Here is a 228,260-nt window from a genome sequence, read left to right on the forward strand (position 1 = left end):
CCGCCGCGACGGCTTCCCGGTCACGATCGTCCACCCCGGTCACATCTGCGGCCCCGGCTGGACGCCGGTCAACCCGGCCGGCAACTTCGACCTCGCCGTCTACGAGAAGCTCGCCCAGGGGCACGACGTCCTGCTGCCGAACCTCGGCCTGGAGACGCTCAACCCGGTCCACGCCGACGATGTCGCGGGCGTGTTCCTGGCCGCGATCGCGAGTCGCTCGACCGCGATCGGCGAGAGCTTCCACGCGGTGGCGAGTGACGCGATCACCCTGCGCGGCTACGCCCACGCGGTCGCCGACTGGTTCGGCCGGCCGGCCCAGCTCGGCTTCCTGCCGATCGGCCAACTGCAGCAACGGATGTCCAAGCAGGACGCGGCCGCTACCTGGGACCACGTCGAGCACAGCCCCCACTGCTCGATGGACAAGGCCGCCAGACTGCTCGACTTCCGTCCGCGCTACTCCGCGTTCGAGGCAGCCCTTTCCGGCATCAGCTGGCTCGTCGACAACGGCAAGATCGCTACTTAGAGGCGGGATGCGGCAGCAGCGGCCGCGCGGCCTCCAGGCGCTGACGGCACAGATCGGCGAGTACGTCGTACGCCTTGGGACCCATCAGTGTCTGCAGTTCGACCTTGCTGGACTCGAACACCGGCTCGACCGCGATGTGCGCCTCGGTGTTGCCCGTGCAGTACCAGTCGAGGTCGTGCCCGCCCGGTCCCCAGCCGCGCCGGTCGTACTCCCCGATGCCGACCTCGGTGTACGTCGTCCCGTCCGGTCGCTCCACCTCGCGGAAGGTCCGCCGGATCGGCAGCTGCCAGCACACGTCCGGCTTGGTCTCGACGAAATGTACGCCGCGCTTCAGTGCCAGCCCGTGCAGCGCGCAGCCGGCGCCGCCCTCGAAGCCCGGCCGGTTCAGGAAGATGCAGGCACCTTCCCAGACCCGGGTCTTGCGCTCGCCCTCGTCGTCGGTCTCGACCCAGCCGTTGCTCCGGCCTTCCTTGCGGAACTGCCAGTCGTCCTTGCCGAGCTCCTTGACGTACTTCTTGACCCGCTTCTCGTCGTCGGCGTCGGAGAAGTGCGCACCGAGGGTGCAGCAGCCGTCGTTCGGACGGCCCTTGTAGATCCCCTGGCAGCCACCGCCGAAGATGCAGGACCAGTTGGAGGTCAGCCAGGTCAGGTCGCAGCGGAAGACCTGGTCGGGGTCGGCGGGGTCCGTGAACTCGACCCAGGCACGGGGGAAATCGAGAGAAACCTCAGGCACCTGGAAAGCCTACGCTCCCTGGTCGCACATCCGTGAACTCCATTGCTGTCTGGGACTCCGGAACCTGAATACTCCGGTTGTCCAGTAGCGTGAGGGTATGCGGCTCGGCGTACTCGACGTGGGATCCAACACCGTCCATCTGCTCGTGGTGGACGCGCATCGCGGTGCCGCGCCGCTGCCGGCGTACTCGCACAAGATCGAGCTCCGGCTGGCCGAGCACCTGGACAAGGACGGCAAGATCGACCAGTCCGGTGCCGACGGGCTGGTCTCGTTCACCAAGCAGGCGGTCGAGCTGGCCGAGGACAAGGGCTGCGAGTCGGTGCTCGCGTTCGCCACCTCGGCGCTCCGCGAGGCCCCGAACGGCGAGAAGGTGCTGGCCCGGGTCCGCAACGAGACCGGCGTGGACCTCGAGGTGCTGAGCGGCGACGACGAGGCCCGGCTGACCTTCCTGGCGGTACGGCGGTGGTTCGGCTGGTCCTCCGGGCGCCTGGCGGTGTTCGACATCGGCGGCGGCTCGCTGGAGATCGCGGCCGGGTCGGACGAGCAGCCGACCGTGGCGGAGTCGGTCCAGCTCGGCGCCGGGCGGCTGACCCGCGAGGGGCTGACCACGGACCCGCCGGCCAAGGACGAGGTCCGGGCGCTGCGTCGCCGGATCCGGATGGAGCTGGCCGCGGTCGCCGGTCCGGTACTGCGGGCCGGTAAGCCGCAGCGTTCGGTTGCCACCAGCAAGACTTTCCGTTCGCTGGCCCGGATCACCGGCGCGGCCCCGTCCGCCGACGGACCGTACGTGCCGCGCACGCTGAACCGGGACGACCTGAACGAGTGGATCCCGAAGCTGACCAAGATGTCGGCCGCCGAGCGGGCCGCCCTGCCCGGGGTGTCGGCCGGCCGCGCGTCCCAGCTGACCGCCGGCGCGCTGGTCGCCGACGCCGTGATGGACCTCTTCGACCTGCCCGCGCTCGAGGTCTGCCCGTGGGCCCTGCGTGAAGGCGTCATCCTGTCCCGGCTCGACCAGCTGCAACCTCGGTGAACGAATGAACCCCCGTACGACCGCCAAGATCGGCCTGTCCACCGCCTCGGTGTATCCGGAGTCCACCGCGAGCGGCTTCGAGCTGGCCGCCCGGCTCGGGTACGACGGTGTCGAGGTGATGATCGGGATCGATCCGCTGAGCACCCAGATCGACGCGATCCAGCGGCTGATCGACTACCACCAGCTGCCGGTGCTCGCGATCCACGCCCCGACCCTGCTGATCATGCAGCGCGTCTGGGGGACCGATCCGTGGAGCAAGCTCGAGCGCAGCGCCGAGGCCGCGAAGGAGCTCGGTGCCGACGTGGTCGTCGTACACCCGCCGTTCCGCTGGCAGCGGGACTACGCGCGCGGGTTCGTCGAGGGGATCGCCCGGCTGGAGGCCGCGACGGGCGTGACGCTCGCGGTGGAGAACATGTACCCGTGGCGCGCGCCCGGCCGCGACCTGCAGGCGTACGCGCCGAGCTGGGACCCGACCGAGCAGGAGTACGCGCACACCACCCTCGACCTGTCGCACGCGTCCACCGCCGAGCAGGACTGCGTCGAACTGGCGGCGACGATGGGCAAGAGCCTGACCCACGTGCATCTGACCGACGGCACCGGCTCCGCCAAGGACGAGCACCTGGTCCCGGGTCGCGGCACGCAACGTGCCGCGGACCTGCTGGGCGTCCTCGCGCAGCAGGACTTCCGCGGCCACATCATCATCGAGATCAACACCCGCCGCGCGACCAGCCGCTCCGAGCGCGAGGTCGACCTGGTCGAGTCGCTGGAGTTCACTCGCAAGCACTTCGTCCGGCCTGGAGCCTCCCGGTCCCGGCGTACGTCGTTCGCGGTCACCCCGGAAGGTGAGATCTCGGAGCTGACTCCGTGACAGCTACCGGTCGTACGCCGGGACGCCGCCCAGGGGGACCGGATACCCGGGGAGAGATCGTCAAGGCCGCCCGGGAATCCTTTGCGGACAAGGGATTCGCGGCCACCTCGATCCGCGCCGTCGCACGCCGGGCCGGTGTCGACGCGGCCCTCGTGCACCACTACTTCGACAGCAAGGACGAGCTGTTCATCGAGGCGATGGCGATCCCGGTCGACCCGCGCCGGATCGCCGCGCAGATCATCGACGGACCGCTGGACGAGATCGGGCGCCGGATCGCGACCGAGTTCCTCGGTGTCTGGGAGTCGCCGGACGGGCAGCAGCGGATGAAGGCCCTGTTCCGCAGCGTGGTCACCAGCGACGAGGTGGCGCGGATGATGCGCGAAGGCATCACCCAGATGATCATCCAGCCCGTCTCCCAGGTGCTCGACGTACCGGATGCGCAACTGCGGGTCGGCCTGGTCGCCACCCAACTGGTCGGCACCGCGATCGTCCGGTACCTGGTCGGGCTCGAGCCGATCGCGTCCATCGACGTCGAGACATTGATCGACCGATTGGCGCCGGTCCTCCAACTGCACCTGACCGGTTGATGGACATCCCGACCGACGACGAGATCCGCGCGCTCCACCGTGAGTACGCGCCGAGTCGCGAAGCGTTCGAGCTCGTCCATGAGCACTGTCGTCTGGTGTGCTCGATTGCCGAACAGTTCTTCGCCGGCGTCGACATCGACACCGACCTGGTACGTGCGGGCGCGCTCCTGCACGACATCGGGGTTTATCGCCTGGAGTCGACGGCGTACGTGCGGCACGGCGTACTGGGGCACGAACTGCTCGCGTCTCTCGGCCTCCCGGTCGAGCTCTGCCGGTTCGCGTCGTGTCACACCGGCGTCGGGATCACGCGCGACGACGTGGTGCGTCAGGCGTTGCCGATCCCGGTCGACGACTACCTCCCGCGGACGCCGGAGGAGGAACTGGTCCTGTACGCCGACAAGTTCCACAGCAAGCGGCGCCCGCCGGTGTTCCTCACCGGCGCCACATTCGCCGCCGAGATCAGCCGGTTCGGCACGGACAAGGTGGAGCGCTTCGCCGCCCTGCGCGAAAGGTACGGCGACCCGTCGCTGACCGCGCTGAGTGAGGCCACGGGCTACGCCGTCGTCTAACGACCTGTTGCCAGGGAACGACGTACGCGCTAAATTCATCATATGATGAAAAACGCGGTGAGCTGCCGTGACCTCGTCGTGGTCCGGGGTGACCGGGAGGTCCTGCGCGGGGTCGGGTTCGACCTGCGGGGCGGATCGGTGACCGGGCTGCTCGGACCGTCCGGCTGCGGCAAGACGACGCTGATCCGCGCGATCGTCGGCCTGCAGGCGCGGGTGACCGGCGACATCTCGGTCCTCGGGCTGCCGGCCGGTGCGCCGAAGCTGCGTGGACGGATCGGCTACGTGACGCAGGAGCCCAGTGTGTACGGCGATCTGACCGTCACCGAGAACCTGCGCTTCTTCGCGGCGGTCCTCGGGGTCCCGTCGTCCGATGTGGAACGGGTCGTCGAGGCGGTCGATCTCACGTCGCACGCGGACGCCCGGGTCGACCAGCTGTCGGGCGGCCAGCGATCACGTGCTTCCCTGGCGGCCGCACTGCTCGGCAGTCCGGAGCTCCTGGTGTTGGACGAGCCAACGGTCGGGCTGGATCCCGTTCTGCGCCGCGATCTCTGGAACCTCTTCCACGAACTCGCCGACGCCGGCTCGACGCTGCTCGTGTCGAGTCACGTCATGGACGAGGCCTCGCGCTGCGATCGTCTTCTGCTGATGCGCGACGGTGAACTGCTGGCCGACGACACGCCTCAGGACCTGCTCCTGTCGGCGGGGACCAACGACATCGAGCAGGCGTTCCTCACCCTGATCGAGCGAAAGGCTGGTGCGCGATGACACCGCGTGTGACGTTTGCCGTAGCCGCTCGAGTCCTGGCCCAGCTGCGGCGGGACCACCGGACGGTGGCGATGCTGATCGTGCTGCCGGCGTTGCTGGTCAGCCTGATGTGGTGGATGTTCACCGATTCCCCGATGGTCTTCGACCGGGTCGGCGGCCCGCTGCTCGCGGTGTTCCCGTCGATCATCATGTTCGTCGTCACGTCGGTCGCGACGCTGCGCGAGCGGTCGAGCGGAACGTTGTCGCGGCTGTTCACGATGCCGATGGGCAAGCTGGACTTCCTGCTCGGGTACGCGCTCGCGTTCGCACTGATCGCCGTCGTCCAGGCGCTCGCGGTGGTCTCGATCGCCTTGTACCTCTTGGATCTGGACATCCAGGGCGCCGCCTGGCAACTCGGCGTGGTCGCCGTCCTCGACGGGGTTCTCGGTACGGCGCTGGGACTGTTCGCGAGCGCGTTCGCGGCGACCGAGTTCCAGGCCGTACAGATGATGCCGGCCGTGATGATCCCGCAGATCCTGCTGTGCGGGCTCCTGGTCCCACGCGATCAACTACCCACGGTCCTGCACGCGGTGAGCGACGTACTGCCCTTGTCCTACGCGGTGGACGCCGTACTAGGAGTTGCCAAGGGCAACGGCTTCACCACCGGCACAGGCGGCGACACCCTGGTTGTCCTAGGCTTCATCCTCGCCGCCCTCGGCCTGGGCGCAGCCACCCTCAGACGCCGTACCGCCTGAGCAATCCGGCGCGCGCCACGACGGGCGCGCGCCGGGTCTTTCTACTCGCCGAAGAGCCAGTCGGACTTCACCGGTGGGGCCCAGCGGAAGTAGCTGGGATCGGCGAAGGTTCCGGGCACCTTGCCGTGACCGGTGATCGACGTCTTCGTGCCGTCCGCGTGCCCGAAGGTGTACAGGTACGCCGACTTGGTGTCCTTGTCGATGCCGACGACAACGGTTCCGTAGTTGCCGCACTGGCCGGCGACCAGCAACTCGAACCCCTGCCAGGTCGCGGACCGCACCTTGGTGACGATCGGCCGCATCTGGCTGTTGACCGGGATCCGGATCGTGTAGAGCGCGCCGCCTCGGGTGTTCGCGAGGAACGTGTCGTACGCCGCGGTCTTGCTGATCAGCGTCATCGACTTGACCGACGCGAACCCGGGCACCGAGCCGTACGCCTTCCAGCGGCCGTCACCGCCGACGACCCACCGGAACAGCACGCCGTCCGACCGCAGCCCGTACTCGTAGGTCCGCGGGTTTGTCGGGTCGTCGTTGAACGTCGACGTCTCGTGGTCGACGAACTTGCTCCATCCGCCGCCGATCCGGGCCAGCTCCGACGACGTCACCTTTCCGGCCTTGTCGAGCTCGAGCCAGTGCTGGTACATCGTGTCCCCGAGCACGACCCGCCCGTGCCGGGAACTGCCGGTCGGTGTCGCCTCGTTGACGAGCGACCCGATCATCCGGACGGCGCCGTCGGAGTACACGTTCGGTACGACGCTCCGCGCGCCGGCGGCCGGCGGAGTCGATGCTGTCAGTCGTTGCAGTGTCTGGTCACCGCCGGCCGTCACCGAGCCGAGGCTCAGCCCGCAGGAAGCGGTGGAACCCGCGGGCGCGGCGCCCGCGGTGGTCGCGCCCGCGGCGGCCAGTCCGGCCGCCGCGAGCAAGGTCAAGGTCGTACGCAGTTTCCCCATGTCTCCCCCTTCTCGGTTCTTCGGGGGTGAGACCAACGACGTCGCCCTTTGGTTGATAACGATTCGTGCCTACTCGAAGACTTTGACGACCTTCCCGGCCTTGGTGTACGCCGCAACCTTCGGGAACGTGCCCTGCTTGTACTTGGCCGCGGTCTTCCAGGTGAACGCGAACCAGCCGCCTTCGCCGACCGGGACCTGGTAGATCGGACCGTTCCCGATCCGCAGGCGGACCGCGGCGGCGTCCTTCGAGGCGACCCGGCCCCAGCCGGTCATCCCCCAGCCGCTGCAGGCCCCGGCCTTGCAGGGGCCGCCGCCACCCCCGGCGGCGTACATGTCGGTGCGAGCGGACTTGTCGGCCGGGTTCAGCACCGGGTCGCTACTGGTGAGGTTGGTCAGCGTCGCGAACGTCGTATTGCCCTCGAGGCCGGTCCTGAACGGGACGTCCGTGCGCAACGCGCACTCCATGACCTTGTGCCCGGTGGGGGAGATCGCGACCACCTCGGCCTGACCGAGCGTCTTCGACTCGTCGGACGCCACGACCTGCCAGCCGGTCACGTCCACCCACGCAAGTACGGAACAGTTGCGGAGCTTGCCGGCGGTGCTCTTCGGCATCGGATCCTTGTCCGCCGCCGCGATCAGGTCGGCCGACGGCCTGTCCCCGCCGGGAACGATGCACAGGTTGCGCTTCTCGCCGATCTTGATGTCGTACATCGCCACGTGGCCGGACCGGGCGCCCTTGGTGCCCCGGAGCTTCCGTTTCTCGGTCGGGTTCCGCAGATCGCAGCGGCGCTGTGCCTCGTCCATGGTGATCCGCTGGTCCGCGCCGGCCTCGCCGCGCGGCACACCTGGTACCGAACTGAACTGCTCAGGTGGGTTCTTCGCGACCCCCGGCTGGTTGTCGGCCGAGCTCAGGCTGGGCAGCAGGCTCGCGCCGACCGCGATCACCGCGACACCGGCGACCGCCCCGCCCGCGCCGATCAGTTTGCGACGCCGCCTTCCGCGGCGGCCGCGCTCCAGCACCCGGGTCGTGTCCAGCGGGTCCATCGCCTCCGACTCGGCGAGCCGGTGGAGTTCGGCGCTGACCTCTTGTACGTCTTCCATCTCGTTCTCCTTCACAGCGCCCGGCTCATCCGCCGCTGGTCAATGGCTCGTCGGAGAGTGTCGAGACCACGTGCCGCCTGGCTCTTCACGGTGCCCGTGGAACAGCCGAGGATCTCCGCGGTCTGCTCGACCGACAGGTCCTCGTAGTAGCGCAGTACGACGCACGCCCGCTGCCGCGGCCCGAGCGACCGAAGTGCCGCCAGCACCTCGTCCCGCTCGGCATGCCCCGCCGCGAAGTCGTCGTACCCGACCTGGTCCGGTACGTCGGCGATCGTCACCTCCCGCCGCCACGGCCGGCGTTTCCCGTCGTACGCCGCGTTCACCACCATCCGGCGCGCGTAGGCGAACGGGTTGCTCACCCGCCGTACTTTCGGCCAGGCCAGGTACAGCTTGTACAGCGCGTCCTGGACGACGTCGTCCGCCCGGTGTCGATCCCCCGACACCAGGAACGCCGTCCGCCGCAGGGCCGCCCCCGCCCCTTCGACGAACTCGACGAACTCCCGGTCCCGCTCCACCATCCGAGCCTCCACTCTCCATCTCCCCCTCAAGACGAAAAGCCCGCCACCTCAGGTTGCACCCGTCAGCCGGAGAGATGGGCGACGTTTTGCCACGCGGGGTCGGGGGTGGTGGTGAGGGTTACCTTGCCGTGGGGCCAGCCGGTGGTGGCGGCTTGTAGTTGGGCGTCGGCGGGGGTGGTGCCGTCGACGTAGTAGTGCAGGATGCGGGTGCCGGCGGAGGTCTCGTGGGCCAGCAGGTTGCCGGAGCCGCCCAGGCGGTCGGTGAGGTGGTCCTCGAACGCCCGGAGCTCGTCGAGCATCTCGGACTCGGGAAGCCCGTCCTCACGCACCACGGGATAGTGGATCGCGACAGCGACGTGCGTATCGAGATGCGGCCGCCGGATCGACCGCAACGGGTACTCAGCCGTCGCGATCACCCGCTGACCGTCGCGCGTACCCTCCAGCATCTTCCACGCCGGACTGCCGTCCTCGAGCGTGTGCTCGGCAGCAAACCCGGCCACCGCAGGCAGCAGCTCCATCACCGGTACGGCGTCGGCAGGCGCGGCGGGCAGCGTGTCGATCGCACCGACCCACGTCTCCACCATCTCCTCGCCGAGCACCAGATCGAGGATCAGGAACGTCACCCGTCGCTGCACGTCCACCGACAACGACGAGAAGACAGGATGGTGTACGCCGACATGCACCGAAGCCGAATCCGGCTCGATCGACACCACCGACTCGTCGACCGCGACCGGCGGGAGCCCCTCGAACTGGATCGTCACCGCGGGCCCGGGGCGGCGCAGGTCGGCGTACTCCCAGACGTGATCCGACGGCGGCGCGGCCCGCAGCCAGCGGCGAGCGACCGCGCGCTGCGCCGGGTTGCCGGCGGCGGTGACGATGAGCGCGTGCTGGGCGTGCAGGCCGGGGCCGAGCTCCCACTCCAGGTCCGGGTGGATGCGGGCGACCCGCTCGTTCAGTTCCGCGTTCGCGTCGGTCGGCTCCCGGCGGGCGATCGCGTCCGCGACGCTCGTCGCGCCGGCGCTCGACCACCAGGACCAGAACGCGCCGATCGGATCGGCCTCCACGGCGTTCCGGCGGCGACGCTTGAAGATGGGCATGGCCGCATCCTCTCCCAACCAGGGGTGCGACGATGGACACCGTCGGCAATGGGTGGCTTGAGGAGGAACACGGAGTGCTTCGGCGAATCCTGCTGGGCGTGTCCCGCAGCTCCCAGATCAAGAAGGCTGTGTCGTCACTGCCGGTGTCCAGCGGCATCGTCGCGCGGTTCGTCGCCGGTGAGACCGCTCCGGAGGCGGTCCTGGCCACCGAGAAGCTGGTCAGCAACGGGCTGAACGTCACCCTCGACCACCTCGGTGAGAACGTCACCGACCGGGCCGCGGCGTCCGCGACCGCCAACGCGTACCTCGACCTGCTGCGGAAGCTCTCCGCCGCCGGCCTGACGAAGCACGCCGAGGTCTCGGTGAAGCTGTCCGCCGTCGGCCAGGCGCTCTCGGGCGACGGCGAGAAGATCGCACTGGAGAACGCGCGGACCATCTGCCTCGCCGCCCGCAACGCCGGTACGACGGTGACACTCGACATGGAGGACCACACCACGACCGACTCCACCCTGGGGATCCTGCGCGAGCTGCGCCAGGACTTCCCTGAGACGGGTGCGGTCCTGCAGGCCTACCTCCGTCGTACCGAGTCCGACTGCCGCGACCTCGCGTACGCGGGCTCCCGCGTCCGCCTGTGCAAGGGCGCCTACAAGGAGCCCGAGTCGGTCGCGTTCCAGGAGAAGCGCCAGGTCGACAAGGGCTACGTCCGCGCCATGAAGGTCCTGATGAACGGCGACGGCTACCCGATGATCGCGTCGCACGACCCGCGGCTGATCTCGATCGCGGGTGCGCTGGCCGACCGCGCGAACCGCAAACCGGGCAGCTACGAGTACCAGATGCTGTTCGGCATCCGCCCCGAGGAGCAGCTCCGCCTGGCCGGCCTGGGCCACACGGTCCGCATCTACATCCCGTACGGCGAGGACTGGTACGGCTACCTGGTACGACGCCTCGCCGAGCGCCCCGCCAACCTGCAGTTCTTCGCCCGCTCCTTGATCAGCAAGAAGTAGAAAGAGCCGACCCGGCTAACCTTGGGTCATGAGTAACAAGGTGGCCGTTCTCGGGGCCGGAGTGATGGGGGAGACGTTGCTGTCCGGGCTGATCAGGGCCGGACGGCGACCGGAGGACCTCCTGATCACCGAGCGCCGGGAGGAACGTGCCGCCGAGCTGCGTGAGCGGTACGGCGTCGACGTCGTGTCCAATGTGGAGGCGGCGAAGCAGGCGGACACGCTCGTCCTGGTCGTGAAGCCGCAGGACATGGGCGATCTGCTCGCCGAGATCGCCCCGGCGGTGCAGCCGTCGCAGACCGTTGTCTCGCTCGCGGCCGGTATCACCACGAGCTTCGTCGAGTCGCGGCTGCCTGAAGGGGTTGCCGTCGTACGCGTCATGCCGAACACGCCCGCCCTGGTCGACGAGGGCATGGCGGCGATCTCTCGCGGTGCGCACTGCGACGAGAGCCACCTCGAGCTGGCCGAGAGCCTCCTCGCCGCGACCGGTCGCGTGATCCGGGTCCCGGAGAAGCAGCAGGACGCGGTGACCGCGATCTCCGGCTCCGGTCCGGCGTACCTGTTCTTCGTCGTCGAGGCGATGATCGAGGCCGGCGTCCACATGGGCCTGCCGCGCGGTACGGCGACCGAACTCGTCGTACAGACCGTGGTCGGATCCGCGAAGCTGCTGCGCGAGACCGGCGAGCACCCGACGGTACTGCGGGAGCGCGTGACGTCCCCGGGCGGTACGACGGCTGCCGCGGTCCGCGAACTCGAGGACCACAAGGTCCGCGCCGCGTTCCTGTCCGCGATCGAGGCCGCCCGCAACCGCTCGCGCGACCTGGCTGCCGAATAACACTCGCCGCAACCGATCGCGGCGACCTGGCGGCCGAATAACACCTGTCGCGTGGGTGGCGTTATGGTTGGGCGCCGAGGTTTCCTGCCATGTTCGAGGGATATGAGTCCGCCCATGGGTAATGGTTCGGTCGAGCCGGCGACGACGCCTGCGCAGCATGAGGATCGGCCTGCGCAGCTTCAGGAACGCGCGGTGCCGCCGCTGCCGTGGCGCGTGCCGCTGGACCCGGCGCCGTGGTGGGCCTGGGCCTTGTTCGTGCTGCCGTTCGTCGTCGTACCGGCGCTGAACTCGTGGCTGTGGATGGGTGCCCGCGACATGCTCGCGGTCGGTCTGCTGACGATCATCGGAGCGTCGGTCGTCCGCGTCGCCGGCGGCGTCGTGCTGTACCGCGTCGAGCTGTTCCCCAGCGGCCTGAAGGCCCGCACCAGCATGCTGATCCGCAGCCTCGCCTGGCAGGACGTCGGCAAGATCGAGGTCGGCGACGACAACGTCGTACTCACCCGCGGCCCGGACGAGCACGAGATCAACGGCATCCCCACGGACCGCACCGCCGAGGTCGCCGCCGTGATGGAGGTGCTGCGCGAGCAGTCGTTCGAGGTCAAGGTCCAGCGCCACCGCCCACGCCCCGGCATCGGCACCCTCCTCGTCCTGCTCTACGTCGTCCTGTCCATCGGCGCTTTCCTGCTCCGCTGGCACATAGTCATCTGAGTCATCTGACCCACGGCCCTTCGCCCGCGATCCGGTCGACGGTTACCCTGGCGATCACGCCGGTGTCCCAGATCCCTTCGCCGAAGGGGAATTCCGACAGCCCGAGGTAACGCTGCGTCTCGCGGTCCATCAACGCCTTGTACTCGCGCGGAATCCCCGGCCCTTCGAGTTTCGCCGTACCGCGGATCGTCAGGTACTGCGTGACGCCGCGCGAGCTCACCTGGTCGTCCTGGACCAGCAGCGTCACTCGCGGATCACGGAACAGGTTGCGGGTCTTGCGGTGCGGCGCCTGGAGGCCGATCAGGAGGTCGTCGCCGTCGCGCTCGGCCCACACGAGCGATGCCTGCGGCGACCCGTCCGGGTCGATCGTGATGATCGTGACGTCCTTGGGCTCGTCGAAGAGCCGATGAGTGCTCTCGGGAAGGTTCATGGAGCAGACGCTAGACAGCGCCGTGGGAACCTCTGAGTACCCTGAGCGCTGTGCATGGTGTTGAACCTGGCGACGTCTTTCTGGCCGACTGCCCGGCCCGTCTCGCGGTCGAGGTGATCGCGGACAAGTGGGCCGTCGTCGTCCTGTGGGGTCTCAACGACCACGCCCGCCGGCACTCGGAGCTGATCGAGCTGATCGGCGGGATCTCGAAGAAGGTCCTCACCCAGACACTCCGCCGGCTGCAGGCGAACGGCCTGGTCACACGGACCGACCACGGCGGCGTCCCACCCCGCGTCGAATACGCCCTGACCGACCTCGGCCGCACCCTGATGGGCCCCATCCGCATGCTCACAGAGTGGGCAGAGCAGAACGGCGAGGCAGTCCTCGCCGCCCAAGAATCCCCGTAACCCCCACCTCGTCCTCCGGACGACGAACGTAGGGTCGGGTCATGGACTTTTCTTTGTGGCCGGCGGCGTCACGGACCTGGCAGGGTGTGCTCGAAGGTGCTGAGTACGCCGAGCGGACCGGATGGCACGGCGTGTGGATCGCTGACCATTTCATGCAGAACGGGGACGATCTGAGCGTCCCGGTCAACGAGGTACTGGCGCTGATCGCGGGAGTCGTCGCGCGCACCCAGCGGGTTCGGGTCGGCTCGATGGTGCTCGGGAACACGTACCGGCATCCTGCCGTGGTCGCGAACGCTGCCGCGACGATCGACCAGATGGCGAACGGCCGGTTCGTGCTGGGAATCGGCGCCGGCTGGCAGGTCAACGAGCACGAGGCGTACGGCATCGAACTGCCGCCGATCGGCCCGCGCCTGAAGCGTTTCGAGGAGGCCTGCCAGGTGATCAAGGGCCTGCTCACCCAGGAGCGGACGACGTTCGACGGCAAGTACTACCAGCTCACCGACGCGCCCTGTGAACCGAAGCCGGCCAGTCTGCCGATCCTGATCGGCGCCGCGGGCGAAAAGGTTGCCCTCGGCATCGTCGCGAAGTACGCCGACGAGTGGAACCACTGGGGACGTCCGGAGCTGGCCGTGCAGAAGGGCGAGGTCTTCGCGAGGCACTGCGAGCGCGTGGGGCGCGATCCGTTGACGGTACGGCGTTCCGCGCAGACGTTCCTGGAGGTCGTCGTACCGGGCGACACCGAGGCGATCGAACGCAAGGAGCGCCTGGAGAGCCGGGGTGCGCACGTGATCATGGGGTCGGCGCAGGAGGTGCTCGACGTGGTCGCGCAGTACCCGGCAGCCGGGATCGACGAGCTGCTGGTGCCGGATGCGTTCCTCGGCGACGGCAACCGGCGCTTCGAGGCCTTGGAACGGTTGCGCGAAGAGGTTCTAGCCAAGATCTAGGGTCGCGACCACCGGCCAGTGGTCGCTGGGCAGCCGCCCGTCCGGGCGGTAGTGCGAGACGGCCGCGTCGGTCACGGTCCACGTCGAGGTGACGAGGATGTGGTCGATGCGGTCGTCGTCGACGGCGCCGGTGAAGTCGTGCCAACTGCCGCCGGCCTCGATCGGTACGGCGATCCGCAGACCGGAATCCATCAGCGTCTTCACCGGGGGAGAGTCCGGGGTCGAGTTCAGGTCGCCCATCACGATCCACGGGATCGATCCGCTGATCCAGCGCGCGATCAGCCGCGACGACTGCAGTTGCGCGACCTCGCCCGCGTGGTCGTAGTGCGCGTTGACGACGCCGACCGTCGTACCGTTGCGATGCCGCAGCCAGACCAGGGTCGCGACCCGGGTCAGGTCGGCGTCCCACCCGATCGATCCCGGCGTCCCCGGGTCGTCGGACAGCCAGCGCGTCTCCTGCCGCTCGACCCGCCAGTCGCCGGGCCGGACCAGGACGGTCGCGTGCTCACCCGCGTTCATGCCGTCGTCCCGGCCGGCGCCGACGATCTCGTACTTCGGGAACCGCCAGCGCAGGTACTCGAGCTGGTCGGGCAGCACTTCCTGCAGCCCGACCACGTCCGCGTTCAGCTGTTCGATCGCCGCCACCGCCGCCTTCCGCCGTACCGGCCAGGCGTTGTCGCCGTCGGGTGCGGAGGAGTTGCGGATGTTGAACGTGGCGGCGCGGATCTTCATGGAGTAGATCCTGCCAAACCCATGGCACGGGTCGCCGCCTGGAGCCGGGGAGTGCTCGCCTCGAGCGCCCGGTCGCGCCCTTGGGCGAGCAGGTTCTCGATCGCTCCCGGGTCGGTCGTGAGTCGCGCGTACTCCTTCTGCAGCGGCTCGATGACGGCCAGGACCGCGTCCGCGACGTCCTGCTTCAGCGCGCCGTACGACGCATAGGCCTTCGCGAGCTCGACCGGGTCGCCCTCGGTGCACGCTGCGAGGATCTCCAGCAGGTTGGTGATGCCCGGCTTGTTCGCCTCGTCGTGCCGGACCTCGTTGTCCGAATCCGTCACGGCGCGCATGATCTGGCGGCGGATCACGTCCGGCGGGTCGAGCAGCCGGATCGTCCCGATCGCGTCGTCGGCGTCTGACTTGCTCATCTTCGCGGTCGGGTTCTGCAGGTCTTTCACCCGCGTCGCCAGCGCCGCCTTGTTGAGCTGCGGTACGACGAACGTGTCGCCGTACTCGCGGTTGAACCGGATCGCGATGTCCCGGGCCAGCTCGACGTGCTGGTCCTGGTCGCCGCCGACCGGGACCCGTTCCGCGCCGTACAGCAGGATGTCCGCGGCCATCAGGCACGGGTACGTGAACAGCGAGGCCCGCGTCATCGGGCGCCCGTTGCCCTTCTCCTTGTACTGGATCATCCGTGACAGCTCACCGACGTACGACGTGCACTCCAGCAGGTACGCGAGCTGGGCGTGCGTGGGTACGTCGGACTGGATGAAGACCGTGCCCTCGGGGACACCTGCCGCGAGCATCAGCGTCGCGAACTCGCGGGTCAGCGTGGCGAGTCTTCGGGGATCGTGCCGGGTCGTCATCGCGTGCAGGTTCGCGACGAAGTAGAACCCGTCCGGGTCGGTGAACCGGCGCAGCGCGCCGAGGTGGTTTCCCAGCGTCAGACGGCCGGACGGGGTGATGCCGGAAAGCGAGGTCATGATCGTGCCCTTTCGGTGTGTGGAGCCCCACCGAGGACATAAAAAAGGCCGCCTCGGCGAGACGGCCTCGTGGATGCGTGCGAACACGCCGGGTGGACCGCCCTAGGCGGCCCACCACAGCTGCAAGTTCGTGTTCACGCTCCGAGGATAGCTCATCGCTGCGTCAGCGACTGGACGATCAGCTCGTTGCGGGCGTCCTGGCCCAGCGGCACCGTCGGGTGTACGCCGTCGCGCAGGTAGTTGAGCAGCCGGTACGGCTTGACCCAGAGCCATTCGGCCCAGCGGATGATCCGCAGGTTCGGGTACTTCTCCTGCTGGTCGTACAGCTGCATGTTGAGCCACGAGCTGTTGCGCTGGTCGGCGAGCTGCACGGTCGAGGTCACGCTCTTGCGGACGACCTGGATGTTGACCCAGTACAGCGTCCGGTTCGGGCCGACGATGCTGATCGCCCGTGCGACCTGGGCCGCGAATTTCGGCGGGTCGAAGATGTCGTTGGACCCGCTCGCCATCAGGATCCGCCGCGGCAGGCCGTACGTCGACGCCCACTGCTGCAGCGCGTCGACCGCGCCGGACGTGGGCCGGCTGGACCAGTTGTGCACGGCCAGCGGACTGCCGTCCCGGCCCTGGAGCCTGATTGCCAGCGCTTTGCCGTCCTGCACGGAGATGCTGTCGCCGAACATGAAGACGCCGTTGACGTCCTTGGTGTGCTGGATCTGCGCCGGCGTGGAGATCGCGCGTTGGGCGCCGGCCCAGGAGCCGAGCACGCCGGAGCCGTACGGTCCGGTGGACGACGACGTCGTCACCGCGAACTCCGTGGAATCGGCCGAGGCGGTGGCGGATGCGGTTTCAGTTGAGGCGGCGACCGTGGCGGCAGCCGCAGCGGCGGCTCCTGCCGTGAAGATCTGCCGCCGGTTGGGTTTCATTTGCCTCACCGGAGAACTGTGGCCGCCGGCGCCCGTACTCGCAAGTCCGAATCTCACTGTCCGCAGTCGGCCGGCGGCACAATCGGGCCAGAAATTGCGGATTTTCCGTCAGTCGCTGCAAATTCTGTAACGCTTTGCAGTCCGCCGCCGATGAATCGACTGTTGGTCCACTGACGGGCCGGCGCGACCGGGGAGGGGTGTCGCGCCGCCCGTTTAGTTGTGCCCAGGTTCCGTCGAGCCGGTCGTCAGCTCCTCGATCAGCGGCCCGGCGACTGCCATCAGCTCCGCCGGCGACGCGTCCAGGCCGTCCAGCCGCACCAGGTGCCGCGAGATCACCAGCCCGAGCGTCAACGCGCCGATCACGCCGGATCGCACCAACGCGTCGTCCCCGGACAACTGCGCCGCAACCTGCCGCTGCTGCGCCGCCATCGCGGCCCGAACCTCTTCAGCCGCTTCCGGATGGGTGAACATCGCGCGCAGTGCGGCGAGTGCCGCCGTCGGCTCGTCGGCGAGTTTCTCGGTCAGAGCGGCGATGAGTTGTTCCGCGATCTGCTCCGGTGAGCCGTCGATCGGACCGTCCGCGGGGATCGCGGCCGCCTGCGCGAACAGCTTCTCCTTCGAGCCGAAGTACCGCATCACCAGCCCGGGATCGCTGCCGGCGCGGGTCGCGATCGCGCGGATCGTGGTCCGGTCGAAGCCCTGCTCACCGAACAGTTGCCGGGCCGCGGTCAGGATCCGGGTCTCCGTCCGCCGCCGCTGTTCCACCCTGGTCGCCACGGCCCTCAGTCTACGCATGTTGACCCAACGCCGGATGCCGGTCTACCTTTCAGTCAACACATGTAGACCGAATGAGGAGTATCGATGATCCGGACGATCGTGCTGGCCTTCCTGGCCGGCCTGATGGGCACCAACGGCATCCCGCACTTCGTCAGCGGCATCACCGCCCGCGAGTACCCGAACCTGACCGGCAACTCGGCCATCAACAACGCGGTCGGCGGCCTGGCGGCGTTCGCGATCGCCGGTGCCCTCCTCGCCCTGGCGCAGGTCGGCGATCACCCCCGCGCGGCCCTGATCGCGGGCTCCCTGGGAGTCGTCGGGATGACCGTCTTCCATGCCCGGCGAGGCGCTTACCGGATGAGCACCCGCTTCGGGAAACCCCTACCGGAGTCCTGAAGGTTAAGGTCAAGGGCATGAGTGGTGAGGCGTTGCTGGTCTTCGACGACGGGTTGACGGCGTACGACTTCGGCCGTGGGCACCCGATGAGTCCGATTCGGGTGGAGCTGACCATCAAGCTCGCCCGGGAGTTCGGCGTCCTCGACCAGCTCAAGGTCGTGCCTGCCCCGACCGCCGACGATGCGCTGCTCGAGACCGTGCACACCGCGGAGTACGTCGCAGCGGTCAAGCACGCGGGCGAGAACCCCGACGACGCCGATCCCGCGCACGGACTCGGTACGTCGGACACGTACTGCTTCCCGAACATGCACGGGGTCTCCGCGCGGATCGCCGGCGCCTCGGTCGAGGCGGCCCGATCGGTCTGGGAGGGCGACGTACTGCACGCCGCGAACGTCGCCGGTGGCCTGCACCACGCAATGCCCAACCAAGCGAGTGGCTTCTGTGTCTACAACGATCCGGCGATCGCGATCCAGTGGCTTCTCGACCACGGCGCCGAGCGGGTCGCGTACGTCGACGTGGACGTTCACCACGGGGACGGCGTACAGACCGTCTTCTACAACGACCCGCGCGTCCTCACCGTCAGCCTCCACGAGTCGCCGACCACGCTGTTCCCGGGCACCGGGAGCGCCGGCGAGACGGGCGGACCGGGCGCCGAGGGGACGTCGGTCAACGTCGCTCTCCCGCCCGGGACCGGGGATGCGGGCTGGCTGCGGGCGTTCCACGCGGTCGTCCCCGATGTCGTGAAGGCGTTCCGTCCGAGCGTCCTGGTCACGCAGCACGGGTGCGACTCGCACGTCGAGGATCCGCTGGCGCACTTGACGAAGACGATCGACGGGCAGCGAGCGGCGTACCTGGCCTTGCATCAACTCGCGCACGAGGTGGCCGACGGGAAATGGGTCGCCACCGGCGGCGGCGGGTACGCGATCATCGACGTCGTACCGCGGGCCTGGACGCATCTACTGGCGATCGTGGCCGGCCACCCGATCGACCCCGCCACGCTGGTGCCGGAGGCCTGGCGTGAGGAGGTCCAGCTGCGGTTCGGCCGGGTCGCGCCGGTGCGCATGACGGACGGCCGCGACGCGTCGTACGTCGACTGGTCGAGCGGCTACAACCCCGACACCTGGCTCGACCGCGCCATCAAGGCCACCCGCGACGCCAGCTTTCCTTTGTTAGGCCTTGACCCGACCTACTGAGTCCCACGAGTCCCCCTCTTTCCCATTCGTACCAACAGCCACTACGCTCGTGCCATGCACGGACGGAGGTGCCGGAGGGGAAGCCGGCGCACGATCCGTGCTGGAAGTGCGGTGCGCAATGGCATCAAAGAAGTCCGGTGGTGAGCAGCCGCTCGCCGAGGTGAAGTTCCTGACCGTGGCGGAAGTCGCCACGGCCATGCGCGTGTCCAAGATGACGGTGTACCGCTTGGTGCATTCCGGTGAGCTGCCCGCGGTGCGGGTGGGTCGTTCGTTCCGGGTGTCGGAGGACGCCGTGCACGACTACCTCAAGGGCGCCTTCTTCCAGGCCGGATAACCACGAGAAGCCGGAGGGGCCGGATCCGATCAGGACCGGCCCCTTCGTCATGTCCCAGGCCTGTTCAGCGCCCTGAGCGCCTTCGCTGCTTGTGCGACGGTCTCGTCCGGCACGCCGGCCCACAGCTCGTGGTGCGCGGCCGAGCTCGCCTTCACGGCCTGCTCCGCCAGGCTGATGCCCTCCGGAGTCAGGCGGATCTGCGTCCCGCGCCCGTCGTCCGGATCCGATTCGCGGACGGCCAGGCCGCGGCGGACCAGCTGATTCGTCACGTTGCTGGTCCCGCCCGACGACAGCAGCAGGCTCCGGACCAGGTCCGACGGCTTCTGGCGGTACGGCGCACCGGACCGGCGCAGCGAGACGAGTACGTCGAACTCGGCCATGGTCAGCTCCAGGTCGCGCAGCACCCGCCGCGTCGCAGCGTTCAGCTCGCCGGCCAGCAGCATGATCCGCTTCGTCAGCTCGCTGGTCGGATACAGCACCTCGGGCAGCTCCTGCTCCCAGGACGAGATCAGCCGGTCCACAGGGTCGTCGGTCACGGTTGACAGCCTATCTGCCTTTGATGATAGCTTTCTTCAAAGCTTTCTACTGAGGGAGATCGACGTGAGGCTGTTGCTCAAGGGCGGGACGGTGATCGACACCTTCCCGGAGGTCGTCGTACGGCGCGACACCGACGTACTGATCGAGGACGGGCGGATCGCGGCCGTCGGGGCCGGGCTGACCGCGGACGCCGAGGTGATCGACGCGGGGGAGCGGATCGTGCTGCCCGGGTTCGTCGACACGCATCGGCACCTGTGGCAGACCGCGTTACGCGGGATCACCCTCGACGCGGGTCTCGGGGTGTACTTCGAGCGGGTGCTGGGCGGCTACGGGTCGAGGTTTCGCGCGGCAGATGTCGCGGCCGGCAACCTTGTCGGCGCGCTGGAGTGCTTGGACGCGGGCATCACCACGGTCCAGGACTACTCCCACGTCCAACGTTCCCCGGAGCAGGCCGACGCGGCGCTGGACGCGTTGGAACACAGCGGGATCCGGGCCGTCTTCGGGTACGGTCCCTCACCGCTCGGTGGTGGCGCGGTCGATGCCGGGGAGATGCGCCGGATCATGGCGCGCCGGTCCGAGCGGCTCGAGATGGCGGTCGCGGCGATCGGGCAGGCGTACGCGCCGTTCGAGACGGTCCGCGAGGACTGGGAGCTGGCCGACTCGCTCGGGGTGCCGGTGGTCGTCCACGTCAGCAGCACGGCGCAGGCCCCCGACCCGATCACGCGGTTGCGGGATGCCGGGCTCGCGCGGCCGAACACGTTGTACGTGCACGGCAACAACCTGCCCGACTCCGAGCTGAAGGTGATCGCCGAAACCGGCGCGGCCGTTTCGGTCACGCCGACGGTCGAGTCACGGATGGAGATGGGCTCTCCGTTGTCCGGTCGGCTCCGCGAGGCCGGGATTCCCTTCAGCCTCGGGATCGATGTCGTGACCACGGCCGGCGGCGACATGTTCCGGGCGATGCACGAGGTGCTTTCCCTTGGCTACCAGGCATTCACGGCCGCGGAGGTGCTGCAGCTGGCGACGTACGGCGGAGCTCGAGCGCTCGGGTTGCCCGACGTGGGATCGCTCGCCGTCGGCAGCAAGGCCGACGTCGTGCTGCTCCGCAGTACGGACGTCAACCTGGTCGGCGGTCTGCACGACCCCGTCGCGACCGTGGTGACCGCCGCACATCCGGGGAACGTGGACACGGTCCTGGTCGGAGGCGCGGTGGTCAAACGCGACGGTCGACTCGTGAGCCCGTTGCTCCCGGCGGCCCTCGCCGACCTCGCCGAGTCGACCGCCTACCTCACCGGAGCCGCCTAGCGGCCGAAGAGTTGCCGGCATCTTTCTAGCGGCTGAGAGCTGACCGCCTGCCCGCAGCTGTCTAACGGCTGAGGAGCTTGCGGATGGCTGTGGTGATTTCGGCTGGCTTCTGCTCTGCCATGAAGTGTCCGGAGGTGGTGGTTTGATGATGTAGATCGGGGGCCCAGGTCTTCCAGCGCGCCGCGGCGTCGAAGCCGAGCGCGGCGCCCCAGTCCTGCTGGATCACCGTCACCGGCATCCGCAGCTTGTTGCCCTGGGCAAGATCCTCCTCGTCGTGGGTGACGTCGACGGTCGCCGAGGCGCGATAGTCCGCGACGATCGACGGCACCGCGTGCCGGCAGGCCTCCAGGTACGCCGCGCGGACGTCGGAGGGGATCGCCGCGGGATCGTTCGTCCACAGGTCGAGGAAGTACCCGAAGAACTCGTCCGAGCTGGCGGCGATCATCCGCTCAGGTAGGCCGGCGGGCTGCGCCATCAGATACAAGTGGAATCCGACGGCTGCGGTGGTCCCGTGCATCACGTCCCACATGTCAAGCGTCGGCAAGACGTCCAGGCACATCAGGTGCGTGACCACGTCCGGGTGATCGAGCCCAGCACGGAACGCGACCAACGCACCCCGATCGTGCCCGACCAACGTGAACTGCGAATGCCCCACCGCAGCCGCCACCGCGACAACGTCCGCAGCCATGCTCCGTTTCGAATACCCCTCGGCCGGCTTGTCGCTCGCGCCGTAGCCCCGGAGATCCGGACAGATCACGGTGTGATCCACGGCCAACTCAGCCGCAACCCGCCGCCACATCAGATGCGTCTGCGGAAACCCGTGCAACAACACCACCGGAGTGCCCGAGCCGCCGACAGCAACATTCAGCACCACACCATCCGTACCCGGCACCCGCCGGTAGTCAAAGCCTTCAATCTCCATGTCGCCCAGCCTGACCGATCCGGATGAGCATCGGATGAGCGCTACCGTGACCGAGTGGAGTTCGGCGTACTGGGACCGGTGGTCGCCTGGGAGAGCGAGCCAGCCGACCTGAGGTCGGCGCGGCATCGAGAAGGCGAGCCAGCCGACCTGAAGCGGGCGCAGCATCAGGTCGGGGAGCCGATCGACCTGAAGGGGGCGCCGGTTGATTTGCGAGGGCCGCGGCATCGGGCCGTGCTGGCGCGGCTGATCGTGGCGAGGGGGCGGGTCGTGCCTGCGCAGGTGCTGGTCGACGATTTGTGGGTCGATCCGCCGGCGGGCGCGTTGAGTGCGGTGCGGACGTTCGTGGCCGCGCTGCGTCGAGCGATCGAGCCGGAGCGCGCCCCGCGCGAACCACCCCGGCTCCTGGTCACCTCAGGCCCTGGCTACGCCCTGAAAACAACAAACGTCGACGCCTGGCACTTCGAGAACGCCCTACGCCCCTCCACCCCGAGCGACGGGCCAGCCGTACGAGCGGCGGGTTCGAGCGGCGAGTCAGGCGTGCGAGCGTCCGCCCCGCGTGGCGGGTCGGCCGTTGGAGCGGCGGGTGCGAGCGGCGGGTTCGTGTCGCCGGAGGAGCGGTTGCACGAGCTTCTGGCCGGGTTGGGGTTGTGGCGCGGGCCGGCGTACGCCGAGTTCGTGGACGAACCGTGGGCGCTGGCCGAGCGGGCGCGACTGACCGAGTTGCGGCTGCACGCGGTGGAGCAGATCGCGGAAGCGCGCCTGGAGTTGGGCCTCGCAGCGGAGGCCGTGCCGGACCTCGACGCACACGTCATCGAGCACCCGTGGCGCGAGGACGCCTGGCGCTTGCTGGCCCTCGCCTTGTACCGGAGCGAACGGCAAGGCGACGCCCTCGCCGTACTGCGTCGCGCCCGGGAAACCCTGGTCGGCCAACTCGGCATCGACCCCGGCCCCACGCTCACCCGCCTAGAGACCGACATCCTCAACCACGCCGCACACCTAACTCCGCCAGCCCAGCGCACTCCGCCAGCCCATCTCACCCAGGCCGCCCATCTCACCGAGGCCGCCGAGCACACCGAGGCCGCCCATCTCACCCAGCCTGGGCGGGGCAACCAGGCTGGGCGGGTCAGGCTGTCCGGGGAGGGCAGCTCGGGCGTGCACCTGACGCAGGTCGGGAGTGTGTGGGCCGAGGCGGCCGCTGCGTATGACCGCGCCGTCGGCGGGACGCGTGCTCGGATCGAATCGACCGTCGGGCTGCTCCGCAACCTCGCGGTCACCGGTGGCGGCGGACTGGAGGCAGCCCGTCGACACCGGCTCGCAGCGATCGCCGCGGCCGAGGAGCTCGGCGACCCCGACCTCACCGCCCGCGTGATCGGTGCATACGACGTACCAGCGATCTGGACCCGCTCCGACGACGAAGCGCAGGCAGCGGCCATCGTGGCCGCCGCCGAACGCGCACTGCCGACCCAGGATCACGCCAGCATCCGCGCACGACTGCTGGCCACGATCGCGCTCGAGTCCCGAGGCTCCCGTTCGCCGCGAGCACGGGAGGCGGCGCTCGAGGCCGAGCAACTCGCCCGTGGCCTCGACGACCCCGCGCTGCTGGCGTTCACGTTGAACGGCGTCTTCATGCAGACCTGCCACCGCGCCGGCCTCGCCCCACAACGAGACGCGATCGGCGCCGAACTCATCACCCTCTCACAGCGCCACAACCTCTTTACGTACGAGGTTCTCGGCCACCTGATCAGGCTGCAATCCGCCTGCGCAAGAGCCGACCACACCACTGCCGACGACCACGCCGGGGCCGCCGACGCGTTGGCCGCCCGGCACGAACTCCCGCTCGTCGCCGTCTTCACCCGCTGGTACGCCGCCCTCCGCGACGACACCCCCGAGTCGTACCGCGCCGCGGCCGCCCTGCTCGACGACGCGGGCATGCCCGGCCTGAGCGCCGGTCTCCTCCCGCTGGCGTTGGCCGCACACGCCGTACGCCATGGCGAACCGATCCCGACTGCCGACTACGGCCCGCACGCTCCGTGGGTGTACGGAGCGCCGGATCCGCCGCCCGGCTTGCTGTTGGAGGTGTACTGGGCCCTGACCGCCCACAGCACCCAAGACCCCGAGCTGTTGGCGAAGGCACAAGCCGCGCTGGCACCGGCGGCCGACGAACACGCAGCCGGAAGCGGCTTGCTCACCCTCGGCCCGATTGCCGACTACCTGGCTTAAAGGTCGTCGGGAGAACCGCTCTCGGACTTCCGCTCGGCCTGCAGCCGCAGCTCGTGGTGCGACTGGTGTGCCGTGGTCCGGTACGCCTCGTCGTGCGCCGCGAGCGCGCCCGCCACCCCGGACCCGCGCCCGTGGCGCTTCGCCCACGAGGCGAACCAGGTCAGCCCCGCGAGCACCACGGCGAGGCCAGCGAGAAACACCACGTACTCCATCCGGCCAAGGTACCCGGCGTTTGGTCACCGGTCGGTCGGGAACAAGACGCAAGACTCTGCGGGAGCGGCCGAATGAAACTCAGTATCACGGTGACGGACCACGCTTGGAGCGACGGCGTGGACGGGCTGCGACGGGTCGTGGAGCTCGCCGACCAGGGTGGGATCGACACGATCTGGGTGCCGGACCATCTGTTCCAGGCTGATCCGACCAGTCATCCGCAGGCCGAGCTGTTCGAGGGGTTCAGCCTGCTGGGGTACCTGGCTGCGATCACCAGTCGCGTGCGGCTCGGGATGCTCGTTTCCCCGGTACCGTTCCGGCCGCCCGCGGTCCAGGTGAAGGCGATCGCGACGCTGGACGCGTTCACGCGTGGGCGGGCGTGGTTCGGTGTCGGGATCGGCTGGGAGGGGGACGAAGCGCGGGCGATGGGGATTCCGCTCGGGCCGGCCAAGGAGCGGTTCGAGCAGTTGGAGGAGCTGCTGGACATCGCGGATCGCATGTTCGCCGGCGACAGTTGGCCATACGCCGGGAAACACTTCCAGCTGGACGGCCCGATCTGCAGCCCGCGGCCGGCCGGGCACGTACCGGTGCTGATCGGCGGCACGGGCGAGCAGAAGACACTGCGGATCGTCGCGCGGCGGGCGGACGCGTGCAATCTGTTCGACCTGCCGGACGGCGGTACGACGGTCCGCCACAAGCTCGACGTACTGCGCAAGCACTGTGACGACGCAGGCCGCCCGTACGACGACACCACAAAGACGTTGTCGACCCGGCTGAATCCCGGCGACACCGTCAGCGCTCTGATCGACCGTTGCCGAGAGCAAGCAGCTTGGGGGATCGACCACGCGATCGTGATCCGCTCCGGGCCGTGGACACCGGAAACCGTCGGGATCATTGCCGATGCGGCGCCTGAGGTCGCGTCGCTCTGACTTACAGCCTCCTCCCAGGAATCTTCCAGGGCCGTCGCAGACCGGGCGATCAGGATGGAATCACCAACCTGAAGGAGGCTTCCGATGCCGATCCGAATCGTCAAGACCGTTGCCGTAGGCACCATCGCGACCCTGGGGCTGGCCGCCGTCGCCTTCACCCCCGCCGCCTACGCGAGCACCACCACGAAGACCGCCACTCCCCACCTCGCCGTCCTCCCTAAGCCGGTCGTGCCGGTCGCGGTCCGCAAAGCTGCCTGAGATGCTGACTGCATGACAGCACGAGTGGTCGCCGACGGACTGGTGCTCCGCGCCTGGGAGCCGGCGGACGCGCCGGCGATGGTCGAGCTGTTCGACGACCCAGAGGTGGCGTACTGGACACCGCTGAAGTCCCCCTTCGACCTCGCCGTCGCGACGGAGTACGTCGAGAACGCGCGCAGGGCGACGGACAAGCTCCAGTTGGCGATCACTACGGACGGTGTGCAGCCACTCGGCGAGGTCATGCTCAACCTCGCCACGGGTTCGCTCGGGTACGCGATCGGACCGGCGCATCGCGGGCAGCGTCTCGGGGTGCGGGCGCTGAAGGTGCTGACCGCCTACGCACACGAAACGGCCGGCCTGCCGCGGGTGATTCTCGAGATCGAGCCGGACAATGCAGCAAGCGCCGCGGTGGCGCGGGCAGCCGGCTACCGGCAGACCGATCTACCGCCAGAACAGGTCGTGGACAAAGGTCGCGAGCTGACCCTGTTCACCTGGGAACATCTCGCGCGGTAGTGCCGATCAGGTCGAGAGACCAGTCGTTGCAGCGCATCCAGTGCCCTTTCGGGTATTCGAAGTCGCGTTCACCGAGAAGCGTGAAACCTTCGCCACCTCACGCACGGCGGCCGTGGCCAGTCCACGCCCCTGGAACTCCGGCAGAATCGCCCACCCCGTCTCCCAGACAGTCTCGTCGCTCTCGCTGTGCTCCCAGTAGCCGATCAACCCGGCGCGCTCGCCGTCCTCGGTGACGATCACGAACATCTGCCCGGTGAAGCGTTCTCGACGTACTTCCGATGCCGGTCCCGCAGCTTCCCGGGCGTCTCCGGACCACCGAGGTACGCCGTCATCTCCGGCGTATTGCACCGCTCGAGCAGCCGGAAGTCCTGCTCAGTCCAAGAAACCAGCGTCACCATGCCGGCAGTACATCAGCCGCCGGCGACAATCTCAGGCCGGGCGGTGGGCCCGGAAGGCGAACGCGTGCGGGACGTCGTAGCCGCCGGGTTCCTCGAAGCGGTCCACGACCAAGCCGCTGCTGATCACGGCGTTCAGGTAGTCCGCCAGCGGGACATGGTTCATGCCGATGCGGCGGCGGATACCGTCCTCGCTCCACCAGGGCGACTCGGTGTGCCAGCCGGATTGCCGGTACGTCGGGTGGACGATCCGGCGACCGTCCTCGGCGTACACGACGTGCGGACCGTTGAAGCACGGGTGCACGCCGTACACGACCAGCACCCCGCCCGGTCGCAGTACTCGCGCCGCCTCCAGGAGGACCGCACCGAAGTCGTCCACATCGGTGGAGGTCCACAGCGTGATCGCGGTGTCGAACGACTCGTCCGCGAAGGGCAGGGCCGCAGCGTCGCCGTGCATCAGCGGGCCGTCGGTACGCATCCTGGCGCGGCGGAGCTGGTCGATGGAGTAGTCCAGCCCCACGACAGTGCGCCCGCTGGCGCGGATGCTCTCGAAGTTCCGCCCGGTGCCGCAGCCGATGTCCAGGCACGGCCCGGATCCAGGCCCGAGGAGGTCCAGCAGACCAGGCTGATGAGGCTCGGCGTCCTTCCCGAAGCGTTCGTCGTACCACTCCGCAAGACCGTCGTACCGAGCCCGCATCCAGCCTCCCCAGGTAAGGTCCCAGTCTACTGGTGCAGCCTGCTTTAGGTCGGGACAGTGACCTACGGGTAAGCTTTGCCGACGTTCTCTTTGAGTTTGGATGGTCAGACGTGGGTTCCGTAATCAAGAAGCGCCGCAAGCGTATGGCGAAGAAGAAGCACCGCAAGCTGCTGAAGAAGACGCGGGTGCAGCGCCGCAAGCTCGGCAAGTAGCCGGGGCAAGTACTGGTCTGCCGCGCCCGGTCCGGCTGGGGGTTGCTCGTGGCACAGGTAGTGATGGTGACCGGCGTCTCGAGGGACGCCGGTGCTCGCTGTGCCCGCAGACTGGCTGACGACCCATCGATCGGCACCGTTCTCGGTGTCGACGTGGTTCCGCCGCGCGCGGAGCTGGGGCGGGTCCGGTTCGTCCGGGCGGATATTCGTAATCCGGTGATCGCCAAGGTGATCGCCGCCGAGGACGTGGACACGGTCGTCCACACCGGCGTTGTGGCCACGCCCGGCAGCGCCGGTGGCCGGTCGTCGATGAAGGAGATCAACGTCATCGGCACCATGCAGCTGCTCGCTGCCTGCCAGAAGGCGCCCGGTGTGGCCAAGCTGGTGGTGAAGTCGTCGACCACGGTGTACGGCGCGGGTCCGCGGGATCCGGCGATGTTCACCGAGGAGATGGCGCCGCGGGCGATCCATCACCACGGATTGAGCAAGGACGCCGTCGAGGTCGAGGGCTACGTGCGGGGCTTCGCCCGGCGCCGCCCCGACGTCTGCGTCAGCACGCTCCGGATGGCGAACTGGATCGGCCCGAAGACCGATTCCCCGATCACGCGCTACTTCGCGATGCCCGTCGTACCGACCGTGTTCGGGTACGACGCCCGCCTGCAGTTCCTGCACGAGGACGACGGTGTCGAGGCGATCCACCACGCGACCGTCAACGATCTCCCGGGGACGTTCAATCTGGCCGGTGACGGCGTGCTCTCGCTGTCCCAGGCGATCCGCCGCCTCGGCCGGCCGACGCTGCGGCTCCCTTCGTTCACCGCGTCCAGCACTGCGGCCGCCGTACGGCGAGCCCGGCTGGCGGACTTCTCGCCGGACCAGATCACCTTCCTGACCTACGGGCGGGGAGTGGACACGACGCGGATGCGGACCGAGTTCGGGTTCGAGCCGAAGTACTCGACCGCGGAGGCGTTCGACGACTTCCGCCGATCGCTCGGGACCGGCGCGATGACCCGGGTGGCCGGTTTGCTCACCGCAGGTTTAAGGGGTGTCTGATGGTGCCACGCCTACTGCGGGGCACTCGGCACGGCACCTCGCCGCACGGGTGCAAAGGCCACGATGCTCCGCATCGAGACCTTCGCCCCCGCACGCCGATGCACCGCACCGAGCACCTCCTCGCTACGGCGTGGAACCATCAGACACCCCTTGGGGCGCTGCGTGGCTGATGCGGACGTGATCCCGATCGGTTCCGGCGGCCGACCGGGCCGGGGGAGTGGACGTCGTACGACGCCCTCGGCCGCGGCTCGTGCGCTCGCGGGGCAGGGCGGTCGCGGGAAGAAGAACAGCCGCGCCGGAGCGCAACGCGACGAGCGAGCCGACGCCGATGTCACGGCGAGCCGTGCCTCGAAGAGCGGCCCCGCGACGGACCGGCCGTCCGGCGAGACGCCGGTCGAGCCGGTTGGCGCCGTACCGGATGTCGATGGGCCCGAGGCGCCTGCTGGTTCTGACTTCGCCGGGCTCGAGCAGGCGGTGCGGGGACTGTTCGGGGAGGACGGGGAGCGGCGGGTCGCCGAGTGGCTGGCGTTCCTGCGTCGGCGGTTGACCGGGGAGTACGAGCTCGACGAGTTCGGGTACGACTCCGACCTGACCGACCAGGTGCTGCTGCCGATGCTGCGCCCGATGGTGGAGAAGTGGTTCCGCGTCGAGGTCCGCGGGATCGAGAACATCCCGTCCGACGGCAGCGCTTTGATCGTCGCGAACCACTCCGGCACGATGCCGCTCGACGGGCTCGTCACGCAGGTGGTCGTGGCGGATCACACCGGCCGACCGCTGCGCACGCTGGCCGCGGACCTGGTCTTCCAGACGCCGTTCGTGGGTGAGCTGTCCCGCAAGGGCGGTGCGACGCTGGCGAACAACGACGACGCCGAGCGGCTGCTCCGGCAGGGGAACCTGGTCGGTGTCTGGCCGGAGGGTTTCAAGGGGCTCGGGAAGCCGTTCGCCGAGCGGTACAAGCTGCAGCGCTTCGGGCGCGGCGGGTTCGTCAGCGCGGCGATGCGGACCGGCGTACCGATTGTTCCTTGCTCGATCGTGGGCGCCGAGGAGATCTATCCGCTGGTCGGCAACATCGCCTCGTTGGCGCGGCTGCTGGGCGTCCCGTACATCCCGGTCACGCCGTTCTTCCCGCTGCTCGGGCCGCTCGGCCTGATCCCGCTGCCGTCCAAGTGGCTGATCGAGTTCGGCGAACCGATCCGCACCGACGACTTCCCCGACGGCGCCGCCGACGACCCGATGCTGGTCTTCAACGTCACCGACCAGGTCCGCGAAACCATCCAGCAAACCCTCTACACCCTCCTCATGCAACGCCGCAGCGTCTTCTTCTGACCCCACCCGCTGCCCCGCCCAGAGCACGGCTGATCGCCCAGCCACCGCCTCTCCCGCGCGCACCATCTCTCGCTTCGCGCGCCGCCCCCGCTCCGCGCGCCTCCCTCCTGTTCCACCGGGTGGGTGCGGGAGGACCCGCCCCGTCGAGGCCGCCGCCGGCAGAAGAGCCAGGGTTACCCCCCTCGCATGCAGGGTTCTCCCCTCGCGTATCAGCAGAGAACCCACAACGCGAGGGGATAACCGCCCCGATGCCGTTCAGCTCAAAGGAGTGCGCCGGCCGGCAATCCCGTCGGTGGTCACACCGGCCAGCCCCGGCCACGCCTCAAACCGGAGGTTGCCTCCTCAACTGCAGGGTTGCCCACCGAAAATCCGAGGGAGCATCCCACCACAACAGGGTGCAACCCGGCCAACGCAGGAATCAGATGCCCGCTGTCGACGAAGCCCATCACAGCCTGAGCTCCGGGACCGGGGAGGATTACCCGCCGGATCCGGTACACGAGCCTCCCCGCTTCGGGCCGATTCGGCAACTCCGACGACCGTCAACTCCTGAGGCGGAGTGCATGACGGCCTCCTGTTGGGAAACAAATGTGCAAATGCCGACGATTTCTTCCCATCACCGGGATTGACGGCCGGACCACGTCCTTCACTGAACGGCACTGGGATAACCCGTCGTCTGCTCGATGCAGGGGCGGATGACTGGGCGGTCTTGCGGGGCGGGAAGGGCGGCGGGGAGTGGAGGCAGGCGCTGGTCACTGGGGACAGGCAATACCGGGAGCCGTCCCACCACCGGCTGTCGCAGGACCCCGGATCGGGCTGATCACCACCCACACATCGGACAGGACAGCCGGATGTCTCCTCGAATGTCATCCGTCGGCGCGGTTGGCGACGGGAGCAACCGGGTGCGGGGCGGGAAACGGAGTACGCCCGGGGGGTACGCGCAGGCGGGGAAATGGTGCGCGCGGAGCGGGAGATGGTGTGTGCGCAGGGTGGGGAGGTGGTGGGGCGCCGGGGAAGAGGGCCGTGGAGGGGGACGGCGCAGCCCCCGGCACGTGGTGCTTGTGCCGGGGGCTGGCGTGCTCGGGTTCGGTGACTACTTCCAGGGTGGGAAGAGGGTTTGGATGATTCCGGGCAGGTTGATCAGTGGTGTTGTCGGGAACGGCCATGGCCAGGACGGTGTGGCCGGGGGCAGCGTTGAAGGCAGCACGGTGGGCGTCGCAATCGGCGAGTTTGACGACGACGGCCGGGGTGGTGTCTTCAGGCTGGTCGGAGGCGGAGCGGTGGACTGCTGCACGATGGTCGTGTTCGGCAGCTTGGTCGGCACGGTGGTCGGCTGCTGAGAGATCGAGTTGACCGGTGTCGGGATCGTCGACGACGCCTTGGGGCTCGACGACGCCTTGGCCGGGTTGCTCGACTCGGAGCCGGTGCCGGGGCTGGTGCGGTTCGGCTGGTTGTTCGTGCCGGTGCTCGGCGCGCCCGACGGCTTCGGTGCCGCACACTTCGGGCATGCCGCCGAGGTGTGCTGCGCCAGCTGCTCGATCGTGGCCAGTGCCTCGACTCCGGACTTCAGCGACTCCGGCGGGAGTTTCGGCGCGAGCTCGACCAAAGCCTGGCGGGCGCTGGTGATGAACGCCGTGATCGCGGTGATCGAACTCTCGTCGTTGTCCTGCTGGTACGACGCGACCAGTCGGGACACGCCCTTGCGGGCCTGCGCCGAGAAGTCGTCCAGTGTCGCGTTGATCGTGCCCACCGAGCCGCCGTTGCTCGCCAGCTCCCGGACTTCGGACAATCGGGTCATCGCGTGCTCGAGATCGCGCCGGCCGCGGGAGTCGTCGCCGACTCCGACATTGGTCGCCACGTTCTCGATGCTGCGCTTCATTCCGTACAAGGTGTCGCCGGGCATGGCCTGCTGAGCGGCGGCGGCGGAACCGATGCCACCTCCGAGCAGCACCAGCGCGGCGGTGCTGGCCACGAGCCGGATCCTCCGGCCCTGGCGACGACGGATATCTGTCACGGACGCGCCAACGTCCTCGCTACCCGGCGGGTCGTCCGAGTCGTCTGGTGCGGTGTGCACCGTCAACGGAGTCGCAGTGGTCGCCGCGCGCGCCGCCGCCTGCTCCAACAGGCGGTGCCGCAGCTCGGCACTGAACTCCGGTCGCGGGGCAACTGCGCCGGCGGTCCTCAGCCGTCCGACGAGCTCCACAGCTTCCAGTAACTCGGGGTCATCGCCCAGTCGCGTGGAGTGACGGGGCCCGTGATCGACCGCATGCGCGAATGCCTCCGCGCGCGCTCGAGCCCTGTGTAGGTCACTCATGAGTTCTCGTTCTCCTCAATGGCCAGTCGGGGTCACCGACAGGTCCTCACCAGGCAAACGAGGTAACTCCCTGACGGGTTACGAAAGACGTTCGTTGTCATCCGCCTCATCTCAAGTCCTTGGGGATAACCTTCGCCAAGTGCCGTACGGCCCTCAGCTGGAGTTGCTTCACGGCGCCTTCGGATTTCTCCAGCGCCTTGGCCGTTTCGGCGATCGACAGACCGGCGAAGAACCGCATCGTCAAGCAGTCGCGCTGCTCGTCGGGCAGGCCGGCGACCGCGTCCCGGAGGACCTCGGCGGTGGCCGCGGCCAGCACGTCGATCTCCGGGCCTTCGGTCTGCCGGTCGTGGGTCTCGATCTCGTCGGTGACCACCTCGAGCCGGACCCGGCCCGACTTGTAGTGATCGGTGATCAGGTTCCGGGCGATCGTCACCAGCCAGGCTCCGAAGTCCCGGCCCTGCCAACGGAACGAGTCCAGCGCGCGGAGCGCCCGAACGAAGGTCTCGCTGGTCAGGTCCTCGGCGAGTGCCGAGGACGACACCCGTGCGTAGATGTAGCGATAGACGGTGAGCGAGTACTCGTCGTACAGCTCACCGAAGGCACCGACGTCCCCGGCCTGGGCGCGATCGACGAGCTCCGCACGTCTCATCCCGTCCGGGCTTGGCTCCGGCGTGGTCAAGTGTTCTCCCCGTTCAACTGACACGTCGTTCGACACATCCGCGAATGGCCACAGCGACTGGGACAGCACTGAACGTTACTGCTCAGATACGTGCTGTCAACAGGCTGGGGCGTGCCGCCTTCCGTCCGGTCCGATGGGTCACGAATGCGCCAGCGGACTGCGTCCGCGGGACGGAGCAGCCTGCTGTCGGGGGTAGTGCATTGCGCATGAAGGTCCCCGCTCGCGGGCGGGTTTCTGCAGTGTGAGGTTCAGCAGAAGCGCGCTCGCGAAGTCACCTGTATATCGGTGGTTACGCTCCGCTGCAACCGTTCTGTGAAAGACGGTTGCTCCCGCAGCGGATCCCGGCCGTGACAGACTCGCCTGGTGAACGTGAATTTCGCGGACATTCTTCGTGACACAGCGCAACGGCACGGCGAGCGTCCCGCGCTGGTCGACGGGGATCGGCGGCTGACCTGGAGCGAGCTCGACCAGGCCGTCGACCGGACCGCGCAGGGGCTCGCCGCGGCCGGCCTGGTGCCGGGGTACCGGGTGCTGCTCCTGGTTGCCAACAGCATCGAGTTTGTCACGTCCTACCTGGGCATTCTCCGGGCCGGGCTGGTCGCCGTACCGCTGAACACCGGGCTCACCAAACCCGAGTTGGCGGCCGTCACGGCGCACTCCGGAGCCCGGCTGGCGATCGCCGGACCGGGGCTCGCGGACCGGTTCGAGGGTGTCCGCACGGTGGCACCCGACGAGCTCCAGGGTGACGCTCCGTTACTGCCGTCGAAAGATCCCGAGACGCTCGCGGTCCTGCTCTACACGTCCGGAACCAGTGGAGATCCGCGCGCCGCGATGCTCACCCATCGCGCCCTGGCGGCGAATGTGCGGAACCTCAGCGAGCTCGGCGAGGACCGGATGGGGCCCGAGGACGTGGTGCTCGGGGTGCTGCCGATGTTCCACGCGTTCGGCCTGAACGCGGTCCTCGGCTGGGCGGTCGCCACCGGCGCCGCGCTCGTCGTCGAGCAGCGCTTCGATCCCGACGAAACGCTCGACCTGGTCGGCCGGTACGGCGTGACACGGCTGCCGCTCGCTCCGCCCGCACTGAATGCGCTGCTGACCCGCTCCGATCTGCGAGAGGCGCTCGAGACCGTCAAGGTCGTGCTGACCGGCGCGTCCACGCTGGATCGCGCGCTCGCGGACCGCTTCGAGCGGGCCACCGGGCTGCATGTCCACCAGGGGTACGGCCTGACCGAGGCGTCCCCGGGCGTCACCACGACCCTGGGCGAGGCCGAGCCGAAGCCCGGCTCGGTCGGCCGCCCGCTGCCGAACGTCGAGGTCCGGATCGCCGACGAGCAGGGCGAGGACGTCGAGGGCGACGACCCCGGCGAGATCCTGATCCGCGGCGGCAACCTGTTCTCCGGCTACTGGCCGGACGGCGTCGACGGCCCCGACGCGGAGGGCTGGTACCGGACCGGCGACGTCGGGTTCCTGGACGCGGACGGCGACCTGTTCCTGGTCGACCGGCTGCGGGAGCTGATCATCGTGTCCGGGTTCAACGTCTTCCCGAGCGAGGTGGAGGACGTGCTGGTCGCCGCTCCCGGCGTACGGGAGGCCGCGGTCATCGGCGTACCGTCCGAGGAGACCGGCGAGGCGGTCAAGGCCTTCGTCGTGCCGTCGCCGGACGCATCGGTCGACATCGCCGCGGTCCGCGAGTACGCCGAGGGCCGGCTGGCGAGGTTCAAGAGCCCGGTCGAGATCGAGGTGGTGGACAACCTGCCGCACTCGGTCACCGGCAAGGTCGCGAAGGGCCGGCTCCGGGAGGCGGACCGGTGACCGAGCGAAGCGAGGGCACCAAGACAACACAGCGTCCCTCAAGTCGTGTGGTGATGTACGGGAAGCCCGGCTGTCATCTGTGCGACGACGCGCGGGAGGTCATCCGTGCGGTCTGCGCCGAGGTGGGCGCGGACTGGTCCGAGGTGGACATCACGCAGGACGACCGGTTGTTCACGCAGTACGGCGAACAGATCCCGGTCACGTTCGTGGACGGGAAGCAACACGACTTCTGGCGCGTGGACCCCGCCAGACTGCGAAAGGCCCTGATGAGGTAGGGGTCACTTCCGCCGATTTTGTTCTCACGTTCACAAGCTCCTAGAGTAAGAGAGCCGCCGGCCGTCAGACCGCGGTGAACCAACCGCTCCCAGGAGAATTGTGACGCGTGCCAGCAGCCGTCGCCCCGGCCCGCCGACGAGAACCGAACGCGGCATCCCCGAGGCGACTGTCGCGCGCTTGCCGGTCTACCTGCGGGCCCTGACCGCGCTCTCGGACAGTGGCATCGCGACCGCGTCGAGCGAGGACCTGGCGACCGCGGCCGGCGTCAACTCGGCCAAGCTCCGCAAGGACCTGTCCTACCTGGGCTCCTACGGCACCCGCGGCGTCGGGTACGACGTGGAGTACCTGAGGTACCAGATCGCCCGCGAGATCGGCGTCACCCAGGACTGGGCCGTGGTCATCGTCGGGATCGGAAACCTGGGCCACGCGCTGGCGAACTACTCCGGCTTCGGCACCCGCGGCTTCCGGATCGTCGCCCTGCTGGACGCCGATCCGACCCTGGTCGGCGAGCGGATCGGCGAGATGGAGGTCCGCGACTTCGCCGAACTCGAGGACATCGTCAAGGCCGACCGGGTCTCGATCGGGGTCATCACCACGCCCGCCGGTCCCGCGCAGGACGTCTGCGACCGGCTGGTCGCCGCCGGCGTGACCAGCATCCTGAACTTCGCGCCCGTGGTGCTGTCCGTGCCCGACGGCGTCGACATCCGCAAGGTGGACCTCTCGATCGAGCTGCAGATCCTGGCGTACCACGAACAACGAAAGTCCGGAGAGGCGGCGCTCCCCCAGGTGCCCGAACTACCAGCGCTGAACGGTATGCCGGATCTCCCGAGTGTCGGGGGAGGTGTCGGCGCATGAGTTACCTGGTTGTCGGCATCAGTCACCGTTCTGCTGCCATCGACGTACTGGAGCGGGTCGCGCTCGACGCGGACGCGGCCACCAAGGTGGCCCTGGCGGTGCGGGACTCCGCGGCCGTCGCGGAGTCCGCTGTCCTTGCCACCTGCAACCGCACCGAGGTCTACGCGACCGTCGACCGGTTCCACGCAGGGATGGACGAGGTCACCGGGATCCTGTCCGACGTCACCGGCGTACCGCTGCTGGATCTGGCCGAGCACCTCTACGTGCACTTCGAGGAAGGCGCGGTCGCGCACCTGTTCCAGGTCGCGGTCGGGCTGGACTCGATGGTCGTCGGCGAGAGCCAGATCCTCGGCCAGGTGAAGGAGACGCTGCGCGTCGGCCAGGACCTGGAGACTGTCGGCACCGACCTGAACGCCCTGTTCCAGCACGCGTTGCGGGTCGGCAAGCGGGCCCGCACCGAAACCGGGATCGACTCGGCCGGCCGCTCGGTCGTCTCGGCCGGGCTGGACGCGGTCGGCGGCTTCGCGGGCCGGCGTGCACTGGTCGTCGGCGCCGGCTCGATGGCCTCGCTGGCCGCCCAGACGCTGCTCAACGGCGGCGCGAAGACCGTGACGGTTGCCAACCGCAACTACGACCGGGCGGTCGCGCTGACCGACCGGATCGGCGGTACGGCGATCCGCCTGGCAGACGTGCCCGAAGCCTTGCGCGACGCCGACCTGGTCGTGTCGTGCACCGGCGCGCGCGGCGTCGTACTGACCGCCGAGACGATCCGCGACGCGACCGACGGCCGGCCGCTCGGCGTACTGGACATCGCGCTGCCGCGGGACGTCGCTCCCGAAGCGGCCCGGATCCCCGGCGTCACCCTGATCACGCTGGCCGACCTGATCGGTACGGCGGGCGGCAGCCAGGACGACATCGACGAGGTACGCCGGATCGTCGGCGAGGAGACCGGTTCGTTCGAGGCGACCCGCCGGGCTGCTTCGGTGGCGCCGACCGTGGTCGCGCTGCGGGCGATGGCGAGCTCGCTGGTCGACGCCGAGCTGGCCCGCCTCGAGCGCCGGCTGCCCGAGCTCGACGAGCACGAACGGCACGAGGTCGAGCGGACCATCCGCCGCGTCGTCGACAAGGTGCTGCACAACCCGACGGTCCGGGTGAAGGAGCTCGGCGGCGATCCGGGCGGACCGACGTACGCCGACGCGCTGCGGCAACTGTTCGCGCTCGACCAGGCGACCGTGGACGCGGTCACGGCCGCGAAGACGCCGGCCGAGACGAGCAACACCCGCGCCGACTCGAAGGCGACCGGAGGTGAGCAGGCATGATCAGGCTCGGCACCCGCCGCTCCAAGCTGGCGACCGCGCAGTCGACGATCGTGGCCGACCAGCTGCGCGCGCTCGGTCACGAGGTCGAGCTGGTCCTGATCACGACCACCGGCGACGTGAACCGCGCACCGGTCGAGCAGATCGGCGGCACCGGCATCTTCGTCAGCGCCCTGCGCGACGCGCTGCTGGCCCACGAGATCGACATCGCCGTGCACTCGTTGAAGGACCTGCCGACCACGCCGCTCGACGGCCTGACGCTCGGTGCCATCCCGGTCCGCGAGGACCCGCGCGACGTGCTCGTCGCCCGCGACGGCCTGACGCTCGGCGAACTGCCGCGCGGTGCCCTGGTCGGCACCGGCGCCGCACGGCGCGCCGCGCAGCTCGACGCGCTCGGCCTCGGCATCGAGTGCACCGGCATCCGCGGCAACGTGGACACCCGGATCAGCTTGGTCACCGACGGCAAGTTGGACGCCGTGGTGCTCGCGAGGGCAGGCTTGTCCCGGTTGGGCCGGCTCGCCGAGGTGACCGAGACCCTGGACCCGATCCAGATGCTGCCCGCGCCGGGACAGGGTGCCCTGGGCATCGAGTGCCGCGCGGACGACACCGGCGTACTGGCCGCGCTGGCCCCGCTGGAGGACCCGGCGACCCGCGTGGCGGTGACGGCGGAACGCCAACTGATGGCCACGCTGGAGGCAGGGTGCACGGCTCCGGTCGGTGCTCTCGCCGAGGTGGTCGAGGGTGAGGACGGCCCCGAGCTCTGGCTGCGGGGCGCGCTCGGCCAGGACGACGGCGTACGGCGGCTCTCCGCGAACGGGCCGGTGGACGACCCGGTGTCTCTCGGCAAGGCGCTGGCGAACGAGTTGCTGGAGCGAACATGACACCGGCACAGGGCACGAGCACTGCGGCCCATCAGCAGGGCAAGAAGACGGCCCACAGGACGAGCAGGAAAACGACGAGGGCGAAGGCAGACGTGAGCGCGAAGACAGCCGCAACCGCGGCACCTCAGAAGGCCGCGACCAGTACCGCCAAGCAGACCAGACCGCTCGGCCATGTCACATTCGTCGGCGTCGGCCCTGGTGACCCGGCGCTGCTGACACTGGCGGGCCGGGACGTGCTCGCGAACGCCGACGCGGTCGTTGTCGAGGGCCCCGAACACGACGCGTTCCTGACCTACTGCAGGCCGGGCGTCGAGGTCGTGGACGGGTCCGGCGCCGAGGGCAGCCGGGCGCTGCGGGTCGCCGCCCGGGCCCGCCTGGTGGTGAAGACGGCCAAGTCCGCGGCGAACGTGGTCCGGCTGCTGACCGGCGACCCGTTCACCTTCTCCAGCGGCGCCGAGGAGGCGGCCGCGTGCAAGAAGGCGGGCATCGGGTTCAACGTGGTGCCGGGGGTGAGCGAGGTGAGCGCGGTTCCGACGTACGCCGGGATCCCGCTGACCATGAAGGGCGACCGCGAGGTCACCGTCGTCGACCTCGCCGAGAACAAGCTCGACCTGAGCCGCCTGCAGCCGAAGCAGACACTCGTCCTGCTGAACGCCTCCGAGGTGCTGAAGGAGACCGTCGCGGCGCTGGTGGAGGCCGGCTTCGACGCGTCCACCCCGGTCGCGGCGACGGTCTGCGGTACGACGACCTCGCAGACCAGCGTGGTGGGGACGCTCGAGACGATCGTCACCGACCTGCGGGCCGCGAAGGTGACCGGCGAGGCCGTGATCGTGGTCGGTTCGGTCGTCGAGCAGCGCGAGACGCTGTCCTGGTTCGAGACCAAGCCGCTGTTCGGCTGGCGGATCCTGGTCCCGCGGACCAAGGACCAGGCCGGCCCGCTGATGGACCGGCTCCGTCGGTACGGCGCGATGCCCGAAGAGGTCCCGACGATCTCGGTCGAGCCGCCGCGCAACCCGCAGCAGATGGACAAGGCGATCCGCGGTCTGGTCGAGGGCCGCTACGAGTGGGTTGCGTTCACCTCGGTCAACGCGGTGAAGGCGGTCCGGGAGAAGTTCGACGAGTACGGGCTGGACGCGCGGGCGTTCTCCGGGCTGAAGATCGCGGCGGTCGGCGACAAGACCGCCGAGGCGATCGGGGCCTGGGGCATCCGTCCGGACCTGGTCCCGTCCGGTGAGCAGTCCGCCGCCGGGCTGGTCGAGGACTGGCCGCCGTTCGACGAGGTGCTGGACCCGATCAACCGGGTGTTCCTGCCGCGCGCGGACATCGCCACCGAGACGCTGGTCGCGGGCCTGACCGATCTCGGCTGGGAGGTCGACGACGTCACGGCGTACCGGACCGTCCGGGCCGCTCCGCCGCCCGCGCCGACCCGCGAGGCGATCAAGTCCGGCAAGTTCGACGCGGTCGTGTTCACCTCGTCCTCGACCGTGCGGAACCTGGTGGGCATCGCCGGCAAGCCGCACGCGTCGACGGTGATCGGCGTGATCGGCCCGGCGACGCTGAAGACCGCCGAGGAGCACGGCCTGCGGGTCGACGCGATGGCCGAGACGCCGTCCGTCGAGGAGCTGGCCGACGCCCTCGCCCGGTTCGGTGCGGATCGGCGTGACACCATGGTGGAGGCCGGCGAGCCGGTCACCCGCCCGTCCGAACGTCGGTCTGGTTCTCGTCGAAAGAGCTGAATGTGCCTGGATTCCCGGAAGTGAGGCCCCGGCGGCTGAGGTCGTCGGAGGCGGTGCGCAGGCTGGTCGCGGAGACCTCGCTGGAGCCGCGGCAGCTGATCCTGCCGATGTTCATCCGGGAAGGCGCCCGCGAGCCGATCGCGATCAAGTCGATGCCGGGCGTCGTACAGCACACCCGGGACACGGCGCGGAAGGCGGTCGCCGAGGCGGCTTCGTTGGGCCTCGGCGGCGTGATGCTGTTCGGCGTACCCGCTGAGAAGGACGAGGTCGGGTCGGGTGCGCTGGACCCGGACGGGATTCTGAACGTCGCGATCCGGGACGCGGTGTCCGAGGCCGGTGACTCCTTGCTGGTGATGTCGGACCTGTGCCTGGACGAGTTCACGTCCCACGGGCACTGCGGCGTACTGGACTCCTCCGGGCGCGTGGACAACGACGCGACGCTGAAGATCTACGCGGAGATGGGTGTCGCGCAGGCCACTGCCGGCGCGCATGTCGTCGGCCCGTCCGGGATGATGGACGGTCAGGTCGGCGTCATTCGTACGGCGCTGGACGCGGCCGGATTCATCGACACGGTGATCCTGGCGTACGCCGTCAAGTACGCGTCGGCGTTCTTCGGGCCGTTCCGGGAGGCCGTCGACTCGTCGCTGACCGGTGACCGCAAGACCTACCAGCAGGACAACGCGAACGCCCGCGACGCGATCCGCGAGGTCGACCTCGACATCGCCGAGGGTGCCGACATCGTCATGGTCAAGCCCGCGCTGCCGTACCTGGACATCGTCCGCCAGATCCGCGACCACGTGAACGTCCCGGTCGCGGCGTACAACATCTCCGGCGAGTACGCGATGGTCGAGGCCGCCGCCGCCAACGGCTGGATCGACCGCGACAAGGCCATCCTCGAAACCCTCACCTCGATCCGCCGAGCCGGCGCCGACACCATCCTCACCTACTGGGCCACCGAAGTAGCCCAGCACCTGACCTACCGCTGATCAGCGCGCCACCGAGTAGTCGGATTGGGTGAAGCCGGCCTTTAAGGTGCGGGTGGCGTTGTGGGTCAGGGGGATGTCGGTGGGGACTGGGCCGAAGAGGGGGATGCCGGCGCCTAGGAGGACGGGGGCGGTGGTGATGGTTAGTTCGTTGAGGAGGCCTGCCGTGAGGAAGGTCTGGATGGTGGCGGCTCCGTCGGTGTAGATGCGCTGTGCGCCACGGTCGTTGAGCGTCTCGACGAGGGCGTCCAGGGTGCGGTGGACGAGGATGCGGTCGTCGATGTCGGGGTCGAGCGTGGTGCTCAGGACCTCGACCTCCTTGCCTTCGTACGGCCAGGTGTCGAACTTGCAGGCCAGCTGGTACGTCTTGCGCCCGAGTACGACGGTGTCCACCGACGCCAGGAACTCGTCGTACCCGGTCTCCCCGGCATGCTCCGCACGACTGGTCAACCAGTCGATGGACCCGTCGACCCGCGCGATGTAACCGTCGAGGCTGGTGGCGATGAACGCAGCGGCATGAAAACTCACAACCACCATTTTCCACGACCGCTCAACGCGGCGAAGGCCCGACCGTCCCTTCCAGGGTGTGCTCGCACGGAAGCAGGATCTGGCGCTCGTAGTCGCCGTTCGGCTCGGTCAGGAGACTGGTGAGCAGCCGGACCGCGCGGCGCCCCATCGCGTTCCGCGGTACCCGCAACGTTGCCCACGGCAAGGAGCCGACCTCGGTCTCGTCATCGACCAGCAGTACGACGGACAGGTCGCCGGGCACCGACAGCCCGCGGAGGTTCAGCATCGCCGCGAGGACCCGCAGCAGATTGACGGACTCGACCAGGATCGCGGTCGTCCCGGCCGCCAGTGCCTGGTCCAGCCAGCCGGTCGTCAGCCCGGACGGAGCCGAGAACACCGGCTCCGGCACCGGCAGCGCAAACCGCTCCAGCGCCCCGGCGAATCCGGTCCACCGATCCTCCTGCGGCTCGTCGCGCGACTGCTCGCCGAGATACGCGAACGTCCGGTGGCCGAGTGCGACCAGATCGTCGACGATCTCGCCGGTCGCGGTCCGGTAGTCGCCGCCGACGTAGCTGATCGACGCTCCGGGCACCTCCCGATGACCGACGTACACGAACGGATAACCCTCGTAGGCCAGCCGGGCCAGGTCCTCGCGGTCCGCGTGGTGACCGAGCAGCAGGCTGCCGGCCGCCTGCCGGAGCCCGTTCGTGTCGTCGGCGAAGATCCGCCGTACGCCGGACTCGTCGGGAGCGGCCGTGAACAGCACCAGGTTGCACCCCTCGGCCGCGGCCTGCTCCTCGATCCCGCGCAGGAACTCGAAGTAGTAGTCCCGGGAACTCGTCGGGAAGATCGGCTCGAACGTGTGGACGCCGAGCAGGTGCGGCGTGGCTCGGGCGACCGCTCGCCGTTGCCCGGCCGGCGCGTACTGGAGCCGCCGGGCCGCGTCCATGACGCGGCGCTGCGTACCGGCCGAGATCCGCCCGAGGTCCGCCGTACCGTTCATCACCATCGAGACGGTCGATTGCGAAACCCCGGCCGCTTTGGCCACGTCCGCCTGCCGCGATGCGGTCTTCTTCATGCCGCCTCCCCTCTGGGCCACCCCACGATGCCACCCGACCCGGTCAGGTCCCGGCGCAGTACGTCGTAGTCCACATCCTGTACGGCGATCCGCGCGGACACCGCGAGCGACGCAGCACAACCGGCGGCTTCGCCGACCGTCATGAACACAGGCTCCATCCGCACCGACGCGAACGCCACGTGCGACGCCGACACCGCCGCCGCGACCAGCAGGTTCGCGCACTCGGAAATCCGCGGAACGATCGACCGGTACGAGATGCCGAACGGGCGGACCAGCGGAACCTGCACATTTCCCTCGTTCCGCGGATTTCCGTCGACCAGCACGCGCCGGGCGTTGTGCGAGTCCATCACGTACGACGCCACCGCGATCGGGTCCGGCACCACGGTCCGTCCGGTCGCCTCGTGCTGCGTGACAACGTGTTCCGCGACCATCCGCCGACCTTCCCGCACATACAGCTGGTGCGGCCAGTACGACGTTTTCCTGAACTCGCCCGGCGCGAGTCCGAAGGCCTGTGTCGCCGCACGTACGTCGGCAGGCAGGTCCGCCGAGGTCGACAGGTAGTGGAGCATCCCGGCCTGGTAGCGAACGTGGTCCTGGAAGATCTCCTCCCGGCGGGCGTAGCCGGCCTCCGGCCACTCGTCGCTCGCCCCGATGTGGTCGGAGGAGAACGCGCCGTGGTTGTTCATGTCGAACACCCTGCCATGCACCCGCGTGGTCCGCCCGTACAGCTCGTAGATCCCGGCCTCGAGGTACCGGCGCAGCAGCTCGTACCGCGAGGCGTCGTACCCCGCCGGCCGTGGGAACGGGATCCGGTGCGGTCCGTCGGTCACGTGCAGCCGGAAGTTGTACGCCTGCACGTGCCGGTCTCCGGATCCGATCGCGCCGTACGGCTCCGCGGAGATGCCGGGGAGCAGGCCGCTGGACGGCTGGCCTGGTACGACGTACGGATCGACGGGCCGCTCGAACTGGTGGTTGATGCTGTGCTGCACACCGGCGATCGATTCACCGTACACCGCCGACGACTCGCGCCCGACCGTGTACGAGACGCCGGCCGCGGCCAGGAGATCGCCTTCGTACGACGCGTCGACGTACACCTGCGCGCGGTAGCTGGAGCCGTCGTCGGTGCCTAGCTCGGTGATCCGGTTGCCGGTCTTCGTCACGTCGAGCAGGTGCCGGCGTCGATGGAGTACGACGCCTGTGTCGGCCAGCCAGCGCAGGAAGATCTCCTCGGCGACGTGCGCCTCGACCTTCCAGTGCGGATCCGGCGCGTGGTACGCCGCCGCGACCTCGGCGTAGAAGGCCAGCGCCAGCCCGCCGATCGTCCGCGCGTCGCCGACGTCGGTCTCGCCCAGACCGGACGCGGTCATGCCGCCGACCTGGTCGTCGAACGCGAGCAGGACGACGCGGAGCCCGGAACGTGCCGCCCGGACGGCGGCGGTGACCCCTCCGGACGTCGCGCCGTACACCACGACGTCGGCGTCGGTGGGTCCCGCGGGCTCAGCCGCCAGCGGTGGGCGGTGGTACTGGAGACCTTCGAGTGCGAGCGTCATGTGGACCGTTGTATCAGCTCCGGTGCTGATAATCAGCTAATACTTCATGGCTCACAAATCGGGCTGTAGCAAGCTATTGACAGCGAACGAGAGGTCGAGCGTACGGTGATCCGCAACCCGGGAGAATAGATTTTGCTGAACTATTAGCAGATATGAGGATGGTCGTGACCGATCGAGAACTGAGCGCCGGACTGCTGGTGGTGGGCGGTGGCCTGGGTGGTGTGGCCGCGGCCCTGACCGCCGCCAAGCTCGGGTGCCAGGTGCTGCTGACCGAAGAGACCGACTGGCTCGGTGGACAGCTGACCGCCCAGGCGGTGCCGTCCGACGAGCACCCGTGGATCGAGAGCCCGCACATCTCGTCCGGGTACCGCGAGCTGCGGACCCGGATCCGGGACTACTACCGGCGCAACTACCCGCTGACCGCCGAGGCGCTCGCGCAGCCCGCGCTCAACCCAGGTCTCGGTAACGTCAGCCGGCTCTGTCACGAGCCTCGCGTCGCGGTCGCCGTGATCGACGAACTGCTGGCGCCGTACGTCTCCGCCGGCCGGATCACCGTGCTCTACAACCACGTGCCGACGGCTGCGACGACCGATGGGGACCGCGTCACGTCGGTCACACTGCACGGTCCGGGCGGATACGTCACCGTGACCGCGCCGCTGGTCGCCGACGCGACCGAGCTCGGCGACCTGCTCGAACTCGCCGGCGTCGAGCACGTGATCGGCGCGGAGGCGCAGAGCGAGACCGGTGAACAGTACGCCGCGGAGGTCGCGGACCCGCTCGACCAGCAGGCGATCACCTGGTGCTTCCCGCTCGAGTACCGTCCGGGCGAGGATCACACGATCGAGCGGCCGGCGTCGTACGACCACTGGAAGACGCATGTGGATCCGTTCTGGCCGGGGCCACAGCTGTCCTGGGTGAAGATCGACATCAAGACGATGGGCGGCCGCGAGAATCGGATCTTCGAGGTCGACATGGACGTCCCGCACGCTGCCGACCTCTGGCACTTCCGCCGGATCCGCGCGCGCAGCCAGTTCGACCGGTCGCTGATCGACACCGACATCTCGCTGGTCAACTGGCCGAACGTCGACTACTGGGAGGCGGCGCTGGTCGGTCCGGGCACCGATAAGGACCGCGCTCTGCAGCGTTGCCGCGAGCTGTCTCTGTCGTACCTGCACTGGATGCAGACCGAGGCACCCCGCCACGACGGCGGCACCGGCTACCCGGGCCTCAAGCTCCGCGCGGATCTCACCGGTACGGCGGACGGCCTCGCGAAGTCGGCGTACATCCGGGAATCCCGGCGGATCAAGGCGCGGTTCACGGTGCTCGAGCAGCATGTCGCTGTCGCCGATCGCGGTCCCGAGGCCGGTGCGGAGTTCTTCCCCGACGGTGTCGGCGTGGGGCATTACAACATCGACCTGCATCCGAGCACCGCCGGGATCAACTACGTCAACCTCGAGGTGTACCCGTTCCAGATCCCGCTCGGCGCGCTGATCCCGCAACGGCTGCGGAACCTGCTGCCGGCGAACAAGAACATCGGCACCACGCACCTGACGAATGGTTGCTACCGGCTACATCCGGTCGAGTGGAGTATCGGCGAGGCCGTCGGCGCCCTGGCAGCGCAGTGCTTGACCAGCGGCACCGAACCGCACGCGGTCGCCGACTCCGCACAACTGACCGAGGATCTGCAGCGGGTGCTGACCGGAACACTGAAAGTGCCGGTCAAATGGCCTGACAGCATCGCTCGCACGCGTCCGTCCCAGGCCGCCAACCCGACGCCGGTGCATGCGGCGCCGCAACCTCGCGCAAAGGCCAGCTGACATGACGGACGCACAGGAATACGACGTCATCATCTACGGCGCGACACTCGCCGGGATCATGGCCGCGCTGCGCCTGCGGGGCAGGGGCTATCGCAGCCTGGTGCTCGAGCCGACCGGCCACGTCGGCGGCATCGTCGCCGGCGGTCTGGTGAAGAGCGATACCCCGAACACGCTTTCCGCCCTGGCCGGCTGGACGCAGAGCCGCTTCTTCGGCGGCATAGCGGCCGAGTACGGCAGCGACGACCGGGCCGACGGCCCGCGGTACCGCTTCGAGCCGAAGGTCGCCGAGCGCGTCGCGCGGGGGCTCCTCGACGATGCCGAGGCCGACGTACTGGTCAACGAACGTATCCACGGGCCTGCCGATGTCGAGGTTCGTGGCGACCGGATCCAGGGCGTTCGCACCAGCCACGGCTGGCGGCGGGCGCGGGCGTTCGTGGACGCGTCGTACGAAGGAGACCTCCTGGCAGCCGCGGGCGTCCCGTACGCCGTCGGTCGAGAGCCGGCCGGCCGGTACGACGAACCACTCGATGGGTTCCTGCCCGACCGGGCGTACCGTCGGCGGGCGTTCCGGCCGAACACGTTCTACCCGGTGAAGCCGGTGCCGACGGAGGCACCCGGGGACGGCGACGCAAAGGTGCAGGCGTACAACTTTCGCGGCGTACTGGACAAGGGGCCGGACCGGATCCCGTTCGAGAAGCCGGACGACTACGACCCGAAGCTCTACACGTACCTCGGCCAGCTGCTCGAGCAGCGCGGGGTCACCGGGCTCTCGTCGATCGTCACGCACACGGCGCTGCTGCCGAACGACAAGTACCAGACCAACCAGGCGCTGTTCATCGGGTTCGACCTTCCGGGCGCGTCGTGGGACTACCCGGACGGCTCGTGGCAGCGGCGCGACGAGGTGATCGCCGAGCACGTCCGCTGGCATCGCGGAATGCTGTACTGGCTGGCGAACGATCCGTCACTTCCGGAAAGTTTCCGAAAGGATGCCGGAACGTTCGGACTGCCTCCGGACGAGTTTTCCGACAGCCCTTACGGACAAGGGTTTCCGCACGCGCTCTACATCCGCGAGGCGCGCCGGATGATCGGGCAGACCGTGCTCACGCAGCACGACCTGCGGCGACCGGGCAACACCAAGGAAACCGCAGTCTGCTGCTGGAACTACGGCATCGACTGCCACATCGTCCAGTACTACGCCGAAGGCGACGACACGATCGTCGGCGAGGGAACCGTTACCGGGACCGAGAAGAACGGTCCGGTCGACCTGTACCAGCTGCCGGCCGAGGTGCTGTTCCCGGCCCGCGGCGGGATCGGGAACCTCGTCGTACCGCTCTGCTTCTCGGCCAGCCACGTCGGCTACCTGTCGGCCCGGATGGAGCCGAACTACGGAATGCTCGGCGAGGCCGCGGGGGAGCTGTTGGCTCAATCGCTGCGGACCGGCCAGGCCGTCCAGGACTACGACTACCCGGCGCTCGCCGCCGCCCTCACCGAGCACGGCAGCATCCTCTCGCTGCCCGAGCTGCACCAGAACTAGGAGAGTGCTCATGCAGTCGAACAGGCGGGACTTCCTCAAACTGACCGGTGGCGTTTCGTTGCTCGCGGCGACCTCCGGCACGGTGCTGGCGGGCTGTGGCGGGTCCGACGGATCGGGCACCGCGGCGAAGGCGGCCGCGAAGGCGACACCACCCGAGTACCTGCCCTACACGTCGGTGAAGCCGGACCTGCCGGGCACGGCCGACGGCGTGATGCCGGGCTTCTTCAAGTATCCGCGTCAGTTGGTCGACGGGTACAAGGACAAGCCGGGTGCGGGCGCGGGTGACGTCAAGATCCTCACCAACATGTTCAACCCGGCGCCACCCGGGGCCGGCAGCAACACGTACTGGAAGGCGCTGAACGAGCGGGTCGGCGCGAACCTCGACATCACGATGACGCCCGCCGCGGACTACGTGAGCAAGTTGTCGACCGTGATCGCCGGCGGCGACCTGCCGGACATCCTGATGATCGCGTCGAAGTTCCCCAACCGCGGCGAGATGCTCACCAAGCTCTGCGCGGACCTGACCTCGCACCTGTCCGGATCGGCGGTCAAGGACTACCCGTTCCTGGCCAACCTGCCGACCGACTCCTGGTTGCCGACGATGTACAAGGGCGGGATCCACGCGATCCCGATCGCGCGGTCGGTGATCGGGACGATCATGTTCAGCCGGGTGGATCTCATCAAGGCCCGGTCGCTGAACCCGGAGCCGGCCAGCTACGCGGACTTCGTCGAGACCGCGAAGGGCCTGACCGACGCGAAGGCGAACAAGTGGGCGTTCGGTGCGTCGAAGGGCGTGACCACGTTCATCGGCAACATGCTCGGTGTACCGAACGTCTGGAAGCAGGACGGCGGAAAGTTCGTTTCCGAGCTGGAGGTTCCGGAGCGGAAGGAAGCAGTCGCCCGGACCGCCGAGTTGGTGAAGGCCGGCGTTTTCCACCCGGATGCCCTGGGCGGGAAACTCCAGCTCCGCGACCTGTTCGGCAACGGCACGATCGCGCTGAACGCGGACGGGTACGCCGCCTGGGACCTGATGGCCGACACGTACGGCGTCGACGTCGGCGGAATGCCTGTTCCGGGGTACGACGGTGCTCAAAAAGGTAAGCCCGTGCAACGCGAAGGCGCCGCGATCTTCGCGCTGACCGCGTTCAAGAAGGCCGGCGACGACCGCGTCAGGCAACTGCTCCGGATCTGCGACTGGCTCGCCGCGCCGCTCGGAACCAGCGAGTACATGTTCCGCCGGTTCGGTGTCGAGGGCATCCACTACACCTGGAAGGGCGACAAGCCGGAGCGCACGTCGGCGGGCAAGACCCAGGTGAGCCTGCCGCTCGAGTACGTCGCGGACGCGCCCCACGTCCTCGGGCCGTCCAACGAGCAGCGGGTCCGTACCCAACGCGCGTACCAGGAAAAGATCGTTCCGAACCTGCTCGCGAACCCCTGCGCCGGACTGTACTCGGCCACCTCGATCAGCAAGGCCGACGAGCTCGACAAGCTGATCAACGCCGCCGAGCTGGACATCATTTCCGGCCGGAAACCGATCAGCAGCTGGGACGACGCCGTCGCGAACTGGAAGAAGCGCGGCGGCGACAAGATCCGCGACGAGTACTCCAACCAGTGACTCTCGTGCTGCAACGGAGAACGGTTGCGCGGAGCAACCAGAAGACCTTGACCGGGTGGCAGCGGTTCCGGCGGGACCGGTTCCTGCTGCTGATCGGGTTGCCGGGCGTCCTGCTGCTGGTCCTGTTCCACTACGTGCCGCTGCTCGGGAACGTGATCGCGTTCAAGGACTACGCGCCGTACCTGGGGATCACGGAGGCGCCCTCGGCCGGTCTGGACAACTTCCGGGTGATCGTCGACGGCGACCCGGACTTCGTCAACGCGCTGGTCAACACGCTGGTGATCTCGTGCGTGCAACTGGTGCTGGTGTTCCCGGTGCCGATCGCGCTCGCGCTGCTGCTCAACTCGTTGCTCAGCGAGCGGTTGAAGCGGGTCGCCCAGTCCATCCTGTACCTGCCGCACTTCATGTCCTGGGTGATCGTCGTCGCGATCTTCCAGCACATGCTCGGCAACGCGGGCCTTTACAACACCTGGGCCCGCGCGCACGACCTGCCGCTGCTGAAGATCATCGGCAACCCCGATCTGTTCATCCCGCTGATCACCTCGCAGGTGATCTGGAAGGACGCCGGCTGGAGCACGATCATCTTCCTGGCCGCGATGTCCCGCGTCGACACGCAGCTCTACGAATCGGTCGCCGTCGACGGCGGCGGGCGCTGGCGCCAGCTCTGGCACGTGACGCTGCCGGCGATCCGTCCGGTGATCGTCCTGCTGCTGATCCTCCGCCTCGGGGACGTGCTCTCGGTCGGGTTCGAGCAGATCTTCCTGCAGCAGGGACCGGTCGGGCTGGACGCGTCCGAAGTCCTGGACACCTACGTCTACAACCACGGCATCGTCGGCGGCAACTGGGGTGTGGCCGCCGCGGTCGGCCTGGTCAAGGGGCTGATCGGCACGATCCTCGTGCTGGGCGCCAACAAGGTCGCCCATCTGTTCGGTGAGCGCGGGGTGTACTCGAAATGGTGAACCTGATCAGCGGTACGGCGCCGCCGAGCACACCGGTCCGCGGGTTGAAAGGCGTCGTACTGATCGTCGCCTGCGCGCTCGTACTTGTACCGTTCCTCGCCGTCCTCTCGACCTCGCTCGCCGACCAGCAGCAGATCACCAGTTCCGGCGGGTACGTGCTGTTTCCGCACGATCCCTCGTTCGCGGCGTACGAAGCGATCTTCCGCGGCGGTGTCGTCACCCGGGCGACGATCGTTTCCGTCCTGCTCACCGTGGTCGGGTCGGGGCTGTCGATCGTGGTCGTCGTCTCGATCGCCTACTCGCTGTCCCGGCCCGGATCGTGGGGACAGCGGCCGCTGCTGTTCATCGTCTTGTTCACGCTTCTCTTCAGCGCCGGAATCATCCCGAACTACCTGCTGATCAAGGAGCTCGGGCTGATCGACTCCTACTGGGCACTGATCCTGCCGGGGCTGACCAGTGCGTTCCAGATCATCATCGTCCGCGCGTTCTTCCTCGACGTACCGGCCGAGATCATCGACGCGGCCCGGATCGACGGCGCCAACGAGCTGCAGATCCTCACCAGGGTGATGCTGCCGCTGTCGAAGGCGGTGGTCGCCGTGGTCGGCCTGTTCAGCGCGGTCGGCTACTGGAACGCGTACTTCAACGCGATCCTCTACATCAACTCACCCGAGAAGTGGCCGCTGCAGCTGGTCCTGCGGACCTACGTCGTCGACAACACCCAGGTCGGCGGCGATCTGCCCGGCGAGGTGATGCCGCCGCAGCAGTCGTTGCAGATGGCAATCCTCGTCGTCTCCCTCGTTCCGATCTGCCTGGTCTACCCGTTCCTGCAGAAGCACTTCGCGAAGGGCGTTGTGCTGGGGGCGGTGAAGGGCTGAGTCCCACCTTCCGTCCGAGAAAGGTTCCGCCATGCCTTCCGACGAATTACAACCCCCTGCCCGACTGAGTCGCCGTACCCTGTCCGTTCTCGGGGTGACAGGCCTCGCAACCGCCGTCGCCGCCCAGCCGGCTCACGCCGCCGACAAGAAGTCTGCCTTGGCGGCAGCGACCGGCGTCGCGAGCACCGTCGCAGACCTCCGAGCCACGCCCGGTACGTCGGACGGCGAACAACTTCTCCTGCTCGGCTACACAGCACCTGGTCTCGGCGGAGGTGTCGTCTACTGGGACGCCGCCGCGACCGACCCCGACGACGGGGGCATGGTCTTCGCCGTCACAGGTACGGCGACCGGCCGCTGGAAACGCCCGCGCACCAACGAGCTCGACCTGTCCTGGTACGGCGTGACCGGCGCCGGTACGACGGACGACTCGGGTCGACTGCAGAACGCCGTGAATGCGCTGCCTGCCGGTGGAACGATCACGATGGGCCCGGGCACGATCCGGCTCGAGCACACGGTCACCGTCAAACGTGTGCCGGTCGTGTTCCAGGGCGCCGGTGCGAGCGACGAGTTCACCTCCGGCACGCAGATCGTGCTCGCCACTGGGACCGCCGACGGGTTCGTGCTGTCCGGTGTGCACGGGGGCGGTTTCCGTGACCTGCAGATGCACGGCGAGAGCCTGACCGGCGGCGCAATGATCCGGACCCAGCAGGAAAACGGTCTCGGAAACTACCTGATCTCGTTTTCCGACTGCCGCTTCATGGACGGCTACAACGGCGTCATCCTGCGCAGTGCCAACACCGTCCGTTTCCGCAACTGTGTCTGGAACGGCTTCTCCGGGCAGCAGGTGATCCTGCTGAACGGTCAGAACAACATCTCCCGCGCCGATCCGGTCGAGTTCGTCCAGTGCGCGATCGCCGCCGGTACCGCGAACCCCGGTGTCGACAACGTGGTGATCGACGGACAGGGCGGATCGATCAAGTTCATCGCGACCGCGATCCTGTTCGGTCACCACGGCATCTGGATGCGGAACACCACGTCCGAGGGCCTGCCGAAGTTCCTGTACTTCGAGGGCGGCGGCTTCGAGAACGGTCACGGCGTACCGGTGTTGCTGGAGGCGGGTGCTCAGGCGCAGTTCATCAACACCTACATCTCGGCCGACAACGCCGAGGACGCGGTTCGGATCGGCGTGGGGTTCACCGGCACGGCGACGTTCGCGAACTCGGTGATCCGCGGCTGCGGCCGGCACGGGATCGACATCGCGTCGACCCGGATCACGGTCACCGGATGCCTGATCGGGAACAACGGGCGGATGGCGCACCCGTCGTTCGCCCAGCAGATCACCGGTGTGGCGTCGAGCGCGGCCGGTGTCCGGATCACGACGGCCGCACCGCACACCTGGGAGACCGACGACCGGGTCACGCTGCAGGACGTCGGCGGCGCGACGGGGCTGAACGCGGCCTGGCCGATCGCCGTCGTCAGTGCGACATCGTTCGACCTGGTCGGCGCGACCCTGACGCAGGCCTGGACCTCGGGCGGAATCGTGTTCCGGAACGGTTCCGGAATCAATCTGCGATCGACCGCGAACCGGATCGTGCTCACCGGGAACGCGATCGGCGGCCTTGCGGACGGGGTGAACCGGCAGGAGTACGGGATCGTCAACCGCAGTACCGACGTACTTGCTGCCAGCAACGAGCTCACCGGTAACAACGCCGGCCCGTACCTCGCCTACGCGGCCGCCCGGTTCACTGGCAACAAGGGCGTCGAGCAGACCGACGGATGGCTCACCCTACGGCTCCCGGGCACGGTGACCGACGGCCTGTACGACTTCAGCGACCTCCTGTACGTCGACGGCCGTCCGATCCGTGTCACCCGAGTAGCCCGCGCACTCAGCACCGGCTCCTGCCAACTCCGCCTCGAAGCCAACAACTCCCCGGCCGGCACCGCCGCCATCGACGCCACCTCGACAACCCAGTCCACCAAACTCGCCACTCCCATCCCCATCGACGGCACCAACGCGCCGGTCCGCATCCAACTCCGGGTGTCCAACGCAACCTCGGCCACCGGTCTCACTGCCCAGTTCGGTTACGAGATCCAGGCGTGACCTGCGAAGGCCTCGCTCAGCCCTTCAAACCGGTCTGGGCGAGGCCTTCGACGAATTGGCGTTGGGCCAGGATGAAGATGATGAGGACGGGGAGGGCGGACAGCGTTGCGGCGGCGAGTTGGGTGTTCCACATGGGGCCGCCGTACGCGTCGACGTACTGGGTGAGGGCCTGGGGCACGGTGAACTTCTGCTTCGAGGAGAGGAACACGATCGGCTCGAGGTAGAGGTTCCAGCTGTGCAGGAAGGTGAAGATCGACACCGCACCGATCGCCGGCCGCGCCAGCGGAAGGCACACGCGCCAGAAGAGGCCGAAGCGGCCCAGCCCGTCGACCCTCCCGGCTTCCTCGAGCTCGGTGGGCAGCGTGATGAAGAACTGCCGCATGATGAACGTCGCCAGCACGCTCGGCGCACCGAGCATCGGGATCAGGATCAGCGGCCAATGCGTGTCCACCAGCCCGAACGCGTCGAACATCCGGTACAGCGGGATGATCGTCACCTCGTTCGGCACCAGCAGCCCGCTGAGTACGACGACGAACACAACCCCGGCACCGCGGAACTTCACTCGCGCGAAGGCATACCCGGCCAGCGCCGACACCGCCAGAGTCCCGATGGTGACGACCAAAGCGATGTAAAGGTTGTTCAGGTACTGCCGGCCGAACGGCTGCAACTCGAAGACCTGGCGATAGGCGTCCAACGTCGGCGATCCCGGCAGCAGCGACGGCGGGAACGCGAAGATCTCGGCCACCGGCTTCAGCGACGTCGTCGCCATCCACCAGATCGGGAACACGAACGGCACACAGCACACCAGCAGTACGCCGTAGATCAGCAGCTTAAGCCTCATGGAACACCCACCTACGACGCATCCGCCACTGGACCGCCGTCAGCACCAGGACGATGAAGAACAGCAGCAGCGACAGCGCCGAGCCGTACCCGAAGTGATGGAACTGGAACGCCTGCTGGTACAGGTAGTAGACGAGCACGGTCGTCGACGTCTCAGGTCCGCCTTGGGTCAGTACGGCGATCTGCGCGAAGACCTGCAGCGACCCGACGATGGTCAGGATCATCGTCAGCAGGATCGTCGGACTGATGAGTGGCACGGTCACCCGACGGAACCGGGCCCACGCCGACGCGCCGTCGATCCGGGCCGCCTCGTAGAGCTCGGCCGGAACGCCTTGCAGCGCGGCCAGGAACAGCACCATGTTGAGGCCGACGTTCTTGAACAGCTGGACCACGATCACCGACGCCATCGCCGTACCGCCGGATCGCAGCCAGTTCGGCCCGTCGATCCCGAGCACGTTCAGGAACCCGTTCACGCCGCCGTTGTCCTGCAGTAAGAACCCCCACACGATCGTCCAGGCGACGAGCGTCACCACGACCGGCGAGAAGAACAGTGTCCGGAAAACGACTGTGCCGCGGAGCTTCTGATTCAGCAGCACGGCGAGGAACAGCGCCAGGCTGAGGTTCAGCACCACCAGCCCGAACGAGAACAGACCTGTTGCCCTGAGCACCGGACCCAGTCGTTGGTCGTCGGCCAGCGCCGCGTAGTTGTCGCCGCCGACGAACTCGAACGTCCCGCCCAGCACGTTCCACTCGTGCACGCTGTACCAGACCACGAGCCCGAGCGGAACGATGACGAAGGCAACAATCCCGGCAAGCTGCGGAAGCACCATCAGCCATCCGGCCAAGGTGTCCCGCCGCCGCGTCGTCCAGTACGGCGCGCGCTCGGCCGGCGCCCGGGGTGGCGCCGGTTTGTCGAGGAGCAAGGTCATTTCGCCAGCAGGGGGTTGATTTTCGAGCAGACGCCGGACATCACCGTTTTCACGTCGGCGTCCGGCTTCCACAGCGGGTCGAGGGCGGCGCGGACGGTCTGCTGCAACTCGGCGTACCCGGTATGGCTGGTCTTGATGTCGCCGCGCTGGATGCCGTCGATGACGACACTCTGCAGCTGGGCCGGCTTGAGCAACGGGTTGGCCTTGGCGAGCGTCGCGGCGTTCAGTTGCGACTTGCGCGGCGGCGGGAAGAACTGCGCGAGCTTGGCCGAGTTCTCCGCGTTGCTGAAGTACGCCAGGAACTGCTTGGCCGCGTCGGCGTGCTTGCCGCGCTTGAAGACACCGATCCCGGCCTGACCGACGACGGAGTACTCGCCGGACGGGCCCTTGGGCAGCGGCACCAGGTCCCACTTGAACTTGGACTTCTCCAGCAGCGCCGCGCGGCTGATCTGCGTCAGGATCATCGCCGAGTCACCGGCGTAGAAGTCCTTCGTCACGCCCGGTCCCGGCATCCCCTTGTCGGTGAAGATCAGCTTGTGGATGAAGGTCATCGCGTCGACCATCTCGGGCTGGTCGAAGCCGCAGGTCTTCCCGTCCTCGCTCCACGGCCGTGCGCCCCAGCCGGACCAGATCGAGTTCAGCGTGTCCCAGCCCTTGTAGTCGAAGTCACCGACCACGAGCCCGCCCTTCCCCCGGGCCTGTACGGCGGAGGCGGTCTTGGCGGCCTCCTCCCAGGTCCAGGTCCCGGACGCGATCTGCTGGGCCGGAGCCGGCCGCCCCGCCGCTTTCACCAGGTCGGTGTTCACGAACACACCCAGCGGCGAGGTGGAGAACGGGTACGCGTAGAGCTTGCCGTCCTTCTCCCAGTTGGCCGTCGTGCTCGGCACGAGATCGGCGTCCTTGTCGATCGGCTCGAGCGCGCCCGAGCTGACGAAGTCCGGTGCGGTGCTCTCCAGGATCCACGCCAGGTCGGGCACGTTGCCGCCGCCGATCTGCGTGGTCAGCGTGGTCGTGTAACTGTCGAACGGGATCGACTCGAAGGTGATCTTGCCGATCTCGGGATGGTCCTTCTTGTAATCGGCGGCGATCTGGTCGAACAACGCCAGATGCTTGGCGTTGGCGCTCCAGATCGTCATCCGCAGGTCCACCGGACCCGAGGAGCCGGAGCCGCCGTCGGACGAGCCGCCGCAGCCCGCGAGGGCCAGCAGAGCGGCGGCCACACCGGCCGCTGTCAGGGAACGGAGTTTCATCGGTCAGTCCTCCATCAGTAGCCAGTGACGCTTGGCCAAGCGAGTTCGATGCCCTGGGCAACCAGGTGGTCCTGGAACTCGGCGAGCAGAGCGGGGGTGTTGCGGACTGCACGTGGGGCGGTGCCGCGGTCGAGGCAGAACGCCGCGAGTGCGCCGGCGGACTCGCCGATGTTCCATTCGACGGGATGCAGCCGGTAGCAGCCGTTGGTGATGTGCGTGGTGCCGAGGTTCTTGTTCGCCGGCAGCAGGTTCTCCACCCGCTGCGGGATCAGCGCGCCGAGCGGGATGCGGAACGGACTGCTGGCCACGTCGATGTAGTTGTCGCCACCGGTCGAGGGATGCAGGTCGATCCGGTACATGCCGATGCCGACGCTGTCGTCGTACTCGACCGCCCCGTGCTCACCGCGCACGGCAACGGAGAGGTCCTGCTCGACGATGGTGTACTCGGCCTTGATCCGACGGGATTCGCGAATGTACGGCGCCTGGGCCAGACCGTCCGCGGAGCCGACGAGGTCGCCCCGCAGCCGCAGCCCGGAGAAGCCGGTGCCGCCGTCGGGTCGCGGCGCTTCGGTCTGCAGCCAGTACAGAACGGATTGAGACAGTTCGCGAGCCGCCGCAAGATGCTTCGCCGCGTCCGGTACGTCGATGACCGGGCCCTCGAAGTAGTCGATCATCGGCCAGTTCACCAGGCAGATGTCGCTCTCGTACGCGCCCGGAACGAAGTGCCGGCGGGCCGCGATCCGGCGGAACGTCCACAGGTTCGTGTCGCCGCCCGTCCGTCGCTGGTCCGCGACCACCGCGAGCGGGTCGTCGTCGGGATTGGGAGTGAACGTGCGCCGCGAGCTCTCCAGCGTCCGTGGGTTGGGCGCGGTCCAGGACAGCAGCCGATCGCCCCAGAACGACGGCTGGTAGTTCCGCCAGAACGCGTAGTTCGCCGGCTTGTCCCCGACCTGGTCCCCGTCCACGTGATCGACCGCGAAGCAGTACGACACCGCCTGCATGTTCAGCGGCTGCGCCTCGGCCGGGGCGCTAGGCTCGCCGGTCTCGGCCTGCGCCTCGAATCCGGTCACGTACTCGGTCCCGGTCAACGGCAGCAGCTCACCCGTCTCGGTCGCATCCAGGATGTACGGCGCGGTGAGCGTCAACCGTTCCTCGGAGTCGCGCTGCTGCACGGTGACCGCGGTGACCCGATCGCCGTCGGTGTCGGCGGCCACGGGCCGGTACGGCTGCAGCACCTGGAGCCTGCGACTGGCTCGGTACGGGGCAAGCATGGCCTCGATGACGGCGAGCGCGACGCGAGGCTCGTGACAGAGCTTGGACACGTACCCGGCACCTGGATTGAGGTTGGCCGCGGCCCGCGACGCCGCGGTCAGCGGGTAGTGGCGGCGGTAGTAGTCACGGATCCCGTTGCGCAGCGTCCGGTACGACGCCGTGACGCCGAACTGTTCGACCCAGGTGTGCTCGTCCGGCGGGACGGCCTGGCTGGTCAGCTGTCCGCCGAGCCAGTCGAACTCCTCGGTCAGGATCACCGAGCGACCGGCACGTAGCGCGGCGAGAGCCGCGGCGACGCCGCCGAGTCCGCCGCCGATCACAAGTACATCGGTATGCATTCAGGCACCTTTGGGTGGAGTGAGTGTGATTCCATCGGTCAGGTCGCAGGGGAGCAGCAGTTGCCGCTCGGCGGAGGTTCCGCTGAGGACCGCCTCCAGCAGCTCGACCGCGCGCACGCCCATGGCTCGCCGCGGGACGTGGAAGCCCGTGAAGTCGAGATCGCTGGCAACAGGCCGCGTCGAGTCACCGAGCGCGATCACGGACAGGTCGCCCGGTACGTCGACTCCGCGCTCGGCCGCCGCGGCGTACAACGCGATCGCGTCGGCCCGCTCCTCGACGAACGCCGCGGTGATGCGCCGCTGCAGAAGATCGTCGAGCACCTCGCCGGGCGAACGATCGAGCGTCGGCACGTGCGGTGCACGCGGTCCCGCGGCCTCGCGGAAGCCCCGGAGCCGGTCGGCCGACGACTCGGCGCCGACGCCCAGCCCGACGAAGGCGAACCGCCGGTGACCGAGGTCCCGCGCCCGTTCCGCGACTGTGCGCGTGGCGGTGCTGTAGTCGGCGCCGACGTACGGCACCGGGGCGCCGGCGTCGTCGCGGCGGCCGACCGAGACGAACGGGTAGTCCTCGGCGATCAACCGAGCCAGCTCGTCGGAAGGGATCTCGCGCCCGAGCAGCAGGCAGCCGTCGGCGATCCGGAGCCGGTTGTTCTCGTGGAAGATCCGCCGATGCCCGTCGGTCACCGGAGCGCTGGTGAACAGCAACAGGTCCCATCCGAGGCGCTCGGCGCGGTCCTCGATCCCGGCCAGGAACGGGTGGTAGAAGTCGCCGCTCGCACTCGGGAACACCGACTCGTAGGTGAAGACGCCGAGGATCTGGTTGCGCTGGTTCGTCATCCGGCGGGCCAGCGGATCGGCCTGGTAGCCGGTCTCGCGGATCACCTTGAGCACGCGGTCCCGGGTCTCGGCCGGGATCCGCGCGATCGCGTCGCTGCGGTTGTTCAGCACCAGCGACACCGTCGTCTGGCTGACCTTGGCCAGCCGCGCGATGTCGCGTTGGGTGAGTCGGGTGGTCGCCTTGTCCGGCATCGATCGATCCTTCACGGTAATACGGATTGCCGGGGACATTAGAACAGTCACCGGACTGTCGTCAAGGGCTCGGTTCGGCTGCTAATCCGGATTACTAAAGCCGAGGTCTTGACCAAGGTCGGTCGGGCGCAGAAAACTCGCCGCAGTTCCGATCGTTGCGAGGAGAGCGTTCATGCTGAGTCGCCGCCACTTCACCGGCCTGGCTGCCGCCGCCGTCGCCGTGCCGTTCGTCAAAGTCGGCATCCAGCCGGCGGCCGCCCATCCGGAGGCCCTCGGGTTCGGGTCGGCGTACGACGCCTGCCCGCCGGATCCGACCGGGGTCGTGCTCGGTTCACCGGGCTTCGAGGTCGGCGCGGACGCGACGCAAGCACTGCAGGCGGCGGTCGACGAGGCGTCCCGCCGGGGCATCGCGAACAAGCTCGGCGACATCCTCGGAGGTGCCCGCGACTTCCCACTCGGCGACGGGGGCGGCTTGGTGTTCGTGCCGCCCGGGACCTACAACCTGTCGGCGCCGATCGACGTCCACGACTCGGTGCGGATCATCGGGTTCGGCCGCCGGCGTCCGCGATTCGTGCTCGCGCCGAACAGTCCCGGGTATGCCGGTTCCGTGCCGCGTGATGTCTTCTCGTTCCGGCGTCGCCCTGTCGGGGGTCCTGTCAGCTACGCGAACAACGACACCTTCGGCTCCGGTCTGATCAACGTGGACATCGCGATCGGTCCGGGCAATCCGCAGGCGATCGCGGTCCGGTTCGGCGGCGCGCAACTGTGCCTGCTGCAGGATCTCGACCTGGACGTGGGCGACGGCTGGGCCGGCATCGACCACAACGCGAACCTGATCCAGCGGGTCCGCGTCCGTGGCGGCGCGGTCGGCCTCAATGCGTACGCCGCCTCGGCCGGGTGGCCGACCACGGTGCTGGACTGTCGCTTCACCGGTCAACGGGAGACCGCGGTCCGTGCGAACAACGACGCCAAGCTGGTGCTCGTCCGCACTGTCCTGGCCGGCACGCCGCGTGGCGTCGAGTGTGTCCCCGCCCAGTTCCTGCATCTGTACCTGCACGGGTGTGTTCTCGAAGACGTTGCCGAGGGCATCGTCATGAACGACAGCGACCAGTTGCCCGGGGCCACCGATCCGCGGATCCGCAACAGCAACCAGCTCAACCTGGTCGACAGCGTCGTACGCCGCACTCCGACCGTCCTCACGCTTGCGCAGAGCGGTCGCCGTACGTCGGCCCGCGACGGCGGCATCGACCTCAGCTACGGCCTGCGGATCACCGATGGACTGTCGGTGCGCGAGGCTCGCGCCGACGGTGTGGTGATGGTGCAGGGTGCTCCCGACCGCGACGTACTGACGACCGATGTGCCTGAGTTGCCGAGCGTCTCCACCTGGGTCAGCGTCGCCGACGTGGCTGTCCGGATGGGGCGGACCATCGGCACGGGCGGTGACGATCTTCCCGTCTTCCAAGCAGCTGTGGATCGGCACGAAAACGTTTTCGTGCCGATCGGCGAGTACGTGCTCGCCGGGACGCTTCGCCTCCGCCAGAACACGAACCTGATCGGTCTGCATCCTCGCCAGACCTGGCTGCGCACCCCGGACGGCACGCCGTACTTCGGAGATCCGGACCGTCCGCGGGCCCTGGTCGAGACGCCGTTCGGCGGACGGAACATCGTCCACGGGCTCGGTCTCGACACGGCTCGGAACACGCCCGGCGCGGTGAACATCAGTTGGCGATCGGGACGCGGGTCGTACCTCGCCGACCTCGCCACTCAGTTCGTGAAGTGGCACCCGAACGACGTACCTGGCGGCGAACCCGGCTACACGTACAGGGGGAAGCACAAGTACGGCATCTGGGTTCGCGGTGGCGGGGGAGTGCTGTCGAACATCTGGAGCTCGAACGGCTGGGCCGACAACGGGTTACTCGTCGAGTACTCGTCCGTGCCGACCTCGGCGTACGAGCTCTCGATCGAGCACCACCAGCATCGCGAGGTGGTCCTCCGTCAGGTCTCCGGTTGGCAGTTCTTCGGCCTGCAGACCGAGGACCACATCTACGGCTGGCAGTCACAGGCCGTCGAACTCGACCGCTGCCACCATCTGCTGTTCGGAAACTCCGTCCTCTTCCGCGTGGCCACGGTCCTCGGTCCCTACCCGTACGGCGTCGGTCTCCGCGACTGCCACGACATCGTTTTCCGCGGCACCCGCGGTTACCGCGACAAGACCCCCGAGCTCACCCAGTGGGGCGCCGCGGTCGCCGACGTCCGATCGCGGCGCGTTGTGCCGGAGCCGGAGTTCACCGTACTGGAGATCCGATGATGCGCCGGGTGGCAGCGCTGCTGGCGGCGGGTCTGGTGATCTCCTCGCTGTCGGCAGCGCCTGCCGTGGCTGAGGCCTGTGGAGCGGCCGACGATCTGATCCCGGCACAGGGGGCGCACTTCGGGGCGTTCGCCGACGAGGATCTCGACGGTGTGTCCGAGCCGGCGGCTCTGGAGGCCAAGCTCAGCCACAAACTGGGCATCAACCACAACTTCCAGCACGCCGGCATCGAGGAGGAGCCGATTCCGGGCGACATCGCGGCCGGGCGGATTCCGATGATCTCCTACGCCGCAGGCACCGAGGAGGTGCTGCGCGCGAAGTGGACCAACGGCACACTCGCAGCCGATGCCGTCGAGGAGGCGGACGCGCTGGCCGCCTTCTGCGTACCGATCTTCTTCCGCTACAGCTGGGAGTTCGAGCTTCGCTACACCGACACCGAGCTGTTCAAGAAGGCCTGGAAGCTGTTCCGCGACATCTTCGCCGAGCGGGCGCCGAACGTCGCCTTCGTCTGGAACCCCACGTGGCGCGCGTTCATCGACACCGAGAGCGGGCTGGCCGACGAGTTCTGGCCGGGTGCCGAGTACGTCGACTGGGTGGCGGCCGACGGTTACTCCCGTCCGAGAACCGACAAGCCGGCGTACAACTACCGGTCCTTCGAGTCGATGTTCGGCCCGGCGTACGACTTCGCGGTCAGGTATCAGAAACCCTTCATGGTCGGCGAGACCGGCGTCCATCGCGACGAGACGGACCTGACCCGCCAGGCCGGTTACCTGGACGCTGCCCGCACGAAGATCAAGACCTCCTATCCCGATCTCAAGGCCTTCCTCTACTTCCACATGGACGGCGACCTGTCCGACAACCACTGGCGCGTGGACCTGCCCGCCGGCAATCCCGGCCTCACCGCGCTACGCGGCTTCTCCTTCGATCCGTACTTCAACCCGTGAGCGCCGTTCTCACCATCCGCTGAAACTAGTTCAGGAGTTCAGTTATGCACGTCAAACGTCGTACCGTCCTGTTCGGCGCCGCAGCAGCCGCGGGTGCCGGGCTTGCGCCCGGGATGATGTCGGCGCCGGCTCGTGCCGCCGGCCTTCCACTGGTGGCGAACCTGCCGGCCGGAGCACCTGATCGACGGCTGTTCGCGCCCGGGGAACAGCGGTTCGCGGGGTACCTGGTGATCCTCGCGCCGATGACGAACGACATCGTCACCAGTGACATCGAGGGCGGGGACCCGTACGGCTTCATGGGCGGCGGTTGGTGGCGGACGCCGTCGCAGCCGTTCAACTCGCGGGTTCAGGAACACGTTTTCACGCTCAGCTGGTTCTATGCGAACAAGCGCGCATGGAACCCGTACTACCGCGACACCGCTCTGCTCGGCCGACTCGACGCAGCGTTGCAGCACTACCTGGCGCTGCAGAATCCAGACGGCTCGTGGCCCGAGTACTCCCCGGGCGAGCGCGGCAAAGCGTCCAGCGGTTTCGGCATCGGCTACCTCGCCAAGACGCTGGCGAACCTTCGCCAGGCCAATGCGTTGCCGAGCCGGAGGGCCCAGCTGGAAGGCGTCCTCCGCAAGGGAGTCGACTGGTATCTGGACCCGGGCAACTCGGTCGTCTGGGACGAGCCGTTCAAGTACACGAATCAGGCCGTCGCCGGTGTCGCGGGCTCGGCGCTCACCCTCCGCCTGCTGCCCGACCAGGCCCGCTGGACCAAGCTGCAGGATCGCATCCGCTTCGTCGCGAAATGGGCGCAGAGCCCGGCCGGATTCTTCTACGATCCGCGCGGGATGGACATCAACTACAACTTCGAGGTCATGCTCCCGGAGATGGCCGAGCTCTACCTGCAGACCAAGAACCCGCTGCTGGTCTCGATGACGCGCAAGTTCTCCGACTGGTTCGGCTACAACCTGCTCCGCGAACCGGACGGCTCCGGCTGGCTGACGTACTACGCCGTCTCCGATCGGACCTCGGTCGCGTTCTACGACGACGTCATCCCGGATCCGGACCGGAGCATCCTCGGATCACACTTCGTCCCCGCCGTACCGGACTTCGGAGCCTTCTTCACGGCCCGCGAGGACAAGGCGGCGACCCGGCAGGCATGGGCCGCCGACCCCGCTCCGGTGCCTGCGCTCGCCAAGCAGGACACGTCGCCGCGCATCATCGCGCACGCGCCGTACGGCGAGACGCTGCCGACCCGGAGTGCCAAGCGTGCCGCGATCGCGAACCTCCCGTACCTGCGCCGCGACGACTTCACCGAGCGGCGCCACGACGACTACGGCAACCAGGACTACCTCTACGTACGCCGTCCCGGCCTGTACCTCGGCGCCTTCTTCGGCGAGCGGCAGGGCAGCGCGGTCAAGGCCGGGACCGGATTCCTCTGGCACCCGACGGCCGGTACCGTGATCCACGCGCAGCAGACCGCGACCGGCTGCTGGGGCACGGTCCGTGACGGCAAGGCCGATGCCGAGAGCAACCTGATCGCGGAGTACCCGTCGAAGGATCGCGTCCGCTACCGCACGCCCGACGGCTCGGTGTCGACCGAGCTCGTGATCGGCTCGCATTCGATCAGCCGCCGGGTGACCGCGACGAGTGCCGCGACGGAGCAGGTCCCGCTGGTGCTCCAACCGGGCGACGAGGTGGTCTTCTCGGACGGGACAGTCGTGCCGTACGGCGAGACGCGGACAGCCACTGACGACAGCATCGTGATCCGTCGTGGCCAGGCCACGATCACGATCACCTGGTCCGGACGGCGTACGGCGACGCTCAACACCTCGTCGCGAACGTATCTGCGCGACCAGCGGCGGCGGGTCCACGTACTCCGGATTCCGCACGACGGCTCGCTCGAAACCGTCGTGCGGACAGCCGGGTAGTCAGGAGGTGCGCAGCCTCAAGACCTGGCGCCCCGGCGTACGGCCCGTCAGGTAGACGCGGAGGCCGTCCGGGGTGAGGCTGCCACCCAGATAGGTGTAGCGCTCGCCCGGGTCCATGGCGACCCGGGCGGCGCCGTTCCCCGGCCCGAACTCGATCCGTTCCGCGCCGACCGTGTAGGTCCCGGTCCCGGACGCCAGTTGGTAGTTGCCCGCAGCATCCAATGCGTCGACGCCGGAAAGCGTTCCGCCGGCGCGGAAACACAGCTCGATCGCGTACGCCGTTTCGTCGCCGGCGAACTCGAACGCCAGGTCGTAGCCGCCGCCGACCTCGGTCACCGTCACCTCGGTCGTCAGCGTCCGGTACTGCATCGGCCGGTGCCCGAAATCCATCGCCGCGTAGAAGCGGCCGTCCGGAGTGAGCGCGTACTGGCCGTCTGACCGGCGGTAGCGCTTGGGGAGCGGCAGGTGGTACGGAACCTTGACCTCTTGGGACAGACGGAACGAGTTCTCTCCAAGCCTGCGAAGCCCATTGCTGCGGAAGTGCCCGGTGCTGAAGAACTGCGGCGACAGGCGAACCGAGTCGAGGATCGCCGCACCGTTGCGGAGCTTGAAGAAGGTCGGGTTCGTGGAGAGGCCAGACGAGATCACCGGGAGGTCATGGAAGTCGGTGCCGCCGAACACCGTCGCGGTTCGAGCCTCCCGCCGGATCCGGACCGAGGCCTGCGACGGGTAGTGCTGCACGAAGTTCGTCGGAGCCGGTGCTGCCGTCGGAAGGACAGCCGACAGCTCGGGCCGCTCCAGCACCTCCGCCAGGAAATCGCCGAGCTCGCCCGTGCCGCGCGCCTCGATGCTCTTGGCAATGGTCGTGAACCGTCCGTCGTGCGTGTGCAGTGCCAGCTCGCGGAACTGCGTCAGGTACCACCAGACCTCGCGCACGCCCTTCTGGTCCTGCCGCCGGGACGCGGTCGTGTCGACCTCGCCGTTCGGTTCCAGCAAGTACAGCGTCACGTCGAGGTTCCGCCGCACGTAATCCAGCAGTGCCGGCTTGTCGCGCAGCCACGCGATCGTCAGCAGGCACGGGTTCGTGACCTCGGCGGCGTACGTCGAACTCCGCTCGCTGTAGATCCCGTCAGGGGTCGCGTCGATGCCCTCGTCGAGCCAGTCGTCGATCCGCGCCGCGTACCGCCGGTCCGGGAACAGGTGGTTCGCCCGAGCCAGCGCCGCGGACACCTCCCACCGGTGGTTCGGCGTGTGTACGCCGCCATTCGCCAACGCCGGCCCGGCCTTCTTGATCACCGAGGCCAGCGTCGCGCGCATCGAAACGGTTTCCGTAGCGGCGTCCGCGTCGAGCAGCGCGTACAGCATGCAGACGTCCTGGATCGCGAACGCGCTGTCCGGCGGCGAGTGCAGGTTGCCGACGTCGTACAGGCCGTCCTCGTGCTGGCGTGCGGCGAGCTGGTCGACCAGCCAGCCGAGAGGTCCGAGGAGCGTGGCGTCGTGGTGGTACGACGACCTTCCCCAGACGTAGCCGGAAACCAGCCGGCGGGCCTTGCGGGCCACGGTCCGGACACTGTCGGAAACGTTCTGAAAGTTGCCAAGCACAAGCGGAATCTGTTTCCGGTTCGCTTCGGTCAGCAGGGTCAGGAAGTCCTCGTCCACAGCTGCCACCTCAGCACGAGCCGCGGTCGGATGCAGCGCGCCGAGCGCAACAGTGGTCAGCGAACCGGTGAGAAACGTACGTCGCAGCATCGGGATCTCCCGTCGGTAAACGGTTGCCAAATGCTCAGAACTGTCGCGGTGGAACTTTGTCCTGTCAATACCTCGCAGCCGGTCCGGATCCGGTCGTTTCCTACATCGATGAACCCTTGCGGGAACCGGTTTCTTGTACTAGTTTGACCGGCCAAGGCAAGCGCTTTCCGAGCGTTGGGGGTGCCGGCCGACGGCCATGGAAGAGAGGTGACCATGAGTGCGCTGGGCGAGCTGGGCAGTCTTCGCGGGAAGAAACCGGTAGGTCAGAAGAAGGACAACCTCGCGGGATATCTCTTCCTGGCGCCGTGGTTGCTGGGGCTGTTCCTGATCACGATCGGGCCGATGGCGGCCTCGCTGTACCTGTCCTTCACGGACTACAACCTGGTCCAGGCGCCGAAGTGGATCGGCCTGGAGAACTTCAGCCGGATGCTGTCCGACGAGCGGCTGCACAACTCGCTCCGGGTGACGTTCACCTACGTGTTCGTCTCGGTGCCGCTGCAGCTGACCATCGCGCTGCTGCTGGCCGTCGTGCTCGACCGTGGTGTCCGTGGCATGGCCTTCTACCGCTCGGTGTTCTACCTGCCGTCGCTGCTCGGCTCGAGTGTCGCGATCGCGATCCTCTGGCGGCAGGTGTTCGGCACCACGGGCCTGCTCAACCAGGTCCTCGACGTGATCGGCATCCACGGCAAGGGCTGGATCTCCGACCCGAGCACGGCGCTCGGCACCCTCGTCGTACTGAACGTCTGGACGTTCGGGTCGCCGATGGTGATCTTCCTGGCCGGACTCAGACAGATCCCCACGATGTACTACGAGGCGGCGTCGGTCGACGGCGCCGGCGTACTGCGGCGGTTCGTCAGCATTACGCTGCCGCTGCTGACGCCGATCATCTTCTTCAACCTGGTGCTGCAGATCATCCACGCGTTCCAGTCGTTCACCCAGGCGTTCGTCGTCTCCGGGGGCAGCGGCGGACCGTCGGACTCGACGATGTTCTTCACGCTGTACCTCTACGACCGGGGCTTCGGGAACTTCGACATGGGCTACGCCTCCGCGATGGCGTGGTTCCTGCTCGTGATCATCGGGGTCTTCACCGCCGCGAACTTCTTCGCCTCGAAGTACTGGGTGTTCTATGACGACTGAAACGCTCCGCACCACAGTCACCGCCGGGCGTACCGGCGTCATCACCTGGGCGAGGATCCGGCCGCTGGTGATTCACGTGCTGCTGGCCGGGTCGGCGCTGGTGATGCTGTACCCGGTGATCTGGATGGTGGTCAGCTCGCTGCGACCGGGCAACGAGATCTTCCGCGATCCCGGGATCCTGGTGAAGGACCTGCGGATCGAGAACTACCGGGTCGGCTGGCATGCGCTGACCGAGCCGTTCACCCGCTACCTGCTGAACTCCGCGGTCGTGGTGCTCGGCTCGATCATCGGCAACCTGGTGTCCTGCTCGATGGCGGCGTACGCGTTCGCCCGGCTGGAGTTCAGGGGCAAGAAGTTCTGGTTCGCGATCATGCTGCTGAGCATCATGCTGCCGATCCACGTGGTGATCGTGCCGCAGTACATCCTGTTCTCGAACCTGGGCTGGATCAACACGGTGCTTCCGCTGATCGTGCCGAAGCTGCTCGCGACGGACGCGTTCTTCGTGTTCCTGATGGTGCAGTTCATCCGCGGTATCCCGCGCGAGCTGGACGAGGCCGCCCGGATCGACGGCTGCGGCAAGGCCTCGATCTTCCTCCGGATCATCCTCCCGCTGATGGTGCCGGCGCTGGCCACCACGACGATCTTCACGTTCATCTGGACCTGGAACGACTTCTTCAGCCAGCTGATCTACCTGACCGACCCGCACATGTACACCGTCCCGGTCGCACTGCGGTCGTTCGTCGACGCCACGTCGGAATCGTCGTGGGGGTCGATGTTCGCGATGTCGGTCGTTTCCCTGGTCCCGGTCTTCCTCGCATTCCTGGTCGGCCAGCGATTCCTGATCAAGGGCATCGCGACCACCGGTATCAAGTAACCCCTGAAAGGTGCACATCATGAGGCCGCACATCCCACGCACCGCGGGCCGCCGCCTGCGCGCCCTGGCCGCCATGGCGGTCGCCACCACCTTGCTGGCCGCGAGCGCCTGTGGCGGTGACTCCGGCGGTGGCGGATCGTCCGCCGGCGGCGGCGGCGACGTCACGCTCCGATTCACCTGGTGGGGTGGCGATACCCGCACGAAGCTGACCCAGCAGGCGATCGACGCGTTCCAGAAGGACCACCCGAACATCAAGATCAAGGGTGAGTTCGGCGAGTGGTCCGGGTACTGGGACAAGCTCGCCACCAAGGTCGCGGCGAACGACGCCCCGGACATCATCCAGATGGACGAGAAGTACCTGCGCGAGTACGCCGACCGCGGCGCGCTGCAGGACCTGAAGAAGTCCGAGGGCCTCGACACCGGCAAGTTCGAGGACGACACGCTCAAGGCCGGTGAGTTCGACGGCGGTCTGTACGGCCTGAACGCCGGCATCAACTCGTTCGCGATCGTGGCCAACCCGGCGCTGTTCAAAGCAGCCGGTGTCGCCATGCCCGACGACACCACCTGGACCTGGGACGACTACACCCGGATCGCTGCCGAGCTCACCACCAAGCTGAACGGCAAGGCGTTCGGCACCGGTGCACCCGGCACGAACGAGGCCGCGCTGAACCTGTGGGCCCGCCAGCACGGCGAGTCGCTGTGGACCCAGGACGGCAAGGTCGGCGTCTCGCCGGAGCAGGTGACGGCGTTCTACCAGCAGGTGCTGAAGATGAGGGACGCGAAGGCCATCCCCTCGGCGGAGGCCATCTCGCAGGACATGAACGCCGCACTCGACCAGTCCGCGATGGCCACCGGCAAGCTGGCGATGAACTGGATGTGGAGCAACCAGCTGAACGCGATGAGCAAGGCGGCCGGCACGGAGCTCAAGTTGCTCCGCGTCCCGAGCGTCGAAGGCAAGGCCAGCGCGAACGGCTCGTACTACAAGGGATCCATGTTCTGGTCGATCTCGTCGCGGAGCAAGCACCAGAAGGAAGCGGTCGAGTTCGTCAACTTCCTCGCCAACAACCCCGCCGCCGGCAACATCCTGCTGGCCGAGCGGGGCGTGCCGCCGAACACCGAGATCCGCTCCGCGGTGACACCGAAGCTGCAGCCGGCCGACGCCGCGTCCGCCAAGTTCATCCAGGACATCGGCAAGGAACTCGGCGACCCGTCGCCGGCGCCGCCGGTCGGTGGCGGTCAGGTGGAGAAGATCATCCAGCGGTACACGACCGAGGTACTGTTCGGCCGGCAGACGCCGGACGCGGCCGCCAAGGCCTTCCTGGACGAGGTCAACGGGGAGCTCAAATAGTGTTGCTGACGGCAACTGATTGTCGATGACGGTGGCCCGCGTGGCCGTGGTGGGAATCCACGGCCACGGAGCCTCCCACGTACGCAACGTCGCCCGGCTGGCGGAGGCCGGCCGGGCCGAGCTGGTCGCGGTCGCCGATCCGCAAGGCGGCGGCGACCTGCCCGCGAGCGTCCAGGTCTTCGGCGGCCTGGACAAGTTGCTCGCGGCAACCGAGGTCGACGTGGTGGTGATCTGTACGCCGATCCAGACCCACGTCCCGCTGGCGGAGCTGGCGATGCGCGCGGGCGCCGACGTACTGCTGGAGAAGCCGCCGACGGCGTCGATGGCCGAGTTCGAGCAGTTGTCCGCGGTGGTGGCCGAGACCGGGCGGGCGTGTCAGGTGGGCTTCCAGGCGCAGGCGTCGGAGGCCACGCTGAAGCTGGCGGCGATGGTCGCCGCAGGGCAGCTCGGCGAGATCCGGGGCATCAGCGCGGTGGGGAAGTGGGTGCGCAAGGCCCGGTACTTCCAGCGTGCGCGATGGTCCGGCAAACGGCGGCTCGACGGTGTCGATGTCGTCGACGGCGCGGTCACCAACCCGCTCGCCCACGCGACCGCGGCGGCTCTGCTGCTGGACGGTTCGACCGGTGTGGACGACGTACGGTCGATCGAGACCGAGCTGTACCGCGCGAACCCGATCGAGTCCGACGACACCTCCGCGGTGCGGATCACGACCAGCCGCGGTACGCCGATCCTGATCGCGGTGACGTTGTGCGCCGTCGACCATCTCGAGGCGACCGTGATCGTGCACGGGTCGGAGGGGCGCGCGGTCCTGACGTACCAGTCGGACCTGATCGGTGACACGAAGTACGGCAGAGCTGATCTCTTGGAGAACCTGCTCGCGCATCGGGCGGATCCGTCGGTCCCGCTGTACGTGCCGCTGGAGGCGACGGGCGGGTTCACCCGCGTGGTCGAGGCAGTGCGGACGGCGCCGGACCCGGTGGCGATCCCGCCCGAGCTGGTGCGCTGGGAAGGCGAAGGACTGGAGCGCCGGCCGATCGTCCTCGACGTCGAGGACTGGATCGACCGGGCCTCGGACGAGCTGGCGCTGTTCAGCGAGATCGGGGCGCCCTGGACGAAACCAGTGGAACGGGAGAGCTGATGATCCAGAACCTCGGCTGCAACCACGCGGTCGGCCGGTCGATCCAGGTCACGGCGGGCGGCGGCGAGCTGTTCACCTATGTGTACAAGGCGGACGACCCGCAGTACGAGTCGCCGCGACCGTACTTCCACCCGATCCGGACGCTGACCGGCGACCTGGTCAGCGTGTACCGCCCCTGGGACCACCTGTGGCACAAGGGCATGTCCTGGTCGTTGCCGCACTTCGGGCACGACAATTTCTGGGGTGGCCCGACGTACACGAAGGAGAACGGGTACAAGCCGCTCGGCAACAACGGCTCGCAGGACCACGACCGGGTCGACGCGCTGGACGTGTCCGACGACGAGGTCCGGTTCGCGCATCACCTGTCCTGGCACACGCAGGGCGGTCAGCATGTCGTCGACGAGGCCCGCACGATCACCGTGCGGCTCGCAGACGATGGATGGGTGCTGGTCTATGAGACCGCGATGACGAACGTCTCCGGCGAACTCATCCAGATCGGCAGCCCGACTACGGCGGGACGGCCGAATGCGGGGTACGGCGGGTTGTTCTGGCGTGGGCCGCGGTCCTTCACGAACGGGACGATCCTCGCGCCGCAGGGCAAGGGCAGGGACGAGTTGCGCGGGCAGCGCGCACCGTGGATGGGCTTCACCGCCCGCCAGGACGAGACCGACACCGCGTCGACCGTCATCGTCGCCGACGCCGCCGACAACGTCCGCCACCCACCCGAGTGGTTCGTCCGCTCGGAGGACTTCGCCGCGGTCTGCCCCGCCCCGTTCTTCACCGAAGAACTCCCCTTCCCCGCCAACGACACCCTCCGCCTCCGGTACGCCGTACTCGTCGCCGACGGCCTCACCGACGACAACCGCGCCAAGTCCCTAGCAGCCCAAGCCCAAAAAGCCCTAGCCACCTAAGCAGCCCCGCCATCCCATCCGCTAACCCGCCACCGGCGCCCCGCTACCCGCCAGCCCGCCAAGCAAATTGATGGGTGAGCCAGGCAAATTGGTGGGCCAGCCAGGCAAATGGCGACTCAGCGGGGGAGGGTGAGGGTGAAGGTGGTGTTGCCGGGGGTTGAGGTGAGGGTGAGGGTGCCTTGGTGGGCTTGGGTTATGGATTGGGCCAGGGAGAGGCCCAGGCCGGCGCCGCCGGTGGAGCGGTTGCGGGCGGTGTCGGCTCGGGCGAAGCGCTGGAAGACGTTGGGGAGCAGGTCGGCGGGGATGCCGGGGCCGTCGTCGTGGATGGTGAGCAGGGCGGAGCGGTCGCTGCTGGTGGCGGCGACGGTGACCGTGGTGCCGGGCGGGGTGTGCCGGCGCGCGTTGGTGAGCAGGTTGGCGACGACCTGATGCAGGCGCTGCTCGTCGCCGATCACGATGATCGGTTCGGCCGGCAGGTCGAGCTCCCAATGGTGGCTGGGGGCAATGATTTGCGCGTCGGTGACCGCGTCGAGGGCGAGCCGGGACAGGTCGACCGGGCGGCTGTCGAGCGGCCGGCCGGCGTCCAGCCGGGCGAGGAGCAGGAGGTCCTCGACCAGTGACGCCATCCGGGTGGTCTCGACCATCACCTTGCCCATCGCGTGCGTGAACAGTTCGGGATCGCCCTGGTGCAGGCTCAGCTGGGCATACCCGTGGATCGTGGTCAGCGGCGTACGCAGCTCGTGCGAGGCGTCCGCGACGAACTGCCGGACCTGCTGCTCGCTGCGATGCCGCGCGTCGAGGGCGTTCTCCATGTGACCGAGCAGCGTGTTCAGCGCGACGGCGACCTGGCCGACCTCGGTCCGTTGGTCCGTGAGCTGGTCCGGCACCCGTGCGGTCATCCCGATCTCGCCGGTGTCGAGCGGCAGGCCGGCCACCTCGCGAGCGGTCTGCGCGACGCGGCGCAGCGGCCGCAGTTGACGCCGTACGACGAACACCGCGACGCCGCCCGCGGTGAGTACCCCGATCCCGCCGAACAGCGCCTCCCACCCGATCAGACTGTTGATCGTGTTCTGGATGTCCTTGGTCGGGAGCCCGGTGATCACGGTGAACTGTCCGACGCTCGTCGCGTGCACGCGGTACTCGCCGAGGTCCGGGAGATCGACCGTCTTGTTCTGGCCGTCGGCCAGATCGTCGAGTACGTCGACCGCCTGGTCGGACAGCTCGCTGAGCTTGCCGTCGGCGGTGATCACGTCGCCGACGGAGGCGGAAGATCCCGTGTAGACCGTCACCGTGCCGGCGTCCTGTCCGTGCGGTGCGTCCGGCGGCGGGCCGCCGTTCTTGAGCGCACCGATCGCGCGGTCTTGTGTGGCGGCGACCTTTCCGTCCAGTTGCCTGGTCAGGTACGAGCCGATCGCGGCGGTCGTCAGCACGCCGATCACGAGACTCACCACCGCGACCAGCACCACCATCGCCGCCGCGACCCGCACACTCAACGAACGTGCCGCGACCTTCATGCACCCAGGATGTGCGGCCGGCCCTGTGAGTTGCTTCGTGTTTCCTGGGACGTTCCTGTGAGCGTCAGAGAAGTACGGCGGCCGCCGCGCGCAGCCCGTCGAGCTCGGCCGCGGCCCAGCCCTCGTCCCGCGACTCGGCGCCGCGCCAGCGCGGCTTGTCGACGAGGTGGAAGTACAGGTTGAAGATGCTGCCGGCGACCTGCAGGTACGGGATCGCCGCCTCGTCCTCGGGCGTGATCGGCCGGCGCGCGGCGTACCCGGCCTTGAAAGCGTCCCAGTGCGGTGTCGTCGCGACGCCGCCGAAATCCGCTGCCAACGGCCCGACCGCGGCGAGATCGAAATCGAGCAGCAGAAGTCCCTGCTCGGTCAACAAAACATTGTCCATCGTGACGTCGCCGTGGCAGGTTCCTGCCTTTGAGTACTGCGCGAGGTTGTTCCGTACAGCACCCGCAAGAGACCGGAGCAGGTTTTCCTCCGTGTCGTCCACGGCGAGGATTTCTTCGAGCGGCCGGTCGAGCCGGTGAACGAGATCGGCCGGCGGCCGATGGTACGGCGACGTGTAGTTGTCGGCGGCATCGTGAAATGCGGCGAGTTGCCGGCCGAAGTCGGCGTACACCTCGTCGGTGAACGGCGGTCGCGGCTTGGTGCCCTCGACGTACCCGAGCAGGGTGAACGGCCGCGGACCCTCGGGGGTCTCGAGGAGTCCGACGGTCTCCCCGTCGGGCAGCGGAACGACCGGTGGGGCGAGTACGCCGGATGCGCGCAGATGCTCCGAAAGCCCTGTCTCCCAACGGATTTCGTCCGGTCCGCGGCCGCCGTACCGATAGAGCTTGAGGACGTACCGCGCGGTCCCGGTGGCCAGCTCGTAGACGTCGTTCACCAGCGAACGGAGCAGGGTGCAACTGGTGAAGCCGAGGCGGTAACGCGTGCCGAGCTCCGCGGCCAGGGCCTTGGGCTCGGGGAGTGAGCGGAGCGTCGGGATCATGGAGCCGACCCTACGAATCTCGGATCCGACCCCACAACGCGTTTGAATTGACAGGTTAGAACCGGGGCCGGAGCGGGGAGGTTCGAGACGTTTCCGGATTCGCCTCCCCGTTCGGGGCCGGAAACCGGTAGCCTCTTGCAGCGCGCTAAATGGGGCCGCCGTACCACCCACCCGACGAACTGCCGGAGAGCCCAAACCGGTCAGGAGAGCACGTCTTGCAGGAGAACACCAGCACAACCAGTACTGGCGAACTGGTCAACGTACCCCTCACCGGTGCGGACAAAGTCGCCTACGCTTTCTACGCGACCGCGGCTGCCGCGGCGCTGGTCGGCCAGGTCTGGGCCGGCGTGACCCATATCCCCTGGCCGGACGACGGCTTCTCGCAGCTGCTCAAGATCGTCCTCGTCACGCCCGCGGTCGCGGTGCTGGAGCTCGGTGGTGTCGCCACGGCGGCGCTCGCCGACCTGCGCCGCCGCAAGGGCGAGCAGGCCTACGCGTACCGCGCGATGTCGTTCTTCGCGGCGCTCGTCGCGGTCGTCTTCAACGTGGTCGGTCACTGGCGGCCGGAGGAGCGGTTCCTGGCCTTCGGCTTCGGCGGTCTGTCCGCGTTCGCGTACGTGCTCTGGCTGATCCACAGCTCGGCCCGTCGCCGCGACGCGCTCCGTCGTGCGGGCCAGATGCGCGAGACCGGCCCGGTGTACGGCATCGTCCAGTGGGCCCGTGAGCCACGGGTCACCTGGCTGGCGCGGTCGCTGGCGATCGAGCACGGCTACGGGCTGTACGAGAGCCTCCGTGCGGCCCAGCACCAGATCCGGAACAAGAGCCGCCGGGACGCGATCGCCGGCACTGTCGCGGAGTACATCCGTTCCGAGCACCAGGACGAGCGGCTGGCGAAGATCGCCGAGACGACGTACGACCCCGACCGGCTGGCCGGGATGCTCGAGGAGCGGATCAACTACGAGGTCATCACCAACAAGCTGACCAAGGCGATCTCACCGCCGCCGGAGCAGCCCGAGGACCGTCCCGCCGTACCCGCCGCCGTGTGGGTGCTCGAGGGCGGGCAGCCGCGGCGTGCCGACGGCACCGGGGTGGGACTGCGGGACGACGACGCCTGGACCGGCGAGCTGATGGCGATCGTCGACCAGCCCGATCCGACGGACAGCGGGAACGTGTCCGAGGCCGTTGTCGTCGAGGACGAGAGCGAGCCGCAGCACGTCGTCAACGGTACGGCGAGCAGCCTGAAGCCGTTCGCCCCGCAGCCGAAGGCGGAACCGCTGGTGGAGAAGCCGAAGCCACCGTCACCGTTCGCGGGCCCTGCCGATCCGCAGCCGCCGGCGCTGATCACCACCCCGAAGGTGGAGCCCGTCCTGCCCGACCCGGAACCTGTGGTCGCGGCAAAGCCCGCAGAAGAAGAAGCGGTCGAACCGACCGATCTGGAGAAGCGGCGCATGCGCGCCTGGAACATGCTGACCGAGTGGCCGGAGGGGCACGAGCGCACTGCGGCGAACCTGGCGCGTTCGGTGGGATGCAGCGAGCCGATGGCGAAGCGCTTCATCGAGCAGTACGAGGCCGAGCACGGTCTCGTGTTCAGCTCGCAGAACTGATCATCCAGCTGCCGGTGGACCGCCCAGGTTCACCGGCAGTTCTGCGAGACCGCTGACCAGTACGCGACGCCACTCGAGCTCTTCGGCCGGCTTCGCGAGACTCATCCGCGGGAACCGTCGTACGAGGGCCGCCAGCGACTCCTGTAGCTCGATCCGCGCCAGTTGAGCGCCGAGGCAGAAGTGCGGTCCGAAGCCGAAGGACATGTGCTTGTTGTCGCGACGGTCCAGCCGCAGCTCGTCCGGAGCGTCGTACGCCCGAGGGTCCCGGTTCGCCGAGTTGAGCGCGGCCATCACCCCTTCACCGGCCTTGATCTGCACGCCGTGCAGCTCGACGTCCTCGATCGCGACCCGGAGCTGCCCGACCTCGCTGAACCTGTTGAACCGCAGCAGCTCCTCGATCGCCGACGGAATCAGCTCGGGCTCCTCGACCAGCCGCGCCCAGTTCTCCGGCCAGCGCAGCAGTGTGGCGACGCAGCTCGAAATCTGATTGGCCGACGTCTCGTGGCCGGCGACCAGCAGGTTCACGCCGAACGCGATCAGCTCCTCCTGGCTCAGCCGGTCGCCCTCCTCGCGGGCGCGCACCAGCTCGTCCAGAAGATCCTCCGCGGGACCCGAGGTGTTCGCGAGCTTCTTCGTGACCAGATCCTCGATGTACGCCGTGAGGTTGGTCATCGCGTCCTCGACGAGATCCTTCTCGGCCATCTTCATGCTGTACCCGAGCTCGGTCCACTCCCGGAACTGCGCGCGGTCCGCGTACGGTACGCCGAGCAGCTGGCAGATCACCTGGATCGGCAACGGCAACGCGACCAGCTGCCGGATGTCCGCGCCGTCGCCGGCCTGCGCGACGTCCTCGGCGAGCCGCGCGGACAGCTCCGCGACCCACGGCCGGGTCTGCTCGATCTTCCGGTGCGCGAACGTTGGCACCACCAACCGTCGGAGCCTGCTGTGCTCCGGCGGGTCGGTGGTGGTCAGGCTGTTCGGCATCGGTTTGGCCAGCGCGACGCGCGGAGCTCCTTGCTTCACCACGGCGGCGCGCGAGAACCGCGGATCCGCGAGCACCAGTTTCACGTCGTCGTACCGCGTCACCAGCCAGACCTCGGCCCCGGCCAGCGTCCGCACCCGCGCCACCGGCCTGTTCTCCCGCAACTCGGCGAACTTCGGCGACGGCTCGAACCGAAACGCATCGTCGAACGGAATCTGCAGAACCGGTTCGCTCATGCCCCAACTCTAGGCAACTTAGGAACATTGCCCTACAGATCCGCGCGTCGGTGCTAGTTGGTGCGGCGGGTGGTGATTGTGGAGACGACGACGGCGGATCCGATCAGCAGCAGGAGGACGGCGCCGATCAGTGCGCCGATCGTGATCCCCTCGACGGCGGGCAGGGTGCCGCCGACGCTCAGCTCGGCGTCGAGCTTCGGTGATCCGTCGGCGTTCATGATCACGACGGACCAGTTGCCGCCGCGGGCGGTCCAGTTGAGGGTGTCGTTGCCGGAGGCGACCCAGAACGACTGGTCGGCGGGCGAGGCGGCCGGCTTGTCACCGGGCCTGGCAGTGGTCGTCAGGTGGAAGGGATCGACGTCGAAGTCAGCGATCTCGTCGTGGCTCACTCCCTTGAGGTACGCCGCGACGTCGGCGGCCGGACCGATGCCGATGAAGACCGGCGTGCCGGACGTCGACTTGATGTCGATCCGGACCTTGCCGAGGAAATCGTCGGTGTAGAAGGCATCCGGCCCGACGCCGCCGATGTCGAGCCCGGGCGCCGACAACGCGTACGTGCTGGTGCTGACCCGCTCGGGTCCGGCGGTGAAGTAGCCGTCGTCGTCGCGTTGATGCTGTGCCCACAGCCCGACGCCTCCGACAGCGAACAGAGTGACGCCGACCAGGGCCAGCAAGGCACCCAGGACGACCAGCACGGTGCGCCAGCCGCTCCACTTGCGCTTGACGGGAGGAGTACGAGGGGGAATCGAGGTGGTGGTCATGAGACTGGCTCCTTGACGTTGATGGGTTCGGGTGCGGTCGGGGTGGTCCAGAAGCGGCGGTTGACGAGCAGTAGGCCGATGGCGACCGCCCACCACACCGCGACGTACAGCCAGGTCTCTCGGGTGAGGTCCGAACCGGCGGGCCAGAGGTCGCTCGTGTTGATGCTGCCTTCGGTGGCATGCGCGATGAGAGTGATGAGGACGCTGCCGGCGGCGTGGTTGAACAGCCACGCGTACCAGAAGGTGACGCCGACCGTGGTCAGCGCTTCGAAGGGCTGGAGGCCGAACGAAGAGATGAAGAACAGCGGCAGGTGCCAGCCGGTGATCGCCACGGCCAGGATCGCGGTCGAGACGAGCGGAGTACGGCGTGACTGGAGCTTGGGCTGTGCGTAGCCGCGGAAGCTCGGTTCCTCGCTGAACGGGCCGCCGGTCGGGTCGATCATGATCATGCCGACGACCGCGAGGCCGTACCAGGGCGTGAACTGCCCGGTGTTCGGAGCCGGTGCCCCCAGGGCCTGGTTGAGCGACATCGTCACGAGGTGCACGGCCAGCGGCACGGCGATCGCGGCGACGTACCAGATCCAGCGGACCCGCCAGCGGATCAGCCGGGCGCCCATGGAGCGCAGGCCGGCGAAGCCTTCGGTCAGGTAGACGACGACGAGTGCGGCGACCAGGGCGCCGGGAGCGTAGAAGCTCCCGAACGGGACGCCTGCCCAGGCCAGCGCATAGGCCAGGACGAAGAAGCTGACGACGGGATGATTGCGGACGAAGGTCATGACGGATCTCCTCGGAATCGCTGGTGGCTGGGGACTCGGTGCACGGTCCGGCCGCGGCGGGTCGGGTTCGTTCTGCATCACGCGGGACTTGTGCACTGGTTCCTCCAGGGACGGGGTCTACGTCGAGACTCGCGTTCCCGGGCGCGTTCGGGAGACCGGGCGACCGGTGGAGGGAGGGTTCGGGTTTCTGGTGTGTCAGGCGCGCAGGTACAGCAGCACGGCCAGCACCCGGCGGGATTCGCTGCGGGTGGACGGGATGCCGAGCTTGGTGAAGATGCCGGAGACGTACTTCTCCGCGGCCCGCAGTGTGATCGTCAGCGCGTCGGCGATGCCCTGGTTGGAGGCGCCGGTCGCCATCAGTTCGAGGGCTTCCCGCTCGCGCGGAGTCAGTACGGCGAGCGGATCGTCGCCACGCCGTCGTTTCAGCAAGGTGGAGACGATCTTCGGATCCACGGCCGAGCCGCCACCGGCCACCCGCCGTACGGCGCCGACGAAGTCGTCCACGTCGCTGATCCGGTCCTTCAGCAGATAGCCGACTCCTTCGGCGGACTCCGACAGCAGTTGCATCGCCAGGCCGAGTTCGAGGTACTGCGACAGCACCAGGACGCCGACGTCCGGATGCTGCTCGCGGATCCGTAGGGCGGCGCGCATGCCCTCGTCGTTGTGGGTCGGAGGCAACCTGATGTCGAGGATCGCGACCTGCGGCGGGAAGCTGCGGACGTACCGCAGCAGGTCGTCGGCGTTGTCGTACGCCGCAGCAACTTCCAGGCCGGCGCTCGCGAGGATCCGGGTGAGCCCCTCGCGCAGCAGGACGCTGTCCTCGGCGATCGCTACTCGCACGGGAAATCCGCCTCCAGCCGGGTCCCGTGGCCCGCCGGACTCCAGATCCGCAACTGACCGCCGACGGCCTCGACCCGGTCGGCGAGACCGCGTAGCCCGGTCCCGCGCTCGGTGTCGGCGCCGCCGATTCCGTTGTCGACGACCGCGACGACGATCGCGTCCGCCGACCGAGTGACGCGGACCGAGGCGGTGGTCGCCTCCGCGTGCTTGCCGATGTTCGTCAGGCTCTCGCTGACGACGTAGTACGCGGCGACCTCGACGCGTTCGGGCAGCCGTCCGTCGATCGCGACGTCGAGCTCGACGGGTACGGCGGCTTGTACGACGAGGGACTCGAGCGCGACCGCCAGCCCGTGTCCGGTGAGCACCGCGGGGTGGATGCCGCGCGCCACGTCGCGCAACTCGTCGAGAGAGACGGCGACCTCGCGCTTGGCCTGCAGCAGGCGTGCGGCGGTTTCGCTGCTGTCCGTGGAGCTGTTGGCGAGCAGTCCGAGTTCGAGCGCCAAGGCCACGAGGCGTTGCTGCGCGCCGTCGTGCAGGTTCCGCTCGAGCCGCTGGCGTTCCTTCTGTTCGGCGTCGACGACCCGGGCCCGCGAACCTTGCAGTTCCTGCAGACGGGCGCGGAGCTCCACCTGCAGCCGGTTGTTCTCCAAGGCGATTCCGGCCGCTGCTGCGACGGCGTCGAGCAGTTCGCGTTCGTCCTCGAGCGATCGGTCGAATTCCAGGGCGATGATCGGTTCGTGGTCGCGGTGGATGACCCGGGTCGCACGTCCCTCGTCGGCGCCCCGCAGGGTGACGGCACGACCATCCGGATCGGCCCAGGTGCCGTACTGCGGTAGCCAATAGGCGAGGGTCAGAGACGGGTCGTGCAGGGCACGCGCCAGGGGTTCGCGCAGATCGCTGGTCGGGTGCGCGCGCAACTCCATCAACAGCGTGCCGACGTCGGTGCGGGCCAGCCGGGCGTCCAGCAGGCCGAGCAGGAAGGCGGCCGGCGCGAGGCCGAGGGCGGCGAACGTGATGTGCCGGACCGTTTCGATCTGCGGCCAGCCTCGCAGGCCTGCGACGTACAGGAGAGCGAGCATGACGAGCGCCAGTCCGAAGGTGTCGACCAGCAGCGTCACCGGGCGTCGCTGCGCGCGGCTCGGGCTTGGCCGGCGTACCAGAAGCAGAGCGGTGCCGATCAGCAGCAGGGCGCTCATCGCGATCAGCTGGAACTGCTCGATGCGGCTCGCGACCGCCGGTTGTGCGGTGATTGCGAGCAGGCTGTCCGGATTGCTGCCGAGCAGGATCTTCGCCAGTTGGAGAACCGCGACGTTCACGTAGCCGGCGATGACGACGACCTGGCGCGGCCGGGTCGCCAGCTGTCCGGTCGGATAGGCGAGGAAGACGTGCAGGAACATGGCGGACGGCACCATGTCCAGGAGGTTGCCGAGCGAGTGCAACGCGGGCAGCGAGGACCATTGCAGAGCGGTCAGGGCCATCACGAACGCGGCGGCGATCATCAGCGGACCGAGACGGCTCTCCGGCCGCCGCCACCACGCGAGCGTTCCGCTGATCAGGTACGGGATGGTGATCCAGTTGAACAGGAGCGCCTGCAGACCGGGCCGGACCAGTTCGTCGCCGGCCATCGCGAGCGCGATCGAGGCCAGCAGCGTGCCCAGACCCAGTACGACGGCGGCCCACAGCGCCCACGGCCCCGGACCGCGGGCGCGTGCGATCGCCGGTGCCACCACCTGTCACCCCCACCCCTGCCCAGCGTGCGCCCGTTGCAAAGGTCAGGCAAGGGCGCGGAACGACAGGAGGTGGTCCCGCCGGGACGGGACCACCTCGCCGTATGCACGCTCGGCCGGCCCGGTGCGGGCCGACTACCTCCTGTCCTTGGCGCTACTTGGTGCCGAAGGAATAGATGGTGGTGCTCTTGTAGGTCTGGCCGGGGCGCAGAACCGTGGAGGGGAAGTTGGGGTGGTTGGGGGAGTCGGGGAAGTGCTGGGTCTCGAAGGCGAATGCGTCGCCCTGGCGGTAGGCCTTGTTGCCGATGCCGAGGAACGTGCCGTCGAGGAAGTTGCCGCTGTAGAACTGGACGCCCGGCTGGTCGGTGAGCACCTCGATCGTGCGGCCGTGCTCCGGCTCCCAGAAGCGCCCCGCGAGCCGCAGGCCGTTGCTGTCCGGCTGCCCGCCGAGCACGAAGTTGTGGTCGTACCCGCGGCCGAAGACCAGCTGCTCGTGGTCGCCACGGAGCCGCTTGCCGATCGCGGTCGGCTTGCTGAAGTCGAACGGCGTACCGGCGACCGGGGCGATCTCGCCGGTCGGGATCAGCGTCGCGTCGACCGGCGTGTACTTCGGCGCGTTCAGCTCCAGCACGTGGTCGTAGATGGTGCCGTTGCCCTCGCCGAGCAGGTTGAAGTACACGTGGTTGGTCAGGTTCACGATCGTCGCCTTGCCGGCCACGGTCGCGTGGTAGTCGATCCGCAGGTCGTCACGCTTGTCCAGCGTGTACGTGACGGTGCTGGTGAGCTCACCGGGGAAGCCCATCTCGCCGTCCGGGCTGACGTAGGTGAACGCGACGCCAACGGCCTTGTCCGTCTGGACGACCTTGGCCTTCCAGACCTTCTTGTCGAAGCCGAGGGGGCCGCCGTGCAGCGCGTTCTCACCGTTGTTGACCGGGATCTGGTACGTCGTCCCGTCCAGCGTGAACTTGCCCTTGGCGATCCGGTTCCCGTACCGCCCGATGGTGGCGCCGAAGTACGGGCTGAGCTTGGCGTAGTCCGGCAGGTTGTCGAAGCCGAGACTGATGTTCGTGGTCCTGCCGCGGCGGTCCGGCGTCTCGACCTTCTGGATGGTCGCGCCCCAGGTGAGCATCGAGATCGTCACCCGGCCGTTGGTGAACGTGTAGACGTCCACCTTCTGACCGTCCGGGGTAGTGCCGAACGGGTCCTTGCGGATCTCGAGCTTGCCGTGGTGTGCGCCCATGGTCCTCAACTTATCCGGCGTACCAGCGGCCGAACTGGCCTGGGTACTGGCGTCAGCGGTGGTGCTGAGCGCGCCCGCGGCGGCGGCACCGAGGCCCAGTGCGCCGGCGGTCCGCAGGACCTGGCGGCGGGGCAGGTGATCGGGCATCGCAATCCCCTCAATCGTTGTAGAAACCAGACCTGGGCACGATAAGCACGCTGGACCAGTGTTTGGAACAGTTCGGAACGGTGTGAATTCGTCCGATCTCTGCGACCTGGTCGTCCTCGTGACCAGATCGGTCCGGTCCGGGGCCCGATCGAGCCTTCAGCGGTACGCCGACCGCGGGCGAGGATGAGGTCATGAGCCGAACCGCACTGATCGTGATCGACGTCCAGGAATCGTTCCGGGTCCGCCCGAACTGGCAGCTGGTGAACCACCCCGACATCGCCGAACGCGTGGACCGACTGGTGCGCACGGCCCGCGACAAGGGCGACCTCGTCGTCTGGGTGCTGCACACCGAGCCGGGGACCGGTGGCGCGTTCGACCCGGTCAACGGCCACGTCCGGCTGATCGACGGTCTCGAACCGTTGCCGGGTGAGCCGGTCCTCACCAAGACCTCGCACAACGCTTTCACCACAACGAATCTGCAGCAATTGCTGACCCAGCACGGCGTCGGCGAGATCGTTGTCTCCGGCATCCGTACCGAGCAGTGCTGCGAGACCACCGCACGCGTCGCGTCCGACCTCGGGTACGACGTCGTGTTTGTCACCGACGCGACCGCAACGATGGCGTTGGCCCACTGGTCGATCCGCGACGAGGCGGGAGTCGATGAGATCCTCGCCGACCCGCGGACCCTGACCGCGGAGCAGGTCGTCGAGCGCACGGAGTACGCGCTGGCCGGCCGGTTCGCCACGATCCGGACGCTCGACGAGTTCACGGGCGTACCCGTGTCATCCTGACCGAATGCGTCCCACTCGCGTCGTCTTCGTACTGGTGCCGCGGCTCCATTTGCTGGATCTCGCCGGGCCGGCACAGGTGTTCACGACGGCGAACGACTTCGGGTACGGCTACGAGGTGTCGTACGTCGCCGAATCCGAGGAGATCGCGACCGCTCAGGGCGTGCCGTTGCGGGCCCAGCTGCAGTGGCCGGAGCTCGATGCCGGGGACCTGGTCGTCGTACCGGGCTGGCGGTCGCCGCGATTGTCGCCGGAGCCGCCGATCGGGCCGGAGTTCCGGAACCGATTGCGTGCCCACCACGCGCGCGGTGGGTCGGTTGCGAGTGTCTGCTCGGGGGCCGACGCCCTCGGGTGGGCGGGCCTGCTCGACGGGCGGCGCTTCACGACCCATCACGACCTGACCGACGAGCTGGCGACCCGGTACCCGCGGGCGATCATCGTGCGAGACGTGTTGTACGTCGAGGACGATCGCGTCATCACCTCCGCCGGGATCGCGAGCGGTATCGACCTCGCGCTGCATCTCGTCGCGGTCGGCCGCGGCGCTGAGGCGGCGGCCCGGGTGGCGCGCGAGATGGTCGTCTACGCCCGCCGCAACGGCGACGAGCTGCAGGAGTCCGCGATGCTCCGCCACCGGGGTCATCTCAACGACCTCGCGCACCGCGTCCAGGACGTCATCGACGCGCGGTACGCCGACCGGTTGCCGCTGACGGATCTGGCCGGGCAGGTCGGTGTCAGCGAACGCACACTCACCCGCATCTTCACCGCCGCCACCGGCCTCACCCCGCTCCGGTACCAGCAGCTCCTCCGCCTGGAACGAGCCGAACACCTCATCGGCCACGGCACCACGGTCGAGTCCGCCGCTCGCACCGTCGGCTTCGAGGACGCCCGCATGCTCCGCCGCCTCCGCGGCCGAACTTCCGTCTAGACCAGAACCAACTTTTCCCGCGGGTCGCACGTCTACTCGTACAACCAACCGACGAGGGGACGGAACATGAAGTTTGCTGGGGGCATGCGCCGAGGTGTGGTTGCGACGGGCGTGGCGACAGGAGTGCTGGCCGTGGGGCTCACCGCCCTGGCAACGCAGGGCGCGGACGCCGGTACGACGTCGGCCACCGCGCTGAGCCGGTCGCAGATGCTGACGATCGGCGAGGTGAAGAAGGCCGATGCACGGCGGGACTGGATCCGGCAGGTCGACAGGGGGATTCTGCCGAAGACCTACTGCGGCCCGGCGTCGACCGAGGGCAAGCGGGTCTCCGCGCGGATGGCCCGCGGGTTCACCGACGAGATGGACGCGTACGGCGCGCAGTACGTCAGCCAGTACGCGAACGCGGCGACCGCACGGGCGGCGTACAACTCGATCATCGCGACGCTGAAGAGCTGCACGTACAGCAAGCCGGCGCCGACGCACGCACGGAAGATCACCGAGAACCGCGTGGTCAAGGGCGCCTCGGGCGACCTCACGCAGGTGATCCGCTGGTACGACTACCCGAAGCCGAACGACCCGGGCAGCGAGGCGGGCGGCTTCCCGTACGCCGTCACGCTGAAGGGACGCAACGTCTCGGTGCTGGCGTTCAGCGAGATGGGTCCGGGTATGCCCGCGCCGAACTTCGACAAGCTCGCGCGCCAGGCGGCGGCGAAGATCGGCCGCTGAACTTCGCACAGGAGGCACGGGGACTGCGTGCGGGGGGAGCGAGCCTGGGGGGTGTTGGCCGGGACGGGTGAGGGGTCACCGTCCCGGCCAACGCTTGTCTTACCTGGAAGCTGCAGTCAGCATCGTGACCGCGGTGCTCAGCTGCCCGCTGAGGAGGGCGTGGTCGGCGTCGGAGATGAGCTTCGACGCCGGCTCGTTCAGGTTCTGGCCGACGTGGTTCTGCGCGATCCACCGCGCGACGCCGACGACCGCATCGTCCTCGGCGAAGGTGTCGGCCTTGGTGCGCTCCAGGAACTTGACGGACTGCGCGGCCGCGGCCAATGCGATGGTTGCCTGCGGCCCTGACCAGTCGCGGACCTGGAGTGCGACACCCGCCGCGATCCCAGCCGCGACCGCGTAAGGATCGTGCTTGCTCAGCAGGGTGTTGCGGGCCTCTGTCAGTGCGGCCCGGGCTGCGGCTTGGGTCGTGAGGCCCCATCCGAACGGGTACTGCGGGTTGTAGGACGCATCGCCGACGTTCAACGGCTGCTGGTCCTCTGCGCGCGGCCAGCTGACCGGCAGGCGGCCGCTGAACGGGACCTTGCCGAACAGCACATCCGCAACGCCGGCACCCTCGGTCCCCGGTAGCCATGACGCGACCAGTGCGTTGATCTTGCCGAGCTGGTCCGCGATCACCTGCGGGCGGCCGGACACGATCAGCACGACGCACTTCATCGCGCCGCAGACCTTGTCCACGGCGGCCTTGTCGGCATCCGAGAGCAGCAGGTCGTGACCGTTGCCGACATCCCCGATTCCTTCGGCGTACGGGCGTTCCCCGACCACGACCACGCCGACGTCGTGACCGTCGAGCGGTGCTGACGCGTCGGCGCTGAATGTCGCATCCGGCGCCACCTGCTTGATCCCGTCGAGGATCGTCGTACCCGTTGTCGTCGCACCGGATCCGCCTTGCCAGCTGATGCTCCAGCCGCCCATCTGGTTGCCGAGGTCGTTCGCGTTGCTTCCGGCGACGTACATCTTCGCAGTCGATGCCAGTGGCAACAGATTGCCGTCGTTCTTCAGCAACACCTGGGATTTCGCCGCCGCCTCCCGACCGACGGCTCGGTGTGCGGCCGATCCGATGGTCGCGGCGTTGGTCGTGTCGGCGTACGGGTGCTCGAACAGGCCGAGCTTGAACTTCTCCGTCAGGATCCTGCGGACCGCGTCGTCGATCCGGGTCATCGGGATCCGGCCGGCGCCGATCTCCGCGGTCAGGCCCTGGGTGAAGCCCTGGTAGTTCGTCGGCACCATGATCATGTCCAGGCCGGCGTTGATCGACGTACGGATGTCGCTCGCGTAGTCGCCCGGCAGCTGGTCGATCGCCTGCCAGTCGCTGATCACGAATCCGTCGAAGCCCATCCGCTGCTTCAGCACGCCGTTGATCAGCTCACCGTTCCCGTGCATCTTGACCGGCGCGGCGCCGTCGACCGACATGCTCGAGTACGACGGCATCACGGTGCCGATGCCGAGGTCGACAGCCGTCTTGAACGGCGCGAGGTGGATGGTCTCCAGCTGCTGCCGGGTCACCTGCGTGATGCCCTGGTCGATCTTGTACGAGCCGGTCGTCGAGCTGCCGTACGTCGTACCGCCGTCGCCGACGAAGTGCTTCGCGGTGGCGAGGACGTGGTTGTTGCGCGCGAGCTGACTGCCGTCGGCCTTGCCCTGCAGACCGGTGATCACGGTCGCCACCGACTGCACGAGCGCCGGATCCTCGCCGTACCCCTCGTACGCGCGGCCCCACCGGTCGTCTCGGACCACGCACACGCACGGCGCGAAGTCCCACGGGATACCGGTCGCGCGGACCTCGGTCGCGGTCACCTCACCGGCTCGCCGGGCCAGGTCCGGATCGCGGGTGGCGCCGATCCCGATGTTGTGCGGCAGGATCGTCGCGCCGATTACGTTGTTGTGCCCGTGCACCGCGTCGACGCCGTAGATCAGCGGGATCTGCAGCCGGGTCGCCTGCGCGTTGAGCTGGAAGGTGTCGATCATCGCGGCCCAGGCGGCCGGGGTGTTCGGGGTCGGGACGGAGCCGCCGCCGGACAGCAGCGAGCCGAGCGCGTACGACGCGATGTCCGAGCGGGACCGGAGCGCGTTCCGCTCGGCCTGGGTCATCTGTCCGACCTTCTCCGCCGTCGTCATCCGGGTCAGCAGATCGGTAACGCGTTTTCCGATCGGGAGTTTCCGGTTCAGGTACGGCAGGTCGTGGGCGTCGATCACCACGACGGGCTGGGTCTGCGGGGCTTTGGCGCCGGTGACGGTGAGCTCGAGGGGAACGGTTTCCGCAACCTCCGCGGAACCGTCTTTCCGGGTGGTCACGGAAACGTTCTGCGACGTTCCGGAAACTGTTCCGGCCGGGAACGTGATCGTTCCGGAAACCGACGTGTAGTCGTCGGCGCCGGCTGTTCCGGTTCCGGTCTTGTAGTCGACCGTGACCGGCTCCTCGAGCGGCGTACCGCCGGTGGTCGCGACCGAGACCTTCACCTGCGCGGTCCCGCCCTCCTTGACCGGGTACACGTCGGCGTCGGTCACGACACTGTTCTTCAGCGCCGGATCGGCCTTGCCGTAGACCTCGACCTGGTCGATCGCGAACTCACCCGGCGCACCGGCCGGCATCGTGAACGCGTAGCCCCACATCTGGGTCAGGTTCAGGATGTGGTCGATCCCGCCGACGGGCTGGTAGTCACCGCGGTACACGAGCTCGCCGAACGGGATCTCGACCAGGTGCCAGCCCTGCCAGTCGTCGGTGAAGCTGGTGTTCCACAGCTCGGACGCCTCGGCGTTCGCGCCGCCGTCCTTGATCTCGAAGAAGATCCGCTTCCCGGAGCCGGGCGGAAGCGGGGCGGTGTTCTGCCCGTACCACCAGAACCGGATCCCCTTGTACGGCGACCAGTCGCCGGGGTTCACGTCGTACGTGACGTCGTGACTGAATCCGCCCCAGCCGCTGATGTCGTACGTCCCGTGCAGCACCTTTTCGCCGGCCGGAGCGTCCGCCCGGGTCTGCAGCTCGAGCGTCGGCGGGTCGTCGGCGTCGCTGCCCCAGGTGAAGATCCCGGCGTTCGGCGGCGCCGCGAACGGCTCCGCACCCTCGAACGCCGCCAACGTCACCGGAGCCGGATCGTCGGCCGCCGCCGGCGTCGCCACCAGCAGCCCGCCCAGCAGAGCAGCCGCCGCGACGAGCGCCACCCGCCCTCTCCGGCGATCCACCACTCGAGAACCAGACCACCAGAGCATGGGCGACTCCTCACAGGGATATCGAGCACGGGCGCTCGGCCCCGACTCTCAGCCCTCCCCGAACCCGGGTCAAGACCTCACCGGTTCCGGAACTAGAGCGCTCTCACGGGCTGAGGATCCGCTGGTGAGCATCGCCACGCAGTGGACAGCCATCGAAGACCCTGAGCGCCGGTACCAGGCGTCGGCTCCACCCTCCGCCCGCCGGCAACGCAGGCGGACCTCGAGCGATGGTCCGCCGTCGTCGGGTCCACCCTGCCTGCGCAGCTCCTCGAGTTGTGCGCCGTCCACGACGGCAGCTCGGTTGTGGCCCGGGTACCTGCGCTGGATCGACCGGGACATCGAGGAAGAGAACCTCGGTTACCGCGTCTGACAGGTGAGCCCGGGATCGACCGTGCTCGGATCGGTAGACGCAAGGACTGGACAGTCGGTTGGTGGGTAGATGACTGTGGGTCGCGACCGTGCTGGACGGGAAGGGACACCTATGAAGCTCCGATATGTGCTGGGCAGCGTGATGCTGGTCGTTCCGATGGCTGTGGTTGCCGTGGGCTCCCCGGCGACCGCGGCGGCGCCACTGGACCCCGCGGCAGCACCGGCTGCACACGGCCGGGCCGCGGCGAAGGTCCCGTCGATGCTGCGGGACGCCGCGAAGAAGCAATCGAACGTGCAGGCCCGCTCACTGGGCGTCGAAGGCAGCCGCCTGGGCGTCCAGGTGTACGCCGCCGCGCCGGTCACCGCGCAACAGCAGGCCGACCTGACCGCACTCGGCGCATCAGTCCTCAAGAACTCCGCCGACTTCCCGGCGGTCGCCGGCGCCGAGCTCCCCAGCACCGGCCTGGTCTCCGCCACGGTCCCGTACGACAAGCTGGACGCCGTCGCGGCACTCGACTGGGTGACGGCGCTGCGCCCGTCCCTGCGGCACGCCGTCGATGTCGGCCCGATCACCGCCGAGGGCGTCCAGCTGCACCAGGCGGACAAGGCACAGGCCAAGGGCTTGACCGGTCGCGGCCAGAAGATCGGCGTGATCTCCGGTGACGCCGACCACGTCGCGGACGCGATCGCCGCGGGTGAGTTGCCGGCCGACACCCAGGTACTGCAGTCGGCGCCGTACGGCAACGACGAGGGCACCGCGATGATGGAGATCATCCACGACCTCGCGCCGGACGCGAAGCTGGCGTTCGCGAGCACGCTCGACACCAACGCCGACTACTTCGAGGCGTTCCACCTCCTTGCGAAGTCCGGCGTCACGATGATCGCCGAGGACATCGCGCTCGACGACGAGCCCGCGTTCCAGCAGGGCCTCGGCGCCGCAACGGCCGAGGCGCTCGCCAAGCACGGCATCTGGGTCAGCTCCTCGGCCGGCAACCTGGGCAACCGGCACGCCCCGCGGGTCACCGCGACCGGTACGGGCGCAGGGCCCGACGGTGTGACCGGCCCGTACACCGGCTGTAAGAAGGACCCCGACAACGTGGTGCAGTTGCGCGGCAGCGACACGTCGTACGACCTCAATCTGCTGCCCGGCGCGGGGATCCTGCCGACGCTCCAGTGGAGTGAGCCGCGGGCGATCTACCCGACCGCGGGCCAGGGCGGATTCACCGACCTCAACCTGTACCTGATGGACAGCACCGGGACGAAGTGCCTCGCGTCCAGCACCGCCGTCCAGGCGAACGGTGTGGGCGACACCATCGAGCAGTTCGAGTACTTCAATACGACGAAGACGGCGCAGCCCGTGAAGCTCGTCGTCGACGTCGAAGGCACGTCGACCGCGCGGAAGGCTCCGATCCTGGATCTGCGCTGGCGGGCGCTGGCATCCGGCGTCCAGACGATCGACCCGCCGGAGCGGGCCGGCTCGATGAACCCCGACTCGAACTACACCGTCTTCGCCACCAGCGCGGGCGCCGTGAACTCGAGCGTGTCCACCGACCCGAAGACCTCCCCGGTGGAGCCGTTCAGCGCCGCAGGCCCGACGCAGCTCGTCACCACGACCCGCTGCCCCGGCGGTCAGCCCGGTCCGTGCCGCGGGATCCCCGGGGCAGGTGCGCTGAACTTCCCGGCGCCGAACTGGCTCGCGGCCGACGGCGAGTCGGTCAGCGGTGTCGGCGGCTTCGGTTCCGGAACCTGCCCGACCACGACGCAGGGCGGTTGCCGCTTCTTCGGTACGTCGGCCTCCGCGCCGACCGCTGCCGGTGTAGCGGCCCTCACCCGGCAGGAGTTCGGCGGCCGGGTCTCGCCGCTCATCCTGAACACGATCCTCTCCGGCCGAGCCGTGGATCGCAGCGAGCCCAGCACCGGAGCGGGAGTCCTGAGCGCGAATTAAGAAGCTGTAGTGGTCCGATTGAGTGCAAATTCAGTACTCGGATTGATGGACCGATGCTGCCATCCCCGGAAAGGATGGCAGCATGACTACACGTTTCGGGGTCTTCGTACCGCAGGGCTGGAAGATGGACCTGGCCGGCATCGCCGATCCGATCGAGCAGTGGGAGGCGATGACCGACGTCGCCAAGCGGGCCGACGAGCAGTCGTGGGACTCGATCTGGCTGTTCGACCACTTCCACACGGTGCCGGAGCCGAGTGACAACACCACCTTCGAGTGCTGGAGCGCGACGGCCGCGCTGGCCCGCGACACCAAGCGGGTCAACATCGGCCAGATGGTCGGCTGCAACGGGTACCGCAACCCGTCGCTGTACGCGAAGATCGCGTCCACCGTCGACGTCGCCAGCCACGGCCGCCTGTACGCCGGGATCGGCGCGGGCTGGTACGAGCACGAGTGGAAGGCGTACGGCTACGAGTGGACCGACGTACCGCAGCGGATGGCGGCGTTCCGTGAGGCGACCGAGATCATCTACAAGATGTGGACCGAGGACAAGCCGGTCTACAACGGCAAGTACTACTCGATCGACGCCCCGATCAACGAGCCGAAGGGCGTCCGCAAGCCGCACCCGAGCTTCTGGATCGGCGGCGGCGGGCCGAAGGTCACGCTGAAGCTGGTCGCGCAGTACGCCGACGCCGCGAACATCGGCGGCGGCAACCCGGAGCTGTTCAAGGAGAAGGCCGACATCCTCCGCGGCCACTGCGAGAAGCTCGGCTGGAACTACGACGACATCATCAAGTCGACGAACTTCAACGTGTTCCCGATCGACAAGGGCGACGACCCGCAGAAGGCGACCGAGAAGGCCCTCGGCCCGATGAACCGGGAGAAGTTCGACCGGGACAACATCATCGCCACCGAGGACGAGATCGCCGACAAGGTCGAGGCGGTCCTCGAGGCCGGCGCCGACTACGTGATCTTCTACGTCCCCGGCGTCGCCTACGACCTCGACCTCCTCGAGCGGGTCGAGAACATCGCCAAGCGCTTCGCCTGACGCGGGTTGCCCATCGAGCTGGCGGGTTGCCCACTCGAAATACGGGTGGGCAACCCTCCGGCTGAGTGGATATCCACTGAGGTGGAGGGTTCGCGCGATGGGGTGGCTGGTATCGGTCATGGCGGGTGTAGGTCAGGGGGAGTGGTGGACTGGGGCTGATGGCAACTGACAGGCTCCCGATGACGGCCTCGCGTGGGTCGGGGCGTCGGGAGGTTTCCCCCTGTGATGTCTCGAATGTCCCGGTCCGCGGCCGGCCTGCTCGCCGCGGTGGTCGCCGGTTCCCTGCTGCTGACGACCACCACGGCGAATGCCGGCCCGCCCGATGTACCGGCCGGTCCCACGGCGACCAATCCGGGGACCAACCCGACGCCCGGCGCGAGCAGCAAGCGGATCACGCTGGTCACCGGCGACGTCGCCGAGCTGACCACCAGCTCCAACGGCCAGGTCTCGGCCCGCCTGCTCGACGACGAGCCGTACTACTTCGGCACCTTCGACGGAGACCTCACCCTGGTCCCGGCCGACGCCTACCCGCTGCTCTCCGCGGGCCGCCTCGACAAGCGCCTCTTCAACCTGACCGAGCTCGCGGCGCAGGGGTACGACGACGCTAGCAGGGCTAGCCTTCCGCTCCTCCTCACCGCGCCCGCCACCCTTCGCAGCGCACCTAGTACGCCGGCGGCCTCGACGTACCGCCGTACCCTCGCCAGCGTCGGAAGCACCGCGGTGACCGTGCAGAAGGCCGACGCGAAGACGTTCTGGGACGGCATCAGCGGCCCGACCACGTTCAAGTCCAGCCAGGTCACCAAGATCTGGCTCGACGGCCGCACCCACGCAACCCTCGACCAGTCCACCAAGCAGATCGGCGCCCCGACCGCCTGGAAGCAGGGGTACGACGGCCACGGCGTGAAGGTCGCTGTCCTCGACACCGGGTACGACGCCGGCCATCCCGACCTCGCCAAGCAGGTCGTCGCGGCGGAGAGCTTCGTGCCCGACCAGGCAGTCCAGGATCTGCACGGCCACGGCACGCACACCGCGTCCATCGTCGCCGGTCTCGGTACGGCGTCCGACGGCAAGCGGAAGGGTGTGGCACCGGGCTCGGAACTGCTGATCGGCAAGGTGCTCGACAACAGCGGCGGCGGCTACGACTCCGAGGCGATCGCCGGCATGGAGTGGGCCGTCCAGCAGGGCGCGAAGGTCGTCAGCATGAGCCTCGGCGGCTGGCCGTCCGACGGTACCGACCCGATGAGCGAGGCCGTCGACCGGTTGTCGAAGTCGAGCGGCGCGCTGTTCGTGATCGCGGCCGGCAACTCCGGCGCCGAGGAAACCGTGGGATCGCCGGGTGCCGCGTCCGAGGCGCTGACCGTCGGCGCGGTCGACCGGGACAACAGCCTCGCGAACTTCTCCAGCCGCGGTCCGCGCGTCGGCGACGGCGCCCTGAAGCCCGAGGTGACCGCCCCCGGCGTGGAGATCGCCGCCGCGCGCGCCGCCGGTACCGAGCAGGGCCACGTCCTCGGCCAGAACTACACAGCCATGAGCGGTACGTCGATGGCGACGCCGCACGTCGCCGGTGCGGCCGCGATCCTCGCACAACGGCACCCCGACTGGACCGGGCCGCAGCTCAAGGCCGCACTGGCCTCGACGGCTGTCCCCTCCGCCGGCGCCCGCACCGACCAGCAGGGCCTCGGCCGGATCGACATCCCGAACGCGCTCGACCCGTCGGTCCTCCCGGACGCCGCCAACCTGTTCTTCGGTGACCTGTCCTGGACCGGCCCGGCCGCCCCCGCGCCGGTCACGCGTACGGTTGCCTACCGCAACAACTCGAGGCGATCGGTGACGCTCACGCTCTCGGTCGACGCACAGTCTCCGGCGGGGGTGGAGGCCGGGCTGACGGTGAGCCCGGCCCGGCTGACCATCCCCGCCGGTGGTACCGGGTCCGCGACGGTCACCCTCGACCTCGCCAAGACCCAGCCCGCCAAGTACGCCGGTGTGCTGACGGCCCGCGCCGGCGCCACGTCGTACCGGACCGGCCTCGGGTTCGCGGCCGGTGGGCGGCTGAACCAGGTGACCGTGAAGGCGATCGGCCGCGACGGACAGCCCGCCACCACCAAGGCCGGTGCGAGCGGCGTGCAGCTGTGGAACCAGGACACCGGTGACGTCAGCGCGATCGCGTTCGACGAGACCGGCAGCCGCACCCTCGACGTACCGACCGGCCGCTACAGCGTGATGGCGTACGCCGTCGGCGGCGACGAGGCGAACTGGGCGAACTCGATCACGCTGCTCGGCGATCCGGACGAGTGGATCGGCAGCGACCGGACGTTCACGTTCGACGCCCGGAGCGCGCACAAGGTGACGATCAAGACGCCGCGACCGGCCGACGCGCAGAGCATCGGGATCGCCTGGCACCGCAAGGTCGGGGACCGGGACGCGGTCTCCGGCTGGGCGTACAACGGCCGGGTCGCCGACGGCGTCTACGTCCAGGACTTCGGAAAGGTTGCCAATGGCACCTTCCAGGTCGTGCAGCGCTGGGACCTCGCGCAGCCGAAGCTGACCGTCGACATCAACGGCGTCCGGCTGGCCACGCCGGCCGAGGGGTCGTCTCGGACCGTGTACGTCGGGAACGCGAAACTCCCGCTCTACAACGGCGGCGACGGTACCGCGGCCGAGCTGACCGGCGCCAAGGACACCGCCGTACTGATCCGATGGGGCGGCTTCAGCAAGACGACCGCACAGGTCAAGGCTGCGAAGGCCGCCGGCGCCAAGGTGGTGTTCCTCTACAACGAAGCGCCCGGCTTCTGGTCGACCAGTAGCGATCAAGGCGTCCCGCTCTACCTGCTGCGATCCGAGCAGGGCAAGCAGTTGCTCGCCGAGCTGGCGAAGGGCCCGCAGTCCGTGCAGCTGAACGGTCTGCTCGACAGCACCTACCGGTACGACGTCGCGCTCGGCCCGTCGGTCGTGAAGGGCGGACTGACGTACGACGTCGCGAAGATGCGCCCGGCCGTGGTGACGACGGACTTCCAGCGCAACGATGCGTTCTGGCTGCACCGGGACCAGCGGATCGCGCACCTTCCGGGTATCTCGACCGGGTTGTCGGCGTCACGTCTGGTGGCCGGTGCGGTGAAGCGGACCGACTACCTCGTCACCGACCAGAAGGGCGTCACCTGGGACGAGAAGACGTCCGCGGGGGAGTGGAACGAGACCGGCTTCGAGGCCACGATCGCGCGGTCCTACCGGCCGGGCGAGCAGGTCACGCGCGGTTGGTGGGAGTCGATCACGCGTCCCGCCGTACCGGGACTGTCCGATGCGCCGGGTGACGTGGCGCAGGGCTGGCCGCCGGCGCGGTTCGAGAACGCGCTGCGGATCGCGATTCCGCAGTACGTCAGCGGCGACCGGACCACGTTCGGCTGGGCCGACCGCGGCGACGTGACGAGCATGAAGCTGACCAGCAACGGCGTCGAACTGGGCAGCAAGAACTGGTCGGTCGCACAGTTCACCGTCCCGGAACGTGCCGCCTGGTACGACCTCACGCTGGACCAGCAGCGCGGCCCGAACAGCTGGGCGAAGACCTCGACGTCGACGCACACCCGGTGGCACTTCCTCTCGGTGCCGTCCAAGAGCCGGGCAGTGCTGCCGCTCGTCCAGGTCGACTACAAGCACACCAACGGCTGGCTCGAACTCACCCCGCGCTACCAGCCGGGTGTGCGCGGCGGCGGGATCTTCCGGACCACGGCCGAGATCTCGTACGACGGGAAGACCTGGACGAAGCTGTCTCTCCGCGGGATCGGTACGCTCCGCGCCCAGGTACCGGCCGGTGCGTACCCGAGCATCCGGGTGACCGCGACGGACCTGATCGGCAACAGCATCACCCAGACGATCGACCGCGCCTGGGCCGCCTGAACGTTAAAAAGAGCGACGCCACGAAGCCGGGGGGATTGCTTCGTGGCGTCGCCAGGGGCGCGCCAAGGGAGGGGTGGGGGCTGGCGCGCCGGTCCAGTGGGGATCAGCTCCCGAGGATGCCTCCACCGAGGATGCCCAGCAGCCCGAGGGCCGACAGCAGGCCGCGGATGACCTGGTCGACCGCCTTGGCGCCACCGGTCTGGTAGGCGGTCACGCACTTCTGCAGCTGGGTCTGGGTCGGCTTGGTGATCGTCACCTTCGCCATCTCGGACTGGCAGTACGTCGTGGCCTTCTGCAGCTCGGCCAGCGTGCTGCCGGCCGTGCCGACGATGACCCCGACGGCCGTCGTCAGGCTGGTGAGACCCGGCTTCGGCGTGGTCGTGGTCGGAACCGTCGGCTTGGCCGTGGTCGGCTTCGAGGTGGTGGGCCTGACCGTCGTCGGTGTCGCTGTCGGCCGGCTGCTCGGAGTCGCCGTCGGTGTCGCGGTCGGCCGGTCCGTCGGCCGGTTGCCGTCCCGCTCGTCGGTCAGGATCGGAGTCGGCGTCGCCGTCGCGGTGGGCGTCGGGATGTCGATCGCCTCCGGCAGGTCCTTGTCCGACGGGGCGTCGATGGTCGGGTCGTCGATCTGGTCGCCGGCCTCGTCCACGTCGTCACCCGCGGTGCCGTTGCCGACCGCGATCCAGCTGCCGCCGGCGTACGCCTTCGCGATGCTGACCACCAGGTCGACGTACTGCTGCGAGTGGTTGTAGCGCAGAACCGCGGCGTTCAGATCACTGGCCTTGGACAGGTCGGTCTTGCCCGAGCAGAGGTAGACCCCGGTCGACATCGCCGCGTCGTCGATGTCCTGCGGGTTCCGCACGCCGTCGCCGTCGCCGTCCACTCCCATGGCTCGCCACGTGCCGGGGATGAACTGCATCGGGCCGACCGCGCGGTCGAACGCGCCGTCACCGTCGAACGAACCCGCGTCCGAGTCGGAGATCCGGGCCGTCCCGGACGAACCGTCCAGCCGCGGCCCGAAAATGCCTGGCACCGCGACGCCCAGCGAGTTCAGCGAATTGCCGCCGAAGCGGCCGTGGTTGGACTCGACCCGGCCGATCGCTGCCACCAGCGTCCAGGGCAAGTGGCACGTCGGGTCTGCCTGGGCCAGCACCTGCTGGGCCCGGGAGTACGCCTTGAGGGCGGCGTTCGGGATGCCGTTGCGGGACAGTCCGGACACCACCTGGGTCGGTTGCTCGCCAGGATCGACTCCGTGGCCGACGACGCCCGGCACCGGCACATTGGCCGGGAAGGCGATCGGCTGCTTCGGTACGACGACCGGGTTGCCTCCGGACAGACCGTTCTCCAGCGACGCCGTAGCGATCGCGGGGTCGTCCGTGGCACTGACGGTGAACGCGCTCGCGAACAGCGCCAGCGGGATCAGCGGCGCCACCTGACGCCAGCCGCTACCCGTGGCGCGGCGCTTGCCCTTCGCCATCGATGATTCCCCTCCGTGACTCATCGACCGGTCCGGCCCCACGCAGCGGACAGTCTTTGTGCCTGTGTCGGTTGCCGTCGTAATAGGTCTAACGTCCGCCCCGTTGCGTGGGTTACGCGTCGAACGCAGACCGTGTACGTGCGGTCACCGGGTATCCATACTGGCGCGTAACAAAGCGCCTGTGAACCCCTTGGCGGGATCAGGACCTCAAATTCGCCCTCCCCTGCCGATCAGGGTGCCGGACCGGCGAGGGAGAATGGCCGTCGTGCCCGCACACACTGAACATTCCGCCGAACTCTTCGCCCGAGCCTCCACGGTGACCCCGGGCGGGGTCAACTCTCCGGTCCGCGCCTTCCGCGCCGTCGGCGGCGTACCGCGTTTCATGGCTTCCGGTGACGGATGTCACATGACCGACGTCGACGGCAACCGCTATCTCGACCTGGTCAGTTCCTGGGGCCCGCTGCTGCTCGGCCACGCCCATCCCGAGGTGATCGCCGCCGTCCAGGCTGCCGTCGGCCGCGGTACGTCGTACGGGACGCCGACCGAGACCGAGGTCCTGCTCGGCGAGGAGATCGTCGCGCGGACGCCGGTGGACAAGGTCCGGCTGGTGTCGTCCGGGACCGAGGCGACGATGTCCGCGCTCCGGCTCGCCCGCGGGTTCACCGGGCGCGCCAAGATCGTGAAGTTCGCCGGCTGCTACCACGGCCATGTGGACGCACTGCTGGCCCAGGCCGGTTCCGGCGTCCTCACGCTGGGCATCCCCGGTACGCCGGGAGTCACCGAGGCCACCACCGCGGACACGATCGTGCTGCCGTACAACGACCAGGCCGCGGTCGCCGCCGCGTTCGCGCAGTACGGCGACCAGGTCGCGGCCGTGATCACCGAGGCGTCGCCCGGCAACATGGGCGTCGTTCCGCCGCGGGACGACTTCAACGCGTTCCTCGCCCGGATCTGCACGGAAAACGGTGCACTTTTCATTTCCGACGAGGTCATGACCGGCTTCCGGATCACCCGCTCGGGCTGGTACGGCGTCGACGGCGTCCGGCCGGACCTGATGACCTTCGGCAAGGTGATGGGCGGCGGCTTCCCGGCCGCGGCGTTCGGCGGCCGCGCCGATGTCATGTCCCACCTCGCGCCGGAGGGCTCGGTCTACCAGGCCGGGACGCTGTCCGGGAACCCGATCGCCACGACCGCCGGCCTGACCACGCTGCGGCTGGCCACCGACGAGGTCTACGCCAAGCTCGACGAGACCTCGCTCACCATCCAGCGCCTGGTGTCGACCGCGCTGGACAAGGAAGGTGTGCCGCACGTCATCTCGGCGGCGGGGAACCTCTTCAGCGTCTTCTTCGTGGAGTCCTCGGAGGGACCTGCCGAGATCCGGGACTTCGCCGGAGCCAACGCCCAGGTGCTGCCCCGGTTCACGGCGTTCTTCCATGCCATGCTGGACGCCGGTGTCTACCTGCCACCGAGCGCGTTCGAGGCCTGGTTCGTCAGCGCGGCGATCGACGACGACGCGCTGGCCGAGCTCGAGGCTGCTCTGGCTCCGGCAGCCCGCGCGGCGGCCACGGTGGCGACGCAAGTACAGAACTGAAGGGACAGCGGTGACCGAAACGACGGTCGTGCACCTGATGCGTCACGGCGAGGTGCACAACCCGACCGGCGTGCTCTACGGCCGGATCCCCGACTTCCACCTGTCCGAGCTCGGCCGCGCGATGGCCGACCGGGTGGCCGAGCACGTCAAGGGCCGCGACATCGTGCACCTGGTCAGCTCGCCGCTGGAGCGGGCCCAGGAGACGATGGAGCCGATCGCCAAGGTGTTCGGCCTCACGCCGGACATCGACGAGCGGGTGATCGAGGCGGCGAACCTGTTCGAGGGCAAGAAGTTCGGCGTCGGCGACGGCGCGCTGAAGAACCCGAGCGCCTGGTGGCTGCTGCGGAACCCGTGGAAACCGTCCTGGGGTGAGCCGTACCAGCAGCTCGTCCGCCGGATGCGGGACGCGATCGAGACCGCCCGGCAGAAGGCCGCCGGGCACGAGGCCCTGATCGTGTCGCACCAGCTGCCGATCTGGATCGTCCGGTCCGCGATCGAGGGCCGCCGGATGTTCCACGACCCGCGCAGGCGCCAGTGCAGCCTGGCCAGCCTGACCTCGTTCACCTTCCACGGCGAGCAGATCGTCTCGGTCGGCTACTCGGAACCCGCGAAGGATCTGTTGCCGGTCAAGAACCCGAAGAAGTTCGTCGGAGGGGCGTGATGCGTCGTACGGCGTTGCTCGTCGCCGGAGTGCTCCTCGTCGCGGGGTGCAGCTCCGGTCAGCAGGCGGCGCAGAACCGCCAGGGTCAGTCGGGGTTCGTCAGCGGCAACGGCAACGTGTCGACGTTCGCGGTCGGCGATCGGAAGGCGGCGCCGGAGCTCACCGGGAAGACGCTCGACGGTAAGACCTGGACGCTGTCCGAGCAGACCGGCAAGGTCGTCGTACTGAACGTGTGGGGTTCGTGGTGCCCGCCGTGCCGCAAGGAAGCGCCCGAGCTGGTCGCGGCGTCGAAGGAACTCGGGTCCGGGGTGCAGTTCATCGGACTGAACACCCGCGACCTCGACCCGGCGCAGGCGAAGAAGTTCGTGCAGGAGTTCGACGTCCCGTTCCCGAGCATCTACGACCCGAACGGCAAGGCGTTGCTGCGGTTCCGCGGCCAGATCTCCCCGAAGGCCATCCCGACCACGCTGGTGATCGACAAGGACGGCAAGGTCGCGGGACGCGTCGTCGGCGAAGTCACGAAGCAGACGCTGCTCGGAATGGTCAAGGACGCCGGTTGAGCTGATGGGACAGTGGTTCGCCGACTCGATGACGGGTTCGATGCTGGTCGCACTGCCGATCGCGGTGCTGGCCGGTGCGATCTCGTTCTTCTCGCCGTGCGTCGTACCGCTGCTGCCCGGCTACCTGTCCTACGTCACCGGCCTGTCCGCGGCTGAGCTCGGCTCGGACAAGCGCGGCCGGATGCTCGCCGGTACGGCGTTGTTCGTCGCCGGGTTCTCGGCGGTGTTCATCCTCACCGGCGTCGTGTTCGGCAAGGCGGGCGACCTGCTCATCGACCACCAGACGACGATCACGCGGGTCCTCGGCGGCCTGACCGTCGTACTGGGTCTCGTCTTCCTCGGCGGGTTCGGGTTCCTGCAGAAGGATCTGCGGGTGCACCGGGTCCCGGCGGTCGGGATCGCGGCCGCGCCGCTGCTCGGCGTACTGTTCGGATTCGGGTGGACGCCGTGTATCGGGCCGACGCTCGGGACCGTGATGACGCTGGCCACCACCGAGGGCAGCACCGGGCGCGGGGCGACGCTGGCACTGGTGTTCAGCCTCGGGTTGGGGATTCCGTTCATCGTGGCGGCGCTGGCGTTCCGGCGGATGCTGTCCGCGGTGGCGTGGGTCCGCAAGCACCAGCTGCTGGTGATCAGGATCGGCGGCGTACTGATGATCGCGGTGGGACTGCTGCTGCTGACGGGAGTGTGGGATGCGATGACCGCGGACCTGCGGCAGTGGGTCGCCAACTTCGGATCGGCGGTCTGATGACTGAAATCAAGGACCGGATCGCCGCCGCGTCGGGCCCGGAGGAACCGTCCGGACCGCCCGCGCTCGGCCTGGTCGGCTGGCTGCGCTGGAGCTGGCGGCAGCTGACGTCGATGAAGACCGCGCTGGTGCTGCTGTTCCTGCTGGCGCTCGGCGCGGTGCCGGGGTCGCTCGTCCCGCAGACGCCGATCGACCCGATCAAGGTCTCGGACTTCCTCGCCGCGCACAAGACCCTCGGGCCGCTCTACGACAAGCTCGGGCTGTTCGACGTCTACAAGTCCGCGTGGTTCTCGGCGATCTACCTGTTGCTGTTCATCTCGCTGATCGGCTGCGTCGTACCGCGGTTGTCCGTGTACGTGAAGGGCTTGCGGGCCAGGCCGCCGAAGCCGCCGCGGAACCTGGACCGGCTGCCCGGGTACCAACGCTTCGAGCTCGCCGAAGCCGGCGACGTCATCGAGGTCGCGACCCGCGAGCTCCGCAGACGCCGCTTCCGGGTGCAGTCGTACGACGGCGCGGTCGGCGCGGAGCGTGGATACCTGCGCGAGGCCGGCAACCTGCTCTTCCACTTCTCACTGATCCTGGCGCTCGTCGGGGTCGCCTGGGGTTCGCTGTTCGGCTACCGCGGCACCGTACTGGTTGTCGTGGGCAATGGGTTCTCCAACACGGTCGCGCAGTACGACGACTTCACGCCGGGACGCGCGTTCAGCGGTGACGACGACCTGCCGCCGTTCTCGCTGACCGTGAAGGACTTCGAGGCGAAGTTCCAGGAGGACGGTCCGCAGAAGGGCGCGGCGCGGGAGTTCAAGGCGCAGCTGGATTACCAGCAGACGCCGGACGCGCCGGAGAAATCGTACCTGCTCGAGGTCAACCACCCGCTGAAGCTGGACGGGAGCAGTGTCTACCTGCTCGGCCACGGGTACGCACCCCGGGTCACCGTGAAGGACGGACAGGGAAATGTCGCGTTTTCCGGCCCGGCGCCGTTCCTGCCGCAGGACAGCAACTTCTCGTCGTTCGGGGTGATCAAGGCGCCGGACGCGCGACCGGAGACGCTCGGGTTCGAAGGCTTCTTCCTGCCGACCGCGTACATCGGTCCGAACGGGCCTGTTTCGGTCTTTCCCGACGATCTGAACCCGGAGCTGGTGATGACCGGGTACTACGGCCGCCCGCAGCCGGAGACCGGGAAGCCGGAGTCGGTGTACCAGCTGGACAAGTCGAAGCTGACGCAGTTCCAGCAGACGAACGGCGACAAGTGGCGGCTCCAGCTCGCGCCGGGGCAGAGCGCCCAGCTGCCGGACAAGGCCGGGTCGATCACGTTCGACGGCTACAGCCGTTGGGTGAAGCTGCAGATCAGCCATACTCCGGGCACGGGCCTTGCGCTGGCGGGCATCTCGCTGGCGATCCTCGGCCTGATGGGTTCGCTGTTCGTGCATCCGCGCCGTACCTGGGTGCGGGTCCGCGAAGAGGACGGGCGTACCGTTGTCGAGGTCGCCGGTCTGGACCGCGGCCCCGAGCGCGGCCTCGGTGACGAGATCCAGGCCATCACCACAGCTTTGAAACCCGCCAGCTCGAGCACCCAGGAGCAGCCATGAGCCCGGAGGCCTACGCGCAAGTCTCCAACTTGCTGATTCCGACGGCCACGGTGATCTACGCCCTCGCGATGGTTTCCCATGCGATGGAGTGGGCCCTCGGTCGTGCCGCGGTCGCGAAGTCCGCCGCGGTCAAGGAGGAGGTGCTGGTCGCCTCCGACGGCGCAGCGGTCTCCGGGGACACCACCGACGTACCTGATGTTCCTGCTGTTGATGTTCCTGCTGTTGAGGAGCCGGCGTCGAGTGAGCGGCTTGATGCGGCCAGCCGGATCGGGTTGCTGCTGACCTGGTTGGCCTTCGTGCTGCACCTGGGCGGTGTGGTGACGCGTGGACTCGCGGCCGGGCGCGTGCCGTGGGGGAACATGTACGAGTTCTCCATCACGGCGTCGCTCGCGGTGGCGATCGTGTACCTGATCTTCGTGCAGCGCTACAAGCTGCAGTACCTCGGGCTCGGCGTGACGTTCGTGGTCGCCGCCGTCCTCGGTCTGGCCGCGCTGGCGCTCTACACGCCGGCCGGTCCGCTGGTTCCGGCGCTGCACTCGTACTGGCTGGTGATCCACGTGTCCGCGGCCGCGATCTCCGGTGGTGCGTTCACCGTCGGCGGCCTGGTCTCGGTGCTGTACCTGGTCAAGGCCCGCGCCGAACGCCGTGTGTTGGCCGGCGGCACGATGGCGGCATCGCTGCGCCGGCTTCCGAGCGCGGAGGCGATGGACGGTACGGCGTACAAGGTGCTGGCGTTCGCGTTCCCGCTGTGGACGTTCGGGGTGCTGGTGGCCGGGCCGATCTGGGCCGAGCATGCCTGGGGCCGGTACTGGGGCTGGGACCCCAAGGAGGTCTGGTCGCTGGTGACCTGGGTGGTGTACGCCGCCTACCTGCACGCCCGCGCGACCGCCGGCTGGCGGGGCAGCGGAGCCGCGAAGATCGCGATCGTCGGCTGGTTCGTCTTCATCTTCAACTTCGTCGGGGTGAACCTGCTGGTCTCCGGCCTGCACTCCTACGCCGGGGTCTGACATGAAGGAGTTCGGGATCTACACCGGCCTGCGGGCGGCCCTGTTCGCCGTCTGCCTGGCGGTGCTCTGGATCGCCCTGCGCACCTGGCTGTCGATCTGGCCGATCGCCCTGCTGGCCCTGATCGTCTCGTCGATCCTGTCGATCTTCGTCCTCCGCGCCGCCCGCGACCGCCTGGCCGGCAAGATCGAGACCCGCGCCGCCAAGATCTCCACCCGCCTCGAACAGGCCCGCTCCGCCGAGGACGACGAGTAAGTCCTGTCTGATCCCGCCGTACCAGTAGTCGACTGGTACGGAGAGTGATCTATGCCATCAGCGAATTCCCGGCAAAATCGTTTGTGCACTCCTTCACATGAGTCGTATCGTGATGGATGAAACGGAACCGTTTCGTTCTATCCGTGGTGTTTTAGCTACTCAGGGTGATGATCGTGGAGGCAGCAGGCGTGCGGCAGCGGCCGCGGGTCGAGGGTGGGCGTGAGGACGAGATCCTCGACGCGACCGTGGCGGTCGTGGCCGAGCTCGGCTACGACCGGCTGACCATGGACGCGGTGGCGACGGCGGCGAAGGCCAGCAAGGCCACGCTCTACCGGCGCTGGTCCACCAAGGCCGAGCTGGTCGTGGACGCGATCAGCCGGGCGAAGGGCTGTCCGATGCCGGAGGACGTCGACACCGGCAGCCTCCGCGGCGACATGATCTCGATGGCGTGCGGCGACGGTGGCTTCACCGACGAGATGCCGATGTCGGTGATCGCCGGCCTGATCACCGCCCTGCATCGTGACGCCGACCTGCAGAAGGCGTTTCGTGAGCGGTTCCTGGCGCCGCGGCTGGAGCTGACCCGCAAGGTGTTCGAACGGGCTGTCGAGCGGGGTGAGATCGGCGCCGACGTCGACATCGAGCTGCTCTCGACGACGCTGCCCGCGGTCATCGTCCACCACGCCTATGTCCTCGGCATCGAGCCGACCGACGAACTGATCCTCCGAGTCATCGACAACGTGATCCTGCCTGCGGCGCGGGGGTCGCAGGTGAGCTGACCGGTGAGGGGCCGGTCCGCGATTCAACCAGGCAAGTCTGCCCAAGAGGGGAAATATTCCATGTCCGAAGAAGTCATCGACGCCGATCCGCCCCAGCGGCGGCCGGTCGACGCTGAGACCGTGGCCGGCGCGCACGGCCACCGCAACCTCGGTATCGCGCTCGCGCTGATCTGCATGGCGCAGCTGATGGTGGTGCTGGACGGCACCATCGTGAACATCGCGCTGCCGCACATCAAGGACGCGCTCGGGTTCACCGACGCCTCGCTGCCGTGGGTGGTCAACGCCTACGCGTTGGCGTTCGGCGGTCTGCTGCTGCTCGGCGGCCGGATCGGGGACATCCTCGGCCGCCGTAAGGTGTTCATCGTCGGCGTCGTGCTGTTCGGCCTGGCGTCGTTCGTCGGCGGTATCGCCCAGAGTGAAGGCGTGCTGCTGGCCAGCCGGATCCTGCAGGGCATCGCGGCCGCCGCGGCCTCGCCGAACGCACTGGCACTCATCACCACGACGTTCCCGGCCGGCAAGGAGCGCAACCGCGCGATGGCCGTGTACGCCGCGATGTCCGGCGCCGGCGCGGCTGTCGGTCTGATCCTGGGTGGCGCGCTGACCGAGGCGTCCTGGCGCTGGACCTTCTTCATCAACACGCCGATCGGTCTGATCGTGGCGGTGCTGGCGTTCCGGTTCCTGGGCGAGTCGGCCCGGCAGACCGGCAAGTTCGACCTCCCGGGTGCGATCACCGGCACCGTCGGTCTGACCTCGCTGGTCTACGGTCTGACCCACGCCGCCACCGACGGCTGGGGCGACACCTGGACGCTGATCTTCATCCTCGGCGGCCTGGCGCTGATCGGGACCTTCCTCGCGATCGAGGCCCGCTCGCGGCACGCGCTGATGCCGTTCCGGATCCTCGCGAACCGGACCCGCGGCGTGAGCTTCTTCGTGATGCTCATCGTCGGTGCGGCGATGTTCTCGATGTTCTACTTCCTGGGCATCTTCGTGCAGAGCATCATGGGCTACAGCGCGATCAAGACCGGCCTGTCGTTCCTGCCGTTCAGCTTCGGCATCGTGGTCGCCGCGCAGGTCGCGTCGGCGCTCGTGGCCCGGGTCGACCCGCGGTGGATCTCGGGTGCCGGTGGGGTGTTCGTGGCGGCCGGTATGTTCGGGTTCAGCCGGCTCGAGATCGACTCGACGTACCTGACCCACCTGCTGCCGTACATCCTGGTGCTCTCGTTCGGTATGGGCCTGATCTTCGTCCCGCTCACGCTGACCGCGGTCAGCGGGGTCGCGAACGAGGACTCCGGCGTCGGTTCCGCCGTACTGAACACGGTGCAGCAGATCGGTGGCGCGGTCGGCCTGGCGTTGCTCGGCACGATCTCCACCAACGCGATCAAGGACAAGTTCGCCGAGCTGGCCCCGGGCCTGCAGAAGGCGGCCGAGTCCGGGCAGTCGCCGGAGCAGATCAAGCAGCTGCAGGGGCAGTTCACGGCGCTCGCCACGACGCACGGGTTCACCCGGGCGTTCATCTGGTCGGCGTTCCTGGCGCTGGGTGCGGCCCTGATCACGCTGGTCGGCCTGTCGATCAAGCACAAGGACCTGGCCAACGACGGCCAGCCCGTCCACATGGGCTGATCGCCGCAGTACTCGAAGGGCCCGCTTCCCGGGAGGGGGGAAGCGGGCCCTTCGTCTTGGCTACAGCTGTTTGCGCATCACGAGTTCGCGACGTACGCCGTCCGGCATCAGGTCGCCGGGCTCGTCGGTGTCGACGTACCCGTGGCGCAGGTACAGGTTGTGCGCCGGGTCGTTGCCCGGGACAACTGACAGCTGCAGCGTGCCGGCGCCGATGCCGCGGGCCCAGTCCTCGATCGCGGTCATCAGCGCGTTGCCGACGCCCTTGCCGCGGCCGGCGGGCGCGACCCACATCGAGACGAGCTCGGCCGTCTGCGGTTCCTCGCCACGGAAGCCGCCGGCCATACCTACCGGCGTACCGTCGATCGAGGCGATCACCTGATAGGCGCCGGGTACGGACAGCCGTTCCCGCCAGCGTTCCTCCGGAGCGTCGACCCAGTCCGCGAGCTGCGACCCGAACGCGAACGGCGCTTCCTCCAGTGCGGCCAGCCGAAGCTCCCGCCAGGCTTTCCAGTCATCCGGACCAACGGTGTTCAGCTCGACCATCAGGTCCTCGGCGGGAACTTCGAGGAGACCCAGTCGCGGACGCCGCCGAGGCCGTCGCCGAGGTCGCGGAGGAACTTGGCCAGCGGGTCCTGCGAGCGGTTGAACGCGTCGGAGTACGACTTGGCGGCGTTCTTCGCCTCCTGCGAGATCGACGCGTCGCCGTCGTCCTGACGCTTCGGGTAATCACCGGAGACGATCGTCGTGTACTCGCCCTCGTCGACCCAGCGCCGCAGCTCGTGCGCGCGGATCACGGCCAGTGGGTGCGACTGCGCCTCGAGCAGCAGCAGCTTCAGCACGCTGTCGCGCAGGTCGCCGGCGCTCTCGTACTCCGTTCCTTGCGCAAGGAACGCGGTGGTGTCGAGTTCGTTCAGCTGACCGCCGCTGGCGAGCTTCATCTGGACGCGCAGCGCGACCGCCGGGTCCTGGACCGCGAGCAGGCCGGCCCGGTCACCGGACAGCTCCGCCTTGCGGGACCACTCGTGCAGTGCGGCGATGATCGCGCGCAGCCCGAGCGCGCCGATCGGCATCCAGCCGATGGCGCCGGTGAGGCGCATCAGCCAGAGCAAGAGCGACTGGTAGAGGGCGTGCCCGCTCTGCGCGTGGCCGAGCTCGTGACCGAGGACGAACCGCAGCTCCTCCTCGTCCAGGCCCTGCAGCAGGGCGCTGTTCACCACGATGAACGGCTTGTCCATGCCGATCGTGACCGCGTTCCAGATCGGGCTGTTGGTGACATACAGCTCGGGGAGCTGGCGGACGTCGAGGGTCGAGCCCGCCTCGGTGAACAGCCGGTTCACGGTCGGGAACTGCCGCTCGTCGACCCGGATCGCCGAGCCGAGGTACTGCAGCCGGAACGCGCGCTCGTTGATCAGCCCCGACATCTTCCGCAGGACGTAGTCGAACCCCTTCAGCTGCCGCAGCGCCACCAGCGCACCACGGTCCGCGGGGTGTTCCCAGGCCCGCGAGCTGATATCGGTCAACGTCACCCGCTGCCGCGTCGGCCGATCACTGTTCTCGGTCATCGTTCCCCCAACCCGTTCGTCATGGGTTCCCAACCTAGCTCGCGTTCGGGGTCCAGCGGGGGTTGAGCACGGCGGCCAGCAACACCGTGGGAATCCATCCGATCGGTACGGCGAACCAGCCGAGGCCCTGTCCCGCCGCCAGTGCGGTCGTTGCGACGGAGAGCGCCGTACCGCCGAACCAGTACCAGAGGGCGTTCGCGGCCGGTCGTGTCGTGCCGCGGCGGTAGCCGACCCAGGCGAGCGTGAGGGTGGCCGGCAGCGCCAGTGCGATCGACCCGAAGGCGAGGATCGCGAGGATCAGCGCGACCTCGGCGGGGGAGAAGTGGATGGCGCCGAGCGGGATCATCGAGGCCACCCGGCGTACTGCTGCGCGTGCAGCTGTTGCTGGGCGTACGGCGGTTGGGGGTACATCGGCGGCTGGGGGTGCGGCGGCTGCCCGATGTTCGGGTGATGCAGGATGCGTGCCCGGCGCTCGCGGGGGAGGAGGAACCAGGCCAGCGACCAGAGCACTGCGCAGTCCAGGACCGTCATGAGCCATCCGAGGTGTAGCAAGAGGCAGACGGCCATGATTGCGGCCGACAGCGCGATGCTCCAGATGAAGTGCCACACGCCGTTCCAGAACCGATGGCGTTCGGCGCGCAGCCAGCCGACCACCGCGAGCGGACCGCTCGTCATGAGGGCACCAGTCCCCACGAGAGCGGCGACGGCCAGCGCGGCGTGCCAGTCAGGAATGACGTTCATGAGACTGATCCTCGCCGCCCGGACGGGTGGTTGCGGAGCGTAGGAATACTCAAATCGCGCCGTACGTCCTAGCCTGGCCCGCATGAGTGAGGTTGACGGGGTGTGCCGTGAGGTCGATCGCCGGGACGAGAAGGCGCGCGCCTGGGTGTCCGAGGCGATCCGGATCGTGGACGCCGACGCGAACCGGAGCGCGGACACGCATCTGCACGTGTTCCCGATGCCGGAGGGTTCGGGTGTGGACCTGTACCTCAAGGACGAGTCCGTGCACCCCACCGGCTCGCTCAAGCACCGGCTCGCCCGGTCCCTGTTCCTGTACGCCCTGTGCAACGGCTGGATCCACGAGGGCACCACGGTCATCGAGGCGTCCAGCGGCTCCACCGCGGTCAGCGAGGCGTACTTCGCCCGCCTGCTCGGGCTGCCGTTCATCGCGGTGATGCCGGCGTCGACCAGCCCGGAGAAGATCGAGCTGATCGAGTTCTACGGCGGCCGCTGCCACTTCGTCGAGCGCTCCGGCCAGATCTACGGCGAGGCCAAGCGCCTGGCCGACGAGACCGGCGGCCACTACATGGACCAGTTCACGTACGCCGAACGCGCGACGGACTGGCGCGGCAACAACAACATCGCCGAGTCGATCTTCGGTCAGCTCTCGCTGGAACAGCATCCGATCCCGACCTGGGTCGTGGTCGGCGCGGGGACCGGCGGTACGTCGGCCACCATCGGGCGCTATGTCCGCTACCAGCGGTACGACACGTCGGTCGCCGTGGTGGACCCGGAGAACTCGGCGTTCTTCCCGGCCTTCGAAGCCGGCGACCACGAGTTCTCCACCGGTCGCCCGTCCCGCATCGAAGGTATCGGCCGCCCGCGCGTCGAGCCGTCCTTCGTGCTCGGCGTCGTCGACCGGATGATCTCGGTCCCCGACGCCGCCTCGATCGCCGCGATGCGCTTCTGCTCCCGCGTCACCGGCCGCCTCGTCGGCGGCTCCACCGGCACCAACCTCTGGGGCTCACTACGCCTGGCCGCCGAAATGCGCCGTACGGGCGCCCGCGGCAGCATCGTCACCCTGCTGTGCGACAGCGGCGAACGCTACGGCAATACCTACTACGACGACGCCTGGCTCCGCACCAGCGGCATCGACATCACCCCCTACACCACCACCCTCGAAACCTTCGCCGCCACCGGCCACTGGACCGAACCCGCCTAACCGCCCGGGTCCTGACCAGCTGCACAGCGGACGCGGCAACGGTTAACCCCTCGTGGTCGCCAGCGCGGAGCCGGAGCATTTCACAGCAGTAGTGCGAGTTTGCCGATAGTGGCTCGGGATTCGAGTTCTGTGAGTACTTTCGGGCCGTCGGCGAGCTCGTACGTCGTGGGCTCGGCGGGGCCGAGTACTCCGGTCGCGAGGAGGCGGAACAGTTCGCCCATGATCTCGCCGTACAGCTGTGGCGTGGTCTGGATCAGGATGCCGATGTTCAGGCCGATGAGCTGGACCTGGTGTTTGTAGACGAGGTCCCAGTTGCTGAGTGCGGCCTCGCCGGCGGGTAGGCCGAAGACGACTACTCGGCCGGTGACGCGTTTTGTGGCGGACAGGCTCGCGTCGAGAGTCGGGCCGCCGACCGACTCGAGCGTCAGGTCGACGCCGACGCCATCGGTCAGCCGCAGTACTTCGGCGGCGAGATCGGTACTGCGGGAGCTCAGGACATGGTCGGCGCCCAGCCCGCGCACCACCTCGTGCTTCTCAGGTGAGGCGGTCGCGATCACCGTCGCGCCGTATTGCTTCGCCATCTTCACCGCGGCCTGCCCGGTCCCGCCGGCTGCGGCGTGGATCAGTACGGTCTGTCCGGCGCCCAGCCCGCCGAGCCGGAGCGCGGCCAAGGCAGTCGGCCAGCTCACAACCAGGCCCAGCGCCCGCTCGTCGTCCCAACCAGCCGGCACCGGAAGGGCCGCGACCGCCGGCAGCACCAGGTATTCCGCGAACGCCCCGCCCCGGATGCTGACCCCGACCACGTGCGTGCCGAGTTCCAGCTCGACCCCTTCGCCGACGGCCGTCACTTCACCGGCGGCTTCGATGCCGGCCACGTACGGCGGTTGCGGGCCGCCCGCGAAGGTTCCGCGAGCCTGCGAGATGTCGACGAAGTTGAGGCCGGCGGCAACGACCCGGATCAGCACCTCGCCCGGGCCGGGGACCGGGACCGGTGCGTCGGAGATCAGCCGGAGGTCCGCCGGCCCGTTCAAGGACGTCTGCTGCAACGCACGCATCGCGGTCGCTCCAATTTATTGGTCGAATGATCAACAAATGGTGGCACCGCCGGATCCAGGGGTCAAGATAAACTTGATCGATCGACCAAGAATTCTTTCGGAGGGACCCACATGGCCACTCGTGGCAGACCGCGAACGTTCGACCCGGACGTCGCCCTGCGCCAGGCCCTCGACGTCTTCTGGGAACGCGGCTACGAAGGCACCTCGCTGAACGACCTGGCCCAGGCCATGGGGATCAAGTCCGCCAGCATCTACGCCTGCTTCGGCAGCAAGGAAAGCCTGTTCCGGCAGGTCATGGGCCTGTACGGCGCAACAGCCGGCGAACCGCCCCGCCGCGCGCTCCGCGAAGGACCGACGGCTCGGGAGGCGATCCACGCGATGTTGCAGGCAACCGCCGACCAGATCACCCATCCCGAGCACCCGCACTACTGCATGCTGATCCTGGCCGCCCCCACGGGAGCTACGGAAAATCACGCAGTACGAGAGTTCCTGGCTGCCGGCCGCCAAGGTCAGTACGCCGAGATCAAGGACCGCCTGTCCCGCGGCGTGACCGACGGCGATCTGCTCGCGCCACCGGTCGGCCTGGACGCGATGGCCAGGTACTACGCCACCGTCGTCCAAGGCCTCTCGATCCAAGCCCGTGACGGCGCCACCCGCGCCGAACTCGAAACCGTCATCACCTGCGCCATGGCCGCCTGGCAAACCCTCGCCCCATGACCCGCGTCCTGCTCACCGGCATGTCCGGCACCGGCACGTTCTCATCGAGCGCGTGAGCCGACGTACCGGCAACCCGTACGGCCGAACCGCGGAGCAACAGGCCGAGATCGCGAACTACGTCCGAGCGGTCGAGCCATTGCTGCGACGAGGTGCGACTCTGGAGTTGGACGGCGAACAACCGGTCGGCGCACTCGCCGACGCCATCGAACAGCTCATCGCAGGCATCGGCTGACCGAGGGGGACCGCCGTCAGGAACCTGGCTGGGAGGCGGACCATGAGGCTCGACCATCTCTGTGACGTCGAGTGGCGCTACGACCTACTGCAGTCGGTCGAGCCCTCGGAGGCAGGCGACGGTTTGCTGTACGGGCAGGGGACCGCGGCTTTCACCGGTCGGCTGAGCGGTACGGCTCGATGGTCGAACAACCCCAGAATCCAGGACGGGTACGCCCATCCCGACGCCCGCGGAACGATTGACGTCGGCGACGGCGGCTTCGTGCTGTTCCGCCTCACAGGCCTGTCGAACCTCGCCGACGGCTCGGGCCTGCATGTTCTGACCTTTGTGACGGATCACGAACCCCACCGGTGGCTCAACCATGTCCTCGCCATCGGCGAGGGAGCCGTCGACGTCGAGCGCGCGGCCCTGTCGATGCGGTACTACACCTGCGAGGTTGACTTCCGCCCGCAGATTCCCGGCGATGCCTGACTGCGGGATCCGGCGCTTGGGAGGACCTAGCTGCCTAGCGCGAGTCCCAGTCCGAGGCCGATGGCGTAGAGGAGTTCGGTGAGGCCGGTGAGCTTCAGGACGGGGATGAGGGCGGGGCCTACTGCGTCGCTGAGGATGATGCGGGTGGACTTCACGGCCAGGGGGAGGGCGATGAAGGCCAGGAGGGTCCACGGGGTGGCGATGACCGAGATCGCCGCGAGGACGAAGGCCAGGGCGATCAGGGCGGCGTAGAAGCGGCGGGAGAGGGCGGCGCCCAACACCACAGCCAGCGTGCGCTTTCCGGTGACCGAGTCGGTCGGGATGTCGCGGAGGTTGTTGGCGACCAGGAGAGCGCAGGCGATCGCGCCGACCGAGACAGCGCCGGCGACGGCCGACCAGTGCAGCGTTTCCGCTTGGGCGTACGTCGTACCGAGGACGGCGACCAGGCCGAAGAAGAGGAACACGCTGACTTCGCCGAGCGCTCGGTAGCCGTACGGCTTCTTACCGCCCGTGTAGAACCAAGCACCGAGCAACGACGCGGCCCCGGCGACGAGGAGCCACCACGTGGTCGTTGCGCACAGCACGATGCCCAGCGCAGCGCCGATGCCGAGGCAGGTGAAGGCCGCGGTCTTGACGGCCCGTGGAGTGGCGACCTTCGAGCCGACCAGGCGGAGTGGGCCGACCCGGTTCTCGTCGGTGCCGCGGATGCCGTCGCTGTAGTCGTTGGCGTAGTTGACGCCGATCTGCAGGGCCAGCGCGACGCCCAGGGCGAGCAGCGCCTTCCACCAGACGAAGCCGTCCAGGTACGCGGCCGCGCCGGTTCCGACCAGAACGGGGGAGATCGCGGCGGGCAGGGTTCGGGGGCGGGCGCCTTCGATCCACTGGGCAGGGGTGGCCATGACCATCGATTGTGTCAGCCGGGAGCCGGGCGTCCGGAGGCGGGCCGTACGCTCGGTGTGTCATGTCTAGGTTGCGACTGGTTCCGGGGACGCCGGACGGGGTGTTGGCGGCGCTCGCCGGGGTGCTGGACGGCAGCGGTACGCCGTTCGCACCGGTGCCGAGCGACCCGGCCGCGGCCGCACGGGTACACGACGCGGCCAAGCCGGATGAGCCGCTCGAGGACGGCTGTGCGGTGGTCCTGACCACCTCCGGGACCTCTGGTGAGCCGAAGGGCGTGCTGCTGTCGCGGGAGGCGCTGATCGCCTCGGCGACCGCCACGCACGACCGACTCGGCGGTCCGGGGCAGTGGCTGCTCCCGATGAAGCCGTACTTCGTCGGCGGCCTGCAGATCCTCACGCGCTCGCTGGTCGCCGGTACGACGCCTGTGCTGCTCGACGACAACTTCACCGCGGCGGCGCGTCAGTTGACCGGTGTACGCCGGTACACCGCGATGGTGCCGACGCAGCTGGCCCGTTATCTCGAGACGGATCTGGATGCGCTGCGGTCGTTCGACGCGATCATCATCGGCGGCGCGTCCACACCTGAGCCGTTGAAGGCCAAGGCAGCGGAGGCCGGCGTCAACGCGATCCCGGCGTACGGGATGACCGAGACCGGCAGCGGGTGTGTTTACGCCGGGGTGCCGCTGGACGGTACGTCGATCGACCTGGACGACGGACGCATCCTCATCAAGGGGAGCACGCTGTTCGATGGGTACAGGCTGCGGCCGGACCTCACCGCCGAAGTACTGCAGGACGGATGGTTCCGTACGCAGGATCGCGGTGAGCTCGTGGACGGGCGGCTGCGCGTGATCGGTCGCGTGGACGACGTGGTGATCTCCGGCGGAGTGAATGTCACGCTGACGACCGTGCAGGCGCGGCTGCTCGAGCATCCGAAGCTCGCGGACGCTGTAGTACTTGGAGTTCCGGACGCTGAGTGGGGGACGCGGGTGGTGGCGTTCGTGGTAGGTGACCCGACGCGCGACGAGCTCAGGGACTGGGTCAGTCAAACCCTGCCGCGGACGTGGGCCCCGCGGGACGTCGTACAGCTGCAGGCGTTGCCGATGCTTGCCTCGGGCAAGGTGGACCGGCAGCGGTTGCTGGAGGGCGTGCGGTGATCACGTACTCGATCGGCCTCAAGAACAAGTTCCGTGGCATCACAGTGCGCGAGGGAATGCTGTACGAAGGCCCTGCGGGCTGGGCGGAGTGGAGCCCGTTCCTGGACTACGACGACGCCACCTGTGTGTCCTGGCTGCGTGCGGCCCGGGAGGCGGCCGAGGAGGGCTGGCCGGCACCGGTCCGCGACCGCGTGCCCGTCAACTGCACAGTGCCGGCCGTTGGACCCGAGAGAGCTGCGGAGATCGTCAGAGCGTCCGGCTGCAGTACGGCGAAGGTGAAGGTAGCCGAGCCGGGTCAGACACTCGCTGACGACCTGGAGCGTGTCGAAGCGGTGCGGGACGCGATCGGCGGCGGACTGGTGCGCATCGACGCCAACGGGCTGTGGTCAGTGGACCAGGCCGTGCAGAACCTGAAGCAGTTACAGCGGTTCGACCTGGAGTACGTCGAGCAGCCGTGCGCGACCGTGGAGGAGCTGGCCGACGTACGGCGACGTACCGACGTACCTGTTGCCGCTGACGAGTCGATCCGCCGGGCCGAGGACCCGCTGCGGGTCAAGAAACTCGACGCCGCGGACATCGCCGTGCTGAAGGTGCAGCCGATCGGAGGCGTCCGCGCGTGTCTGGAGATCGCTGAGCAGATCGGACTGCCCGTAGTGGTGTCGTCTGCACTAGAGACCTCGGTAGGCATCGCTGCCGGCGTCGCGCTCGCCGCTGCGCTTCCGGAGCTGCCCTACGCCTGCGGTCTCGCCACGGTCTCGATGTTCACCCAAGAGGTGGTCGCCGAGCCGCTGCTGCCGACCAACGGGTTCCTGCCAGTCCGAAGCGTCGTACCGGATCCCCTGCTGCTGGAAGCCGCGCGTGCGGACGCGGACCGGACAAAGGTGTGGGAAGAACGTCTGTCCCGAGTAAGGAGTGCCGGATGAACCCGTCCACGGCTTTTGCGACTGTAGTGGTCGACGAACTGATCCGCTGCGGTGTACGTGAGGCCGTGGTGTCGCCGGGCTCCCGCAGCGCCCCACTGGCCCTGGCACTTGCGGCCGCCGACCGTGACGGGCGGCTCCGACTGCATGTGCGCATTGACGAGCGTACGGCGGGATTCCTGGCCATCGGCCTGATGCGGGGGAGCGGCCTACCAGTACCCGTGGTGACTACCTCAGGTACTGCGGTAGCGAACCTGCACCCGGCTGTGCTCGAGGCGTCGCACAGCGGGCTCCCGCTGATCGTGCTGAGCGCAGACCGGCCACCTGCCCTGAGAGGCAGCGGTGCGAACCAGACCACCGACCAGATCAAGGTGTTCGGCTCTGCGGTCCGCCTGTTCCACGAAATGGGTACGCCGGTCCGTGAGATCGGCCAGGTCGCGTACTGGCGCTCGCAGGTGGCCAGAGCCGTGGCTACGGCAGTAGGTGCCCGCACCGCCGACCCGGGTCCGGTGCAGCTCAACTGTCCGTTCTCGGAGCCGCTGATCCCGACAGAGGGACCAGAGTGGCCTGAGCCGCTGAGCGGACGCAGCACCGGCCCGTGGACCTCTATTCACGCAGCAGCGGGCCGCCCGGCCGCTGTGTCGCCCGGACCGAAGACGGTGGTCGTCGCGGGCGACGGTGCGTCGCAGTCCGCGCGGTTGGCGGCGGAAGCCGGGCAGTGGCCGTTGTTCGCAGAGCCGTCGAGCCGGGCACGGACCGGTCCGTCGGTCATCTCGGCGTACCGGTTGTTGCTGCAGGCAAACACGTTGGCGGGCGAGATCGAGCGGGTGCTGGTGTTCGGGCATCCGACGCTGTCCCGCCCGATCTCGAAGCTGCTGGCCCGGCCCGACGTCGAGGTTGTCGTGATCTCGCCGATCGGACTGTGGCCGGACCCGGCCCGGCGCGCCGCCTCCGTCGTCACCGCGCTCGAGGTCACCGGTGCCGACCAGACCGACTGGCTCGCCAGATGGCAGCACGCCGACCAGCTCGCCCGCCCGGAGCTCGACAAGGTCCTCGCGGACGGCTTGAGCGGGCCACGCGTCGCTGCCCTCGTCGGCGAGGCCGTCGGCGCGGACGGCATGCTCGTCGTCGCCTCGTCGAACCCGATCCGCGACCTCGACCTCGCCCCGATCGTCCCGATCCGCACGATCGCGAACCGCGGCCTGGCCGGTATCGACGGCACGATCTCGACCGCGATCGGCGCCGCTCTCGCGAACGCCGGCCCGACGCACGCGCTGATCGGCGATCTCGCCTTCCTGCACGACAGCAACGGGCTCGTCATCGGGCCGGACGAGGCGCGCCCCGACCTGCGGATCGTGGTGGTGAACGACAACGGCGGCGGGATCTTCTCCACGCTCGAGCAGGGCGATCCTACGCACGCGACGCACTTCGAGCGCGTCTTCGGTACGCCGCACAACGTGGACATCGGCGCACTGTGCGCGGCCAGCGGTACGGCGTACACGCTGGTGCAGACCGTCGACGAGTTGCGGGCCGCGCTGACGCCCGCGGTCGCCGGCCTGGACGTGGTCGAGGTGCGGATCTCCCGGGACGACCACCGGCCGCTCGGCGCGGCGATGGTCGCGGCGCTCAAGCAGCTGTAAGGCGCTCAAGCAGCTGTAGCGGGGACCTTCCGCGCCGGCTGCAGCGTCCGCAAGTGGCTGAGCAACGGCACTGCCATCGCGATCACCAGTGCGGTCGTCGTGAGGATCGGGATCGTCGCGCCGCGCAGAGACGAGTTGAGCGGAGCGGCGATCGTGAAGATCAGGCTGACCGCGGTCATGATCGTAGTCAGCCGCCGTCCGGGGCGTGCGACGGCCAGGAACGGCAGGCACCAGAGGAAGTACCAGTCGTGCGCGCTCGGTCCGAGTACGACGACCGCGAGTAGTGCGACGCCGACAGCCCTTGCCGCGTAGTGGATCGACGACCGGAGGCTGAGCCACGCGATCAGAGCGAGTGCGGCGACCATGCCGACCAGGCGGACGATCTGTAGCGCTTGTGCGGCGGCAGTGTCCTCTCCGAGCCAGCCCAGTACGCCGGACGCCGCCATACCGATCAGGTTGGCGATGGAAAAGGGTGAACGGACCAGCCCGGGTACGTCGAGCGCACCGAGCCACCCGGAGCCCACACCGGTCAGTGCACCGATGGTGACGAGCGTCAGTACAGACACAGCGCCCGCAATCACCAGGCTGGCGAACCGATGCAGCCGTCCGGCCAGTGGGCTCATCACTGCGGCGATCGCGATCACCACCAGTCCGCCCGGGAGCTTCACTGCGGCAGCCACACCGGCCACGACTGCCGCCGTACCCCAGCGACCAGTCAGTGCCAGTGCGAACGCGCTGCTGGCCAGCCCGAGCATCAGTACGTCGTTGTGGGCCGCGCCGATGCCGTGGGCGATCAGCATGGGGTTCAGTACGACCAGCCAGGTGGCGAAAGCCGGGTCGACGCGACATGCGATCGCCAAGCGCGGTACTGCCCAGGCGATGAGGACTATGCCCAGTACGGCGAGGAGGCGGTGCGCCAGCATCAGCACGTACGGGTCCATGGTGAGGTGGGCGACCAGACCGCCGTACGCGAGTGGCAGGGGCCCGTACGGTGCAGGTGTCTGCATCCACATCGGGTCGACGGCCTCGATGATGTGGCCGGACAGTGCGCCGGGACCCACGTCGTACGGGTTGTAGCCCTCGGCGACGAGTGCGCCCTGAGCCGCGTAGCTCCAGGCGTCGCGGCTGAACAGTGGCGGGGCCAGCAGGAGCGGTGCGCTCCAGCACCCCGCCATACGGAGCAGTGGGAGGCGTTCGCGGGCTATGACGCGCCTGCCCACGGTCAGCCAGGCCCAGGCCATCAGCCCGAGCCCAGCGACCATGAACGTCAGCCCGACCATCCGGCCAAGCAGGGAGTGCCGTAGCGGGATCGGAGCGACCCAGGACGACGCCGGTACCACTGACGTCACCAGACTCGCCGCAGCGACTACAACAGCGCCGACGACCCCACAGACCACCGGCGAACGCATGGCCGGACGGTAGCCCGGCCATACGACGACACGATGAACATCAAGCGGATTCCTTGCGGAACGTTCTTGCTCCGACAGCCAGTCCGATGACGGTCAGCAGGACCACCCAGAACAGGCCCCAGAGCGACGAGGAGCTGCTGATGTCGCCGCGGAACAGGGCGCGTACGCCGTTCACCACGTGCTTCAGCGGGCTGATGTCGGACAGCCGCTGCAGCCACGTCGGACCGATCTGCATCGGCAGGAGGATGCCGGACAGCAGCAGGAGCGGCATGGCGATGCCGTTCAGCAGCGGGGCCAGTGCGTCCTCGCTCTTGGTGATGAGCGCGACGGAGTACGACAGCGAGGCGAACGTGGCGCCGAGGAGCGCGACGATCACCAGCGAGAGCAGTACACCGGCCCACGGGGCACGCAGACCCAACGGCAGTGCTGCGAGCAGCAGGAGGATCGACTGGACCACGAGTACGACGACGTCCCGCAGTACTCGCCCTGCCATCAGCGCGATCCGGGAGGCCGGGGTGACGCGGTCGGCCTCGATCACGCCGGCCCGGTACTCCGCGATCAGGCCGAAGCCCACGAACATCGCGCCGAACATGCCGAGCTGCACGATCAGGCCGGGAATGAAGACCTGGTAGGCGTTCGTGGTGGCGCCCTGGCTGATCTGCGCGGTGATCGGCTTGAGCAGCGGGCCGAACAGGAACAGGTACATCAGCGGCTGGCTCAGCATCAGGATCGACCACATCGGGTTCCGCAGCGACAGCCGCATCTGACGATGGAAAACGATCCAGGTCTCACGGAGGACGTTCACGCCGCGGCCTCCTTCTTCTCTTCGGTGGGGTTGGCGTCCTCGTCGCGGAGGGAGCGGCCGGTCATGGTCAGGAACACGTCGTCGAGCGTCGGCCGATGGACCTCGACGCCGTGCAACTCGATGCCCTGGGCATCGATCGAGCGGAGCAGGGTGGGCAGCACCGACCCGCCGCGGGGGATCCGGAACCCGACCACGTCGTCCTCGGTCCCGACCTCGACCGCTCCCTCGAGCTCGCGGACGATCTTCATCACCGCCGGCGCCTGCGCGGTGTCCGCGATCGTCAGCCGGACGGCGTCCCCGGAGACCTGCTGCTTCAGGTTCTCCGGCGTACCCGAGGCGACGATCTTGCCGTGGTCGATGACCAGGATCCGGTCGCAGAGCGCGTCCGCCTCGTCCAGGTAGTGCGTGGTCAGGAAGATCGTCGCGCCGCGGTCGCGGAGGCCGCGGATGTGCTCCCAGAGGTTGGCGCGCGCCTGCGGGTCGAGGCCGGTGGTCGGCTCGTCCAGGAAGATCAGCTTCGGGTCGTGGATCAGGCCCATCACGATGTCGAGGCGCCGGCGCTGCCCGCCGGAGAGCGTCTTGCACTGGCGGCGCCAGAGGCCGGGGAGGTCGAGCTCCTCGAACAGGCGCTGTCCCTCCGCGATCGCCTTCGCCTTCGGTACGCCGTACAGCCGGGCGTGATCGACGACCTCGTCACCGGCGATCGCCTCGGGCAAGGTGGATCCGCTCTGCGGGACGTACCCGATGCGGCGGCGGACGCCCACCGGGTCCTTCGCGAGGTCACATCCGGCGACCGTCGCGGTCCCCGCCGTCGGCTGGATCAGCGTCGCCAGCATCCGCATCGTCGTGGTCTTACCGGCCCCGTTCGGCCCCAGAAAACCGACGATCTCCCCGTCGGCCACCTCGAGGTCAACCCCCTGTACCGCCTGTACAGGTCCTCGCTTCGTCTTGAACGTCCGCACCAGCCCGCGAGCTTCGATCATCATGCGGCCCAGTCTGACTAATCAACATTGACTAGTCAATATTGACTACCGCCCCACCAACCCCAACTTTGAGAAGCCACCGACCGTTTCGGGGCCGCGAAAATGGTTGGTGGCTTCTCAAAGTTGGGCGCGGGAGCGGGGGAGCGCCGGGCGGGGGTGGGGGTTAGGAGGTGGGGGCGTCGGGGATTTCGCCCCAGTGGGTGACCATGCCGGGGTAGGGCTCCCAGTCGGCCGGTTCGCCGGCGAAGGCGTACGCGCCGTCGCGGATCCGGTCCAGGAAGTCGCGGGTCCACTGGAGCTCGCCGGCGTCGCGTGCCTTCGTGATGCGGAACATCTCGACGACGTGGTTCGACGTACCGGGGTCTTCCTGGATCTGGCGTTCGGCGAACGGTTCGGACTTGAGCCAGGCCTCGAGCTGGGCGATCCGGGCCTCGAGGGCGGCGATCACCTCGTCGCGGCGCAGCGACCACAGGAAGCTGAGCGTGGCCTGCATCTTGTCGGGGTGGAACCCGTCGACGGTCCACAGCATGCCGCGCAGCAGCGAGAAGTACTCCGTCTCGCCGTCCGCGGTCAGCTTGTACGACGTACGCCCGGGGCGATGGGCACCGTCCTGCTCGAGTTCCTGGAGGTACCCGTGCTTCGCGAGCGTGCGCAGCCCTGTGTAGATCGAGCCGGGGTTGACGTTCGCCCACGCCTCCACGTTCCACGTCAGCAACTCACGCCGCAGCTGATACCCGTACGCCGGCTGGAAGATCCGCACGACGCCGAGCAGCAACAACCGCGTGGTGGACATGCCCGCAGTGTAAATCCGGGCGACCGGTCCGGTGCTGCGGGCGTACGCTCCCGGACATGGATGTTCGTGTGACCAGTGATCCACAGGCCTTCGAGCAGACCGTGTTTCCTTTTCTGCAACGGGATCCGGTGCTGAACAACCTGGTCATGACGGTCGTGCACGAGCGGGCGACCGGCCGGATGAGTGAGACCGAGCCGTCGTACTACGTCTCCGTCCACGACCCGGACGTGGTCGGCGTCGCGATGCGTACGCCGGGGCGGTACGTGTATCTCGGCGCGCTGCGCGAAGATCTCGCGGAGCCGGTCGCCGACGCGCTCGCCGACGTACTGCCGCGGGTCCCCGGCGTCGCGGGGGATCGACCTGTCGTGACGAGGTTCGGCGAACGGTGGGGTGCGCACCGCGGTGGGCGGGCGACGGTTGTGCGTGGCACTCGGTTGCACAAGCTGATCGAGCTCACGCCGCTCGAAGCCGACGCCGGCGAGGCGCGGTTGATGGCGGCGGACGAGGTCGACCTGGTCGCCGCGTGGGGCAAGGACGGGTTCGCCGAAGAACTGACCATCGGACACCGTGAGTGGGCCGAACGGCACCTGGAGCACGAGAGCATGCTGATCTGGGAGGCCGACGGCGAACCGGTCAGCATGGTCGGCTTCCACCAGCCGGTCTTCGGCGTCTGCCGGGTCGGTCCGGTCTACACACCCCCGGAGCGGCGGCGGCACGGCTACGCCGGCGCGTTGACCAGTCACGTGACGGCAATGATTCTTGCCAACGGCAACCAGGCCTGCCTGTTCACCGACCTGTCGAACCCGACCTCCAACAAGATCTACCACCAGGCGGGATACCGCCCGGTGGCCGACTTCGTCGAGGCAGAGTTCAGCTGATCTCGAGGGATTGACCGGGGGTCAGGCCGTGGTACGGACGGCCGCCGGCCTCACCGATCCAGCGTTGCATCATGCCGAGGCCGATGTCGCTCAGCAGGGCGTTGTGGATGCCGACCGTCTGCTCGGCCTTGACCGAGCGCGCGTACTCGACCGCCGGCGCCACCGAGAACCACGGGCCGGAGATCGGCACCAGGTTGGTGTGCACCTCGCGGTCCGGCTGGGTGAACGAGTCGCCCGGGTGGTAGACCGCGTCGTCGACCAGGTAGCCGATGTTCTCGCACGGTACGCCGAGCTCGGGCAGGATCACCGCGTGATCCTTGCCGTAGGCACGGACAGCGAAACCGGCCGCGTGGAACGACTGACCGTCCGAGACGACCGTGACCCGCTCGTCGTTCAGCTCGGCCGCGGCACCGGCGGTGGTGAAGACCGGCACCTGCAGCCCGCGCAGCCGTTCGACGTCGACGTGGTCGGGGTGCTCGTGCGTGATCAGCACCGCATCCGCCGTCTCGAAGGCCGCGTCCTCGGCGAACGTGCCCGGGTCGATCAGCAGGACCTTCCCGTCCTTCTCCAAGCGGACACAGGCGTGCGCGAACTTCGTCAGCTTCACAGTCAGTCTCCCAATGCGTCTCTCATCGGCACCAGCTTGGCGTTCGTCTCGGCAAGTTCGGCGTCCGGGTCGGAGCCCGCCACGATGCCGGCGCCGGCGAACAGCCGCATCCGGCGTGGCTCCTCCGAGTCGGCCTGGCCGCAGCGCAGCGCGATGCACCACTCGCCGTCGCCGGCCGCGTCCATCCACCCGACCGGTCCGCTGAACCGGCCGCGCCGCATGCCCTCGATCTCACCGATCAGGTCCCGCGCGACCGGTGTCGGCGTACCGCAGACGGCCGCGGACGGGTGCAAGGCGGCGGCGAGGCCGAGCGCGGACGCCCCGTTGTTCGCGACGCCGGCGACATCGGTCGCCAGGTGCATCACGTTCGGCAGATGCAGGACGAACGGGGTCTCCGGCACGTTCATCGACGTACAGTGCGGCTCCAGCGCCTCGGCGACCGAGCGGACCGCGAACTCGTGCTCCTCGAGATCCTTCGACGACCGGGCCAGCGACGCGGCCAACGCCAGGTCGTGCGCGTCGTCGCCGGTACGGCGGATGGTCCCGGCCAGTACGCGGGACGTGATCAGGCCCTTCTCCCGGCGTACCAGCAGCTCAGGCGTGGCGCCGATCAGGCCGTCGACGGAGAACGTCCAGCAGTTCGGGTACGCCGTCGCGAGCCGGTGCAGCGGCCAGCGCAGATCGATCGGCTGCTCGGCGATCGCGATCAGGTCGCGGGCCAGTACCACCTTCTCGAGCTCGCCGGCGGTGATCCGGCGGACCGCGTCGGCGACGATGGCCGACCAGTCCGTCCCGGTCCGGGCGCCGTCCGCGAACGCCACGTCGTACACCGGCGACGGCTCGTGGACCACCAGCTCGGGCGGGGCGCCCAGCGAGCTGGCCGGCGAGATCGTGGTCACCCAGGTGGTGTCGCCGCGGCGGCCGACGATCATGTCGGGGACCACCAGCTCACCCGGGTCCTGATCGGTGAAGCCGAAGGAGCCGAAGCAGACCAGCCCGGAGCCCGGTACGCCGACCTCGTCGCGGATCACCGCGGCCGACGTCAGCTCCTGCCACCAGGTCATGGCCTCCTGGAAGCGGTTGCCACCGGCAACGTCCAGTCGGGCGGCCACGCCCCAGCCGACGTGCCCGTCGCCCCGCCGTACCCACGCGAGTCCGCCTTCGGCCGGCAGATGGTCCAGCAGTTGCGCCGAGACCCCGTCCACCGACTGACTGCGAACCACCAACTGCGGTGCGGGGCCTCGGGTCGCGAGGGCCGCACGGCTCCCTGGAGATGCACTCACGAGATGCAAGCGTATGCCTCCTGTCCGGCGGACTCCCCCTCGCGTGATCAACTAGACAAGTGACCCGCGCAGACCTGACCAAACAACCACACGACGTGGCGGCCATGTTCGACAACGTGGCCGAGGGGTACGACCGGACCAACGCGGTCGCGACGATGGGGCTGGAGAAGCTGTACTGGCGGCCCGCGACACTGGCCGCGATCGCGCCGCGGAAGGGGATGAAGATCCTCGACCTGGCAGCCGGGACCGGCGCGTCCAGCATCAACCTGCGCGAGGCCGGCGCCGAAGTGGTGTCCTGCGACTTCTCGGTCGGCATGCTCCGGGTCGGCAAGCGCCGGCACCCCGAGCTGGACCTGGTCGCGGGCGACGCCTTGCGGCTGCCGTTCGCCGACGAGACGTTCGACGTGGTGACGATCTCCTGGGCGCTGCGGAACGTGAACGACGTCGGGGCCGCGCTGCAGGAGATGCTGCGGGTGACCCGCCCCGGCGGACGGCTCGTCGTACTCGAGCAGTCACATCCGACGTGGAAGCCGTTCCGGGTCGTCTACCTGGAGTACATGATGCGGGCGGTGCCGGCGGTGGCGAAGGTGGTGTCGACCAACCCCGAGGCGTACGAGTACCTGGCGGAGTCGACGCGCGCCTGGCTGCCGCAGGAGCCGCTGGCCCGGGCGATCGAGGGCGCCGGGTGGACCCGCGTCCAGTGGCGCAACCTGACCGGCGGCCTGGTCGCCATCCACCGGGCCGTGAAGGCCAGTTAATTACGCAACGGAAATTAAGCGTAATTGGCTTGCCTGCAAGGGGGTTGGGGCGAGTTTCGTGTCCGAGTCAGGCAGTCCTAGACTGTCGAGTGAAGAGGGCTCGTGAAGTCGTTCACGAGCGCACACGCCCCCAAGAACATCCAGGCCGGAGAGATGAGCCAGAGCGTGCCGAGCGGGCAGCAGGCGGAGACCGCCGATGTGATCGTCGTCGGTGCCGGACCCGCCGGATCGGCGGCGGCGTACCACCTGGCGAACGCCGGGCTGGACGTCCTGCTGCTGGAGAAGACCGCGTTCCCGCGGGAGAAGGTGTGCGGCGACGGGCTCACCCCGCGCGGCACCAAGCAGCTCATCAACATGGGCATCGACATCTCCGAAGAGGCCGGCTGGATCCGGAACTACGGACTCCGCATCCAGGGCGCCGGGCACGTCCTGCAGCTCGACTGGCCGGACCTGGCCAGCCACCCGAACTACGGCCTGACCCGGAACCGGATGGACTTCGACGAGATGCTCGCCCGGCAGGCCGAGAAGGCCGGGGCGCGGCTGCGGGAGCGGACCAACGTGACCGGCCCGATCCTGGACGCCAAGGGTGACATCGTCGGGGTCACCGCGAAGCCGGTCGACGACAACGGCCGCCGGGCCGGCGCCGACGTCGAGTACCGGGCGCCACTGGTGATGGCGGCCGACGGCAACTCGTCCCGGCTGAGCATCGCGATGGGCCTGCACAAGCGCGACGACCGCCCGATGGGTGTCGCCGTACGGACGTACTTCACCAGCCCGCGGACCAACGACGACTACCTCGAGTCCTGGCTGGAGCTGTGGGCCGACGACCCGAAGCAGCCCGGTGGCCGCGTGCTGCTTCCCGGCTACGGCTGGATCTTCGGGATGGGCGACGGCACCGTCAACGTCGGCCTCGGCATCCTGAACACCTCGGAGGCCTTCGGCAAGGTCGACTACGCCGACCTGCTGAAGCAGTGGCTCAAGGTCACGCCCGAGGAGTGGCAGTTCCGCGACGAGTTCCAGACCATCCCGATCCGGGGCGCCGCGCTGCCGATGGGCTTCAACCGGCAGCCGCACTACACCCGCGGCCTGATGCTGCTCGGCGACGCCGGCGGCATGGTCAACCCGTTCAACGGCGAGGGCATCCCGTACGCGATGGAGTCCGGGGCGTTCGCCGCCGAGGTCGCCGCCCAGGCGCTGCACCGGCAGCCGAACCAGCGGGAACGCGCGCTGTCGGCGTACCCGAAGGCGCTGAAGCAGGAGTACGGCGGTTACTACACGCTCGGCCGGATCTTCGTGAAGCTGATCGGAAATCCGGAGGTGATGCGGCTCTGCACGAAGTACGGTCTGCCGCGCACCACCTTGATGAAGTTCACCTTGAAGTTGCTCGCCAACCTCACCGACCCGCGCGACGGGGACGTGATGGACAAGATCATCAACGGCCTCACGAAGCTCGCCCCCGCCGCCTGACCGGCGGGGCGGGTGAGTTGAGCCACACGCGTACTGATATCCAGAGAAACACACAGACCACCGGCTGAAGGAGGGAGCACGCAGCGATGCACCCCTATACACCGATTCTCGCTCTCGGTGTGCTCGCGGCGCTCTTCGTCGCAGGCAGCATCACCATTAGCGCCCTGGTCGGCCCGAAGCGCTACAACCGGGCCCGGCTGGACTCCTACGAGTGCGGCATCGAGCCCACTCCGCAGCCGGTCGGTGGTGGGCGCTTCCCGGTGAAGTACTACATCACCGCGATGCTGTTCATCGTTTTCGACATCGAGATCATCTTCCTCTACCCCTGGGCGGTGGCCTTCGACCAGATGGCGCTGTTCGGGCTGGTCGAGATGGTCATCTTCATCGTCACCGTCTTCGTCGCGTACGCCTACGTGTGGCGCCGCGGCGGACTGGAATGGGACTGACATGGGTCTTGAGGAACAGCTTCCGGCCGGCGTCCTGCTGAGCACCGTCGAAGGACTGCTCGGCTACATGCGCAAGGCATCGTTGTGGCCGGCAACCTTCGGGCTGGCCTGCTGCGCCATCGAGATGATGACCACCGGCGCCCCGCGGTACGACGCCGCGCGGTTCGGCATGGAGGTCTTCCGGGCCTCGCCGCGACAGGCCGACCTGATGATCGTGGCCGGCCGGGTGAGCCAGAAGATGGCTCCGGTACTGCGCCAGATCTACGACCAGATGCCCGGCCCGAAGTGGGTGCTGGCGATGGGCGTGTGCGCGTCGTCGGGCGGCATGTTCAACAACTACGCGATCGTGCAGGGCGTGGATCACGTCGTACCGGTCGACATGTACCTGCCCGGCTGCCCGCCGCGGCCGGAGATGCTGCTGGACGCGTTCCTGAAGATCCACGACCAGATCCAGCACATGAAGCTCGGCGCGCACAAGAAGGCGCTGCAGACCGAGCAGGAGGCCGCGGCCCTGACCGCCGCCCCGACGATCGAGATGAAGGGTCTGCTGCGATGACCGAGCGCAGCGAGGGAACAAACAACACAGCGACCTCGTCGCGCAGCGGCGACCGAGCGCAGCGAGGTGTCCGATGAGCGACACGCAACCCGAGAACCTCCCGGCGACCTCTGCGGCCAGTGACGCGCAGACGCCGCAGGCCGAGGTGATCGACCAGCGCGAGGGCATGTTCGGTGTCCGCGGTACCGGTGACACCTCCGGCTTCGGTGGCCTGCGCCGCCAGGTCGCGCTGCCGGGCAGTACGCCGAAACCGTACGGCTCCTGGTTCGACGGTGCCGTGGACCGGCTGGAAGGCCTGGTCGCCGACGGTGCGATCGAGAAGGTCGTCGTCGACCGCGGTGAGCTGACCCTGCACATCAAGCGCGAGAACCTGGTCGAGGTGTGCAAGCACCTGCGTGACGACGAGGCGCTGCGGTTCGAGTTCTGCTCCGGTGTCAGCGGCGTGCACTACCCGAACGAGACCGGCAGCGAACTGCACGCCGTCTACCACTTCCTGTCGATCACCCACAACCGCCGGATCCGGCTGGAGGTGTCGGCGCCCGACAGCGACCCGCACATCCCGTCGATCGTCTCGGTCTACCCGGCCAACGACTGGCACGAGCGGGAGACCTGGGACTTCTTCGGCATCGTCTTCGACGGGCACCCGGCCCTGACCCGGATCCAGATGCCCGACGACTGGCCGGGGCACCCGCAGCGCAAGGACTACCCGCTCGGCGGAATCGACGTCGAGTACAAGGGCGCTGTCATCCCACCGCCCGACACGCGGAGGTCGTACAACTAATGACCGCAACAGATCCGTACGCGACGACCCGGGACACCACCGAGGGCAAGGTCTTCACCGTCACCGGCCAGGACTGGGACTCGGTCGTGTCCGGCCTCGGCGAGGAGCCCGAAGAGCGCGTCGTCGTCAACATGGGCCCGCAGCACCCGTCCACGCACGGCGTGCTCCGGCTGATCCTCGAGCTCGACGGTGAGAACGTGACCGAGGCCCGCTGCGGCATCGGCTACCTGCACACCGGTATCGAGAAGAACATGGAGTTCCGCTCCTGGACGCAGGGCGTCACGTTCTGCACCCGGATGGACTACCTGTCGCCGTTCTACAACGAGGCGGCGTACTGCCTCGCGGTCGAGCGGCTGCTCGGGATCGAGGACCAGATCCCGGACAAGGCGAACGTGATGCGGGTGCTCCTGATGGAGCTCAACCGGATCAGCAGCCACCTGGTCTGCATCGCCACCGGCGGTATGGAGATCGGCGCGCTGACCGTGATGACGATCGGTTTCCGCGAGCGTGAGAAGACCCTGGACCTGTTCGAGCTGATCACCGGGCTGCGGATGAACCACGCGTTCATCCGGCCGGGCGGTGTCGCGCAGGACCTCCCGGCGGGTGCACTGGACAAGATCCGCGAGTACATCACGTGGATGAACAAGCACCTCAAGGAGTACGCCGAGCTCTGCAACGCCAACCCGATCTTCAAGGCGCGGCTGCAGAACGTCGGCTACCTGGACCTGGCCGGCTGCATGGCGCTCGGCATCTCCGGCCCGACGGTGCGCTCCACCGGCTACGCGCTGGACCTGCGCAAGAGCCAGCCGTACTGCGGGTACGAGACGTACGACTTCGACGTACCGACCTGGGACTCCTCCGACGCGTACGGACGGTTCCGCGTGCGGCTGCAGGAGATGCACGAGTCGCTGAAGATCGTCGAGCAGTGCGCCGACCGGCTGGAGAAGATGGACGGCCAGCCCGTGATGGTCGCCGACAAGAAGATCGGCTGGCCGGCCCAGCTGGCCGTCGGCGCCGACGGGATGGGCAACTCGCTCGACCACATCAAGCACATCATGGGCGAGTCGATGGAAGCGCTGATCCATCACTTCAAGCTGGTCACCGAGGGCTTCCGGGTGCCGGCCGGCCAGGCGTACGTCGCGCTCGAGTCACCGCGCGGCGAGATGGGCTGCCACGTCGTCTCCGACGGCGGCACCAAGCCGTACCGGGTGCACTTCCGTGACCCGTCCTTCGCAAACCTGCAGGCGATGCCGATCATGTGCGAGGGCGGCCAGGTCGCCGACGTGATCGTCGCCGTCGCCAGCCTTGACCCGGTGATGGGTGGAGTGGACCGCTAAATGGCCGAGAACCACACGACTGCTACCGACAAGACGGTGCCGTACAGCACCGGCGACTCGATGATCACCGACGCCACGATCGCGGAGATGCGCGAGATCGCGGCGCGGTACCCGGTCGCCCGGTCCGCGCTGCTGCCGATGCTGCACCTGGTGCAGTCGGTCGAGGGCCGGGTCACCCCGGAGGGCATCGAGGCCTGCGCCGACGTGCTCGGGCTGACCGGCGCCGAGGTGTCGGCGGTGGCCACCTTCTACACGATGTACAAGCGCCGCCCGGTCGGCGACTACCACGTCGGTGTCTGTACCAACACGCTGTGCGCGGTGATGGGCGGCGACCTGATCTTCGACCGGCTGAAGCAGCACCTGGACGTCGGCAACGACGAGACCACCGAGGACGGCAAGATCACCCTCGAGCACCTCGAGTGCAACGCCGCCTGCGACTACGCGCCGGTGATGATGGTCAACTGGGAGTTCTTCGACGACATGACGCCGGAGTCGGCCACCCAGCTGGTCGACGACCTGCGGGACGGCACCGAGGTGAAGTCGCCGCGCGGTGCGACGGTCTGCACCTGGCGCGAGGCCGAGCGGGTGCTGGCCGGGTACCCCGACGGCCGTGCCGACGAGGGCCCGACCGGCGGCAAGGCCACGCTGGCCGGCCTTCGCCTGGCCCGCGAGCGCGGCTGGACCGCGCCCGGTGGCTCCTCCAGCGCCGACACCCAGAAGGAGGACTGACCATGGCTGACACGTTGACTCCGGTGCTGTCCGACAACTGGGACCAGATCAGGTCCTGGCAGCTGTCGTCGTACCAGCGGTCCGGCGGGTACGACGCGCTGCGCAAGGCGCTCGCGATGCAGCCGGCCGATGTCGTTGCCACGGTCAAGGACTCCGGGCTGCGCGGCCGTGGCGGCGCGGGCTTCCCGACCGGCATGAAGTGGCAGTTCATCCCGCAGGACAACCCGAACCCGAAGTACCTCGTGGTGAACGCCGACGAGTCGGAGCCGGGCACCTGCAAGGACATCCCGCTGATGATGGCCTCGCCGCACACGCTGGTCGAGGGCGTCGTCATCGCGTCCTACGCGATCCGCGCGTCGGTCGCGTTCATCTACGTCCGTGGTGAGGTCCTGCACGTGATCCGCCGGCTGCAGCAGGCGGTCCAGGAGGCCAAGGACGCGGGCTTCATCGGCACGAACATCCTCGGCAGCGGCTACGACCTCGACGTGGTCGTGCACGCCGGTGCAGGCGCCTACATCTGCGGCGAGGAGACGGCGCTGCTCGACTCGCTGGAAGGACGTCGCGGTCAACCTCGGCTGCGTCCTCCCTTCCCGGCCGTGGCCGGTCTGTACGGCTGCCCTACTGTCATCAACAACGTCGAGTCGATCGCTTCCGTTCCCGCCATCATCAAGAACGGGCCGGACTGGTTCTCCTCGATGGGCACCGAGAAGTCCAAGGGCATGACGCTGTACTCGCTGTCCGGGCACGTCACCCGCCCGGGTCAGTACGAGGCCCCGCTGGGCATCACGCTGCGGGAGCTGCTCGACCTGGCCGGCGGGGTCCGCGAGGGCCACGAGCTGAAGTTCTGGACGCCGGGCGGCTCGTCGACGCCGCTGCTGACGTCCGAGCACCTCGACGTACCGCTGGACTACGAGGGCGTCGGCGCGGTCGGTTCGATGCTCGGTACCAAGGCGCTGCAGATCTTCGACGACTCGGTGTGCGTCGTGCGCGCTGTACTGCGCTGGACCGAGTTCTACAAGCACGAGTCCTGCGGCAAGTGCACGCCGTGCCGCGAGGGCACGTGGTGGCTGGTGCAGATTCTCGAGCGGCTGGAGAAGGGCCAGGGGTCCGACGAGGACCTGGACGTCCTGCTCGACCTGTCCGAGAACATCCTCGGCCGGTCGTTCTGCGCGCTCGGCGACGGTGCGACCGCACCGATCACCAGCTCGATCGCGCACTTCAAGGACGAGTACCTGGCGCACTTCGAGAACGGCGGCTGCCCGTTCGACCCGATGGCAAGCACTGTCTTCGCGACTGCTGGAGCTAGCGCATGACGATCCAAGCGAACCCGCCGGCCGGGTCGGAGGTGGAGCGCACCGACCTGGTGACGGTCACCATCGACGACATCGAGGTGAAGGTTCCGAAGAACACCCTGCTGATCCGGGCCGCGGAGCAGATCGGGATCCAGATCCCGCGGTTCTGCGACCACCCGCTGCTCGACCCGGTCGGCGCCTGCCGGCAGTGCCTGGTCGAGATCACCGACGCCGGGAACGGCCGCGGGATGCCCAAGCCGCAGGCTTCCTGCACGATCGTCGTTGCCGACGGCATGGTGGTCCGCACCCAGGTGAGTTCGCCGGTGGCGGACAAGGCTCAGCACGGGCAGATGGAATTCCTGCTGATCAACCACCCGCTCGACTGCCCGGTCTGCGACAAGGGCGGCGAGTGCCCGCTGCAGAACCAGGCGATGAGCAACGGCGCCGGCGAGAGCCGGTTCACCGAGATCAAGCGGACCTACCCGAAGCCGATCAACATCTCGGCCGAGGTGCTGCTGGACCGTGAGCGCTGCATCCTCTGCGCGCGCTGCACCCGCTTCTCCGAGCAGATCGCCGGTGACCCGTTCATCGCGCTGATCGAGCGCGGCGCGCTGCAGCAGGTCGGCATCTACGAGAAGGAGCCCTTCGAGAGCTACTTCTCCGGCAACACGATCCAGATCTGCCCGGTCGGTGCGCTGACGAGTGCGGCGTACCGCTTCCGCTCGCGGCCGTTCGACCTGGTGTCGGTGCCGTCGGTGGCCGAGCACGACTCGTCCGGTGCGGCGATCCGGGTCGACTACCGGCGCGGCAAGGTGATGCGCCGGCTGGCCGGCGACGACCCGCAGGTCAACGAGGAGTGGATCTCCGACAAGGACCGGTTCGCGTTCCAGTACGCGAGCACCGGTGACCGGCTGACCCACCCGCTGATCCGCGAGGACGGCGAGCTGCGGCCGGCGTCCTGGCCGGAGGCGCTGAGCTTCGCGGCCGAGAAGCTGACGGCGGCACGTGGCAATGCGGCGGTGCTGACCGGTGGCCGGCTGACGGTCGAGGACGCCTACGCGTACTCGAAGTTCGCCCGGGTCGCGCTGGGCAGCAACGACATCGACTTCCGGGCCCGCCCGCACTCCGCGGAGGAGGCGGACTTCCTCGCCGCCGCGGTGGCGGGCACCGGCCTGGGTACGACGTTCTCCGACCTGGAGAAGGCCGGCACCGTGCTGTTCGTCGGGTTCGAGCCCGAGGAAGAGGCGCCGTCGGTGTTCCTGCGGGTGCGCAAGGGCGTGAAGAAGCACGGCACCAAGGTGTTCACGATCGCGGCGTACGCGTCCCGCGGTGTGGAGAAGCTCAACGGCGTCGTCGTCCAGGCTTCGCCGGGCACCGAGGCCGCCGTACTCGCGGATCTCGGTAACGCCGGTGAGGCCGGGGCAGCTGCCCGGGCCGCACTCGGTCCGGACTCGATCATCGTCGTCGGCGAGCGGCTGGCGGCCGTACCGGGTGGCTACTCGAACGCGCTCCGGCTGGCGCTCGACACCGGTGCCGACCTGGCCTGGATCCCGCGGCGTGCGGGTGACCGGGCCGCGCTCGAGGCCGGTTGCCTTCCGGGCCTGCTGCCCGGTGGCCGGCTGGTCAGCGACCCGCAGGCGCGCGTCGACCTGCAGGCCGCCTGGGGCGTCGACAACCTGCCGGGCGAGCCCGGCAAGGACCTCACCGAGATCATCGCCAACGCAGGTTCGCTGCAGGCGCTGGTCGTCGCGGGTGTCGAGATCGACGACCTGCCCGACCCGGCCGCGGCGCTCGCCGCGCTGGAGGCGGTGCCGTTCGTGGTCAGCTTCGAGGTTCGCAACTCGCAGGTGACCGAGTACGCCGACGTGGTCTTCCCCGTCGTACCGCCGGTGGAGAAGTCCGGCACCTTCGTGAACTGGGAGGGCCGCGAGCGGCCGTTCCCGGTCGTGCTCAAGGTGCCGGCCGCGATGCCGGACGTCCGCGCGCTGGCCGCGCTGGCGCAGGAGATGGGCAACCCGCTCGGCTTCAGCACGACCGACGGCGCCAAGCGCGAGTACGACGAGCTCGGCCGCTGGGACGGCGACCGGGCCCAGGAGCCGACGTACCAGGCCGGTCCGGCCCTCGGTGCGTTCGACTCCACCCGGCTGGCGACCTGGCGGATGCTGATCGACGACAGCCGCGCCTGCGACGGTGAGCCGCACCTGACCGCGACCGCGCGGACGCCGGTCGCCCGGGTCTCGCTCACCACCGCGCGCCGGATCGGCGTCGCCGACGGGGACGAGCTGGTGGTGAGCACCGACGCCGGGAGCATCCGGCTGCCGGTCGTCATCACCCCGATGACCGACAACGTGGTCTGGCTGCCGACCAACTCGGCCGACTCCCACGTCCGTCGGTCGTTGCACGCAGACCATGGCTCGATCGTGACGATCGCCGGAGGAAACGCATGATCTCGCTCGCGGTGCCTGACGCGGGGGTCGGTCACGACCCCTGGTGGGTGATCCTCATCAAGGTGCTGTTCATCTTCGTGTTCCTGGTGGTGCTGACGCTGTTCAACATCTGGTGGGAACGCCGGGTGGTGGCGCGGATGCAGCAGCGGATCGGCCCGAACGTGCACGGCCCGCAGGGTCTGCTGCAGTCGCTGGCCGACGGTGTGAAGCTGATGCTCAAGGAAGACCTGATGCCGAAGGGCGTCGACCGGCTGGTCTTCGTGCTGGCGCCGGCGATCGTCGCCGTACCGGCCTTCCTCACCTTCGCGGTGATCCCGTTCGGCCCGACGGTGAAGATCCCGTTCACCGACACCTACACCCGGCTGCAGCTCACCGACCTGCCGGTCTCGGTGCTGTACGTGATGGCGATCGCCTCGATCGGCATCTACGGCATCGTGCTCGGCGGCTGGTCGTCGAACTCGACGTACTCGCTGCTCGGCGGTCTGCGGTCCAGCGCGCAGATGATCTCGTACGAGGTCGCGATGGGACTGGCGCTGGTGACGGTGTTCCTGTTCGCGGGCTCGCTGTCCACCTCGGAGATCGTGGCGGCGCAGTCGCACCAGACCGTGCACTGGTTCGGGGCCGACATCCCGCTGCCCGGGTGGTACGCGTTCCTGCTCTTCCCGTCGTTCGTGATCTACGTGATCTCGATGGTCGGCGAGACGAACCGGGCGCCGTTCGACCTCCCCGAGGCCGAGGGCGAGCTGGTCGCGGGCTTCCTGACCGAGTACTCCTCGATCAAGTACGCGATGTTCTTCCTGGCCGAGTACATCAACATGGCGACCGTGTCCGCGCTGGCCACCACGCTGTTCCTGGGCGGCTGGCGGGCGCCGTGGCCGATCTCGATCTGGGACGGCGCGAACTCCGGCTTCTGGCCGGTGCTGTGGTTCATGGGCAAGCTGATGGGCTTCATCTTCTTCTACATCTGGCTGCGCGGGACGCTGCCGCGACTGCGCTACGACCAGTTCATGAAGTTCGGCTGGAAGGTCCTGATCCCGATCTCGCTGGCCTGGATCCTGCTGGTCGCCACCGTCCGCGCGGTCGGCCGCGAGACCAACTTCAGCCGTACGACGCTGCTGGTCGCGGCCGCGATCGTGCTGCTGATCGCGGTGATCAGCATGTTCGTCCCGCAGAAGCCGAAGGAAGAGCCGGCTGAGGTGGCCGACGGCAAGGAGTTCGACGCCTTCGCCGGCGGATTCCCGGTGCCACCACCGCTCCCCAGTCAGCAGACCGAGCCGAAATCGAAGGCAGGCAGCCGTGGCTAGTGTCAAAGAGTCCCTCTGGGACCCGGTAGCCGGGTTCGGGGTTACCTTCCGGACGATGTTCCGGAAGGTGTTCACCGAGGAATACCCGTTCACGAAGAAGCCGACCGCACCGCGGTTCCACGGCCGGCACCAGCTGAACCGCTGGCCGGACGGGCTGGAGAAGTGCGTCGGCTGCGAGCTGTGCGCGTGGGCCTGCCCCGCGGACGCGATCTACGTCGAGGGCGCGGACAACTCCGAGGGCGACCGGTTCTCGCCCGGCGAGCGGTACGGCCGGGTGTACCAGATCAACTACCTGCGCTGCATCCTCTGCGGTCTGTGCATCGAGGCCTGCCCGACCCGGGCGCTCACCATGACCAACGAGTACGAGCTGGCCGACTCCAGTCGGGCGTCCCTCATCTACGAGAAGAAGGACCTGCTGGCGCCGCTGCTTCCGGGGATGCAGGAGCCGCCGCACGAGATGCAGCTCGGCAAGACCGAGAAGGACTACTACCTCGGTCTGACCGGCGCGGCCTCGCATGCCGACGGGAGTGACGCCAAATGATCGGGTTGGTCACCGGGGGGCAGGTGGCGTTCTGGCTGCTCGCCCCGGTCATGATCCTGGCCGCGATCGGGATGGTGCTGGTCCGTAAGGCGGTGCACTCGGCGCTGCTGCTGGCGACCATGATGATCTGCCTCGCGGTGCAGTACGCCGCGCAGGACGCGCCGTTCCTGTTCGCCGTACAGATCATCGTCTACACCGGCGCGATCCTGATGCTGTTCCTGTTCGTGCTGATGCTGGTCGGCGTCGACGCGTCCGACTCGCTGGTCGAGACGATCCGTGGTCAGCGGCTGCTCGCCGGGATCGCGTTCCTCGGTTTCGGCGTGCTGCTGATCTCCGCGGTCGGGAACGCGATCTACGGGCACCCGACCGGACTGGGCGACGCGCAGCCGGACGGGAACGTCAAGGGCCTCGCGCAGTTGCTGTTCGGTAAGTACGTGTTCGCCTTCGAGGTCACGTCGGCGCTGCTGATCACCGCGGCGATGGGCGCCATGATGCTGGCCCACCGCGAGCGGCTGACCAAGAAGAAGACGCAGCGCGACCACGCCGAGGAGCGGATCCGCAAGTACGCCGAACAGGGCATCCACCCCGGACCGCTGCCGACGCCCGGTGTCCTGGCCCGGCACAACGCCGTCGACACCCCGGCCCTGCTGCCGGACGGGTCGATCGCACCGACCTCGGTTTCGCGGGTGCTCCAGGCACGTGGCACCGTGTTCCCCGAAGCCGAGGAGCGCGCGGACATCGAAGAGGTCCGCAAGCTCGACGCGGGTGAGCTGTACCCGCCCGAGGCGGAGAGCACCGACACGACCGGGTTTGCCGAAGGAGGAGAGAAGCGGTGACAACCGAGCCGTACATCGTGCTCGCGGCGATCCTGTTCAGCATCGGCGCTCTCGGCGTGCTGGTACGCCGGAACGCGATCGTCGTCTTCATGTGCGTCGAGCTGATGCTGAACGCGACCAACCTCGCGTTCGTGAGCTTCGCCCGCCAGCACGGCAACCTCGACGGCCAGATCGCCGCCTTCTTCGTGATGGTGGTGGCCGCGGCCGAGGTCGTGATCGGGCTGGCGATCATCATGGCCATCTTCCGCACCCGTCGCTCGGCCTCGGTCGACGACGCCAACCTGCTCAAGTACTGAGGTAGCAACCGATGAGTCATGAGCTGACGTGGCTGCTGGTCGCGGTACCGGCTTTGTCCGCGGCGATCCTGCTGCTCGGTGGCAAGGCCACCAACGCGTGGGGTCACCTGCTGGGCACGCTGGCGCCGGTGATCTCCTTCGCCTTCGGCGTCGTGCTGTTCTTCCAGATGCGGGGCCGGGCGAGCGAGGAGCGGTCCGAGACGGTCCGGCTGTTCGAGTGGTTCTCGGTCGGCCAGATCAAGGTCGACTTCACGCTGCTGATCGACCCGCTGTCGATCCTGTTCGTGCTGCTGATCACCGGTGTGGGTTCGCTGATCCACATCTACTCGATCGGCTACATGGAGCACGACCCGCGTCGGCGGCGGTTCTTCGGCTACCTGAACCTGTTCATCGCCTCGATGCTGCTGCTGGTGCTCGCGGCCGACTACCTGCTGGTCTTCGTCGGCTGGGAGGGCGTCGGTCTGGCGTCGTACCTGCTGATCGGTTTCTGGCAGCACAAGAACTCGGCCGCGGTCGCCGCGAAGAAGGCGTTCGTGGTGAACCGGGTCGGTGACATCGGCCTCTCGCTCGCGGTGATGAGCATGTGGGCGCTGTTCGGCTCGTCCGCTTTCACGACCGTGAACGCCGGCGCCGAGCACGTCTCGAAGACGTGGGCCACGCTGCTCGGCCTGATGCTGCTGCTGGCCGCCTGCGGTAAGTCCGCGCAGGTGCCGCTGCAGTCCTGGCTGCTGGACGCGATGGAGGGCCCGACCCCGGTGTCGGCGCTGATCCACGCGGCGACCATGGTCACGGCCGGCGTCTACCTGGTGGTCCGGTCGCACGCGATCTACGAGGTCACCGACGCCGCGTCCACCGCGGTGGTGATCGTCGGTACGGTCACCGCGCTCGCCGGTGCGATCATCGGTTGCGCCAAGGACGACATCAAGAAGGCGCTGGCCGGTTCGACGATGAGCCAGATCGGCTACATGATGCTCGCCGCGGGCCTCGGCCCGGCCGGGTACGTGTTCGCGATCTTCCACCTGCTCACGCACGGCTTCTTCAAGGCCAACATGTTCCTCGGCGCCGGCTCGGTCATGCACGGCATGAACGACGACGTGAACATGCGCCACTACGGCGCCCTGCGGACGTCGATGAAGGTCACCTTCGCGACCTTCGCCTTCGGCTACCTGGCGATCCTCGGCATCCCGCCGTTCGCCGGCTTCTTCAGCAAGGACAAGATCATCGAGGCCGCGTTCGCGGACAACACGGTGATCGGTCTGTGCGCGCTGCTCGGCGCCGGTATCACCGCGTTCTACATGACGCGGGTGATGCTGATGACGTTCTTCGGCAAGAAGCGCTGGGCCGAGGACGTGCACCCGCACGAGTCGCCGGCCGTGATGACCTGGCCGCTGATCATCCTGGCGGCCCTGTCGCTGGGCGGCGGCGCGCTGTACTTCGCGGGGCACTGGATCGTCGACTGGCTGGAGCCGATCGTCGGTCACGAGGAGGAGCACCCGCCGGTGAGTGCCCTGGTGATGACGCTGATCACCCTCGCGGTGGTTGCCGTCGGCATCGTCATCGCGGTGCTCAAGTACCGCCGGGACATCCCGCGGGAGGCGCCCGCCGGCTCGCCGGTCACCGTCTTCGCCCGCCGGGACCTGTACGGCGACGCGCTGAACGAGGCGGTCCTGATGCGGCCCGGGCAGTACCTGACCCGGACGCTGGTCTGGCTCGACAACCGGGGCGTCGACGGTCTGGTCAACGGCCTGGCCGCACTCTTCGGCGGTCTGTCCGGCCGGCTCCGCCGGTTCCAGACGGGCTTCGTCCGTTCGTACGCACTCAGCATGGTCTTCGGCGCCGCATTCGTGGTCGTCGCCCTCCTCGCGGTGAGGTTGTCGTGAACATCGGTTGGCTGACCCTGTTACTGCTCCTGCCGTTCGTCGGGGCCATCGCGACGATGCTGGTGCCGAAGGCGAAAGCGCTGACGGCCAAGCAGGTCGCGCTCGGGTTCTCGCTCGTGACGCTGGTGCTGACCGCGATCGTCGCGATCGGCTACCACCGCAACGGCGGCGAGGACTACGCCGAGACGCACACCTGGATCAAGGCCTTCGGCGCGCACTACGCGCTCGGTCTCGACGGTGTCGGCATCGTGCTGGTGGTCCTGACCGCGCTGCTGACGCCGATCGTGATGATCGCGTCCTGGAACGACGCACAGCACGGCCGCTGGTCGGAGAAGTCCTTCTTCGCCTGGATCCTGGGCCTCGAGGCGCTGTCGATCGGCGTGTTCTCCGCCACCGACGTGTTCCTCTTCTACGTGCTGTTCGAGGCCACGCTGATCCCGATGTACTTCCTGATCGGCGGCTTCGGCGGCCCGCAGCGTTCGTACGCCGCGGTGAAGTTCCTGCTCTACTCGCTGCTCGGCGGTCTGCTGATGCTGGCGTCGGTCGTCGGCCTGTACGTCGTCTCGGCCAAGGCCGGTGAGCCGTCGTACCTGCTGAGCGACCTGATGAAGCTCGACATCAGCCAGAACACCGAACGCTGGCTGTTCCTCGGCTTCTTCTTCGCCTTCGCGGTGAAGGCGCCGATGGTGCCGTTCCACACCTGGCTGCCGGACGCGGCCGGTGAGGCGACGCCGGGTACGTCGGTGCTGCTGGTCGGCATCCTGGACAAGATCGGCACCTTCGGGATGATCCGGTTCTGCCTGGGCCTGTTCCCGAACGCGTCCGAGTGGGCCACACCGGTGGTGCTCGTGCTGGCGCTGATCTCGGTGCTGTACGGCGCGTTGCTGGCGATCGGCCAGACCGACATCAAGCGCCTGATCGCGTACACGTCGATCTCGCACTTCGGCTTCATCGTGATGGGCATCTTCGCGCTGACGTCGCAGGGACTGACCGGGTCGACGCTGTACATGTTCAACCACGGTCTCTCCACCGCGGCGCTGTTCCTGGTCGCCGGGTACCTGATCTCCCGGCGCGGCTCCGCGCGGATCGCCGACTACGGCGGGGTGGAGAAGGTCGCCCCGGTGCTGGCCGGCACGTTCCTGTTCGCGGGCCTGTCCAGCCTGGCGCTGCCCGGTCTGTCGCCGTTCATCTCCGAGTTCATGGTGCTGGCCGGGACGTTCAGCCGGCACAAGGTGATCGCGGTGATCGCCGTCCTCGGTATCGTGCTGGCCGCGCTGTACATCCTGCTGATGTACCAGCGCACGATGACCGGTCCGGTCCGCGACGGGATCGAGAAGCTCAAGGACCTGACCGGGCGTGAGATCCTCGCGATCGCGCCGCTCGTGGTCCTGATCATCGGCCTCGGGATCTTCCCGAAGCCGATCGTGGACATCATCAAGCCCGCGGTCGACGAGACCATGCAGCGGGTCGGCGTGACCGACAAGGCACCGCAGATCCCCGTGACGGAGGGACAGAAGTGAGCGCGATGTTGCTGCCGCTGGCGGACTTCACGGCGCCCAAGATCGAGTACAACGAGCTGGCTCCGCTGCTCGTCGTGTTCGGCGCGGCGTGCGTCGGCGTCCTGGTCGAGGCGTTCCTGCCGCGGCCGTTGCGGCACCTGGTGCAGCTGGCGATCACGGTGGTCGCCGTGGTCGTGTCCGGTGTGCTGACCGGCATCCTGATGAACGACAAGAAGGAACTGCTCGCCGCTCAGGGTGCGATCTCGGTCGACGGTCCGGCGCTGTTCACCTGGCTGATCCTGCTGGCACTGTCCCTGATCAGCGTGCTGCTGTTCGCGGAGCGCTCGATCGACGGCGGCCTGTCCGCGTTCGCCGGCCAAGCGGCCGCCGTACCGGGCTCCGACGCCGAGCGCGAGGGTACGGCGGCGCGCGTCGAGCACACCGAGATCTTCCCGCTGACGCTGTTCGCGGTCGGCGGCATGATGCTGTTCGCGGCGTCGAACGACCTGCTGGTGCTGTTCGTGGCGCTCGAGGTCTTCTCGCTGCCGCTGTACCTGCTGTGCGGTCTGGCGCGCCGTCGCCGGCTGATCTCGCAGGAAGCCGCGATGAAGTACTTCCTGCTCGGTGCGTTCTCGTCGGCGTTCCTGCTGTTCGGGATCGCGCTGCTCTACGGGTACGCCGGCACGATGTCGCTCGGCGGGATCGCGGACGCTCTCAGCTCGGACACCGGCAGCGACACCATCCTGCTCGCCGGCACCGGCCTGCTGGGTGTCGGCCTGCTGTTCAAGGTCGGCGGCGTACCGTTCCACTCCTGGACACCGGACGTGTACCAGGGCGCGCCGACGCCGGTCACGGGGTTCATGGCGGCCTGCACCAAGATCGCCGCGTTCGTCGGCCTGATGCGGGTCTTCTACGTCGCGCTCGGCGGCTCGCGCTGGGACTGGGCGCCGATGATGTGGATCATCGCGATCCTCACCATGGTCGTCGGTTCGATCGTCGCGATCACCCAGACCGACGTGAAGCGGATGCTGGCGTACTCGTCGATCGCGCACGCGGGCTTCCTGCTGACCGCGTTCGTCGGCCTCGCGCAGGCCGGGAGCGGCGTCCACACCGGCATCACCTCGACGCAGGCGGTGCTGTTCTACCTGGTCTCGTACGGCTTCCCGACCATCGGCGCGTTCGCGGTCGTCACGCTGGTGCGCGACGCGGGCGGCGAGGCGACGCACCTGTCCCGCTGGGCGGGCCTGGGCAAGAAGTCGCCGCTGCTGGCCGGTATCTTCGCGTTCTTCCTGCTGTCCTTCGCCGGTATCCCGCTGACCGCTGGCTTCACCGGCAAGTGGGCGGTCTTCAGCGCGGCGTGGACCGGTGGCGCCTGGCCTTTGGTCGTCGTCGCTGTCCTGTCCAGCCTGGTCGCCGCGTTCTTCTACGTCCGCGTGATCGTGCTGATGTTCTTCTCCGACCTGCCGGCCGACGCGCCGGACGTGGCGCTGCCGGGCTGGCAGACCACGTCGGCGGTCGCCCTGGGTCTTGCCGCCACGGTGGTTCTCGGTCTGGTTCCCGGACCGGTGCTCGACCTGGCGGCCCGAGCTGGTGAGTTCATCCGTTGAGTCCGACCCCGCTGCCGGCCGAGAGCCTGGGATTCGAGTTCGCCGATGCGGCGCTCGAGTCCCGGGTTCGTGCTGGGCTGGAGCGTGTGGAGCAGGCGCTGCTCGACGCGACCCAGTCCGAGGCGCCGTTCGTCACCGCGGCCGCCCAGCACGTGATGGTTGCCGGTGGCAAACGGTTCCGGCCGTTGCTGGTGCTGCTCGGGGCCGAGTTCGGCGCTGACGTCGCGTCCGACGAGGTGGTGAAGGCGGCGGTCGTCGTCGAGCTCACCCACGTCGCGACGCTGCACCACGACGACGTGATGGACGAGGCGGCGCTGCGGCGCGGCTCGTCCACCGCGAACGCGCGGTGGGACAACTCGGTCGCGATTCTGTCCGGTGACTGGCTGTTCGCCCGGGCGTCGGACCTGGTCGCGGATCTCGGCCCGGAAGCGGTCCGGATCCAGGCCCGCACCTTCGGCCGGCTGGTCGAGGGGCAGATCCGCGAGACGATGGGCGTCGGCGAAGGCCAGGATCCGCTCAAGCACTACCTGTCGGTGGTCGCCGACAAGACCGGCTCACTGATCGCGACGTCCGCCCTCTTCGGCGCCCGGTACGCCGGTGCGTCCGAGGAGATCCAGGAGTCGCTGCGGGCGTTCGGCGAGGAGATCGGCGTGGCCTTCCAGCTCGCCGACGACCTGCTCGACATCGCGTCCGAGTCCGGCCAGTCCGGCAAGACCCCCGGCACCGACCTCCGCGAGGGCGTGCCGACCCTTCCGGTCCTGATCTTCCGCGCCCAGGCGGACCCCAGCGATCCCACGGACGCCCGTCTCCTGGACCTCCTGGACTCCGACCTCTCCGACGACGAGCGCCTCTCGGAAACCCTGGACCTGCTCCGCTCCCACGCCGCCTTCCGCCAGGCCGAAGACGACGTACGCCGCCGCGCAGCCGACGCCCGCAAACTCCTCACCACCCTCCCCGAAGGCCCCGGCCGACAAGCCCTCGACACCCTCTGCGACCTGGTAGCCACCCGCTCGGTCTGACGCGAGGTCTGTCCGGTACGGCGACTGTGTGCGATGCTGTGCCGACTATGGGTGAGCGGGATGTTGCGTTGCCGGTGGTGGGGCTGACGGTCGAGGCGTTGGCCGAGAGTGTGTTGCTGCATCTGCCGGCGTTGACGGATGCGTTGGTCGAGACGATCTACGAGCAGAATCCTGCGTATCGCGAGATGGGTGCGGTGCCGCAGCAGGATCTGTGGCGGTCGTGTCATGACAACGTTGCTCGCGTCGTGCGGATGATTGCCGACAACGACGATCACTTCGACGCGGCGCAGGCGACCGGGCGGCGGCGGGCGGAGCAGCGGATGCCGCTGGACGACGTCCTGAAGTCGTTCCGGCTCGGCGGGCGGCTGGTGTGGGAGGCGTTGATCGACGAGGCCCGTGTGCAGGGCGTGGTCGACTCCGAGGCGTTGCTGGATGTCGCGAGCAAGGTCTGGGAGGTCGTCGACCGAACGTCGTCGCAGGTCGCGGCCGCTTATCACGCCGCCGAACGGCAACTCGTCCGCGCGGACGAGCGACGTAGATCGACCCTCTGGGAAGGCCTGCTGCACGGCCCGGGGAAGGATCGGGCCTTCATCCAGGAGGCGGCTACCGTCCTCGACGTGCCCGTGAACGGCGGCTACGCGGTGGTGGCCATCGACAACCTGATCGACGACGAGTGCACGACATCCTTGTTGGTACGGCGCTTTGCGGGCCTCCGGATCGCTTCCGCTTGGCAGGTCCGTCCACAGACCGTGGTCGGTTTGCTTGCTGTGGGCACGGAATCGCCGGTCACGGTGCTCCGCACGCTGCGTGACGTCGTCCACGCACCGGCCGGTCTGTCCGGCGTTGTCTCCGGTCTGGCCGAGGTGAATGTCGCGTACCGGCAGGCGATGCTGGCCCGGCGTACGCTTCCGGCCGGTCAGATCGACGTAGCGGCGCTGACCGAACGGCTTCCTGAGGCGTTGTTGCTCAGTGCACCGGAGTTGGCCGAGCAGCTTGTGCAGCACTGGCTGCTGCCGCTGATGACTGTACCCGCGGCCGAACGAGAACTGTTGCTCGACACGTTGGACAAGTGGGTGCTCGCGGCGGGTTCCGTACGTCGTACCGCCGATCTAGCGCACTGTCACCGCAACACGGTCATCAACCGCCTGCACCGGGTCCATCAGATCACCGGCCGTAACCTCAGCGACGAAGGCTTCCACTTGGAGCTCGGCCTTGCGTTGCGTGCTTTCAGACTGTTCCCGCCGCCCTCTGCGTGACCGAAGTGCCGGCCTGTGCGTTGTGCACAGTGAGACCGCGCAAAACGTGGGCATCGTGGCCATGCCGCCGCGCCGATGACGGTGCCAGACTGCGTTCCCAGCATTGCTCGAGCACGGAGGAACCTTCATGGCCGAACATCGTCGTTCGTTGGATCGACCAAGCGACCGACCGGCCGACAGACGCGCTCTGCTGGGCCGGCGCAAGGTTCTCGGATACCTGATTGCCGCGCCCACGCTCGCGGTCGGCGTGAGCTGGCTGACCAACGAGTCCGACCCGCGCGCGGCCGATGCGGCGGTTCCCTCGGTGCCGCAGCCGGCGGACATCTTCGACCTCGGCGACCTGCAGAACCTCGCCGCGGCGCCGACATCGGGGCTCATCACGGTCCAGCTGAAGTCCGACGGCACCGCGTACTTCGCCGTACCGCGGGCCGAGGTCGGTCAAGGCATCACGACCGCGTTCGCGATGATGGTCGCCGAAGAGCTGGATCTCCCGATGAACAAGGTCGAGATCGCGCTCGCCGACGCACGGCCGGAGCTGCTGATGAACCAGCTGACCGGCGGCTCGAACTCGATGCGCAGCATGTACGTCCCGGTGCGGACGGCCGCCGCGATCGCCCGGCAGCGCCTGGTGGAGACGGCCGCGACGCACTGGGGCGTCGAGGCCGGCCAGGTGACCACGCGCAAGGGTGTGTTGAGCGGTCCGAGCGGCCGTACGGCGACGTACGGCTCGCTGGCCGAGCTCGCCGCGACCGCGAAGACGATCACGGTGTCCGCCGAGCTCAAGTCACCGTCCGAGTTCAGTGTCCTCGGGAAGCCGCGGAACCGCGTCGACGCCCACGACATCGTCACCGGGCGCAAGCAGTTCGCGATGGACCTGAACGTCCCGGGTGCGAAGCCGACGATGGTGGCACGGCCGCCGACGATCAACGGGACGCTGCGGTCGATCAACAACCTCGCGGCGCTGCGGGCGATGCCCGGGATCACCGATGTCGTTGGCATCACCCACGGTGTCGCGATCAGGGGCGAGACGTTCGGCCAGTGCATCGACGCGATCCAGAAGGTCGACGCGACCTGGGGCCCGGGCACGGTGGACGGCGAGTCCGACGCCACTGTGCTGGCGAAGCTGCGTGCGGCCCAGTTGCCGATGGCCGCTCCGGCGCTGCCGTTGCTGACGAAGACGATCGACGCCGAGTTCGTGTTCGCGTTCGCCAGCAACAGTCCGCTCGAGCCGGACTGCGCGATCGCGGACGTCCGCCCGGACAGCGCCGAGATCTGGTCCTGCCTGAAGGTGCCGATCGTCGCCCAGGAGGACATCGCCAAGCAGCTCGGCCTGCCGATCGACGCGGTCAAGGTGCACGTCATCCAAGGCGGTGGCTCCTTCGGCCGGCATCTGTTCCACGACGTGGCGGCCGAGGCGGCGGAGATCTCGCAGAAGATGGGCAAGCCGGTCAAGCTGTCCTGGTCCCGCACCGACAACTTCCGCCAGGGGCGCACGCACCCGATGAGCACGTCCCGCGTCCGGGTGAACTACCTGGCCGGCAACGTGCTGACCTACGAGCAGCGCCATACCAGTGTGGAAACCGACTTCGGTCACGGCCTCGGCGAGATGATCACCGCGTTCGCCGCGGATATCCCGGTCGGCGGCAACCTGTCGTTCGCCGAGACGATCTTCGCGCTCACCCAGTCGTCGCCGTACGACTTCGGTGTCACGACGCAGCTGCTCAACGAGATCCCTCTGAAGTTCAACACCGGCAGCATGCGCAACATCTACTCGCCGAACGTGGTCTGCGCGGAGGAGCTGGTGGTCGACCAGCTCGCCGCGAAGATGGGCCAGGACCCGGTCCGGTTCCGCCGCAACTTCCTCAAGGACCAGCGGTTGCTCGCGGTCCTTAACAAGGCGGCCGAGGTCGGCGAATGGGGCAAGGCGATGCCGAAGGGTACGGCGCAGGGTGTCGGTGTGCACTCGGAGTACCGGGCGGCCGTCGCGACGCTGGTCGAGATCGACTGCCGGCCGGAGACGGTGAACCGGCCGGTCGAGGGCGAAGGCGTGACCGGTCCGCGGGTGACCAAGGCGGTGATCGTCGTCGATCCCGGGTTCTGCATCAACCCGCGTGGTCTGGAGGCGCAGATGTTCGGCGGTCTGCAGGACGCGATCGCGCTGGCGCTGACGTCCAGCCTGCACATCAAGAACGGCATCCCGCTGGAAGGCAGCTGGGACAACTACTTCTACACCCGGCAGTGGAACTCGCCGCTGGACGTGCAGGTGGTGATCATGCCGAACACGAGCGAGAGCCCGAGCGGTGCCGGTGAGCTGGCGGTGGCGCCGGCGTTCGCCGCGATCGCGTGTGCCTATGCGCGGGCGACCGGCACGATGCCGACGTACTTCCCGATCAACCACGGCAAGCTCAGCTTCGAGCCGCTGCCGGTGCAGCCGTCCACTCCGCAGTCGCCGACCGACGGCCTCGACCACACGTTCTGAGGAATCCATGCCTACGCACACTTTCAAGCTCAACGGCAAGCAGATCAGCGTCGAGGCCGAGGACAACGTCCGGCTGCTGTGGGTTCTCCGGGACCTGCTCGGCGTCACCGGCCCGAAGTACGGGTGCGCGCTGGAGGTGTGCAAGTCGTGCACCTCGCACATCAACGGCAAGGCGTTCAATCCGTGCTCGGTGCAGGTGAAGGACATCGAGCCGGCCGACGAGGTCACCACCATCGAAGGGCTGCCGGCGACGGTCGGGAAGGACCTGCACCCGATGCAGGAGGCCTGGCTGAAGTACGACGTCGCGCAGTGCGGGTACTGCCAGCCCGGCCAGATCATGGCGGCCGTCGCCAAGGTCAAGCAGGCCCGGGCGGAGGGCCGCGACATCACCGACGCGGACCTCGACGAGCTGCGCAACATCTGCCGCTGCGGTACGTACTCGCGGATCCGCGAAGCGGTCAAGGCGGGCGCGGAGGACATGGGTGCGTGACGTCCTCGCGCACGTCCGCCCTTGGTACGGAGAGCGGTTCGCACTCGCTACGGTGATCGACACGTTCCGCTCGGCTCCTCGCCGGCCTGGCGCGGCGATGGCGGTGTCCGGCGACGGTGTGGCGGTGGGCAGTGTGTCCGGGGGGTGCGTCGAGGCCGACGTGTACGCCGTGGCGCAGGAGGTCATCCGGACGGGCGCACCGACGGTCCGCCGGTACGGCGTGTCCGACGACGACGTGTTCGCGATCGGCCTGACGTGCGGTGGCGTGATCGAGGTGTTGGTGGAGCCAATCGATCGGGCATCGTTCGCGGAGTTCGAGACGGTGGCCGCTGCGATCGAGTCCGGCCGGCCGATCGCCGTCGCGACCGTGGTCACGGCGGGGGAGGACCTGGGGCGGCGGCTCGTCGTCGAGCTCGACGGGGTCAGCGGCAGCCTGGGTGATCCGGGGCTGGACGCGGCGGTGGTCGAGGACGCGGTGGCGATGCTCGGCAACGGTTCCACCGCGATCAAGCAGTACGGCGCGCACGGGGAATGCCGGCGTACCGAGGTGTCGGTGTTCGTGCAGGCGTTCACCCCGCCGCCGCGGATGTTCGTGTTCGGGGCGATCGACTTCGCGGCCGCCGTGGCACGGGTCGGCAAGTTCCTCGGCTATCACGTGACGGTGTGCGACGCCCGCGGCGTGTTCGCCACCCGGGCACGGTTCCCCGAGGCGGACGAGGTCGTGGTCGACTGGCCGCACCGCTTCCTGGCCGGTGCACTCGACCAGGTCGATCGCCGTACGGCGTTGTGCGTGCTGACCCACGATCCGAAGTTCGACGTACCGCTGCTGGAACTGGCCTTGCGGACGGACGCCGGCTACATCGGCGCGATGGGCTCGCGGCGCACCCACGCAGATCGCCTGGCCCGCTTGCGATCTGCGGGCGTGACCGAGGACGAGCTGGCCCGGCTGACCTCGCCGACCGGGCTGGACCTCGGCGCCCGGACGCCCGAGGAGACGGCGATCTCGATCGCGGCCGAGATCATCGCGACCCGTAGCGCGGCGAGTGCCCGCCCGCTGTCGACGACCAGCGGGCGGATCCACGGTGGCACCAACGAGCTCATCACCTCGGCATGAGCTGACGGGTCGGCGGGCGGTGGTCCTCGACGTACCCGCCGTCGGGACGCCGGACGATCCGGCCGGTCTCGATACCGTGCGTCGCGATCTCGGTGTCTTGTTGCTGCAGGCCCAGGCAGATGCGGCGGGTGATGTGTAGCGCCGCAGGCGGGCCGAGGATCAGGAGGATCTGGAACACCCGCAGCAGCGTGTTGAACGAGAGATGGAACTGTACGGCGATCGTGTCGGCGCCGGCGGCCGCCCACAGGACGCCGTAGAAGACGATGCCCGCGACACCGATGCCGGTCCGGATCGGATTGGCACGCGGCCGCTCGAGCAGATGGTGTTCCTCCCGGTCGCCCGTCAGCCGTTCCTCGATGAACGGGTAGACCGCGACGAGCGCGAGGAACAGCGTGCAGATCGCGACCGGCAACAGGACGGCGAAGCTGATCGTCCTTCCCCACCAGACGACTTCCCAGCCTGGTGCGAGCCGGAGCGAGCCGTCCAGGAAGGCGAGGTACCAGGCCGGTCCGACACCGGCCGAGGTGTCCGCCGGATCGGCCGGGCCGTACAGCCACACCGGGTTGATGGTCGCCGTCGCGGCCATGACCAGTGAGACCCCGACGACGAAGCAGAACAGGCCGGCGCGCTTGATCACGGCGATGGTCGCCGCGCGGCCTCCGACGGTCTGGTCGGTTTTCCGCCTGAGCGCAAGGAAGAGTACGACGAGCGCGGCGGGCAGTACGGCGATGTGCAGCGGGTAGAACCGCGAGATCACGTCGCCGGGGAACTCGCCGCCGAACAGCAGCGACGACAGGGAGGAGCCGACGAACGGCGTGGCCTGCAGGACGCCGTCGAGTACGGCGAGACTCGTCCCCGACGCCATGTCGTCCGGAAGCGAGGTGCCGGTGAGGGCTGCGCCCAGCGTGATGACCAGCAGGCCGAAAACCACCAGCCAGTTCAGGCGTCGTGGCCGCCGGAAGCCGCCGGTGAAGAACAGCTGCAGCAGGTGCAGCAGGATCGCCGCCACCATGATCAGCGTGGCCCAGTGATGGAGCTGGCGGATCAGCAACCCGCCGCGGGTCTCGAAGGTGATCGCCAGCGTCGAGTCCAGCGCCCGCGACATCTCCGTTCCGCGCAGCGGACCGTACGGCCCGTCGTACACGACGTGTTCTGCCGACGGCTCGTAGTCCAGTATCAGGACCACGCCGCTGAGCAGGATCACGACGAAGCTGTAGAAGGCGATCTGGCCGAACAACAACGACCAGTGGTTGGGAAATACTCTCGCTCGCAGGTTGCTCGTAGGACGCTGCATGCTCGACCTCCCTCGGTCACCCATACGACCCCGCAACCGCCGAGATTGTGACGTCCCGTGTCGCACATCACGCCGCGCGGAGAAGGTGCCACGGGATCGGCGAATGCCGCAGCACGGCGGATCTGGGGAGGGTTTTGTGCTCGAATCGGCATGAAATCCTCCCCAGGTCCGGTCGTTCGCTGAAGGTCAGCGGTTCTGCCAGATGGGGAGGCCCGGCGGCTGAGCGCCGGGCCTCGGGAGGGTCAGCTGCCGACGCGGGCGCCGTCGTGGCGCCAGACGCAGGCGATCGCGGGGCGGGGGAACTTGTCGGTGTGCGGCCAGGTCGAGCTGGGGTTCTCGAAGGTCGCGGTGTCGGTCTCGCCCGGATGCTGTACGGCGACGAACGCGGTCTTGTCGTCGTCGGAGACGAGCGGCCCGCACGCCTCGGCGGCGAACGGTACGGAGAGGAACTGCTTGACCTGCCCGCGGTTCGGGCCGGCGACCGGGACGGTGAAGATGCCGTCGTTCGAGCCGAGCACGTTGCCGTCGGTGGAGATCCACAGGTTGCCGGAGCCGTCGAAGGCGACGTTGTCCGGGCAGGAGATCGGGCTGACCTTCGACTTGTCGAAGCCGCCGAAGTACGTCTCCTGCGCGGCCGGGTCGCCGCACACCAGGAACAGGGTCCAGAAGAAGCCGGTCCTGGCCGCGTCGTCGCCCTCCTCCGTGATCTCGAGGATGTATCCGTTGCGGTTGCCGGCCTTCTCGACCAGCGGTCCGCCCAGCGTCTCCCGCACGTGCGAGACGGCGAGCGGGTTCGCCTCGTCGACCGGGAAGCTGCCGCCGCGCTTGTCGTTGTTCGTCAGCGCCGCGTAGATCCGGCCGTTGACCGGGTTCCGCTCCACGTCCTCGGGGCGGTCCATCCGGGTGGCGCCGACCTTGTCGCCGGCGACCCGGGTGTTGATCAGCACCTCCTGCACGGACATGCCCTCGACGTACGACTTCTTGTCCGACGTCAGCGGGATCCACTGGCCGATCCCGTCGTACACGCCGTCCGCGGTGCCGTCGCCGGTGAACTTGGCGACGTACAGCGTGCCCTCGTCGAGCAGGGCGAAGTTGTTCTTGCGGTTCTTCGGGTCGTACTTCCCGGCCGAGACGAACTTGTAGAGGTATTCGCCCTTCTCGTCGTCGCCGGTGTACACCGCGATCCGCCCGTCGGCGGTGATCGTGACGGTCGCGCCCTCGTGCTTGAGGCGACCGAGCATGGTCCGCTTCTTCGGCGTCGACCGCGGGTCGTACGGGTCGACCTCGACCACCCAGCCGGACCGGTAGACCTCGGTCGGCGTCTTGGTCAGGTCGAAGCGCGGGTCGACGACGCTCCACTGCCGCGCGGACTTGGTGACGGTCGTCGGTACGCCGTACCGCTTGTAGGAATCCACATGCTCGGCGGGAACCGTGCCGCTCACGTCGTAGTACCCGTTGAAGTTCTCCTCGCCGGACAGGATCGTGCCCCACGGCGTGACGCCGCCGGAGCAGTTCCCGAAGGTGCCGTAGGCAACCTTCCCGACACGGGCGTCCGCGGCCGCCGGCCCGGTCACCTCGAACCTGGTGGACGCGGTGATCCGGCGGTTGTAGCGGGACAGCTGCTTGTCGCGGCGCCACTGACCCTTGCTGCCAACGCGCTCGAGCTGGACGACGGCCATGCCGTGCGCAGCCATCCCGATCTTCGCGATCTCGGCGGTCGAGTACTTGCCGGTCGGGAACATCAGGTTCTCATCGGTGTACTCGTGGTTGCAGACCAGCAACGCCTTACGGTCGTCGCGCAGCGGCACGATCATCGTGTAGTCGTTGTTGTACCCGAACTGCCGCGCCTGCGCCTCGGCGGACTGCTTGTACGGGTCGAACTTCGGCGCACCCGGCAGCACCGGGTCGCCCCAGCCGATGATCACGGCCTGGTCGTACCCGTGCGGTACGACGATGTCGTCCTGACGGTTCGGCGGTACGACGCTGTGCGTCAGCTCACCGCGCCGGCCGAAACCGGGGAAGGCGTCGCTGCCGGATCCGCGGCTGGTTTGGTCGGCGATCGCGGGCGCGTTCACCGCGAGCGTGGCGACGCCGGCGGCGCCGACGCCGGCCGCGCCGATCGCGAGCACCTTGCGGCGGCTGAAGGCGGAGCGCATCACGGTCTGGATGTGCTCGTTGCCGGACGTGTTCGGCTCGGGGTGGTCGCACTGGTTCGCGCACTTGTACTCGCAGGTGCGCAGGGAGCGGGACCCGTGGCGGGTGCCGATCTGACTGATCAAGGGCAGAAACTTGGTCACCTGCCGGACCCTAAGGAGGGCAAGCGGTGAGCAAGTGAAGGTCAGGTGAACACTTACACTGCGGACGCAGTGACCGCGGTCCGTTCGAGGGCGAGGTTGCGGCGGCGCGTGTGCATGCTGTCGAAGGTGAACAGCGCCAGCGCGACCCACACCAGGCCGAAGCCGACCCAGCGCATCGGCGTCATCTGCTCGTGGAAGATCACCAGGCCGCAGATGAACTGCATGATCGGCGCGATGTAGTTCAGCAGCCCGAGTGTCGTCATCGAGACCCGGGTCGCCGCGGCGCCGAAGAGCAGCAGCGGTACGGCGGTGATCGGCCCGGTCAGCAGCACGAGCACGAGGTACGCCGTCCCGTGGTGGGTGACCGTCGCGTCGCCGTGCAGCCCGAGGGCGACGATCCCCGCGACCGCGAACGGTAGGACCGTGCCGGACTCGATCGCCATCCCCTCGATCGCGCCGGCGCCGGCCTGCTTCTTCGCCAGCCCGTAGAACCCGAACGAGAACGTCAGGATGATCGCCACCCACGGCGGCCGCCCGTTCTCGACGGTCAGCCCGGCGACGGCCACGAACGCGATCCCCAGCGCGGTCCACTGCACCGGCCGGAGTCGTTCCTTGAGGACGAAGACGCCGAGCAGGACCGTGAACAGCGGCGTGATGAAGTACCCGAGCGAGGTCTCCACGACATGCCCGTTGCCGACGCCCCAGATGTAGGTGCCCCAGTTCGCCGAGATCAGGAACGCAGCCGCGATCAACGGCCACCGCCGTCGCGGTTCCGCCAGTAGGGCCTTCACGGCCGCGAACTTCCGCAGTACGGCGACCAGGATCACGATCGTGACCAGCGACCAGAGCACGCGGTGAGCCAGCAGTTCGAGAGCCCCGGACTGGTCGAGCAGCTTCCAGTACAGCGGGAACAGGCCCCAGATCAGATACGCGGCGAACCCGTAGGTGAATCCTTTTCGCTGTTCTGGCACGGTGCTCAGACTATGCCTGACCGACAGCCGCATCCAACCACTTTGCTCATGACGTGAGACGGGCGCGGCCTCCCGCGTGGATACTCTGTGCGCACTTCACGGACCACAGGAGGAATCGGATGGTGCAGGCCCGCGGCAAGCTCATCGACGAGTTGACCGACGACGTCACACGGACGGCGCTCGCTTCGGCCAGTCTCACCGCGGAGGATCGCGTGCTGGCCGGGCAGCGGGTGCGGCAGGCGATCGCAGCGGAGGCGATAGGGGCTCACCGCGATGTGGTTGCGGCGACCGTCGGCGACAAGGACAGTCCTGAAGCGGAGCCGTTCAGCGCCTATCTGAACAGCAATGATCGGCCGCACGTCGAGCAGGACCAGACGCGGCCGGAAACAGTGGCGGCGCGAAAGCTGGCGGCGGAGCTGCTGGCCGCTGACGATCGGACCAACGCCATGGACGCGCAGCGGACCGGGCGTGCCGAGGACTACATCGCGCACGCGGTGGTGTTCGCTGCGGAGGCGGCGGCCAGGAAGGCGCCCGGTGGACCGTCCCAGGCGCCTGCTGCCGCCGCGGGTGCCGCCGCCGGTACTGCCGCCGGGGCCGGTGCGGTGGCCGCTCCGGTCGTCGCCGTCAAGGCCGGAGTGGCAGTTACCAGAGAGAAAGAGGTCGGTGTGTACAGGCGTGGACCGTCCATCGGCTGACGCGTGATGTGAGACCGCTGGTGTGATGCGGTTGGATGGAGGGGTGGACACCAGGAGGCGCACGTGAGTGTGAGGACCGGTCTGGTCTCGGTGACGTTTCGTCAGTTGCCGGTCGACCAGGTGGTGGAGGTGGCGGCGAAGTCCGGGCTCGCGGCGATCGAATGGGGCGGTGACGTGCACGTCCCGCTCGGCAACCTGGTCAACGCCAAGCGGGTCCGGAACCTGACCGAGGTACACGGCCTGCAAGTCGCGGCGTACGGCTCCTATCTGCGGGCGGGCAGCGTGGATCGCGAGGAGATGCGCTCAGCGGTCGCCACCGCCGAGGCGCTCGGCGCGCGCCGGATCCGGGTCTGGGCAGGCAATGTCGGTACGGCGGACGCTGGCGTCGGCGACCGGATGGCCGTGACCCGCGGACTCGGCGAGCTCGCCGACATGGCCGCCGCCGCGGGCATCGAGATCGCGATGGAGTTCCATCGCAACACGCTCACCGACGAGGTCGACTCGACGATCACGCTGCTGCTGGACGTCGGCGCGCCGAACCTGACGACGTACTGGCAGCCGCCGGTCGATCTCGACGACGCGGAGTGCCTGCAGCAGCTCGAGGCGCTGATGCCGTGGCTGAGCACGGTGCACGTGTTCTCGTGGTGGCCGTCGAACAACCGGTTGCCGCTCGCGGCCCGGGAGTCGTTGTGGCGGCCGGTCCTCGACCGCCTCGCCGCCGAGCCGCGCGAGATCAACGCGCTGCTGGAGTTCGTCGCGGACGACTCACCCGAGCAGTTCACCAAGGACGCCGCCGACCTCCACAGCTGGGTCTAGCAAGCCGGCCCAGTTCTAGTCCGGTAGGTAGATCGCCAGGATCAGTGTTCCCTTGGTGGGTTTGCCCTCGGCGATCGTCAGGGTGGCGCGCTCGGACGGGGCCGCGCCGTGTGCGTCCCAGCCGATGCCCATGCCGCCGCCGTCCGGCGCGACGCCGAGGCCGGTCTCGGTCTTGCCAATCGTGAGACTGGCCCGGAACTCGCCGGTGCCGAGCATCGAGCCTCCATAGGCGACGACGTACGGCTGATCCGCCGGGGTGTCAGCTACGAGACGCCGGTCCGGGCCAGGAGCGGTCTTCACCTGCGCGAGCCGGTACCGATAGCCCGCCACCTCCGTCTGTTCCGGGAGTTCCATCCCGTCGATGACCCGCTGCGGTCCCTGGAAGTAGATGCCCAGACCCAGCCGGACGTCCGGCGGCAACCCGACCAGGTTCGGGCTGGTCGGCAGGACCTTCGCGACCACATCGACGCGTTGCCCAGCCGGTGCCGGCGAGGCGATCGTGAAGCCGCCGCCTTTCCCGGCGTCCGTCGAGCTCGCGTCGCAGGTCGCCGTGAACGGCTGCCTGGGGCCGATACGCATCTCCACGGTGTACGGCGGGTTGCGGTCGCCGCCGGACCCCGCGTTCGCCGTACAGAACGGGCGCAGCGACAGCTTGGCCCCCGTTGAGGTGAAGCTGAACCGCACCTCGAGGCGTCCCGGATCGGCGACCTTCGCGGCGGCCAAGGTATCGCCACCGATCGTCCTCCGGTAGACCACGCCGTCCTTTTGGTACGCGCCCGCGTCGACCGGCGCGTACCGTGCCGGTGCGCCGTTGCTGCTCGGCGGGTTGGGCGAGGTGGAGTAGATGCCGAACCAGATCCGGCCGCTCTCGCCGGCCGGCTTGCCGGACTCGAGATCGATCAGCTCGGCGGAGACCTGGGCCGGCCTGCCGACCGGGGAGCCCAGCCAAAAGGCCGAGTCAGGCGCAAGTGTGACGCCGCTGTCGATCGCCCACGAGTCCGGGCCGCTGTCGCAGCTCGCGTCGCCGACGTACCAGCCGTTGATGCGGAAGCGGATCGCGGACATGCCGACGGCGGCCTCGCAGTCGGCGTGGACGGTGATCGAGTTCGTGGTCGGGGTCCACGCGAACGTCAGACTGCTCTGGCCGCGGTCGCCGATCCATGCCTTGAGCAACTTGTCGTTGCCGACCGTTCCGGGGACCGTGAGGCCGTCCCGGGTGTAGTCCTCGGGTGGGTTGTCGGCCGGTGGCGTCGGGCGCATGGTGGGGACGAGGGTGGCCGCGACGGCCGCGAGTACGGCGACCACGCCGAGCGCGGTGAAGGTGCGGCGCTGCTTGGTGCGGCGGATCTTCTGCTGCACACCGGGCAGCAGGTCGCCCGAGTGCTGGTCGGCGGAGGCGGCGCGGGTGGCGAGCTCGTCGCGCAGGTCTTGGAGGTTCATCACGGGGTCTCCAGATCTGCTGGGGTGGCAAGGGAAGGGTCGAGGCGGAGCTTGGCGAGAGCCTTGGCGGTCTGGCTCTTGACGGTGCCGACGGAGCTGCCCATCAGCCGGGCGGTCTCGACCTCGCTGAGGTCTTCGTAGAAGCGCAGTACGACGACCGCGCGTTGCCGGCGGGGGAGGCGGCCGATGGCGTCCCAGAGGTCGAGTCCGTCCTCACCGTCCGCGGTCGGGGCCTCGGGCAGTTCCTCGGTCGGGATCTCGCCGTTCCAGCGGCGGCGCCACCATGAGGAGTACGTCGTGACGAGGGTTCGCCGGACGTACGGCTCCGGGTTGTCCTCACGGATCCGGGACCAGTGGAACCACGCCTTCGCCAGCGCGGTCTGGACCAGGTCCTCGGCCAGCGCGTGGTCGCGGGTCAGCAGGTAGGCGGTCCGCAGCAGGGCCCGCGAGCGCGCGGCGACGAACGTGTCGAACGTGTTCGTGCCGTCGTGCACCGCGGTCACCCCCGTCGCCAAGACTCCGTCGTCGATGCTCACATCCTGCTGGACCGGCTGGCCGTTGCGGAAAGTTGCCTGCCGTGTCGGAAAGTCGGCTGCGTGTCGGAAATTTCCCGCGAGCGCTGGCCAAGAGGCGGAAAATGACGGAATGCTGTTCCGGGACAGATTCCTTCACCGCCCCGGAGGTGTCCGATGTCCATCACTCGACCGTTGCCGCGGCTGTTCGCCGTACTCCTGCTGTTCGTGGCGACCCTCACTGCTTCACAAGTCGTGGCCACGACCGTTGCCCACGCGGACGGCTGCTACACATGGGGCCGCCAGCTCAGCGAAGGCATGTCCGGCGCGGACGTGCGGCAGTTGCAGATCCGGGTCTCCGGCTATCCCGGATACGGCGCGCACCTGGCGATCGACGGCGAGTTCGGCCCGGCCACGAAGGCCGCGGTGCAGCGATTCCAGGCGGCCTACGGGCTGACGCAGGACGGAGTCGCCGGTTCGGCCACGTTCAGCAAGATCTATGCGCTGCAGGACGACGACTGCACGCCGATCCACTTCACGTACGCCGAGCTCGACGACGGCTGTGGCGGATCGGGGTACGACGGCGGTCCGCTGTCCGAGGCGGCGACCAAGGCAAACGCGCTCGAGACGATGTGGCACCTGGAGGCGATGCGGCACGCGCTCGGTGACCAGCCGCTCAACATCACCAGCGGTTTCCGCAGCTACTCCTGCAACAGCCAGGTCGGCGGCGCCAGCAACAGCCAGCACCTCTACGGCCGGTCCGCGGACCTGGTCGGCAGTCCCTCGCTCTGCACTCTCGCCAAGCAAGCTCGCTACCACGGCTTCGGCGGCATCTTCGGCCCCGGCTACCCGGACCACAACGACCACACCCACGTAGACATCCGCACCAGCAACTCCTGGAGCGCCCCGAACTGCGGCATCTAGTCCAGCGGACGATCCCCGAAGTCGGTCAGCGGCGGTAGCCCAAGCGCTACCGCCGCACCCCAACCGATCCCAACCAACCCGAACCCCTCCACCGCCGGCCGGGTTCACAGCAGCTGGCTCACGGTGTGGATGGTGAGGCCGACGAGGGCTCCGACGACGGTGCCGTTGATGCGGATGAACTGGAGGTCGCGGCCGACGTGGAGTTCGATGCGGGCGGCAGCTTCGCGGCCGTCCCAGCGTTCGATGGTGTCGGAGATGACCGAGACGATCTCTTGGCCGTACGTGCGGACGACGTACCCGACGGCCTCGGCCGCGCGGCTGTCGACCTTCGCGCGCAGCGCCTCGTCGTCCTGGAGCCGTAGCCCCAGCTCCTGCAGAGCCCGGATCCCGCGCGCCCGGAGCGTGCTGTGCGGGTCGTTGATCGAGTCGATCAGGGCGGTGCGCATCGCGTCCCAGACTGCGGTCAGGCTCGAGCCCATGTCCGGATGTGTCAGCATCCGCGCCTTCCACGCCTCGAACCGCGCCATCATGTCCGGGTCGTGCTGCAGGTCGTCCGCCAGCTGCCCGAGCAGCCGGTCGATCGCCCGCCGCGCCGGATGCGACTGGTTGTCCCGTACGTCGGCCAGCCACGCCAGCGCCTCGCGGTGGATCCGGTCGATCACCATCCGGTCCACCCACTGCGGTGACCACCGCGGCGCCCGCGGCCCGACGACATCCGCCAGCAGGTCGCGGTTGTCGGCCAGCCAGTCGTGCGCTTCGACCAGCAGGAGATCCAGCAGCGCGTGGTGGGCACCGTCCTCGACCACCGACTCCACGAAGTGCCCGGCGATCGGGCTCAACGGCTCCTTCACGAACCGCGGCAGCAACGACCCGCTCACGAACGCGGTCACGTCGTCGTCGCCGAGTTTCGGCAGTGCCGCTCCGACCGTGCGCGCGCCTTCGGCCACGATCCGCTCGGCGTGGTTGCCGGCGGCAAGCCACTCACCTGCCCGCCGGCTCACCTCCGCGGTCCGCATCTTCTCGCCGACGACCTCCTCGGAGAGGAAGTTCTCGGTGACGAACTGCTCCAGGCTCTCGGCGAGACTGTCCTTCCGGGTCGGCACGATCGCGGTGTGCGGGATCGGCAGCCCGAGCGGTCGCCGGAACAGCGCCGTCACCGCGAACCAGTCCGCCAACGCACCCACCATCGCCGCTTCGGCCGCCGCGTTCACATACGCCCAGCCGCCGCTGCGGTGCAGCGTCACCACGTAGATCACCGCGGCCAGCACCAGCAGCGCCAACGCCACCGACCGCATCCGCCGCAGTCCACGCCGCCGTACCAGATCGGCCGCGCCCAACGTCAAGGTCGCCATACACCGATCTAACCAAGTCGGCGGTGACGAACCACTCAGGCAAGTACCTGAGTGGCCCCGCGTCGTTCCATGAGACCGGAGATCGCGGCCAGGATCAGCCCGGCGACGGCGAGGGCGGCCCCGAGGCGGCTCGGCCATTCGTAGCCGTAGCCCGCGGCCAGTACGACGCCGCCGAGCCAGGCGCCGAGCGCGTTGGCGATGTTGAGCGTGGAGTGGTTCAGGGACGCGGCCAGCGACTGCCCTTCATGCGCGACGTCCATCAGGCGGGTCTGGAGCGCCGGCACCAGGATGCTCGCGGAGCAGCCCATCGCGAACACACCGACCAACGCGCCAGGCCGGGTCTGCGCGAGCCAGCCGAACGTTCCCAGTACGACGGCGACCGCGACCAGTCCGCCGTACACGCTGCCCATCAGCCACCGGTCGGCGAGGCGTCCACCGAGGACGGTGCCGGCGGTCATGCCCACGCCGTACACGCCCAGGACGATCGTCACGGCGGACTCGGAGAAACCGGCCAGTTCCGTCATCGTCGGGGTGATGTACGAGTACGTCGCGAACATCCCGCCGAACCCGACCATCCCGACCAGCAGCGCCATCCACACCTGCGGCCGGGCCAGCGCGCTGAGCTCGCTGCGCACGTTGACGTCGCTCCCGACCGGCTGGGGCGGCACCCAGAACCAGACCGCGACCAGCGTCAGCAGACCCAGTACGCCGACCGCGAGGAACGGCACCTGCCACCCGAGTTGCTGGCCTAGCAGCGTCGTCACCGGGACGCCGATGATGTTCGCGATCGGGAGACCGACCATCGTCATCGACACCGCGCGGGCGCGCCGGCTCGGCGGCACCAGCGACGCGCCGACCACCGCGCCGATCCCGAAGAACGCACCGTGTGGCAGGCCGGACAGGAACCGCGCGGCCAGCAGGAACTCGTAGCTCGAGGAAATCGCCGACAGGACGTTGCCGACCACGAAGACCGCCGTCAGCCCGAGCAGCAGCCGTTTGCGCCCGGTCCGCGCGCCGAGCGCCGCGATCACCGGAGCGCCGACCACGACGCCCAGCGCGTACGCCGAGATCACGTGGCCGGCCGTCGGGATCGAGATGTGCACGCCGTCCGCGATCTGCGGCAGCAGCCCCATCGTGACGAACTCGGTGGTCCCGATCGCGAACCCACCCGTCGCCAATGCGAACAACGCGAGGTTCACATGCCGTGCGGTTGTGTCAGGAGTCACTGAACTTGTCACGCCTGATTGTCGCAGATCCCATGGTGGCGACCGGTGCGGTCGTGGGAGCATCCCGCATGGCCAACTTCGGGGACTTCCAGTTGCAGATCTACCTGCAGGGGATGCTGCAGGGGGTGACGCCGGAGATCACGACCGACCTGGCGCGGCTGGAGTCGCAGGCGGCCGGGAAGCTGCCGGCCGAGGCGATGGGGTACATCGTGCCGAGCGCGGGCAGCGGCGCGACCGCGCGGGCCAACCAGGCGGCGTTCGAGCGCTGGCGCCTGGTGCCGCGGATGCTGCGCGGCAGCACCGAACGTGATCTGTCCTGCACGGTCCTCGGTACGGCGATGCCGGCGCCGGTCCTGGTCGCGCCGATCGGCGTACAGACCCTCGCGCACCCGGACGGTGAGCTGGCGACCGCACGCGCCGCGAACACCCTCGGCCTGACCTACACGCACTCGACCCAGGCCAGCCACGCGATCGAGCAGATCGAGGCGACCAGCAAGTGGTTCCAGCTGTACTACCCGACCGACCGCGACGTCTGCCTGAGCTTTTTGCAGCGCGCGAAGGCCGCGGGGTACGCCGTACTCGTCGTCACCCTGGACACCGGGACGATCGGCTGGCGGCCGGCCGACCTGGATCGCGGGTTCCTGCCGTTCCTGAAGGGGGAGGGGCTGGCGAACTACTTCAGCGACCCGGCGTTCCGGGCCAAGCTGGCCAAGCCGATCGAGGAGGACCCCGGTGCGGCGGTGATGCACTGGGCGCAGATGTTCCCGAACGTCGGCCTGTCCTGGGACGACCTGTCGTTCCTGCGCGACAACTGGGACGGCCCGATCGTCCTCAAGGGCATCACCCACGTCGAGGACGCCAAGCTTGCGGCCGAGCACGGCGTGGACGGCCTCGTCGTCTCGAACCACGGCGGCCGCCAGGTCGACGGCGCGATCGCCTCGCTGGACGCACTCCCGGCGATCGCGGACGCGGTCGGCGAACAGCTCACGATCCTCTTCGACTCCGGCGTCCGCACCGGCGCGGACGCGGCCAAAGCACTCGCCCTCGGCGCGAAGGCGATCCTCCTGGGCCGCCCGTTGCTCTACGGCCTGGCCCTGGCCGGCCAAGCCGGCGTAGAACACGTCCTCCGCTGCTTCCTCGCCGAACTGGACCTAACCCTCGCCCTCTCCGGCCACGCCAACCACAGAGAACTAAACCGCGACTCGGTAGTCCGCGCGTAACGCAACTCTGGAGCTGCTGACCGCACTCCAAAGCTGCAGGTCGACAGTACGTATATGTCTACTACCCGCCACTGCGCACCGGGTGGCAGACCGAATCGCCCGACAGTGGACGTATACGTACTGTCGACCTGCACAGAATCCGCTGCCCAGATCACCCCTTGGCTTCGCATCCAACACAAGAGCCGTAATAGCCTGTCCACAGACTCTCCGCCTCCTGTTCACAGTCCGGCTCAGGCTCGCGGACTTGGGCGGACGGAGGAGGACGGGTGGCTGAGAAGGACCACGACGCCAACAGGTGCGACGAGATCGCCGACGTTTTGCGTCGGCGTACTGATGAGGGTTGGAACTCCGACCGCGAGTTGATCGACCAGAACCTGGCCGATCCATGGGAGCCAAGCAACAACGGCGCTGGTCTGTGAAGGCGATCATCTTCGACCTCGACAACACCTTGTTCGATCACACGGGGTGTGCTGTGGCGGGGCTTCGGAGTTGGGTGGCGGGGCTTGGGATTGTGCCGACGGATGAGTTGATCGCTGAGTGGTTCGTGATCGAGGAGGATCAGTTCAATCGGTTCCTGGCGGGGGAGCTCACGCATCAGGGGCAGCGGCGCGGGCGGTTGCGGGCGTTCCTTCCGGTGCTCGGTCTGCCGGTGCCGGCGAGCGAGGCCGAGCTGGACGAGGTGTTCACGGGGTATCTCACGCAGTACACGAACAACTGGATCGCCTACCCGGACGCGCGGCCCGCACTGGAAGTTGCTCGGGGCAACGGATGGCGGATCGGCGTGCTCACCAACGGCAGCACCCGGCAGCAGAACGCGAAGCTGCAGAAGATCGGGCTGGCCGATTTGATCGACGTCGTCTGCACCTCGGAATCGCTCGGTTTCAGCAAGCCCGATCCGCGGGCCTATCACCGGGTCTGCGAAGCGCTGGGCGTCGAGCCGTCCGATGCGCTGATGATCGGCGACAACCTCGAGCTGGACGTGGTGGCCGCACGAGCGGCCGGCCTGACCGCGCTCCATCTCGACCGGCCCGCCGGTATGAGCCTGCTCGATCTGCTGCGCTGAGATTGCGCTCCTCGGCGTCACTCACGACAGACCGCCCTTCGGATCCGCACCGTATCGGTTCGAGGCGGCGGTGCCGGGCTGGACGGCGAAGACGAGGTAGACGATCGTCCCGACCACCGGTACGAAGTGGATCAACCACCACCAGCCGGTGCGGTTCGTGTCGTGCAGCCGGCGTACCGACACTGCGATCGTCGGCAGCAAGGTGCCGAGCCACCAGAGCGTCTGCAGAATGCCGAAGGTGCCACGCCTGCCGTAGGTCAGTCCGAGGACGACGTCGAGCAGCCGCAGGAGGCCCGCCCCGATGATCACCGTGACGAGGACGAAGTACCAGTACTCCTTGCGTCGGGCGCGGCCGTTGAACACGGCGTACTTCCTGAGTGCAGTGATGAACCACGTCATGGCCCGATCGTGCGGAACTCCGCCTGCGGTGGACCCGGTGCTCGGCAATCGCGTCCGGATCTCTGCGGCACCCTGCCGGAATCCTGGTGTCAGGCCGGCGTCCGGCGGTACTTCGACGCGCGGTACTTCGACGGCGGTACGCCGTACCGGTCGAGGAACGCCTGACGCAGTGACTCGGTGGAGCCGAAGCCGCACTGCCGCGCGACGGCACCGAGAGGAAGGTCGGTGGACAAGGCCAATTGGGCCGCGGCCTCGGTCCGGACGTCTCTGACGTACTGCGCCGGCGTGCGCTCGACGTGGGTCAGGAAGAGCCGTCCGAGGTGACGTTCGCTGACGCCCGCGAACCGTGCGAGTGCGGGAGTGGTCAGATCGCTGTCCAGGTGGCTGACGACGTGGTCGCGAATCCGCCGTACCAGCAGATCACCGCTCACCCGGGTCGACACGAACATGCTCATCTGCGATTGCCCGCCCGGGCGCTGGAGATAGGCCACCGTACCCATCGCCACACCCCGGGCCAGCGTTTCGCCGTGATCCTCCTCGATGAACGAGAGCGTGAGATCCAGCGCGCTCGTCACACCGCCGGACGTCGCGATCTCGCCGTCCCGGATGTAGATCGGATCCGCGTCGACCTGGACGTCGGGGTAGCGCGCGGCGAGCGTGTCGGCGTACATCCAATGGGTGGTGACCCGTCGGCCGGTCAGCAAGCCGGCCTGCGCGAGCACGGTCGCGCCGGTGCAGGCCGACGACACCCGCCGGGCCAGCGCGGCCAGCCGTCGTACGTGGCCGACCAGCACGGGATCGGCCGCGGCACGTTCGTGGCCGAGGCCGCCGGAAACGACCAGCGTGTCCATGGGCTCGTTGAACTGCTCGAGCGCCTCGTCGGCCTCGACCCGCAAGCCCGAGTCACACCGGACGGTGCGCCGGCCCGGGGTGGCCAGCACCACGCGGTACGGCGGCGCCGCGCCGATGCGGTTCGCGATGTCGAGACACGACGTCACACACGCGATGTCGAGCAGTTCGGCGCCGTCATATCCGACCAGCAGGACCAGACGTTCGACCATCCCGTCACGGTAGACAGGCGTCAGTTGACCGTCCAGGTGTCCGCGCCGGTGACCAGGGCCTGCAGGTCGCCGGTGCCCTGGGTTTCCTGGGCGGTGGTGATCTGCTGACGGACCAGGTCGTCGTACGCCGGACGCTCGACGGACCGGAAGACGCCGATCGGGGCCTGATGCAGGACACCGCCGTCGGTCAGCCGCGACAGGGCGAACGCGTACGCCGGGTCGTCGGTGTGGGCGTCGTGGACGACCAGGTCCGACTCGCCGCCGGGCAGGTCGGCGACCTCGCGGACGGCCAGCGACGCGAAGCCGTCGCGCACCACGCCGAGATGCCCGTCGGTGCCGAACCGGATCGGCTCGCCGTGCACCAGCGGGATGATCGCGTCGTCCCGGGTCGCCGGGTCCTTGAACGCCTCGAACGCGTTGTCGTTGAAGATCGGGCAGTTCTGGTAGATCTCCACGAACGCCGTACCGCGGTGCTCGGCCGCGGCCCGCAGGACCGAGGTGAGGTGCTTGCGGTCGGAGTCGACGGTGCGCGCCACGAACGTCGCCTCCGCGCCGAGCGCCAGCGAGACCGGGTTGAACGGGTTGTCCACCGATCCCATCGGCGTCGACTTCGTCACCTTGCCCGGCTCCGACGTCGGCGAGTACTGGCCCTTGGTGAGGCCGTAGATCCGATTGTTGAACAGCAGGATCTTCATGTTCACGTTCCGCCGCAGCGTGTGGATCAGGTGGTTGCCGCCGATCGACAGCGCGTCGCCGTCACCGGTCACCACCCACACGCTCAGGTCCGGCCGGGCCGTCGCGAGCCCGGTCGCGATCGCCGGCGCGCGGCCGTGGATCGAGTGCATGCCGTACGTCGACAGGTAGTACGGGAAACGGGACGAGCAGCCGATCCCGGACACCATCGCCACGTTCTCGCGCTTGATCCCGAGCTCGGGCAGGAAGCCCTGGAAGGCCGCGAGTACGGCGTAGTCGCCGCAGCCGGGGCACCAGCGGACCTCCTGGTCCGACACGTACTCCTTGCGGTTCTGCGGCTCGGTCGCGGCCGGGACGCCTTGCAGTCCGTTCGGCAGGCTCGGCATACCGAGCTCTACGGCGCTCATCGTGCACCCTCCGTCTTGAGATGACCGTTCTGGTCGGCCAGTGCCTCGCCGTGCTTGACGGCGGCCGCGGCCGCCCCCAGGTGGCGGGCGTCGTCGTCGATGCCCTCGGTCTCCTCGACCAGGTTGCCGATCACTTCGGCCAGCTCCGCGGCGCCGAGCGGCATACCGCGGACCTGCGCGTACGAGACGACGTCGACCAGGTACTTGGCGCGCAGCAGCATCGCCAGCTGGCCGAGGTTCATCTCCGGCACGAGGACCTTGTCGTACGACTTCAGCACGTCGCCGAGGTTGGACGGGAACGGGTTCAGGTGCCGCAGATGGGCTTGTGCGATCTTGCCGCCGACCTTGCGGACCCGGCGGACAGCGGCCCCGATCGGGCCGTACGTCGAACCCCACCCGAGCACCAGGACCTTCGCCGCACCGTCCGGGTCGTCGACCTGCACCGGCGGGACGGTGATCCCGTCCACCTTCGCCTGGCGGGTGCGGATCATCAGATCGTGGTTGGCCGGGTCGTAGGAGATGTTCCCGGTCTTGTCCTCCTTCTCCAGACCGCCGATGCGGTGGTCCAGGCCCGCCGTACCGGGAATCGCCCAGGCTCGGGCGAGTGTCTCCGGGTCGCGCAGGTAGGGGAGGTACTTCGGGGCGCCCTTGTCGTCGGTCGCGTTCGGCTCGACGGTGAAGTCCGGGTCGATCGTCGGCAGCTCGTCGATGACCGGGATCCGCCACGGCTCGGAACCGTTCGCCAGGTAGCCGTCGGACAGCACGATCACCGGCGTGCGGTAGGTGATCGCGATCCGGGCCGCCTCGACCGCGATCGCGAAGCAGTCCGCGGGGGACTGGGCGGCGAGCACCGGTAGCGGCGCCTCGCCGTTGCGGCCGAACATCACCTGCAGCAGGTCGGCCTGCTCGGTCTTCGTCGGCATACCGGTCGACGGGCCGGCGCGCTGGATGTCACAGACGACCAGCGGCAGCTCGAGCATCACGCCGAGGCCGATCGTCTCGGACTTCAGGCTGATCCCGGGACCGGACGACGTGGTCACGCCGAGCGCGCCGCCGAACGACGCGCCCAGGGCGGCGCCGACACCGGCGATCTCGTCCTCGGCCTGGATCGTGGTCACGTTGAACCGCTTGAGCTTGGACAGCTCGTGCAGGACGTCGGAGGCCGGGGTGATCGGGTACGCACCGAGGACCAGCGGCAACCCGGCCCGCTGGGCGCCCGCCACCAGGCCGTACGCCAGCGCCAGGTTGCCGGAGATGTTCCGGTAGGTGCCGGTGGCCATGTGGGCCGGCTTCACCTCGTACCGGACCGAGAACTCCTCGGCGGTCTCACCGAAGTTGTAGCCCGCGCGGAAGGCCGCGATGTTCGCGTCCCGGATGTCGGGCTTCGCCGCGAACTTGGTCTGCAGGAAGGTGATGGTCGACTCGACCGGCCGCTGGAACAGCCAGGACACCAGGCCGAGCGCGTACATGTTCTTCGCCCGGGACGCGTCCTTGCGGGACAGGCCGAACTCCTTGACCGACTCCACCGTCATGCCGGTCAGGTTCAGCGGTACGACGTGGTAGCCGTCGAGCTCGCCGGTCTCCAGTGGGTTCTCGTCGTACCCGATCCGCTTGAGGTTGCGCGCGGTGAAGTCCGCGGTGTCGACGATCAGGGTCGCGCCCCGCGGCACGTCCTTGAGGTTCGCCTTCAGCGCCGCCGGGTTCATGGCGATCAGCACGTCGGGCGCATCACCCGGCGTGAGGATGTCGTGGTCGGCGAAGTGGAGCTGGAACGACGACACTCCCGGCAGGGTTCCGGCTGGTGCCCGGATCTCCGCTGGGAAGTTGGGCAACGTCGACAGGTCGTTGCCGAACGATGCCGTTTCCGCTGTGAACCTGTCCCCCGTGAGTTGCATCCCGTCGCCGGAGTCGCCGGCGAAGCGGATCACCACGCGGTCGAGCTGCTTGACCTCGATGGTCACTGTTCTGTTCATCTCCAAGTGGAAGCTTGGGTCGGCTTGCCACCGTGTGAGCGACAGGTCGATCCCCCCGTCCAGGGCGATAACCCCAATATTAGTTCGCCCTTAGAACGGAATCATGCGGAAGCCCCGGTGGTCCACAGCCTGGGACGCGGTGTTAAAAGGTGGTCGGGTCAGGTAGTGGCGAAACCGGCGCGTGTCACCGTGTGCAAGCGCTCGCTTGCGATCCGGAGTGAGAACCGGCAGGGTGGCGTCATCCAGCTGTGAATTCAGGGAGTGCCGCATGCGCCGTGTGCTGATCGGACTGCTGACGTTGCTGATGCTGGGGTGCGCTGCGCCGTCGTCGGTGGCGGCATCTGGGGCGGCGTCTGGGTCGGCTTCGGTGCGGACCGCGAAGATCTACAGCATCCGTACGACGGACGCGACCAAGGGCGTGATCACGGTCGTCGGAACGCTCTCGCCGGCCCCTGCCGCGGGCACCAGGATCCCGTTGCACCAATGGATCCCGTCGCTGAAGCGCTGGCAGGAAGTTGCGCACGGCTACTCGTCGGGCAGCAGCGTGACGATCACCACCGTGCAGCCCGGGTCGATCCGGACGTACCGGATCGCGGTCGGCCCGCAGGCGCCGTACTCCGCGGCGATCTCGCCGATGATCAGCTTCAAGCACTACGTGTGGCGGGGGATGTTCAAGAAGGGGCTGCTGGCCGCGGGCGGGGCGGGTCAGCCGCAGTTCACCGTCGTACCGCCGAAGGAGGGGCCGCGGCGATCCGAGGCGGACCTGCTGGCGAACCAGGGCGGGTACGTCTGGGGTGACGTCGACTCGACCGGCTGCCGGTACTCGCGGAACTGGCTCGGCAACCTCACCGACGGGCTGGCCCGGGTGTCGCTGCACAACGGGACGCAGGCGCTGACCTCGGTCCGGATGCAGCAGGAGACCGAGACCTGGCTGAACTACGACATCACCGGCGTCACCCGCTTACGCCTCCAGGTCGCCGACGTCCGCTCCGGCTACGGCCCGTACGTCTCGATCGACTCCCTGCTGCTCTGCACGAACTAGACTCCTGCCTGTGTCGGACAGCTATGGCGTCATCGCCGCGGTGGTCGCGCTCGGCCTCGTCGGGCTGCTCGGCGCGTTCGCGCTGAACAAGGCACTGACGGTCACGTATCCGACCGAGGGCAAGCTCAAGACCTACGAGTCGGGCGTCGACCCGGTCGGCGAGGGCTGGGCCCAGGTCCACATCCGGTACTACCTGTTCGCGTACCTCTACGTGATCTTCGCCGTGGACGCGATCTACCTGTTCCCGTGGGCGACGATCTTCGCGACCCTCGGCGTCGCGACCCTGATCGAGATGTTCGTCTTCCTGGCCTTCGTCGCAGTGGGCCTCTTGTACGCGTACCGCAAGGGCGTCCTGCGCTGGACCTGAGGGGCTGGACCTGACCACTGACTTCGAGGGGGAACGGATGGACCTGCACCGCGACGCGGTGGTGGCGGATGCACACAACGACCTGCTGATGGTGGTGACGCGGCGGCCGAAGGAGGTCTGGTCCACGTACTTCCGGGAGCGGTGGATCCCGCAGTTGCGGGACGGCGGCATCGACGTGCAGGTCCTGCCGGTGTTCATCGACTCGGAGTTCCTGCCCGAAGGCGCGCTGCGTGAGACGCTTCGGATGATCGAGGCCGCGCACCGGATCGCCGACGCGAACGCCGACGAGGTCGCGCTGTGTACGGCGCCCGGCGACATCGAGACCGCGACCGCGGCGGGCAAGATCGCGCTGGTGCTGGCGCTCGAAGGCTGCCCGCAGATCGACACCGACCTCGAGCTCCTGCAGACCCTCCAGCGACTCGGCGTCCGGATGGTCTCGTTCACGCACTTCGGGCGCAGCGCCCTCGGTGACGGATCCGGTGAGGACGCGACCGGCAGCCGGCTGACGCACGCCGGCGTCGAGGCGGTACGGCTCCTCGAGGAGCTCGGCGTACTGATCGACGTCTCGCACGTCGGCCGTGCGGGCACCGAACACATCCTCGAACTCGCCACAAGGCCCGTCGTCGCCTCGCACTCCAGCGCGTTCGCCCTGCGTGAGCACCACCGCAACCTGACCGATGACCAGCTCCGTGCGATCGCCGCGACCGGCGGCGTGATCTGCGTGAACTTCTTCGCCGGCTTCCTGACCACCGCCGAGAAGCCGACCGTCGACCACCTGGCCGACCACGTCCTGCACATCCTCGACGTCGCCGGCGAGGACCACGTCGGGCTCGGCAGTGACTTCGTCGCGGAGGTCTTCAGCGAGAAGGTCCCGGCCTGCGACCGGCCGGTGGTCATCCAGGGCCTGGACGCCGAGCTGTACGTCCCCGGCCTCGAAGGCCCGGCCGGGATGCCCCTGGTCACCGACGCACTGCTGGCCCGGGGACTGCCCGAAGCAACCATCCGGAAGGTCCTCGGGCAGAACCTGGTCCGGGTTCTCTCATCGAAGGAGTGACGACGTGCAGAGCTGGCTGGACGGCAACCTCGCGGACCTGATCACGAAGCACGGCGTACCGGCCGCCTCGGTCGCCGTCCTGGCCGACGGCGAGGTGAGTACGGCGGCCGCGGGCATCCTCAACCTCGACACGGGGGTCGAGGCGACGGTCGACTCGGTGTTCCAGATCGGGTCGATCACGAAGCTCTGGACGACCACGCTGATCCTGCAGCTGGTCGCCGACGGCAAGGTCGATCTCGACCGGCCGGTGCGGGACTACCTGCCCGAGTTCAAGCTCGCCGACGAGGAGGCCGCCGCGGTGATCACACCGCGGCAGTTGCTCACCCACACCAGCGGGTTCTCCGGCGACGCCTTCACCCCGACCTCGCGTGGTGACGACGCGGTCGAGTTGTTCGTCCGGGACGTGTTGCCCGGGCTGGCGCAGGAGGTGCCACCGGGCGCCGGGTTCTCGTACAACAACTCCGGCTTCGTCGTTCTCGGGCGGATCGCCGAGGTCCTGTTCGGGAAGCCGTTCCACCAGCTGATCCGGGAGCGCATCGCCGTACCGCTGGGGCTGGAGCACGTCGCGACGATCGCGGACGAGGCTCTCCTGTACCGCGCGGCGCTCGGGCATGTGGCGCCGAAGCCGGGTGCTCCGTTGCAGACCGCGCCGGTGTGGAGTCTGGTGCATGCGATGGCCCCGGCCGGGTCGTTGCTGGCGATGAGCGCTCGGGACCTGCTCACGTTCGGTCGGTCCTATCTGGACGCGACGTTGTTCGACCGGGCCACGATCGAAGGGTTGTGGGAGCCGCAGGTCGACGTACCGGCGACCGGTGGGTTCGCGGAGCGCTGGGGAGTCGGCTGGATGATCTTCGACGTCGAGGGCGGGCCGCTGTACGGCCACGACGGCGGGACCGTCGGCCAGTCGGCGTTCTTCCGGCTGGTGCCGGAGAAGGGCGTCGCGGTCGTGCTCCTCACCAACGGCGGCAGCACTGGACCCTTGTACGACGAACTGGTCGGCCACATCCTCCGCGAGACCGCCGGGGTCGAGCTGCCGGCCCGGCCGGTGCCGCCGACAGAGCCGGTCGACATCGCGCCGGAGCTGGTCACCGGTCGGTACACCGGCGTACTGGCGCAGGCCACGATCAGCGTCCAGGACGGGGAGTTCTGGGTGCTCGACGAGGCGGTCAGCGACGAGGCGCGGCTGCTGTACCCGGAGCCGCACCGGACCAGGTTCGTCGCCCTCGACGACACCCGGTTGATCGCGGCCGAGCCGGAGCACGGGACGCACGAGGTGCTCGCCTTCCGCGAGGCGGTCGACGGCCGCGCGACGTACCTGTTCCGCGGTGGCCGACTCACACCGCGTAGTTACTGAGAGTAGCTACACTTCGCCGCTCCGGAGTTGTTGCCCGATCACCGTATGTGTTTGCAATGGGCAACAAAACGTGAGCTTTTCAGCGCCGGAATGACGGAATGCTTACAACTGGTCGCCAAGCGCCGATATCAGGACTATGGTGATTACTCGGGGACACGGGGCGAATACGTGGTGGTGAGGCTATGGCGTGGCAACTGTGGGTATTGATTGCCCTCACTGCGGCCGGGATCGTGCTGCTGGCCGCAGCGCGGATGCGGCACGCCCGCAAGGTCTTCGACGACATCACCGAGCTCGACCGCCCCACGGCTACGCCGCCCGCCGAACCGATGCCTGCGCGTGACGACCTGGCCCGCGCCCGGGCCCGGCATCTCGACACCGAATCCGGCGACCGGCACCGCAAGCACGGCTAGCGGCCTAATCTCCGTCGAGCAGTCCGTCGCGTCGGGCTACCGCGGCTGCCTCCGTGCGGGAGCGGACGCCGAGCTTCGCGAGGATGTTCGACACATGCACGCTGACGGTCTTCTCGCTGATGTACAGCTCGCGCGCCAACTGCCGGTTGGTCCGTCCCTCCGCCAGCAAGCGCAGTACTTCGGTCTCCCGAGACGTCAGCGCACTGGCGCCACCGGTGTCGACGCCGCCCGCGTCCTCCAGGAGCGGCCGCGCGTTCAACTCCCGTCCGACCTCGGCCGCCAGCGCCGTCTGCTCGTTCGCCTCGGCGACCCGCCCCGCTGCGCGTAGCGCGGCCGACAACCGGACCCGCGACCACGCCTGCTCGAAGACGTACCCGTACCCGAAGGCGTCCGTGGTCCGCGTCCAGGAGGCGACATGTTCCTCCGGCGTCGGCGCGTCGATCCCGGTCAGCCAGCGCAGCCGGTCCCACTCCGACTCCACCCGCGCCAGCCAGGCGAGCCCTTCGACACCCATCAACCGGCCCGGCGGCAGCCCTTTCTCCGCGGTCGCCTGTCCGGTCGCGAGGAGCTCGGCGCCGCGGGCGACCAGGTCGGCGGCAGCGGACGGTTCGCCGGCTGCCCGGTGGCACAACACCTGCAGGCCGAGCGCGGAGAACCGGATCCGGGCGAGATGCCACTCCGTCTGGAACACGTCGGTGAGCAGCGTGTGGACGTCGACGATCAGCTTCTCGGCCTCAGCCGGCTTGTCGAGCCGCAGGTATGCCTCCACGGCCGGCTGCAGCCCGATGATCGGCAGCATCACGTCGAGGTCCCACCACTTCCGGGACAGCTCGTACTCCTCCGCGACCGCGGTGTCGCCCCGTCCGCTGCGGACCGAGAACTCCACCGCCCGCAACGCCGCCGCGGCCGCCGCCGGCGTCATCGCGTCCGTCCGGGCGGTCGCCGCCGCCTCGTCCCACTCGCCGAGCATGAACTGGGTCAGCGCCAGCATCCGGCGTGCGTCGAACCCGTACGCCGCCCATTGCCGCCCGAGTTCCGCGGCCCGTTTCATCGCGAACGACAGCGCGGCCTTCGCGTTCAGCAGGTCGCCCTGCTCGTAGTGCGTCGACCCGAGCAGGAAACGGCTGCGCACCTCGGCGGCCGAATCACCGGTGAGCTGCGCCCGTACGGCGGCCTCCTCGAGCTGCTTCGCGGCGGTCTCCGGATCGCCGGCCCGGCGACGCAGCTGGGCCAGCGTGATCCCGGCGTCGCTGGCCGCGGACTCCTGACCGGCCTCGCGGGCGATCTCGAGCGCCTTGTGCGCCCAGCGCTCCGCCTCCATCGGCCGGCCGAGCGCGTCGGACACGCGGGCGTAGAGCGACGCGACCTGCGCCTTGAACACGCTGGCCGGCTCGTCCTGGACCAGCTTGAGCGCCTGCGAGATCGCTTCGCTCGCCTCCTTGTCCTGGTCGATGACCAGCGCGATGTCCGCCAGCGGCAGCAGGAGCTCCGCCCGCTGCAGCTTCGGCGCGTCGGGCGGCAGGTCGGCCAGCGCCTTCCGGAGCAGCTTGACGGCACGCAGGTGCTGGGAGGACAGGGTGGCCGCCATCGCCGTGTCGACGATCAGCCAGGTCTTGTCGACCTTGCTCGTCGGCGCTGCGTTCGGGAACAGCTCGAGGGCCATCTCGTAGTGCTTCAGCGCCTCCTGCGGCGCGGCGACCGAGAGCGCTTCCTGACCGGCCCGGACCCGAGCCTCGAACGCGGTGGCCAGGTCATGGGACCGGGTGGCGTGCCCGGCCAGCTCGGCCGCGGTGCCGGCAACGGTCTGGCTCTGCAGCTCCTGCACGTACGCCGCATGCTGGCGAACGCGCTCGCCCGGCAGCAGATCGTCGTACACGGCCTCGGCCAGGAGAGCGTGGCGGAAGTAGTACCGATCGCTGGTCGGTACGTCGATGATGTGGGCGTCGATCAGCTCGCGCAGGGCGTCGTCGAGCTCACGATCCGGCAGCTTGGCGACCGCAGTGAGCAGGTTGTGCGGAACGCGGCGGCCGGCGACCGCGATCACGCGAGCGACCTGGCGGGCCTCGTCGGACAGCGGGTCGAGGCGGACCAGCAGCAGGTCGGCGAGGTCGGGCGGCACGGCGTCGCCGTCACCCATCGAGGCCGCGGCGGCGAGCTCCTCGGTGAAGAACGCGTTGCCGCCGGCCCGCTCGAGGATGCGGCGCTCCTCGGCCGGGGACAGCGGGTCGGTGAGCAGCAGGTGCAGGAGGGTGCGGGCCTCGTCTGCGTCGTGGGGGAGCAGATTCACGCGACGTACCCGGGGGTTGCGGGACCACTCGGCGATCGGGCGGCGCAGCGGGTGCCGGCGGTGCAGGTCGTCGCTGCGGTACGACACCACGAGGGCCAGGCGCTGCGAGGTCAGCCGGGTGATCAGGAAACCGATCAGGTCCCGGGTCGAGTCGTCAGCCCAGTGGGCGTCCTCGATGATCACCAGTTGCGGCTCGCTGGTGGCCAGCGCGGTGAACGCGCCGAGGACGGCGTCGAACAGGGCAGCCCGGTCGAGTTGGCCCTCCTGCGGCACCGGCTGCGCGCTCAGCAGGCGGTGCGCCGGGAGCAGCCGGCCGATCGCCGGGAAGTTGGTCAGCACGCCCTCGACGAGGTCGGGGCGGTCGCCGGCCAGCCGGCCGAAGATCTCCGAGAACGGCTGGTACGGCAGGCCGGCGTCGCCGAAGTCGGTGCAGTGCCCGACCAGGACGCCGAACCCGCGCTCGTGCGCGCCGGTCGCCACCTCGTCCAGTAACCGGGTCTTGCCGACGCCGGCGTCACCGGACAGCAGCACGGCGCCGGCCCGACGCGTCCTGGCGTCGTCCACGGCGCTGAGCAGACTGGCCATCTCGGATGAGCGGCCGACGAGAGGTGTCGAGTTCCAGGGCACGTCGTCCATCTTCGCCCCTGGTGCCGACACAAATCGACGGTATCCCGTCCGCCGGCTGCTCCCGGCCTTTCTCCCAGGCGCAGAAACGCCGTCCCTGATCGTGAGTTCTCGATCGGGGACGGCGGTTTCGGCGGTCATGCGGCCGGGCGGGGTCGAAGGGCGTGGCGTGGCTCGGACTGTGCGGCCCGCTCCGCGCGCTTGCGGCGGTTCGCGACCCGGAAGTCACGCTTGGCGCGCTCCAGCCGGTAGGCCGATTCCGCCTTCATGGCTTCCGGGGTCAGTGGCATGTTGATCATCATGGTTTCCCTCCCTTCAGGCTTTCCGGCCGAACAGGTGGCTGATGGTCCGGCGGCTCCGGGTGTTCCGGGTCTGCCGGAAGTCACGGCTGAGGCGCTCCCTGCGGTAGTCGACCTCTGCCTTGACCGATGCGTTGGTGAACATGTGTTCCTCCGGTTGTCTGCGCCGGCTGCTTGCCGACAGGTGCAAATCTGCTCGTCTGAGGAGGACCGGCACATCGGAAGTCCTCCCTATCCCCGCGGGTGGGCGGTACCTAGGTGCTCTGAGGGGGTCCTAGGGGGCCCGAAAAGACGGTGGCGCGGCCGGCTCCGAAGAGCCGGCCGCGCCTTGGGGGAGGGGGCTGGGGCGGTGATCGTGCGGTCACATCGCGGGACGGGCCCGAAGTTCGGGCGCGCAGGGCTGGGGCGGCTGCGGCGCACGCTTGGGCAGGAACCACAGCGGACGCTGGTAGTCCCGCCGGATCCGGTCCTGCCGGTACTTGATCTCTGCCCGCACCGCGTCAGTCGAGTAAACGAACATGATGTCCTCCGAGCTCCTGTCGATGAGTAGACAGTGCTCGTCTGAGGCAGCCCCCCACATCAGCACAACTCCCTATGCCCGAGGCAACAACCTCCTTAGTGGACCGAATCAGCACCTCGACAGGACGTCTCACCCCACCCGACCACCCGCCCCGCTCAGCACCACGACCGCAGCCCCCTCCATCCCCAACACCTCCTGTCGACCTGCCGACGCACTTTGCCCGCAGCCCACCTCCCGCCCCGCCCACCTCCGCCACCGCCGCGCGGCGGCTGGTTCGCCGAGTCGTGGGAAATGGCTGGTGTCGCCGACCTTGATCCACGACTCGAGGATTGCGGTGTCAGCCGATCGCCACGACTCGGTGGGAGCATGCGCGGAGGGGTGCAGCAGCTCGGCGGTGGGGCCTCTGCGCGGGACCACGGGACCGTCCGCCGAAGGCGCAAGAGGACTGTCGCCGCCGCTAGGCGGTGTCGTTTAGCTGCGGTAGGTCAGGCTCAGTTCGTAGTGGGTGGGGTCGAGGAGTTCGTCGGCGTGTTCGGCGAACGTGTCGGTGGCGGTCCAGCTGGTTCGGGTGGTGTGCAGGAACCAGGTGCCGTCCGGGCGGGCCAGGTGGCCGGCCTCGACGGGGGTGAGGGGACGGCCGCGAAGACGTTGCTCGCAGTGGTCGAGGTACAGGCCGGCGCGGTTCAGCGTGACGCTGATCGACCCGTTGTCCAGCCCGCGTTCGGGCAGGTCCCGCAGCGACTCGATCGCCGGAACCCGGCTGCGCTCGAGCGAGATCGCCGTACCGTCCGTGAGCTGCCGGACGCGTTCGATGACGACCACCTCAGGCGACGTCAGCCCGAGCCGATCAGCGAGCGCGGGATCCTCCTCCAGTTCGATCCGGACCGTCCGCATCCGGGTCTCCACGCCTTGCTCGGACAACGCGTGCGTCCACCCGAGCCGCCCGTCCAGCGGCCGCCCGTCGAACAGCACGTACGACCCCTTGCCGGTGTGCGTCGCGATCAGCTTGTCCTCGGCGAGTACGGCGAGCGCGGCGCGGACGGTGTTCCGGCTGACCGAGAACCGCTTCGCCAGCTCCACCTCACCGGGCAGTTGCGTGCCCCGCCGTACGACACCGGACTTGATCTCCCGCGCGAGCACCCGCGCGATCCGCTCGTGTTTCAGGGAGATCCGGCGCATCACCGCAACTGCTCCACGCTCACGATCTCCAGCATCGGGGCGTACAGCCGCATCACGTCGATCGCCTTGCCGTGGTTCTCCGCGGTCGACCCGGCGCACGCCTCCTCGACGACCTGGACCTGTACGCCGGCGTCCACCGCGGCAAGCGCCGTACTGATCACGCAGCAGTCGGTCGACACCCCGGCCAGCACCAGCCGCCCGTCGGCCCGCGCCGCCAGTTCGGGGCCCCAGGCACCGAACGTGGTCTTGTCGAGAGTTGGAGCACCCTTGAACTCGTCGACCAGCTGATAGTCCTGCGAGTCCGGCGGCTGCAACGCGAACGGAAACTGCTCGTAGTAGCCGACCCACGCACCGTCAGGCTGCTCCGGCGCGACGAACCGCGTGAACACCACGTCCGGCGCGAACAGCTTGATCAGCTCGCGAGTCGGCTCGACGACCCGCTGGAAATCCGATGCCGCCCACCCGGACGCCGGGTCCGCGAAGATCCGCTGCAGGTCGATGAGGGCCAGCACCATCAGGCCTCCTGACGCCGTACGGCGGACCGCCCGCCGAACCACTGCACGACGAAACCGAGCACCAGTGCGACCAGTACGCCGAGGTTCGCGTAGGCCCACGTGCCTTCCTTGCCGCCGAGACCGAACGCCCCGAGCAGGTACCCCTGCCACGTCAGCCACGACGCCAGCGAGTTCGTGACGAGACCCCACCCGATGCCGGTGGCAACGACCATCGTCACCACCGGCAGCCACCGCACGTCGCCGTACCGTCCCGTAGGCCGGTAGAGGTCGTCCTCCGCGTAGTCGCGCCGCCGGGACGCGATGTCGGCGAGCATGATCCCGCACCACGCCGCGATCGGTACGCCGAGCGTGATCAGGAACCCTTGGAACTGCCCGAGGAACTCGCCGCCGTAGAACACCACGTACACGGTCCCCGCGATCATCACCACACCGTCGATGAACGCCGCGACGTACCGCTTCACCGGCAACCCGAGCGAGAGCAACGCGAGCCCGGACGAGTAGATGTCCAGTACGGCGCCGCCCACCAGCCCGAGCACCGCCACGATCACGAACGGCACCAGGAACCACGTCGGCAACGCCTCGGCGAGCGCCCCGATCGGGTCCGCGCCGATCGCTTTCGACAGATCCTCCGACGACCCCGCCAGCAGCAGACCGAACACCAGCAGTACGACGGGAGCCAGCGAACCGCCGAACGTGGTCCAGCCGACCACGCCGCCGCTCGACGCCCGGCGCGGGAGGTACCGCGAGTAGTCGGCGGCCGCGTTCACCCAGCCGAGCCCGAAGCCTGTCATCAGGAAGACCAGCGCGCCGATCACCGCCTGCGCGGACCCGCTCGGCAGCGCGGAGACGGTGCTCCAGTGGATCTGATCGGCGACCAGGACGATGTAGACGACCGTGAGTACGCCGGTGACGATCGTGATGACTGTCTGCGCCCGCATGATCAGGTCGAACCCGAGTACTCCGCAGGCGACTGTCAGCAGACCGACCACGAGCAGCGCGATCACCTTGGTCAGCGTGCCGCCGCCCCAGCCGAGCCGCTCGAACACGGTCGCGGTCGCCAGCGTCGCGAGGATCGTCAGCACGGTCTCCCAGCCGACGGTCAGCAGCCAGGAAACCAGTGACGGAATCTTGTTTCCGCGGACACCGAACGCGGCCCGGCTGAGCACCATGGTCGGCGCCGAACCACGTTTTCCGGCGAGGGCGATCAGCCCGCAGAGCAGGAACGAGAACACCACCCCGAGCAGCCCGGCGATCACCGCCTGCCAGAACGAGATCCCGAACCCGAGCGCGAACGCGCCGTAGCTCAGCCCGAGCACGGACACGTTGGCGCCGAACCACGGCCAGAACAGCTGGTTCGGGCGGCCCTTCCGTTCCGCGTCCGCGATCACGTTCAGCCCGTTGCTCTCCACCGCGAGCGCACGGGTCTGCTGCACCTCGACCTGGTCGGTCATATCGGCTCCTCGAAGAACCTGTTCAGTCCTGTTCAATCACGGTAGGCCCGCGCCACGTCATGGTCAACAGATGCCCCTGGTCGCCGGTCACCGGACTAGGGTGAGGTCTGTGGGTGAGATCGAGCTGGGGATGCCGACCGTGCGGCCGGCGGTGGGTGCGTTGGCGAGGCTCGCGCCGGAGCCGGTCCGGTACCTGCTGAACTGGGGCCGGAAGTACTCGCTCTGGGTGTTCAACTTCGGGCTCGCGTGCTGCGCGATCGAGTTCATCGCGGCCTCGATGGGCCGGCACGACTTCATCCGGCTCGGCGTGATCCCGTTCGCGCCCGGACCGCGACAGGCCGACCTGATGGTGGTGTCGGGCACCGTGACCGACAAGATGGCGCCGGCGATCAAGCGGCTGTACGACCAGATGCCGGAGCCGAAGTACGTGATCTCGTTCGGCTCCTGCTCGAACTCCGGCGGCCCGTACTGGGACTCGTACTGCGTGACGAAGGGCGTCGACCAGATCATCCCGGTCGACGTTTATGTGCCGGGTTGCCCGCCGCGGCCGGAGGCGTTGCTGCAGGGCATCCTCAAGCTGCAGGAGAAGATCGCCGGCGAGCCCCTGGCGAGCCGGTACGACGAGCCGTCCGCGGCCGCTCTCACCCGGGGGCTGGTGCAGCCTTGAGCACCGACGCGTTCGAGGCGCTGACGAGTGCCGGGATCGCCGCGACGTCGGCGGACAGCTTCGGGCCGATCGCGCTCGACGTACCGCCGGAGTCGTGGGTCGCGGCGCACGAGGTACTGCGGGACGCGGTCGGTCTCACGTTCTTCGATTTCCTGAGCGCGTCCGACGAGCTCAAGGACGGCTTCCGGGTGGTGTCGCATCTCGCGGACTTCTGGGGCGGCTCGCATGTCGACCACGTGCTCGTGCGGACATTGGTGCCGCGCGGCAACGCCGTACTGGCGACGCTGTCGGAGTTGTACGCCGGGGCGAACTGGCACGAGCGGGAGACGTACGAGATGTTCGGGATCGCCTTCGAGGGGCATCCGAACCTGACGACGCTGCTGCTGCCGGACGAGTTCGAGGGGCACCCGCTGCGGAAGGAGTTCGTGCTCGCGTCGCGGGTCGCGAAGCCGTGGCCCGGCGCTAAGGAGCCGGGCGAGTCGGACCACGCGCCGTCGGGCGCCCCGAGCCGCCGCCGCACACTCCCACCCGGCGTCCCCGACCCAGAAACCTGGGGCCCCCGCCCGCCCGGATCACCCGACCCCGACCCCCTGGCCCCGGCCGAAGCCGCCGCCACCCCCGCTCGCCCCCGCCGAGCAGGTGCAGGCGGAGAACGCCGCGCCCGCCGCCAATCCACCCCAACCGCACCACCGGCGGCCGACGCCCCGCCCACCGCACCACCGGCGGCCGACGCCCCGCCCACCGCACCACCGGCCGACCCGCCCGCTGATCCGCCGACGGGTGATGTGCCGTCGTGATTCCGTCTGCGGAAGAGCTGGCGCGGTACACGCTCGAGCGGCAGCATCCGATCACCCGGACCTGGGTGGACGACGCGCAACGCCTGGCGACGCTCGCCGAGGAGCATGCCGCGCTGGACATCCTGCTGGCCGAGGACCTCGAGATCGCCACCCAGCGCACCGAACGCCTGGCGCCGGGAACGCCGCCCGAGGCGATGCTCAACCGCTGGATTGCCGTAGGCAACGACCTGCACGCGATGCTCGGCATGCGCTTCGAAAACCTGAACCCCACAAGGCCGTTCGTCGACGCGACCCCGATGAGCCGGTCGCCGAAACCATCCGACCTGCCCGCCCTGGCCGCAGCCGCCCAAGAGCACTACGGCATCCACCACCCGCTCTACGTCCGCTTGTGGAGCGCCGACGCGGGCATTCCCGGTACCGTCGCCGACCGCCGCTTCCTCGCCGCGCCGATCCGTGAGCTCCGCGCGCACGACGTACCACCCGGCCTGGCGCTCCGGCCGGCGAAGACCGTAGACCACTACGACGAGGCCCGCCGCGCGTACGCCGCGGTCGATGCCGACCACCCGCACCACCGCGAGGAAGCAACCATCCAGGATCGCGAGGACCTCCAGGAGGCAGCGGACGAAGGCCTGCTGTTCGACGTCACGGTGAACGACGAGTGGGCCGGGTACGCCGCCGCCATCATCAAGCCCGACGACGCACTAGGCCTCCCCGCGTACGTCGTCCGCGAACTGGTCCTGGCTCCACAACACCGAGGCCACGGCTACGGCCCCCACCTCAGCGCTCTCCTGGCCCAGTCCCTCCCCGACCCGACCCGCATCCTGATCGGCACCATCCACGAAGCCAACCACGGCGCCCGAACCGCCGCCCTCAAATCCGGCCGCCAAGACATCGGCGGCTGGCTCCAACTACCGCTGTCATGACCAAGCCTGGTCCATCACCTCAGGGTCCTCCAGGTCGCGAGCGAGCTCCGAGAGCCGCTGGAGATCGGCAAGGGTCACCGCAACCTCCGAGCGCTCGGTCTCCTGGTTGGGCTCTTGGTGCAGATCATCACTCATGGCATCACCTCCTAGGCGAAGTTTGATGATGTCAAACGTGCGGTGGCGTGTAGTAGAAGACCTCTTCTCGGGTTATTTGGGCGGCTCGGACTGTGTAGAGGGAGAGTTTGGTGGTTTGGGAGCGGGTGCCGGTTCGGACGTTCAGTTGGTCGAAGGTGAAGCGGACGGCGAAGTGATCGTCGAGGAGTAGTGGGCCGACGATGTGAACGCCGAGGTACTCGATGTCGGCGTTCAGGCGGCGGGCGTTCTCGAGGATGGCGTCGGCGCCTTTGACCTCGATCTCCTCGCCACCGGTCTCGAGCGGTGCGACGCGTACGACCTCGGGTGCCAAGAGCGCGAGTGCCTGGTCGAGACGGCCGGTCGACAGCGCATCGACGTACCGCCGGGCGACCTCGGCCGCGGACAGGACGCGGAACTCGTCGGCGTGCTCGTCCGCCCACTCGGCGAACGTGAGCGCGGGGCGGCCGGTGAGTTCGGTGACGGTGGTGGTGACCGGCTCGGGGTTGTCGACGAGCGAGGCCCAGTAGGCGACCGAGCTCTCGGCGAGGATCGGGTCGGCGCCGAGGTCGAGCATCGCCTGCCGCGCCTCCGCGTCGGTCAGCGCCTCGACCCGCATCTGTTTGCCGATCGCCCGCGCGATGGTCCGGATCTGCTCGGCCTGCGTCAGCACCTCGGGTCCGGTGAGGTCGTAGGTCTGGCCGATGTGCTGGTCGTTCAGGAGCGCGAGTACGGCGACCGCGGCGATGTCCCGTTCGTGGATCAACGACCGGCCGGCCTCGGGCGATGCGACTCGGACGACGTCACCGCTGCGGAACTGCTCAGCCCAGGTCTGCGCGTTGACCGCGAATCCACCCGGTCGCACGAACGTCCAATCCTTGTCCCGAAGGAGCTCTTCCACGTCGGCCCACACCCCGCCGGACGGTGCGCTCAACGAGGACAGGTAGACGACCCGCCGCGGCAGTTCGGCCACTACGTCGGCGGCTCCGTCGGCGCTGAACGACGGCCACAGCAGGAACGCGGCATCGACGTCCGCCGCAGCCCGGCGTACGGCGGCGGGATCGTAGAGATCGCCCTTGATCAGTTCGACGTCCGGCGGGAAGCCGGCGAGGTCCGGCGTACGGACGAGGGCGCGAACGGTCACGCCGGCGGCGCGCAGCCCGTCGACGACATGGCGGCCGACGCGGCCAGTGGCTCCGGTAACAAGAATCGTGGTCATGGGAGCCAGCCTGTGACCTCAACGTTGGTTGAGGTCAAGCAGAAGCCACTAGGCTGGCGGGCATGCTGGAGTTCGTGGTGCGGGTGGTGGGCGTTCTGGTCGCCTTCCTGGTGGCGCCCTTGCTGGTCGGTCAGGCCGAGCACAAGGTGATGGCGCACATGCAGTCGCGGCTCGGCCCGATGTACGCCGGCGGGTTCCACGGCTGGGCGCAGCTGGTCGCGGACGGGGTGAAGTTCGTCCAGAAGGAGAGCGTGGTCCCGGCCGCCGCCGACAAGCGGGTGTTCGAGTGGGCCCCGATCGTCGCGATCCTGCCGTACATGGCCGCGCTGGCCGCGATCCCGCTGGCGCCGGGTGTCGTCGGCGCCGACCTGGACTCGGGCCTGTTCTTCGTGATCGCGGTGATGAGCGTCGGTGTCCTCGGGTCGCTGATGGCCGGCTGGGGCAGCGGGAACAAGTACAGCCTGCTCGGCGGGCTCCGGGTCGCGGCGCAGCTGATGAGCTACGAGCTGCCCTTCGTGCTGTCCGCGGCGAGTGTCGCGGTCGCGGCCGGGTCGCTCAGCCTGACCGGCATCGCGCACGCGTGGAACCCGTGGTGGTTGCTCTGGCAGCTGCCCGGTCTGGTCGTGTTCTTCATCGCCGGCCTGGCCGAGCTGCAGCGGCCGCCGTTCGACATGCCGGTCGCGGACTCCGAGGTGATCTTCGGCCCGTACACCGAGTACACCGGGCTCCGGTTCGCGATGTTCCTGCTCGCCGAGTACGCCGGGATCGTCGTACTCGCGGGCCTCACCACGGTCCTGTTCCTCGGCGGCTGGAGCGGTCCCGGGCCGGAGTCGATCGGCTGGATCTGGACGCTGTTGAAGGTCGCCTTCGTCTCGGTCGTGGTGATCTGGGTGCGGGTCTCGTTCCCGCGGATGCGCGCCGACCAGCTGCAGAAGCTGGCGTGGCAGGGCCTGGTGCCGGTGGCGCTGATCCAGCTCGCGCTCACCGGCATCGGCGTCGTCGTCTTCTAAGGAGTAGCCAGGGCCTCCGTTGGTGAAAGCCGAGACGCCCGGACGGCCGGGTAGAGACCGGCGAGTCCACCGATCACCAAGGTCGCCGCGACGCCGCCGGCCAGTGCCCAGACCGGGATGACGGTCAGCCAGTTCTGGTACGACGCATAGGCCGCGGTGACCGCGGATCCGAGTAATGCTCCGCCGACCCCGCCGAGCGCGGACAGCAGCAACGACTCGGTCAGGAACTGGGTGCGGATCTGGCCGCGGGTCGCTCCGAGCGATCGGCGCAGTCCGATCTCGGCGCGACGTTCGAGGACCGAGATCACCATGATGTTCGCGACCCCGACGCCGCCCACCAGCAGCGCGACCGCGCCCAGGCCGAGTAGGAGCCCGGTGAAGGCTTGGCCGGCTGCCTGCTTCGCGGCGAGTGCGTCGGACGGCCGCGACACCTCGACCTCGTTCGGCGCTTCCGGATTGGCCGTTGCGCCGAGCACCGATCGGACCGCCGGCACCTGGGTGTCGTCCGAGCGGGTGTAGATCGTGGTGGGGTGGCCGTCGAAGGAGAGATCGCTCGCCGCGGGCCAGCCCATCAGCGCGGCGCTGTCCAGCTCGGGTGCGAGCGCGGCGGGTTCGAGGATGCCAAGGACGGTGAACCACTTGTTGCCGATCAGCACCTGCGTGTCCGGGCCTGCCTTGGTGATCCCCAGCCGCTCCGCTGCGCTCGCGCCGAGGACGGTCGCCGGATAGCTGCCGGTCGCGGCGTCGATCCACTTTCCGCTGCGGATGGTTGCGCCGATGGTGTCGAGCAGGTTGGTACGGGCGGCATACGCGATGATGCCGTTGGTCTGGACGTCCGGGATCTTGTTGGTGCGGTAGACCGATGCGTCGTCGACCTTGCCGATCGCGGACTCGGCACGCACCGGTGGGATCCGGCGGACCATGGATTCGGCGGCGAGCGGCAGTTGAGCCTGTTCGCCGGTCAGCCGGGTGCCGGGGGTGACCGTCAGCAGGTTGGTGCCCAGGGCATCGAGTTGTCCGTCGAGCTCGGCGCGCGAGGACGACGAGATGCCGACCACCGCGACCATCGCGGCGATCCCGATCGCGATCCCCAGCGCGGACAGGAACGCCCGCATCGGCCGAGTCCGCAACCCGACCGCACCCACGCGTACGACATCCCGGAGCTTCAAAGACGCGGGTTTGAGTTCGCCGCTCCGCCGCGCCCGACCCGGCGCCGGCTCATCGCGTCCGCCGCCCGCGCCCGGTGCCGACATCGGCTCACCGCGCGGGCCGCCTTGGGTTTGTCCCGGTTCGCTGGTCATGCGTGCACCTCCTCGATGATGACGCCGTCGCGCATCCGGATCTGGCGGGGGAGGGAGGCTGCGATGTCGCGGTCGTGCGTGATCACCACGACCGTCGTTCCGGCGGAGTGCAGGTCTCGTAGTAGTTGCATCACGCCTGCGCCCGACGCTGAATCCAGTGCCCCGGTCGGCTCGTCGGCCAGCAGTACGGCGGGTTCGCCGGCGACTGCCCGCGCGACAGCTACGCGTTGCCGCTCGCCGCCGGACAGCTCGTGCGGCTCGTGATCGAGGCGGTGCGCGAGACCGACCCGTTCCAGGGCAGCCGCCGCGCGCTTCCGGCGTACCGACAGGCGGAGACCGGAGTAGAGCAGCCCGTCGGCGACGTTGTCGACCGCCCGGACACCGGCCGCGAGATGGAACTGCTGGAACACGAACCCGATCCGCGTCGCGCGCAACGCCGACAGCCCCGCGTCGGACAGCCGCGCCACGTCGTACCGGTCGATCCGGACCGTTCCGGAGGTCGGGCGGTCGAGGGTGCCGAGGACGTTCAGCATCGTCGACTTGCCGGAGCCCGACGGGCCGACGATCGCGACCAGTTCGCCGGGATCGATCCGCAGACTCACACCTCCGAGCGCGTTCACCCCGCCCGGGTACACCTTGGTCACCTCGCTCAGCTCGATCACTTGGGGATCCCCACCGTGGTGCCGGCCGTGATGCCGGTGCCGCTGATCTCGACCTGGCCGCTCGCGAACAGCCCGGTCCTCACCGGCACGTACCGCGACGTCGTACCGTCCGTGACCTCGACTCCGAAGCCGCCCTCCCGGAGCGCGACCAGAGCCGCGACCGGAACGGTCAGCACGTTCTTGCGTTCCGAGGCCGTGAACGTGACGTCGACGGCCGCGGACGACCAGGCAGCCACCGCCTTCTGGTCGGCGACGGCAACGATCACCTCGACCTTGGTTTCCGGATCCTTGTCCGGGCTTTCCGCCGGGATGATCACCGTGGAAACTTTCTGAATCTTTCCGGCCACCGATTTTCCGTCCGGGAGTGCGACCGTGACCGCGGCGTTGAGCGTCGCCAGCCGCTGGTCCGCCGCGTCGAGCTGGACGGTGACGGCGCGGGTGGTGCCGGTGTAGGTCAGCACGGGCTGGTTCGGACCGAGCGGTGAACCTTCCTCGGCCTGCACGCTGTCGACCCGCAGATGACCCGGCGCGAACAGGACGCTGCCGAGCTCGACGACACCCGTCTCGTCCAGACCGAGGTCCTCCTGCCACTCCTCGACCGCATCGGCGGTCGCGTCGGTGTACTCGTCGTCCACGGTGAACCCGGTGTAGCCCATCGCCTTCAGGTTCTGCTCGAGCTGCAGGACATCGGTGCCCTCGGTCCCGATCGCGAGCCTGCGGTACGACGGGAGCGCGCCGTACAGCAAGGTCGTCGGCTTGTTGTCGATGCTGTACACCGTGCTTCCGCGGCGCAGCTCCTGCCCGCTGTCCGGTACGGCGGTGACCGTGCCGGCGACCCGGTTGACCGCGGAGGACGACGTACCGAAGCCGAGTGTGCCGTCCTGGGTCTCGGTGTCCTTCAAGGTCTGCTGCGTGACCTTGGTCGTGTTGATCGGCACGGCCTGCGCGGCCGGGTTCGTTGCCTGGCTGGTGTCGCCCCGGCTGACCAGGAACGCGCTTGCGGCGCCCCCGGCCGCCAGGACGGCCACAGCTGTGAGTGCCTTACGCATCAGCGTCCCGCCAGGATGCTCTGGCAGGCGTCCTGCGCCTTCTTGAAGTCGGGATCGTCCGCCACGCCCGGCCCGATCATGATGCCGCGCTGGTCCGGCTTCGGGTCCGGAAACTTCTCGACCCCGTTCTTCCGCATGCACTCGGCGTACTTTCTGCCGTTTTCCGCCTGCTGCGGGTTGGCGCTGCCCTGAGCCTGCGGGTTGTACTGCTGGCACGCCTGCATGGCCTTCTCGACCAGCTCCTGCGTGACTCCGGAGCCCTTGTCGAACTTCAGCATCGGGCCCTTGCCCGGTTCCGGGTCCGGGACGTTCAGGCCGTTCTCCCGCAGGCACTGCGTGAACTTGACCGCCATCTCGTCCCGGCTGAGGCTGGCCGGCGCACTGCTCGGCGCCGTGGACTGCTGCCCTCCGCCCCCGGATGCGACCTGGGCATCGGGCTCGTCGGCCCCGCAGCCGGTCAGGATCAGGCCGGCGACCAGAACGGAAACGGCCAGAATGGTGTTGCGCATCGGTGCTCCTCTCGTTTCCGCCAAACCTTTCTCGGTCGGCCGTTTCCGGACCGTTTCCGAGTGCGGAAACACGGCGGAAACACCGATGTCGGGGATCATGGGGTGCGTGCGGGTACTGGTGGTCGAGGACGAGCCGTTGCTGGCGGCAGCGATCGCGGAATGGCTGCGGGACGACTCACATGCCGTCGACGTGGCCGGTGACGGCGGCGCGGCGCTGGAACGGCTGTCGGTGAACGCCTACGACGTACTCGTGCTGGACCGCGACATTCCGGTCGTCCACGGGGACGAGGTGTGCCGACAGCTGGTGGCTTCCGGATCTGCCACGCGGGTACTGATGCTGACCGCGGCGGCCGCCGTGACCGACCGTGTCGAGGGGCTCGGACTGGGCGCGGACGACTACTTGACCAAGCCGTTCGCGTTCGCCGAGCTGGCCGCGCGAGTACTGGCGCTGGGCCGGCGGAGCCGCCCGGCCGATCCGCCCGTACTGCGACGCGCCGGGGTCACCCTCGACCCGGCGCGGCACGAAGTTTTCCGGGACGGCCGGTACGTGCCGTTGTCGAAGAAGGAATTCGCCGTACTCGTGGAGCTGCTGCGAGCCGACGGCGCGACCGTGTCGGCCGAACAACTGCTGGAGAAGGCATGGGACGAGCACGTGGACCCGTTCACCGGAGCGGTCCGGCTGACGATCCTGAAGCTGCGCCGGAAACTGGGCGAGCCGGGCCTGGTCGAGACCGTCACCGGCGTCGGCTACCGCATCCCGTGAGGCGGCTGACGTTACGGGGGCGGCTGACGCTGCTGTACGGCGGCCTGTTCATGGTCGCCGGCGTGGTCCTGCTCGGGGTGACGTACGCCCTGTTCACCGCGAACCTGGGTCAGAAGTACCAGGTGATCGTGAAGGGGACGTACCTGAGTCCGTCGGGCACTGCCAGTAGGCCGCCGCGACCTGATCAGGCCTACGTGCTGAACAAGGACGGTGCTCTGCTGACGGGCTCCGACGCGGAACGGGTGATGAACGAGCAGCGCGAGCAGGTGAGGCAAGCCGCGATCAAGTCGCTGCTGACGCAAGGGAGTATCGCGCTGGTCCTGGTGGGTGGGCTGGCGGCCGGGTTCGGGTGGTTGGTGGCGGGGCGGGTGCTGGCGCCCTTGCATCGCGTCACCGACACGGCGCGGCGGATCGCTTTGACGCCGTCCGCGCTGCACGAGCGGATCGCGTTGAAGGGCCCCGACGACGAGGTGAAGAACCTGGCCGACGCCTTCGACACGATGGTCGAGCGCCTGGACCATTCCTTCGACGGCCAACGCCGCTTCGTCGCCAACGCCTCCCACGAACTCCGTACGCCGTTGACCCTCGGCCGCGCGCTGGTCGAAGTGGCAATGCATCGACGTACGGCGTCCACGGACGTCAAGGAACTGGGCGAGAGCCTCCTGACGATCAACGCCCGCCACGAGCAACTCATCGACGGGCTGCTGATCCTCGCGGACTCCGAGAGACACCTGTCGACTGTCTACCCGGTCAACCTCGCCGACGTCGTCAACCACGTAACCGCCCAACTCACCACAGAAGCCGCCGCGGCCGGCGTCGAGCTGATCCGCGGCCCCGGCGAGGCGCCCACACGCGGCGACGCGTTGTTGCTGGAACGACTGGTCCACAACCTGGTCGAGAACGGTATCCGCCACAACCAGCCCTCGGGCGAGCGGTGGGTCCGGGTGCTCAGCAGGACAGCCGACGATTGCGTGCAGATCGTGGTCACGAACACCGGCCCGGAGATCCCGCCGTACGAAGTCGAATCCCTCTTCAAACCCTTCTATCGCCTGGGCGCCGAACGCCTGGTCAGCACCAAAGGCGCCGGTCTGGGCCTGTCCATCGTCCGCTCGGTCGCCGAAGCCCACGGCGGCACCGTAACCGCCGTCCCCCGGGAAGGCGGCGGCCTCCAGGTCACCGTCGCCCTCCCGCTCGACCCTGCTTGACCCTGCTTGACAAGGATGACGCTGGTCGGGGAGATTGGCGGAACGGCGTCGACCGGTCGCCGAGCTGTGGAACGTCCGCCCAGCCGGGGTTCCAGTGGCGAAGGGGATCTGCCCTCTCGGTCGTCGATGTCTGCAGGCCATCTCTCAACACCGCGTCGCTGGGGACGAGGGTGTCGGAGGAGGCTTGTCATGACCAGGGACAGCAACTTCAAGAAGGTCGTACGGCGTCATGCCGCGGCGACGGGGCAGCGCTATACCGAGGCGCTGACCGACCTCGAAGGGCTCGGCTCCCGCATGGACCACGAGCCCGTGGCCGGTCGGCTGCTCGCCCACCTTCGCAACCGCTACGGCATCGATGCGGTCGCGGCGACGAAGGTCAGTGTGCACAAGACCTACGTGTTCCGCATCGACCGGAACGACGGCGACCCATGGATCGCGCGGGCGTTCCCTCCCGCTCGTCCGCGGACCAGCGTCGAGGGCGATGCCGCGATCCTGCGATTCCTCGAGCGGCACGACTTTCCGGCGGAGCGTCTCGCGGTCGACGACGCGGTGTCCGATTTCGACGGAAGCACGGTCCTCGTGACCCGGTTCGTCGAAGGTGATCACCTTCCCGATGGTGCCGAGAAGTTCGCCATCATGGGTGATCTGCTCGGACGGCTGCACGCGCTACCTCTCGACGACTCGGTCAGCCGCGCCGGTGGGGCGAGCGGTGAGGACCCGAGCCGTGAAGGTGCGCCGCGGCAGGACCTGCTGGCGGGCCTCGCGTTTCTCGACGCGGTCGACACAAAGGTCGCCGCGGCCGATCGCGAGCGCTTCGAACGCCTCCGGGACCAGGTGCGTTCGGCCGACGACGGTCACGGCCTTCCCGAGGGCCTGCTGCACGGCAACCTCCTGCACGCCCCCGATCATGCGGTGATCGGCGATCGAGGGCCGGTGGCAATCAACTGGAAGGCGTCCGGACGCGGACCGCGCCTCGCCGATTTCGCCTACCTGATCTGGGGGACCGGGGACTGGTCTCCGACGCGACTCACCAACGAAGAGCGCATCGAAGCCGCCGTCACCGCGTACCGCCGCCATGTCGAGCCGACCGACGAGGAGCTCGATCGGCTCGAGGCGGTCATGTACATCCGTACCCTCTACCTCGTCTGTTTCAGCTACCGGCGCGCAGTCACCAACGGCGTGCCGTTCGACGAATGGGCCTTCATCGAGCCACCGGAGTACTACCGCTCCACCGCGGCCGCGACCAGAGCCGCGTTCCGGAAATAGGCCCGGAAACAGGCAATGAGAGTTCACGGTGCGGCGGAGCACAACCTGCGGGATGTCGATGTCACGTTCGGACCCGGCCTGACCGCGGTCGTCGGTGTGTCCGGCTCGGGGAAGTCGTCCCTCGCGTTCGACGTGGTCTACACCGAGGCGCGGCGCCGGTTCGTCGAGTCGCTGGGACTGGGACGTCCGGGGACACGCGTGCCGGCCGCGCAGGTGAAGAGCATCGATGGCTTGGGTCCGGCGGTGGCGATCGCTCAGAACGTACTGAACGTCAACCCCGCCTCGACCGTCGCGACGTCGGTCGGCCTGCATCCGTTCCTCCGCATTCTGTACGCGCGATTCGCGGACGTCACCTGTCGGCGGTGCCAGGTACCGGTGCACGCGGTGTCGCGAGAAGAACGGCTCGCCATCGCCCTGGACCTGCATGCCGCCAAGGGCCGCCTCCCGGTGGAAGTGGCGGTCGTGCGCCACCTCAACGGAAGTCACGCGCGACTGCTCGCCGGCCTCCGGGGCCAGTTCGCCGCGGTCACGATCGACGGGCGTCCGTGGGCCGCGAAGAGCAGCGTGCCTCGGCTCGACCCGATGGTCCCGCACGATGTCGTCGTACGCGTCGCTACTCTGCAGGCGGATGCATCTGCGGCGGAGGTTCGCGGCATCCTCGATCGCGCCGACGCGTTGGGCTCACACGAGGTTCGCCTCGGTGGTACGCCGGTACTCCGAGCACCGATCTGTCCGAGCTGCTCGGACTGGGTCCGGCCGCTGGAGCCCTCGGCGTTCCGCGACGCCGCGATCGACACGTCGTCGCATCGCATCGCCGGGATCGCCCTGACAGAGTTGCTCGCCCGCTCGGTGCGCGAGGTCCTCGAATTCGTCGAGGACCTGGCGATCGGCCCGCGTGCAGCACGCGTTCGGGACGAGTTGCTGCGGCGACTGCGGCCGTTGGTCACGCTAGGTCTCGGCCATCTCACCCTCGACAGGCCGATGCCGACGCTGTCGCGGGGTGAGGCGCAACGGACCCGACTCGCGGTCGTCCTCGGCGGCCGGCTCGAGGATCTGCTGCACGTCCTCGACGAGCCCACCATCGGGCTGCATCACACCGACCTCAAACCGTTGCTCGAGGCAATGGCGTCGTTGCCGGGCCCGGTCCTGATGGTGGAGCACGACCGTACGGCGATCGCGCTGGCGGACGATGTCGTCGAGATCGGCCCGGCCGGCGGCCGTGGCGGTGGCGAACTCGTCTTCCAAGGAACGCCCGCCGAACTGTGGCGGGCCGGCACCGCCTCGGGTCGCGGCTTCTCGGCCCCGACCCGGGCCCGGCTCGCGGCCCGCAAGATCGGTGATCGGCGGATCGGCATCACCGGCGCCGGCCTGCGCAACCTGCGCGCTGTCGACTGCGAGATCCCGCTCGGAGCGCTGACCGTCCTCACAGGCCCTTCGGGAGCAGGCAAAACCACTCTCGCTCGCGACGTGTTGCTGGCGTCGATCCGGGCCGGCGCGCCGGTCGGTTGTTCGGCCATCGACGCGCCTGCGATGCGAGCGATCGCCGTCGATCAGAAACCGCTGGGCAACAACCCGCGGTCGAATCCGGCGACGTACACGAAGGTGTTCGATCGGATCCGCGAGGTGTTCGCGCAGCAGACCGGGCGGTCCGCGTCGGAGTTCACGTTCAACCGTGGCGAAGGCGCGTGCCCGGAGTGCGAGGGGATGGGCGCGGTCGCCATCAGCCTCAGGGAGCTGGCGCCGATCTGGGTTCCGTGCGAGGTCTGCGAAGGCCGCCGGTACCGGCCCGAGATCCTCGAGGCGACGTGGGAGGGCCGGTCGATCGCTGACGTGCTGGAGTCGAGTGTTGACGAGGCCGGCGCGTTGTTCGCCGAGCACCCAGCGGTGACACGCATCCTTCGGACCCTGCAGGAGGTCGGGCTCGGCTACGTCACGCTTGGACAACCGTCGCCGAGTCTGTCCGGTGGTGAAGCGCAACGAGTCCGCCTGGCCCGTGAGGTGACGAAGGCGAAGGCCGGCAATCTCGTGCTGCTCGACGAGCCCACCACCGGGCTTCACCCCGGCGACCTCGACCGGCTCCTCACAGTGCTCGACAAGCTGACGGCCGACGGCTGCACAGTGGTCGTCGTCGAACATCAGGCAGACGTGATCGCCGCCGCCGACTGGCGCATCGAACTCGGCCCGGGTGGTGGCCCCGACGGCGGACGCCTGCAGCACTGCGGCCCCGCCGTCGCCGAGAAGCGGCCGAGGGTGACGCCCCGCACCAAGCCGCGGGCCGACCGGCGCTCGAGTGAGGTCATCCAGGTGCGCGGCGCCCGGGCTCACAACCTGCAAGGGATCGACGTCCAGTTCACCAAGGGCCGATTCACGGTCGTGACCGGCGTCTCGGGCTCAGGCAAGTCGTCGTTGGTCGGCGACGTACTCGCGGCAGAGGCCGACCGGCGGTTGCTCGAAAGCCTGTCGGTGTACGAGCGACAGTCGGTGCGCGAAGGGCCGGAGGCGCCGGTCGACTCGCTCACCGGGCTGGGCCCGACGATCAGCATCGACGCGTCCGGCACGACTTTCCCGCCGGGTGGGCCCGGGCGCTGGGATGCCGCGCGTACGACGGTTGGCCGGTCGAGCGACCTCGACCGCCTCGTCTCCCTCGTCCTGGCGCGCGCCGGTGTGCGGTCGTGCCTGGAATGCGGTGGTGACCACGTTCGCCGGTCCGCACCGACGCCGGAAGCAGCGTGGGTCTGCGGAGACTGCGCGACGAGCGCGGTGCCGATCGAGCCGCGTCACCTGATGGGGTCGCCCGCGTCCGTCTGTCCGCAGTGCCTGGGAATCGGCGTCGAGCGGGAGTTCGACTTCGCCGCGCTCATACAGGCCGACGCTCCACTGGCCCGCTGCTTTGGCGGAGGTCTGGCGTGGTTCCGTCCTGAGGTGGTCGGCAGCAACGACGTGATGCGGACATTCGCGGAGCGGTACCAGTTCGACCCGCGTACGACGCCGTGGTCGGAGCTGAGCGACGAAGTCCGGCACGGGATCCTGTACGGCGATTCGTCCTGGGTGGGGCTGAACCACTGGGCCAGGCTCGACCTGGGCGGCCTGGAAACCAGAGCGTTTCCGTGCCGGGAGTGCGGCGGCAAGCGACTGCGCGCTCCGTACCTGGCGATTCGCATCGCGGGTCGCGACCGCAACGACCTGTTCTCGGCCACGTTTGCCGAGTTGTACGACGTACTGGCGTCGATGGACGAGCCGGACGATCCGCACGCGGCCCACGCTCGTACCGTTGCGTCGTACCGGCTCGGATTCCTGGGCCGTGTCGGGCTCGGCTATCTCACGATGAACCGGACGACCTGGACGCTGTCCGCGGGGGAGGCGCAACGGATCAAGCTGGCGTCGGTACTCGGTGGCGGCCTCGTCGGCATGACCGTCCTGCTCGACGAACCGTCCCGAGGTCTGCATCCGTCCGAGGTGGACGCGCTCGCCGGCACCCTGCGCGAACTGCGCGACGCCGGCAACACCGTCGTCGCCGTCGAACATGACGCGACCCTCATTCGTACCGCCGACGACGTCATCGAGATCGGTCCCGGTCCCGGCCGAGCGGGCGGCAGGCTCGTCGACCTCGACAGCGCCGAGTCGGTCACCCGTGCGGTGCGCGAGGGACGGATCGCGATCCCGCAGCGCGACCGCCGCGTGCCGACCGAGTGGATGCAGGTCACGGGAGCGCGGGAGAACAACCTGTGCGGCCTCGACGTACGCATCCCGCTCGGCGTGCGGGCCGGCGTGTGTGGTGTGTCCGGGTCGGGGAAGTCCTCGCTCGTCGTCGACACGATCGCGCCCGGGCTTGTGCGACCGGCGACCAACGTCTCCGGCGGCGGCATCGTCCGCGTCGAACCTGGGGTTCACCAGGTCATTTCGGGTGCTCCCGCTCGGACGATCGTCGCCGACCAGGGCCGCGCGGAGATCACGTCACCCGGCAGCTTCCTCGGGCTCATCACCGCGGTCCGCAAGTCGTTCGCCGCGAGCGAGGCGGCCCGCGAGCAGGGCATCACGATGAAGGACCTCAGCTACGGCTGCGACGCCTGCGGCGGGAAAGGAACGTGGCAACAGAGCATGTCGTTCCTGCCATCGGTGAGCCAGACCTGCGAAGCCTGCGGCGGTTCGGGCTACCGTCGCGAGATCGTCGCCCTCCGCGAGCGGGACCGAACGCTCGCTGACATCGAAGCGTTGACCATCGGTGAGCTCGTCGACGAGTGGGGCGACATCGACGCCGTACGTCGCGTAGGCGACGCAGCCCTCGCGCTCGGCCTTGGCTACCTCGTCGTCCGCCAACCTGGTTGGAGTCTCTCCGGCGGTGAGGCGCAGCGACTCAAACTCGCCAAGGAGCTCGCCCGTCCGTCCAAGGTCGGCAGCCTCTACGTACTCGATGAGCCCACGGTCGGCCTGCAGGCCACCGATGTCGTCGTACTCCTGCGCGCGTTGGACGCGATCGTCGACGCGGGCAACACCGTCTTGGTGGTGGAGCACGACCCGATGGTGCTCGCCACCTGCGACTGGCTCATCGAACTCGGTCCGGGCGGTGGACCCCACGGCGGAAGGATCGTCTTCGAGGGCGCACCCGAACAGCTGGCCGAAGCCGACACGGCAACGTCGCCGTTCGTGCGGGCGGTGTTGCCATGAACACGCTCCTGCTCGGAGACCCGTCGCCGTCGCTGCGGTGGCGCGCGGCTGTCGAGCTCGAAGGCGCCACCGATGACGATGACGACGTCAAGGCCTGGCAGGGCGAGATCGCAGCGAGCCCCGCCGTACGATCACTCCTCGGGCGGCTCGCGGCGGCGGCTGAGCGGCCTCAAGACGCCGGGTACCTGCTCTGCCAACTCGCGTACCTCGGCTACCGCGGCCCTGAGCTCGCCACTGCCGTCGACGCGATCTTCTCCCAGCAGCAGCCGGACGGCTCGTGGTCGCTGCGGCCCGACGACGACAGGACCGCAGGCAAGCCCTCGGATGGCCCGCGGTTCGTCACCATGCAGACCGTCGTACCGTTGCGAGGTATCGCCGCGGCCGGGTTCGCCACCGACCCTCGCGCTGAACACGCCTACGAATGGCTTCTGCGCGAACGACTCCACGACGGCTCCTGGCCCTCCGGACCCAAAGCCGATCTCGGCGGTCCGGGACGGCCTGGCCCGCCGGAGAAGGAGTACCGGCGACTCACCCGCGGCGAAGGTTGCCGTTCGGCGACAACTGGTGCGGTGGCCTGCCTCGCACTGCACCCGCAACGCAGCCGATCCGACGCCGCCCGCATCGGCGTCGACCACCTCCTCGTCCGCGAGATCCGCGACGAGTCGGGCCTTGGCTGGGAAGTCTCCCGCCTCGTCGGCCTCGAACGTGCGATGGGACAGCTCACGTTCTACGTCACCGTCGATCCCGCCTTCGTCCTCGACCTCGCCTCCCGCTGCGGGGCCTCCACCGACGACCGCCAGGTGCAAGCGCTGGTCACCTGGCTCGAATCCCGCCGAGGCCCCTACGGCCTCTGGCAACACCCCACCCATCCCCAACTCTCCCGCTGGCTGACGTTCGACCTCGAAACCACCCTGCGTCGAATAAACAGGGTGTCGCTGCCTGTCGATCCAGGCTGAGGCTGTTCGTGTAGAGGGCGAGAAGGAGGCAACGATGAACCAGTACGTGCTCAGCATCTACCAGCCCGATGGTCCGGCTCCCGAGCCCGAGATCCTGGACCCGATCATGCGCGACCTCGAGGTCCTGAACGCGGAACTGCGGGCGGCCGGCGTCTGGGTGTTCGACGCCGGGATGCACCCGCCGGACACCGCCACCGTCGTGAAGGCGTCCGGCGACGACATCCTCGTCACCGACGGACCCTTCACCGAGGGCAAGGAACACCTCGGCGGCTTCATCGTCATCCGGGTCGAGGATCTCGACGCCGCGCTGCACTGGGCCCGCCGGCTCACCAAGGTCCTCGGCCTGCCCGTCGAGGTGAGGCCCTCGCAGTCGTGACCCCTGACCTCGCCGCGATTTTCCGGGCCGAGCACGGGCGGGCGGTCGCTGTGCTGACGCGTGTCTTCGGCGACCTGGAGATCGCCGAGGACGCCGTCCAGGACGCGTTCGCCGCGGCGGTCGAGAAATGGCCGGAAAACGGTGTACCGCCGAGCCCGGCCGGATGGATCATCACGACCGCGCGGAACCGCGCGATCGACCGCCTGCGCCGGGAGTCCGCGCGGCCGGACAAGCAGGCCGAGGCGGCGCTGTTGCATGCCCAGGACGAGCCAGTGGAGGAGGGCGTCGTGCGGGACGACCGTCTCCGGCTGATCTTCACGTGCTGCCATCCGGCGCTGGCACTGAACGTCCGGGTCGCGCTCACCCTGCGGATGCTCGGCGGCCTCACCACGGCCGAGATCGCCCGCGCGTTCCTGGTGCCCGAGCCGACGATGGCGCAACGCCTGGTCCGGGCCAAGGCCAAGATCCGCACCGCAGGCATCCCGTACCGCGTCCCGTACGAGGCCGATCTGCCTGAGCGCGTCCGCGGCGTACTCGCCGTCGTCTACCTGATTTTCAACGAGGGGTACGCCGCCTCGTCGGGCGAAACGCTGGTCCGCGACGAACTCGCCACCGAGGCTCTCAGGCTGGGCCGGCTGTTGGTCGAGCTGATGCCGGATGAGCCTGAAGCCGTCGGTCTGCTCGCGCTGATGCTCCTCCAGCAATCCCGTCGCCCGGCCCGTGTCGCGCCCGACGGCACGCTCGTCCGCCTCAGCGACCAGAACCGCGCCCTGTGGGACCGCGCATTGCTGCAGGAAGGCCAGGCGCTCGTTCGCCGATGCCTGCGCCGCAACCAGCCTGGCCCGTATCAACTCCAGGCCGCTATCAACGCCGTCCACGCCGACGCCGCAACCCCGGACGCGACCGACTGGCGCCAGATCCTCCAGCTCTACGACCACCTCCTCACGCTGGAACCCACGCCGGTCGTTGCCCTCAACCGAGCCGTCGCCGTAGCCGAAGTCGAAGGCCCCGCCGCCGCCCTCGCCCTCGTCGACGCCCTGTCGCTCGACACCTACTACCTCTTCCACGCCATCCGAGCCGACCTGCTGACCCGGCTCGACCGCATCCCCGAAGCCCAGGCCGCCTACAAGTCCGCCCTGGAGCGCACCCCGAATCAGGCCGAGCAGGACTTTCTCCGAACGCGGATGAGATAGCCCGCCCCGGTCTGCCGACCTTCTGTAGGGTCCGGAGGGTGTTCGAGCTGATCTGTGAGGTGGAGCCGCCGACCCGGCCGGATCTGAAGAAGGTGCGGCATCAGATCGGGGTGATGAGTCCGATCGCCGACGGGTTCCTGATCCCGGACAACCACATCGGGCGGGCGACCGTCTCCAGTGTTGCGGTGGCCAACGAAGTGCAGCTGATGGGCGCGCAGGGGATCGCCTGCCTCAACTCGCGTGATCGGAATCTGCTCGGTTTCCGGCGGGATCTGCTGACCGCGGCGGCGTACGGCGTACAGCGTTTTCTGTTCGTGCACGGGGACGACCCGGCGGAGGGTGCCCGCACGAGTCAGTTGACGGTACGGCGGATGATCGAGCAGACCCGCGAGACGACGTACCCGGGCTGTGACCCGTTCAAGGTCGGGGCCGCCACCCGTCTTCGGCCGGTGCCGAAGTGGAAGGCCGAGGCCGACTTCCTGTACGTCCAGGTCAGCTACGACCTCGACGAGCTGCTCCGGTGGCGCGAATCGGTCCAGCTCGACATCCCGGTGTACGCCGGGGTGATGGTGCTCGCCTCTGCCCAGATGGCCCGCAACCTCGCGGGGCTGCCCCAGCTCAAGATCCCGGCCGAGCTGATCGAGGCGGTGGAGCGGGACCGGGACGCCGGCGTGGACCACGCCTGCGAGCAGATCCTGAAGATCCGTGACTCCGGGGCCTTCGAAGGCGTTCATCTGATACCGGTCAGCCGGTACCGCCAGGTCGCGGCCCGCCTGGAACGCGAGCTGTAGGACGTGCGGATCGGCTAATGTCCTGCTAAGAGACGGGAGGTGGAGCGTGGGACTGCCTGGCAAGGGGCTGGTCGAGGGGTTGAAGGTCACCGCGAGGACACTGGCCCGTCGTTCCGTCACCGAGCAGTACCCGGACGTCCAGCCGGAGTTGCCGCCGCGCAGCCGTGGCGTGATCGCGCTCATGGAGGAGAACTGCACCTCCTGCATGCTGTGCGCCCGCGAGTGCCCGAGCTGGTGCATCTACATCGACTCGCACACCGAGACCGCGCCGTCGGTCGGTGAGCAGGCCCGGGAGCGCAGCCGGAACGTGCTGGACCGGTTCGCGATCGACTTCAGCCTCTGCATGTACTGCGGGATCTGCATCGAGGCCTGCCCGTTCGACGCGCTGTTCTGGTCGCCGGAGTTCGAGTACGCCGAGACCGACATCCGGAACCTGACGCACGAGAAGGACCGGCTCCGCGACTGGATGTGGACGGTGCCGGCGCCACAGCCCATCGACCCCGGTCCGGCGGCGTCCGAGGCGTCCGAGGTGTCCGAGGCGTCCGAGGTGTCCGAGGCGTCCGAGGTGTCCGAGGCCTCCGAGGACGAAGCGTGACCACTGCTCTGTTCTCCGTCGCGGGCGCGGTGGCGGTGGTGGCCGCCGTTGTCGTGGTGGTGTCCCGCCGGATCGTGCACGCCGCGCTCTGGCTGGTGCTCGCGCTCGGCGCGGTCGCCGGCTGCTTCGGCGCGTTGCAGGCGGAGTTCGTCGCGCTGGTCCAGATCCTGGTGTACGTCGGCGCGATCGTCGTGCTTGTGCTGTTCGCGCTGATGCTGACCAAGGCGCCGATGAAGCCGCTGCCGGAGCTCACCACCGGCCGCAGCCCGTTCGCGGCCGGTGTCGCCGCGGTGCTCGCGCTGATCCTCGGCGCCGGTGTTGTGTTTGCCTTCGGCAACGAGAAGATCAAGCCGGTGACCGACGGATCCGCGAAGACCGTGGGTACGCAGATCTTCAAGAACTGGGTGCTGCCGTTCGAGGTCCTCTCGGTGCTGCTGCTGGCGGCACTGATCGGCGCGATCGCCCTGTCTCAACGCAAGAAGGAGGACTGACGATGCCGTTGGTCCTCCCGCTGCTGCTGGCCGTGGTCCTGTTCTGCATCGGCGTGTACGGCGTCCTCGCGCGCCGGAACGTGATCACGATGCTGATGTCGTTCGAGCTGATGCTGAACGCCGTGAACCTGAACCTGGTCGCCTTCGACGCGTGGCGGGTGGACGAAGCCACCGGGCAGACGCTCGCGATCTTCGTCATCACGCTGGCCGCCGCGGAGATCGGACTCGGCCTCGCGATCGTTCTGCTGCTGTTCCGCGGTCACGGCCACGTCGACGCCGATGCGGCCCGCGACCTGGAGGAGGCGTCGTGATCGCCACCGTCTGGCGGGTGGCCGGCGTCGGCTTCTCGCTGCTGATCCTCCTGTTCGCCGCGCTCCTGTACGGCGCCACTCCGGACCAGTACGCGTTCATGAACTCCCAGGTCGGCGACCTCACCATCGGCTTCGCCGTCCGCACCGACGACCTGACCGTCCTGCTGCTCGCGGTCGTCGGCGTGATCGCGACCTGCGTCCAGGTCTACTCACTCGGGTACCTGCATCAGCGCGCGGCGTCGTACCACGCGCTCGTCACCCTGTTCACCGCGGCGATGGTGACCGTGGTGATCTCGGACAGCCTGTTCTTCCTGCTCATCGGCTGGGAAGTGATGGGCGCCTGCTCGTACCTGCTGATCGGCCACTACTGGGAACGCCGGGACGCCCGCTCGGGCGCGGTGAAGGCGTTCCTGATGACGCGGTTCGCCGATGTCGGATTCCTGTTCGGAATCTTCGTGCTCGGCCTCGGTGCGCACACTTTCCGGATTTCCGAAATCGATCCGGTGCGGATTTCCCCCGGGGTGCTCACGACCGGGACGCTGCTGCTCCTGGTCGGTGTGGTCGGGAAATCGGCACAGGTCCCGCTGCAGACCTGGCTCCCGGACGCGATGCCGGGCCCGAGTCCGGTCAGCGCACTGATCCACGCGGCCACGATGGTTGCCGCCGGCGTGTTCCTGATCGCCCGTCTCTACACCGTGTTCTCCGCCTCGGGGACGACGCTGACGGTGCTGGCGATCGTCGCCTGCGTGACGATGCTGTTCGCCGCCCTCTGCGCATCCGCGGCGGTCGAGGTGAAGCGGGTCCTGGCCTGGTCGACGGTGAGCCAGCTGGCGATCATGTTCTCCGCGTTGTCCCTCGGTACGGCGGACGGCCGGCACGCGGCGCTCTTCCACCTGGTCACGCATGCCGCGTTCAAGGGTCTGCTGTTCCTCTGCGCCGGCGTGCTCCTGCACCAGGTCGGCAGCGCGGCCCTCGTCGTCCTGCGCCGGTACACGCGCCGCGGAAAGTTGCGGAAAGCGCTGCAGGTCACGTTCCTGACGATGACCGTCGGTCTCGCGGCGCTGGCCGGCGTCCCGGGGTTCGCCGGGTTCTTCTCCAAGGACACGGTGATCGAAGCGGCCTGGGAGAAGGCGCGCGACGGGTCGGTCGTCGGCTGGCTCGTCCTGGTCTCGGTCTGCCTGACGGCCGCGTTGACCACGTTCTACTGCCTGCGCTTGTGGCTGTGGACCTTCTTCCGTACGCCGGCGCTCGCCGGCGGCATCGGCGCGTTCGAGGACGGCGACGCGGCGGCCGACCTCGACGAGCCCGACAGCTCCAAGCTGCGCGATGCGCCCTGGGTGATGCTGGCGCCGCTCGTTCTCCTCGCGGTCGCCGCGATCGCGCTCGGGTACGCCGACGGCGTGCATCTCAACTGGGTGATCGGGCTGATCTCGACCGCGCTCGTGCTCCTCGGCGCACTCCCGGCGTACTCGCTGTGGCGGCGTGGGGCGGATCCGCGGCCGCTCCTGCTGGAGCGTGAGTTCGGAGCGGATCCGGCGTACCACGGTCTGGTCGTCGTACCCGTGCGGTGGCTGGCGAAGCTGACCGTCGCGGGGGATCGCGATGTCATTGGGGCCTATGTCCGCGCGGTCGGCCGAACGGGGACGCTGGCGTCACAAGGGTTCCGGCGGCTGCAGACCGGGAACGTACAGACCTATCTCACCGCGGCTGTCATCGGCGTCGTTGTGCTGGCCGTGCTGGCGGGGGTGATCGGCTCGTGAACGCTGTCCTGCTGGCGATCCTCGTGCTGCCGCTCCTGGCTGCGGGTGCGCTGTGGTCGATCCCGGCGGCGATCGGGGACCGGTTGGCGGCGGCGTACGGATCGGTGATTTCCGGGCTGGTGCTGATCGGGTCGGTGCTGCTCTGGCCGCAGAACGGCGGTTGGTTCGCGTACGGGCCGCAGGATCTGCCGGAAACCCAGATCGACGTCGCGTGGATCCCGTCGCTCGGGGTCCGGTTCCACCTCGGGGTCGACTCGATCTCGGTGCCGCTGATCGTGCTCACCGCGCTGCTGACCTTCCTGTGCTGCCTGTACTCGCTGAAGATCACGCCACGGATCGGCCGGACCCGTTCCCTGATCGCGCTGCTGCTGGTGATCGAGACCGGCGTGATCGGAACGTTTTCCGCGCTGGACCTGGTGCTGTTCTTCGTCTGCTTCGAGATCGTCCTGATCCCGATGTGGCTGGTCATCGACATCTGGGGCGACCACCACGACGCGGCCGGACGGAAACGCGCCGCGAACACTTTCGTACTGATGACCGTGTTCGGTTCCGCGCTGATGCTGCTCGGTTTCCTGCTCGTGCAGCGGGTGGCGGGGACATTGGACATCGTCGAGCTGACCAGCTCGCCGGTCGCCGGCGGGCACGGGATCCCGTTGGTCGCGGCGCTGCTGATCGCGATCGGGCTGGCGGTGAAGGTGCCGCTCTGGCCGCTGCACATCTGGCTGCCGGACGCGCACGCGAAGGCGCCGACGGTCGGCTCGGTGCTGCTGGCCGGCGTACTGCTGAAGCTGGGGACGTACGGCATGATCCGGATCCTCGTGCCGGTGCTGCCGGACGCGACGGCGACGATCGCGCCGTACCTCGGGGCGTTCTCGACGGTCGCGATCGTCGCGGGTTCACTGGCCTGCCTGGCGCAGACCGACGTGAAGCGGCTGATTGCGTACTCGAGCGTCGGGCATATGGGATTCATCGGACTCGGGATCTCGACGCTGTCGCCGGCCGGTCTGCGCGGCGCGTTGTTCGCGAACATCGCGCACGGGCTGATCACCGGGCTGCTGTTCTTCCTGGCCGGTGCGATCAAGGATCGCCACGACACCAGCGACCTGCGGACGATCGGGCGGGCGCTGTACGCACGGTTGCCACGGATCGCCGCGCTGCTGACGTTCGCGTGTCTCGCGTCGCTCGGTCTGCCGGGGCTGGCCGGGTTCTGGGGGGAGATGCTGGTCCTGCTCGGTGCGTACAACCCGGCGCCGTGGTTGCCGCGGACAACGTTCCTGGTGTTCATGGTGATCGCCGGACTCGGAACGGTGCTCACTGCCGCGTATTTCCTGCGCCTGGTCCGCAACCTGTGCCAGGGCGATCCGGCCGAGAACCCGCCGGCCGCGTTCGCGGTCGACCTCAGCCGCATCGAGCTGGTCACCTGGGCCCCCCTGATCACGCTGACCGTGCTACTCGGCCTCTGGCCCGGCCTCCTCCTGCAGCAATGGGTGGCCCTGTGACTCTCACCTGGACTGATTGGCAGGCGATCGCCGTACCGCTGGTGCTGGCGCTCGGTGCCGTCGCCGTACTTCTGGTCGACAGCTTCTGGAAGAGTGCCTCGGCCGAGCTCCGGCACACCGTGGTCACGCTGCTCACCAGCGTGGTCATCCTGTTCGGGCTCGTGTTCGTGTGGGCGCGTCGGGACGACTTCATGCCCGCGTTCTGCCGGCCCGCGGTCGAGGGGCCTGCGCAGTGCAGCCTGGTCTTCGAACCGTTGACGGCCGGGTTGTGGGCAGTGCTGCTGATTGGTGGACTCGGCGTCGCCGGACTGTCGGCGTACCGCTTGCTGGCAGCGGACGTGCCGATCGGGGAGTACCACTTCCTGCTGCTGAGCGCGCTGACCGGTGCGACGGTGCTGGCGGGTGCGCGGGATCTGGCGACGCTGGTGATCGCGCTCGAGGTGGTGTCGCTGCCGAGCTTCGCGATGGTCGCGCTGCGGCGGGACCGGCGTGGCTCCGAGGGCGCGATGAAGGCGTTCCTGGTGTCGGTGCTGTCCACGGCCGTGATGCTGTTCGGGGTTTCCTACCTGTACGGCGTGACCGGGTCGCTGTACCTGTCCACGATCGCGAACCGGCTGAACGGGCTGGATCCGGACCTCGCACGGGTCGCGTTCGCGGCCGGGCTGTTCGTGATCGTCGGCTTCGGGTTCAAGATCGCGGCGGTGCCGTTCCATGCGTGGCTGCCGGACACGTACGTCGGCGCGCCGATCGAGGTGACCACCTTCCTCGCGGTCGTGTCGAAGTCGGCCGGCGTGGCGGGGCTGCTCGTGCTGGTGACGTCCGGGATCGCGCCGGACGGCTCGCAACTGCGGACGGTGATCGCGATCCTGGCAGCGATCACGATGACGGTGGGCAACCTGGCGGCGCTGCGTCAGGTCGAGGCGGTCCGGCTGCTGGCCTGGTCCTCGATCGGCCAGGTCGGCTTCCTGCTGGCGCCGTTGGCCGTGGACAACGCGCAGGCCGTCGTCGGGTACCTCGCGGCGTACGTCGTGGTCACGCTCGGCGCCTTCGGGGCGGTCGCCGTCGTCCAGCGTCATCGCCCCGCTGGTCTGCTGACCGACTACCGCGGCATGGTCCGTTCCGAGCCCGGTCTGGCTGCGTCACTCATCTTCTTCCTCGTCGTGCTGGCCGGGCTCCCGCCGGGTCTCGCGGGCCTGTTCACCAAGTTCGCCGCGTTCCAGGCCGTCATCGACGGCCACCTCGGCTGGCTCGCGATCGTCATGGCCCTCAACGTCATGATCGGCCTCGCCGTCTACCTCCGCTGGATCGCGGAACTCTTCCGCCTCCCCGCCGACGCCCCCTTCTCGGTGGACATCGAAACTCCAGCCGTCACGATGATCTCCCTCTGCACCGCGGTAGCCGCCGTACTCTCGGTCCTGCCGAGCATCATGTTCGCGCTCGCGACCTGACAGGTTCCGGTCACAGCCGGGTCGACCGTCGCTTCGCTCGATAGCCTCTGGCGGGTGATCACACGAGGAATCGCCGGGCTGGTTCTGATGTTCGCGCTGGTCGCCTGCGGCGGGTCCGGCAAGAGCGAGACACCGCCGTCGGGTACGCCCGCCGGTACGCCGACCAGCGCAGCGGTGCCTGCGGCCAAGGACGGGCAGAACTACCAGGCCTGTGTCGACGGCGTCTGTGAGGTGATGATCCGCACGAAGGCCGTCATCAACCTCAAGGGGGCCAAGTTCACGGCGACGGTGGCGGACGGGACGCTCAAGCTCACCGACTCGAAGGGCTACATCTCGTTGAGCAGGAGCGGCAGCGACGTCAGCCGCAGTGGCGGCGGCAGTGCCGGAGGCGTGGCCGGCGGTCTCGCCGCAGTCAGCTGGAGCGACCAGGACGGACCACTTCACATCGCCACCCTGACGTACGCCGAAGGCGACGCCGTCATCGTGAGCTTTACGACGAAGTAGCCCGCGCCTGGAAGTCCTCGTACTGGGCCCAGACGCGGCGCCACAGGATCTCGCGGTCGGCGGCGGAGTAGTGCGGGAGCGGCAGCCGGAAAACGTCTGCGAGTGCCGCGAAGTAGTCCGTGGGGTTCTCGAGCAGCGTGCTGTCGACGCGGTCGGAAAACGTTTCGCTCAGACCGACGGAACGCAGTACGACGACGGACTCCGGCGTACGGCGGAACGCGGATGCCAACCGTACGAACGAGGACGCGGGGTCGGCGGAAAGCGCTGCATGCTGGACCGCGAACGCGTCGAGGGTGACCGGGGCCGACTCGAAGTCCATTCCGATCAAGTTCGCACGCGGATCGTGGTCGAGCCGCCAGCCGTCGGTCTTCTCGGACGGGCGGAGCCGCATCGTGAACGGGTACTGCTCCATCTCGCCGGTCTCCAGCGGCATCGGGTAACGCAGCCCGTCGCCGAGGCCGGCGTCGACGAGCCACTGGCGCTCGGGGTCCTCGACCAGCCCGCTGACAGTCAGCACCATATGGCTGCCGTCGATGTCGCCGGGGCGGTTGACGGTCTGTACGCCGCCACGGTGCATCTGGACGCGGTACCCGAGCTCGGTCAGCAGTAGCGCGAACGTGCCGTTCAGCTGGAAGCAGTAGCCGCCGGTCTCCCGCGCGATGATCCGCTTCGCCACGTCCTCCGGCTCGAGCGGACCGCCCGGCGTGAGTTGGTACTGCACCGTCTCGTACGGCACCTGGTCCACGTACGCGGCGTGCAACTGCGACAGCGCCTCCAGCCGCGGCGGGCCGTCGTACCGGTCGATTCCGATTCGCTGCAGCAGCGCCTTGGTGTCCATGCGCCTTAGGCTAAGCGAGGTGATCAGCGTCCTCGACCGAGTTGCCGCTCTTGCCATCGCCGACGAGCTCGGGCACGTGTTCGCCGCCTCGTTCGATGATGGAGATGCCGAGCACTTCGCAACCGACCAGCTCCCCACGCACGCGGATCGCGACGACTTCAAGCTGGTCGCGGCGCGGAAGGAAAACGTTGTCGGGTTCGCATACGGATTCACCGGAAAACGTGGACAGTGGTGGTCCGACCGAGTCGCCGAGGCGATCGGGCCGGAGCTCACGGCGGAATGGATCGGCGGACACTTCGAGGTCGTCGAGCTCGCCGTACTCCCGGAGGCCCGGCGGCAGGGCATCGGGACCGAGCTGATGCAGGAGCTGATGCGCGACCTGCCGAACCCGCGCGCGTTGCTCACGACGTACGCCGACGACCGTCCGGCACCCCGCCTGTACCGACGGTTGGGATGGCAACTCCTCGTCCCCGACCTCGGCTGGGGCTCCGCGCTCTACGGTCTGGACAGGGGCGTGCCCTAGGTCCCACGACCTGGCAGGGTATGGGGCATGACTTCTGAGCGGATCTATGTCGGGAGCTATACCAGTCAGGCCGGCGGCGGGGACGGGATCGCGTTCGGTCCGCTGGACGGGATCGAAACGGTGGCGACCGTCGCCGACCCGTCGTTCCTGGTCATTTCCGCGGACGGGCGGTTCCTCTACGCGTGCGACGAGGAGGACAACGGCCGGGTCGCGGCGTTCGCGATCCAGCCGGACGGCGGGCTCGAGCTGCTCAACCAGCAGCCGACCGGTGGCGTGCACCCGTGCCACCTGGACATCGACCCGTCGGGCCGGTTCGTGCTGTCGGCGAACTACACGTCCGGGTCCGTTTCCGTCCACCCTCGGAACGAGGACGGCTCGCTCGGCGAGCGCGCGTGCTTCGTCCAGCGCTCCGGGACCGGACCGAACGCCGAGCGCCAGGAGGGACCGCACGCGCACCAGATCGCGTTCGACCCAGCCGGTGCGTATGTGTTCGACATCGACCTCGGTTCCGACACGGTCTACTCGTCGACGCTGGGCGAGGACGGCGTGCTGCACGAGGTCGACCAGTTGCGTGTCCACCCCGGCGCCGGCCCGCGGCACATGGTGTTCCACCCGACCGCGGACGCGGCGTACGTGATCAACGAGCTCGACTCGACGCTGACCGTCTGCAGCTACTCCGACGGGAAGCTGCAGGTCGTGCAGACCGCCTCGACCCGGCCGGCCGACTCGCCGGGCGAGAACTTCCCGGCCGAGCTGCTGATCTCCGCCGACGGCCGGTTCCTGTACGGGTCGAACCGGGGCGACAACACCATCGCGGTGTTCGAGACCGCCGCCGACGGGCAGTCGGTCGAACTGGTGCAGACCATCTCCTCCGGCGGGGACTGGCCGCGGCACCTTGCCTTCGGCAACGACGGGAAAACGCTGTACGCCGCGAACGAGCGCTCCGACCAGATCGCCACGTTCACCATCGCCGACGGCCGGCTCACCCAGGTGGGCGAGCCGGCCGTCTGGCCGAAGCCGGTGTGCGTCGTGCCTGTGTAGGACCTAGACGAGCTTCTCGAAGAAGAACTCGTGCTTGAGGAAGGACACGTCGTACTCGTGACCCGGGTACGGCGGGTTCAGCTGGGACGCCTGGAAGAGGCGCCACCCGTCCTTGAGCGCGTCCAGCCCGGTCTCGTACGGCGGTACGTCACTGTCACCCGTCGTGGGGTGCGTCTCGCCCGTGCCGTCGTACGTCGACCAGCCGACCACGCGCGCGTCCAGCGCGGAGGAGGCCAGGTAGAGCACCAGCACCTGCTGACGAAGGCCGGTCTGCAGCGGGGTCTCGGCGGTGGAGGTCATGCCATCTCCTTTTTCGCGGAGGCGTGCGGGTTGTTGGCGCGGTCGGTCACCACGCGCTGCGGGCGGTTCGAGACGCGGGTGACCCAGTAGTTCGGGTCGTAGGTGTCGTCACCGGTGATCGCCTGCCACAGCTTGATCCGGTTGTACTTCTCCAGCCGGCCGGTGGCGTTCTCGTACCAGGGGAAGTTCTGCTCGAGTTCGGCCGCGACCTGCTCGTCGTACAGGTCGTCGGTGTTCCAGAGCCGCACCTGGCGGACGGTCGGGTTGAACCGGATCTTGAACATGTAGCGGTCGAGGTCGCTGTCGTTCTTGCGGCCGCCGTGCCAGATGCCGTGGTGCAGGAACTGGACGGTGCCGGCCGGGCAGACCAGGCGGGTCTGACCGCGCAGGTTCTGGTAGCGGCCGGTGTCGGACTCGTTGGTCCGGCGCAGGTGGCTGCCGGGAACACTGAGCGTGCCGCCCATCTCGAGCGTCACGTCCTGCGGGTAGTACATGAGCTGTACGTCGAAGGCGTCCGTGCGGACGTCGATGATCGCGTCACCGTGCAGGTTCTGCGCCTCGCCCTCGTGGGCCTTGCGGATGTGGACCGCGTGGTGGTCGACGGTCGGCTCCGGGCCGACCAGGCTGTGGATCGCGCCGGCCACCTCGGGCAGCTGCACCAGCCGCTCGACGAACTCGCTGTCCACGAACGCCTCCGACAGCGGGGTGCCGTACGGAACGCCCGGAATGCCGGCTTTCAGGACCTCGATCGCCTGCTGGTTCATGTCGTCCGGCACGACGGCGTCCATCCGGAGCGCGCCGGTGGCCACGAAATGTGCCATCTGTACCGAGGAGAGCAGGTGCTTGCGGTGCGGATGGGGCATGGAGACTCCCATGGTGGGTAGTGGTTGCTACTCCACCAGGCTAGGCAAAGAGGCCGTGCGCTCGCGTGGGTTGTGTTCACCACTACTGGTAATTTCTCACCATGATCGAGTTGCATCTCGTGCAACCGCCGGAGGTGGTGAACGCCGGCGCGGGCGTCCACGGCGTCCGCGGCCTGCGGGACAGGTTCCGGTTGCCAGACCTCTGGCAGCTGCACCTCTTCAACTACTCGGCCGAGCTGACGCTGCTCGGTACGACGTATTCCGTGGCGCCCGGCTATGTCTCGCTGACGCCGGCCGGGACCCAGGTGCAGTTCGACTACCGCGGACGTTCCGAGCACCTTTACGCGCATTTCCGGCCGGTCGTCGCGGGCGATCCGTCGTACGTTCCCGTCGTACAGGACGCCGGTGAGGCCGCGCCGCTGCTGTCCGCTCTGCTGCGCTCCGCGATCGAGTCGTCTCCGTCCGGTTCGGCCCGCACCGCTGCGGATGTCTGGAGCGCGCTCTGGCGGATCGCGGATCTCACGCCCGTTACCACCGAAACCCGTCACCCGGCCGTCGCCACCGCGATCGCACACATCGAAGCCAACCTCGCCCAGCCGCTCACCGTCCCCGGCCTGGCGCGCGTCGCCGGCGTCTCCCACAACCACCTGACCCGCCTCTTCCAGTCCGACACGGGCTCCACCGTCATCGCGTACATCCGCCGCCGCCGCATGACCCGAGCCCGCCATCTCCTCGTCTCCTCCACCCTCTCCATCCCCGCCATCGCCGCCTCAGTGGGCATCCCCGACCTTCAAGCCTTCAACAAGACCTGCCACCGAGAGTTGGGCGCCTCCCCCCGCGCGGTCCGCGCGGCCTGAATACCGGAGGCCTTCGCCGGGAGTGATCAGGGAGTTCGACGACCGAGAACCGTATGGTCCACGGCGAGTACGTCGACCTGACGACGAATCCGCATCCGGACCTGTCGTAATGCGCTGGCCGGGGCGCGGCGGCAGGATTAGCGTTCCGGCCATGTATGAACTGATCCCGGTCGCCGACGCGCCCGAACTGGATGCGGAAGCGGGCGAACGCTTCCGTGAGGAGTGGCCGGAGTTCATCTTCCACGACGAAGGCGTGACACCGTACCGGGAGCGGCGGGTGGAGTACTTCCCCGACTGGGAGTTCTACCTCGTCGCTGAGGACAGGCGGCTGATCGCGGGCTGCTGGGGCGTACCGATCGCCTGGGACGGCACGGTGGCGGATCTTCCCGGCGGGTTCACCGATTCGCTTGCGCGGTCGGTGAACTCGTACGAGGAAAACGTCGTACCGAACACGTTCGTGCTGATGGCGGCCGCCGTACGCTCCGACGAACAGGGCCAGGGCCATGCCGGCCGTGTCATCACCGCCGTCCGCGACCGCGCGGTCGCCCGTGGCCTCGGTCAGGTGATCGCCCCGGTCCGCCCGACGCTCAAGTCGCGCTATCCGCTGACGCCGATCGAGACCTTCATGACCTGGACCCGTCCCGACGGCTTGCCTCTCGACCCGTGGCTGCGCACCCACGTCCGCCTGGGCGCCACCCTCCTCGCGCCCGCCCCCGCCTCCCAAACCATGACCGGCACAGTCGAGGACTGGGAGAAGTGGACCAACATGCCCTTCCCCTCCACCGGCACCTACACCATTCCCGACGGCCTGACCACCTTGCAGATCGACCGCGAAGCCAACACCGGCACCTACATCGAACCCAACATCTGGCTCCGCCACGCCTGAATGCCCCGGCCCTCCAGGCCGGCTTCAACTGGACTGAACTGCCAGGGCCGCGAGGCCCTCGGCCAGGATGCCTTCGACCACTTGGAGGGCGTACGGCTCGTCCGGGCCGGTGATGGCCTGATGGGACCAGCCGACGACGTCCTCGTACGCGCGGACGTGGCGGTAGTAGTGGACAGCGTCCTGGTCGAGCGTGTGCGGGCCGTAGCCGGCGAGGAAGGCATCCTGCTGCGCGGACGTCGTCGGGCCGACGTCGCCCATGCCGCCGAGCATGAACATCAGGTCCTGCTCACGCGGCGCGTAGATGACATCGTCCCAGTCGATCAGGTGCAGCCCGTCATCGACCAGGACGTTGCCGAGATGCGGGTCGCCGTGGCAGACGACCCGCGGGCCGTGCGGCGCGGGCGGCCGGTTGGTGAGCAGGTCCGTGATGACGTCGTCGTACTGCTTCCACACCGCCGCCAACTCCTCCTCGACCTCGCCCTCAGGGGTCTCGAGTCGCGTACGGACGTCCTCCGCGAGCGCCGGCGTACGCGCATCGATGTGACTGTGCTTCGGCAACGCGTCCCGCAGCCGGGGCGGAAGCTCCGCGTCGTGCACCCGACGCAGCAGTACGCCGTACTCCGACCACTGCTCGTCCGTCAGCCCCGACTCTGCCGCCCGGGGACCGTCGATCCACGGCGTGATCGTCAACCGCTTCTTCGCGTGCACACTCCACAGTCCGCCCTCGGACGTCCGGATCAACTCCGGTACGCCGGGCAGCCCGCTGTCGGCGAGGTACGCCGCGACCTGATGGCCCGTGTTGGTACCCGCGCCGCTCCACTTCACGGCGTACGCGTTGGTCGCCGTGGTCGCCCGCCACACCTGAGCGGCGATGTCCGCGCCGTGCATGACCGGTGTGAGTTCCACCACTTCGAGCCCGAAGTCCGCCAGCAACCACTTCCGCATCAACGTCTCGCCCACACCCGCCAGCATGCCCGGCAACCACCCCACCCGCGAACCGATTACCCGCCGTTGCCCTCGTGGGCTGGAACGATCGCTCGGATGGAACACGATCATGCTGACTGGGAGGCCGTCGTACAGGCGGCCCATCACCGTGCCGCCGAGCGTCAGGAGCGCCTGATCGGGAGACTCGGCGAGGACGCGCAGTACTCCTGGGACCTCGAACAGGCCGCGATCACCTGGTCGCGGGAGGGCGCCGAGTTCTGCAGGGCGCGGCTCACCCTGATCGGCACGGTGAGCCTGGCCGAGTCGAGCTGGCTCTGGTCGTGGGCCAACGACTCCCTACCGCCCAGCGCGGTCGGAGACATGGATGCGGTGCGCCAGTACGGCGAACTCCACGGGTTCCCGGTCCTGCCGTGGGAGTCGTTCGACCATCATCCGGCGCTCGTACGGGAGGCCAGGGTGGTGTCAGCCGCCGTACTGGACGCCGCCGGCCTGTGGACCGACCAGGCCGGCGACATCCAGTTGCACTTCCTGCTCCACGACCTCAGCGGTAGTTGACGAACTGCACCGCGAAGTCGAGGTCCTGGCCCTTGATCAGCGCCTGAACCGCCTGCAGGTCGTCACGGCTCTTGCTGGAGACACGCAGCTCCTCACCCTGGATCTGGGCCTTGACACCCTTCGGGCCCTCGTCGCGGATCAGCTTCGACAGCTTCTTCGCGTTCTCCTGGGTGATACCGGCGTCGATCGTGGCATTGATCTTGTAGATCTTCCCGGACAGCTTCGGCTCGTCCGCCTGCAGACCCTTCAGCGAGATCTGCCGCTTGACCAGCTTGTCCTTGAACACGTCGAGAACGGCGTTCACCCGCTCCTCGGTGCTCGCCTGCAGGTCGATCGACTCACCGGACCACTTGATCCCGGCATCCACGTTCTTGAAGTCGAACCGCTGGCTGATCTCCTTCGCCGCCTGGTTCACGGCGTTGTCCACCTCCTGACGGTCCACCTTGTTCACGATGTCGAAGGAGGACTCCGAAGCCATGGGCACTTCCTTTCCGATTTGCTGTCAGGGCCACTACCTGTTGTATCGTCTCCCACGCCGGTTCACGAACCGGCAGCACCCTGGCGGGTTGCCCGAGCGGCCAAAGGGAGCAGACTGTAAATCTGTCGGCTTATGCCTACGCAGGTTCGAACCCTGCACCCGCCACACGCCGAAAAAGGGCCCCTGACCTGCGGAAACGCAGGCAGGGGCCTTCTTCGTGCTGTCCGGCTGTGTCCGGTGGTCACCGGTGATCTACGGCTGTCCGTGCGGAATCCGTGCGGAAGCTTGCGAGCGGCGGTGGTAATCGGCGGTAGCTGGTGCCAGCTGGCGGGGCCTGCCAGAGCAAGGTCTCGCGGACTGTGGGTAGATTCGCTGAGTGGTTGACCGCGATGCTGGCAAGGACTTCATGTCGGGTGCAGAGGTCTGGCAGCGATCGCGGGCGGTCACGGCTCGGGCCGGGCGGTCGTGGCACGACTGTCAACTGGCCCCACGCACAAGTTCGGTCTCGTCGGTCCAGCGGGCGACCACGGACAGGACGCAGAGCATCTCCAGGGCGTATTGCTCCGACCATTCCTCGCTGCTGTGCGCGGCCACGTTGCGGATACCCGCGAAGGCGCCTTGGGCAGTGAGATGGAGTCCGTCTTGGCGCGATCGCCAACCCTCACTGTTTGGGTCGCCAGGTAGGTGAAGCCGCGGCCGGCCAGCGGCCAGCTTCTGTGCGAAAACTTCCTGGACCAGTGCTCGGTCCGCCAGGTGGCTGCTGGCCTTCTGCGCGATGTGTGCCGACAGCGACGTCGCCGCCACCCCTACTGCGACCCTGTATTGGCCAGTGGTCCATAGTGGCCCTGCTGCAGACCAGATGTGCGGATGGAATCGGTCAGCTGCCACTGTGGGGGCGTCCGGAGAGAGATTCCTCTTCACCAGCTCCGCATCCCGAGCCACCCCCAGTGCCTCCTCGGCGATCTTCTGGTAGAGGAGAGCTTGGTTTCTCAGATTGCTTGGAACGTTACTAGGCAAGGCGATGTCGAGCGCCCGGAGGATCCTGAGGAATGTCGGAAGCTCGCCGCGGTATCTCGGTGCCAACATTCGCATCGACTGCCCTGCGACTGCCCCGAAGGGGTCGCTCGGCCCGACAGTCAACGTCGCGATCAGCCCGGCGCAAGTGAGACGGAAAGCCTCGATACGCTTGGCCATCCACTCGTAGTTCACTGAGGCACAATAGCGCTGCTGGCCGCCGGGCTGATACGTGCAAGCTGTGTAGTCCGGGCTGATACGAGGGATCCGTGGTGCATGGACTCCGTGTGATTCGTTCGGAGAATCAGGCAGACCGCTGGTAGTCGATCGAGAGAGCTGCCTCAACGCGGAGTCGGGCTGCCGCGTCCTGACCGTCAAGGCATTTGGCGTACACCTTTAGCAGGACGTTGACACTGTGGCCCGCCCACTCGGCTACCTGTGTCGCGGGTACGCCCGCGTTGAGCCACAATGACACGGCCGCGTGTCTGAGGTCGTATGGTCGTCTCGCGAGTGGCGAGGCGGCCTCGGCTTCGCTGAGCGCCTTCGTACGGGCCTTGTTCCACACCCGAGCGTAGGTGTTCGAGGACACCGGGTTGCTGTACGGCGGCGGCAGGGGGATGCCCGCCTTCCCGGTGCGACTGACGAACAGCCGGCCGCCCGGTCCGGGACGGAACTCAGCAATGTGCCGGCGCAGCAGCTCGACCAGCTCCGGGCAGGCCGGAACGGGACGAGTCGCCTTGTCCGGCCGGTGCTTCAGACTCCGGTCCTCGCTTGCCTCGCCGTTGTCGGTCCACTCGACTCCAGCGTGCTGTGTCGAGCCTGTCAGCAGCAATTCGCCCCAGCCTGCCTCCGGGAGCTTGCAGTCCGAGACGCGCAGGTGTTTCGCCTCGGACGGCCGCAGTCCGGCGAAGTAGAGACACCCGAAGAATGCCTCCAGGGCAGGGTAGATCTCTCGGACCGCCTGGAGAAGTGCCCGTGCTTGGTGTGGATTGGCGACAACGCGGCGGTCAACAATGTCGGTGTTCTCCGGCTTGGTCCATTGCACTTTGTCGATCGGGTTTGCCTCGAATAGTTCCAGTTCTACGGCGTACTCCAGCGCGCTGTAGAACGCCGACCGCTTCCGTGTGACTGTTGCGGCCGCCGCCGATTTGCCGTCGAGTTTCACAGCAAGCGAATCGAGTGCGCGACGCATTACAGGTGCGTCCCTCAGATTGGATAGATCGGGCGAGTTGTCTGCGATCCACCGGACCCGTGCAGCGTCCTTGTCCTGTGGGGTCGCTTCCGCGATGGGGATTCCGGCGCGGGCGGCTTTGTTGAAGGCCCAGTTCCGGAGGACTGAGCGAATCCGCTGTGTCTCGTCGGTGGTTCGGGTCGGCAGCAATGCGATGGTCACGGTCGCAAGTGCTTCGGCGATGTTCTTTCGGTGACGCGGTGATGCGTGGGGCCACTTGACATCCACGAACTCTGCCGCGTGTTCGTACCACGTGCGTCGGCTCAACTCCCGGAGCATCGTTTGCGGGAGGCCGCTCTCGATGTCGAACGGAACACCCTCACGAGCGGCCGTTGTCAGCTTCGATCGGAAGCTGTCGGCAAGTTTGCTAGTGGCAAACGTCTCCTGCGATCGCTTGCCAGCCACCTCCCACCTGACGGTGTATGTCTTCCCGCGCTTCCCGGCGTAGGTGGTGATCTTGAAGATGCGCACGTCGTAGGACAGGTTGTCGGCGCTCACGCTGCATCCTCCAGGCTTTCGAGCCAGCGTTCGTAGTCGGTGAGGCGGATTCGGATATCGCCGTTCGGGAGCTTGATGCAGCGGGGTGCCTTCTTCGCCGCTCGCCAGTCGTAGAAGGTTGAGCGGGCTACGCCCAGGTCAGCGCACACGTCAGCGATCGTGAGGTGCGCCCGTCGCCGGGCCGGGGTTGCCGTGCTCACGCGGAGTCTCCTTCGGGGTCGTGAGGCTCCGACAAAATTGACAAAATTGACAGAACTCGGTTTCTGTCGTTTTTGTCATTTCTGTCAGGGCGTTGCGAGGACGGTTGGGTGGACTTCGTAGGCGGTCGACGGACGGCCGCGCTTGCCGGTCGTCTCGGGTGTCTTGGGTCTGATGTGGCCGTGGTCGGTGAGCAGGGAGAGTGCGGGGTCGAGGTCGGCGGCGACGGCGAATCGGGTGCGGCCTTGGAGGGCGCGGAGGGCATCTCTTCGGGTGAAGGTGGGGTGGCCGTGTTTGGTGATCCAGGTGAGGACTTCGCGGGCGTCGTCCAGGTCGGGGTCGGATCGGCCCATGAGGTCGTAGACGGCTAGGGCGTGGTCGAGGTAGTAGCGGCCGACGTTTTCGGCCGCGCGCATGGTGTCGGCGGTGATGGGTCGGGCGTAGCCGTGGTGGAAGTTGTGGGCGATGTGGAGCAGTGCGGCCAGCCGGACGACGGCACCGGCGAGCTTGGATGCCCAGTCGGTGATGCCGGCGAGCTGTCCGGTCTGCGGGTGCAGTCGCGGTTCCAGCCAGTTCTGGAAGTCCAACAGCACCTGTCCGGCTTCAGGTTCGAGATCAAGCTGGTGCGGTTCCTCGTGGTCGGCCAGGACGAGAACGAGGGTTTTGAGTGCGTCGCGGTACATCGTTTCGATGTGCTCGGGGACGGGCTCGGCTTCGTTGTTGCGGCTGCCCACGGTGTTGGGCGGAACGCTGTAGAGAATCCGGGCCAGCACGCCGCGATCCCGGAAGCCCGGCTGTGCCGCCAGCCCTGCAAGGGTTCCCGGCTGTGTGGTGACTCCGAGTGTGAGTGCGGGTCGTTCGACGGTCTCGGATTCGCGGCCCTTGCGGTCGACCTGGAGTTTGTCGCCGGCGTGGCCTTTGAGGAACACACCGAGGTTGGGTTGTGCGGAGTAGCGGGTGCCGGTGAGGGTGGCGAACACGTCACCTTCGGCGGACAGGACGGCCATGCGGCCGCCGTGGGTGGCGAGGAGCGAGATGCAGGATTCGGGCGTCACATCGTCGGTCATCAGTCGGGGCAGTTCGGGTACGACGATGCCTGCGGCTTCCTTGGCGGCGGCGGTCGCGTCGGCCAGTGCCTCGTGCGGGTTGGCGGTGGCGCGTTCGGCCTTCTTGGCAAGGTCTTCGGCACGTGCAAACGCGATGCGGGCGGCCAGCTCGGCTTCCACCCGCCGTTCGGCCGCGAGTTCGCGCAGCGCATCTTCAGCCAGGGACAGGGGTGCGGTCATGGCGCGGAACACCGGCGACTTCCGGGAGCCGGGCGGGAGCGCGGTGACGGTGTAGAGGTTGACCTGTTCGACCCACGACCGGGTGACCCGAACCAGTACCTTGCCGCCGGCGGCCGTGGACAGGCACGCCAGCGCCACCGACCCCGCGAGGTCGACCGGGGTCTGTGTGGCTTCGGCGACCGCGCCGACCTGATCGGCCAGCCAGCCGGGGAACACCTCGACGGGGAAGGGCCGAACGAGCCGCTTCGTCTTCAGCGGCACCGGCGGGCCGTCCCAGCCCTGCGCGGCGGGTGGCGAGAAATCGCGTTGCGGATCCCGAGCGCGGTTTTCGGCGTGTGCCGGGCGGATCGGGGTCGGTGGCACCGGGTCCCAGGGGTCTTCGGGTGGCTCGGTGAGCGGTGGCAGGGGTGGCAGCCAGTCGGGTAGCTCGGCAGTCACGCGGCGATCCCTTCGGCACGGAACCCGCCAGCTATGGCGGCTCGGATTTCGCGGGTGGTCTGTTCGGCTTGCTGTCCCACGTCGGTCAGCGCGGCGACGGCGTCGGTGTGGCTGATCGCACCGGCCGCGACCATCCGCGCAACGCCCCTTGCAGCGCCGTAGAGCGTCGTTCGGCGCTTCCCCTCGGGCGCGTGCCGGACGGCGTCCAGGTGCGCGTCCAGCAGCCGCCCGGGGTGGGAGATGCCCCCTGCTTCGGTGGTCCGGATCGGGCCGGACGGCTGAGCGGTCGCCGGCGCGACGGGCAGGCACGCGGAGATCAGCGCGGGGGGCATCTCCACCGGTTCGGACAGTCCCGCGCCCCGCCGGTAGGGCTGGTGGGTGCGGTGGTGGATCGACGGCGGAAGGACGACGTAGCCGCCGTCAGCCTTCACATCGATCCCCGGCCGGTTCGGCATCGGTCGCGAGCCGATGTCCCGGCCGGGGTGGCGGTAATACAGGTGCACCCCGCCCGAGCCGGTGCGGACCCACAGCGTGCGGGGCACCAGCTCGTGCGCCACCAGCTCAGCCAGGCTGTCACTGCCGCCGTGCGCGGGGTCCACGTCGATGACCACGAGCCCGGACACGGCACCGGTCCGTACGGCCAACTGCCCACGGGGTACGGCGGTCACGATCTGCGCGACGCGTTCGGGGTCGGTGGTGGCGGCGTAGAACCCGTGGCAGGTCAGGTGTCCGCAGGCCGCCGGGTCGTGCGGGTGGTCGCGGCAGTCGTTGCAGTTGGCGACCGGCCGCTTGGAGCGACCGAGCATGAACACCGGCCAGCCGCGTTCGGTCGCGGCGACGGCGGCGGTCAGCAGGTCGTTCATCGGAGATCTCCTCTCGAGTAGGGGACAGTCGCCGGTCAGGCAGCGGCCGGGTAGTTGGCGGCGTCGATGCAGTCCACGCAGCGGCCGTCAGAAGTCGGGATGCAGCAGTCGGTGACGGCCTTGCAGAGTCCGCAGGTGCGGCGGGCCTGCATCGCCTTGTCCAGCGCGTTGAGCTGCGCCGGTGACGGCACGCGGGAGGGTTTGGCGAGGTCGAGCCGGTACAGCCACGCCCACCGCTTCCCGTTGCGCCACACCAGCAGCGCGTACGGCTCCTGCCCTCCCGGAGACATGCGCATCGCCCGGAGCTGGCGGCGGGTGGCGAGCCCTGCCGGTGCCCACCGGAACCGGAACACCGGCGTTCCGTGGTGATCCCACCCGAGGGCCTGTTGGCCGTTCCACAGCTCGATCCAGCGCGACGCGGCCGGGTGCAGCGTGGCGCGGTCCAGTGCCGTGCTCATGCCGTCACCCCAGCGCCGGCGTCGGTGTGGTGTACGGCGTCGATGCGTCGAGCGACCCATTCGAAGACCGGCACAGCGACTGAGTTGCCGAGTTGGACGTACCGGTCGCGGTCGGACTGCGGGGAGCCGTTGGAGGTGGCGGTCCAGCCGTCGGGGAACCCCTGGAGCCGTTCGGATTCCAGCGGAGTCAGCCGGCGCGGCCCGGTGTTCGGCTGGACGACGTAGGTGACCATCGTGGGGTCTTGCTTGTCGTTGCCGCCGTGGCTGACGAGCGAGTGCGCGTAGGTCGGTACCCACGTCGTCAGGCCGCCTCGGTGGTCTCCGTCGCCGCGACCGTCTCCAGCGCCGTTCGAAGCGCCAGAGGAAGGTTGCGGCGTCGCCTCGCAGTGCGGGTGAGGATGCCCCGGCACACGGTCGGGCTCAAGGAGTACGCGGACAGGTGCGGTCCGGTCTCCAGAATGTCCGACAAGGACGAGTCGGCGGCGTCGGTGGGGTACTCCGAAACCGCGACCGTCCAGCACCCGCCAGGCACTGTCCATCCTGAGGTCGGCCAGGTCGGCGAGGACGTGCCCGAAGTCGCGGCCGTCGTTGACGGACAGAAGGCCAGGGACGTTTTCCCCGACGAACCAACGGGGACGAAGCTCACCCAGCAGTCTCGCGACGTGCATCCACAGTCCCGTGCGTGGGTCTGCCAGGCCGCCACGACGGCCGCGAGGTGAGTTTCCTTGGCAGGGCCACCCGGAGGCGAGGACGGTTCGGTCGGGAACAACTCCAACTGCTGTGAGGTCATCGGCGGTCACCTTCGTGATGTCTTCGAACAGGTGCGTTTCGGGGAACCGGTCGGCCAGCACACCGCGTGCGGCCGGGTCGATCTCGACAGCGGCGGCGGTGGCGATGCCGGCGCGGTGAAACCCGAGATCGATACCGCCGATCCCGGCGCACAGCGATACCAGGTGCAGGCCCGTGCTCGGCGCGTTCATCAGAGCCTCCACCAAGGGCGTCGCCGGTCGGCCTGCTCGAACCGTTCGCGGGCTTCGAGGGCTTCGGCGGTCTCGTTGTTGTGCGAGTACTGGTTCAGCTCGTCCAGCGCGGCGCGGTACTCCTCGCGCGGCGTCAACGGCCTGTCGGCGTCGCCGCGTTCGTGCCTGTCGTCGTTGCCGGTGTCGGGTTTGGTGCGGTGGAGGTTGGCGAGCTGGTCACGGAAGTCGGCGCGGGACTCGTTGTTCAGTCCGGTGGCGGTGGTCTTGCGGCGGGGTTTGCGTGGGGTGGCCACGGTGGTCCTCCGTTCGGGGTCAGCGGTTCCGGTGGTTGTTGCGGCGGTCGAGAAGTCGGCGGCCGATGCGGCGTCGGCGGCCGGTGCCTTTGCAGCGCGGGCAGTTGCGGAACTTCTTGCCGGACAGGGATCGGGACTTGCCGTCGCCTGCGCAGCGGGTGCAGTTGGCGTAGGGCCAGATCACGCAGGCGAGCAGGTAGAACGCGACGATCACGAGTCCGGCAGTGATCAGGACGGCAACCTGTACGACTTCGCGCGGCTGCTGTGCGAGTTCCGACGCAGCGATGATCAGTCCCAGGCTGCCGAGGAGCACGGAGTAGGCGGAGTCAGACATGTCCATCACTTTCTGTAGTCGAGTCAGGGTGTGACGGGTCAGGGCGGGCACCTGGCGGTGGCCGTCCGGCGTGATGTTCGAGTTGGGTTAGCTGCCGGTGATCGGGTTAGGTCTGTAACTCACCGGCCCACTGGGGGTTAATGTGGCTCTGACCTGCGGAAAGTTAGCGAGTGAGGCGAGTTAACCCAGGGTCGGAATCCGCTGGTCAGAGCCCGGTTTCGGCGGTCTCCGACCCTGGGCGTTGAGCTAACTCGCGAGCTGTCCCGTGTCGTCGCCGTCCTCGCCGGCGTCGGTCGGGTCCTGTTCCCGGCGCACGATCGCGTCACGGACGGTAGCGGGGTCGAGGGGGTAGCGGTTCCCGGTCGACGGGACCCGGATGCCGTGCTCGGTGTCGAGCAGTTCCCGCAGTGCCTTGCCGGTGAGGGTCAGGTACGGCGTCCAGGTCGGCGCGAGCCGCTTGAGCAGCGCGGGCACGTCCGCACTCGGCACCGGTTCGTCTCCGAGGACTTCGTCCAGGTCGGTCAGCAGGTCGCGGGTCTCGATCTGCACCGGCCGGGAGTCCGGGACCTGCTTGCCGAGCTTGGCGATCGCGTCCAGCGACCGCTTGATCAGCGGCGTCACCTGATCATTGCCCTTGGCAACGTCGAGGTAGTACCACTGCAAGATCTCGGACCGCTCACCGCTGAAGCCCTTCACGACAGCGGTTCCCTTGTCGGTGCCGGGGATCAGCTCGGTCGCCCGGTGCCCGGCCGCGTACGCGCCCTGACCGAGCAGGGCATCGTTGGCGACGTGGTCACCGACCGCGAATGCGATCCCGTTGGAACAGTTGCGGGTCACGTCACGCGGCATCGAGTCCCGCGTCGGTGCCTGCGTCGAGATGATCATGTGAATCCCGCGCTTGCGTCCGAGCTTCACGATCTCCACCAGCAGCTTGGAGATCTCCTTGCCGTAGGTGTCATCGGTGATCGCCACGTGCGCCTCCTCCAGCAGGCACACCAACGGGTGCAGCCCGACACCAGCAGAGGCGAGTTCACGAGTCACGGCGGGCACCTCGTAGCGGATCAGCAGCTCGCCGCGCCGCTGGACCTCTTCATGAACGTTCACGAGCTGGTCGCGGATGGCTTTCATGGATTCGTCGTCCGCGCCCATCACGTACGACGAGCAGCGCGGCTTGAACACCTCGAAGTCGAAGTTCGTGTCCGGAACCCAGATCCGCAGCTCGGTCGTGGGGTCGAGCGCGCAACCGGCCATGATCGCCCGCGCCGCGCTCGACTTGCCCTGACCGGGCATGCCACCGGTCATCGTGTTGCGTTCCATGATCGGCGCGAGCATCGCGTCACCGCGCAGCGTCTTCCCCGACGGCACGCCCTTGAACACGTCCACCAGACCGCCGGCCAACAGCGGGTACTCACCCGCGCCCTCCGCCAGCGCGCCCTTGTCCGCGATCCACACGTCCAAGATCCCGGCCTCGCTGCCGGTGGTCGGCCACACCTCCTTCGCTGCCCGGTGCAGGCCGGTGGCCAGGTCACCACGGCGGCGCGCGATCTTCTCCGCCGTGACGCCGGCAGGCAGCCGTACGACCGCGTGGGTGCCGCGTCCGTCGACGCGGGCCGGGGTGATGAACTGGAGCTTCAGCCCGGCTTTCAGGTACTGCGTGATCGCCGGGATGCGCAGCGCCTCCAGGGCTTTCGCGATCGTGGTTTCATCGATCGCCACATCCCACGCTGTGTCGGCGGTGGTGACCAGCCACGACGGCGGCTCCGCACGGCGCTTGCCCTCCCGCCACGCGGCCAGCACGATCAGGAACGGTGCCGCGATCGAGACGCCGCTCCAAACGATCGCGCCGGCGGCGATCAGGAACCCGATCAGCGCGAAGAACCCCAGCCACACGCCGGTGAACGAGCCGTTGCCGGTGGCCTTGGTCAGGATCGCGACCAGCAGCACCAGGAACGGCACCCCGACCGCCATGGCCACGGTGACCTTCAAGACACCCCACGCGAGCTTCGGGAGATCCATCAGGCGGCGGTGCCGGCGTTCGGTGGCCATCTCCTTGCGGTCGGTCCACTCCTTCAGCTCCTCGCGATCACCGACCGCCTCAGCGGCCTTGATCTGGCGCCGGTAAGTGCCCATCGTCGACGCGTCCCACGCGCGCTTCGCCCAGGACTCGACACCCTGCACGACCGTGAATCCCTCGCGCAGCAGCACCTTGCTGGCCGTCTTGGTCTTGTCGTGCGTGGACACCTTCACCACCGCACGCGTGGCGACCTGCGTACCCGTCACCGCACGGCGCACCAGCGCGCCACGGTTCGCGAGGCGGCGGTCCAGCTCCGCCGACTCCTCATCGGTCAGGATCTCGCCCTCGATCACCTCAGCCTCGACCGGCTCGGCGGTGTCGGCGTCGACGCGTTCGGCCGGTTCGTGGGCGATGCCCTGTGCAGCGTCCTGCGGGCGCTCGTCGGTGTCGTCGTTGGTGTGAAGCTTGTGCACGTTGTCCATGCCTGCTCGCTCCTATCGGTCAGGCCGCAACGCGGGCGGTCTCGCCCGGTGCGTCCATGTCGTCAGTGCTCGTGTGAGGGGCGGTGGTCAGTTCGTCGCGGACAGCCGCGGCGACCTTCGCTGACAGGCCGGTTGAGCAACCGGTCGTGTGCCGCGCCCACGCGGGCGTGATGGCGTCGGCCGCGGCGCCCGGCTCGACCGCTGCCAGGGCTTCGGTGACGTAGTCGGCCAGCAGCTTCCGTCCGGTCCTGCTGGGCTTAGTGGGCTTCCTGCGGGTCTGTGACGGCTTGGGCTTGCCCGGGGCAGCCGGTGCGGTCTTGATCGCCTCAGCGGCGGTCTGCGTCGTCTCTGCACTGGTGGGCAGCTCGGCAGTAGCCGGGGTGGTGTCGAGGCGGTGAGATGCCCCTTCCGGGGCGGCCAGCGCGGCGGTCTGCTCTGCCCGGAGCACGGCCTCAGTGAGCCGGTCCCGCAATACCGGGGCGGTCTCGGCAGCGCAGAACACCAGTAGCGGCGGCACCGAGTGCAGAACGATCCCGGCAATATCGCGGTGACCGAACGACGCCCAGGTGTTCATCACGTACGTCGCGGCAAACGCGAACCGCTTCGTCTTGCGGATCCAATTCGTGTTATCGCTGACCTGATACCGGGCGGTGATCTGCTCTGCGCGCAGGACCGCGATCAGGACGAGCGACACCATCGGGTCCAGCAGCCAGGCGGCGAACCACGGCAGCGACCACAACACGGCCCCCTGCGCGGCGAACGCTTGGACGTTGACCATGGTGAAAGCCAGACCGAGCACGATCCCGACCCACATGCAGCGGTCAACCTGCGTGCGCACCGACTCCACCCGCAGTGCAACCACGTCGGGATGCGTGGACAGTGCACGGACCTGCGAGGCCTCAGCAGCAGCCGTGCGCAGCCGGTCGACGCCGTTGGGCTTCGACAGTGCCGGCGCATTCTGCGGGGACTGCGCGAGTGTTGTCATCGTGCGTCACCTCCGCTGAACTGCGTGATGACCCAGTCGCCCGCTTGGGGCAGGGTGTCGGTGGTGTGCAAGACGTGGTCGCCGCGCCAGACAATCCAGGCCGTTCCCAGCGCCGTACGGGGCGAGACGACCTGCATGAGGTCGTAGCCCGCGACCTTCCACCACCCGACGTCAACCCGGACGAGATCGGGGAGGGGCATCTCGACAACCTGCGCGCCGGTCATGCCGCGCCCTCGGTCTCCGGCTCGTGGTCGGCCAGCTCCCGGCCCAGCTCCAATACCCGGCGCTTCGCACGCCGGACCCGGCGCGTCTCTAGCTCCGACGCGTACGGCCCGGCGTTGACGGCCGCGATCTCGGCGTCCAACAGGTCCAGCTCGGCCGCGATCAGCGGCCACTCGTACTCGATCGCGGCCAGCTCAGCGGCGGATGGACCCTCGCGGCGAACGGCCGACAGGTGGATGATGCTCATGGGTTGCGCTCCTCTTAAGACGACTAGTGCGACCTGGACGCCTCGGCGGTTGCATCCGCCGGGGCGTCGCTTCTCGAAATCGCTTTCGAGCTGCGATTTACAGTAGCGCCTACTGTCGGTTGATCGCAACAGGGAGGCGATATCCTGTGTGACGTGACTGACTCCCGCAGTGCACTAGAGGCCGCGACCGCCCGATACCGACAGACCGAAGCGACCCATGAGCAAGCTCGCCAGGAGCTGCTAGACGCGGTCATCGACGCGCTGCGGGCAGGCGTTCCACCAACTGAGGTTGAGCGGCTGTCCCCGTTTACGGCGGCGTACATCCGGAAGACGGCGCGAGAGCGAGGCGTACCGCCAGCGGAGCGCGGCCGGAAGCCGTCGAGCTCCAGAGCTGCGGAGTAGTGCGTGGTCTTGGTCATGCCAGAAGTCTTGAAGAGCGCGAGTCTCGCCCTAACTCCGCGTATATCTCATCTCGACCATCCGTGACCCATCTAGTCTCATCTCTGTCTCATGAGACTGATAACTTGACGAGACCGAAACCCAGCTCTGGGGAGCAGTGATGCTGGCTGAAACTGCACTGAAAGCACTACTGCGCGAGCGTCACCTACAGGAACATCGGGCGTTCTGCCGGGAGTACGACAAGGTGGCTCGCGTGGTCGATCGGGAGCAGGTCGGCGGATACCCGAGCAAAGCGACGTTCTACCGATGGCTGTCAGGTTCGCTGACTGGCCTACCGCACCCCGGACACTGCCGAATCCTGGAACACATGTTTCCCGGCTGGAAAGCCGAGGCACTGTTCCTTCCTTGGCCGGATGAGCCGCCCGCCGATCCGACAGCCGTGCCCGTATCGCCCACCGCGCCAGCGCAACACAACGCGAATCCGATCGCTGCGACGCCGGTGGCCGGGTTGGCCGGCGTGACCGCGATCTACACCAGCCGTACAGAGTTCTCACACGAGATCCCGACGCCGAAGTTGTTCGACAGCGCCTCCGATGTGGCGGCGGCTGGGCTGTCGCTGAACCTGATCTGCCAGCAGTACCCGGACCTCAAGTTGCGGGCGCTCCTACGACGGGCGTCAGTTCGCCTGCTGTTCCTCGACCCGGACGGCGAATCGATCCAGCGCCGAAATCGCGAGGAAGGTCACGAAGAGGGGCACCTCTCGGCCTGGTCACGAGGAAACATCAACATCATGAGCAGGCTCCGAGACGATCTCGGGGGAGCGGCCGACAAGCTGGAACTGCGGATGTATGACGAAACGATCCGCTTCAACCTCATGTTCATTGACCAGAGGCTCTGCGTCATGCAAACCTACCTGCCAGCGCTCCGAGGGCTGGATTCGCCAACATTTGTCATGGAGCGAACGGGTAACGAGTCGTCCGATCTGTACGCTGTCTATGACCAAATATTCTCCTCACTCTGGGAGTCGGGTAAGACGATATGACAGACCTGTCGAGGCTCCTCAATATCGCGAACGAGGCAGTAGATATCGGCCGCGAGGCAGCGGTAACGCAGGACTTGGGAACGGTCACATCCAAGGGTGATCGGGATATGGCGTCAGAGGTGGATTTCGCCGTTGAGCATGCCATTAGGTCGCATTTGGCAAAGGCGACGCCTGAAATTGAGTTTCTGGGTGAGGAGGAGGGTCGTTCCGGCGACGACTCGGGCGGCTTGTTGTGGGTTCTTGATCCGATAGACGGAACAGCTAATTTCGTTCATGGAATACCGCTGGTTGCAATATCTCTCGGGTTAGTAGCGGGGGACTCGTCTCTAGTTGGTGTAATCGATATGCCCTTCCTCTCGCGACGCTATGCGGGGTGCCTTGGCAGTGGCTCATACTGCAATGGGCGTCAGATTCACGGCAGCAAGTGCAGTCGTCTCGAAGATGCAATTATCGCTATTGGAGACTACGCGGTCGGGGATAATTCGGCGGAACGGAATGCTCCACGCCTCGCACTCACGTCTCTGCTTGCTGCACAAATTCAACGAATCCGGATGCTCGGCACGGCTGCCACCGATCTCGCCTGGGTGGCTGACGGCAGCCTGGATGCCTCGATCATGTTCAACAACAAACCATGGGATACGAGTGCTGGCGTCCTGATTGCACGGGAAGCGGGCGCCCAGGTGCTCGATGTAGACGGGATGCAACACACCTTCCATTCGGCCGGCACAGTTGCAGTGGTTACGCCCCTCGTATCAGAGGTGATGGGACTGATTGCAGAGGCGCAGGAAGCGCAGCTCTGAGTCGAACAGTGGTGAGGGGAGGGTAGATGGATCTGTGGGCGATCGTTGCCACCGGCGCAGTGGGGCTGCTTGCAGGTCAGGCGGGTGCTTGGTTACAAGGGCGACGTGATGCGGCCGCTGATCAGCGGCGTCATGGCGCTGAGATTGAGCGCTTGAATCTCCAATTGATCGATGCTCGGGACCAGCAAGCCCGCGAGCGTGCGCAAAGGGACACTCTTGAGTGGCGTGAACGTCGCCTTAGCACCTATCAGATCGCTTCATCGGCTTACCAGGCGGTTTCCAAGAGCTCGATCGATCTGATGTATCTCGATGATCATGCTGCGATAGCGACGGCTATCACCCGAATGCGAGAAGGCAGCAAGATTCTAGAGGAGCAACTCGAGCAATGTGCGCTCATCTCGGCAAGAGAGACCCGCCATAAGGCGTTGAGGCTGGGTATAACGCTCGAAGATCTACTTTCTGCGACTGAACAGTACGAGAGGAGAGTTGTCGCAATGGTCGCACATCCAGCAGAGGGACCATTAATGTTGGCTGCGATTATCGAGGAACGCAAGTCCCGTCGCGGCACAGATGAATCTGTTCTTCCGCATATCGAATATGTCGGCATGGCTAAACTTGCCGACGAATTTCAGCGGGCAGACGAAGAATTCACTCTCGCAGGTGACGACTGGATAGCGGCAGCTAGGGCTGAATTGGGTGTTCCGGACTAGATCTGAGCGAAAGACCCCTTAAGAGATGGTGGCGCGGAATGAGTAACGAATCTGTCGAAGTGCCCGATGGTCCAAGTGATGGTGATGTTCTTCAGGCTGTGAACCAGACCGGCTTCTTGCTAGAGCGCCAGGTGCATAGTGCTTTACTGAGCCATGGCTTCAGGGCGTTCGTTGGTGTCGCGTACTCAGATCCCCAAACCGAGACGCATCGCGAAATGGACGTGGTGGGTATCTTGAGTGAGCGAGTCCAAGGTCGAATTCCGGTATTCATGCATGTGCTGATCGAATGCAAGAAGTGGTCATCAGGCCCGCTTGTTGGGGTGGGTGGAACTCCAACGAAGGCGGAGCGCTACCGGCCCCCGAGGGAACTTCGGTTCGCGCCATTCGACCCGGTCCGGGATGCGACCCATGGGCAGCTGGAAGGATTCTCGTCGCACAACTTCTATCACTATTACGGCTTGCACAATGCCCCCCAACCTCTGGCGTTTGCGGAGATGTTGGCGACGCAGCTCGTGTTGATGGAGCGAAAACAAACTTGGTTGGCCAAGAACACTTCGGTTTACGACTCGATCGTATTGCCTTTGGTTAAGGCGCAAAGCAAGTATTCGAGCGTCGCCAGGGATTTAGATCCCAATGAGCCCGGCGACTTCGCCGTGTCGTTTACGCGGAGTGCGCTTGTTACGACTGCACCCTTAAGAGGCGTGCTCTGGATCAACGATGAGAATACAGAAGTGACTCACCCGCACTATTTCCCGGTTGTTCGAAATTTCAGTGCAGAGGGAATGCCCGATACTTTCACTTTCGAAGTGGTATCAGCGGACCACCTAGATGCCTGGCTGTCCACGCAGGTCGTGCCTTTCTTTCGAGCCGTCTGCGAGGCAGTGGATGAGTGGCTGCGTGATCCTCTGGAGCCTGGCAGAGGCCCTACTCGGTGAGTGACTAACTGAGTGACAACGGAGCAACATGCGCCAGGACGACCGTGGACGTCGGCGGACAACCGGCAGGCTCACGTGAGCACGCCACCGAACGCCAGGTGTGAATGGCATGGAAGCGGTCGAGCCGTGACCACATCTGTGACCGAGCTGTCCTGGCACGTCCCCGGTCGGATCGCTACGGATGAGACAGTTGAGACCTGCTTACGAGGTGTCGCCCTCGGCGCGTGGTACTCGGTGAGGCCAGTGAGACGGCGTCAGGGCTACTCATAACCCAGAGGTCGCAGCTCACTCGATGGGGATGCCGAGTTTCCGCATCTGATCTTTTGCGTAGGCCATTAGTACCGCGGCAAGCGCGCTGTTGGCCGCGCCGCCGACAGTCGCAAGGACCCGCCGCATGAAGGTCTGCACGACGCCCGCGTCGGGCGAAGTGGTTACCAGTTCAGCGTCGATGACCTCAAGCTCGCGGGCAAGTTTGGCGCTCTCCTCGGCAGGAAGACCGAGCGAGGGAATGGCCTCAATAATCGCGTGAACGAGGACAGCTAGTTCGTCGCCGGCTATCCCAGTGGTGGTTGCGGTCTGTGTAACGGTCTCACTGGCCCATGCCACATTGCCTGATACCGGTCCATGAAAGTTGACGTTGTGCTGTGTTCCGCCGCCTTCGCCGCCCCGTTTCAGATAGACGCTGACCGATCCTCCGTACTGTTCTACACAGTCAATCCCCTTGCTGGTTAGCTCAGGCTCCAACAGGACAAACTCCGCAACCTTCGTCACACCAGTCACGAGATCCTTGCTGAGCAGGTACTCCAGCGCCGCCGTCAGATCCGCAATCTCTAACGGCTGGCCTTCGTAGTAGGTGCTTCGATCGACCAGCATGTCGCGAGGATCCGGTGATCGCGGGTGTCGGTTGATCCACCGTAGGGTGGCGTCTCGAGCGGCGGAATTGCGCAGCGCCGGGTCATGCCGACGCTCGCGCCGAGCCTCGACGTCGGCCATGCCTGCGGCTGTGATCGATGCATCGAGACCGTCGAAGCCCATCCCTTCCGCAAGAGTGATGAGGTCTTCATCGCGGAGCCGGTGCAAGATCCCGCGTAACAAGCCGTGTAGGCGACCGTCTGTCCGCTCATCCTCGTCAAGGAAGTCGACGATCTTGGCGAAGTGCCCCGGGTTCGCCGGTCGGAAGTCGAAGAGCCAGTCGAGAAGCTGGATTCTCCAGATTTCGGTCTCCGTCATGGCCCCTCCATTGCCTTGCCAGCATCCCTGTCAGTCTGCTGGGTTGCCTCAGGTCTGACCAGCGCCGGCACCCACCTGAACGCATCCCGGCGCGCCGCTCTGAGGGATCGTGCCGAACGGGCTGTGGACCGCTCGTGGAGCGCGGGCGGAGGGCGTCCACACTGCCCGCAGAGGTGTGCGACGCGGAATTGGTGCGGGAGTTTGACTGTCTGCTGACATCCGCGCAGGCCAGAGCGTTGCAGGTGCCCCTCTGTAAATCTGTCGGCGTATGCCTACGCAGGTTCGAACCCTGCACCCGCCACGAAAGCGATGGGCGAGGTGTGTCGCGCAATTCTTGCGCTGACCGCCTCGCCTTCGTCGTGTTGTGCGGCTGCGCTCCGCTTGCCGCCGGCGGGGGCTCCGCCACCCGCACCCCCTTTGCGCCTTCGCTTCGCTCGGCTCCGGTGGTCGGCTTGGTCGGGAAGCTCGAGTGCGGTGGCTGGGTTTGGCGGGGCGGCTCGGGTGCGGTGGCTGGGTTGGGCGGGAGGCTTGGGCGCGGTGGCTTGCCTGGGCGGAGAGCTCGGGTGCAGGGGTTGGCTTGGGCGGGAAGCTCCGCGGGGGCTGGCCGGGGGAGGCTTGGCCGCGAGGTCGGCTTGGGCGCTTGGCTCACGGGGGTTGGGGGCGGTGTGTAGGAGAGGTGCGACTTTCGTAACACACTGTGCTTGGGGAGCGGTGTTGTAAGGGGGAGTTATGCGGCGGGACGCGTTCGCGGAGGGATATCAGAGGGTTGTTGAGTGGCCGTTGACGGGGGCCGCCGTCTTGTTCTTGGGGGCCTACTCTTGGCCGGTTCTTGAGCCTGGGATGGTGGGGTCGCTGCGGCGAGCCTGCTCTGTGGCGACGGTTGTGATCTGGGCGGTGTTTGCCGGCGACTTTCTGCTGCGGTTGGGGCTTGCCCGGCGGCGGATGCGGTTCCTTCGGGAGCATGTTGTTGATCTGTTGGTGCTGGCGTTGCCGCTCCTTCGGCCGTTGCGGGCGTTGCGGGTTGTGACTGCGTTGGGCCGGCTGAACCGGCGGGCGGCGACCTCGTTGCGTGGTCGCGCGATGGTTTATGTGGTCGGTGGTGTCGGCCTCTTGGGGTTCACCGCGGCGGTTGCGGTCCTGGATGCGGAGCGTTCTGAGCCGTCGGCGAGTATCAAGAACTTCGGCGATGCCGCGTGGTGGGCTGTGACGACCATCACCACGGTGGGGTACGGGGATCGCTATCCGATCACGGGTGCGGGCCGCGTTGCGGGTGTCGGGCTGATGCTCGGCGGGATCGCGCTGCTTGGTGTGGTGACTGCTGCGCTGGCTTCTTGGTTCGTCGAGCACGTCTCACGGCAGGAACGTGAGGAGGCGGATCTGAGAGTGCAGGTATCCGCTCTCGTGGAGGAGGTTCGGGCGTTGCGCGTTGAATTGCGCCGTACGCCGAGTGAGTTGGCGCAGCAGGAGCCGGGTTCGGGGATCGGCCCGACTGCTTGATCGCCTGCATTTCCTGACAACGGGCCGGACCAGGGATCTGTCAGTATCGGCGGGTGGCTGGATTGCGGGGATTGTGGGATGACGTGGTTCCTGGTGCGGGGGCGCTGGCGGATGAGTTGGTGGGGCGGTACTCGGAGAAGGGGCGGGTTGCCTATCGGGAGCGGTATCTCGCCGATGTGCTGACTGCGCTGGAGTCGTTGGAGCAGTTGTGTACGGATCCGGTCGCGGTGCGGTTGGCGGCCTGGTTCCACCGGGCGGAGCATGCCAAGACGAATACGGCGCGGGAGGATGCTGAGGCGTCGGCGCAGTTGGCGGAGGAGCTGCTGCCGACGTACGGCGTGACTCCCGTGCGGACTGCTGAGGTTGCCCGACTGGTCCGGCTCACCGGCGGCGACCCCACTCAAGGCGACGGTGCCAACGCGGACGTGCTGCTTGATGCGGTCGACGCCGTACTCGCGGATTCGCAGTACTCGACGTATGCGTCCGAAGTACGCCGTGACACCCGTTTCGACGCGAAGGCACGCCGGGAACAGCTCCAGACCATGCTGGCGTCCGAGCGGATCTATCGGACGCAGCTCGCTCACGAGCGGTACGACGAAGCGGCCCGGGCCAATCTCACTGCCGAGCTTGAGCTGCTGGACCAACTGACTCCGCCCGTATGGCGCGGTTGGCAGCGGACCGGGCTGTCGGTGCTGGCTGTGTTGACCGCGTTCCTGGCCTTCGTGGCGGGTGCCGCGGCGATCGGGCAGCCGTGGCGGATCCCCGCGTTCAAGAGCGATCCGAAGTGGCAAGCGATCGTCATGGCGGTCCTCGCGGCGGCAGCGGTCGCCGGCCTCTGGTGGGCGGTACGTCGTGCCGACCGCAAGGCCCGCATTCTCACCGCCGTACCCGCAGCGATCGGGCTCGTCTGCCTGGCGATCGTCCTGCTCACCGTCCCGCCGACCACCGGAGCCTCAGGGGTCGGACAACGTGTTCCGCTCCTGGTGACTGTGTCCGTCCTATTGATCCTGGCCAGCGCGGCCGCCTTCGCCGCGACCAGGTTCCCGCCCGGCGTCACGAGGAATCGCGGCCAGATGCTCGCCGCGTTCGCGGCCGTCGTGGCAGTGGTCCTCGTGACCCTCTACGTCATCGACCCGCTCCAGCGCGCCTACATGTTCAGCGCGAACGAGCACGTCGAGGGCGACC

221 protein-coding genes, 1 tRNA gene and 1 pseudogene (2 of these 223 running past the window's edge) are annotated in these 228,260 nt (G+C 68.4%); 132 read left to right on the plus strand and 91 right to left on the minus strand.

Annotated features, from left to right (window positions below; all coding sequences use genetic code 11):
• Positions 1-523, plus strand: the 3' portion of a protein-coding gene (locus EV647_RS27580; RefSeq protein WP_134007851.1) for an NAD(P)-dependent oxidoreductase. It extends 431 nt beyond the left edge of the window; the window shows 523 of its 954 coding nt (coding positions 432-954); its start codon lies beyond the left edge, outside the window; the stop codon is at positions 521-523.
• Here the strand turns inward: EV647_RS27580 and EV647_RS27585 are convergent.
• Entirely contained in the window at positions 516-1,256 is a 741-nt protein-coding gene (locus EV647_RS27585) for a hypothetical protein (protein ID WP_134007853.1), read from the minus strand. The genes EV647_RS27580 and EV647_RS27585 overlap by 8 nt on opposite strands.
• A 97-nt stretch (positions 1,257-1,353) precedes the next feature.
• Between EV647_RS27585 and EV647_RS27590 the strand changes: the two genes are divergently transcribed.
• Genes EV647_RS27590 through EV647_RS27615 form a run of 6 tightly spaced genes read left to right on the plus strand, consistent with a single transcriptional unit; the run spans position 1,354 to position 5,809 of the window.
• On the plus strand, positions 1,354-2,286 hold the full coding sequence (locus EV647_RS27590; RefSeq protein ID WP_134007855.1) for a Ppx/GppA phosphatase family protein: 933 nt from the start codon (positions 1,354-1,356) through the stop codon (positions 2,284-2,286).
• A gap of 4 nt (positions 2,287-2,290) precedes the next feature.
• The gene (locus EV647_RS27595) at positions 2,291-3,154 is read left to right on the plus strand and encodes a sugar phosphate isomerase/epimerase (RefSeq protein ID WP_134007857.1); all 864 of its coding nucleotides are present in this window, start codon (positions 2,291-2,293) and stop codon (positions 3,152-3,154) included.
• Positions 3,151-3,741, plus strand: a complete 591-nt coding sequence (locus EV647_RS27600; protein ID WP_134007859.1) for a TetR family transcriptional regulator — start codon at positions 3,151-3,153, stop codon at positions 3,739-3,741. The genes EV647_RS27595 and EV647_RS27600 overlap by 4 nt, the downstream gene beginning before the upstream one ends.
• Positions 3,741-4,310, plus strand: coding sequence for an HDIG domain-containing metalloprotein (locus EV647_RS27605; RefSeq protein WP_134007861.1), 570 nt, complete (start codon positions 3,741-3,743; stop codon positions 4,308-4,310). Before EV647_RS27600 ends, EV647_RS27605 begins: the two co-directional genes overlap by 1 nt.
• A 42-nt stretch (positions 4,311-4,352) precedes the next feature.
• Entirely contained in the window at positions 4,353-5,075 is a 723-nt protein-coding gene (locus tag EV647_RS27610; RefSeq protein WP_134007863.1) for an ABC transporter ATP-binding protein, read from the plus strand.
• A complete protein-coding gene (locus tag EV647_RS27615) occupies positions 5,072-5,809 on the plus strand; it encodes an ABC transporter permease (protein ID WP_134007865.1) in 738 nt (245 codons plus the stop codon). Before EV647_RS27610 ends, EV647_RS27615 begins: the two co-directional genes overlap by 4 nt.
• Before the next feature lie 41 nt (positions 5,810-5,850).
• Here EV647_RS27615 and EV647_RS27620 read toward each other — a convergent pair whose 3' ends face one another.
• From EV647_RS27620 to EV647_RS27635, 4 genes are all read right to left on the minus strand, one after another.
• Positions 5,851-6,759 carry a hypothetical protein gene (locus tag EV647_RS27620; RefSeq protein ID WP_238177421.1) on the minus strand — a complete coding sequence of 303 codons (909 nt, stop codon included), beginning with the start codon at positions 6,757-6,759 and terminating at the stop codon, positions 5,851-5,853.
• Between the two features lie 69 nt (positions 6,760-6,828).
• A complete protein-coding gene (locus tag EV647_RS27625; protein ID WP_134007867.1) occupies positions 6,829-7,860 on the minus strand; it encodes a hypothetical protein in 1,032 nt (343 codons plus the stop codon).
• Between the two features lie 11 nt (positions 7,861-7,871).
• On the minus strand, positions 7,872-8,378 hold the full coding sequence (locus EV647_RS27630) for a SigE family RNA polymerase sigma factor (protein ID WP_134007869.1): 507 nt from the start codon (positions 8,376-8,378) through the stop codon (positions 7,872-7,874).
• Between the two features lie 62 nt (positions 8,379-8,440).
• Positions 8,441-9,475: a DUF695 domain-containing protein gene (locus EV647_RS27635; protein WP_134007871.1), complete on the minus strand. Its 1,035-nt coding sequence runs from the start codon at positions 9,473-9,475 to the stop codon at positions 8,441-8,443.
• 74 nt (positions 9,476-9,549) lie between these two features.
• Here EV647_RS27635 and EV647_RS27640 point away from each other — a divergent pair, with 74 nt between their 5' ends.
• From EV647_RS27640 to EV647_RS27650, 3 genes are all read left to right on the plus strand, one after another.
• Positions 9,550-10,479 (plus strand): proline dehydrogenase family protein, encoded by a 930-nt coding sequence (locus EV647_RS27640; protein ID WP_134007873.1) that lies wholly within the window; start codon positions 9,550-9,552, stop codon positions 10,477-10,479.
• Positions 10,480-10,507: 28 nt separating this feature from the next.
• A complete protein-coding gene (proC, locus tag EV647_RS27645; RefSeq protein WP_134007875.1) occupies positions 10,508-11,311 on the plus strand; it encodes a pyrroline-5-carboxylate reductase in 804 nt (267 codons plus the stop codon).
• Between the two features lie 114 nt (positions 11,312-11,425).
• Complete coding sequence (locus tag EV647_RS27650) at positions 11,426-12,019, plus strand: hypothetical protein (RefSeq protein ID WP_238177422.1); 594 nt, start codon at positions 11,426-11,428, stop codon at positions 12,017-12,019.
• Position 12,020: 1 nt separating this feature from the next.
• Here the strand turns inward: EV647_RS27650 and EV647_RS27655 are convergent, their stop codons facing one another.
• Positions 12,021-12,449, minus strand: a complete 429-nt coding sequence (locus EV647_RS27655; protein WP_134007879.1) for a TIGR03618 family F420-dependent PPOX class oxidoreductase — start codon at positions 12,447-12,449, stop codon at positions 12,021-12,023.
• A 50-nt stretch (positions 12,450-12,499) separates the two neighbouring features.
• Here EV647_RS27655 and EV647_RS27660 point away from each other — a divergent pair, with 50 nt between their 5' ends.
• The gene (locus EV647_RS27660) at positions 12,500-12,856 is read left to right on the plus strand and encodes a helix-turn-helix domain-containing protein (protein ID WP_133789668.1); all 357 of its coding nucleotides are present in this window, start codon (positions 12,500-12,502) and stop codon (positions 12,854-12,856) included.
• A 41-nt stretch (positions 12,857-12,897) separates the two neighbouring features.
• Complete coding sequence (locus EV647_RS27665) at positions 12,898-13,800, plus strand: LLM class flavin-dependent oxidoreductase (protein ID WP_134007881.1); 903 nt, start codon at positions 12,898-12,900, stop codon at positions 13,798-13,800.
• Here the strand turns inward: EV647_RS27665 and EV647_RS27670 are convergent.
• The 4 genes from EV647_RS27670 to EV647_RS27685 all read right to left on the minus strand — a co-directional run bounded on the left by EV647_RS27670 (position 13,786) and on the right by EV647_RS27685 (position 17,197).
• Positions 13,786-14,532, minus strand: a complete 747-nt coding sequence (locus EV647_RS27670) for an endonuclease/exonuclease/phosphatase family protein (RefSeq protein WP_134007883.1) — start codon at positions 14,530-14,532, stop codon at positions 13,786-13,788. The genes EV647_RS27665 and EV647_RS27670 overlap by 15 nt on opposite strands.
• Complete coding sequence (trpS, locus tag EV647_RS27675; RefSeq protein WP_134007885.1) at positions 14,529-15,497, minus strand: tryptophan--tRNA ligase; 969 nt, start codon at positions 15,495-15,497, stop codon at positions 14,529-14,531. The genes EV647_RS27670 and trpS overlap by 4 nt, the downstream gene beginning before the upstream one ends.
• Before the next feature lie 152 nt (positions 15,498-15,649).
• Positions 15,650-16,420 (minus strand): hypothetical protein, encoded by a 771-nt coding sequence (locus tag EV647_RS27680; protein WP_134007887.1) that lies wholly within the window; start codon positions 16,418-16,420, stop codon positions 15,650-15,652.
• Positions 16,421-16,633: 213 nt separating this feature from the next.
• Positions 16,634-17,197, minus strand: coding sequence for a TetR/AcrR family transcriptional regulator (locus EV647_RS27685; RefSeq protein WP_202876339.1), 564 nt, complete (start codon positions 17,195-17,197; stop codon positions 16,634-16,636).
• A gap of 84 nt (positions 17,198-17,281) precedes the next feature.
• Between EV647_RS27685 and EV647_RS27690 the strand changes: the two genes are divergently transcribed.
• The 3 genes from EV647_RS27690 to EV647_RS27700 all read left to right on the plus strand — a co-directional run bounded on the left by EV647_RS27690 (position 17,282) and on the right by EV647_RS27700 (position 19,120).
• Positions 17,282-17,593 (plus strand): hypothetical protein, encoded by a 312-nt coding sequence (locus tag EV647_RS27690; protein ID WP_134007891.1) that lies wholly within the window; start codon positions 17,282-17,284, stop codon positions 17,591-17,593.
• Between the two features lie 17 nt (positions 17,594-17,610).
• Positions 17,611-18,786: an acetoin utilization protein AcuC gene (locus EV647_RS27695; protein ID WP_134007893.1), complete on the plus strand. Its 1,176-nt coding sequence runs from the start codon at positions 17,611-17,613 to the stop codon at positions 18,784-18,786.
• A 118-nt stretch (positions 18,787-18,904) separates the two neighbouring features.
• Positions 18,905-19,120 carry a helix-turn-helix domain-containing protein gene (locus tag EV647_RS27700; protein WP_012923942.1) on the plus strand — a complete coding sequence of 72 codons (216 nt, stop codon included), beginning with the start codon at positions 18,905-18,907 and terminating at the stop codon, positions 19,118-19,120.
• 47 nt (positions 19,121-19,167) lie between these two features.
• Here EV647_RS27700 and EV647_RS27705 read toward each other — a convergent pair whose 3' ends face one another.
• On the minus strand, positions 19,168-19,656 hold the full coding sequence (locus EV647_RS27705; RefSeq protein WP_134007895.1) for a MarR family winged helix-turn-helix transcriptional regulator: 489 nt from the start codon (positions 19,654-19,656) through the stop codon (positions 19,168-19,170).
• 64 nt (positions 19,657-19,720) lie between these two features.
• Here EV647_RS27705 and EV647_RS27710 point away from each other — a divergent pair, with 64 nt between their 5' ends.
• Entirely contained in the window at positions 19,721-20,962 is a 1,242-nt protein-coding gene (locus tag EV647_RS27710) for an amidohydrolase family protein (RefSeq protein WP_238177423.1), read from the plus strand.
• A 61-nt stretch (positions 20,963-21,023) separates the two neighbouring features.
• Here EV647_RS27710 and EV647_RS27715 read toward each other — a convergent pair whose 3' ends face one another.
• Complete coding sequence (locus EV647_RS27715) at positions 21,024-21,884, minus strand: alpha/beta fold hydrolase (protein ID WP_134007897.1); 861 nt, start codon at positions 21,882-21,884, stop codon at positions 21,024-21,026.
• A 54-nt stretch (positions 21,885-21,938) separates the two neighbouring features.
• Between EV647_RS27715 and EV647_RS27720 the strand changes: the two genes are divergently transcribed.
• Complete coding sequence (locus tag EV647_RS27720) at positions 21,939-24,104, plus strand: BTAD domain-containing putative transcriptional regulator (RefSeq protein WP_238177424.1); 2,166 nt, start codon at positions 21,939-21,941, stop codon at positions 24,102-24,104.
• On the opposite strand, the gene EV647_RS27725 is transcribed toward EV647_RS27720, so the two are convergent.
• Positions 24,101-24,316, minus strand: a complete 216-nt coding sequence (locus EV647_RS27725; protein WP_134007899.1) for a hypothetical protein — start codon at positions 24,314-24,316, stop codon at positions 24,101-24,103. The two genes, EV647_RS27720 and EV647_RS27725, sit on opposite strands and share 4 nt — an antisense overlap.
• Positions 24,317-24,388: 72 nt before the next feature.
• Between EV647_RS27725 and EV647_RS27730 the strand changes: the two genes are divergently transcribed.
• The 3 genes from EV647_RS27730 (at position 24,389) to EV647_RS27740 (ending at position 26,014) form a co-directional block, all read left to right on the plus strand.
• Complete coding sequence (locus tag EV647_RS27730; RefSeq protein ID WP_134007901.1) at positions 24,389-25,243, plus strand: LLM class flavin-dependent oxidoreductase; 855 nt, start codon at positions 24,389-24,391, stop codon at positions 25,241-25,243.
• 84 nt (positions 25,244-25,327) lie between these two features.
• Positions 25,328-25,501, plus strand: a complete 174-nt coding sequence (locus EV647_RS42185) for a hypothetical protein (RefSeq protein WP_166680057.1) — start codon at positions 25,328-25,330, stop codon at positions 25,499-25,501.
• Between the two features lie 12 nt (positions 25,502-25,513).
• A complete protein-coding gene (locus tag EV647_RS27740) occupies positions 25,514-26,014 on the plus strand; it encodes a GNAT family N-acetyltransferase (RefSeq protein WP_134007903.1) in 501 nt (166 codons plus the stop codon).
• Positions 26,015-26,020: 6 nt separating this feature from the next.
• Here EV647_RS27740 and EV647_RS27745 read toward each other — a convergent pair whose 3' ends face one another.
• Together EV647_RS27745 and EV647_RS27750 are read right to left on the minus strand one after the other, a co-directional pair.
• Positions 26,021-26,362, minus strand: a complete 342-nt coding sequence (locus EV647_RS27745) for a GNAT family N-acetyltransferase (RefSeq protein ID WP_202876340.1) — start codon at positions 26,360-26,362, stop codon at positions 26,021-26,023.
• An 81-nt stretch (positions 26,363-26,443) separates the two neighbouring features.
• A complete protein-coding gene (locus EV647_RS27750; RefSeq protein WP_134007904.1) occupies positions 26,444-27,106 on the minus strand; it encodes a class I SAM-dependent methyltransferase in 663 nt (220 codons plus the stop codon).
• Between the two features lie 110 nt (positions 27,107-27,216).
• Here EV647_RS27750 and EV647_RS27755 point away from each other — a divergent pair, with 110 nt between their 5' ends.
• The 3 genes from EV647_RS27755 (at position 27,217) to EV647_RS27765 (ending at position 29,694) form a co-directional block, all read left to right on the plus strand.
• Positions 27,217-27,318, plus strand: a complete 102-nt coding sequence (locus tag EV647_RS27755; protein WP_008356322.1) for a 30S ribosomal protein bS22 — start codon at positions 27,217-27,219, stop codon at positions 27,316-27,318.
• Positions 27,319-27,381: 63 nt separating this feature from the next.
• Entirely contained in the window at positions 27,382-28,368 is a 987-nt protein-coding gene (locus EV647_RS27760) for an NAD-dependent epimerase/dehydratase family protein (RefSeq protein ID WP_134009094.1), read from the plus strand.
• A gap of 162 nt (positions 28,369-28,530) precedes the next feature.
• The gene (locus tag EV647_RS27765) at positions 28,531-29,694 is read left to right on the plus strand and encodes a lysophospholipid acyltransferase family protein (protein ID WP_134007906.1); all 1,164 of its coding nucleotides are present in this window, start codon (positions 28,531-28,533) and stop codon (positions 29,692-29,694) included.
• A 1,090-nt stretch (positions 29,695-30,784) separates the two neighbouring features.
• Here EV647_RS27765 and EV647_RS27770 read toward each other — a convergent pair.
• Entirely contained in the window at positions 30,785-31,894 is a 1,110-nt protein-coding gene (locus tag EV647_RS27770; protein ID WP_238177427.1) for a DUF5667 domain-containing protein, read from the minus strand.
• Positions 31,895-32,111: 217 nt separating this feature from the next.
• Positions 32,112-32,654 carry a sigma-70 family RNA polymerase sigma factor gene (locus EV647_RS27775; protein ID WP_130384882.1) on the minus strand — a complete coding sequence of 181 codons (543 nt, stop codon included), beginning with the start codon at positions 32,652-32,654 and terminating at the stop codon, positions 32,112-32,114.
• A 393-nt stretch (positions 32,655-33,047) separates the two neighbouring features.
• Here EV647_RS27775 and EV647_RS27780 point away from each other — a divergent pair, with 393 nt between their 5' ends.
• The 7 genes from EV647_RS27780 (at position 33,048) to hemB (ending at position 40,546) form a co-directional block, all read left to right on the plus strand.
• Positions 33,048-34,496, plus strand: a complete 1,449-nt coding sequence (locus EV647_RS27780) for a class I adenylate-forming enzyme family protein (RefSeq protein WP_134007910.1) — start codon at positions 33,048-33,050, stop codon at positions 34,494-34,496.
• Positions 34,493-34,771 carry a glutaredoxin family protein gene (locus tag EV647_RS27785; RefSeq protein ID WP_311136388.1) on the plus strand — a complete coding sequence of 93 codons (279 nt, stop codon included), beginning with the start codon at positions 34,493-34,495 and terminating at the stop codon, positions 34,769-34,771. Before EV647_RS27780 ends, EV647_RS27785 begins: the two co-directional genes overlap by 4 nt.
• A 100-nt stretch (positions 34,772-34,871) precedes the next feature.
• Complete coding sequence (locus EV647_RS27790; RefSeq protein WP_133789650.1) at positions 34,872-35,627, plus strand: redox-sensing transcriptional repressor Rex; 756 nt, start codon at positions 34,872-34,874, stop codon at positions 35,625-35,627.
• Positions 35,624-36,946 carry a glutamyl-tRNA reductase gene (locus EV647_RS27795; protein ID WP_134007912.1) on the plus strand — a complete coding sequence of 441 codons (1,323 nt, stop codon included), beginning with the start codon at positions 35,624-35,626 and terminating at the stop codon, positions 36,944-36,946. Before EV647_RS27790 ends, EV647_RS27795 begins: the two co-directional genes overlap by 4 nt.
• Positions 36,943-37,824, plus strand: a complete 882-nt coding sequence (hemC, locus tag EV647_RS27800) for a hydroxymethylbilane synthase (protein WP_134007913.1) — start codon at positions 36,943-36,945, stop codon at positions 37,822-37,824. The genes EV647_RS27795 and hemC overlap by 4 nt, the downstream gene beginning before the upstream one ends.
• Positions 37,821-39,560 carry a uroporphyrinogen-III synthase gene (locus EV647_RS27805; protein ID WP_134007915.1) on the plus strand — a complete coding sequence of 580 codons (1,740 nt, stop codon included), beginning with the start codon at positions 37,821-37,823 and terminating at the stop codon, positions 39,558-39,560. Before hemC ends, EV647_RS27805 begins: the two co-directional genes overlap by 4 nt.
• Positions 39,561-39,562: 2 nt before the next feature.
• Positions 39,563-40,546, plus strand: a complete 984-nt coding sequence (gene hemB, locus EV647_RS27810) for a porphobilinogen synthase (protein ID WP_134007917.1) — start codon at positions 39,563-39,565, stop codon at positions 40,544-40,546.
• On the opposite strand, the gene EV647_RS27815 is transcribed toward hemB, so the two are convergent.
• The 3 genes from EV647_RS27815 to EV647_RS27825 are packed head-to-tail and all read right to left on the minus strand — an operon-like array spanning position 40,547 to position 43,678.
• The gene (locus EV647_RS27815; RefSeq protein WP_134007919.1) at positions 40,547-41,071 is read right to left on the minus strand and encodes a dihydrofolate reductase family protein; all 525 of its coding nucleotides are present in this window, start codon (positions 41,069-41,071) and stop codon (positions 40,547-40,549) included. It abuts the gene before it with no gap.
• Between the two features lie 22 nt (positions 41,072-41,093).
• Positions 41,094-42,128: a LacI family DNA-binding transcriptional regulator gene (locus EV647_RS27820; RefSeq protein WP_134007921.1), complete on the minus strand. Its 1,035-nt coding sequence runs from the start codon at positions 42,126-42,128 to the stop codon at positions 41,094-41,096.
• Positions 42,125-43,678, minus strand: coding sequence for an FAD-dependent oxidoreductase (locus EV647_RS27825; protein WP_134007923.1), 1,554 nt, complete (start codon positions 43,676-43,678; stop codon positions 42,125-42,127). Before EV647_RS27825 ends, EV647_RS27820 begins: the two co-directional genes overlap by 4 nt.
• Before the next feature lie 164 nt (positions 43,679-43,842).
• Between EV647_RS27825 and EV647_RS27830 the strand changes: the two genes are divergently transcribed.
• From EV647_RS27830 to EV647_RS27855, 6 genes are all read left to right on the plus strand, one after another.
• On the plus strand, positions 43,843-45,495 hold the full coding sequence (locus tag EV647_RS27830) for an FAD-dependent oxidoreductase (RefSeq protein ID WP_202876341.1): 1,653 nt from the start codon (positions 43,843-43,845) through the stop codon (positions 45,493-45,495).
• A gap of 1 nt (position 45,496) precedes the next feature.
• Positions 45,497-47,029 (plus strand): FAD-dependent oxidoreductase, encoded by a 1,533-nt coding sequence (locus EV647_RS27835; RefSeq protein WP_166680449.1) that lies wholly within the window; start codon positions 45,497-45,499, stop codon positions 47,027-47,029.
• A 10-nt stretch (positions 47,030-47,039) separates the two neighbouring features.
• Complete coding sequence (locus tag EV647_RS27840; protein ID WP_134007927.1) at positions 47,040-48,644, plus strand: extracellular solute-binding protein; 1,605 nt, start codon at positions 47,040-47,042, stop codon at positions 48,642-48,644.
• 5 nt (positions 48,645-48,649) lie between these two features.
• Entirely contained in the window at positions 48,650-49,603 is a 954-nt protein-coding gene (locus tag EV647_RS27845) for a sugar ABC transporter permease (RefSeq protein WP_238177428.1), read from the plus strand.
• Positions 49,597-50,478, plus strand: coding sequence for a carbohydrate ABC transporter permease (locus EV647_RS27850; protein ID WP_134007929.1), 882 nt, complete (start codon positions 49,597-49,599; stop codon positions 50,476-50,478). The genes EV647_RS27845 and EV647_RS27850 overlap by 7 nt, the downstream gene beginning before the upstream one ends.
• 94 nt (positions 50,479-50,572) lie before the next feature.
• A complete protein-coding gene (locus EV647_RS27855; RefSeq protein WP_134007931.1) occupies positions 50,573-52,579 on the plus strand; it encodes a hypothetical protein in 2,007 nt (668 codons plus the stop codon).
• A 16-nt stretch (positions 52,580-52,595) separates the two neighbouring features.
• Here EV647_RS27855 and EV647_RS27860 read toward each other — a convergent pair whose 3' ends face one another.
• Genes EV647_RS27860 through EV647_RS27880 form a run of 5 tightly spaced genes read right to left on the minus strand, consistent with a single transcriptional unit; the run spans position 52,596 to position 58,237 of the window.
• Positions 52,596-53,420, minus strand: coding sequence for a carbohydrate ABC transporter permease (locus EV647_RS27860; RefSeq protein WP_134007933.1), 825 nt, complete (start codon positions 53,418-53,420; stop codon positions 52,596-52,598).
• Positions 53,410-54,348, minus strand: a complete 939-nt coding sequence (locus EV647_RS27865) for a carbohydrate ABC transporter permease (protein ID WP_134007935.1) — start codon at positions 54,346-54,348, stop codon at positions 53,410-53,412. The genes EV647_RS27860 and EV647_RS27865 overlap by 11 nt, the downstream gene beginning before the upstream one ends.
• Entirely contained in the window at positions 54,345-55,598 is a 1,254-nt protein-coding gene (locus tag EV647_RS27870; protein ID WP_134007937.1) for a sugar ABC transporter substrate-binding protein, read from the minus strand. The genes EV647_RS27865 and EV647_RS27870 overlap by 4 nt, the downstream gene beginning before the upstream one ends.
• A gap of 14 nt (positions 55,599-55,612) precedes the next feature.
• Positions 55,613-57,208 (minus strand): FAD-dependent oxidoreductase, encoded by a 1,596-nt coding sequence (locus EV647_RS27875; RefSeq protein ID WP_134007939.1) that lies wholly within the window; start codon positions 57,206-57,208, stop codon positions 55,613-55,615.
• On the minus strand, positions 57,209-58,237 hold the full coding sequence (locus EV647_RS27880) for a LacI family DNA-binding transcriptional regulator (RefSeq protein ID WP_134007941.1): 1,029 nt from the start codon (positions 58,235-58,237) through the stop codon (positions 57,209-57,211).
• Positions 58,238-58,409: 172 nt separating this feature from the next.
• Here EV647_RS27880 and EV647_RS27885 point away from each other — a divergent pair, with 172 nt between their 5' ends.
• From EV647_RS27885 to EV647_RS27895, 3 genes are read left to right on the plus strand one after another with little or no spacing between them, the layout of a single operon-like run.
• The gene (locus EV647_RS27885; protein WP_134007943.1) at positions 58,410-60,545 is read left to right on the plus strand and encodes a glycosyl hydrolase family 28-related protein; all 2,136 of its coding nucleotides are present in this window, start codon (positions 58,410-58,412) and stop codon (positions 60,543-60,545) included.
• A complete protein-coding gene (locus tag EV647_RS27890) occupies positions 60,542-61,489 on the plus strand; it encodes a glycoside hydrolase family 26 protein (protein ID WP_134007945.1) in 948 nt (315 codons plus the stop codon). Before EV647_RS27885 ends, EV647_RS27890 begins: the two co-directional genes overlap by 4 nt.
• A gap of 44 nt (positions 61,490-61,533) precedes the next feature.
• Positions 61,534-63,408 (plus strand): hypothetical protein, encoded by a 1,875-nt coding sequence (locus EV647_RS27895; protein WP_134007947.1) that lies wholly within the window; start codon positions 61,534-61,536, stop codon positions 63,406-63,408.
• Here the strand turns inward: EV647_RS27895 and EV647_RS27900 are convergent, their stop codons facing one another.
• A complete protein-coding gene (locus EV647_RS27900; protein ID WP_134007949.1) occupies positions 63,409-65,157 on the minus strand; it encodes a hypothetical protein in 1,749 nt (582 codons plus the stop codon).
• 213 nt (positions 65,158-65,370) lie between these two features.
• On the opposite strand from EV647_RS27900, the gene EV647_RS27905 reads away from it, so the two are divergent.
• From EV647_RS27905 to EV647_RS27925, 5 genes are read left to right on the plus strand one after another with little or no spacing between them, the layout of a single operon-like run.
• Positions 65,371-66,294 (plus strand): carbohydrate ABC transporter permease, encoded by a 924-nt coding sequence (locus EV647_RS27905; RefSeq protein WP_134007951.1) that lies wholly within the window; start codon positions 65,371-65,373, stop codon positions 66,292-66,294.
• Complete coding sequence (locus EV647_RS27910; RefSeq protein ID WP_134007953.1) at positions 66,284-67,168, plus strand: carbohydrate ABC transporter permease; 885 nt, start codon at positions 66,284-66,286, stop codon at positions 67,166-67,168. Before EV647_RS27905 ends, EV647_RS27910 begins: the two co-directional genes overlap by 11 nt.
• Positions 67,169-67,187: 19 nt before the next feature.
• The gene (locus tag EV647_RS27915) at positions 67,188-68,516 is read left to right on the plus strand and encodes an ABC transporter substrate-binding protein (RefSeq protein WP_166680450.1); all 1,329 of its coding nucleotides are present in this window, start codon (positions 67,188-67,190) and stop codon (positions 68,514-68,516) included.
• A gap of 40 nt (positions 68,517-68,556) precedes the next feature.
• Positions 68,557-69,654, plus strand: coding sequence for a Gfo/Idh/MocA family protein (locus EV647_RS27920; protein WP_238177429.1), 1,098 nt, complete (start codon positions 68,557-68,559; stop codon positions 69,652-69,654).
• Positions 69,654-70,565, plus strand: a complete 912-nt coding sequence (locus EV647_RS27925; protein WP_134007957.1) for a PmoA family protein — start codon at positions 69,654-69,656, stop codon at positions 70,563-70,565. Before EV647_RS27920 ends, EV647_RS27925 begins: the two co-directional genes overlap by 1 nt.
• Before the next feature lie 116 nt (positions 70,566-70,681).
• On the opposite strand, the gene EV647_RS27930 is transcribed toward EV647_RS27925, so the two are convergent.
• Together EV647_RS27930 and EV647_RS27935 are read right to left on the minus strand one after the other, a co-directional pair.
• Positions 70,682-72,079, minus strand: a complete 1,398-nt coding sequence (locus EV647_RS27930; protein WP_134007959.1) for a HAMP domain-containing sensor histidine kinase — start codon at positions 72,077-72,079, stop codon at positions 70,682-70,684.
• A gap of 64 nt (positions 72,080-72,143) precedes the next feature.
• A complete protein-coding gene (locus EV647_RS27935) occupies positions 72,144-73,064 on the minus strand; it encodes a phosphotransferase enzyme family protein (RefSeq protein WP_134007961.1) in 921 nt (306 codons plus the stop codon).
• A gap of 215 nt (positions 73,065-73,279) precedes the next feature.
• Between EV647_RS27935 and EV647_RS27940 the strand changes: the two genes are divergently transcribed.
• Positions 73,280-74,668, plus strand: a complete 1,389-nt coding sequence (locus EV647_RS27940; protein WP_134007963.1) for a hypothetical protein — start codon at positions 73,280-73,282, stop codon at positions 74,666-74,668.
• Here EV647_RS27940 and EV647_RS27945 read toward each other — a convergent pair whose 3' ends face one another.
• From EV647_RS27945 to EV647_RS27970, 6 genes are all read right to left on the minus strand, one after another.
• Positions 74,669-75,886, minus strand: a complete 1,218-nt coding sequence (locus tag EV647_RS27945; protein WP_134007965.1) for a cytochrome P450 — start codon at positions 75,884-75,886, stop codon at positions 74,669-74,671. It abuts the gene before it with no gap.
• A 53-nt stretch (positions 75,887-75,939) separates the two neighbouring features.
• On the minus strand, positions 75,940-76,647 hold the full coding sequence (locus EV647_RS27950) for a hypothetical protein (protein ID WP_134007967.1): 708 nt from the start codon (positions 76,645-76,647) through the stop codon (positions 75,940-75,942).
• Positions 76,644-77,423, minus strand: coding sequence for a type II CAAX prenyl endopeptidase Rce1 family protein (locus tag EV647_RS27955; protein ID WP_166680451.1), 780 nt, complete (start codon positions 77,421-77,423; stop codon positions 76,644-76,646). The genes EV647_RS27950 and EV647_RS27955 overlap by 4 nt, the downstream gene beginning before the upstream one ends.
• A gap of 195 nt (positions 77,424-77,618) precedes the next feature.
• Positions 77,619-78,263: a response regulator transcription factor gene (locus EV647_RS27960; protein WP_134007971.1), complete on the minus strand. Its 645-nt coding sequence runs from the start codon at positions 78,261-78,263 to the stop codon at positions 77,619-77,621.
• The gene (locus tag EV647_RS27965) at positions 78,254-79,990 is read right to left on the minus strand and encodes a histidine kinase (RefSeq protein ID WP_134007980.1); all 1,737 of its coding nucleotides are present in this window, start codon (positions 79,988-79,990) and stop codon (positions 78,254-78,256) included. Before EV647_RS27965 ends, EV647_RS27960 begins: the two co-directional genes overlap by 10 nt.
• 154 nt (positions 79,991-80,144) lie before the next feature.
• The gene (locus EV647_RS27970; protein WP_134007982.1) at positions 80,145-81,377 is read right to left on the minus strand and encodes an aldose epimerase family protein; all 1,233 of its coding nucleotides are present in this window, start codon (positions 81,375-81,377) and stop codon (positions 80,145-80,147) included.
• A 191-nt stretch (positions 81,378-81,568) separates the two neighbouring features.
• Here EV647_RS27970 and EV647_RS27975 point away from each other — a divergent pair, with 191 nt between their 5' ends.
• From EV647_RS27975 to EV647_RS27985, 3 genes are all read left to right on the plus strand, one after another.
• Positions 81,569-82,168 (plus strand): isochorismatase family protein, encoded by a 600-nt coding sequence (locus tag EV647_RS27975; RefSeq protein ID WP_202876342.1) that lies wholly within the window; start codon positions 81,569-81,571, stop codon positions 82,166-82,168.
• 4 nt (positions 82,169-82,172) lie between these two features.
• Positions 82,173-83,090, plus strand: a complete 918-nt coding sequence (locus tag EV647_RS27980) for a GlxA family transcriptional regulator (protein ID WP_134007984.1) — start codon at positions 82,173-82,175, stop codon at positions 83,088-83,090.
• A 66-nt stretch (positions 83,091-83,156) separates the two neighbouring features.
• Positions 83,157-83,816, plus strand: coding sequence for a hypothetical protein (locus tag EV647_RS27985; protein ID WP_134007986.1), 660 nt, complete (start codon positions 83,157-83,159; stop codon positions 83,814-83,816).
• 99 nt (positions 83,817-83,915) lie between these two features.
• Here the strand turns inward: EV647_RS27985 and EV647_RS27990 are convergent, their stop codons facing one another.
• Entirely contained in the window at positions 83,916-87,035 is a 3,120-nt protein-coding gene (locus tag EV647_RS27990) for a glycoside hydrolase family 3 N-terminal domain-containing protein (RefSeq protein WP_238177430.1), read from the minus strand.
• Between the two features lie 172 nt (positions 87,036-87,207).
• On the opposite strand from EV647_RS27990, the gene EV647_RS27995 reads away from it, so the two are divergent.
• The 4 genes from EV647_RS27995 (at position 87,208) to EV647_RS28010 (ending at position 94,333) form a co-directional block, all read left to right on the plus strand.
• A complete protein-coding gene (locus EV647_RS27995; RefSeq protein ID WP_134007990.1) occupies positions 87,208-87,453 on the plus strand; it encodes a hypothetical protein in 246 nt (81 codons plus the stop codon).
• A 111-nt stretch (positions 87,454-87,564) separates the two neighbouring features.
• A complete protein-coding gene (locus tag EV647_RS28000) occupies positions 87,565-89,397 on the plus strand; it encodes a S8 family serine peptidase (RefSeq protein ID WP_134007992.1) in 1,833 nt (610 codons plus the stop codon).
• A gap of 82 nt (positions 89,398-89,479) precedes the next feature.
• Positions 89,480-90,442, plus strand: coding sequence for an LLM class F420-dependent oxidoreductase (locus EV647_RS28005; RefSeq protein WP_134007994.1), 963 nt, complete (start codon positions 89,480-89,482; stop codon positions 90,440-90,442).
• Positions 90,443-90,667: 225 nt separating this feature from the next.
• On the plus strand, positions 90,668-94,333 hold the full coding sequence (locus EV647_RS28010; RefSeq protein ID WP_134007996.1) for a S8 family peptidase: 3,666 nt from the start codon (positions 90,668-90,670) through the stop codon (positions 94,331-94,333).
• A gap of 103 nt (positions 94,334-94,436) precedes the next feature.
• On the opposite strand, the gene EV647_RS28015 is transcribed toward EV647_RS28010, so the two are convergent.
• Positions 94,437-95,807: a lytic murein transglycosylase gene (locus EV647_RS28015; RefSeq protein ID WP_134007998.1), complete on the minus strand. Its 1,371-nt coding sequence runs from the start codon at positions 95,805-95,807 to the stop codon at positions 94,437-94,439.
• A 256-nt stretch (positions 95,808-96,063) separates the two neighbouring features.
• Here EV647_RS28015 and hemL point away from each other — a divergent pair, with 256 nt between their 5' ends.
• From hemL to EV647_RS28060, 9 genes are all read left to right on the plus strand, one after another.
• The gene (gene hemL, locus EV647_RS28020; protein ID WP_134008000.1) at positions 96,064-97,398 is read left to right on the plus strand and encodes a glutamate-1-semialdehyde 2,1-aminomutase; all 1,335 of its coding nucleotides are present in this window, start codon (positions 96,064-96,066) and stop codon (positions 97,396-97,398) included.
• Between the two features lie 37 nt (positions 97,399-97,435).
• On the plus strand, positions 97,436-98,059 hold the full coding sequence (locus EV647_RS28025) for a histidine phosphatase family protein (protein ID WP_238175711.1): 624 nt from the start codon (positions 97,436-97,438) through the stop codon (positions 98,057-98,059).
• On the plus strand, positions 98,059-98,619 hold the full coding sequence (locus EV647_RS28030; protein ID WP_134008004.1) for a TlpA disulfide reductase family protein: 561 nt from the start codon (positions 98,059-98,061) through the stop codon (positions 98,617-98,619). The genes EV647_RS28025 and EV647_RS28030 overlap by 1 nt, the downstream gene beginning before the upstream one ends.
• 4 nt (positions 98,620-98,623) lie before the next feature.
• Positions 98,624-99,367, plus strand: coding sequence for a cytochrome c biogenesis CcdA family protein (locus EV647_RS28035; RefSeq protein ID WP_133789617.1), 744 nt, complete (start codon positions 98,624-98,626; stop codon positions 99,365-99,367).
• On the plus strand, positions 99,355-100,956 hold the full coding sequence (locus EV647_RS28040) for a cytochrome c biogenesis protein ResB (RefSeq protein WP_370344267.1): 1,602 nt from the start codon (positions 99,355-99,357) through the stop codon (positions 100,954-100,956). The genes EV647_RS28035 and EV647_RS28040 overlap by 13 nt, the downstream gene beginning before the upstream one ends.
• Entirely contained in the window at positions 100,953-101,963 is a 1,011-nt protein-coding gene (gene ccsB / locus EV647_RS28045) for a c-type cytochrome biogenesis protein CcsB (RefSeq protein ID WP_134008008.1), read from the plus strand. The genes EV647_RS28040 and ccsB overlap by 4 nt, the downstream gene beginning before the upstream one ends.
• 1 nt (position 101,964) lies before the next feature.
• The gene (locus tag EV647_RS28050) at positions 101,965-102,216 is read left to right on the plus strand and encodes a DUF4229 domain-containing protein (RefSeq protein WP_133789614.1); all 252 of its coding nucleotides are present in this window, start codon (positions 101,965-101,967) and stop codon (positions 102,214-102,216) included.
• A gap of 167 nt (positions 102,217-102,383) precedes the next feature.
• Positions 102,384-102,992: a TetR-like C-terminal domain-containing protein gene (locus EV647_RS28055; protein ID WP_134009106.1), complete on the plus strand. Its 609-nt coding sequence runs from the start codon at positions 102,384-102,386 to the stop codon at positions 102,990-102,992.
• Between the two features lie 60 nt (positions 102,993-103,052).
• On the plus strand, positions 103,053-104,612 hold the full coding sequence (locus EV647_RS28060; protein WP_134008010.1) for an MFS transporter: 1,560 nt from the start codon (positions 103,053-103,055) through the stop codon (positions 104,610-104,612).
• Between the two features lie 60 nt (positions 104,613-104,672).
• Here EV647_RS28060 and EV647_RS28065 read toward each other — a convergent pair whose 3' ends face one another.
• From EV647_RS28065 to EV647_RS28080, 4 genes are read right to left on the minus strand one after another with little or no spacing between them, the layout of a single operon-like run.
• Positions 104,673-105,155 (minus strand): GNAT family N-acetyltransferase, encoded by a 483-nt coding sequence (locus EV647_RS28065; protein WP_134008011.1) that lies wholly within the window; start codon positions 105,153-105,155, stop codon positions 104,673-104,675.
• Complete coding sequence (locus EV647_RS28070; RefSeq protein WP_134008013.1) at positions 105,155-106,174, minus strand: M48 family metallopeptidase; 1,020 nt, start codon at positions 106,172-106,174, stop codon at positions 105,155-105,157. The genes EV647_RS28065 and EV647_RS28070 overlap by 1 nt, the downstream gene beginning before the upstream one ends.
• Positions 106,175-106,208: 34 nt before the next feature.
• Positions 106,209-106,520: a hypothetical protein gene (locus EV647_RS28075; RefSeq protein WP_134008015.1), complete on the minus strand. Its 312-nt coding sequence runs from the start codon at positions 106,518-106,520 to the stop codon at positions 106,209-106,211.
• On the minus strand, positions 106,517-106,915 hold the full coding sequence (locus tag EV647_RS28080) for a hypothetical protein (protein WP_134008017.1): 399 nt from the start codon (positions 106,913-106,915) through the stop codon (positions 106,517-106,519). Before EV647_RS28080 ends, EV647_RS28075 begins: the two co-directional genes overlap by 4 nt.
• A gap of 82 nt (positions 106,916-106,997) precedes the next feature.
• Between EV647_RS28080 and EV647_RS28085 the strand changes: the two genes are divergently transcribed.
• A complete protein-coding gene (locus EV647_RS28085) occupies positions 106,998-108,116 on the plus strand; it encodes a PLP-dependent cysteine synthase family protein (RefSeq protein ID WP_134008019.1) in 1,119 nt (372 codons plus the stop codon).
• An 80-nt stretch (positions 108,117-108,196) separates the two neighbouring features.
• Here EV647_RS28085 and EV647_RS28090 read toward each other — a convergent pair whose 3' ends face one another.
• Positions 108,197-109,171: an NADPH:quinone oxidoreductase family protein gene (locus tag EV647_RS28090; protein ID WP_134008021.1), complete on the minus strand. Its 975-nt coding sequence runs from the start codon at positions 109,169-109,171 to the stop codon at positions 108,197-108,199.
• A gap of 111 nt (positions 109,172-109,282) precedes the next feature.
• On the opposite strand from EV647_RS28090, the gene EV647_RS28095 reads away from it, so the two are divergent.
• Genes EV647_RS28095 through EV647_RS28105 form a run of 3 tightly spaced genes read left to right on the plus strand, consistent with a single transcriptional unit; the run spans position 109,283 to position 110,591 of the window.
• The gene (locus tag EV647_RS28095; protein WP_134008023.1) at positions 109,283-109,888 is read left to right on the plus strand and encodes a TetR/AcrR family transcriptional regulator; all 606 of its coding nucleotides are present in this window, start codon (positions 109,283-109,285) and stop codon (positions 109,886-109,888) included.
• 52 nt (positions 109,889-109,940) lie between these two features.
• Entirely contained in the window at positions 109,941-110,120 is a 180-nt protein-coding gene (locus EV647_RS28100) for a hypothetical protein (protein WP_134008025.1), read from the plus strand.
• Positions 110,121-110,162: 42 nt separating this feature from the next.
• On the plus strand, positions 110,163-110,591 hold the full coding sequence (locus EV647_RS28105) for a hypothetical protein (RefSeq protein ID WP_134008027.1): 429 nt from the start codon (positions 110,163-110,165) through the stop codon (positions 110,589-110,591).
• Positions 110,592-110,617: 26 nt separating this feature from the next.
• On the opposite strand, the gene EV647_RS28110 is transcribed toward EV647_RS28105, so the two are convergent.
• Positions 110,618-111,490 carry a 1,4-dihydroxy-2-naphthoate polyprenyltransferase gene (locus EV647_RS28110; protein ID WP_134008029.1) on the minus strand — a complete coding sequence of 291 codons (873 nt, stop codon included), beginning with the start codon at positions 111,488-111,490 and terminating at the stop codon, positions 110,618-110,620.
• A 62-nt stretch (positions 111,491-111,552) separates the two neighbouring features.
• Between EV647_RS28110 and menE the strand changes: the two genes are divergently transcribed.
• From menE to menD, 3 genes are read left to right on the plus strand one after another with little or no spacing between them, the layout of a single operon-like run.
• Positions 111,553-112,644 carry an o-succinylbenzoate--CoA ligase gene (gene menE, locus EV647_RS28115; protein WP_134008031.1) on the plus strand — a complete coding sequence of 364 codons (1,092 nt, stop codon included), beginning with the start codon at positions 111,553-111,555 and terminating at the stop codon, positions 112,642-112,644.
• A complete protein-coding gene (locus EV647_RS28120) occupies positions 112,641-113,567 on the plus strand; it encodes an o-succinylbenzoate synthase (RefSeq protein WP_134008033.1) in 927 nt (308 codons plus the stop codon). The genes menE and EV647_RS28120 overlap by 4 nt, the downstream gene beginning before the upstream one ends.
• Complete coding sequence (menD, locus tag EV647_RS28125; protein ID WP_134008035.1) at positions 113,564-115,204, plus strand: 2-succinyl-5-enolpyruvyl-6-hydroxy-3-cyclohexene-1-carboxylic-acid synthase; 1,641 nt, start codon at positions 113,564-113,566, stop codon at positions 115,202-115,204. Before EV647_RS28120 ends, menD begins: the two co-directional genes overlap by 4 nt.
• A 5-nt stretch (positions 115,205-115,209) precedes the next feature.
• On the opposite strand, the gene mptB is transcribed toward menD, so the two are convergent.
• From mptB to EV647_RS28145, 4 genes are all read right to left on the minus strand, one after another.
• Positions 115,210-116,613: a polyprenol phosphomannose-dependent alpha 1,6 mannosyltransferase MptB gene (mptB, locus tag EV647_RS28130; RefSeq protein ID WP_134008037.1), complete on the minus strand. Its 1,404-nt coding sequence runs from the start codon at positions 116,611-116,613 to the stop codon at positions 115,210-115,212.
• A gap of 40 nt (positions 116,614-116,653) precedes the next feature.
• Positions 116,654-117,418: an ABC transporter permease gene (locus tag EV647_RS28135; RefSeq protein WP_134008039.1), complete on the minus strand. Its 765-nt coding sequence runs from the start codon at positions 117,416-117,418 to the stop codon at positions 116,654-116,656.
• Positions 117,415-118,404, minus strand: coding sequence for an ATP-binding cassette domain-containing protein (locus EV647_RS28140; RefSeq protein WP_134008041.1), 990 nt, complete (start codon positions 118,402-118,404; stop codon positions 117,415-117,417). The genes EV647_RS28135 and EV647_RS28140 overlap by 4 nt, the downstream gene beginning before the upstream one ends.
• 160 nt (positions 118,405-118,564) lie before the next feature.
• Entirely contained in the window at positions 118,565-119,194 is a 630-nt protein-coding gene (locus EV647_RS28145; RefSeq protein ID WP_134008043.1) for a PadR family transcriptional regulator, read from the minus strand.
• A 56-nt stretch (positions 119,195-119,250) separates the two neighbouring features.
• Between EV647_RS28145 and EV647_RS28150 the strand changes: the two genes are divergently transcribed.
• Positions 119,251-120,072, plus strand: coding sequence for a GNAT family N-acetyltransferase (locus tag EV647_RS28150; protein ID WP_134008044.1), 822 nt, complete (start codon positions 119,251-119,253; stop codon positions 120,070-120,072).
• On the opposite strand, the gene EV647_RS28155 is transcribed toward EV647_RS28150, so the two are convergent.
• Positions 120,065-120,679, minus strand: coding sequence for an MBL fold metallo-hydrolase (locus EV647_RS28155; protein ID WP_134008046.1), 615 nt, complete (start codon positions 120,677-120,679; stop codon positions 120,065-120,067). The two genes, EV647_RS28150 and EV647_RS28155, sit on opposite strands and share 8 nt — an antisense overlap.
• A 2-nt stretch (positions 120,680-120,681) precedes the next feature.
• A complete protein-coding gene (locus tag EV647_RS28160) occupies positions 120,682-121,962 on the minus strand; it encodes an isochorismate synthase MenF (protein ID WP_134008048.1) in 1,281 nt (426 codons plus the stop codon).
• A gap of 59 nt (positions 121,963-122,021) precedes the next feature.
• Between EV647_RS28160 and EV647_RS28165 the strand changes: the two genes are divergently transcribed.
• The 21 genes from EV647_RS28165 to EV647_RS28265 all read left to right on the plus strand — a co-directional run bounded on the left by EV647_RS28165 (position 122,022) and on the right by EV647_RS28265 (position 146,096).
• A complete protein-coding gene (locus tag EV647_RS28165) occupies positions 122,022-122,720 on the plus strand; it encodes a demethylmenaquinone methyltransferase (protein WP_134008050.1) in 699 nt (232 codons plus the stop codon).
• A 153-nt stretch (positions 122,721-122,873) separates the two neighbouring features.
• On the plus strand, positions 122,874-124,187 hold the full coding sequence (locus EV647_RS28170) for a geranylgeranyl reductase family protein (protein ID WP_134009108.1): 1,314 nt from the start codon (positions 122,874-122,876) through the stop codon (positions 124,185-124,187).
• Positions 124,188-124,273: 86 nt separating this feature from the next.
• Entirely contained in the window at positions 124,274-124,633 is a 360-nt protein-coding gene (locus EV647_RS28175; RefSeq protein ID WP_133789593.1) for an NADH-quinone oxidoreductase subunit A, read from the plus strand.
• Between the two features lies 1 nt (position 124,634).
• Positions 124,635-125,189 carry an NADH-quinone oxidoreductase subunit B family protein gene (locus tag EV647_RS28180; protein ID WP_131286677.1) on the plus strand — a complete coding sequence of 185 codons (555 nt, stop codon included), beginning with the start codon at positions 124,635-124,637 and terminating at the stop codon, positions 125,187-125,189.
• Between the two features lie 73 nt (positions 125,190-125,262).
• On the plus strand, positions 125,263-125,970 hold the full coding sequence (locus EV647_RS28185; protein WP_134008052.1) for an NADH-quinone oxidoreductase subunit C: 708 nt from the start codon (positions 125,263-125,265) through the stop codon (positions 125,968-125,970).
• Positions 125,970-127,307, plus strand: coding sequence for an NADH-quinone oxidoreductase subunit D (locus EV647_RS28190; RefSeq protein ID WP_134008054.1), 1,338 nt, complete (start codon positions 125,970-125,972; stop codon positions 127,305-127,307). The genes EV647_RS28185 and EV647_RS28190 overlap by 1 nt, the downstream gene beginning before the upstream one ends.
• Positions 127,308-128,036, plus strand: a complete 729-nt coding sequence (gene nuoE, locus EV647_RS28195; protein ID WP_238177431.1) for an NADH-quinone oxidoreductase subunit NuoE — start codon at positions 127,308-127,310, stop codon at positions 128,034-128,036. It abuts the gene before it with no gap.
• A 2-nt stretch (positions 128,037-128,038) separates the two neighbouring features.
• The gene (gene nuoF, locus EV647_RS28200) at positions 128,039-129,349 is read left to right on the plus strand and encodes an NADH-quinone oxidoreductase subunit NuoF (protein WP_134008056.1); all 1,311 of its coding nucleotides are present in this window, start codon (positions 128,039-128,041) and stop codon (positions 129,347-129,349) included.
• The gene (locus tag EV647_RS28205) at positions 129,346-131,775 is read left to right on the plus strand and encodes an NADH-quinone oxidoreductase subunit G (RefSeq protein ID WP_134008058.1); all 2,430 of its coding nucleotides are present in this window, start codon (positions 129,346-129,348) and stop codon (positions 131,773-131,775) included. The genes nuoF and EV647_RS28205 overlap by 4 nt, the downstream gene beginning before the upstream one ends.
• On the plus strand, positions 131,772-133,079 hold the full coding sequence (gene nuoH, locus EV647_RS28210; RefSeq protein ID WP_134008060.1) for an NADH-quinone oxidoreductase subunit NuoH: 1,308 nt from the start codon (positions 131,772-131,774) through the stop codon (positions 133,077-133,079). The genes EV647_RS28205 and nuoH overlap by 4 nt, the downstream gene beginning before the upstream one ends.
• A gap of 55 nt (positions 133,080-133,134) precedes the next feature.
• Positions 133,135-133,620, plus strand: coding sequence for an NADH-quinone oxidoreductase subunit NuoI (nuoI, locus tag EV647_RS28215; RefSeq protein WP_238177432.1), 486 nt, complete (start codon positions 133,135-133,137; stop codon positions 133,618-133,620).
• Positions 133,617-134,456, plus strand: coding sequence for an NADH-quinone oxidoreductase subunit J (locus EV647_RS28220; protein ID WP_134008064.1), 840 nt, complete (start codon positions 133,617-133,619; stop codon positions 134,454-134,456). The genes nuoI and EV647_RS28220 overlap by 4 nt, the downstream gene beginning before the upstream one ends.
• The gene (gene nuoK, locus EV647_RS28225; protein ID WP_130384807.1) at positions 134,453-134,752 is read left to right on the plus strand and encodes an NADH-quinone oxidoreductase subunit NuoK; all 300 of its coding nucleotides are present in this window, start codon (positions 134,453-134,455) and stop codon (positions 134,750-134,752) included. The genes EV647_RS28220 and nuoK (EV647_RS28225) overlap by 4 nt, the downstream gene beginning before the upstream one ends.
• Before the next feature lie 11 nt (positions 134,753-134,763).
• Positions 134,764-136,632 carry an NADH-quinone oxidoreductase subunit L gene (nuoL, locus tag EV647_RS28230; RefSeq protein ID WP_134008066.1) on the plus strand — a complete coding sequence of 623 codons (1,869 nt, stop codon included), beginning with the start codon at positions 134,764-134,766 and terminating at the stop codon, positions 136,630-136,632.
• Positions 136,629-138,152 (plus strand): NADH-quinone oxidoreductase subunit M, encoded by a 1,524-nt coding sequence (locus EV647_RS28235; RefSeq protein WP_134008068.1) that lies wholly within the window; start codon positions 136,629-136,631, stop codon positions 138,150-138,152. The genes nuoL and EV647_RS28235 overlap by 4 nt, the downstream gene beginning before the upstream one ends.
• 5 nt (positions 138,153-138,157) lie before the next feature.
• Complete coding sequence (nuoN, locus tag EV647_RS28240; protein WP_134009112.1) at positions 138,158-139,738, plus strand: NADH-quinone oxidoreductase subunit NuoN; 1,581 nt, start codon at positions 138,158-138,160, stop codon at positions 139,736-139,738.
• A complete protein-coding gene (locus tag EV647_RS28245; protein ID WP_134008070.1) occupies positions 139,735-140,757 on the plus strand; it encodes a polyprenyl synthetase family protein in 1,023 nt (340 codons plus the stop codon). The genes nuoN and EV647_RS28245 overlap by 4 nt, the downstream gene beginning before the upstream one ends.
• A 47-nt stretch (positions 140,758-140,804) precedes the next feature.
• On the plus strand, positions 140,805-142,013 hold the full coding sequence (locus EV647_RS28250) for a CdaR family transcriptional regulator (protein WP_134008072.1): 1,209 nt from the start codon (positions 140,805-140,807) through the stop codon (positions 142,011-142,013).
• A gap of 148 nt (positions 142,014-142,161) precedes the next feature.
• Positions 142,162-144,492 carry a molybdopterin cofactor-binding domain-containing protein gene (locus tag EV647_RS28255; RefSeq protein WP_238177433.1) on the plus strand — a complete coding sequence of 777 codons (2,331 nt, stop codon included), beginning with the start codon at positions 142,162-142,164 and terminating at the stop codon, positions 144,490-144,492.
• Between the two features lie 7 nt (positions 144,493-144,499).
• Entirely contained in the window at positions 144,500-144,982 is a 483-nt protein-coding gene (locus EV647_RS28260; RefSeq protein WP_134008077.1) for a (2Fe-2S)-binding protein, read from the plus strand.
• Complete coding sequence (locus tag EV647_RS28265; protein WP_134008079.1) at positions 144,975-146,096, plus strand: XdhC/CoxI family protein; 1,122 nt, start codon at positions 144,975-144,977, stop codon at positions 146,094-146,096. Before EV647_RS28260 ends, EV647_RS28265 begins: the two co-directional genes overlap by 8 nt.
• Here the strand turns inward: EV647_RS28265 and EV647_RS28270 are convergent.
• The 3 genes from EV647_RS28270 to rarD form a co-directional block, all read right to left on the minus strand.
• On the minus strand, positions 146,083-147,390 hold the full coding sequence (locus EV647_RS28270) for a cytochrome bc complex cytochrome b subunit (protein ID WP_134008081.1): 1,308 nt from the start codon (positions 147,388-147,390) through the stop codon (positions 146,083-146,085). The genes EV647_RS28265 and EV647_RS28270 overlap by 14 nt on opposite strands.
• Positions 147,391-147,632: 242 nt before the next feature.
• Positions 147,633-149,687, minus strand: coding sequence for a PhoX family phosphatase (locus tag EV647_RS28275; RefSeq protein WP_134008083.1), 2,055 nt, complete (start codon positions 149,685-149,687; stop codon positions 147,633-147,635).
• A gap of 53 nt (positions 149,688-149,740) precedes the next feature.
• Positions 149,741-150,658 carry an EamA family transporter RarD gene (gene rarD, locus EV647_RS28280; RefSeq protein WP_134008085.1) on the minus strand — a complete coding sequence of 306 codons (918 nt, stop codon included), beginning with the start codon at positions 150,656-150,658 and terminating at the stop codon, positions 149,741-149,743.
• Positions 150,659-150,777: 119 nt separating this feature from the next.
• On the opposite strand from rarD, the gene EV647_RS28285 reads away from it, so the two are divergent.
• Positions 150,778-151,353 carry a hypothetical protein gene (locus tag EV647_RS28285; protein ID WP_134008087.1) on the plus strand — a complete coding sequence of 192 codons (576 nt, stop codon included), beginning with the start codon at positions 150,778-150,780 and terminating at the stop codon, positions 151,351-151,353.
• Between the two features lie 63 nt (positions 151,354-151,416).
• On the plus strand, positions 151,417-152,169 hold the full coding sequence (locus tag EV647_RS28290) for a sugar phosphate isomerase/epimerase (protein WP_134008089.1): 753 nt from the start codon (positions 151,417-151,419) through the stop codon (positions 152,167-152,169).
• A 15-nt stretch (positions 152,170-152,184) separates the two neighbouring features.
• Here EV647_RS28290 and EV647_RS28295 read toward each other — a convergent pair whose 3' ends face one another.
• Complete coding sequence (locus tag EV647_RS28295) at positions 152,185-153,609, minus strand: hypothetical protein (RefSeq protein ID WP_134008091.1); 1,425 nt, start codon at positions 153,607-153,609, stop codon at positions 152,185-152,187.
• Complete coding sequence (locus EV647_RS28300; protein ID WP_370344122.1) at positions 153,609-154,145, minus strand: SigE family RNA polymerase sigma factor; 537 nt, start codon at positions 154,143-154,145, stop codon at positions 153,609-153,611. The genes EV647_RS28295 and EV647_RS28300 overlap by 1 nt, the downstream gene beginning before the upstream one ends.
• A gap of 153 nt (positions 154,146-154,298) precedes the next feature.
• Here EV647_RS28300 and EV647_RS28305 point away from each other — a divergent pair, with 153 nt between their 5' ends.
• A complete protein-coding gene (locus EV647_RS28305; RefSeq protein WP_134008093.1) occupies positions 154,299-155,045 on the plus strand; it encodes a D-Ala-D-Ala carboxypeptidase family metallohydrolase in 747 nt (248 codons plus the stop codon).
• Positions 155,046-155,149: 104 nt separating this feature from the next.
• Here EV647_RS28305 and EV647_RS28310 read toward each other — a convergent pair whose 3' ends face one another.
• Complete coding sequence (locus tag EV647_RS28310) at positions 155,150-156,397, minus strand: DUF445 domain-containing protein (RefSeq protein WP_134008095.1); 1,248 nt, start codon at positions 156,395-156,397, stop codon at positions 155,150-155,152.
• Between the two features lie 35 nt (positions 156,398-156,432).
• A complete protein-coding gene (locus tag EV647_RS28315; RefSeq protein ID WP_238177434.1) occupies positions 156,433-157,623 on the minus strand; it encodes an MFS transporter in 1,191 nt (396 codons plus the stop codon).
• Between the two features lie 68 nt (positions 157,624-157,691).
• Between EV647_RS28315 and EV647_RS28320 the strand changes: the two genes are divergently transcribed.
• The 3 genes from EV647_RS28320 to EV647_RS28325 all read left to right on the plus strand — a co-directional run bounded on the left by EV647_RS28320 (position 157,692) and on the right by EV647_RS28325 (position 159,906).
• Positions 157,692-158,843, plus strand: coding sequence for an alpha-hydroxy-acid oxidizing protein (locus EV647_RS28320; RefSeq protein ID WP_134008099.1), 1,152 nt, complete (start codon positions 157,692-157,694; stop codon positions 158,841-158,843).
• A gap of 266 nt (positions 158,844-159,109) precedes the next feature.
• Positions 159,110-159,262 carry a hypothetical protein gene (locus EV647_RS42190; RefSeq protein WP_166680452.1) on the plus strand — a complete coding sequence of 51 codons (153 nt, stop codon included), beginning with the start codon at positions 159,110-159,112 and terminating at the stop codon, positions 159,260-159,262.
• Complete coding sequence (locus tag EV647_RS28325; RefSeq protein ID WP_238177435.1) at positions 159,229-159,906, plus strand: HAD family hydrolase; 678 nt, start codon at positions 159,229-159,231, stop codon at positions 159,904-159,906. Before EV647_RS42190 ends, EV647_RS28325 begins: the two co-directional genes overlap by 34 nt.
• 21 nt (positions 159,907-159,927) lie before the next feature.
• Here the strand turns inward: EV647_RS28325 and EV647_RS28330 are convergent, their stop codons facing one another.
• The 4 genes from EV647_RS28330 to EV647_RS28345 form a co-directional block, all read right to left on the minus strand.
• Positions 159,928-160,305: a DUF805 domain-containing protein gene (locus tag EV647_RS28330; protein WP_134008103.1), complete on the minus strand. Its 378-nt coding sequence runs from the start codon at positions 160,303-160,305 to the stop codon at positions 159,928-159,930.
• Positions 160,306-160,394: 89 nt separating this feature from the next.
• Positions 160,395-161,366, minus strand: coding sequence for a GlxA family transcriptional regulator (locus EV647_RS28335; RefSeq protein ID WP_134008105.1), 972 nt, complete (start codon positions 161,364-161,366; stop codon positions 160,395-160,397).
• A gap of 20 nt (positions 161,367-161,386) precedes the next feature.
• The gene (locus EV647_RS28340; protein WP_134008107.1) at positions 161,387-162,466 is read right to left on the minus strand and encodes a 2-oxoacid:ferredoxin oxidoreductase subunit beta; all 1,080 of its coding nucleotides are present in this window, start codon (positions 162,464-162,466) and stop codon (positions 161,387-161,389) included.
• A complete protein-coding gene (locus EV647_RS28345) occupies positions 162,463-164,439 on the minus strand; it encodes a 2-oxoacid:acceptor oxidoreductase subunit alpha (RefSeq protein ID WP_238177436.1) in 1,977 nt (658 codons plus the stop codon). Before EV647_RS28345 ends, EV647_RS28340 begins: the two co-directional genes overlap by 4 nt.
• A 268-nt stretch (positions 164,440-164,707) precedes the next feature.
• Between EV647_RS28345 and EV647_RS28350 the strand changes: the two genes are divergently transcribed.
• The 5 genes from EV647_RS28350 (at position 164,708) to EV647_RS28370 (ending at position 168,666) form a co-directional block, all read left to right on the plus strand.
• Positions 164,708-165,481 carry a hypothetical protein gene (locus EV647_RS28350; protein WP_134008109.1) on the plus strand — a complete coding sequence of 258 codons (774 nt, stop codon included), beginning with the start codon at positions 164,708-164,710 and terminating at the stop codon, positions 165,479-165,481.
• A gap of 10 nt (positions 165,482-165,491) precedes the next feature.
• The gene (locus tag EV647_RS28355) at positions 165,492-165,848 is read left to right on the plus strand and encodes an NADH-quinone oxidoreductase subunit A (protein ID WP_131286606.1); all 357 of its coding nucleotides are present in this window, start codon (positions 165,492-165,494) and stop codon (positions 165,846-165,848) included.
• A gap of 37 nt (positions 165,849-165,885) precedes the next feature.
• Entirely contained in the window at positions 165,886-166,902 is a 1,017-nt protein-coding gene (locus tag EV647_RS28360; RefSeq protein WP_134008111.1) for a dipeptidase, read from the plus strand.
• A gap of 4 nt (positions 166,903-166,906) precedes the next feature.
• Positions 166,907-168,256, plus strand: coding sequence for a serine hydrolase (locus EV647_RS28365; RefSeq protein ID WP_134008113.1), 1,350 nt, complete (start codon positions 166,907-166,909; stop codon positions 168,254-168,256).
• 182 nt (positions 168,257-168,438) lie between these two features.
• Positions 168,439-168,666 carry a hypothetical protein gene (locus EV647_RS28370; protein WP_134008115.1) on the plus strand — a complete coding sequence of 76 codons (228 nt, stop codon included), beginning with the start codon at positions 168,439-168,441 and terminating at the stop codon, positions 168,664-168,666.
• Positions 168,667-168,670: 4 nt separating this feature from the next.
• Here EV647_RS28370 and EV647_RS43530 read toward each other — a convergent pair whose 3' ends face one another.
• From EV647_RS43530 to EV647_RS28390, 7 genes are all read right to left on the minus strand, one after another.
• Positions 168,671-171,610 carry a helix-turn-helix transcriptional regulator gene (locus EV647_RS43530; protein ID WP_305016646.1) on the minus strand — a complete coding sequence of 980 codons (2,940 nt, stop codon included), beginning with the start codon at positions 171,608-171,610 and terminating at the stop codon, positions 168,671-168,673.
• A 104-nt stretch (positions 171,611-171,714) separates the two neighbouring features.
• Positions 171,715-171,879 carry a hypothetical protein gene (locus tag EV647_RS42195; RefSeq protein ID WP_166680453.1) on the minus strand — a complete coding sequence of 55 codons (165 nt, stop codon included), beginning with the start codon at positions 171,877-171,879 and terminating at the stop codon, positions 171,715-171,717.
• 13 nt (positions 171,880-171,892) lie between these two features.
• Positions 171,893-172,021, minus strand: a complete 129-nt coding sequence (locus EV647_RS43425; protein WP_255512288.1) for a hypothetical protein — start codon at positions 172,019-172,021, stop codon at positions 171,893-171,895.
• 216 nt (positions 172,022-172,237) lie between these two features.
• Entirely contained in the window at positions 172,238-172,396 is a 159-nt protein-coding gene (locus EV647_RS42200; RefSeq protein WP_166680050.1) for a hypothetical protein, read from the minus strand.
• A 471-nt stretch (positions 172,397-172,867) separates the two neighbouring features.
• Positions 172,868-173,575: a GntR family transcriptional regulator gene (locus EV647_RS28380; RefSeq protein ID WP_134008117.1), complete on the minus strand. Its 708-nt coding sequence runs from the start codon at positions 173,573-173,575 to the stop codon at positions 172,868-172,870.
• Positions 173,575-174,090, minus strand: a complete 516-nt coding sequence (locus tag EV647_RS28385; RefSeq protein WP_134008119.1) for a cysteine hydrolase family protein — start codon at positions 174,088-174,090, stop codon at positions 173,575-173,577. Before EV647_RS28385 ends, EV647_RS28380 begins: the two co-directional genes overlap by 1 nt.
• Positions 174,090-175,541: a cytosine permease gene (locus EV647_RS28390; RefSeq protein WP_202876343.1), complete on the minus strand. Its 1,452-nt coding sequence runs from the start codon at positions 175,539-175,541 to the stop codon at positions 174,090-174,092. The genes EV647_RS28385 and EV647_RS28390 overlap by 1 nt, the downstream gene beginning before the upstream one ends.
• A 130-nt stretch (positions 175,542-175,671) precedes the next feature.
• Here EV647_RS28390 and EV647_RS28395 point away from each other — a divergent pair, with 130 nt between their 5' ends.
• Genes EV647_RS28395 through EV647_RS28405 form a run of 3 tightly spaced genes read left to right on the plus strand, consistent with a single transcriptional unit; the run spans position 175,672 to position 177,928 of the window.
• Complete coding sequence (locus EV647_RS28395; protein WP_133789680.1) at positions 175,672-176,208, plus strand: NADH-quinone oxidoreductase subunit B; 537 nt, start codon at positions 175,672-175,674, stop codon at positions 176,206-176,208.
• Positions 176,205-177,005 (plus strand): NADH-quinone oxidoreductase subunit C, encoded by an 801-nt coding sequence (locus EV647_RS28400; RefSeq protein ID WP_134008121.1) that lies wholly within the window; start codon positions 176,205-176,207, stop codon positions 177,003-177,005. The genes EV647_RS28395 and EV647_RS28400 overlap by 4 nt, the downstream gene beginning before the upstream one ends.
• A complete protein-coding gene (locus tag EV647_RS28405) occupies positions 177,002-177,928 on the plus strand; it encodes a GNAT family N-acetyltransferase (RefSeq protein WP_238177437.1) in 927 nt (308 codons plus the stop codon). The genes EV647_RS28400 and EV647_RS28405 overlap by 4 nt, the downstream gene beginning before the upstream one ends.
• Here the strand turns inward: EV647_RS28405 and EV647_RS42205 are convergent.
• The gene (locus EV647_RS42205; protein WP_166680049.1) at positions 177,923-178,063 is read right to left on the minus strand and encodes a hypothetical protein; all 141 of its coding nucleotides are present in this window, start codon (positions 178,061-178,063) and stop codon (positions 177,923-177,925) included. The genes EV647_RS28405 and EV647_RS42205 overlap by 6 nt on opposite strands.
• A 31-nt stretch (positions 178,064-178,094) precedes the next feature.
• Positions 178,095-179,279 carry an NAD(P)H-binding protein gene (locus tag EV647_RS28410; protein WP_134008123.1) on the minus strand — a complete coding sequence of 395 codons (1,185 nt, stop codon included), beginning with the start codon at positions 179,277-179,279 and terminating at the stop codon, positions 178,095-178,097.
• Between the two features lie 62 nt (positions 179,280-179,341).
• Between EV647_RS28410 and EV647_RS28415 the strand changes: the two genes are divergently transcribed.
• The gene (locus EV647_RS28415; protein ID WP_238177438.1) at positions 179,342-180,289 is read left to right on the plus strand and encodes a complex I subunit 1 family protein; all 948 of its coding nucleotides are present in this window, start codon (positions 179,342-179,344) and stop codon (positions 180,287-180,289) included.
• Here EV647_RS28415 and EV647_RS28420 read toward each other — a convergent pair.
• The 4 genes from EV647_RS28420 to EV647_RS28435 are packed head-to-tail and all read right to left on the minus strand — an operon-like array spanning position 180,286 to position 183,810.
• Positions 180,286-181,590, minus strand: a complete 1,305-nt coding sequence (locus tag EV647_RS28420) for an ABC transporter permease (protein ID WP_255517913.1) — start codon at positions 181,588-181,590, stop codon at positions 180,286-180,288. The genes EV647_RS28415 and EV647_RS28420 overlap by 4 nt on opposite strands.
• Positions 181,587-182,252: an ABC transporter ATP-binding protein gene (locus tag EV647_RS28425; protein ID WP_134008127.1), complete on the minus strand. Its 666-nt coding sequence runs from the start codon at positions 182,250-182,252 to the stop codon at positions 181,587-181,589. Before EV647_RS28425 ends, EV647_RS28420 begins: the two co-directional genes overlap by 4 nt.
• The gene (locus tag EV647_RS28430; RefSeq protein ID WP_134008129.1) at positions 182,249-183,301 is read right to left on the minus strand and encodes a peptidoglycan-binding protein; all 1,053 of its coding nucleotides are present in this window, start codon (positions 183,299-183,301) and stop codon (positions 182,249-182,251) included. The genes EV647_RS28425 and EV647_RS28430 overlap by 4 nt, the downstream gene beginning before the upstream one ends.
• The gene (locus EV647_RS28435; protein WP_134008131.1) at positions 183,301-183,810 is read right to left on the minus strand and encodes a hypothetical protein; all 510 of its coding nucleotides are present in this window, start codon (positions 183,808-183,810) and stop codon (positions 183,301-183,303) included. The genes EV647_RS28430 and EV647_RS28435 overlap by 1 nt, the downstream gene beginning before the upstream one ends.
• A gap of 106 nt (positions 183,811-183,916) precedes the next feature.
• Between EV647_RS28435 and EV647_RS28440 the strand changes: the two genes are divergently transcribed.
• The 15 genes and pseudogenes from EV647_RS28440 to EV647_RS28510 all read left to right on the plus strand — a co-directional run bounded on the left by EV647_RS28440 (position 183,917) and on the right by EV647_RS28510 (position 201,633).
• Positions 183,917-184,573, plus strand: coding sequence for a response regulator transcription factor (locus EV647_RS28440; protein WP_130384769.1), 657 nt, complete (start codon positions 183,917-183,919; stop codon positions 184,571-184,573).
• Positions 184,570-185,778, plus strand: coding sequence for a HAMP domain-containing sensor histidine kinase (locus EV647_RS28445; protein WP_238177439.1), 1,209 nt, complete (start codon positions 184,570-184,572; stop codon positions 185,776-185,778). The genes EV647_RS28440 and EV647_RS28445 overlap by 4 nt, the downstream gene beginning before the upstream one ends.
• A gap of 189 nt (positions 185,779-185,967) precedes the next feature.
• On the plus strand, positions 185,968-187,044 hold the full coding sequence (locus EV647_RS28450) for a phosphotransferase enzyme family protein (protein WP_166680454.1): 1,077 nt from the start codon (positions 185,968-185,970) through the stop codon (positions 187,042-187,044).
• A gap of 15 nt (positions 187,045-187,059) precedes the next feature.
• Positions 187,060-191,709, plus strand: coding sequence for an ATP-binding cassette domain-containing protein (locus EV647_RS28455; RefSeq protein WP_134008136.1), 4,650 nt, complete (start codon positions 187,060-187,062; stop codon positions 191,707-191,709).
• Positions 191,706-192,665, plus strand: coding sequence for a prenyltransferase/squalene oxidase repeat-containing protein (locus EV647_RS28460; protein ID WP_134008139.1), 960 nt, complete (start codon positions 191,706-191,708; stop codon positions 192,663-192,665). The genes EV647_RS28455 and EV647_RS28460 overlap by 4 nt, the downstream gene beginning before the upstream one ends.
• A gap of 34 nt (positions 192,666-192,699) precedes the next feature.
• Positions 192,700-193,041, plus strand: coding sequence for a YciI family protein (locus tag EV647_RS28465; RefSeq protein WP_134008142.1), 342 nt, complete (start codon positions 192,700-192,702; stop codon positions 193,039-193,041).
• Positions 193,038-194,234, plus strand: a complete 1,197-nt coding sequence (locus tag EV647_RS28470) for an RNA polymerase sigma factor (protein WP_134008145.1) — start codon at positions 193,038-193,040, stop codon at positions 194,232-194,234. The genes EV647_RS28465 and EV647_RS28470 overlap by 4 nt, the downstream gene beginning before the upstream one ends.
• Positions 194,235-194,272: 38 nt before the next feature.
• The gene (locus EV647_RS28475) at positions 194,273-195,025 is read left to right on the plus strand and encodes a methylenetetrahydrofolate reductase (protein ID WP_238177440.1); all 753 of its coding nucleotides are present in this window, start codon (positions 194,273-194,275) and stop codon (positions 195,023-195,025) included.
• Positions 195,026-195,206: 181 nt separating this feature from the next.
• A pseudogene (locus tag EV647_RS43150) lies at positions 195,207-195,422 on the plus strand (4Fe-4S binding protein); the annotation flags it as partial.
• A gap of 194 nt (positions 195,423-195,616) precedes the next feature.
• Entirely contained in the window at positions 195,617-196,111 is a 495-nt protein-coding gene (locus tag EV647_RS28485) for an NADH-quinone oxidoreductase subunit J (protein WP_134008152.1), read from the plus strand.
• Positions 196,112-196,113: 2 nt separating this feature from the next.
• Positions 196,114-196,422, plus strand: a complete 309-nt coding sequence (gene nuoK / locus EV647_RS28490) for an NADH-quinone oxidoreductase subunit NuoK (RefSeq protein ID WP_130384764.1) — start codon at positions 196,114-196,116, stop codon at positions 196,420-196,422.
• Positions 196,419-198,182 (plus strand): NADH-quinone oxidoreductase subunit L, encoded by a 1,764-nt coding sequence (locus EV647_RS28495; protein WP_134008155.1) that lies wholly within the window; start codon positions 196,419-196,421, stop codon positions 198,180-198,182. Before nuoK (EV647_RS28490) ends, EV647_RS28495 begins: the two co-directional genes overlap by 4 nt.
• The gene (locus EV647_RS28500; RefSeq protein WP_134008158.1) at positions 198,179-199,681 is read left to right on the plus strand and encodes a NuoM family protein; all 1,503 of its coding nucleotides are present in this window, start codon (positions 198,179-198,181) and stop codon (positions 199,679-199,681) included. The genes EV647_RS28495 and EV647_RS28500 overlap by 4 nt, the downstream gene beginning before the upstream one ends.
• On the plus strand, positions 199,678-201,129 hold the full coding sequence (locus tag EV647_RS28505) for an NADH-quinone oxidoreductase subunit N (RefSeq protein WP_134008161.1): 1,452 nt from the start codon (positions 199,678-199,680) through the stop codon (positions 201,127-201,129). The genes EV647_RS28500 and EV647_RS28505 overlap by 4 nt, the downstream gene beginning before the upstream one ends.
• A 54-nt stretch (positions 201,130-201,183) precedes the next feature.
• Entirely contained in the window at positions 201,184-201,633 is a 450-nt protein-coding gene (locus EV647_RS28510; RefSeq protein ID WP_134008164.1) for a hypothetical protein, read from the plus strand.
• On the opposite strand, the gene EV647_RS28515 is transcribed toward EV647_RS28510, so the two are convergent.
• On the minus strand, positions 201,620-202,471 hold the full coding sequence (locus tag EV647_RS28515; RefSeq protein ID WP_166680455.1) for an arylamine N-acetyltransferase: 852 nt from the start codon (positions 202,469-202,471) through the stop codon (positions 201,620-201,622). The genes EV647_RS28510 and EV647_RS28515 overlap by 14 nt on opposite strands.
• A 19-nt stretch (positions 202,472-202,490) precedes the next feature.
• Here EV647_RS28515 and EV647_RS28520 point away from each other — a divergent pair, with 19 nt between their 5' ends.
• Complete coding sequence (locus EV647_RS28520) at positions 202,491-202,994, plus strand: GNAT family N-acetyltransferase (RefSeq protein WP_166680456.1); 504 nt, start codon at positions 202,491-202,493, stop codon at positions 202,992-202,994.
• 27 nt (positions 202,995-203,021) lie between these two features.
• On the plus strand, positions 203,022-204,035 hold the full coding sequence (locus EV647_RS28525) for a lactonase family protein (protein WP_134008173.1): 1,014 nt from the start codon (positions 203,022-203,024) through the stop codon (positions 204,033-204,035).
• Between the two features lie 3 nt (positions 204,036-204,038).
• Here EV647_RS28525 and EV647_RS28530 read toward each other — a convergent pair whose 3' ends face one another.
• Both EV647_RS28530 and EV647_RS28535 read right to left on the minus strand, forming a co-directional pair.
• The gene (locus tag EV647_RS28530; protein ID WP_134008176.1) at positions 204,039-204,335 is read right to left on the minus strand and encodes a hypothetical protein; all 297 of its coding nucleotides are present in this window, start codon (positions 204,333-204,335) and stop codon (positions 204,039-204,041) included.
• Complete coding sequence (locus EV647_RS28535; RefSeq protein ID WP_202876344.1) at positions 204,332-205,198, minus strand: phytanoyl-CoA dioxygenase family protein; 867 nt, start codon at positions 205,196-205,198, stop codon at positions 204,332-204,334. Before EV647_RS28535 ends, EV647_RS28530 begins: the two co-directional genes overlap by 4 nt.
• Before the next feature lie 101 nt (positions 205,199-205,299).
• On the opposite strand from EV647_RS28535, the gene EV647_RS28540 reads away from it, so the two are divergent.
• Both EV647_RS28540 and EV647_RS28545 read left to right on the plus strand, forming a co-directional pair.
• Entirely contained in the window at positions 205,300-206,055 is a 756-nt protein-coding gene (locus EV647_RS28540; protein WP_134008179.1) for a helix-turn-helix domain-containing protein, read from the plus strand.
• A gap of 151 nt (positions 206,056-206,206) precedes the next feature.
• Positions 206,207-206,941, plus strand: a complete 735-nt coding sequence (locus EV647_RS28545; protein ID WP_134008182.1) for a hypothetical protein — start codon at positions 206,207-206,209, stop codon at positions 206,939-206,941.
• Between the two features lie 24 nt (positions 206,942-206,965).
• Here EV647_RS28545 and EV647_RS28550 read toward each other — a convergent pair whose 3' ends face one another.
• The gene (locus EV647_RS28550) at positions 206,966-207,901 is read right to left on the minus strand and encodes a phosphotransferase enzyme family protein (protein ID WP_166680457.1); all 936 of its coding nucleotides are present in this window, start codon (positions 207,899-207,901) and stop codon (positions 206,966-206,968) included.
• A gap of 81 nt (positions 207,902-207,982) precedes the next feature.
• Here EV647_RS28550 and EV647_RS28555 point away from each other — a divergent pair, with 81 nt between their 5' ends.
• Positions 207,983-208,441, plus strand: coding sequence for a DUF6882 domain-containing protein (locus EV647_RS28555; RefSeq protein ID WP_134008187.1), 459 nt, complete (start codon positions 207,983-207,985; stop codon positions 208,439-208,441).
• Here EV647_RS28555 and EV647_RS28560 read toward each other — a convergent pair.
• Complete coding sequence (locus EV647_RS28560; protein ID WP_134008190.1) at positions 208,428-208,919, minus strand: YajQ family cyclic di-GMP-binding protein; 492 nt, start codon at positions 208,917-208,919, stop codon at positions 208,428-208,430. The genes EV647_RS28555 and EV647_RS28560 overlap by 14 nt on opposite strands.
• 82 nt (positions 208,920-209,001) lie before the next feature.
• On the opposite strand from EV647_RS28560, the gene EV647_RS28565 reads away from it, so the two are divergent.
• Positions 209,002-209,084, plus strand: a tRNA-Tyr gene (locus tag EV647_RS28565).
• 312 nt (positions 209,085-209,396) lie between these two features.
• Here the strand turns inward: EV647_RS28565 and EV647_RS28570 are convergent.
• The 13 genes from EV647_RS28570 to EV647_RS28630 form a co-directional block, all read right to left on the minus strand.
• Positions 209,397-210,128, minus strand: a complete 732-nt coding sequence (locus EV647_RS28570) for a TIGR02391 family protein (RefSeq protein WP_134008193.1) — start codon at positions 210,126-210,128, stop codon at positions 209,397-209,399.
• Positions 210,129-210,237: 109 nt separating this feature from the next.
• The gene (locus tag EV647_RS28575; RefSeq protein WP_202876345.1) at positions 210,238-211,662 is read right to left on the minus strand and encodes a tyrosine-type recombinase/integrase; all 1,425 of its coding nucleotides are present in this window, start codon (positions 211,660-211,662) and stop codon (positions 210,238-210,240) included.
• A complete protein-coding gene (locus EV647_RS28580; protein WP_134008196.1) occupies positions 211,659-211,862 on the minus strand; it encodes an AlpA family transcriptional regulator in 204 nt (67 codons plus the stop codon). The genes EV647_RS28575 and EV647_RS28580 overlap by 4 nt, the downstream gene beginning before the upstream one ends.
• An 84-nt stretch (positions 211,863-211,946) precedes the next feature.
• Positions 211,947-213,584, minus strand: a complete 1,638-nt coding sequence (locus tag EV647_RS28585; RefSeq protein ID WP_134008199.1) for a YfjI family protein — start codon at positions 213,582-213,584, stop codon at positions 211,947-211,949.
• A complete protein-coding gene (locus EV647_RS28590) occupies positions 213,581-214,447 on the minus strand; it encodes a bifunctional DNA primase/polymerase (protein WP_134008202.1) in 867 nt (288 codons plus the stop codon). Before EV647_RS28590 ends, EV647_RS28585 begins: the two co-directional genes overlap by 4 nt.
• A gap of 35 nt (positions 214,448-214,482) precedes the next feature.
• Complete coding sequence (locus tag EV647_RS28595) at positions 214,483-214,905, minus strand: RRQRL motif-containing zinc-binding protein (protein ID WP_134008205.1); 423 nt, start codon at positions 214,903-214,905, stop codon at positions 214,483-214,485.
• Positions 214,902-215,885 (minus strand): DNA cytosine methyltransferase, encoded by a 984-nt coding sequence (locus EV647_RS28600; RefSeq protein WP_134008208.1) that lies wholly within the window; start codon positions 215,883-215,885, stop codon positions 214,902-214,904. The genes EV647_RS28595 and EV647_RS28600 overlap by 4 nt, the downstream gene beginning before the upstream one ends.
• On the minus strand, positions 215,885-216,178 hold the full coding sequence (locus tag EV647_RS28605; protein ID WP_134008211.1) for a hypothetical protein: 294 nt from the start codon (positions 216,176-216,178) through the stop codon (positions 215,885-215,887). Before EV647_RS28605 ends, EV647_RS28600 begins: the two co-directional genes overlap by 1 nt.
• 19 nt (positions 216,179-216,197) lie before the next feature.
• Positions 216,198-216,512, minus strand: a complete 315-nt coding sequence (locus tag EV647_RS28610) for a hypothetical protein (RefSeq protein ID WP_202876346.1) — start codon at positions 216,510-216,512, stop codon at positions 216,198-216,200.
• A 246-nt stretch (positions 216,513-216,758) separates the two neighbouring features.
• Positions 216,759-219,008, minus strand: coding sequence for a cell division protein FtsK (locus EV647_RS28615; RefSeq protein WP_134008214.1), 2,250 nt, complete (start codon positions 219,006-219,008; stop codon positions 216,759-216,761).
• Between the two features lie 19 nt (positions 219,009-219,027).
• The gene (locus EV647_RS28620) at positions 219,028-219,993 is read right to left on the minus strand and encodes a hypothetical protein (protein WP_134008217.1); all 966 of its coding nucleotides are present in this window, start codon (positions 219,991-219,993) and stop codon (positions 219,028-219,030) included.
• Positions 219,990-220,217, minus strand: a complete 228-nt coding sequence (locus EV647_RS28625) for a hypothetical protein (protein WP_134008219.1) — start codon at positions 220,215-220,217, stop codon at positions 219,990-219,992. The genes EV647_RS28620 and EV647_RS28625 overlap by 4 nt, the downstream gene beginning before the upstream one ends.
• Entirely contained in the window at positions 220,214-220,462 is a 249-nt protein-coding gene (locus EV647_RS28630) for a DUF6284 family protein (RefSeq protein WP_134008222.1), read from the minus strand. Before EV647_RS28630 ends, EV647_RS28625 begins: the two co-directional genes overlap by 4 nt.
• Positions 220,463-221,021: 559 nt before the next feature.
• Here EV647_RS28630 and EV647_RS28635 point away from each other — a divergent pair.
• Genes EV647_RS28635 through EV647_RS28650 form a run of 4 tightly spaced genes read left to right on the plus strand, consistent with a single transcriptional unit; the run spans position 221,022 to position 224,348 of the window.
• Positions 221,022-221,903, plus strand: a complete 882-nt coding sequence (locus EV647_RS28635) for a DUF5919 domain-containing protein (protein ID WP_134008225.1) — start codon at positions 221,022-221,024, stop codon at positions 221,901-221,903.
• Positions 221,900-222,703: an inositol monophosphatase family protein gene (locus tag EV647_RS28640; RefSeq protein WP_134008228.1), complete on the plus strand. Its 804-nt coding sequence runs from the start codon at positions 221,900-221,902 to the stop codon at positions 222,701-222,703. The genes EV647_RS28635 and EV647_RS28640 overlap by 4 nt, the downstream gene beginning before the upstream one ends.
• Positions 222,704-222,729: 26 nt before the next feature.
• Positions 222,730-223,413, plus strand: a complete 684-nt coding sequence (locus tag EV647_RS28645; RefSeq protein ID WP_134008231.1) for a hypothetical protein — start codon at positions 222,730-222,732, stop codon at positions 223,411-223,413.
• Between the two features lie 38 nt (positions 223,414-223,451).
• The gene (locus EV647_RS28650) at positions 223,452-224,348 is read left to right on the plus strand and encodes a hypothetical protein (RefSeq protein ID WP_134008234.1); all 897 of its coding nucleotides are present in this window, start codon (positions 223,452-223,454) and stop codon (positions 224,346-224,348) included.
• A gap of 285 nt (positions 224,349-224,633) precedes the next feature.
• On the opposite strand, the gene EV647_RS28655 is transcribed toward EV647_RS28650, so the two are convergent.
• On the minus strand, positions 224,634-225,578 hold the full coding sequence (locus tag EV647_RS28655; RefSeq protein WP_134008237.1) for a hypothetical protein: 945 nt from the start codon (positions 225,576-225,578) through the stop codon (positions 224,634-224,636).
• A gap of 870 nt (positions 225,579-226,448) precedes the next feature.
• Here EV647_RS28655 and EV647_RS28660 point away from each other — a divergent pair.
• The gene (locus tag EV647_RS28660; RefSeq protein WP_202876347.1) at positions 226,449-227,075 is read left to right on the plus strand and encodes a potassium channel family protein; all 627 of its coding nucleotides are present in this window, start codon (positions 226,449-226,451) and stop codon (positions 227,073-227,075) included.
• A 53-nt stretch (positions 227,076-227,128) separates the two neighbouring features.
• Positions 227,129-228,260: the 5' portion of a PQQ-binding-like beta-propeller repeat protein gene (locus tag EV647_RS28665; protein ID WP_134008243.1), read on the plus strand. Its footprint extends 1,061 nt past the window's final position; 1,132 of the gene's 2,193 nt are visible here — the first part of the coding sequence; it begins with the start codon at positions 227,129-227,131; the stop codon falls past the right edge of the window.

The sequence above is a fragment of the Kribbella sp. VKM Ac-2566 genome, assembly GCF_004366005.1.
Lineage (GTDB): Bacteria > Actinomycetota > Actinomycetes > Propionibacteriales > Kribbellaceae > Kribbella > Kribbella pratensis.

Bases quoted from the DNA above. Each gene is read 5' to 3' on its own strand.
- EV647_RS27590 (WP_134007855.1), top strand. From the start codon at position 1,354: ATGCGGCTCGGCGTACTCGACGTGGGATCCAACACCGTCCATCTGCTC.
- EV647_RS27595 (WP_134007857.1), top strand. From the start codon at position 2,291: ATGAACCCCCGTACGACCGCCAAGATCGGCCTGTCCACCGCCTCGGTG.
- EV647_RS27605 (WP_134007861.1), top strand. From the start codon at position 3,741: ATGGACATCCCGACCGACGACGAGATCCGCGCGCTCCACCGTGAGTAC.
- EV647_RS27610 (WP_134007863.1), top strand. From the start codon at position 4,353: ATGATGAAAAACGCGGTGAGCTGCCGTGACCTCGTCGTGGTCCGGGGT.
- EV647_RS27615 (WP_134007865.1), top strand. From the start codon at position 5,072: ATGACACCGCGTGTGACGTTTGCCGTAGCCGCTCGAGTCCTGGCCCAG.
- EV647_RS27620 (WP_238177421.1), bottom strand. From the start codon at position 6,759: ATGGGGAAACTGCGTACGACCTTGACCTTGCTCGCGGCGGCCGGACTG.
- EV647_RS27625 (WP_134007867.1), bottom strand. From the start codon at position 7,860: ATGGAAGACGTACAAGAGGTCAGCGCCGAACTCCACCGGCTCGCCGAG.
- EV647_RS27630 (WP_134007869.1), bottom strand. From the start codon at position 8,378: ATGGTGGAGCGGGACCGGGAGTTCGTCGAGTTCGTCGAAGGGGCGGGG.
- EV647_RS27635 (WP_134007871.1), bottom strand. From the start codon at position 9,475: ATGCCCATCTTCAAGCGTCGCCGCCGGAACGCCGTGGAGGCCGATCCG.
- proC (WP_134007875.1), top strand. From the start codon at position 10,508: ATGAGTAACAAGGTGGCCGTTCTCGGGGCCGGAGTGATGGGGGAGACG.
- EV647_RS27650 (WP_238177422.1), top strand. From the start codon at position 11,426: ATGGGTAATGGTTCGGTCGAGCCGGCGACGACGCCTGCGCAGCATGAG.
- EV647_RS27655 (WP_134007879.1), bottom strand. From the start codon at position 12,449: ATGAACCTTCCCGAGAGCACTCATCGGCTCTTCGACGAGCCCAAGGAC.
- EV647_RS27665 (WP_134007881.1), top strand. From the start codon at position 12,898: ATGGACTTTTCTTTGTGGCCGGCGGCGTCACGGACCTGGCAGGGTGTG.
- EV647_RS27670 (WP_134007883.1), bottom strand. From the start codon at position 14,532: ATGAAGATCCGCGCCGCCACGTTCAACATCCGCAACTCCTCCGCACCC.
- trpS (WP_134007885.1), bottom strand. From the start codon at position 15,497: ATGACCTCGCTTTCCGGCATCACCCCGTCCGGCCGTCTGACGCTGGGA.
- EV647_RS27680 (WP_134007887.1), bottom strand. From the start codon at position 16,420: ATGAAACCCAACCGGCGGCAGATCTTCACGGCAGGAGCCGCCGCTGCG.
- EV647_RS27690 (WP_134007891.1), top strand. From the start codon at position 17,282: ATGATCCGGACGATCGTGCTGGCCTTCCTGGCCGGCCTGATGGGCACC.
- EV647_RS27695 (WP_134007893.1), top strand. From the start codon at position 17,611: ATGAGTGGTGAGGCGTTGCTGGTCTTCGACGACGGGTTGACGGCGTAC.
- EV647_RS27700 (WP_012923942.1), top strand. From the start codon at position 18,905: ATGGCATCAAAGAAGTCCGGTGGTGAGCAGCCGCTCGCCGAGGTGAAG.
- EV647_RS27715 (WP_134007897.1), bottom strand. From the start codon at position 21,884: ATGGAGATTGAAGGCTTTGACTACCGGCGGGTGCCGGGTACGGATGGT.
- EV647_RS27725 (WP_134007899.1), bottom strand. From the start codon at position 24,316: ATGGAGTACGTGGTGTTTCTCGCTGGCCTCGCCGTGGTGCTCGCGGGG.
- EV647_RS27730 (WP_134007901.1), top strand. From the start codon at position 24,389: ATGAAACTCAGTATCACGGTGACGGACCACGCTTGGAGCGACGGCGTG.
- EV647_RS42185 (WP_166680057.1), top strand. From the start codon at position 25,328: ATGCCGATCCGAATCGTCAAGACCGTTGCCGTAGGCACCATCGCGACC.
- EV647_RS27740 (WP_134007903.1), top strand. From the start codon at position 25,514: ATGACAGCACGAGTGGTCGCCGACGGACTGGTGCTCCGCGCCTGGGAG.
- EV647_RS27750 (WP_134007904.1), bottom strand. From the start codon at position 27,106: ATGCGGGCTCGGTACGACGGTCTTGCGGAGTGGTACGACGAACGCTTC.
- EV647_RS27760 (WP_134009094.1), top strand. From the start codon at position 27,382: ATGGTGACCGGCGTCTCGAGGGACGCCGGTGCTCGCTGTGCCCGCAGA.
- EV647_RS27775 (WP_130384882.1), bottom strand. From the start codon at position 32,654: ATGAGACGTGCGGAGCTCGTCGATCGCGCCCAGGCCGGGGACGTCGGT.
- EV647_RS27795 (WP_134007912.1), top strand. From the start codon at position 35,624: ATGAGTTACCTGGTTGTCGGCATCAGTCACCGTTCTGCTGCCATCGAC.
- hemC (WP_134007913.1), top strand. From the start codon at position 36,943: ATGATCAGGCTCGGCACCCGCCGCTCCAAGCTGGCGACCGCGCAGTCG.
- EV647_RS27805 (WP_134007915.1), top strand. From the start codon at position 37,821: ATGACACCGGCACAGGGCACGAGCACTGCGGCCCATCAGCAGGGCAAG.
- EV647_RS27820 (WP_134007921.1), bottom strand. From the start codon at position 42,128: ATGAAGAAGACCGCATCGCGGCAGGCGGACGTGGCCAAAGCGGCCGGG.
- EV647_RS27825 (WP_134007923.1), bottom strand. From the start codon at position 43,678: ATGACGCTCGCACTCGAAGGTCTCCAGTACCACCGCCCACCGCTGGCG.
- EV647_RS27835 (WP_166680449.1), top strand. From the start codon at position 45,497: ATGACGGACGCACAGGAATACGACGTCATCATCTACGGCGCGACACTC.
- EV647_RS27840 (WP_134007927.1), top strand. From the start codon at position 47,040: ATGCAGTCGAACAGGCGGGACTTCCTCAAACTGACCGGTGGCGTTTCG.
- EV647_RS27850 (WP_134007929.1), top strand. From the start codon at position 49,597: ATGGTGAACCTGATCAGCGGTACGGCGCCGCCGAGCACACCGGTCCGC.
- EV647_RS27860 (WP_134007933.1), bottom strand. From the start codon at position 53,420: ATGAGGCTTAAGCTGCTGATCTACGGCGTACTGCTGGTGTGCTGTGTG.
- EV647_RS27865 (WP_134007935.1), bottom strand. From the start codon at position 54,348: ATGACCTTGCTCCTCGACAAACCGGCGCCACCCCGGGCGCCGGCCGAG.
- EV647_RS27870 (WP_134007937.1), bottom strand. From the start codon at position 55,598: ATGAAACTCCGTTCCCTGACAGCGGCCGGTGTGGCCGCCGCTCTGCTG.
- EV647_RS27875 (WP_134007939.1), bottom strand. From the start codon at position 57,208: ATGCATACCGATGTACTTGTGATCGGCGGCGGACTCGGCGGCGTCGCC.
- EV647_RS27880 (WP_134007941.1), bottom strand. From the start codon at position 58,237: ATGCCGGACAAGGCGACCACCCGACTCACCCAACGCGACATCGCGCGG.
- EV647_RS27885 (WP_134007943.1), top strand. From the start codon at position 58,410: ATGCTGAGTCGCCGCCACTTCACCGGCCTGGCTGCCGCCGCCGTCGCC.
- EV647_RS27890 (WP_134007945.1), top strand. From the start codon at position 60,542: ATGATGCGCCGGGTGGCAGCGCTGCTGGCGGCGGGTCTGGTGATCTCC.
- EV647_RS27895 (WP_134007947.1), top strand. From the start codon at position 61,534: ATGCACGTCAAACGTCGTACCGTCCTGTTCGGCGCCGCAGCAGCCGCG.
- EV647_RS27900 (WP_134007949.1), bottom strand. From the start codon at position 65,157: ATGCTGCGACGTACGTTTCTCACCGGTTCGCTGACCACTGTTGCGCTC.
- EV647_RS27905 (WP_134007951.1), top strand. From the start codon at position 65,371: ATGAGTGCGCTGGGCGAGCTGGGCAGTCTTCGCGGGAAGAAACCGGTA.
- EV647_RS27910 (WP_134007953.1), top strand. From the start codon at position 66,284: ATGACGACTGAAACGCTCCGCACCACAGTCACCGCCGGGCGTACCGGC.
- EV647_RS27915 (WP_166680450.1), top strand. From the start codon at position 67,188: ATGAGGCCGCACATCCCACGCACCGCGGGCCGCCGCCTGCGCGCCCTG.
- EV647_RS27925 (WP_134007957.1), top strand. From the start codon at position 69,654: ATGATCCAGAACCTCGGCTGCAACCACGCGGTCGGCCGGTCGATCCAG.
- EV647_RS27930 (WP_134007959.1), bottom strand. From the start codon at position 72,079: ATGAAGGTCGCGGCACGTTCGTTGAGTGTGCGGGTCGCGGCGGCGATG.
- EV647_RS27935 (WP_134007961.1), bottom strand. From the start codon at position 73,064: ATGATCCCGACGCTCCGCTCACTCCCCGAGCCCAAGGCCCTGGCCGCG.
- EV647_RS27945 (WP_134007965.1), bottom strand. From the start codon at position 75,886: ATGAGCGAACCGGTTCTGCAGATTCCGTTCGACGATGCGTTTCGGTTC.
- EV647_RS27950 (WP_134007967.1), bottom strand. From the start codon at position 76,647: ATGACCACCACCTCGATTCCCCCTCGTACTCCTCCCGTCAAGCGCAAG.
- EV647_RS27955 (WP_166680451.1), bottom strand. From the start codon at position 77,423: ATGACCTTCGTCCGCAATCATCCCGTCGTCAGCTTCTTCGTCCTGGCC.
- EV647_RS27970 (WP_134007982.1), bottom strand. From the start codon at position 81,377: ATGCCCGATCACCTGCCCCGCCGCCAGGTCCTGCGGACCGCCGGCGCA.
- EV647_RS27975 (WP_202876342.1), top strand. From the start codon at position 81,569: ATGAGCCGAACCGCACTGATCGTGATCGACGTCCAGGAATCGTTCCGG.
- EV647_RS27980 (WP_134007984.1), top strand. From the start codon at position 82,173: ATGCGTCCCACTCGCGTCGTCTTCGTACTGGTGCCGCGGCTCCATTTG.
- EV647_RS27985 (WP_134007986.1), top strand. From the start codon at position 83,157: ATGAAGTTTGCTGGGGGCATGCGCCGAGGTGTGGTTGCGACGGGCGTG.
- EV647_RS28000 (WP_134007992.1), top strand. From the start codon at position 87,565: ATGAAGCTCCGATATGTGCTGGGCAGCGTGATGCTGGTCGTTCCGATG.
- EV647_RS28005 (WP_134007994.1), top strand. From the start codon at position 89,480: ATGACTACACGTTTCGGGGTCTTCGTACCGCAGGGCTGGAAGATGGAC.
- EV647_RS28010 (WP_134007996.1), top strand. From the start codon at position 90,668: ATGTCTCGAATGTCCCGGTCCGCGGCCGGCCTGCTCGCCGCGGTGGTC.
- EV647_RS28015 (WP_134007998.1), bottom strand. From the start codon at position 95,807: ATGGCGAAGGGCAAGCGCCGCGCCACGGGTAGCGGCTGGCGTCAGGTG.
- hemL (WP_134008000.1), top strand. From the start codon at position 96,064: ATGGCCGTCGTGCCCGCACACACTGAACATTCCGCCGAACTCTTCGCC.
- EV647_RS28025 (WP_238175711.1), top strand. From the start codon at position 97,436: ATGCGTCACGGCGAGGTGCACAACCCGACCGGCGTGCTCTACGGCCGG.
- EV647_RS28030 (WP_134008004.1), top strand. From the start codon at position 98,059: ATGCGTCGTACGGCGTTGCTCGTCGCCGGAGTGCTCCTCGTCGCGGGG.
- EV647_RS28035 (WP_133789617.1), top strand. From the start codon at position 98,624: ATGGGACAGTGGTTCGCCGACTCGATGACGGGTTCGATGCTGGTCGCA.
- ccsB (WP_134008008.1), top strand. From the start codon at position 100,953: ATGAGCCCGGAGGCCTACGCGCAAGTCTCCAACTTGCTGATTCCGACG.
- EV647_RS28050 (WP_133789614.1), top strand. From the start codon at position 101,965: ATGAAGGAGTTCGGGATCTACACCGGCCTGCGGGCGGCCCTGTTCGCC.
- EV647_RS28055 (WP_134009106.1), top strand. From the start codon at position 102,384: ATGATCGTGGAGGCAGCAGGCGTGCGGCAGCGGCCGCGGGTCGAGGGT.
- EV647_RS28060 (WP_134008010.1), top strand. From the start codon at position 103,053: ATGTCCGAAGAAGTCATCGACGCCGATCCGCCCCAGCGGCGGCCGGTC.
- EV647_RS28065 (WP_134008011.1), bottom strand. From the start codon at position 105,155: ATGGTCGAGCTGAACACCGTTGGTCCGGATGACTGGAAAGCCTGGCGG.
- EV647_RS28070 (WP_134008013.1), bottom strand. From the start codon at position 106,174: ATGACCGAGAACAGTGATCGGCCGACGCGGCAGCGGGTGACGTTGACC.
- EV647_RS28075 (WP_134008015.1), bottom strand. From the start codon at position 106,520: ATGATCCCGCTCGGCGCCATCCACTTCTCCCCCGCCGAGGTCGCGCTG.
- EV647_RS28080 (WP_134008017.1), bottom strand. From the start codon at position 106,915: ATGAACGTCATTCCTGACTGGCACGCCGCGCTGGCCGTCGCCGCTCTC.
- EV647_RS28085 (WP_134008019.1), top strand. From the start codon at position 106,998: ATGAGTGAGGTTGACGGGGTGTGCCGTGAGGTCGATCGCCGGGACGAG.
- EV647_RS28090 (WP_134008021.1), bottom strand. From the start codon at position 109,171: ATGCGTGCGTTGCAGCAGACGTCCTTGAACGGGCCGGCGGACCTCCGG.
- EV647_RS28095 (WP_134008023.1), top strand. From the start codon at position 109,283: ATGGCCACTCGTGGCAGACCGCGAACGTTCGACCCGGACGTCGCCCTG.
- EV647_RS28105 (WP_134008027.1), top strand. From the start codon at position 110,163: ATGAGGCTCGACCATCTCTGTGACGTCGAGTGGCGCTACGACCTACTG.
- EV647_RS28110 (WP_134008029.1), bottom strand. From the start codon at position 111,490: ATGGCCACCCCTGCCCAGTGGATCGAAGGCGCCCGCCCCCGAACCCTG.
- menE (WP_134008031.1), top strand. From the start codon at position 111,553: ATGTCTAGGTTGCGACTGGTTCCGGGGACGCCGGACGGGGTGTTGGCG.
- menD (WP_134008035.1), top strand. From the start codon at position 113,564: ATGAACCCGTCCACGGCTTTTGCGACTGTAGTGGTCGACGAACTGATC.
- mptB (WP_134008037.1), bottom strand. From the start codon at position 116,613: ATGCGTTCGCCGGTGGTCTGTGGGGTCGTCGGCGCTGTTGTAGTCGCT.
- EV647_RS28140 (WP_134008041.1), bottom strand. From the start codon at position 118,404: ATGATGATCGAAGCTCGCGGGCTGGTGCGGACGTTCAAGACGAAGCGA.
- EV647_RS28145 (WP_134008043.1), bottom strand. From the start codon at position 119,194: ATGTCCACCACGCGGTTGTTGCTGCTCGGCGTCGTGCGGATCTTCCAG.
- EV647_RS28150 (WP_134008044.1), top strand. From the start codon at position 119,251: ATGGATGTTCGTGTGACCAGTGATCCACAGGCCTTCGAGCAGACCGTG.
- EV647_RS28170 (WP_134009108.1), top strand. From the start codon at position 122,874: ATGAGCCAGAGCGTGCCGAGCGGGCAGCAGGCGGAGACCGCCGATGTG.
- EV647_RS28175 (WP_133789593.1), top strand. From the start codon at position 124,274: ATGCACCCCTATACACCGATTCTCGCTCTCGGTGTGCTCGCGGCGCTC.
- EV647_RS28180 (WP_131286677.1), top strand. From the start codon at position 124,635: ATGGGTCTTGAGGAACAGCTTCCGGCCGGCGTCCTGCTGAGCACCGTC.
- EV647_RS28185 (WP_134008052.1), top strand. From the start codon at position 125,263: ATGAGCGACACGCAACCCGAGAACCTCCCGGCGACCTCTGCGGCCAGT.
- EV647_RS28190 (WP_134008054.1), top strand. From the start codon at position 125,970: ATGACCGCAACAGATCCGTACGCGACGACCCGGGACACCACCGAGGGC.
- nuoE (WP_238177431.1), top strand. From the start codon at position 127,308: ATGGCCGAGAACCACACGACTGCTACCGACAAGACGGTGCCGTACAGC.
- nuoF (WP_134008056.1), top strand. From the start codon at position 128,039: ATGGCTGACACGTTGACTCCGGTGCTGTCCGACAACTGGGACCAGATC.
- EV647_RS28205 (WP_134008058.1), top strand. From the start codon at position 129,346: ATGACGATCCAAGCGAACCCGCCGGCCGGGTCGGAGGTGGAGCGCACC.
- nuoH (WP_134008060.1), top strand. From the start codon at position 131,772: ATGATCTCGCTCGCGGTGCCTGACGCGGGGGTCGGTCACGACCCCTGG.
- nuoI (WP_238177432.1), top strand. From the start codon at position 133,135: ATGTTCCGGAAGGTGTTCACCGAGGAATACCCGTTCACGAAGAAGCCG.
- EV647_RS28220 (WP_134008064.1), top strand. From the start codon at position 133,617: ATGATCGGGTTGGTCACCGGGGGGCAGGTGGCGTTCTGGCTGCTCGCC.
- nuoL (WP_134008066.1), top strand. From the start codon at position 134,764: ATGAGTCATGAGCTGACGTGGCTGCTGGTCGCGGTACCGGCTTTGTCC.
- nuoN (WP_134009112.1), top strand. From the start codon at position 138,158: ATGTTGCTGCCGCTGGCGGACTTCACGGCGCCCAAGATCGAGTACAAC.
- EV647_RS28250 (WP_134008072.1), top strand. From the start codon at position 140,805: ATGGGTGAGCGGGATGTTGCGTTGCCGGTGGTGGGGCTGACGGTCGAG.
- EV647_RS28260 (WP_134008077.1), top strand. From the start codon at position 144,500: ATGCCTACGCACACTTTCAAGCTCAACGGCAAGCAGATCAGCGTCGAG.
- EV647_RS28270 (WP_134008081.1), bottom strand. From the start codon at position 147,390: ATGCAGCGTCCTACGAGCAACCTGCGAGCGAGAGTATTTCCCAACCAC.
- EV647_RS28285 (WP_134008087.1), top strand. From the start codon at position 150,778: ATGGTGCAGGCCCGCGGCAAGCTCATCGACGAGTTGACCGACGACGTC.
- EV647_RS28295 (WP_134008091.1), bottom strand. From the start codon at position 153,609: ATGAACCTCCAAGACCTGCGCGACGAGCTCGCCACCCGCGCCGCCTCC.
- EV647_RS28305 (WP_134008093.1), top strand. From the start codon at position 154,299: ATGTCCATCACTCGACCGTTGCCGCGGCTGTTCGCCGTACTCCTGCTG.
- EV647_RS28310 (WP_134008095.1), bottom strand. From the start codon at position 156,397: ATGGCGACCTTGACGTTGGGCGCGGCCGATCTGGTACGGCGGCGTGGA.
- EV647_RS28320 (WP_134008099.1), top strand. From the start codon at position 157,692: ATGGCCAACTTCGGGGACTTCCAGTTGCAGATCTACCTGCAGGGGATG.
- EV647_RS28325 (WP_238177435.1), top strand. From the start codon at position 159,229: ATGGGAGCCAAGCAACAACGGCGCTGGTCTGTGAAGGCGATCATCTTC.
- EV647_RS28330 (WP_134008103.1), bottom strand. From the start codon at position 160,305: ATGACGTGGTTCATCACTGCACTCAGGAAGTACGCCGTGTTCAACGGC.
- EV647_RS28335 (WP_134008105.1), bottom strand. From the start codon at position 161,366: ATGGTCGAACGTCTGGTCCTGCTGGTCGGATATGACGGCGCCGAACTG.
- EV647_RS28340 (WP_134008107.1), bottom strand. From the start codon at position 162,466: ATGAGCGCCGTAGAGCTCGGTATGCCGAGCCTGCCGAACGGACTGCAA.
- EV647_RS28345 (WP_238177436.1), bottom strand. From the start codon at position 164,439: ATGAACAGAACAGTGACCATCGAGGTCAAGCAGCTCGACCGCGTGGTG.
- EV647_RS28350 (WP_134008109.1), top strand. From the start codon at position 164,708: ATGCGCCGTGTGCTGATCGGACTGCTGACGTTGCTGATGCTGGGGTGC.
- EV647_RS28360 (WP_134008111.1), top strand. From the start codon at position 165,886: ATGGACCTGCACCGCGACGCGGTGGTGGCGGATGCACACAACGACCTG.
- EV647_RS28370 (WP_134008115.1), top strand. From the start codon at position 168,439: ATGGCGTGGCAACTGTGGGTATTGATTGCCCTCACTGCGGCCGGGATC.
- EV647_RS42195 (WP_166680453.1), bottom strand. From the start codon at position 171,879: ATGATGATCAACATGCCACTGACCCCGGAAGCCATGAAGGCGGAATCG.
- EV647_RS43425 (WP_255512288.1), bottom strand. From the start codon at position 172,021: ATGTTCACCAACGCATCGGTCAAGGCAGAGGTCGACTACCGCAGGGAG.
- EV647_RS42200 (WP_166680050.1), bottom strand. From the start codon at position 172,396: ATGTTCGTTTACTCGACTGACGCGGTGCGGGCAGAGATCAAGTACCGG.
- EV647_RS28380 (WP_134008117.1), bottom strand. From the start codon at position 173,575: ATGCGCCGGATCTCCCTGAAACACGAGCGGATCGCGCGGGTGCTCGCG.
- EV647_RS28385 (WP_134008119.1), bottom strand. From the start codon at position 174,090: ATGGTGCTGGCCCTCATCGACCTGCAGCGGATCTTCGCGGACCCGGCG.
- EV647_RS28390 (WP_202876343.1), bottom strand. From the start codon at position 175,541: ATGACCGACCAGGTCGAGGTGCAGCAGACCCGTGCGCTCGCGGTGGAG.
- EV647_RS28395 (WP_133789680.1), top strand. From the start codon at position 175,672: ATGCCGACCGTGCGGCCGGCGGTGGGTGCGTTGGCGAGGCTCGCGCCG.
- EV647_RS42205 (WP_166680049.1), bottom strand. From the start codon at position 178,063: ATGAGTGATGATCTGCACCAAGAGCCCAACCAGGAGACCGAGCGCTCG.
- EV647_RS28410 (WP_134008123.1), bottom strand. From the start codon at position 179,279: ATGACCACGATTCTTGTTACCGGAGCCACTGGCCGCGTCGGCCGCCAT.
- EV647_RS28415 (WP_238177438.1), top strand. From the start codon at position 179,342: ATGCTGGAGTTCGTGGTGCGGGTGGTGGGCGTTCTGGTCGCCTTCCTG.
- EV647_RS28420 (WP_255517913.1), bottom strand. From the start codon at position 181,590: ATGACCAGCGAACCGGGACAAACCCAAGGCGGCCCGCGCGGTGAGCCG.
- EV647_RS28430 (WP_134008129.1), bottom strand. From the start codon at position 183,301: ATGCGTAAGGCACTCACAGCTGTGGCCGTCCTGGCGGCCGGGGGCGCC.
- EV647_RS28435 (WP_134008131.1), bottom strand. From the start codon at position 183,810: ATGCGCAACACCATTCTGGCCGTTTCCGTTCTGGTCGCCGGCCTGATC.
- EV647_RS28450 (WP_166680454.1), top strand. From the start codon at position 185,968: ATGACCAGGGACAGCAACTTCAAGAAGGTCGTACGGCGTCATGCCGCG.
- EV647_RS28455 (WP_134008136.1), top strand. From the start codon at position 187,060: ATGAGAGTTCACGGTGCGGCGGAGCACAACCTGCGGGATGTCGATGTC.
- EV647_RS28460 (WP_134008139.1), top strand. From the start codon at position 191,706: ATGAACACGCTCCTGCTCGGAGACCCGTCGCCGTCGCTGCGGTGGCGC.
- EV647_RS28465 (WP_134008142.1), top strand. From the start codon at position 192,700: ATGAACCAGTACGTGCTCAGCATCTACCAGCCCGATGGTCCGGCTCCC.
- nuoK (WP_130384764.1), top strand. From the start codon at position 196,114: ATGCCGTTGGTCCTCCCGCTGCTGCTGGCCGTGGTCCTGTTCTGCATC.
- EV647_RS28515 (WP_166680455.1), bottom strand. From the start codon at position 202,471: ATGGACACCAAGGCGCTGCTGCAGCGAATCGGAATCGACCGGTACGAC.
- EV647_RS28525 (WP_134008173.1), top strand. From the start codon at position 203,022: ATGACTTCTGAGCGGATCTATGTCGGGAGCTATACCAGTCAGGCCGGC.
- EV647_RS28530 (WP_134008176.1), bottom strand. From the start codon at position 204,335: ATGACCTCCACCGCCGAGACCCCGCTGCAGACCGGCCTTCGTCAGCAG.
- EV647_RS28535 (WP_202876344.1), bottom strand. From the start codon at position 205,198: ATGCCCCATCCGCACCGCAAGCACCTGCTCTCCTCGGTACAGATGGCA.
- EV647_RS28540 (WP_134008179.1), top strand. From the start codon at position 205,300: ATGATCGAGTTGCATCTCGTGCAACCGCCGGAGGTGGTGAACGCCGGC.
- EV647_RS28545 (WP_134008182.1), top strand. From the start codon at position 206,207: ATGTATGAACTGATCCCGGTCGCCGACGCGCCCGAACTGGATGCGGAA.
- EV647_RS28555 (WP_134008187.1), top strand. From the start codon at position 207,983: ATGGAACACGATCATGCTGACTGGGAGGCCGTCGTACAGGCGGCCCAT.
- EV647_RS28560 (WP_134008190.1), bottom strand. From the start codon at position 208,919: ATGGCTTCGGAGTCCTCCTTCGACATCGTGAACAAGGTGGACCGTCAG.
- EV647_RS28590 (WP_134008202.1), bottom strand. From the start codon at position 214,447: ATGAACGACCTGCTGACCGCCGCCGTCGCCGCGACCGAACGCGGCTGG.
- EV647_RS28595 (WP_134008205.1), bottom strand. From the start codon at position 214,905: ATGAGCACGGCACTGGACCGCGCCACGCTGCACCCGGCCGCGTCGCGC.
- EV647_RS28600 (WP_134008208.1), bottom strand. From the start codon at position 215,885: ATGAACGCGCCGAGCACGGGCCTGCACCTGGTATCGCTGTGCGCCGGG.
- EV647_RS28610 (WP_202876346.1), bottom strand. From the start codon at position 216,512: ATGTCTGACTCCGCCTACTCCGTGCTCCTCGGCAGCCTGGGACTGATC.
- EV647_RS28615 (WP_134008214.1), bottom strand. From the start codon at position 219,008: ATGGACAACGTGCACAAGCTTCACACCAACGACGACACCGACGAGCGC.
- EV647_RS28620 (WP_134008217.1), bottom strand. From the start codon at position 219,993: ATGACAACACTCGCGCAGTCCCCGCAGAATGCGCCGGCACTGTCGAAG.
- EV647_RS28625 (WP_134008219.1), bottom strand. From the start codon at position 220,217: ATGACCGGCGCGCAGGTTGTCGAGATGCCCCTCCCCGATCTCGTCCGG.
- EV647_RS28630 (WP_134008222.1), bottom strand. From the start codon at position 220,462: ATGAGCATCATCCACCTGTCGGCCGTTCGCCGCGAGGGTCCATCCGCC.
- EV647_RS28635 (WP_134008225.1), top strand. From the start codon at position 221,022: ATGCTGGCTGAAACTGCACTGAAAGCACTACTGCGCGAGCGTCACCTA.
- EV647_RS28640 (WP_134008228.1), top strand. From the start codon at position 221,900: ATGACAGACCTGTCGAGGCTCCTCAATATCGCGAACGAGGCAGTAGAT.
- EV647_RS28645 (WP_134008231.1), top strand. From the start codon at position 222,730: ATGGATCTGTGGGCGATCGTTGCCACCGGCGCAGTGGGGCTGCTTGCA.
- EV647_RS28650 (WP_134008234.1), top strand. From the start codon at position 223,452: ATGAGTAACGAATCTGTCGAAGTGCCCGATGGTCCAAGTGATGGTGAT.
- EV647_RS28655 (WP_134008237.1), bottom strand. From the start codon at position 225,578: ATGACGGAGACCGAAATCTGGAGAATCCAGCTTCTCGACTGGCTCTTC.